Annotated in this window: 184 protein-coding genes, 6 tRNA genes, 3 rRNA genes and 14 pseudogenes (2 of these 207 cut by a window edge); 132 read left to right on the top strand and 75 right to left on the bottom strand. The window is 66.6% G+C overall.

What is annotated here, in order from left to right; translation table 11 throughout:
* Positions 1-724, bottom strand: the 5' portion of a protein-coding gene (locus GTV32_RS07175) for a DUF305 domain-containing protein (RefSeq protein WP_161059545.1). The gene continues 89 nt to the left of window position 1, outside the view; only the first 724 of its 813 coding nucleotides appear in the window; it begins with the start codon at positions 722-724; the stop codon falls past the left edge of the window.
* An 11-nt stretch (positions 725-735) separates the two neighbouring features.
* Positions 736-1,590 (bottom strand): DUF3105 domain-containing protein, encoded by an 855-nt coding sequence (locus GTV32_RS07170; protein WP_161059544.1) that lies wholly within the window; start codon positions 1,588-1,590, stop codon positions 736-738.
* Positions 1,591-1,739: 149 nt separating this feature from the next.
* On the opposite strand from GTV32_RS07170, the gene argS reads away from it, so the two are divergent.
* The 6 genes from argS to rho all read left to right on the top strand — a co-directional run bounded on the left by argS (position 1,740) and on the right by rho (position 10,603).
* Positions 1,740-3,392: an arginine--tRNA ligase gene (argS, locus tag GTV32_RS07165; protein ID WP_161059543.1), complete on the top strand. Its 1,653-nt coding sequence runs from the start codon at positions 1,740-1,742 to the stop codon at positions 3,390-3,392.
* Positions 3,389-4,810: a diaminopimelate decarboxylase gene (gene lysA, locus GTV32_RS07160; RefSeq protein WP_161059542.1), complete on the top strand. Its 1,422-nt coding sequence runs from the start codon at positions 3,389-3,391 to the stop codon at positions 4,808-4,810. The genes argS and lysA overlap by 4 nt, the downstream gene beginning before the upstream one ends.
* Positions 4,807-6,141: a homoserine dehydrogenase gene (locus GTV32_RS07155; RefSeq protein ID WP_161059541.1), complete on the top strand. Its 1,335-nt coding sequence runs from the start codon at positions 4,807-4,809 to the stop codon at positions 6,139-6,141. The genes lysA and GTV32_RS07155 overlap by 4 nt, the downstream gene beginning before the upstream one ends.
* Positions 6,134-7,213 (top strand): threonine synthase, encoded by a 1,080-nt coding sequence (gene thrC, locus GTV32_RS07150; protein WP_161059540.1) that lies wholly within the window; start codon positions 6,134-6,136, stop codon positions 7,211-7,213. Before GTV32_RS07155 ends, thrC begins: the two co-directional genes overlap by 8 nt.
* 22 nt (positions 7,214-7,235) lie before the next feature.
* A complete protein-coding gene (gene thrB, locus GTV32_RS07145) occupies positions 7,236-8,225 on the top strand; it encodes a homoserine kinase (RefSeq protein ID WP_237421492.1) in 990 nt (329 codons plus the stop codon).
* 356 nt (positions 8,226-8,581) lie between these two features.
* Positions 8,582-10,603, top strand: a complete 2,022-nt coding sequence (rho, locus tag GTV32_RS07140; protein ID WP_161059538.1) for a transcription termination factor Rho — start codon at positions 8,582-8,584, stop codon at positions 10,601-10,603.
* Between the two features lie 57 nt (positions 10,604-10,660).
* Here rho and GTV32_RS07135 read toward each other — a convergent pair whose 3' ends face one another.
* From GTV32_RS07135 to GTV32_RS07125, 3 genes are all read right to left on the bottom strand, one after another.
* Positions 10,661-11,317: a class I SAM-dependent methyltransferase gene (locus GTV32_RS07135; RefSeq protein ID WP_161059537.1), complete on the bottom strand. Its 657-nt coding sequence runs from the start codon at positions 11,315-11,317 to the stop codon at positions 10,661-10,663.
* 85 nt (positions 11,318-11,402) lie between these two features.
* Complete coding sequence (locus GTV32_RS07130; protein WP_161059536.1) at positions 11,403-12,428, bottom strand: heme transporter; 1,026 nt, start codon at positions 12,426-12,428, stop codon at positions 11,403-11,405.
* A 58-nt stretch (positions 12,429-12,486) separates the two neighbouring features.
* Entirely contained in the window at positions 12,487-13,716 is a 1,230-nt protein-coding gene (locus GTV32_RS07125) for an FAD-binding protein (RefSeq protein WP_161059535.1), read from the bottom strand.
* A 341-nt stretch (positions 13,717-14,057) separates the two neighbouring features.
* On the opposite strand from GTV32_RS07125, the gene rpmE reads away from it, so the two are divergent.
* The 26 genes and pseudogenes from rpmE to rrf all read left to right on the top strand — a co-directional run bounded on the left by rpmE (position 14,058) and on the right by rrf (position 39,892).
* Entirely contained in the window at positions 14,058-14,285 is a 228-nt protein-coding gene (rpmE, locus tag GTV32_RS07120; protein WP_161059534.1) for a 50S ribosomal protein L31, read from the top strand.
* A 122-nt stretch (positions 14,286-14,407) separates the two neighbouring features.
* The gene (gene prfA / locus GTV32_RS07115; protein WP_161059533.1) at positions 14,408-15,484 is read left to right on the top strand and encodes a peptide chain release factor 1; all 1,077 of its coding nucleotides are present in this window, start codon (positions 14,408-14,410) and stop codon (positions 15,482-15,484) included.
* Entirely contained in the window at positions 15,438-16,418 is a 981-nt protein-coding gene (gene prmC, locus GTV32_RS07110; protein ID WP_161059532.1) for a peptide chain release factor N(5)-glutamine methyltransferase, read from the top strand. The genes prfA and prmC overlap by 47 nt, the downstream gene beginning before the upstream one ends.
* Before the next feature lie 24 nt (positions 16,419-16,442).
* Positions 16,443-17,099, top strand: a complete 657-nt coding sequence (locus GTV32_RS07105) for an L-threonylcarbamoyladenylate synthase (RefSeq protein ID WP_161059531.1) — start codon at positions 16,443-16,445, stop codon at positions 17,097-17,099.
* 2 nt (positions 17,100-17,101) lie between these two features.
* Entirely contained in the window at positions 17,102-18,319 is a 1,218-nt protein-coding gene (gene glyA, locus GTV32_RS07100) for a serine hydroxymethyltransferase (protein ID WP_161059530.1), read from the top strand.
* A gap of 91 nt (positions 18,320-18,410) precedes the next feature.
* A complete protein-coding gene (locus GTV32_RS07095) occupies positions 18,411-19,625 on the top strand; it encodes an MraY family glycosyltransferase (protein ID WP_237421735.1) in 1,215 nt (404 codons plus the stop codon).
* Between the two features lie 306 nt (positions 19,626-19,931).
* Positions 19,932-20,345 (top strand): ATP synthase subunit I, encoded by a 414-nt coding sequence (locus GTV32_RS07090; protein ID WP_161059529.1) that lies wholly within the window; start codon positions 19,932-19,934, stop codon positions 20,343-20,345.
* Positions 20,342-21,103, top strand: coding sequence for a F0F1 ATP synthase subunit A (atpB, locus tag GTV32_RS07085; RefSeq protein ID WP_161059528.1), 762 nt, complete (start codon positions 20,342-20,344; stop codon positions 21,101-21,103). The genes GTV32_RS07090 and atpB overlap by 4 nt, the downstream gene beginning before the upstream one ends.
* An 87-nt stretch (positions 21,104-21,190) precedes the next feature.
* Positions 21,191-21,448, top strand: a complete 258-nt coding sequence (locus tag GTV32_RS07080; protein ID WP_161059527.1) for a F0F1 ATP synthase subunit C — start codon at positions 21,191-21,193, stop codon at positions 21,446-21,448.
* Between the two features lie 49 nt (positions 21,449-21,497).
* Positions 21,498-21,971 carry a F0F1 ATP synthase subunit B gene (locus tag GTV32_RS07075; protein ID WP_161059526.1) on the top strand — a complete coding sequence of 158 codons (474 nt, stop codon included), beginning with the start codon at positions 21,498-21,500 and terminating at the stop codon, positions 21,969-21,971.
* On the top strand, positions 21,972-23,321 hold the full coding sequence (locus GTV32_RS07070; RefSeq protein ID WP_161059525.1) for a F0F1 ATP synthase subunit B/delta: 1,350 nt from the start codon (positions 21,972-21,974) through the stop codon (positions 23,319-23,321).
* 70 nt (positions 23,322-23,391) lie between these two features.
* Positions 23,392-25,023: a F0F1 ATP synthase subunit alpha gene (atpA, locus tag GTV32_RS07065; RefSeq protein ID WP_161059524.1), complete on the top strand. Its 1,632-nt coding sequence runs from the start codon at positions 23,392-23,394 to the stop codon at positions 25,021-25,023.
* Between the two features lie 42 nt (positions 25,024-25,065).
* Positions 25,066-26,001 carry a F0F1 ATP synthase subunit gamma gene (locus GTV32_RS07060; protein ID WP_161059523.1) on the top strand — a complete coding sequence of 312 codons (936 nt, stop codon included), beginning with the start codon at positions 25,066-25,068 and terminating at the stop codon, positions 25,999-26,001.
* 48 nt (positions 26,002-26,049) lie between these two features.
* The gene (gene atpD / locus GTV32_RS07055; RefSeq protein WP_161059522.1) at positions 26,050-27,498 is read left to right on the top strand and encodes a F0F1 ATP synthase subunit beta; all 1,449 of its coding nucleotides are present in this window, start codon (positions 26,050-26,052) and stop codon (positions 27,496-27,498) included.
* Positions 27,499-27,507: 9 nt separating this feature from the next.
* Positions 27,508-27,888 carry a F0F1 ATP synthase subunit epsilon gene (locus GTV32_RS07050; protein WP_161059521.1) on the top strand — a complete coding sequence of 127 codons (381 nt, stop codon included), beginning with the start codon at positions 27,508-27,510 and terminating at the stop codon, positions 27,886-27,888.
* A 208-nt stretch (positions 27,889-28,096) separates the two neighbouring features.
* Positions 28,097-28,540 carry a DUF2550 domain-containing protein gene (locus GTV32_RS07045; RefSeq protein ID WP_161059520.1) on the top strand — a complete coding sequence of 148 codons (444 nt, stop codon included), beginning with the start codon at positions 28,097-28,099 and terminating at the stop codon, positions 28,538-28,540.
* Positions 28,541-28,592: 52 nt separating this feature from the next.
* A pseudogene (locus GTV32_RS07040) lies at positions 28,593-29,239 on the top strand (cob(I)yrinic acid a,c-diamide adenosyltransferase).
* Between the two features lie 9 nt (positions 29,240-29,248).
* A complete protein-coding gene (gene murA, locus GTV32_RS07035; protein ID WP_161059519.1) occupies positions 29,249-30,505 on the top strand; it encodes a UDP-N-acetylglucosamine 1-carboxyvinyltransferase in 1,257 nt (418 codons plus the stop codon).
* A 2-nt stretch (positions 30,506-30,507) separates the two neighbouring features.
* Positions 30,508-30,861, top strand: a complete 354-nt coding sequence (locus GTV32_RS07030; protein WP_161059518.1) for a metalloregulator ArsR/SmtB family transcription factor — start codon at positions 30,508-30,510, stop codon at positions 30,859-30,861.
* A gap of 68 nt (positions 30,862-30,929) precedes the next feature.
* Positions 30,930-31,661, top strand: coding sequence for an energy-coupling factor ABC transporter permease (locus GTV32_RS07025; protein WP_161059517.1), 732 nt, complete (start codon positions 30,930-30,932; stop codon positions 31,659-31,661).
* The gene (locus tag GTV32_RS07020; RefSeq protein ID WP_161059516.1) at positions 31,658-32,050 is read left to right on the top strand and encodes a PDGLE domain-containing protein; all 393 of its coding nucleotides are present in this window, start codon (positions 31,658-31,660) and stop codon (positions 32,048-32,050) included. Before GTV32_RS07025 ends, GTV32_RS07020 begins: the two co-directional genes overlap by 4 nt.
* Before the next feature lie 3 nt (positions 32,051-32,053).
* On the top strand, positions 32,054-32,842 hold the full coding sequence (gene cbiQ / locus GTV32_RS07015) for a cobalt ECF transporter T component CbiQ (RefSeq protein ID WP_161059515.1): 789 nt from the start codon (positions 32,054-32,056) through the stop codon (positions 32,840-32,842).
* Positions 32,839-33,615 (top strand): ABC transporter ATP-binding protein, encoded by a 777-nt coding sequence (locus GTV32_RS07010; protein ID WP_343287235.1) that lies wholly within the window; start codon positions 32,839-32,841, stop codon positions 33,613-33,615. Before cbiQ ends, GTV32_RS07010 begins: the two co-directional genes overlap by 4 nt.
* Before the next feature lie 971 nt (positions 33,616-34,586).
* Positions 34,587-36,105: ribosomal RNA gene (locus tag GTV32_RS07005) — 16S ribosomal RNA — on the top strand.
* 426 nt (positions 36,106-36,531) lie between these two features.
* Positions 36,532-39,662, top strand: a 23S ribosomal RNA gene (locus GTV32_RS07000).
* Positions 39,663-39,775: 113 nt separating this feature from the next.
* Positions 39,776-39,892, top strand: a 5S ribosomal RNA gene (rrf, locus tag GTV32_RS06995).
* Together the 16S, 23S and 5S rRNA genes form the textbook arrangement of a ribosomal RNA operon.
* Before the next feature lie 74 nt (positions 39,893-39,966).
* On the opposite strand, the gene GTV32_RS06990 is transcribed toward rrf, so the two are convergent.
* The 10 genes and pseudogenes from GTV32_RS06990 to GTV32_RS06945 all read right to left on the bottom strand — a co-directional run bounded on the left by GTV32_RS06990 (position 39,967) and on the right by GTV32_RS06945 (position 52,520).
* Positions 39,967-40,794 carry an alpha/beta fold hydrolase gene (locus GTV32_RS06990; protein ID WP_161059513.1) on the bottom strand — a complete coding sequence of 276 codons (828 nt, stop codon included), beginning with the start codon at positions 40,792-40,794 and terminating at the stop codon, positions 39,967-39,969.
* 54 nt (positions 40,795-40,848) lie between these two features.
* Complete coding sequence (locus tag GTV32_RS06985) at positions 40,849-42,408, bottom strand: APC family permease (RefSeq protein WP_161059512.1); 1,560 nt, start codon at positions 42,406-42,408, stop codon at positions 40,849-40,851.
* Complete coding sequence (locus GTV32_RS06980) at positions 42,405-43,277, bottom strand: universal stress protein (protein WP_161059511.1); 873 nt, start codon at positions 43,275-43,277, stop codon at positions 42,405-42,407. Before GTV32_RS06980 ends, GTV32_RS06985 begins: the two co-directional genes overlap by 4 nt.
* 289 nt (positions 43,278-43,566) lie before the next feature.
* Positions 43,567-44,937 (bottom strand): NAD(P)/FAD-dependent oxidoreductase, encoded by a 1,371-nt coding sequence (locus GTV32_RS06975; protein WP_161059510.1) that lies wholly within the window; start codon positions 44,935-44,937, stop codon positions 43,567-43,569.
* 88 nt (positions 44,938-45,025) lie between these two features.
* The gene (locus GTV32_RS06970) at positions 45,026-46,075 is read right to left on the bottom strand and encodes an agmatine deiminase family protein (RefSeq protein WP_161059509.1); all 1,050 of its coding nucleotides are present in this window, start codon (positions 46,073-46,075) and stop codon (positions 45,026-45,028) included.
* Positions 46,075-47,055: a nitrilase-related carbon-nitrogen hydrolase gene (locus GTV32_RS06965; protein WP_161059508.1), complete on the bottom strand. Its 981-nt coding sequence runs from the start codon at positions 47,053-47,055 to the stop codon at positions 46,075-46,077. The genes GTV32_RS06970 and GTV32_RS06965 overlap by 1 nt, the downstream gene beginning before the upstream one ends.
* Before the next feature lie 25 nt (positions 47,056-47,080).
* Entirely contained in the window at positions 47,081-48,664 is a 1,584-nt protein-coding gene (locus GTV32_RS06960) for an APC family permease (RefSeq protein ID WP_161059507.1), read from the bottom strand.
* A gap of 11 nt (positions 48,665-48,675) precedes the next feature.
* Entirely contained in the window at positions 48,676-50,133 is a 1,458-nt protein-coding gene (locus GTV32_RS06955) for an NAD-dependent succinate-semialdehyde dehydrogenase (RefSeq protein ID WP_161059506.1), read from the bottom strand.
* 41 nt (positions 50,134-50,174) lie between these two features.
* Positions 50,175-51,520: pseudogene (gabT, locus tag GTV32_RS06950) on the bottom strand (4-aminobutyrate--2-oxoglutarate transaminase).
* Between the two features lie 151 nt (positions 51,521-51,671).
* Complete coding sequence (locus GTV32_RS06945; RefSeq protein WP_161059505.1) at positions 51,672-52,520, bottom strand: universal stress protein; 849 nt, start codon at positions 52,518-52,520, stop codon at positions 51,672-51,674.
* A gap of 152 nt (positions 52,521-52,672) precedes the next feature.
* Between GTV32_RS06945 and GTV32_RS06940 the strand changes: the two genes are divergently transcribed.
* The gene (locus GTV32_RS06940; RefSeq protein ID WP_202421675.1) at positions 52,673-54,196 is read left to right on the top strand and encodes a PucR family transcriptional regulator; all 1,524 of its coding nucleotides are present in this window, start codon (positions 52,673-52,675) and stop codon (positions 54,194-54,196) included.
* Here GTV32_RS06940 and GTV32_RS06935 read toward each other — a convergent pair.
* Entirely contained in the window at positions 54,193-57,357 is a 3,165-nt protein-coding gene (locus tag GTV32_RS06935; RefSeq protein WP_343287234.1) for an NAD-glutamate dehydrogenase domain-containing protein, read from the bottom strand. The two genes, GTV32_RS06940 and GTV32_RS06935, sit on opposite strands and share 4 nt — an antisense overlap.
* A 177-nt stretch (positions 57,358-57,534) precedes the next feature.
* Between GTV32_RS06935 and glsA the strand changes: the two are divergent.
* Positions 57,535-58,967 (top strand): annotated as a pseudogene (gene glsA / locus GTV32_RS06930) (glutaminase A).
* Positions 58,968-59,023: 56 nt separating this feature from the next.
* Positions 59,024-59,707 carry an endonuclease NucS gene (nucS, locus tag GTV32_RS06925; RefSeq protein ID WP_161059503.1) on the top strand — a complete coding sequence of 228 codons (684 nt, stop codon included), beginning with the start codon at positions 59,024-59,026 and terminating at the stop codon, positions 59,705-59,707.
* 16 nt (positions 59,708-59,723) lie between these two features.
* Here the strand turns inward: nucS and GTV32_RS06920 are convergent, their stop codons facing one another.
* Genes GTV32_RS06920 through mce form a run of 3 tightly spaced genes read right to left on the bottom strand, consistent with a single transcriptional unit; the run spans position 59,724 to position 61,769 of the window.
* A complete protein-coding gene (locus GTV32_RS06920) occupies positions 59,724-60,137 on the bottom strand; it encodes a nitroreductase/quinone reductase family protein (RefSeq protein ID WP_161059502.1) in 414 nt (137 codons plus the stop codon).
* A 53-nt stretch (positions 60,138-60,190) separates the two neighbouring features.
* Positions 60,191-61,246: a hypothetical protein gene (locus GTV32_RS06915; protein ID WP_237421491.1), complete on the bottom strand. Its 1,056-nt coding sequence runs from the start codon at positions 61,244-61,246 to the stop codon at positions 60,191-60,193.
* 28 nt (positions 61,247-61,274) lie between these two features.
* Positions 61,275-61,769 (bottom strand): methylmalonyl-CoA epimerase, encoded by a 495-nt coding sequence (mce, locus tag GTV32_RS06910; protein WP_161059501.1) that lies wholly within the window; start codon positions 61,767-61,769, stop codon positions 61,275-61,277.
* An 82-nt stretch (positions 61,770-61,851) separates the two neighbouring features.
* Here mce and GTV32_RS06905 point away from each other — a divergent pair, with 82 nt between their 5' ends.
* From GTV32_RS06905 to GTV32_RS06885, 5 genes are all read left to right on the top strand, one after another.
* On the top strand, positions 61,852-63,084 hold the full coding sequence (locus GTV32_RS06905; RefSeq protein WP_161059500.1) for an acetyl-CoA C-acetyltransferase: 1,233 nt from the start codon (positions 61,852-61,854) through the stop codon (positions 63,082-63,084).
* Between the two features lie 60 nt (positions 63,085-63,144).
* On the top strand, positions 63,145-63,501 hold the full coding sequence (locus GTV32_RS06900; RefSeq protein ID WP_161059499.1) for a DUF3817 domain-containing protein: 357 nt from the start codon (positions 63,145-63,147) through the stop codon (positions 63,499-63,501).
* Positions 63,502-63,514: 13 nt separating this feature from the next.
* Complete coding sequence (locus GTV32_RS06895; RefSeq protein ID WP_161059498.1) at positions 63,515-63,820, top strand: thiamine-binding protein; 306 nt, start codon at positions 63,515-63,517, stop codon at positions 63,818-63,820.
* A 17-nt stretch (positions 63,821-63,837) separates the two neighbouring features.
* Positions 63,838-65,067, top strand: coding sequence for an MFS transporter (locus GTV32_RS06890; RefSeq protein ID WP_343287233.1), 1,230 nt, complete (start codon positions 63,838-63,840; stop codon positions 65,065-65,067).
* A gap of 267 nt (positions 65,068-65,334) precedes the next feature.
* Positions 65,335-66,078 (top strand): tetratricopeptide repeat protein, encoded by a 744-nt coding sequence (locus GTV32_RS06885; RefSeq protein WP_343287232.1) that lies wholly within the window; start codon positions 65,335-65,337, stop codon positions 66,076-66,078.
* 126 nt (positions 66,079-66,204) lie between these two features.
* Here the strand turns inward: GTV32_RS06885 and glgB are convergent.
* From glgB to GTV32_RS06860, 5 genes and pseudogenes are all read right to left on the bottom strand, one after another.
* Positions 66,205-68,414, bottom strand: a pseudogene (gene glgB / locus GTV32_RS06880) (1,4-alpha-glucan branching protein GlgB).
* A gap of 7 nt (positions 68,415-68,421) precedes the next feature.
* Positions 68,422-70,422: a maltotransferase domain-containing protein gene (locus tag GTV32_RS06875; RefSeq protein WP_161059496.1), complete on the bottom strand. Its 2,001-nt coding sequence runs from the start codon at positions 70,420-70,422 to the stop codon at positions 68,422-68,424.
* 75 nt (positions 70,423-70,497) lie between these two features.
* Positions 70,498-72,576, bottom strand: coding sequence for an ATP-dependent DNA helicase (locus GTV32_RS06870; protein ID WP_161059495.1), 2,079 nt, complete (start codon positions 72,574-72,576; stop codon positions 70,498-70,500).
* A 52-nt stretch (positions 72,577-72,628) separates the two neighbouring features.
* Entirely contained in the window at positions 72,629-73,228 is a 600-nt protein-coding gene (locus GTV32_RS06865; RefSeq protein ID WP_161059494.1) for an isochorismatase family protein, read from the bottom strand.
* Positions 73,229-73,236: 8 nt separating this feature from the next.
* Complete coding sequence (locus GTV32_RS06860; RefSeq protein ID WP_161059493.1) at positions 73,237-74,541, bottom strand: nicotinate phosphoribosyltransferase; 1,305 nt, start codon at positions 74,539-74,541, stop codon at positions 73,237-73,239.
* A gap of 218 nt (positions 74,542-74,759) precedes the next feature.
* On the opposite strand from GTV32_RS06860, the gene clpS reads away from it, so the two are divergent.
* The 11 genes from clpS (at position 74,760) to GTV32_RS06805 (ending at position 82,296) form a co-directional block, all read left to right on the top strand.
* Entirely contained in the window at positions 74,760-74,996 is a 237-nt protein-coding gene (gene clpS / locus GTV32_RS23330; RefSeq protein ID WP_237421731.1) for an ATP-dependent Clp protease adapter ClpS, read from the top strand.
* Between the two features lie 19 nt (positions 74,997-75,015).
* Complete coding sequence (locus tag GTV32_RS06850) at positions 75,016-75,591, top strand: DUF2017 domain-containing protein (protein WP_161059491.1); 576 nt, start codon at positions 75,016-75,018, stop codon at positions 75,589-75,591.
* Entirely contained in the window at positions 75,588-76,679 is a 1,092-nt protein-coding gene (locus GTV32_RS06845) for a P1 family peptidase (RefSeq protein WP_343287231.1), read from the top strand. The genes GTV32_RS06850 and GTV32_RS06845 overlap by 4 nt, the downstream gene beginning before the upstream one ends.
* Positions 76,680-76,808: 129 nt before the next feature.
* Positions 76,809-77,216, top strand: a complete 408-nt coding sequence (locus GTV32_RS06840; protein WP_161059490.1) for a M67 family metallopeptidase — start codon at positions 76,809-76,811, stop codon at positions 77,214-77,216.
* A gap of 4 nt (positions 77,217-77,220) precedes the next feature.
* Positions 77,221-77,493: a MoaD/ThiS family protein gene (locus GTV32_RS06835; RefSeq protein ID WP_161059489.1), complete on the top strand. Its 273-nt coding sequence runs from the start codon at positions 77,221-77,223 to the stop codon at positions 77,491-77,493.
* Positions 77,494-77,499: 6 nt separating this feature from the next.
* Positions 77,500-78,471, top strand: a complete 972-nt coding sequence (locus tag GTV32_RS06830) for a cysteine synthase (protein ID WP_161059488.1) — start codon at positions 77,500-77,502, stop codon at positions 78,469-78,471.
* A 76-nt stretch (positions 78,472-78,547) separates the two neighbouring features.
* A complete protein-coding gene (locus tag GTV32_RS06825; RefSeq protein WP_161059487.1) occupies positions 78,548-79,171 on the top strand; it encodes a rhomboid family intramembrane serine protease in 624 nt (207 codons plus the stop codon).
* A gap of 38 nt (positions 79,172-79,209) precedes the next feature.
* Positions 79,210-80,010: a glutamate racemase gene (murI, locus tag GTV32_RS06820; RefSeq protein WP_161062385.1), complete on the top strand. Its 801-nt coding sequence runs from the start codon at positions 79,210-79,212 to the stop codon at positions 80,008-80,010.
* Positions 80,011-80,097: 87 nt separating this feature from the next.
* Positions 80,098-80,865, top strand: a complete 768-nt coding sequence (locus tag GTV32_RS06815; RefSeq protein WP_161059486.1) for a cyclic nucleotide-degrading phosphodiesterase — start codon at positions 80,098-80,100, stop codon at positions 80,863-80,865.
* A gap of 61 nt (positions 80,866-80,926) precedes the next feature.
* Entirely contained in the window at positions 80,927-81,682 is a 756-nt protein-coding gene (gene rph, locus GTV32_RS06810) for a ribonuclease PH (RefSeq protein ID WP_161059485.1), read from the top strand.
* Positions 81,679-82,296: a non-canonical purine NTP pyrophosphatase gene (locus tag GTV32_RS06805; protein ID WP_161059484.1), complete on the top strand. Its 618-nt coding sequence runs from the start codon at positions 81,679-81,681 to the stop codon at positions 82,294-82,296. The genes rph and GTV32_RS06805 overlap by 4 nt, the downstream gene beginning before the upstream one ends.
* Before the next feature lie 2 nt (positions 82,297-82,298).
* On the opposite strand, the gene GTV32_RS06800 is transcribed toward GTV32_RS06805, so the two are convergent.
* From GTV32_RS06800 to GTV32_RS06790, 3 genes are all read right to left on the bottom strand, one after another.
* Positions 82,299-83,429 carry a glycosyltransferase gene (locus tag GTV32_RS06800; protein WP_161059483.1) on the bottom strand — a complete coding sequence of 377 codons (1,131 nt, stop codon included), beginning with the start codon at positions 83,427-83,429 and terminating at the stop codon, positions 82,299-82,301.
* A 241-nt stretch (positions 83,430-83,670) separates the two neighbouring features.
* A complete protein-coding gene (locus GTV32_RS06795; protein WP_161059482.1) occupies positions 83,671-84,015 on the bottom strand; it encodes a DUF3817 domain-containing protein in 345 nt (114 codons plus the stop codon).
* Entirely contained in the window at positions 84,012-84,449 is a 438-nt protein-coding gene (locus GTV32_RS06790; RefSeq protein WP_161059481.1) for a transcriptional regulator, read from the bottom strand. The genes GTV32_RS06795 and GTV32_RS06790 overlap by 4 nt, the downstream gene beginning before the upstream one ends.
* Before the next feature lie 78 nt (positions 84,450-84,527).
* Between GTV32_RS06790 and GTV32_RS06785 the strand changes: the two genes are divergently transcribed.
* Positions 84,528-84,609 (top strand) — tRNA-Leu (locus GTV32_RS06785).
* 85 nt (positions 84,610-84,694) lie between these two features.
* On the opposite strand, the gene GTV32_RS06780 is transcribed toward GTV32_RS06785, so the two are convergent.
* From GTV32_RS06780 to GTV32_RS06765, 4 genes are read right to left on the bottom strand one after another with little or no spacing between them, the layout of a single operon-like run.
* On the bottom strand, positions 84,695-85,717 hold the full coding sequence (locus GTV32_RS06780; protein ID WP_161059480.1) for a Gfo/Idh/MocA family oxidoreductase: 1,023 nt from the start codon (positions 85,715-85,717) through the stop codon (positions 84,695-84,697).
* 1 nt (position 85,718) lies between these two features.
* Positions 85,719-86,594, bottom strand: coding sequence for a sugar phosphate isomerase/epimerase family protein (locus GTV32_RS06775; RefSeq protein WP_161059479.1), 876 nt, complete (start codon positions 86,592-86,594; stop codon positions 85,719-85,721).
* Positions 86,595-86,627: 33 nt separating this feature from the next.
* Positions 86,628-87,533 (bottom strand): sugar phosphate isomerase/epimerase, encoded by a 906-nt coding sequence (locus GTV32_RS06770; RefSeq protein ID WP_161059478.1) that lies wholly within the window; start codon positions 87,531-87,533, stop codon positions 86,628-86,630.
* A 23-nt stretch (positions 87,534-87,556) separates the two neighbouring features.
* Positions 87,557-88,570 carry a Gfo/Idh/MocA family oxidoreductase gene (locus tag GTV32_RS06765; protein ID WP_161059477.1) on the bottom strand — a complete coding sequence of 338 codons (1,014 nt, stop codon included), beginning with the start codon at positions 88,568-88,570 and terminating at the stop codon, positions 87,557-87,559.
* 106 nt (positions 88,571-88,676) lie between these two features.
* Between GTV32_RS06765 and GTV32_RS06760 the strand changes: the two genes are divergently transcribed.
* A complete protein-coding gene (locus tag GTV32_RS06760; RefSeq protein WP_161059476.1) occupies positions 88,677-89,729 on the top strand; it encodes a LacI family DNA-binding transcriptional regulator in 1,053 nt (350 codons plus the stop codon).
* Between the two features lie 33 nt (positions 89,730-89,762).
* Here GTV32_RS06760 and GTV32_RS06755 read toward each other — a convergent pair whose 3' ends face one another.
* The 3 genes from GTV32_RS06755 to GTV32_RS06745 are packed head-to-tail and all read right to left on the bottom strand — an operon-like array spanning position 89,763 to position 91,052.
* On the bottom strand, positions 89,763-90,137 hold the full coding sequence (locus GTV32_RS06755) for a hypothetical protein (RefSeq protein WP_161059475.1): 375 nt from the start codon (positions 90,135-90,137) through the stop codon (positions 89,763-89,765).
* Positions 90,130-90,552, bottom strand: coding sequence for an organic hydroperoxide resistance protein (locus GTV32_RS06750; RefSeq protein WP_161059474.1), 423 nt, complete (start codon positions 90,550-90,552; stop codon positions 90,130-90,132). Before GTV32_RS06750 ends, GTV32_RS06755 begins: the two co-directional genes overlap by 8 nt.
* Complete coding sequence (locus GTV32_RS06745) at positions 90,549-91,052, bottom strand: MarR family transcriptional regulator (RefSeq protein ID WP_161059473.1); 504 nt, start codon at positions 91,050-91,052, stop codon at positions 90,549-90,551. Before GTV32_RS06745 ends, GTV32_RS06750 begins: the two co-directional genes overlap by 4 nt.
* A gap of 108 nt (positions 91,053-91,160) precedes the next feature.
* On the opposite strand from GTV32_RS06745, the gene GTV32_RS06740 reads away from it, so the two are divergent.
* Positions 91,161-91,364, top strand: a complete 204-nt coding sequence (locus GTV32_RS06740; protein ID WP_161059472.1) for a hypothetical protein — start codon at positions 91,161-91,163, stop codon at positions 91,362-91,364.
* Positions 91,361-92,875, top strand: coding sequence for a methyltransferase (locus GTV32_RS06735; RefSeq protein WP_161059471.1), 1,515 nt, complete (start codon positions 91,361-91,363; stop codon positions 92,873-92,875). The genes GTV32_RS06740 and GTV32_RS06735 overlap by 4 nt, the downstream gene beginning before the upstream one ends.
* A 53-nt stretch (positions 92,876-92,928) precedes the next feature.
* Here GTV32_RS06735 and GTV32_RS06730 read toward each other — a convergent pair whose 3' ends face one another.
* The 3 genes and pseudogenes from GTV32_RS06730 to GTV32_RS06720 all read right to left on the bottom strand — a co-directional run bounded on the left by GTV32_RS06730 (position 92,929) and on the right by GTV32_RS06720 (position 97,231).
* Entirely contained in the window at positions 92,929-94,137 is a 1,209-nt protein-coding gene (locus GTV32_RS06730) for an aminotransferase class I/II-fold pyridoxal phosphate-dependent enzyme (RefSeq protein WP_161059470.1), read from the bottom strand.
* Positions 94,134-95,284: pseudogene (gene opgC, locus GTV32_RS06725) on the bottom strand (OpgC domain-containing protein). The gene GTV32_RS06730 and the pseudogene opgC overlap by 4 nt, the downstream one beginning before the upstream one ends.
* Positions 95,285-95,446: 162 nt before the next feature.
* Entirely contained in the window at positions 95,447-97,231 is a 1,785-nt protein-coding gene (locus tag GTV32_RS06720) for a long-chain fatty acid--CoA ligase (protein WP_161059469.1), read from the bottom strand.
* A gap of 234 nt (positions 97,232-97,465) precedes the next feature.
* Here GTV32_RS06720 and GTV32_RS06715 point away from each other — a divergent pair, with 234 nt between their 5' ends.
* The 3 genes and pseudogenes from GTV32_RS06715 to GTV32_RS06705 all read left to right on the top strand — a co-directional run bounded on the left by GTV32_RS06715 (position 97,466) and on the right by GTV32_RS06705 (position 104,092).
* A complete protein-coding gene (locus tag GTV32_RS06715; protein ID WP_161059468.1) occupies positions 97,466-99,235 on the top strand; it encodes a DEAD/DEAH box helicase in 1,770 nt (589 codons plus the stop codon).
* 201 nt (positions 99,236-99,436) lie between these two features.
* A complete protein-coding gene (locus tag GTV32_RS06710; protein WP_161059467.1) occupies positions 99,437-99,769 on the top strand; it encodes a rhodanese-like domain-containing protein in 333 nt (110 codons plus the stop codon).
* A 109-nt stretch (positions 99,770-99,878) separates the two neighbouring features.
* Positions 99,879-104,092, top strand: a pseudogene (locus tag GTV32_RS06705) (AAA domain-containing protein).
* 10 nt (positions 104,093-104,102) lie between these two features.
* Here the strand turns inward: GTV32_RS06705 and GTV32_RS06700 are convergent.
* Both GTV32_RS06700 and GTV32_RS06695 read right to left on the bottom strand, forming a co-directional pair.
* Complete coding sequence (locus GTV32_RS06700; protein ID WP_161059466.1) at positions 104,103-104,873, bottom strand: NAD-dependent deacylase; 771 nt, start codon at positions 104,871-104,873, stop codon at positions 104,103-104,105.
* Positions 104,870-105,298, bottom strand: a complete 429-nt coding sequence (locus GTV32_RS06695) for an HIT family protein (protein ID WP_161059465.1) — start codon at positions 105,296-105,298, stop codon at positions 104,870-104,872. The genes GTV32_RS06700 and GTV32_RS06695 overlap by 4 nt, the downstream gene beginning before the upstream one ends.
* Positions 105,299-105,840: 542 nt before the next feature.
* Between GTV32_RS06695 and GTV32_RS06690 the strand changes: the two genes are divergently transcribed.
* A complete protein-coding gene (locus tag GTV32_RS06690) occupies positions 105,841-115,098 on the top strand; it encodes a type I polyketide synthase (protein ID WP_161059464.1) in 9,258 nt (3,085 codons plus the stop codon).
* A 20-nt stretch (positions 115,099-115,118) separates the two neighbouring features.
* Entirely contained in the window at positions 115,119-115,511 is a 393-nt protein-coding gene (locus GTV32_RS06685) for a holo-ACP synthase (protein ID WP_161059463.1), read from the top strand.
* 112 nt (positions 115,512-115,623) lie between these two features.
* Here the strand turns inward: GTV32_RS06685 and GTV32_RS06680 are convergent, their stop codons facing one another.
* Together GTV32_RS06680 and bcp are read right to left on the bottom strand one after the other, a co-directional pair.
* Complete coding sequence (locus tag GTV32_RS06680) at positions 115,624-116,256, bottom strand: TetR family transcriptional regulator (RefSeq protein WP_161059462.1); 633 nt, start codon at positions 116,254-116,256, stop codon at positions 115,624-115,626.
* A gap of 21 nt (positions 116,257-116,277) precedes the next feature.
* Positions 116,278-116,751 (bottom strand): thioredoxin-dependent thiol peroxidase, encoded by a 474-nt coding sequence (gene bcp / locus GTV32_RS06675; RefSeq protein WP_161059461.1) that lies wholly within the window; start codon positions 116,749-116,751, stop codon positions 116,278-116,280.
* Positions 116,752-116,982: 231 nt separating this feature from the next.
* On the opposite strand from bcp, the gene GTV32_RS06670 reads away from it, so the two are divergent.
* The 5 genes from GTV32_RS06670 (at position 116,983) to GTV32_RS06650 (ending at position 121,261) form a co-directional block, all read left to right on the top strand.
* Complete coding sequence (locus GTV32_RS06670) at positions 116,983-117,204, top strand: DUF3618 domain-containing protein (RefSeq protein WP_161059460.1); 222 nt, start codon at positions 116,983-116,985, stop codon at positions 117,202-117,204.
* A 56-nt stretch (positions 117,205-117,260) separates the two neighbouring features.
* Positions 117,261-118,421, top strand: coding sequence for an Ig-like domain-containing protein (locus tag GTV32_RS06665; RefSeq protein ID WP_237421728.1), 1,161 nt, complete (start codon positions 117,261-117,263; stop codon positions 118,419-118,421).
* A gap of 82 nt (positions 118,422-118,503) precedes the next feature.
* Positions 118,504-118,576 (top strand) — tRNA-Lys (locus tag GTV32_RS06660).
* 198 nt (positions 118,577-118,774) lie between these two features.
* The gene (locus tag GTV32_RS06655) at positions 118,775-119,989 is read left to right on the top strand and encodes an Ig-like domain-containing protein (RefSeq protein ID WP_161059459.1); all 1,215 of its coding nucleotides are present in this window, start codon (positions 118,775-118,777) and stop codon (positions 119,987-119,989) included.
* 129 nt (positions 119,990-120,118) lie between these two features.
* On the top strand, positions 120,119-121,261 hold the full coding sequence (locus GTV32_RS06650) for an acyl-CoA dehydrogenase family protein (protein ID WP_161059458.1): 1,143 nt from the start codon (positions 120,119-120,121) through the stop codon (positions 121,259-121,261).
* A 17-nt stretch (positions 121,262-121,278) separates the two neighbouring features.
* Here GTV32_RS06650 and GTV32_RS06645 read toward each other — a convergent pair whose 3' ends face one another.
* The 15 genes and pseudogenes from GTV32_RS06645 to GTV32_RS06585 form a co-directional block, all read right to left on the bottom strand.
* On the bottom strand, positions 121,279-123,324 hold the full coding sequence (locus GTV32_RS06645; RefSeq protein WP_161059457.1) for a neutral/alkaline ceramidase: 2,046 nt from the start codon (positions 123,322-123,324) through the stop codon (positions 121,279-121,281).
* Between the two features lie 49 nt (positions 123,325-123,373).
* Entirely contained in the window at positions 123,374-123,994 is a 621-nt protein-coding gene (locus tag GTV32_RS06640) for a TetR/AcrR family transcriptional regulator (RefSeq protein WP_202421667.1), read from the bottom strand.
* Positions 123,995-124,017: 23 nt separating this feature from the next.
* A complete protein-coding gene (locus GTV32_RS06635) occupies positions 124,018-125,481 on the bottom strand; it encodes an FAD-dependent oxidoreductase (RefSeq protein WP_161059455.1) in 1,464 nt (487 codons plus the stop codon).
* A 280-nt stretch (positions 125,482-125,761) separates the two neighbouring features.
* Positions 125,762-125,923 (bottom strand): hypothetical protein, encoded by a 162-nt coding sequence (locus tag GTV32_RS23120; RefSeq protein WP_190268129.1) that lies wholly within the window; start codon positions 125,921-125,923, stop codon positions 125,762-125,764.
* Between the two features lie 69 nt (positions 125,924-125,992).
* Positions 125,993-127,069 (bottom strand): low specificity L-threonine aldolase, encoded by a 1,077-nt coding sequence (locus tag GTV32_RS06630; protein WP_161059454.1) that lies wholly within the window; start codon positions 127,067-127,069, stop codon positions 125,993-125,995.
* An 88-nt stretch (positions 127,070-127,157) separates the two neighbouring features.
* Positions 127,158-127,230, bottom strand: a tRNA-His gene (locus tag GTV32_RS06625).
* 103 nt (positions 127,231-127,333) lie between these two features.
* The gene (gene orn / locus GTV32_RS06620) at positions 127,334-127,933 is read right to left on the bottom strand and encodes an oligoribonuclease (RefSeq protein WP_161059453.1); all 600 of its coding nucleotides are present in this window, start codon (positions 127,931-127,933) and stop codon (positions 127,334-127,336) included.
* A 56-nt stretch (positions 127,934-127,989) separates the two neighbouring features.
* A pseudogene (gene cmrA, locus GTV32_RS06615) lies at positions 127,990-128,810 on the bottom strand (mycolate reductase).
* 65 nt (positions 128,811-128,875) lie between these two features.
* On the bottom strand, positions 128,876-130,939 hold the full coding sequence (locus GTV32_RS06610; RefSeq protein WP_161059452.1) for an NADPH-dependent 2,4-dienoyl-CoA reductase: 2,064 nt from the start codon (positions 130,937-130,939) through the stop codon (positions 128,876-128,878).
* A gap of 41 nt (positions 130,940-130,980) precedes the next feature.
* Positions 130,981-131,526 carry a PadR family transcriptional regulator gene (locus GTV32_RS06605; RefSeq protein WP_161059451.1) on the bottom strand — a complete coding sequence of 182 codons (546 nt, stop codon included), beginning with the start codon at positions 131,524-131,526 and terminating at the stop codon, positions 130,981-130,983.
* 70 nt (positions 131,527-131,596) lie between these two features.
* Positions 131,597-133,269 (bottom strand): annotated as a pseudogene (locus GTV32_RS06600) (ABC transporter ATP-binding protein).
* A gap of 98 nt (positions 133,270-133,367) precedes the next feature.
* On the bottom strand, positions 133,368-133,499 hold the full coding sequence (locus GTV32_RS23790) for a hypothetical protein (RefSeq protein ID WP_272918229.1): 132 nt from the start codon (positions 133,497-133,499) through the stop codon (positions 133,368-133,370).
* Between the two features lie 96 nt (positions 133,500-133,595).
* On the bottom strand, positions 133,596-134,042 hold the full coding sequence (locus GTV32_RS06595; RefSeq protein ID WP_161059450.1) for a hypothetical protein: 447 nt from the start codon (positions 134,040-134,042) through the stop codon (positions 133,596-133,598).
* Positions 134,039-135,226: a globin domain-containing protein gene (locus GTV32_RS06590; protein ID WP_161059449.1), complete on the bottom strand. Its 1,188-nt coding sequence runs from the start codon at positions 135,224-135,226 to the stop codon at positions 134,039-134,041. Before GTV32_RS06590 ends, GTV32_RS06595 begins: the two co-directional genes overlap by 4 nt.
* Positions 135,227-135,257: 31 nt before the next feature.
* Positions 135,258-135,761 (bottom strand): Rrf2 family transcriptional regulator, encoded by a 504-nt coding sequence (locus GTV32_RS06585; protein WP_161059448.1) that lies wholly within the window; start codon positions 135,759-135,761, stop codon positions 135,258-135,260.
* A gap of 120 nt (positions 135,762-135,881) precedes the next feature.
* Here GTV32_RS06585 and GTV32_RS06580 point away from each other — a divergent pair.
* Positions 135,882-137,197: pseudogene (locus GTV32_RS06580) on the top strand (solute carrier family 23 protein).
* A 10-nt stretch (positions 137,198-137,207) separates the two neighbouring features.
* Positions 137,208-137,516 carry a hypothetical protein gene (locus tag GTV32_RS06575; RefSeq protein WP_161059447.1) on the top strand — a complete coding sequence of 103 codons (309 nt, stop codon included), beginning with the start codon at positions 137,208-137,210 and terminating at the stop codon, positions 137,514-137,516.
* 26 nt (positions 137,517-137,542) lie between these two features.
* Here the strand turns inward: GTV32_RS06575 and GTV32_RS06570 are convergent.
* Positions 137,543-137,616 (bottom strand) — tRNA-Arg (locus tag GTV32_RS06570).
* Positions 137,617-137,670: 54 nt separating this feature from the next.
* Between GTV32_RS06570 and GTV32_RS06565 the strand changes: the two genes are divergently transcribed.
* The 8 genes from GTV32_RS06565 to GTV32_RS06530 all read left to right on the top strand — a co-directional run bounded on the left by GTV32_RS06565 (position 137,671) and on the right by GTV32_RS06530 (position 150,975).
* Entirely contained in the window at positions 137,671-139,698 is a 2,028-nt protein-coding gene (locus GTV32_RS06565) for a cytochrome c oxidase assembly protein (protein WP_202421665.1), read from the top strand.
* Between the two features lie 123 nt (positions 139,699-139,821).
* Positions 139,822-140,256, top strand: coding sequence for a single-stranded DNA-binding protein (locus GTV32_RS06560; RefSeq protein ID WP_161059446.1), 435 nt, complete (start codon positions 139,822-139,824; stop codon positions 140,254-140,256).
* Positions 140,257-140,400: 144 nt separating this feature from the next.
* Positions 140,401-140,670, top strand: a complete 270-nt coding sequence (locus GTV32_RS06555; protein WP_161059445.1) for a HigA family addiction module antitoxin — start codon at positions 140,401-140,403, stop codon at positions 140,668-140,670.
* Positions 140,671-140,887: 217 nt separating this feature from the next.
* Positions 140,888-142,561 (top strand): energy-dependent translational throttle protein EttA, encoded by a 1,674-nt coding sequence (gene ettA / locus GTV32_RS06550; RefSeq protein ID WP_161059444.1) that lies wholly within the window; start codon positions 140,888-140,890, stop codon positions 142,559-142,561.
* A 130-nt stretch (positions 142,562-142,691) separates the two neighbouring features.
* Positions 142,692-147,470, top strand: a complete 4,779-nt coding sequence (locus GTV32_RS06545) for an NAD-glutamate dehydrogenase (RefSeq protein WP_161059443.1) — start codon at positions 142,692-142,694, stop codon at positions 147,468-147,470.
* A gap of 43 nt (positions 147,471-147,513) precedes the next feature.
* The gene (locus GTV32_RS06540; protein WP_161059442.1) at positions 147,514-149,745 is read left to right on the top strand and encodes a molybdopterin-dependent oxidoreductase; all 2,232 of its coding nucleotides are present in this window, start codon (positions 147,514-147,516) and stop codon (positions 149,743-149,745) included.
* Positions 149,746-149,821: 76 nt separating this feature from the next.
* Positions 149,822-150,283 (top strand): thioesterase family protein, encoded by a 462-nt coding sequence (locus GTV32_RS06535; protein ID WP_161059441.1) that lies wholly within the window; start codon positions 149,822-149,824, stop codon positions 150,281-150,283.
* Positions 150,280-150,975, top strand: coding sequence for a hypothetical protein (locus GTV32_RS06530; protein WP_161059440.1), 696 nt, complete (start codon positions 150,280-150,282; stop codon positions 150,973-150,975). Before GTV32_RS06535 ends, GTV32_RS06530 begins: the two co-directional genes overlap by 4 nt.
* Positions 150,976-151,010: 35 nt before the next feature.
* Here GTV32_RS06530 and GTV32_RS06525 read toward each other — a convergent pair whose 3' ends face one another.
* Together GTV32_RS06525 and GTV32_RS06520 are read right to left on the bottom strand one after the other, a co-directional pair.
* Complete coding sequence (locus GTV32_RS06525; protein WP_202421663.1) at positions 151,011-153,239, bottom strand: glycoside hydrolase family 13 protein; 2,229 nt, start codon at positions 153,237-153,239, stop codon at positions 151,011-151,013.
* A 70-nt stretch (positions 153,240-153,309) separates the two neighbouring features.
* Positions 153,310-153,750, bottom strand: coding sequence for a globin (locus GTV32_RS06520; protein WP_161059439.1), 441 nt, complete (start codon positions 153,748-153,750; stop codon positions 153,310-153,312).
* Between the two features lie 160 nt (positions 153,751-153,910).
* Between GTV32_RS06520 and GTV32_RS06515 the strand changes: the two genes are divergently transcribed.
* The 3 genes from GTV32_RS06515 (at position 153,911) to GTV32_RS06505 (ending at position 155,447) form a co-directional block, all read left to right on the top strand.
* The gene (locus GTV32_RS06515) at positions 153,911-154,558 is read left to right on the top strand and encodes an HNH endonuclease (RefSeq protein WP_161059438.1); all 648 of its coding nucleotides are present in this window, start codon (positions 153,911-153,913) and stop codon (positions 154,556-154,558) included.
* Positions 154,559-154,717: 159 nt separating this feature from the next.
* A complete protein-coding gene (locus GTV32_RS06510) occupies positions 154,718-154,966 on the top strand; it encodes a hypothetical protein (RefSeq protein WP_161059437.1) in 249 nt (82 codons plus the stop codon).
* On the top strand, positions 154,953-155,447 hold the full coding sequence (locus GTV32_RS06505) for a DUF5130 family protein (RefSeq protein WP_343287230.1): 495 nt from the start codon (positions 154,953-154,955) through the stop codon (positions 155,445-155,447). Before GTV32_RS06510 ends, GTV32_RS06505 begins: the two co-directional genes overlap by 14 nt.
* 83 nt (positions 155,448-155,530) lie before the next feature.
* On the opposite strand, the gene GTV32_RS06500 is transcribed toward GTV32_RS06505, so the two are convergent.
* Positions 155,531-156,976 carry a cation:dicarboxylase symporter family transporter gene (locus GTV32_RS06500; protein WP_237421489.1) on the bottom strand — a complete coding sequence of 482 codons (1,446 nt, stop codon included), beginning with the start codon at positions 156,974-156,976 and terminating at the stop codon, positions 155,531-155,533.
* A 146-nt stretch (positions 156,977-157,122) separates the two neighbouring features.
* Between GTV32_RS06500 and GTV32_RS06495 the strand changes: the two genes are divergently transcribed.
* Together GTV32_RS06495 and GTV32_RS06490 are read left to right on the top strand one after the other, a co-directional pair.
* Positions 157,123-158,718 carry an ATP-binding protein gene (locus GTV32_RS06495; RefSeq protein ID WP_161059435.1) on the top strand — a complete coding sequence of 532 codons (1,596 nt, stop codon included), beginning with the start codon at positions 157,123-157,125 and terminating at the stop codon, positions 158,716-158,718.
* Positions 158,715-159,410, top strand: coding sequence for a response regulator (locus tag GTV32_RS06490; RefSeq protein ID WP_161059434.1), 696 nt, complete (start codon positions 158,715-158,717; stop codon positions 159,408-159,410). Before GTV32_RS06495 ends, GTV32_RS06490 begins: the two co-directional genes overlap by 4 nt.
* Positions 159,411-159,449: 39 nt before the next feature.
* Here GTV32_RS06490 and pepN read toward each other — a convergent pair whose 3' ends face one another.
* Positions 159,450-162,035 (bottom strand): aminopeptidase N, encoded by a 2,586-nt coding sequence (gene pepN / locus GTV32_RS06485; RefSeq protein WP_161059433.1) that lies wholly within the window; start codon positions 162,033-162,035, stop codon positions 159,450-159,452.
* A 122-nt stretch (positions 162,036-162,157) separates the two neighbouring features.
* Here pepN and GTV32_RS06480 point away from each other — a divergent pair, with 122 nt between their 5' ends.
* Positions 162,158-162,790 carry a DsbA family protein gene (locus GTV32_RS06480; protein WP_161059432.1) on the top strand — a complete coding sequence of 211 codons (633 nt, stop codon included), beginning with the start codon at positions 162,158-162,160 and terminating at the stop codon, positions 162,788-162,790.
* Positions 162,791-162,834: 44 nt separating this feature from the next.
* Here GTV32_RS06480 and GTV32_RS06475 read toward each other — a convergent pair whose 3' ends face one another.
* Positions 162,835-163,863: a M48 family metallopeptidase gene (locus GTV32_RS06475; RefSeq protein WP_161059431.1), complete on the bottom strand. Its 1,029-nt coding sequence runs from the start codon at positions 163,861-163,863 to the stop codon at positions 162,835-162,837.
* 22 nt (positions 163,864-163,885) lie between these two features.
* Between GTV32_RS06475 and GTV32_RS06470 the strand changes: the two genes are divergently transcribed.
* Both GTV32_RS06470 and GTV32_RS06465 read left to right on the top strand, forming a co-directional pair.
* On the top strand, positions 163,886-164,362 hold the full coding sequence (locus GTV32_RS06470; RefSeq protein ID WP_161059430.1) for a ribose-5-phosphate isomerase: 477 nt from the start codon (positions 163,886-163,888) through the stop codon (positions 164,360-164,362).
* A gap of 29 nt (positions 164,363-164,391) precedes the next feature.
* A complete protein-coding gene (locus GTV32_RS06465) occupies positions 164,392-165,210 on the top strand; it encodes a zinc finger domain-containing protein (protein WP_161059429.1) in 819 nt (272 codons plus the stop codon).
* A gap of 4 nt (positions 165,211-165,214) precedes the next feature.
* Here GTV32_RS06465 and GTV32_RS23785 read toward each other — a convergent pair whose 3' ends face one another.
* Positions 165,215-165,349, bottom strand: coding sequence for a hypothetical protein (locus GTV32_RS23785; RefSeq protein WP_272918227.1), 135 nt, complete (start codon positions 165,347-165,349; stop codon positions 165,215-165,217).
* Positions 165,350-165,515: 166 nt separating this feature from the next.
* Here GTV32_RS23785 and GTV32_RS06460 point away from each other — a divergent pair, with 166 nt between their 5' ends.
* Positions 165,516-166,451 carry a PE-PPE domain-containing protein gene (locus GTV32_RS06460; RefSeq protein WP_161059428.1) on the top strand — a complete coding sequence of 312 codons (936 nt, stop codon included), beginning with the start codon at positions 165,516-165,518 and terminating at the stop codon, positions 166,449-166,451.
* A 108-nt stretch (positions 166,452-166,559) separates the two neighbouring features.
* Here GTV32_RS06460 and GTV32_RS06455 read toward each other — a convergent pair whose 3' ends face one another.
* From GTV32_RS06455 to GTV32_RS06440, 3 genes are all read right to left on the bottom strand, one after another.
* Positions 166,560-167,267 (bottom strand): L,D-transpeptidase, encoded by a 708-nt coding sequence (locus GTV32_RS06455; protein WP_161059427.1) that lies wholly within the window; start codon positions 167,265-167,267, stop codon positions 166,560-166,562.
* A 282-nt stretch (positions 167,268-167,549) separates the two neighbouring features.
* On the bottom strand, positions 167,550-168,728 hold the full coding sequence (locus GTV32_RS06450; protein ID WP_237421724.1) for a lipase family protein: 1,179 nt from the start codon (positions 168,726-168,728) through the stop codon (positions 167,550-167,552).
* A 567-nt stretch (positions 168,729-169,295) separates the two neighbouring features.
* Positions 169,296-169,369 (bottom strand) — tRNA-Gly (locus GTV32_RS06440).
* 216 nt (positions 169,370-169,585) lie between these two features.
* On the opposite strand from GTV32_RS06440, the gene GTV32_RS06435 reads away from it, so the two are divergent.
* The 5 genes from GTV32_RS06435 to clpX all read left to right on the top strand — a co-directional run bounded on the left by GTV32_RS06435 (position 169,586) and on the right by clpX (position 174,304).
* Positions 169,586-169,659, top strand: a tRNA-Pro gene (locus tag GTV32_RS06435).
* Between the two features lie 64 nt (positions 169,660-169,723).
* Positions 169,724-171,091 carry a trigger factor gene (gene tig / locus GTV32_RS06430; protein ID WP_161059424.1) on the top strand — a complete coding sequence of 456 codons (1,368 nt, stop codon included), beginning with the start codon at positions 169,724-169,726 and terminating at the stop codon, positions 171,089-171,091.
* Positions 171,092-171,330: 239 nt separating this feature from the next.
* Entirely contained in the window at positions 171,331-171,939 is a 609-nt protein-coding gene (locus GTV32_RS06425) for an ATP-dependent Clp protease proteolytic subunit (RefSeq protein WP_161059423.1), read from the top strand.
* A 53-nt stretch (positions 171,940-171,992) separates the two neighbouring features.
* On the top strand, positions 171,993-172,712 hold the full coding sequence (locus GTV32_RS06420) for an ATP-dependent Clp protease proteolytic subunit (RefSeq protein WP_161059422.1): 720 nt from the start codon (positions 171,993-171,995) through the stop codon (positions 172,710-172,712).
* 311 nt (positions 172,713-173,023) lie between these two features.
* Entirely contained in the window at positions 173,024-174,304 is a 1,281-nt protein-coding gene (gene clpX, locus GTV32_RS06415) for an ATP-dependent Clp protease ATP-binding subunit ClpX (protein WP_161059421.1), read from the top strand.
* 77 nt (positions 174,305-174,381) lie between these two features.
* Here clpX and GTV32_RS06410 read toward each other — a convergent pair whose 3' ends face one another.
* A complete protein-coding gene (locus GTV32_RS06410) occupies positions 174,382-176,697 on the bottom strand; it encodes an FdhF/YdeP family oxidoreductase (RefSeq protein WP_161059420.1) in 2,316 nt (771 codons plus the stop codon).
* A 48-nt stretch (positions 176,698-176,745) separates the two neighbouring features.
* On the opposite strand from GTV32_RS06410, the gene GTV32_RS06405 reads away from it, so the two are divergent.
* From GTV32_RS06405 to proB, 11 genes and pseudogenes are all read left to right on the top strand, one after another.
* Complete coding sequence (locus tag GTV32_RS06405) at positions 176,746-177,354, top strand: molybdenum cofactor guanylyltransferase (protein WP_161059419.1); 609 nt, start codon at positions 176,746-176,748, stop codon at positions 177,352-177,354.
* Between the two features lie 73 nt (positions 177,355-177,427).
* A complete protein-coding gene (locus tag GTV32_RS06400) occupies positions 177,428-180,073 on the top strand; it encodes a valine--tRNA ligase (RefSeq protein ID WP_161059418.1) in 2,646 nt (881 codons plus the stop codon).
* Entirely contained in the window at positions 180,070-181,728 is a 1,659-nt protein-coding gene (locus tag GTV32_RS06395; RefSeq protein ID WP_343287229.1) for a folylpolyglutamate synthase/dihydrofolate synthase family protein, read from the top strand. The genes GTV32_RS06400 and GTV32_RS06395 overlap by 4 nt, the downstream gene beginning before the upstream one ends.
* Entirely contained in the window at positions 181,725-182,126 is a 402-nt protein-coding gene (locus tag GTV32_RS06390) for a DUF4233 domain-containing protein (protein ID WP_161059417.1), read from the top strand. Before GTV32_RS06395 ends, GTV32_RS06390 begins: the two co-directional genes overlap by 4 nt.
* A gap of 219 nt (positions 182,127-182,345) precedes the next feature.
* Complete coding sequence (locus GTV32_RS06385) at positions 182,346-182,717, top strand: hypothetical protein (RefSeq protein ID WP_237421722.1); 372 nt, start codon at positions 182,346-182,348, stop codon at positions 182,715-182,717.
* Between the two features lie 51 nt (positions 182,718-182,768).
* On the top strand, positions 182,769-183,185 hold the full coding sequence (gene ndk / locus GTV32_RS06380; protein WP_161059415.1) for a nucleoside-diphosphate kinase: 417 nt from the start codon (positions 182,769-182,771) through the stop codon (positions 183,183-183,185).
* 415 nt (positions 183,186-183,600) lie between these two features.
* Positions 183,601-187,037, top strand: a pseudogene (locus GTV32_RS06375) (translation initiation factor IF-2 N-terminal domain-containing protein).
* 304 nt (positions 187,038-187,341) lie between these two features.
* A complete protein-coding gene (gene rplU, locus GTV32_RS06370) occupies positions 187,342-187,653 on the top strand; it encodes a 50S ribosomal protein L21 (RefSeq protein ID WP_161059414.1) in 312 nt (103 codons plus the stop codon).
* A 36-nt stretch (positions 187,654-187,689) separates the two neighbouring features.
* Positions 187,690-187,953 (top strand): 50S ribosomal protein L27, encoded by a 264-nt coding sequence (rpmA, locus tag GTV32_RS06365; protein WP_161059413.1) that lies wholly within the window; start codon positions 187,690-187,692, stop codon positions 187,951-187,953.
* 96 nt (positions 187,954-188,049) lie between these two features.
* A complete protein-coding gene (gene obgE, locus GTV32_RS06360; protein WP_161059412.1) occupies positions 188,050-189,522 on the top strand; it encodes a GTPase ObgE in 1,473 nt (490 codons plus the stop codon).
* Positions 189,519-190,634, top strand: a complete 1,116-nt coding sequence (proB, locus tag GTV32_RS06355) for a glutamate 5-kinase (protein ID WP_161059411.1) — start codon at positions 189,519-189,521, stop codon at positions 190,632-190,634. Before obgE ends, proB begins: the two co-directional genes overlap by 4 nt.
* Before the next feature lie 55 nt (positions 190,635-190,689).
* On the opposite strand, the gene GTV32_RS06350 is transcribed toward proB, so the two are convergent.
* From GTV32_RS06350 to ectA, 4 genes are all read right to left on the bottom strand, one after another.
* Positions 190,690-191,601, bottom strand: a complete 912-nt coding sequence (locus GTV32_RS06350; protein WP_161059410.1) for a Sir2 family NAD-dependent protein deacetylase — start codon at positions 191,599-191,601, stop codon at positions 190,690-190,692.
* Positions 191,602-191,685: 84 nt separating this feature from the next.
* On the bottom strand, positions 191,686-192,108 hold the full coding sequence (locus tag GTV32_RS06345; RefSeq protein WP_161059409.1) for an ectoine synthase: 423 nt from the start codon (positions 192,106-192,108) through the stop codon (positions 191,686-191,688).
* Positions 192,105-193,376: a diaminobutyrate--2-oxoglutarate transaminase gene (ectB, locus tag GTV32_RS06340; RefSeq protein ID WP_161059408.1), complete on the bottom strand. Its 1,272-nt coding sequence runs from the start codon at positions 193,374-193,376 to the stop codon at positions 192,105-192,107. The genes GTV32_RS06345 and ectB overlap by 4 nt, the downstream gene beginning before the upstream one ends.
* A 105-nt stretch (positions 193,377-193,481) precedes the next feature.
* Entirely contained in the window at positions 193,482-194,009 is a 528-nt protein-coding gene (gene ectA, locus GTV32_RS06335; protein ID WP_161059407.1) for a diaminobutyrate acetyltransferase, read from the bottom strand.
* Between the two features lie 187 nt (positions 194,010-194,196).
* Between ectA and rsmD the strand changes: the two genes are divergently transcribed.
* From rsmD to dprA, 28 genes and pseudogenes are all read left to right on the top strand, one after another.
* Positions 194,197-194,751: a 16S rRNA (guanine(966)-N(2))-methyltransferase RsmD gene (gene rsmD / locus GTV32_RS06330; RefSeq protein WP_161059406.1), complete on the top strand. Its 555-nt coding sequence runs from the start codon at positions 194,197-194,199 to the stop codon at positions 194,749-194,751.
* Complete coding sequence (locus GTV32_RS06325; protein WP_237421488.1) at positions 194,744-195,826, top strand: nitronate monooxygenase; 1,083 nt, start codon at positions 194,744-194,746, stop codon at positions 195,824-195,826. The genes rsmD and GTV32_RS06325 overlap by 8 nt, the downstream gene beginning before the upstream one ends.
* 36 nt (positions 195,827-195,862) lie before the next feature.
* Complete coding sequence (coaD, locus tag GTV32_RS06320) at positions 195,863-196,351, top strand: pantetheine-phosphate adenylyltransferase (protein ID WP_161059405.1); 489 nt, start codon at positions 195,863-195,865, stop codon at positions 196,349-196,351.
* A gap of 111 nt (positions 196,352-196,462) precedes the next feature.
* Positions 196,463-197,290 (top strand): DivIVA domain-containing protein, encoded by an 828-nt coding sequence (locus GTV32_RS06315; RefSeq protein WP_161059404.1) that lies wholly within the window; start codon positions 196,463-196,465, stop codon positions 197,288-197,290.
* A gap of 180 nt (positions 197,291-197,470) precedes the next feature.
* Positions 197,471-198,052 carry a DUF177 domain-containing protein gene (locus GTV32_RS06310; RefSeq protein WP_343287435.1) on the top strand — a complete coding sequence of 194 codons (582 nt, stop codon included), beginning with the start codon at positions 197,471-197,473 and terminating at the stop codon, positions 198,050-198,052.
* Between the two features lie 75 nt (positions 198,053-198,127).
* On the top strand, positions 198,128-198,814 hold the full coding sequence (gene rnc, locus GTV32_RS06305) for a ribonuclease III (RefSeq protein ID WP_202422215.1): 687 nt from the start codon (positions 198,128-198,130) through the stop codon (positions 198,812-198,814).
* Positions 198,815-198,827: 13 nt separating this feature from the next.
* Positions 198,828-199,799 carry a bifunctional DNA-formamidopyrimidine glycosylase/DNA-(apurinic or apyrimidinic site) lyase gene (gene mutM, locus GTV32_RS06300; protein WP_161059401.1) on the top strand — a complete coding sequence of 324 codons (972 nt, stop codon included), beginning with the start codon at positions 198,828-198,830 and terminating at the stop codon, positions 199,797-199,799.
* Positions 199,796-200,263 (top strand): OsmC family protein, encoded by a 468-nt coding sequence (locus tag GTV32_RS06295; protein ID WP_161059400.1) that lies wholly within the window; start codon positions 199,796-199,798, stop codon positions 200,261-200,263. The genes mutM and GTV32_RS06295 overlap by 4 nt, the downstream gene beginning before the upstream one ends.
* A gap of 3 nt (positions 200,264-200,266) precedes the next feature.
* The gene (locus GTV32_RS06290) at positions 200,267-200,551 is read left to right on the top strand and encodes an acylphosphatase (RefSeq protein ID WP_161059399.1); all 285 of its coding nucleotides are present in this window, start codon (positions 200,267-200,269) and stop codon (positions 200,549-200,551) included.
* A gap of 97 nt (positions 200,552-200,648) precedes the next feature.
* Positions 200,649-204,250, top strand: a pseudogene (gene smc, locus GTV32_RS06285) (chromosome segregation protein SMC).
* A 75-nt stretch (positions 204,251-204,325) separates the two neighbouring features.
* Complete coding sequence (gene ftsY, locus GTV32_RS06280; RefSeq protein WP_161059398.1) at positions 204,326-205,876, top strand: signal recognition particle-docking protein FtsY; 1,551 nt, start codon at positions 204,326-204,328, stop codon at positions 205,874-205,876.
* Positions 205,877-206,105: 229 nt separating this feature from the next.
* On the top strand, positions 206,106-207,449 hold the full coding sequence (locus GTV32_RS06275; protein WP_161059397.1) for an ammonium transporter: 1,344 nt from the start codon (positions 206,106-206,108) through the stop codon (positions 207,447-207,449).
* A 49-nt stretch (positions 207,450-207,498) separates the two neighbouring features.
* A complete protein-coding gene (locus GTV32_RS06270) occupies positions 207,499-207,837 on the top strand; it encodes a P-II family nitrogen regulator (RefSeq protein WP_005176661.1) in 339 nt (112 codons plus the stop codon).
* 9 nt (positions 207,838-207,846) lie between these two features.
* Positions 207,847-210,486, top strand: coding sequence for a [protein-PII] uridylyltransferase (locus GTV32_RS06265; RefSeq protein WP_161059396.1), 2,640 nt, complete (start codon positions 207,847-207,849; stop codon positions 210,484-210,486).
* A 105-nt stretch (positions 210,487-210,591) separates the two neighbouring features.
* The gene (ffh, locus tag GTV32_RS06260) at positions 210,592-212,160 is read left to right on the top strand and encodes a signal recognition particle protein (RefSeq protein WP_161059395.1); all 1,569 of its coding nucleotides are present in this window, start codon (positions 210,592-210,594) and stop codon (positions 212,158-212,160) included.
* Between the two features lie 5 nt (positions 212,161-212,165).
* Positions 212,166-213,275 (top strand): amidohydrolase family protein, encoded by a 1,110-nt coding sequence (locus GTV32_RS06255; RefSeq protein ID WP_343287228.1) that lies wholly within the window; start codon positions 212,166-212,168, stop codon positions 213,273-213,275.
* A 473-nt stretch (positions 213,276-213,748) separates the two neighbouring features.
* The gene (gene rpsP / locus GTV32_RS06250) at positions 213,749-214,207 is read left to right on the top strand and encodes a 30S ribosomal protein S16 (protein WP_161059394.1); all 459 of its coding nucleotides are present in this window, start codon (positions 213,749-213,751) and stop codon (positions 214,205-214,207) included.
* Entirely contained in the window at positions 214,204-214,446 is a 243-nt protein-coding gene (locus tag GTV32_RS06245) for an RNA-binding protein (RefSeq protein ID WP_124706967.1), read from the top strand. Before rpsP ends, GTV32_RS06245 begins: the two co-directional genes overlap by 4 nt.
* A 17-nt stretch (positions 214,447-214,463) precedes the next feature.
* Positions 214,464-214,954: pseudogene (gene rimM / locus GTV32_RS06240) on the top strand (ribosome maturation factor RimM); the annotation flags it as partial.
* A 28-nt stretch (positions 214,955-214,982) separates the two neighbouring features.
* Positions 214,983-215,687, top strand: a complete 705-nt coding sequence (gene trmD / locus GTV32_RS06235; protein ID WP_161059393.1) for a tRNA (guanosine(37)-N1)-methyltransferase TrmD — start codon at positions 214,983-214,985, stop codon at positions 215,685-215,687.
* A gap of 38 nt (positions 215,688-215,725) precedes the next feature.
* Positions 215,726-216,700, top strand: coding sequence for a hypothetical protein (locus tag GTV32_RS06230; RefSeq protein ID WP_161059392.1), 975 nt, complete (start codon positions 215,726-215,728; stop codon positions 216,698-216,700).
* 77 nt (positions 216,701-216,777) lie between these two features.
* Entirely contained in the window at positions 216,778-217,119 is a 342-nt protein-coding gene (rplS, locus tag GTV32_RS06225; RefSeq protein WP_161059391.1) for a 50S ribosomal protein L19, read from the top strand.
* 18 nt (positions 217,120-217,137) lie between these two features.
* A complete protein-coding gene (gene lepB / locus GTV32_RS06220; RefSeq protein WP_161059390.1) occupies positions 217,138-218,010 on the top strand; it encodes a signal peptidase I in 873 nt (290 codons plus the stop codon).
* Between the two features lie 34 nt (positions 218,011-218,044).
* Positions 218,045-218,736, top strand: a pseudogene (locus GTV32_RS06215) (ribonuclease HII).
* Complete coding sequence (locus GTV32_RS06210; RefSeq protein WP_161059389.1) at positions 218,726-219,037, top strand: DUF2469 domain-containing protein; 312 nt, start codon at positions 218,726-218,728, stop codon at positions 219,035-219,037. Before GTV32_RS06215 ends, GTV32_RS06210 begins: the two are co-directional and overlap by 11 nt.
* 172 nt (positions 219,038-219,209) lie before the next feature.
* Entirely contained in the window at positions 219,210-219,632 is a 423-nt protein-coding gene (locus tag GTV32_RS06205; protein WP_202421655.1) for a YraN family protein, read from the top strand.
* Positions 219,629-221,164 carry a YifB family Mg chelatase-like AAA ATPase gene (locus GTV32_RS06200; RefSeq protein WP_343287227.1) on the top strand — a complete coding sequence of 512 codons (1,536 nt, stop codon included), beginning with the start codon at positions 219,629-219,631 and terminating at the stop codon, positions 221,162-221,164. The genes GTV32_RS06205 and GTV32_RS06200 overlap by 4 nt, the downstream gene beginning before the upstream one ends.
* On the top strand, positions 221,161-222,285 hold the full coding sequence (gene dprA / locus GTV32_RS06195; RefSeq protein ID WP_161059387.1) for a DNA-processing protein DprA: 1,125 nt from the start codon (positions 221,161-221,163) through the stop codon (positions 222,283-222,285). Before GTV32_RS06200 ends, dprA begins: the two co-directional genes overlap by 4 nt.
* Before the next feature lie 17 nt (positions 222,286-222,302).
* Here dprA and GTV32_RS06190 read toward each other — a convergent pair whose 3' ends face one another.
* Positions 222,303-222,866: a TetR/AcrR family transcriptional regulator gene (locus tag GTV32_RS06190; RefSeq protein WP_161059386.1), complete on the bottom strand. Its 564-nt coding sequence runs from the start codon at positions 222,864-222,866 to the stop codon at positions 222,303-222,305.
* Positions 222,867-223,011: 145 nt separating this feature from the next.
* Here GTV32_RS06190 and GTV32_RS06185 point away from each other — a divergent pair, with 145 nt between their 5' ends.
* Together GTV32_RS06185 and GTV32_RS06180 are read left to right on the top strand one after the other, a co-directional pair.
* Positions 223,012-223,872: a siderophore-interacting protein gene (locus GTV32_RS06185; protein WP_161059385.1), complete on the top strand. Its 861-nt coding sequence runs from the start codon at positions 223,012-223,014 to the stop codon at positions 223,870-223,872.
* Positions 223,873-223,947: 75 nt separating this feature from the next.
* Entirely contained in the window at positions 223,948-224,877 is a 930-nt protein-coding gene (locus GTV32_RS06180; RefSeq protein WP_161059384.1) for a tyrosine recombinase XerC, read from the top strand.
* On the opposite strand, the gene GTV32_RS06175 is transcribed toward GTV32_RS06180, so the two are convergent.
* On the bottom strand, positions 224,825-225,436 hold the full coding sequence (locus GTV32_RS06175; protein WP_161059383.1) for a M23 family metallopeptidase: 612 nt from the start codon (positions 225,434-225,436) through the stop codon (positions 224,825-224,827). The genes GTV32_RS06180 and GTV32_RS06175 overlap by 53 nt on opposite strands.
* A 328-nt stretch (positions 225,437-225,764) precedes the next feature.
* Between GTV32_RS06175 and rpsB the strand changes: the two genes are divergently transcribed.
* Complete coding sequence (rpsB, locus tag GTV32_RS06170; protein WP_161059382.1) at positions 225,765-226,589, top strand: 30S ribosomal protein S2; 825 nt, start codon at positions 225,765-225,767, stop codon at positions 226,587-226,589.
* An 80-nt stretch (positions 226,590-226,669) separates the two neighbouring features.
* Entirely contained in the window at positions 226,670-227,494 is an 825-nt protein-coding gene (tsf, locus tag GTV32_RS06165; protein WP_161059381.1) for a translation elongation factor Ts, read from the top strand.
* A 33-nt stretch (positions 227,495-227,527) separates the two neighbouring features.
* Here the strand turns inward: tsf and GTV32_RS06160 are convergent.
* Together GTV32_RS06160 and GTV32_RS06155 are read right to left on the bottom strand one after the other, a co-directional pair.
* A pseudogene (locus GTV32_RS06160) lies at positions 227,528-229,254 on the bottom strand (MFS transporter).
* A gap of 58 nt (positions 229,255-229,312) precedes the next feature.
* On the bottom strand, positions 229,313-230,686 hold the 3' portion of the coding sequence (locus tag GTV32_RS06155) for a condensation domain-containing protein (RefSeq protein WP_161059380.1). Its footprint extends 54 nt past the window's final position; the window shows 1,374 of its 1,428 coding nt (coding positions 55-1,428); the start codon falls outside the window, past its right edge; the stop codon is at positions 229,313-229,315.

Raw genomic sequence — 230,686 nt, 5'->3', positions numbered from 1 at the left:
TGGCCAGGTTGCGGACGTAGTCCTCGGACACGGTGGCCGGGTCCGCGGCGTACTCCATCATGGGCAGACCGCCCTGATGGTGTCGCAGCATCAACTGGAGGAAGTAGACGTCGGCAGCGGTGCCGCGCAGGCTCCGGAGCCGGTCCATCTCGGCCATCGTGGCCATGCCGGGCATGGGCGCGACGTCGGTGCCGGCCGGCCGCATCGACCCCGGCGGCATCGAACTCATGTCGTGATCGGCATGGTCGCCGTGGTCGTGGTCGTGGCCGACTGCGGGCGGCGAGGTCGGCGCACCCGCGGCCATCTCGTGGCCCATCCAGGTCATCGGGGGATCAGGATTGATCAGTGGATAGCCCCATCGGGTCAGCCACGACTGCATCTGCCCGATCTCGTTGCTCTGTGCGGTGAGGATGTCGAACGCCATGCTCCGGACCTGCGGATCGGTGCCGTTCTCGAGCTCGATCGTGGACATCTCCACGCCTTGTTCGTGATGGCGGATCATGTCCTGCGCGAAGCCGACGGCCGCGGAATCTGCCGCCGGGGCTTCCTCGGCCTTCGGGTCGTCGCTGTGCAGCATCGCGGCGATCAGCAGGCCGAGAGCCAGCCCGACCAGCAGTGCCGCCACCACCCCGAGTGAGGTGAGCAAGGTCCGTCGGGAGGCAGCGAGCTCGGTCGCGTGGTGGTCCGTGCCATCGCCGCCCGTCTCGGTGTGTTCCTCGGTCATCGGTCGACTCCTCAGCCTGCCGGCATCGGCGCGCCGGCACCGGCGTTCTCGTCGGAGGCGGGAATCCCGCCCGCGCCGTCCATCTGCACCGCGTCTGGTCCGGGCTCTCCCTGATCGGCAGGCGGGGGGTTGCTCGGATCGAACGCGCCCGGGATGGCCGCGCACGCGGCTTGGGTTTCGGGGTACGCGGCCTCCGACGGATTCTCCCGGTAGACGCCGGGCGTGGCGTTGCGACGCAGTGCGGTGATGAACTGGTCCACGCGTGGATCACCGGCCGAGTCGAGCTTCAGCTGGTGTCCCCAGCTCTGCAGCGACAGCGGGTGATCGAGCCCGGGATACGGCGAGAGGAACAAGAACTGTTCGCCGGACACCTTCTTCTCGAGGGTGTCGCGGTCGGCATCGCTGATCGTGTCCGGGTTGTAGGCGATCCAGACAGCACCGTGTTCCAGCGCGTGTACGGCGTTCTCCGAGCGGAGCGGATCGGGATACACGATCCCCGTACAGGTCGCCCACACCTCGTCATGGGGCCCACCGAACGGCGGCGACTGATCGTAGGCGACCCGCTGGTCGGCGCGCACGTGCTGTGCGGCGCGGTAGTAGACCTTGGTCACACCGGGGATCCTTGTCGAGGGGTCCGGATCCTGTGCAGACGGTACGAATCCCGTCACGGTCTGCGGTTTGAGGCCCTCGGCCTCCCGGTTGTCGAGGAACTTGGGTACGAGGTACCAGAGCAGACCGGCGATCAGGACGATCACCAGGACTATCGCACCGACGACGAACCAGTCGATCTGGCGGCCCGAGGAACTCGGGACGGAGCCGGGACGCTTGCCGGACTTGGGGACGTTGCCCCCGGGTGTGCCTGCCATCGCCCTCTTTCTGATGTGATTGCGGGCCGGTGCCCGGCGCAGCGACCGACAGTTTACCGTCCGACGTAGCGGGTCGACCGCGCTCGCCCGCCCACTGCGGGCGGAGGCGATTATCCCCTGATGGACATGGGCCAATAGGATGGTGAGCCGTGACTCCTGCCGACCTCGCCGCGTTGCTGGCCGCCGCGACGCTGACCGTTGTCCGTGACCGCGGGCTCGACGACTCCGTCGTGCCCGACACCGTCGTCGTGGAACGTCCTCGTCATGCCGACCACGGTGATTACGCCACGAACATCGCGCTCCAGCTCGGCAAGAAGCTGGGTGTTGCACCGCGCGAGCTGGCCGGATGGCTGGCCGACGCCTTCGCCGCCACCGACGGGATCGCGAAGGCAGAGGTCGCGGGGCCTGGATTCGTCAATGTCTGGTTGGCGACGGCCGCCCAGAACTCGGTGGTCGCGACGGTGCTGGCCTCTGCCGCGGACTACGGCCGCGGCACCGAGCTCGACGATCGGGTGATCAACCTCGAGTTCGTCTCGGCCAATCCGACCGGACCGATCCACCTCGGAGGTACGCGCTGGGCCGCCGTGGGTGACGCCCTCGGTCGGGTACTGGCGGCGCGCGGTGCCGCGGTGACCCGCGAGTACTACTTCAACGACCACGGCACACAGATCGACCGCTTCGCTCGTTCGCTCGAGGCGGCGGCCGCGGGGTCGTCGACCCCGGAGGACGGTTACGCGGGCGATTACATCGGTGAGATCGCGGCGCAGGTCGTCGGGCGGGTACCCGGCGTGCTCGAGCTACCCGAAGCCGAGCGGCTCGAGACATTCCGGTCGATCGGTGTGGATCTGATGTTCGACCACATCAAGACGAGCCTGCACGATTTCGGGACCGACTTCGACGTCTTCACCCACGAGAACAAGATGTTCACGTCGGGACTGGTCGACGAGTGCATCGCCGAACTCAAGGCCAACGGCAACCTCTACGAGAACGACGGCGCCTGGTGGCTCCGGACGACGAACTTCGGCGACGACAAAGACCGCGTGGTCATCAAGAGCGACGGCAACGCCGCCTACATCGCCGGTGACATCGCCTACTACAAGGACAAGCGTGACCGCGGATTCAACCTCTGCATCTACATGCTGGGAGCAGACCACCACGGCTACATCACCCGGCTGAAGGCATCGGCCGCCGCACTCGGCGACGATCCGGAGACCGTCGAGGTGCTGATCGGACAGATGGTGAACCTCGTCCGCGACGGCAATCCGGTGCGGATGAGCAAGCGCGCGGGCACCGTGATCACGCTCGACGACCTCGTCGATGCGGTGGGTGTCGACGGCGCGCGATACTCGCTGATCCGTTCGTCGGTCGACGTCAACATCGACATCGACCTCGATCTGCTGACCAAGCAGTCAAACGACAACCCGGTCTACTACGTGCAATACGCCCACGCCCGACTGTCGGCGTTGGCGCGCAATGCCGCCGAGCTGCGCGTCGAGCGGTCGCTGGACCATCTCGACCTGCTCGACGACCCGGCGGAGGGTGAACTCATCCGGACGATCGGGGACTTCGACGAGGTGTTGGCGACGGCCGCGGAACTCCGTGAACCGCATCGGATCTGCCGCTACCTGGAGACGCTGGCGGGTGCTTATCACCGGTTCTACGCGCGGTGCCGAATCCTCCCGCAGGGCGACGAGTCCGCAGGCGACATCCATGGCGCTCGTCTCGCACTGTGCGAGGCGACCCGACAAGTCCTGTCGAACGGCCTCGAGCTGGTCGGCGTGAGCGCACCGGAGCGGATGTGAACGCGCACCCAGCGGGGCCCCGGCATGCCGAACTTCTCGCCGCCCCGCACCTCGCAGAACGTCCGAACGACCCGGTCGAGCTGGCCGCGATCCCGGCAAACGTGTGGCCGCGCAATGCTGTTCGGGATGATGCCGGAGCGCTCCGACTCGCCGGGGTCGGTGTGGAGGAACTGGCCGAGACCTACGGGACCCCGTTGTTCGTGGTGGACGAGGCCGACTTCCGGTCCCGGTGTGCCGACATGGTGGAGGCCTTCGGGCCTCATGGTCGAGTGCACTACGCGTCGAAGGCCTTTCTCAGTTCCGAGGTCGCGCGATGGGTGGATCAGGAGGGCTTGTCGCTCGACGTGTGTTCCGGCGGCGAACTGACCGTTGCGTTGCGCGCGGGCTTCCCGCCGGAGCGGATCGCGTTGCACGGCAACAACAAGAGTGTCGACGAGTTGGCGATGGCGGTGGACGCCGGCGTCGGGCACATCGTGCTCGATTCGATGATCGAGATCGAGCGACTCGACAGGTTGGCGGGTGAGCGGGGCCAGGTCGCCGACGTCCTGGTCCGGGTCACCGTGGGCGTCGAGGCGCACACCCATGAGTTCATCTCCACCGCACACGAGGACCAGAAGTTCGGATTCGCCCTCGCGGGCGGTGTCGCGATGGAGGCGGTACGCCGCGTGTTCGCGACCGACAATCTGCGACTCGTCGGCTTGCACAGTCACATCGGGTCGCAGATCTTCGACATGGATGGGTTCGAGCTGGCGGCGCATCGCGTGGTGGGACTGCTCAAAGACGTCGTCGCCGAGTTCGGCGTGGACAAGACATCTCAGTTGTCCATCGTCGATCTCGGTGGCGGACTGGGCATCTCGTATCTGCCCGAGGACGATCCGCTGCCCGTCGGCGACGTCGCGGAGCGGCTCGCGGAGATCGTCCGGAACGAGTCGGCGGCGGTCGGCCTGCCGATGCCGACCCTGGCGGTCGAGCCCGGCCGTGCGATCGCCGGTCCCGGTACGGTCACGCTCTACCGGGTGGGCACCGTGAAGGATGTGACGATCGGCAAGAACCTGTCTCGTCGGTATGTCTCGGTCGACGGCGGTATGAGCGACAACATCCGGACCGTGCTGTATCAGGCCGAGTACGACGTCCGGCTGGTCTCGCGCGTGTCCGAGGCTCCCGCCGTGGTGAGCCGAGTGGTCGGAAAGCACTGTGAGAGCGGCGACATCGTGATCAAGGACTGCTGGCTGCCGGCGGACCTGGCGCCGGGCGATCTGGTCGCGGTCGCGGCGACCGGCGCATACTGCTACTCGATGTCGAGTCGATACAACATGGCCATGCGGCCGGCGGTGGTGACGGTGCAGGATTCGTCCGCACGACTGATGCTGCGACGCGAGACGATCGACGACATTCTCAGCCTGGAGGTTTCCGAATGAACCAGACCCCGAGCGATCAGACCTCCCGGCCCGGTGTCCGCGCCATCGGTGTCGCAGTGCTCGGCATGGGAAACGTCGGTGCCGAGGTTGTGCGGATCATCGCCGACAACGCCGACGACCTGCGGGCCCGTGTCGGCGCGTCCGTCGAGCTGCGTGGTGTCGCGGTCCGCGACCTGAGCCGTCCGCGCAAGATCAGCGAAGAACTGCTCACCGACGACGCGGCTGCTCTGGTGGCCCGCGACGACGTCGACATCGTCGTCGAGTTGATGGGCGGGATCGATCCGGCACGTGAGCTGATCCGTGCGGCGCTCGAGAGCGGTAAGTCGGTGGTCACCGCGAACAAGGCGCTGCTCGCCGAGTACACCGGCGAACTCGCCACCGCCGCAGCTGATGCGAAGGTCGACCTCTATTTCGAGGCGGCTGTCGCGGGTGCGATCCCCGTCGTTCGGCCGCTGATGCAATCGCTCGCGGGCGACACGGTCGAGCGCGTCGCGGGCATCGTCAACGGCACCACCAACTTCATCCTGTCGGCGATGGACGAGACCGGCGCCGCCTATGAGGACACTCTCGCCGAGGCCGGACGGCTGGGATACGCGGAAGCCGACCCGACCGCCGACGTCGAGGGTTACGACGCCGCCGCCAAGGCGGCCATCCTCGCCTCCATCGCATTCCACACCAGGGTGACCGCGGCGGATGTGTTCCGGGAGGGGATCTCGACGGTCACCGCCGCCGACCTGGTGGCGGCTAAGAAGTTCGACTGCACGGTCAAGCTGCTGTCCATCTGCGAACGGATACGCGATGCGGACGGACGGCAGCGGGTGTCTGCGCGCGTCTATCCGGCACTGATCCCGCTCAGCCATCCGCTGGCGACCGTGAACGGCGCCTTCAACGCCGTGGTGGTCGAGGCGGAGAACGCCGGACGGCTGATGTTCTATGGGCAGGGCGCAGGCGGCTCGCCGACGGCGTCGGCGGTGCTGGGGGACATGGTGATGGCCGCACGGAACAAGGTGCACGGCGGGCGCGGACCGCTGGAATCGACCTATGCCTCGCTCCCGATCGCGCCGATCGACGACGTGTCGACCCGCTACTACATCTCGATGAAGGTCGCCGACCGTCCGGGCGTACTGGCCCAGGTGGCCGGCGAGTTCACCAAGCGTGCCGTCAGCATCGCCGCGGTCCGTCAGGAGGGAGCGGGGGAGGACGCCCGACTCATCGTGGTGACCCACCGCGCCCCCGACCGCGCGCAGTCGGAATGCGTTGCGGCACTTGAAGACATGGATGCCGTGATCAAGGTGTCGAGCGTCCTGCGATTGGAAGGAACCGATGACTGAAGTGACTCCGGTGCATCAGCGCTGGCCCGGATTGATCGAGGCGTACCGCGATCGCCTGCCAGTCGGCGACGACTGGCAGGTGGTCACCCTCCTCGAGGGTGGTACCCCGTTGATCGCCGCACCGCACCTCTCGGAGATCACCGGCTGCGAGGTCTACCTCAAGGTCGAGGGACTCAATCCGACGGGTTCGTTCAAGGATCGCGGCATGACCATGGCGGTGAGTACCGCCGTCAACAACGGCAAGACCGCGGTGTTGTGCGCGTCGACCGGTAACACCTCCGCCTCGGCCGCCGCGTACGCGACCCGGGCCGGGATCACCTGTGCGGTGCTGATCCCCGAGGGCAAGATCGCGATGGGCAAGCTGGCCCAGGCGGTCATGCACGGAGCCAAGATCATCCAGGTCCAGGGAAATTTCGACGACTGCCTCGAACTCGCGCGCAAGGCGACCGCGGAGTTCACCGAGATCGAATTGGTGAACTCGGTCAACCCGTCCCGGATCGAGGGCCAGAAGACTGCCGCCTTCGAAATCGTCGATGTCCTCGGACGGGCGCCCGATGTGCACGCGCTGCCGGTGGGCAACGCCGGGAACATCACCGCGTACTGGAAGGGCTACACCGAGTACCACCGCGACGGGATCAGCTCGTCGGTGCCGAGAATGCTCGGCGTCCAGGCCGCGGGCGCTGCCCCGCTGGTGAATGGTGCCCCGGTGAAGAATCCGGAGACGGTCGCCACGGCCATCCGGATCGGCTCGCCGGCGAGCTGGAACCAGGCCGTCGCGGCGAAAGAGGAATCCGGCGGCCAGTTCCGGGCTGCCACGGACGAGAAACTGCTGGAGGCGTATCGCCTCGTCGCCGGTCGCGAAGGGGTGTTCGTGGAGCCGGCGTCGGCCGCGAGTGTCGCCGGTCTGCTCGCGGCCCGGGCGGACGGGTGGATCGCCCCCGGCTCGACGGTCGTGTGTACGGTGACCGGTAACGGTCTGAAGGATCCGGACACCGCACTGTCCGGAATGCCCGAGGTCGAGGCGATCCCGGTGGACCCGGTCGCGGTGGCGGATGCTCTCGGCGTCCGCTGAATCGACGGGTGCGGCCACCCCGATGACCGATGACGCATTGGTGGGAGATGCGAAGGTGATTCTGCCGGAGGGTATTTCGGCTCGAGTCCGGGTTCCGGCGTCCAGCGCCAACCTCGGGCCCGGTTTCGACTGCCTCGGCATCGCCCTCGGGATATACGACGAGCTGATCGTGGAGACGACGTCGGGCGGCGTCGAGGTCGAGGTCAGTGGCGAGGGCGTCGAGGACGTCCCCCGCGACGGAACCCACCTGGTGGCCCGTGCGATCTCTCATGGTCTCGCGGTTGCGGGCGTGAGCGCCGCGGGTCTGAAGTTGCGATGCGTCAACGCGATACCGCATTCCCGTGGTCTCGGCTCGTCGGCCGCCGCGGCGGTGTCCGGCCTGGCCGCGGCATCAGGCCTGCTCGTCGAAGCGGGCATCCGAGACGCCTTCGACGATGCCGAGCTCGTCCAGTTGTCCTCGGAGTTCGAGGGGCATCCCGACAACGCGGCGGCGAGCGTGCTCGGATCCGCGGTCGTGACCTGGATGGAGTCCGACCGGGTCGGGGGAGTGGCGGCAACCGATACGGCGCCCGTCCGCTATCTTGCGCGGCGGCTGGCCGTGCACCCCGACATCACCGCCACCGTCTTCGTCCCCGCCACCGAGTCGTCGACGACCTACACCCGTGGCCTGCTGCCCGACGCAGTTCCGCGTCGCGACGCGGTCTTCAACGTCAGCCGCTCGGCGCTCGCCGTGGTCGCGTTGACCGATGATCCTGCGGCGCTCTGCGCGGCAACCGAGGACCGGCTGCACCAGGCCTACCGTGCCGAGGCCATGCCGCCGACCGCGGAATTGGTGACTGCGCTGCGTAAACGCGGTCACGCCGCCACCGTCTCGGGTGCCGGGCCCACCGTCCTCGTCCTCGGTGTCGGCGCAGTACCTGCGGAGGATCGTGACGTGGCGATCGGGTTGGGCTTCGTGCCCTCGAGCGTCGCGATCGCCGGCGGCGTCGAGGTCACCCACGGGCGTTCCTGAGCCGTGTGACAGCCGTCTCGCCCGTTGCGTTCGCGTGGAATGGCGAGAAGGGCGTGTTGCCCCTATCATGCGAACGAGATACCATATACTGGTCTAGCCGCGCAGACATGTCTTGCCGTGCTTCTCTCCCGATTATCGATCATGACCACCGGTCGGTTCCGGTCGCACGATCTGCTGTCAGGAGTTCCGAGCAGCACCAGCGGGCACATCGCAGCGGACCACATTTCTTCTGACCGTCCACGGAGGAGAATCCCGAGCGGACACGCTCCGATGAGGACGAAGTCCCGCCTGAAGTGAGGCGGGGTGGCAATGACCCCTCACGCAGCTTCGGTCTGCGGGGGAACGAAAGGATATCCGTGACGGATACGGACCTGATCACTGAACCGACCCCCACGTCGAGCACGGACGCCCCGGCTTCCGGCGCCCGCGCGTCGGCGCGATCGGCCAGTGGCTCCACGACCCGCGCCCGCACCGGGCTCTCCGCGATGGTGCTCACCGAGCTCCGCGCACTCGCCGGTGAACTGGGCATCAAGGGGACGTCGGGAATGCGCAAGGGCGACCTGATCGCCGCGATCAAGGAACGCCAGGGCGGCTCGGCCCCCGCGGCCAAGAACACCGACGGCCAGATGGCCCTGTCGGACGGCGCCTCCGGAGACGACGCCCCTAAGAACGACGCCCCGAAGAACGACGCGCCCAAGAACGACGGCCCCGAGAATGCGGAGTCGGCACCGCCCACCCGCACTCGTCGGCGCGCGCGCACCGAGTCGTCGGACAACGAGCAGGCGGCTTCCGACGGGGGCGCGGCGCCCGCGAAGTCTCCCGACACCAAGACTCCCGACGCCAAGTCTGCCGACAGCAACACCGCCGACAGCAACACCGCCGACACCAGATCGGCCGGCAACGACCGGCAGGGTGATTCCAACGGTGGCGGCGACCAGCGCAATCGCAATCAGAACCGCAATCGCAACCAGAATCGCGATGGCAACCAGAATCGCGACGGCGGCCAGAATCGCGACGGCAATCAGAACCGCGACAACCAGAATCGCGATGGTGGCCAGCACAACCAGGGCAACAACCAGAACCAAGGGAACCGCGACGGTCGCCAGAACAACCGCGACGATGACGACGACGGCAGCGGCCGCGGCAGGCGCGGCCGGCGGTTCCGCGAGCGTCGCCGCGGACGTGACCGTGACTCGTCGGGCTCGGGCGAACCCCAGGTCTCCGACGATGACGTGTTGCAGCCGGTGGCCGGCATCCTCGATGTCCTCGACAACTACGCGTTCGTCCGGACCTCCGGCTACCTGGCGGGACCGAACGATGTGTATGTGTCCATGAACATGGTGCGCAAGAACGGTTTGCGTCGTGGTGACGCGATCACCGGCGCTGTCAAGGTTCCGCGCGAAGGCGAACAACCCAACCAGCGGCAGAAGTTCAACCCGTTGGTCCGGTTGGACACGGTCAACGGAACCGACATCGAGACGGCCAAGAAGCGCCCCGAGTTCGGCAAGCTAACCCCGCTCTACCCGAACCAGCGACTCCGTCTGGAGACGACTCCGGAGCGGCTCGACACCCGCGTGATCGACCTGATCATGCCGATCGGCAAGGGGCAGCGCGCCCTGATCGTGTCGCCGCCCAAGGCGGGCAAGACGACGATCTTGCAGGACATCGCGAACGCGATCACCGTCAACAACCCGGAATGTCACCTCATGGTGGTCCTCGTGGACGAGCGTCCCGAAGAGGTCACCGACATGACGCGTTCGGTGAACGGCGAGGTCATCGCGTCGACCTTCGACCGCCCGCCGTCAGATCACACGTCTGTCGCCGAGCTGGCGATCGAACGGGCAAAGCGCCTGGTCGAGAACGGCCGCGACGTGATCGTGCTGCTCGACTCGATCACTCGTCTCGGTCGCGCCTACAACAACGCCTCGCCTGCGTCCGGCCGAATCCTGTCCGGTGGCGTTGATTCGACGGCTCTCTACCCGCCGAAGCGCTTCCTGGGCGCGGCTCGCAACATCGAGAACGGCGGGTCGCTGACCATCATCGCCACGGCGATGGTGGAGACCGGGTCGACCGGTGACACCGTCATCTTCGAGGAGTTCAAGGGCACCGGCAACGCCGAGCTCAAACTCGATCGCAAGATCGCCGAGCGACGGGTGTTCCCGGCGGTCGACGTGAACCCGTCCGGTACCCGCAAGGACGAATTGCTGTTGTCGCCCGAGGAATTCGCGATCGTACACAAGCTGCGCCGCGTGCTGTCCGGGTTGGACTCGCAGCAGGCGATCGATCTGCTGATCAGCCAGCTGAAGAAGTCGAAGACCAACATCGAGTTCCTGATGCAGGTGCAGAAGACTGCGCCCGGAGCGATGAACGACGACTGATCCGCCGGGCTGTTCGGCTTCACGCGGGTCGTTCGGCTTCACGCGGGTCGTTCGGCTTCACGCGGGTCGTCGACGACCCGCGTGAGGCAAACCAGCCCGCGTGAGCAATCGCGCCATCAGATAGACCTCCGGAAAACGGTAATTCTGATCCGGTCGGCGGATCATCCGGAGCGTCTCGTCGAACCCGTTGTCGGAGAGCACGGACGACAGCGCGTCCGGGTGCCACCGCCATGCGCGCGCGACCACATGATCGAACTCGTGGATCCCGGCTTCGTCGGAGCCCTGCATCGCGATCAGGACGATGGTGCCCGGGACCATGCGCCGACGCCATGACGCAAGGACTCCCGGGATCGATGCCGGCTCGACGTGGATGAGACTGAACTGCGCGATCAGGCCCGTGCATTGTTCGATCGGCGCTGACGTCGCGTCGGCGTCGTCCTGGAGAAACCGAATCCCCGGGTACCGGGCTCGGGCGATGTCCAGCATGGGCGCGCTCCTGTCGAGCCCGACGACGGTCATACCTCGATCGCGGAGGTGATCGGCCGTATGCCCTGGTCCACAACCGATATCGATCACGAATGGTGTGCCCGGGCAAGCCGCCAGCACCAGGTCCGCGAAACAGTCGACGGCGTGGCGCTCGAGTTCGGATCGAAACGCAGACGGGAACGTGGCCGCGTACTCGCCGGCGAGTACGTCATAGCCTGGCTGTGTCATGAGGTGATGGTGGTCGGCCACGCCGAGTTCCTCAACTCTGACACGGCCTCTCGTACGGCATCGCGACAACGCCACGGGCCGGGGGTCAGCCGGCGACGTCGGACACCAGCTGGTGCCACGCGACGAAGACCTCCGCGGACACCGACCCGGTCTGGGTCACGAGGAGACTGCAGTGGCCGCGCCGGTCGTAGAGTTCGATCGAACCCGTCCTGCCCCACACGCCGTCGGACCACGTCACCCAGCATTCCGAGACGAGATCGAAGTTGATCATCGCGCGGCAGGAACCGGACGCGATCACCATGGTGCCCCGGTGTTCTCGGGCACCGTCGAGGCGGTCGTGGTGTATCTGGACGCAGCCGGGCGCGGTGGTGGCGATGGTCATCGGCATCCCGAGCAGTGCGGCATGCTCGAACGCGGCGATGACGCGGCGCGACTCCACACGAGCGAAACCCTGCGCCCGCGCCCTCGGCAACGACCGGAGTCGCTGTGTACCACCGTCTTCGAGTACGGCGTCGAACTGGGCGATCTGATCGCCGGAGAACGACGTGGCCCAGCTCGCGACGTCGTCGCGGTGCGCGGTCGTGTCGACGGATGTGCCCTTGATGAGACGAGGGGACACAGTTGACGCGGCGAAGCGGCTCGCGTCGAACGACAGCGACTCGAAGGCGAGCCGTTCGGACGACTCCGTGAGATAGGTGGCGTGAGCGGTGTTACCCGCCGCGTCGAACAGGCGCAGGGTCGGCGGTACATCGGCGGCCGGATCGGTCACGAGTGCTGCTCCGAGACGAGCAGGGTTGAGGCGCAAGGATATCCGTGACGCACGACACCGGATCGGGCCACCGACGGTGACAGGCGGTTCATGTGTTCCCACGTCGTTCATCAGAACGGGACCCGCCACCGTGACCCCCACGACGTGTCCGAGAGACGGCAGGTGGGCGGCGACCGCCGCGGCATCGGAGCCGAGCAGGGCACCGGAGAAACCAGGGGCGGCCAGCAGGGTGTCGAGGTCGTTGGAGGCACCGCTCGCGCGCGGACAGCTGCACTGTTCACCGCAGGTCGGGCGCGGCGGGCGCCCCGGCGGATCGGAATCGTCTCGTCGGCCTTCTGGCATCGTTGCCGTTCCTTTCCGTGTCCTGTCTCGAGCGTCGGTGAGGTCGGGTCGGACGTGGTCAGTACACGTCGCGTAGATAGCGTTTGGTGCGTTTGAGGTCGTCGACGAAGTCCCGCGCAGCCTCGGCCGACATGTCTCCGTGTTCGGCGACGATGTCGTGAAGCGCGCTGTCGACGTCGTGAGCCATACGTGTCGCGTCGCCGCAGACGTAGAGATGCGCCCCGTCGGACAGCCACGCGAACAGATCCGCGCCGTGTTCGCGCATGCGGTCCTGGACGTAGACCTTGTGAAACTGGTCGCGCGAGAAGGCAAGGTCGACGCGATCGAGCACACCGTCGGCCACGAACTGGTCGATCTCGTCCCGATAGATGTGGTCGCGATCGCGATGCCGGTCGCCGAAGAACAACCAGTTCGCGCCACGCGCGCCACGGGCGGACCGCTCGTACAGGAACGAACGGAACGGCGCGATTCCGGTGCCCGGTCCGATCATGATGGCCTTGGTGTCCTCGGGTGGCAGACGGAACGATCTGTTGGCGGAGACGAACACCCCCACCCGGGCGCCCTCGGGACGACGGTCGGCGAGATACGTCGAGCACACGCCTCCGCGCAGCCGTTCCCCGGAGCAGTGACGCACGGTGGCCATGGTGATGTGCACGGTGCCGGGGTGGACCAGCGGGCTCGACGAGATCGAGTACACGCGGTGCTGCAGTGGTCGCAATTCGGCGAGTAGTTCCTCGGGGCCGATGGTCAGGGTCGGGTCGACGTCGAGGAGGTCCAGGACGTCCTTGCCCCATAGCCACCCATCGAGGGCCTCGCGATCGTCGGTGGACGTGAGGTGAGTGAGTTCGGGGTCCAGGCTGCGTCGGGCGATGTGGTCCACGAGATACTTGGAGGGCGTCGAGATCTCGTACTCGCGGGTCAGCGCCTCGCGGAGCGTGCGTTCGGATTTGCGGTCGATGATCACCGTGTCCGGCGGCACCCCGAGTCGGGCGATGATCCGCTCGACGAGCTCGGCATCGTTGACCGGCACAATGCCGATCCCGTCCCCGGGCTGGTACTCGATTCCGCTGTCGCCCAGCGAGATCACCAGATGGCGAACGTCCTTGTCCGACGTGGGGCCCGACAACCGGGTATTGGCGACTATGGTCGCGGGGTACGGGTTCTTGCGGTTCCAGGGGGTGCGTGTGCTGCGCCGTCGTGTTGCGGGTGGTCGCGAGGGCGCGGCACGGTGGGTGGCCTTTCGGTCGCCGAGGACCGGTGCGTCCGCAGGGAGGTAGGGGAGGTGCATGTCAGCCGACCTTCGCGTGTCGTTGTGTGCGGCAAGGGACAGCAGACCCTTGGCGACGTCCGGGACGATTCGAGCGGTGAACACTCACCCGCACCGGGCAGCCGGCGATCCGACGTTAACTTAGCTTAGCCTTAGTATTGTAAGGCGGGCCTAATTCGGGAATGAAACCCCGTGGGTGTCTGTTCTGAGGGGTGGACCGTTCGCTGCGGAGCGTTCGAGGTGGGAAGTCCGCGGATTTCCAGCTCGAACGTCTCGCGTGGCATACTGATCGGTCGAGTCCGGTTCCGGTTCACACCGTCGATCCCCGATGGTGACCCGGCGACCACAGAAAGGGACACCAGATGAAGCAGGGCATTCACCCCGAGTACGCGACGACCACGGTCGTCTGCGGCTGCGGCAACACCTTCGAGACCCGCAGCACCGCGGACAACGGACGTATCAACGTCGAGGTCTGCTCGCAGTGCCACCCGTTCTACACAGGCAAGCAGAAGATTCTCGACACCGGCGGCCGCGTGGCCCGGTTCGAGAAGCGCTACGGCAAGCGCACCAAGAAGGCCGACGCGCAGTAGCTCGACCGACGACGCCCTGCCGGCGCGCCCAGCGCGTTCGGCGGGGCGTCGTTTTCGTTCTCCGAACCTTCGGCCGTGAGCGATGTCGGACATGACAGATGTCCCTGAGAGGTGAGCACCAGGTGACCACGCAGAGCCCATCGGCGATCGACGACATCCTCGCCGAACACGCCGGCCTCGAGGCCCAGCTCGCCGACCCGTCGCTGCACGACGATCCGGGGGCCGCCCGCCGGGTCGGGAAGCGGTTCGCCGAACTCGCTCCCATCATGGCGACCCATCGTCGTCTGGAAGCCGCCCGGGACGATCTCGTCGCCGCACGCGAACTGGCGGCCGATGACCCGGCCTTTGCCGACGAGATCCCCGCGCTCGAGGCCACGGTGGCCGAACTCGACGCGACGCTGACCGATCTGTTGGCCCCCCGCGACGCCCACGACGGCGACGACGTCGTCCTCGAGATCAAATCCGGTGCCGGTGGCGAGGAGTCGGCCTTGTTCGCCGCCGACCTCGCCCGGATGTACCTCAAGTACTGCGAACGCTGTGGTTTCAAGGCGCAGATCCTCGGTGTCACCGAATCCGACCTCGGCGGCTACAAAGAGGCCACCCTCTCGATCAAATCGAAAGAGCAGTTGCGCGACGGTGTGTGGTCCCGGCTGAAGTTCGAGGGTGGCGTCCACCGCGTGCAACGGGTGCCGGTCACCGAATCGCAGGGGCGAATCCACACCTCGGCCGCCGGCGTGCTGATCTATCCGGAGCCGGAGGAGGTCGCCCAGGTCGAGATCGATGAGTCGGACCTGAGGATCGACGTCTACCGCTCATCCGGAAAGGGTGGCCAGGGCGTCAACACGACCGACTCCGCCGTCCGGCTGACGCACTTGCCCACGGGCATCGTGGTGACGTGTCAGAACGAACGTTCGCAGCTGCAGAACAAGGCGAGGGCCATGCAGGTGCTCGCGGCGCGGTTGCAGTCGGCGGCCGAAGAGGAAGCCGACGCCGCGGCGGCCGAGGGACGCGCCGCGCAGATCCGCACGGTCGACCGGTCCGAGAGGATCCGGACCTACAACTTCCCCGAGAATCGGATCACCGATCACCGGATCGGCTACAAGGCGAACAATCTCGACGCCGTGCTCGACGGCGACATGGATGCGCTCCTCGATGCGCTCGTGGCCGCTGACCGGCAGGCCCGGCTCGAAGCGCAATGACGTGACGGCCGGGGACTCGTCCGAGGGGGCATGTAACCCGCCGCGCGCCCGCGTCGTCGAATCTGAGTTGTCCTGGGCGACACAGGTACTGGGCCAGGCCGGCATCGACAGCGCGCGTGGCGACGCCGAGTGGCTACTCGCCGCAGTTCTGGGAATCGACCGAGGTCGCCTACTGGTGGCCGACGGTCTCGACGACGACACCCGAGCCCGTTTCCGTGCGCTGGTGGCCCGGCGGACGATGCGAATCCCGTTGCAGCACATCGTCGGGACCGCAGCGTTCGGTCCCGCCGAGCTCGCTGTCGGCCCGGGCGTCTTCATCCCGCGTCCGGAGACCGAGTTGCTCGCGGAATGGGCGGTCGGGATCGGGGCCAGGGCCGGCGGAACCGCCACCATCGTCGACCTGTGCAGTGGCAGTGGTGCCCTGGCGATCGCGATCGCGACCATGCTGCCCACGGCACGGCTCTGGGCCGTCGAGCGCTCGCCCGCCGCGTTGGAGTGGTTGCGGCGCAATGTCGCGAGCGCGCCTCCGGGCGTGGCTGATCGCATCACCGTGGTCGCAGCCGACGTGACCGATGTGGAGCAGATGCGCATCGGATTGCCGTGGGGTTCGGTGGATGTGGTGGTGGCCAATCCGCCCTATGTCCCGCAAGCCGCCACGGTGTCACCCGAGGTGGCACACGACCCCGCCGACGCGGTGTTCGGTGGGGCCGACGGGATGTCGGTGATCACACCGATGTTGCCGATCATCGCCGAGTTGTTGATGCCCGGTGGCGCGATGGGTGTCGAGCACGACGACACGACCTCGGCCGCGGTGCTGGCAGCCGTCGAGTCCGTCGGCGTCTTCGACGATGTCCGCGCGCGCGATGACCTTGCCGGACGTCCGCGATTCGTCACGGCACGCCGTGCGGTGAGCGGACCGCTGCGACCGTCCTGACCGCAGGCGTGGGATGATGGCCGGGTGAGCACGGTATTCGACTGCAGTGACCCGGAAGGCCGAGCGGCGGGTATCCGCGCAGCCGTCGGAGCAGCGAAGGCGGGCAGGCTGGTGGTGGTGCCGACCGACACGCTCTACGGCATCGGCTGCGACGCGTTCGACAGCGAGGCGGTGGCCGCCCTCTTGGCAGCAAAGGGACGTGGACGCGACATGCCGGTCCCCGTGCTGGTCGGTTCGTGGCACACCATCGACGGCTTGGTCTTGTCGGTGTCCACCGCGGCGCGTGATCTCGTCGAGGCATTCTGGCCCGGCGGGCTCAGCCTGGTGGTCGAGCAGGCGCCTTCGCTGGCCTGGGATCTCGGCGACACCAACGGCTCGGTGATGCTGCGCATGCCGTTGCATCCGGTGGCGATCGACCTGCTGCGCGAAGTGGGGCCGATGGCCGTGTCGAGCGCCAACGTGTCGGGACGGCCACCCGCGACCACCGTCGACGAGGCCCGCGACCAACTCGGCGAATCGGTCTCGGTGTACCTCGACGGCGGCACCGCCGCAGCCGCACAAGCCTCCACGATCGTGGACCTGACCGGTCCGGCACCACGAATCCTGCGCGAAGGGGCGGTGTCGATCGACGCCATCGCCGAGGTGCTCGACCTCGACGTCGACGTGCTGGCCGCGCGCTGACGATGTCGATCGCCCACTCCGATCCGCAGATCGCCGACCTCGTCGAGCGCGAGAGTCGTCGTCGCGCAACCACTGTGCAGTTGATCGCGTCGGAGACGCCGGCCAGCCCCGCGGTTCGCGAGGCGCTCGCCTCCGACTTCGGCACGAAGTATGCCGAGGGATATCCGGGAGCCCGTTTCCACGGCGGCTGTGAGGTCGCCGACCAGCTCGAGCAGCTCGCGATCGATCGGGCGGCAGAACTGTTCGGCGCCGAGTACGTCAACGTCCAGCCGCTGTCGGGAAGTGCGGCGAACCTGGCGGTCTACGCCGCGTTCGCGCAGCCGGGTGACCCCGTACTCGCACTGCGCCTCGACCAGGGCGGGCACCAGAGTCATGGGTCCCGGGCGAACTTCTCCGGTCGCTGGTTCTCGCCGATCCACTACGGCGTACGCCGATCCGACGAACGGATCGACTACGACGAGCTGCGCGATCTGGCGTTGCTGCACCGGCCGAGGATCATCGTCGCAGGCGGCGCGGCCTATTCGCGCTCGATCGACTTCGCGGCCTTGCGGACCATCGCAGACGACGCCGAGTCGATCCTCTGGGTCGACGCCGCGCATCTGGCCGGTCTGGTGGCCGGGGGAGTGCTGGACTCTCCGGTACCGCACGCCGATGTGGTGACGCTGTCCACGCACAAGGTGCTGCAGGGACCGCGCGGTGGCATGGTCCTGGCGCGCGCCGCCCACTCGACGGTGCTCCAGAAGGCGGTCCATCCGTTCACGCAGGGCGGCCCGTCGATGGGGGCGATCGCAGGCAAGGCGGTCTGCATGCGGGAGTCCGCGACGAGCGAGTTCTCGGCGTATGCGGTGGCGACCGTGGAAGCAGCGCAACGCCTCGGTGACGAGCTGTCCGCACGCGGCCTCCGGATCGTCAGTGGCGGCACCGATATCCATCTCGCCGTGGTCGACGTCTCCGCGGCCGGGATCACCGGGGTGGAGGCGCAGCGACGTCTGGCCTCGGCGGGGATCGTCGTGGACCGTGCGGTGCTGCCGTTCGATCGTGAACCGGTCACCTCCGGCTCGGCGATTCGCATCGGTACACCGACAGCTGTGCTCGACGGACTGGGAGTCGAGGCGATGCCGACGATCGCCGACTGGATCATCCGCGGGCTACGGGACCCGGTGGGCAGCGCCCAACACGCCGGGATCCGCGCGGAAATCGAGCGAAAGCTCGGCGGGTAGCGTTGTGCGGGTGTTCGATCCCCTGGCCGGCAAGGACCTCGCTGACGGGGTCACCGGCCTGACGTTCGGGGGCGGTGACCCCGGAGTCCACCTGACCGCGTTGTCGGTGGTCGGCAGCGGCGGCGCAGGCGTCCCACTCCGGGAGTTGGCGCTGGTCGGCCTCACCGCTGCGGCCGTCACGTACCTGCTGACCTCGCTCGTGCGCGTCTTCGCCATCCGGATCGGTGCGGTCGCGGTGCCGCGTGTGCGCGACGTCCACGTGATCCCGACTCCTCGTCTCGGCGGACTCGGCATGTTCGCCGGTATGGTCGCCGCGGTCGCGCTGGCGGCCAACCTACCCGCCCTGACGCGCGGGTTCGCCTACACCAGCGACATGAGTGCGGTGATCGTGGCCGGCCTGGTGATCGTGCTGGTCGGGGTGATCGACGACCGGTGGGGGCTCGACGCCCTCACCAAATTCGTCGGACAGCTGACCGCGGCCGGGGTCCTGGTGATCATGGGGGTCAGCTGGTACCTGCTCTATGTACCGTTCGCCGATATCGGGACCGTCGTCCTCGATCCGCTACAGGCAGGTCTGCTGACCGTCGCGATCACGGTCGCGACCATCAACGCGATCAACTTCGTCGACGGTCTGGACGGTCTGGCCGCCGGTCTCGGACTGATCGCGGCCTCGGCGATCTGCATGTTCTCCCTCGGACTGCTGCACGATCAGGGTGGCGACGTCAGCTACTACCCGCCGGCGCTCATCTCCACCGCGCTCGCGGGGGCTTGCCTCGGATTCCTACCTCACAACTTCTCGCCCGCGCGGATCTTCATGGGCGACTCCGGTGCCATGCTGATCGGCCTCATGCTGTCGGCCGCGTCGACGAGCGCGTCGGGACGTATCGCGATCAACGCGTACGGGCCCGCCGACGTGTTCACGTTGTTGTCGCCCCTGATCCTGGTGGCGGCTGTCGTCTTCGTGCCGATGCTGGACATGCTGATGGCCGTGGTACGGCGGACGCGAGCCGGCGTGGGCTTCTACACCCCGGACAAGATGCACCTGCACCATCGCCTGCTGGAGCTCGGACATTCGCAGCGCCGTGTCGCGCTGATCATCTACCTCTGGGTGGGTGTGCTCGCATTCTCTGCGGCGGCCAGTACGCTCTTCCCGATGTCGGTGGTCGCGCCCATGTTCGGTGCCGGACTGATCGTCGCTCTGCTGGTCACGATGGCGCCCCGGCTGCAGAGGCGCTACGCGCAGATGCGGACGCGGGGGCACGCCGACCATTCCGATCAGCGCGATTCCGTGCCGGGCGGCACCTGATCACGAGGCCGTCGACTCTGCCCGGGACCGACCGCCGCCCTTGGTAAGGCAATGGTAAAACGACGTGTACTATCCTTTGTAGTAGCAGGACTTCGGCGCGAGCGCGACGCCTCCGGGAACCGGAGGGCGCGATTCACGCCGCATCAACGGCCACTGGACTCCCCAAAGGGTGCATACCCCCCGGTGAGTGCAGGAACGGGTGTTGGTAGGGTCACAGAAACCGCGAGCTTACGCCCGGCGACACGAGTCGCCGATCGCACGCTCGATGCTTCGTGCCGAGGCACGGGAATGAGCAGAGGAGAGGCAATGACGACGTCTGCCCCGGACTCCGCTCCCGTCTATCCGGCGGCGCCCACCGGGATCCGCCGCCCGGCGATCATCGCCGGGGTGGTGACGGTCGCGGTCGCGGCGCTGGCGACCTTCCTCGGTCATCCGTGGTTCGCCGTATTCTTCCTCGTCGGCGTGGTGCTTGTGTTCATCAACACGAAGCTGGTCGTCCGCGCGGTCGAGAACGTCGCTGCCGCGGAGGATCCGCGAAAGAAGCTGCTCGCCGTCAATTCCGCATTCCGCCTCGGGGTCATCACGGTCCTCGCATTGGTGGCGGCCATTCTGGTCCGGCCCGACGGGCTGGGCGCGATGTTCGGACTCGCTGTCGGCCAGGTGATCCTGGTACTCAACACGGTGATTCCGGTGATGAAAGGACTTCGTAAGCAGATATGACCGCAATGACTTACCTGGCCGAGTCAGAGTCGGCGATCGAGGTCGGCCACCACACCGAGGTCGACGTGCTCGGGATGACCGTCAATCTCGACACGGTCATCGGCAGTGCGGTGGCCGCGGTCATCGTGATCGCGCTTGCGTTCTTCGTCCGATTCAAGATGACGTCGAGCAAGCCGAACAACGTGCAGCTGTACTTCGAGACGATCACCGTCCAGATGCGCAGCCAGATCGAGGGTGCGATCGGCATGAAGATCGCCGGTTTCGTGCTGCCGTTGGCGGTGACCCTGTTCACCTACATCTTGATCGCCAACTGGCTGTCGATCATCCCGGCGCAGTACGGCACCTCCAGCGGCTCGACGCACGAGTGGATCAAGCCGCCTGCGAGCGACGTCAACTTCGTGTACGCCCTGGCGCTGTTCGTCTTTGTCTGGTACCACGCGGCCGGTGTCAAGCGTCGCGGGATCATCGGCCACCCGGTCCGGCTCGTGAAGGGTCACTCGGTAGCAATCGCACCGGTCAACATCATCGAGGAGATCGCCAAGCCGGTCTCGCTCTCACTCCGTCTTTTCGGCAACATGTTCGCGGGCGGCATCATGGTCGCGCTCATCGCGCTGATGCCGATCTACGTGATGTGGGCACCGAACGCCCTGTGGAAGTCCTTCGACCTGTTCGTCGGACTCATCCAGGCATTCATCTTCGCCCTGCTGACGATCCTGTACTTCAGCCAGGCGATGGAGATGGACGAAGATCACCACTAGCCAGTACGACCCTGGCCGGCACCGCGCCGGCCGGGCCCAAAGACCTGGCAACCCGATTGCCAGTTTCACCCGAAAGGAAAGTTCTAAATGGATCCCAATCTGATTGGTCTGGGTGCGTTGATCGGTGGCGGCCTCATCATGGGCGGCGGTGCGATCGGTGCCGGTATCGGCGACGGTCTGGCAGGTGCCCAGTTGATCGCGGGTATCGCGCGTCAGCCGGAGGCCCAGGGACGCCTCTTCACCCCGTTCTTCATCACGGTGGGTCTGGTCGAGGCCGCTTACTTCATCAACCTGGCGTTCATGGCGCTCTTCGTCTTCGCCACACCGATCTCCGGCCAGTCCTGATCCCGGTCATCGACCGGGTCGCCCTAGGATTTGAGGGAACAACCCAACCATGAATCTCGCCGCAGAGAACTTCCTGCTCCCCAACGGCACATTCTTCGTGTGCCTGCTGATCTTCGTGATCGTGTTCCTGGTCATCAGGACGATGGTCGTGCCGCCGATCCTCAAGGTGCTCGACGATCGCGACGCCATGATCGCCAAGACTGCAGAGGACAACCGGGCCGCCGCGGCGAGCTACGAGGATGCGGACACCGAGTACCGGGCAGCGCTCAAGGACGCCCGGGGGGACGCCACCGGTATTCGGGACGAGGCTCGTGCCAAGGGCAACGAGCAGTTGGCAGAGGCGAAGCGGCGCGCCACCGAGGAAGCGGACGCCGTTCTCGCCGACACCACGAAACAACTGAAGGCCGAGGGGGATCAGGCGGCTTCGACCGCCCGTGACGATGTCGATGCACTGTCGTCGACGTTGGCCAGCCGGGTACTCGGCGTCGACGTGTCGGCCAAGTCGACGGAGAAGGTGAACTAAGTGGATATCGTCATCGGTAACCTCATCGGTTTCGCGATCATCATCTTCCTGTTCTGGAAGTACCTGCGGCCGGTGCTGTCGAAGGCGGTCAACGCCCAGAAGGACACGATCGCGCAGCACGTCTCCGAGAGCGAGGCCGCCAAGGCTCGCGTCGCAGACGCCAAGGCGGCGCACGAACGTGCCGTTGCCGAGGCCAAGGCCGAGGCCGAGGAACTGCACAAGGGTGCGGTCCGGGACGCCGAGGCGATCTCCGGTGATCTCAAGGCCCAGGCCGATTCCGAGGTCAAGCGGATCACCGAACACGGCAAGGCCCAGGTGGCACTGAACCGTGCCAGCCTCGTCCGCGATCTGCGCACCGACCTCGGTCTCACCGCGGTGGACGGCGCCGGGAAGCTGGTGCGTTCACATCTGTCCGACTCGCAGGCGCAGTCGGACAGCGTGGACCGGGTGATCGACGAACTCGAGTCGATGTCGGCAGGTGGACCGGGCGATCTGGTCGCGCACAGCTCGGAGCTGATCGGTCTCCATTCGATGCGGGCGAGCAGCCGCGACGCGGCGCGTTCGGTGGCAAAGGAGTTCGATTCGGCGGCGAAGTCGCTCGACAGCGAGGCCCTGGTCAAGGCGTCCGAGGAGCTCACCGACGTGATCGGTCTGATCGACGGGAATCCGGTGCTGCGAAAGCGGTTGACGGAGGACGAAGACAACACCGACGGTCAGGTGGAGCTCGCGAAGACGCTGTTCGGTGGCAAGGTCTCGCCGATCGTGGTCGACATCCTGTCAGTCGCGATCCGGCAGCGCTGGTCGTCGACGTCGGACTTCACCGCGGCACTGCGCCGACAGAATGCGCTGGTCGTGCTCACGGCCGCGGAGCGCGACGGCTCGATCGAGCAGGTCGAGAACGAGCTCTTCGGTGTCGCCCGGCTGCTGGAGCAGAACCCGCAGCTGGCATCGCTGCTCGCCGATCACACGCATGACGCCGGCAAGCGCGTGGACCTACTGCGTTCGCTGGTGGGCGACAAGGTCGGGTCGCACACCTGGTACCTGCTGTCGCACACCATCGTCTTGCTACACGGCCAGCCGGCCGACGTCGCCGTCGACCATCTCGCCGAGCTCGCTGCCGCCCGCCGGGGCGAGTCCGTCGCACATGTCGTCTCGGCAGCCGAACTCTCCGATGCACAGAAATCGCGACTGTCGTCGGTGCTCGGCAGCATCTATGGTCGGACGATCTCGGTGCAGACCGAACTCGACGCCGAACTGCTCGGCGGCCTGCGCGTCAGTGTCGGCGACGAGGTGATCGAGGCCGATGTCGCCACACGTCTGGCGAAGGCGGCCGAGAGCCTGCCGCGCTGACCTGACCAGACAATCCATCCAGCGAACAACCCAAACCACCAGCCGGACTGAGTAAGAAAGACGAGTACCCATGGCGGAGTTGACGATCTCACCAGACGAGATTAAGGGAGCGATCGAGCAGTATGTCTCGTCGTTCGAAGCCGATGCCTCCCGTGACGAGGTGGGCATCGTCACCGATACATCGGACGGTATCGCGCATGTCAGCGGTCTGCCCGGCGCGATGGCCAACGAGCTGCTGCAGTTCGAAGGCGGCGTGCTCGGCGTGGCCCTGAACCTCGACGAGGACGAGATCGGTTGCGTCATCCTCGGTGACTACGAGTCGCTGGAAGAGGGCCAGCAGGTCAGCCGGACCGGTGACGTGCTCTCGGTCCCGGTCGGTGACAAGTTCCTCGGTCGCGTCGTCGACCCGCTGGGCAAGCCGATCGACGGACTCGGCGACATCGACGCCGACGGGGAGCGTGTCCTCGAGCTGCAGGCCGCTTCGGTACTCGAGCGTCAGCCCGTCGAGGAGTCGCTCGCGACCGGCATCAAGGCGATCGACGCCATGACCGCCATCGGCCGCGGCCAGCGTCAGCTGGTGATCGGCGACCGCAAGACCGGCAAGACCGCGGTCTGCATCGACGCCATCCTGAACCAGAAGGCCAACTGGGAGTCCGGCGACGAGACCAAGCAGGTTCGCTGCATCTACGTCGCGATCGGCCAGAAGGGCTCGACCATCGCGGGCGTCAAGTCTGCGCTCGAAGAGGCCGGCGCGATGGAGTACACCACCATCGTCGCGGCTCCCGCGTCGGACTCGGCCGGCTTCAAGTGGCTCGCGCCGTACACCGGTTCGGCCATCGGCCAGCACTGGATGTATCAGGGCAAGCACGTCCTGATCGTGTTCGACGATCTCACCAAGCAGGCCGAGGCCTACCGCGCGATCTCGCTGCTGCTGCGCCGCCCGCCGGGCCGCGAGGCATACCCCGGTGACGTCTTCTACTTGCACTCCCGCCTGCTCGAACGTTGCGCGAAGCTCTCCGACGAGCTCGGTGGCGGCTCGATGACCGGCCTGCCGATCATCGAGACCAAGGCCAACGACGTCTCGGCGTTCATCCCGACCAACGTCATCTCGATCACCGACGGTCAGGTCTTCCTCGAGTCGGACCTCTTCAACAAGGGCGTCCGCCCGGCCATCAACGTCGGTACCTCGGTGTCGCGCGTCGGTGGTGCCGCGCAGACCAAGGGCCTCAAGAAGGTGTCCGGTTCGCTGCGTCTGGAGCTCGCGCAGTTCCGTGAGCTGGAAGCCTTCTCGGCGTTCGCCTCCGACCTCGACGACGCGTCCAAGGCGCAGCTCGAGCGTGGCGCCCGCTGGGTCGAGATGCTGAAGCAGGGTCAGTACAGCCCCTTCTCCGTCGAGGACGAGATCGTCTCGATCTACCTCTGCGGCGAAGGCCACTACGACTCGGTGCCGGTCGACGATGTCCGCAACTTCGAGACGCAGCTGCTCAGCCACCTGCACCACGAGGCCAAGGGTGTCTACGACTCGATCGCCGGTGGCAAGGTGCTCACCGACGACCAGGCCGAGGCGTTGGTCGACGAGACCAACAAGTTCAAGAACAGCTACTTGACGCACGACGGCAAGCGCGTCGTGAACGAGGCCGAGGCCAAGGCCATGGACTCCGAGGACGTCGAGCACGAGCAGATCACGGTTCGCAAGTCGTGATCGCGTCGTCCGACAGTCGTGCCAAGGAAGGGGTGAGGGCTCATGGCCAGCATTCGTGAGCTGCGCTCACGCATCCGGTCGGTCAACTCCACGAAGAAGATCACCAAGGCGCAGGAGCTGATCGCGACCTCGCGCATCACCAAGGCCCAGGCTCGTGTCGCGGCGGCGAAGCCGTACGCCCACGAGATGACCGAGGTGCTCTCGGAGTTGGCCAGCAACGCGGGCTCGCTCGATCACCCGTTGCTCGTGGAGCGTGAGAACCCGCGCCGGGCAGGCATTCTGGTGGTCACGAGCGACCGCGGCATGTGCGGTGGCTACAACTCCAACGTTCTTCGGGCGACGCGCGAGCTGATCTCGCTGGTGCGCGACGAGGGCAAGGAGCCCGTGCTGTTCGTGATGGGCCAGAAGGGCGTGGGCTACTTCACCTTCCGCGGGACCGAGGTCGCCGATTCGTGGACCGGTTTCTCACAGGCCCCCGACTACAGCGACGCGAGCACGGCGACCAATTTCCTGGTCGACCTGTTCGAGGCCGGTTCCGGAGAACAGGTGGAACGTCCCGACGGTGAGGGGACGCTCGAGGGTCTCGACGAACTGCATCTCGTGTACACGCGGTTCGTCTCCATGCTGACCCAGGCGCCGGAGGTGCGGCGGGTGGCGCCGCTCGTCGTGTCCGAGGAGGACGACGACGCTGCGGAGGCCGAGATCCACAAGCCCTCGCGCAACTACTCGTTCGAGCCGGCGCCCGAGGCGTTGCTCGAAGCGTTGCTGCCGAAGTACGTCGCCACGCGCGTGTACGCGGCTCTGCTGGATTCGGCCGCATCGGAGTCGGCGGCCCGCCGGACCGCGATGAAGGCGGCCACCGACAACGCCGAGGAACTGGCGACCTCGCTGTCCCGTGAGGCCAACCAGCTCCGGCAGGCGCAGATCACGCAGGAGATCAGCGAGATCGTCGGCGGCTCCAGCGCGCTGGCCACCTGATCGAACCCTGGCGACCCATAGACCCAAAGAGGAAGTGACCCAACAACAATGACTGCAGCAGTATCCACACCCTCGGATGCCTCGACGGGTTCGGCCGAAGGCCGGGTCGTCCGCATCATCGGCCCCGTCGTCGACGTCGAGTTCCCCCGGGGCTCGATCCCAGAATTGTTCAACGCGCTGCACGCCGAGATCTCCCTCGAAGCGGTGGCCAAGACCCTCACCCTCGAGGTGGCGCAGCACCTCGGCGACAACCTGGTGCGCACGATCTCCATGCAGCCGACCGACGGTCTGGTGCGTGGCGCGACCGTGTCCGACACCGGCAAGTCCATCGTCGTGCCGGTCGGTGACGACGTGAAGGGTCACGTCTTCAACGCGCTCGGCGACTGCCTCGACACGCCGGGACTCGGCCGTGACGGCGAGCAGTGGAGCATCCACCGCAAGCCGCCGGCCTTCGACGAGCTCGAGGGCAAGACCGAGATCCTCGAGACCGGCATCAAGGTCATCGACCTGCTGACCCCGTACGTCAAGGGCGGCAAGATCGGTCTGTTCGGTGGCGCGGGTGTGGGCAAGACCGTGCTCATCCAGGAGATGATCACCCGTATCGCGCGTGAGTTCTCCGGTACCTCGGTGTTCGCAGGCGTCGGTGAGCGCACCCGTGAGGGCACCGACCTCCACCTCGAGATGGAGGAGATGGGCGTTCTCCAGGACACCGCCTTGGTGTTCGGTCAGATGGACGAGCCGCCGGGCACGCGTATGCGCGTGGCCCTGTCGGCGCTGACCATGGCGGAGTACTTCCGCGATGTGAAGCACCAGGACGTGCTGCTGTTCATCGACAACATCTTCCGCTTCACGCAGGCAGGCTCGGAGGTCTCGACCCTCCTCGGCCGTATGCCGTCCGCGGTGGGTTACCAGCCGACCCTGGCCGACGAGATGGGCGAGCTCCAGGAGCGCATCACGTCGACCAAGGGCCGGTCGATCACGTCGCTGCAGGCGATCTACGTCCCCGCTGACGACTACACCGACCCGGCTCCGGCGACGACCTTCGCGCACCTCGATGCGACGACCGAGCTCTCGCGTCCGATCTCGCAGCTGGGTATCTACCCGGCCGTGGACCCGCTGACGTCGACCTCGCGCATCCTCGAGGCCTCGATCGTGGGCGACGAGCACTTCCGCGTCGCCAACGAGGTCAAGCGCATCCTGCAGAAGTACAAGGAACTGCAGGACATCATCGCCATCCTCGGTATGGACGAGCTCTCCGAAGAGGACAAGGTCACGGTGCAGCGTGCGCGCCGTATCCAGAAGTTCCTCGGCCAGAACTTCCTCGTCGCGGAGAAGTTCACCGGCCAGAAGGGCTCGGTCGTGCCGCTCGCCGACACCATCGAGGCGTTCGATCGTGTCGCGAAGGGCGAGTTCGACCACCTGCCCGAGCAGGCGTTCAACAGCTGCGGTGGACTCGACGACGTGGAGGCCGCCGCCGCCAAGATCGCCGGAAAGTAGCGGGTCGCCATGGCTGACAAGTCCTTCCACGTCGAGGTCGTCGCGGCCGACGAGAAGCTGTACTCCGGCGAGGCCACCTTCGTCATCGCGCAGACCACCTCTGGTGAGCTCGGTGTGCTGGCGAACCACGAACCGTTGCTGGGACAGCTGGTTCCCGGTGGGTTCGTGGTGATCGCCGAGGAGAGCGGCAAGCGTCTGGCGGCAGCCGTCCAGGGCGGCTTTCTCTCGGTGACCGGTGAGTCAGTGACCGTTCTCGCTGAGTCCGCGCAGTGGGCCGACGACATCGACGCGGCAGCCGAACGCTCCGCGTTGGAGTCCGCCGAGCCCGGCACCGACGAGTACAACCGTGCTCACTCGCGCCTCGCGGCGGCAGAGCAGGCGGCCAAGTAGGTCTCGTTTCACAGTCGACGGCCGGTCATCGCTCCCGAGCGATGACCGGCCGTTGTCGTGTCGGCGACTGGCGTGACCCGACGAGTTCCCGGTCTGGCATGCTGGACGCAGAACGGTCGTGCACAGGAGTCGGTCGACTCCTCCCGGTGTGTGATCCGGCGCACCGCATTCAGCCCTCGCGCGGCCGTTGGCGGGAGGTGTGCGCCTGGTGTCGTGGATCGCGTTGGTACTGGGCGTCCTGTTGGCGGTCGCCGTGGTGGTCTGTGGGCTACTCGCTTATCGGTTGGGTCAATTGCGCAGGACCGGAACCCCGGTCCTGCTCAGAGAACTGCCCGCAGATGTCGACGAAGGCTGGCGGCACGGCACGGTCCACTACAGCGACGAGAATCTCCGCTATTTCCGTCTCAGTTCGCTGCGTCCGGGTCCGACTCGCACGCTCGGCCGTCAGTCCATCGAGATCACCCGCAGACGTCGGCCCGAGGGCACCGAGTCGGAGATCCTGCACGGCATGGTGATCCTGGAACTGGAACCCGGAGCCGACGACGCCGGGCGGGCCTACGAGCTCGCGATGGCCCCCGGAGCCGACACCGCCTTCCAATCGTGGCTGGAGTCACGGCAGTCGAATCGGTCGCAGCGACGACGCAGCGCCTGAGCCGGATCAGGCCGACGACCGTCGGCCGGGTGTGGAGCAGTAGATTCGGGTCATGGCGGTACATCTCACGCGGATCTACACACGCACCGGCGACGACGGAACCACCGGTCTCAGCGACTTCTCCAGGGTGTCCAAGAACGATGTCCGGGTGGCGGCCTATGCCGATTGTGATGAGGCGAACGCTGTCATCGGAACGGCGTTGGTACTCGGGGAGAGGTGCCGGCCGACGTCGTCGCGGTGTTGCGAACCGTCCAGAACGATCTCTTCGACGCCGGCGCCGATCTGTCCACACCGGTGGTCGCGAATCCCGAATTTCCTCCGCTGCGCATCGAGCAGGACTACATCGATGCGCTCGAAGCATGGTGTGATCACTACTCCGAAGGCCTGCCCGCGCTGGACTCGTTCATCCTGCCCGGCGGGACACGTCTGAGCGCCCTGCTGCATCACGCACGCACCGTCACCCGGCGCGCCGAACGTTCGGCGTGGGCCGCGGTGGAGGCCGACCCCGACGCGACCAGCGTGCTGCCGGCGAAGTACCTCAACCGTCTGTCGGACCTGCTGTTCATCCTCTCGCGGGTCGCCAATCGTGCGCCGCACGGGGAGGGGGACGTCAAATGGGTCCCTGGTGGCGAGCGGCAGCGGCCCACCGCGCGCGGCGGACGTTCCGCGTCCGACGGTAGCAGCGCGCGTGACAGCTAAGGTGGCAGCGTGAGTGATCGCTTTCTGGTCTCCGGGGGAGGCCGTCTGTCCGGTGAGGTCTGGGTGGGTGGTGCCAAGAACAGTGTGCTGAAGCTGATGGCGGCGGCCCTGCTCGCGGAGGGCACCACCACGTTGACGAACTCTCCGGAGATCGCCGACGTCCCGTTGATGGCTGATGTGCTGCGCGGGCTGGGGGCCGTCGTGACCATCGACGGCGACACCGTTCGGATCGACGCGCCGGCCGAGCCCAAGTACCACGCCGATTTCGACGCCGTGAAACAGTTTCGCGCCTCGGTGTGTGTGCTCGGTCCGCTGATGGCCCGGTGCCGTCGTGCGGTTGTGGCGCTTCCAGGCGGCGACGCCATCGGCTCACGGCCCCTGGACATGCATCAGGCGGGTCTGCGCGCGTTGGGCGCGCACAGCTCGATCGAACACGGGTGCGTGGTTGCCGAAGCCGATGCGCTGGTCGGCGCACCGGTGGCCCTCGAGTTCCCGTCGGTCGGCGCGACCGAGAACATCCTGATGGCTGCGGTTCTCGCCGAGGGCGTGACCACCATCGACAACGCGGCGCGAGAACCCGAGATCGTCGACCTGTGTGTGATGCTGCAGCAGATGGGCGCGCTCATCGAGGGGGCGGGGACGTCGACGCTGACGGTGACCGGGGTGGACCGGCTGCATCCGACCACCCACCGGGTGGTCGGTGACCGGATCGTCGGCGCGACGTGGGGTATCGCTGCCGCGATGACCCGCGGCGACGTGACCGTGCGCGGTGTTTCCCCGGAGCATCTGCAACTGGTCCTGAACAAGCTGGCCGACACGGGCGCACAGGTGGACCGGTTCGTCGACGGCTTCCGCGTCCGCCAGGATCGCCGCCCGATCGCGGTCAACGTGTCCACCCTGCCGTTCCCGGGTTTCCCCACCGATCTGCAACCGATGGCGATCGGGATGGCGGCGATCGCCGAGGGGATGTCGGTGATCACCGAGAACGTGTTCGAGGCACGGTTCCGCTTTGTCGAGGAGATGGTCAGATTGGGTGCCGATGCCCGGACCGACGGGCATCACGCGGTGCTCCGCGGGATCGAACGACTGTCGAGCGCCCCGGTGTGGTGTTCGGACATCCGCGCCGGTGCCGGTCTGGTGCTGGCGGGATTGGTGGCCGACGGGGTGACCGAGGTCCACGACGTCGAGCACATCGATCGGGGATATCCGCGGTTCGTGGAGAACCTCCGCAGTCTCGGTGGCCAGATCGAGCGGGTCGGAGACTGACCATGGCCGGGCGGCCCGAGCATCGACGGTTCGGACCGGGGCCTGTCGATGTCGACGAAGTCGCGTCCGGCGGGTCCGGCGACGTCGACATCGCCCAGTGGGCGACCAGGTTCGACCTGCTCTCGGACCCGCACCGTCTGGAGATCCTCATCGTGCTCCATCGCCGGCCGGGCATCATCGTCGGTGACCTCGCGGTTGCCGTCGGTCGCACCGAAACCGCTGTGTCACAAGCGCTCCGCGTGCTCCGTCAGCAGGGGTGGGTGGAGGCCACGCGGATGGGGCGATCGGTCAGCTACCGACTCGTCGACAACACCGTGCACGAGCTGCTGCACTGGATCGGCGCTGGTCACGACTGATCAACAGGCTCGCCATCTCATCTTCTGAACAAGTGGACAGATGAGATGGGTCCCCTTACCGTTCTCCTATGCACTCGACGACCACGCCGCAGGAGACGGCAGTCGCCATGCACATGAGCGACGGCATCATCGACGCCCCCGTCTCACTGGTCTTCGGTGCGGTGGCGCTGGCCGGCGTCGCACTCTGCGCGTGGCGTGCCCGATCCGAACTCGACGACAAGACGGTGCCGATGGCGGGCCTGGTCGCGGCATTCGTCTTCGCCGTACAGATGGTCAACTTCCCGATCCTGCCCGGCGTCAGCGGGCACCTCCTCGGTGGCACCCTCGCGGCGATTCTGGTGGGGCCGTACACGGGTGCACTCTGTGTGTCCATCGTGCTGGTCGTGCAGGCGCTCCTCTTCGCCGACGGTGGCGTGACCGCTCTCGGGGCCAACATCACGAACATGGCGCTGCTGGGGACGGCGGTCGGTTTCGCCGTGGCGCTGACGAGCTACCGGGTGATCAGGTCGACGCTTCGTGGGGTACGGGCGCTCGGTGTCGCGGCCTTCGTCGCTTCGGTGTGCGGGACTGTCGCCGCCGCAAGCGGATTCGTCATCGAATATGCGCTGGGCGGTGCGGCGACCACCTCGCTGGGCACGGTCGCCGGGTACCTGTGGGGTACCCACGCGCTGATCGGTGTCGGGGAGGGTGTCATCACCGCCGCGACCGTCATGTCGGTGGCTCGTTCACGTCCCGATCTGGTGTACCTGCTGCGGGTCACCCGGCCCGCCGTACCCGCCGCCGTCGAGGTGTCGCGATGAGCTCAGGTGACCAGGAGTCGGGCAAGGACGTCCCGGCGGCGACGCGCACCGGACCTGGCCGGCGTGCGTTCCTGGTGACCTTCGGCGTGGTCGCACTGTTCATCGCGGGGATCGTCTCGTATGCGGCGAGCTCGTCTCCGGACGGATTGGATTCGGCGACGCAGCGAGGATGTGTGCTGGTGGAGAACGCCGGAGGCGAGCAGTTGCGCGGTTCCTGTATCGCGCAGCACGCCACCGATCACGCGATGGCGTCGTCGCCGCTCGCCGACTATTCATGGTTCGGTGTCGGTCGCACCACCGGTGTCGCCGGTGTCATCGGTGTCCTGGTCACCCTGGCGCTCGCGAGTGCCGTGTTCTGGGTGATCGCGAACCGGCGACGCGGACGCTGACCGGTGGGTGCCGGTCACACACATCCGCTGTATCGCGCCGGGGTCTCTCCGGTACACCGGGCTCCGGTGGAGGCCAAGCTCGTCTGCCTCGTCATCTTCGTCTTCGCAGTCGTGGCCACGCCCCGAGAGATGTTCTGGCCCTACGCCGTGTACACCGCGGCGATCGTCGCGATCTGGTGTATCGCGCGGCTTCCGGTCCGCTGGGTTCTTCCGCGAATGCTGATCGAGCTCCCCTTCGTGGTGCTCGCCGTGTTGCTCCCGTTCTCCGAGGGGGGCGAGCGCGTGCCGATCTGCGGTCTGTCGCTGTCGGTGCCCGGGCTGTTCGCCGCCTGGGGGATCCTGGTGAAAGGCACCCTCGGGGTCGCCGCATCGGTCACCTTCGCCGCGACCACACCTGCGAACGAACTGCCGATCGGTCTGGGCCGCCTCGGTATACCTCGGACGATCGCGCAGATCCTCGTGATGATGCTGCGGTATGTCGACCTGTTGTCCGCCGAGGCGCGTCGCGGTCGGATCGCTCGCGAATCCCGCGGTGACTCACCGCGCGCGCTCCATCAGGCGGCCGCGACCGCGACAGGCGTCGGCGCGTTGTTCCTGCGCAGCTACGAGCGAGGGGAGCGGGTGCACGTCGCGATGTTGTCACGGGGATTCGACGGTCGGATGCCGGAGATGCCGGAGATGCCGGGTATCGCCACCGTCCGCAGCGCCACCTGGAGATGGTGGCTGGGGACGACCTCGCCGGCACTGATCGCGGTGGCGGTCGCTGTGTGCGCCCGGGTGGTGGCGACGTGACGCGCGGCGACGATCGGTCGCAGGTGGCGGCGGAAGTGACCGCTTCGGACGCGATCGTGATCGAGAATCTGGGTTTTGCCTATCCCGATGGCCGCGTCGCCCTGCGCGACGTCACCTTGCGGGTGGCCGCGGGGGAGCGGATCGGTCTCCTCGGACCCAACGGCGCGGGGAAGACAACGCTGATGCTTCACCTCAACGGAGTCCTGCGGGCCACGTCGGGACAGGTGGCGATCAACGGCCGGACCATCACGTCGGCGACGGTGCGTGACGTCCGGCGCGAGGTCGGGCTCGTCTTCCAGGATCCGGACGATCAGCTGTTCATGCCCACCCTCGCCGAAGACGTCGCGTTCGGGCCCGCCAACTTCGGTGTCACCGAACCGCAACTCGCGGAGCGGGTTTCGACGGCGCTCGCGGAAGTCGGCATGACCGACAGGGCCGCCCGCGGACCGTCGCAGCTGTCCGGTGGCGAGCGTCGGAGGGGCGCCCTCGCGACCGTTCTGGCGTGTGACCCCGACATCCTCGTCCTCGACGAGCCCTCGGCGAACCTGGATCCGGTCGCGCGTCGGGAGCTCGTAGAGACCCTTCAGCAGCTCACCACCACCATGGTGATCGTGACCCACGACCTGCCGTATGCGGCGCAACTATGTGACCGGGTGGTGATCATGGACGCCGGTGCCATCGTGGCGGACGGGCCCACCGGCCAGTTGCTGTCCGACGACGTGCTCCTCGCTCGGCACCGACTCGAGTTGCCCTGGGGTTTCCGATTGCCCTGAGCCGGCATCGCGGCAGTGACCTGCTGTCGTCGCCGTGACCTGCGGTGGCAGCGCTCGGAGCACCGCGCCATCGACAGGCACGGTTCCCGACGGGTTTCGGACCGCTCGCTCCCTGTGACCTGGCATCGCCGGCGCCCGTCGGGAGCCTGCAGTAGTACTGATGCTGCAGTACTGATGCTGCAGGCACGTCGGCGCGGCAGCGTCGTCAACTGGGGCCGAGGGCAGATCTCTGCGTCCGGAACTGCCGCGGTTGCACGCCCGAAACGGCCGTGAACTGCGATAACCGCTTCTCCACGCGCTCCGAGCGTCCACCGGTACGCGCTGAATGGCGCAGATCACACTTGGGTACGGGCGTCCCAAACGAGCATTTTGGCCGGCGTGCTCACGAGTCGAGGCGCATTGACCTGCGACAACGCATCACGCGGCACGGGCTGAACAGGCGATTTGACCCTGGCGCCGAACCTGCGTAACTTTCTTCAAGTCAGAGCGACACGGCGCCGCCCCGGACAGCCTCGAAAGAGGGAAACGGGGAAGGGAAACCGGTTTCTGCACTGACCGCCCCCGAGAAATCAACCGGGACGCTTCATGCGCCTGGTGGGAGATCTCGGGACTGCCAGACACTCCCGATCGGACCACGACCGAGAGTTGCGGGCCGCGAAGAGCGTCTGGTAGGCTGGAAGAGTTGCGCCGGAGACGGACAACAATTCCTAACAGAACGTAAAGCTCGCAGGTGAGCGCTCCGCAAGGGGTAGTGCCGGTGGGTGTGTGTTCTTTGAGAACTCGATAGTGTGTTGATGAATTGTCTGATGCCATTTGTTTGGCATCGTGTGTCCATGTTTGTGGATATGAGATGTATTTTTTTTGTGGCATCTGCCCTGTGGGGTAGGTGTTGCTAGTTTTTGTTTGGTCAGGTTTTTGTCTCTCTGGCTGAGATTGTGTTGAATTGCCGGTTTCCGGTTTTTCGATAGGTTTTCATGGAGAGTTTGATCCTGGCTCAGGACGAACGCTGGCGGCGTGCTTAACACATGCAAGTCGAACGGAAAGGCCCCTTCGGGGGTACTCGAGTGGCGAACGGGTGAGTAACACGTGGGTGATCTGCCCCCAACTTTGGGATAAGCCTGGGAAACTGGGTCTAATACCGGATATGACCAGTTGTTGCATGACTTCTGGTGGAAAGCTTTTGCGGTTGGGGATGGGCCCGCGGCCTATCAGCTTGTTGGTGGGGTAATGGCCTACCAAGGCGACGACGGGTAGCCGACCTGAGAGGGTGATCGGCCACACTGGGACTGAGACACGGCCCAGACTCCTACGGGAGGCAGCAGTGGGGAATATTGCACAATGGGCGGAAGCCTGATGCAGCGACGCCGCGTGAGGGATGACGGCCTTCGGGTTGTAAACCTCTTTCACCAGGGACGAAGCGTGAGTGACGGTACCTGGAGAAGAAGCACCGGCCAACTACGTGCCAGCAGCCGCGGTAATACGTAGGGTGCGAGCGTTGTCCGGAATTACTGGGCGTAAAGAGCTCGTAGGCGGTTTGTCGCGTCGTCTGTGAAATTCTGCAACTCAATTGTAGGCGTGCAGGCGATACGGGCAGACTTGAGTACTACAGGGGAGACTGGAATTCCTGGTGTAGCGGTGAAATGCGCAGATATCAGGAGGAACACCGGTGGCGAAGGCGGGTCTCTGGGTAGTAACTGACGCTGAGGAGCGAAAGCGTGGGTAGCGAACAGGATTAGATACCCTGGTAGTCCACGCCGTAAACGGTGGGTACTAGGTGTGGGTTCCTTTTCACGGGATCCGTGCCGTAGCTAACGCATTAAGTACCCCGCCTGGGGAGTACGGCCGCAAGGCTAAAACTCAAAGGAATTGACGGGGGCCCGCACAAGCGGCGGAGCATGTGGATTAATTCGATGCAACGCGAAGAACCTTACCTGGGTTTGACATACACCAGACGCGGCTAGAGATAGTCGTTCCCTTGTGGTTGGTGTACAGGTGGTGCATGGCTGTCGTCAGCTCGTGTCGTGAGATGTTGGGTTAAGTCCCGCAACGAGCGCAACCCTTGTCCTGTATTGCCAGCGGGTTATGCCGGGGACTTGCAGGAGACTGCCGGGGTCAACTCGGAGGAAGGTGGGGATGACGTCAAGTCATCATGCCCCTTATGTCCAGGGCTTCACACATGCTACAATGGCTGGTACAGAGGGCTGCGAGACCGTGAGGTGGAGCGAATCCCTTAAAGCCAGTCTCAGTTCGGATTGGGGTCTGCAACTCGACCCCATGAAGTCGGAGTCGCTAGTAATCGCAGATCAGCAACGCTGCGGTGAATACGTTCCCGGGCCTTGTACACACCGCCCGTCACGTCATGAAAGTCGGTAACACCCGAAGCCGGTGGCCTAACCCTTGTGGAGGGAGCCGTCGAAGGTGGGATCGGCGATTGGGACGAAGTCGTAACAAGGTAGCCGTACCGGAAGGTGCGGCTGGATCACCTCCTTTCTAAGGAGCACACAACATCACATGTTTCGTGGGCGTCTGTTCTGCGGCGTGTGTGTGTTCGAGGGTGAAACATCAGACAGCTTGGTGGCCGGCCGTTGTGGTTGGTTGTTGGGTGGTCGTCGGTCGTGAGGTCGGCGTGTTATCAGCACACTATCGGGGTTCTGAGGGAACACATGGTGTTGTCTCTGCTCATGTTGCGGGTTGTTCTGTTGATGGTTCCTGTGGTGGGGGCTGGAGGGGTGGCCGGGTGTGGGTGTGTGTTGTTTGAGAAGTGCATAGTGGATGCGAGCATCTTTATTTGTCATGAACACTTCGGTGTTTGTGGTTGAATGTGAGATTTTTGAGGTGATGTCTACATTCGATCCTCGCTGGCTGGTCTGCCCTTGTGGGGTGGGTTGGTGGTGTGGGGGTGGTTTGTAGGTGTTGTTGTAAGTGTTTAAGGGCGTTCGGTGGATGCCTTGGCACCAGGAGCCGATGAAGGACGTGGTAGGCCGCGATAGTCCTCGGGGAGTTGTCAAACGAGCTGTGATCCGAGGGTGTCCGAATGGGGAAACCCAGCACGAGTGATGTCGTGTTACCCACCTGTGAATGTATAGCGGGTGTGGAGGGAACGTGGGGAAGTGAAACATCTCAGTACCCATAGGAAGAGAAAACAATTGTGATTCCGTGAGTAGTGGCGAGCGAAAGCGGAGGAGGCTAAACCATGCGCATGTGATACCTGGCAGGGGTTGTGTGTGTGGGGTTGTGGGGTTCATCTTCTCAGTGCTGCCGTGCTGGGGGTGAGTGATAAAACTGCGTGTTAGGTGAAGTGGCCTGGAATGGTCTGCCGTAGACGGTGAGAGTCCGGTAGCTGAAAACATGTGGTCTTGCTTGATGGATGCCCAAGTAGCAGCGGGCTCGTGGAATCTGCTGTGAATCTGCCGGGACCACCCGGTAAGCCTGAATACTTCCTGGTGACCGATAGCGGACAAGTACCGTGAGGGAAAGGTGAAAAGTACCCCGGGAGGGGAGTGAAATAGTACCTGAAACCGGACGCTTACAATCCGTCAAAGCCTGCGCCATTTCGGTGGGTGGGTGATGGCGTGCCTTTTGAAGAATGAGCCTGCGAGTTAGTGCTCGGTGGCAAGGTTAACCCGTGTGGGGTAGCCGTAGCGAAAGCGAGTCTGAATAGGGCGTGGAGTCGCCGGGTCTAGACCCGAAGCGGAGTGATCTACCCATGGCCAGGGTGAAGCGTCGGTAAGACGTCGTGGAGGCCCGAACCCACTTAGGTTGAAAACTGAGGGGATGAGCTGTGGGTAGGGGTGAAAGGCCAATCAAACTCCGTGATAGCTGGTTCTCCCCGAAATGCATTTAGGTGCAGCGTTGCATGTTTCTTACCGGAGGTAGAGCTACTGGATGGCCGATGGGCCCTATCAGGTTACTGACGTCAGCCAAACTCCGAATGCCGGTAAGTGAGAGTGTGGCAGTGAGACTGCGGGCGATAAGGTTCGTAGTCGAGAGGGAAACAGCCCAGATCGCCGGCTAAGGCCCCTAAGCGTGTACTAAGTGGAAAAGGATGTGGGATCGCAGAGACAACCAGGAGGTTGGCTTAGAAGCAGCCACCCTTGAAAGAGTGCGTAATAGCTCACTGGTCAAGTGATCCTGCGCCGACAATGTAGCGGGGCTCAAGTACACCGCCGAAGCCGCGGCACTCCACCATGACATCCGCAATCTTCTACGGAGGGTTGTGTAGTGGGTGGGGTGGGTAGGGGAGCGTCCTGCATCCCTGGAAGCACCGGCGTGAGCTAGGTGTGGAGGGTGTGGGAGTGAGAATGCAGGCATGAGTAGCGAAAGCAGAGTGAGAAACTCTGCCGCCGGATGACCAAGGGTTCCTGGGCCAGGCTAATCCGCCCAGGGTGAGTCGGGACCTAAGGCGAGGCCGACAGGCGTAGTCGATGGACAACGGGTTGATATTCCCGTACCCGTGTATCCGCGTCCATGCTGAATCAGCTGTACTAACCATCCAAATGGTGATCGATTTCCTTCGGGAAACGTGAGCCGGCTGCATGGGACCTTGGCTGGTAGTAGGCAAGCGATGGGGTGACGCAGGAAGGTAGTGGGGCCAGTCAGTGGTAATACTGGTGTAAGCCTGTAGGACGTTGTGTAGGTAAATCCGCACAGCATGTGTCTGAGAGGTGATGCGTAGCCGTTGAGGCGAATTCCATGATCCTATGCTGCCGAGAAAAGCCTCTAGCGAGTTGGTACACGGCCCGTACCCCAAACCAACACAGGTGGTCAGGTAGAGAATACTAAGGCGATCGAGAGAACTGTGGTTAAGGAACTCGGCAAAATGCCCCCGTAACTTCGGGAGAAGGGGGACCATGTCTGGTGATCAGATTTACTCTGTGAGCTGGGTGTGGTCGCAGAGACCAGAGAGAAGCGACTGTTTACTAAAAACACAGGTCCGTGCGAAGTCGTAAGACGATGTATACGGACTGACGCCTGCCCGGTGCTGGAAGGTTAAGAGGACCGGTTAGTGCCCTTCGGGGTGCGAAGCTGAGAATTTAAGCCCCAGTAAACGGCGGTGGTAACTATAACCATCCTAAGGTAGCGAAATTCCTTGTCGGGTAAGTTCCGACCTGCACGAATGGCGTAACGACTTCTCTGCTGTCTCAACCACAGACTCGGCGAAATTGCAGTACGAGTAAAGATGCTCGTTACGCGCGGCAGGACGAAAAGACCCCGGGACCTTCACTATAGCTTGGTATTGGTGTTCGGTTCGGTTTGTGTAGGATAGGTGGGAGACTGTGAAACCCGCACGCTAGTGTGGGTGGAGTCGTTGTTGAAATACCACTCTGATCGTATTGGACTTCTAACCTCGGACCCTGATCGGGTTCAGGGACAGTGCCTGGTGGGTAGTTTAACTGGGGCGGTTGCCTCCCAAAATGTAACGGAGGCGCCCAAAGGTTCCCTCAGCCTGGTTGGCAATCAGGTGTTGAGTGTAAGTGCACAAGGGAGCTTGACTGTGAGACGTACATGTCGAGCAGGGACGAAAGTCGGGACTAGTGATCCGGCACCGGCAAGTGGAAGCGGTGTCGCTCAACGGATAAAAGGTACCCCGGGGATAACAGGCTGATCTTCCCCAAGAGTCCATATCGACGGGATGGTTTGGCACCTCGATGTCGGCTCGTCGCATCCTGGGGCTGGAGTAGGTCCCAAGGGTTGGGCTGTTCGCCCATTAAAGCGGCACGCGAGCTGGGTTTAGAACGTCGTGAGACAGTTCGGTCTCTATCCGCCGCGCGCGTCAGAAACTTGAGGAAACCTGTCCCTAGTACGAGAGGACCGGGACGGACGAACCTCTGGTGTGCCAGTTGTCCTACCAAGGGCACCGCTGGTTAGCTACGTTCGGAAGGGATAACCGCTGAAAGCATCTAAGCGGGAAGCCTGTTCCAAGATGAGGTTTCTCACCCCCTTAGAGGGGGTAAGGCCCCCCACAGACCATGGGGTTGATAGGCCAGAACTGGAAGTACAGCAATGTATGCAGGTGACTGGTACTAATCGGCCGAGGACTTACTAACAACACTCATTCATCTCGAATTGAGTTCGCATCCACTATGACACTTCTGAAACAACACACAACAAAATGTGGTTAAACAAACCCGAGCAGTGTTGTGTGTGGGTTTCATAAAGTTACGGCGGCCATAGCGGAGGGGAAACGCCCGGTCCCATTCCGAACCCGGAAGCTAAGCCCTCCAGCGCCAATGGTACTGCACCCTAATCAGTGTGGGAGAGTAGGACACCGCCGAACACAACTCAGACTGTGGCCCCCGAAGCAATTCGGGGCCACAGTCATATCTGGACAAATCTGTTCGCTCGCTCGTGCTATCGCACCGCCTCTCTCCATCGGATCAATTCGGCGGAGAGTTGTGCCGGTGCGTCGAGTTGGATCAGATGGCCGGCGCCTGGGATGAGCGTCGGCGTGGCGTGCGGAATCGATGCAGCCAACCGGTGGGCACGATCTACCGGTATCCAGGTGTCCTCCGTTCCCCAGATGATGTGCGTCGGTTCGTCGATGGCCCCGTACAGCGGCTCGATCTCCTCGGTGTATTTCTCATCCGCCTGGGCGATCTGCCGATAGAAGGCGGCCTGTCCACGGGCATCTGTCCACGGCCGGACGAGCATCTCGAGTTCGTCGTCGCGGAGGCCTCGGTGGCTTGCCCCGCGGATGTAGGCCTCGACCGCGCCGCGATGGACTGCCGGAGGCAACTGCTCGAAGACGTCCGAATGCTGCTGGACGAGCCTGAAGAAGGGCGACCCCCACGGTCGCAGCGCCACCACGTCGATCAGACACAGAGATGCGTATCGGTGGCCGTGGAGCAGGCGGGTCCGCAGCGCGACCGCGCCGCCGAAGTCGTGGGCGATGACATGTGGCTTGTCGAGATCCCACACGTCCAGGAGATGCGCAAACAGCGCACCCTGGGTTTCCAGGTCGACCCGATGGTCGTCCGCCTTCGAGGATGTTCCGTATCCGGGCATGTCCCACAGATGGACGGTGAACCGTGCCGCCAATGCCTCGGCATACGGACGCCACAGGGCCGATGACCAAGGTGTCCCGTGCAGGAACACCAGCGCAGGTCCAGCGCCGAGGCGGTCCCAGCTGACAGTGCGGCCTTCCCAGCGGAGGGTGCGTCCGAGATCATGGTTCGTCATCGGGTCAGTGTCCCAGCGTTGCGTGCCCGGGCTGTCCGCCACCCTGGGCTCGGGTCATTTCTGGATCAGGGCGCTCTCGTCGACCAGCGCCGGTGTGTCGCGGCGGAGAGTACGGCCGGCGAAGAAGTCGGGTGACAACGCACGCATCACGAACATCAGGACGAGACCGAGCGCGAGGAGTCCGAACCCCATGTAGAAGACGAGCCCGATCCCGAAGATTGATGCACCACTGCCGTTGTCGGGGTCCATGCTCTCGCGTACCGAGATCACGAAGACCGCGGTGAGCATGATGCCGCCCAACAGGGGGAACAAGAATTTGAACACCGCGTTGCGGGTGCTGGTGAACAATTCGCGGCGGAAGAACCAGACGCAGGCGAAGGCGGTGATTCCGTAGTACCAGCAGATCATGATGCCGAGTGCCGCGATGGTGTCGAGAAGGGTGTGCTCGGAGAGCAGGCTGACGACTGTGTAGAAGATGCCGGTGATGGCACCGGCCACGATCGTGCTGTAGGTCGGCACCAGGAAGCGCGGATGCACGGCTGCCAGACGCCGTGGGAACGCGCCGTACGCGCCCATCGCCAACATCGTGCGAGCTGCCGGGAGAAATGTGGTCTGGAGGCTCGCCGCGGACGACGCGAGGATCGCGAGGAAGAGGAGCGGTCCCGCCCAACTGCCGAGGACCGGATAGGCGAGCGCACCGAAGACGTTTTCGGAGATCTCCTCGTTGCCCAGCCCGATACCCGTGGTCCCGACGCCCGCGTACATCATCACCGCGACCGCCACGAGCAGGTAGGTGATGAGAATCGAGATGACGCACAGCAATCCCGCACGCCCCGGCACCTTGGTCGGGTCCTTCGACTCCTCGCCCAAGGTGAGGCAGGTGTCCCAGCCCCAGAACGCGAAGATGGAACCCGTGACGCCGATGACGAATGCGCCGAGGGCCAGACCGGAGAACGGGTTGAACCAGTCCAGGCTGAAGTGCAGGCCGGCGGGTGCGTTGCCGTTCACCGACTCGACGATCGCGGCGATCGCGAAGGCGACGAGGACGATCATCTGGAATCCGACCAGGATGTATTGGACTCGCTCGCTCGTGGTTATGCCACGCCCGGATATGTACGTGGCGAGCGCGATGAAGGCGAGAGTGGTCAGGATGTTGACCGCTCGGTTGTCCGCGAGATCAGCGATGTCGGGCGCGTTGAACACTCGTGCGATGAACAGGTAGAAGAACTCGACCGCGATGGCGGCCAGGTTCGACAACACGATGATGGTGGCGAGGACCATGCCCCAACCGCACATCCATCCGACGTAGGGCCCGAAGGCCTTGGTGGACCAGGTGAAGGAGGCACCGCAGTCGGGTGCCCGCGAGTTGAGTTCCCGATAGGCGTACGCCGTCAGGAACATCGGGATGAATCCGGCAATGAAGATCGCCGGCATCTTGAGGCCGACAGCGGCGACGATGAGCCCGATGCTTGCGGTCAGCGTGTAACCGGGGGCCACGCAGGAGATGCCGAGGACGGCTCCCGCGAAGGTACCGACCTTCCCGGAGGCAAGGCCCTTGTCGACCAGGTCCGTCGAATCCTGTTGCGTCGTCGACGGCGTGCCCGGATCGGTCATTGTGGTTCCTGTCGGGGAACGACGATCATGGGTACCGCGAGTACCCGGAGCATCTTTGCCGCAGTGGAGCCCAGAAAGAGTCTTCGGGGTGCGGCGAGCCTGCTGGATCCGACCATGATGACGTCGCCGTGGTGCCAGTCGACGGTGGCGACGGCGTCTTCGACGCTTCGGCCCTCGGCGACCGCGGACGTCAACGGCGTGCCGTCGGGAAGGCGCTTCTGGGCCGTGTCGAGCGCTCGCTGTGCGAGTTCGACGGCATGGGCGGTCGCCTCTTGCTCGTCCTGCGGCGAGCGGCGCGGCGGCATGTCGTCACGCGACACCAGAGATAGAAGTCGAAGCGGCAGGACGCCCTGCGCACTCAGCTCGAGTGCGGTGTCCAGCAGGATCTCCGCGCCGGGCCGGCGACCGATGGCCGCAGTGATCGCCCGGACGCGAGACGATCCGGTATGGCCGAACCCTCTCGGCGCCAGCGCCACCGGGATCGACGAACTGTGCAACAGATCGTTGACGACCGACCCGAGGGAATGACGGCCGATCAGTCCGCCCCCAGAGGCGCCGACGATCAGCAGCGTCGACTGCAACCGTTCCGCCTCTTTGAGGATGCCGTCTGCCGAGTTCTCGTCGACCGCCACATGAGTCGTGACCGTCACGTCGTCGGGGACCAGCGCCGCTGCCTGGGCCAGCCATTCCTTTGCCGCGTCGTCGAGGACGTCTGCGTAGCTGCCCGTGCTGGCGAAGGCCTCGGGCCGGTCGGGCGGGATCACCAGCGAGATGTCGAGTGAGGCCTTGAGTGTGCGGGCCAGACAGACGCCCAGTGCGACGGCATCTTCGCCCCCCGGCGTGGCGAGGTACGCAACGAGCAACTTCATCGTGCACTCCGATCGTGGGCTCGAGAACGACGCAGATGAACTCACTGTGCGCCGGTGATGAGGCCGACGCATCTGACAAGATGTCGCGCCCCGGGGTGTGGCGTTGTACATCGTGGAGCGGTCCGCTGATGCATGGTGTGCGCCGATCGCAGGTCGACGACCGGCCTTCGCCACGCAGGCCGAATGTGGCGTCTACGACTGCGTCTCTGTGGTTGCCGGCGGATCACCCATCGACTCGACGACGGGTGCCCATCCGAGTCGATCGGGCGGTGATCATCGCCCGGACGCCTCAGCCGTTGATCGCGAGGTCGTCGAGGATGGCGGTGGCCGTCCGCTTGCCCATCCGGATCGCTCCGTCGACATGCTGATAGCCCTCGGCGGCGATGTCGGAGCAGGAGAAGTGGATCGGGCCGACGGGCGTCCGCTGGTCTCTGCCGTAGCGATGCAGGCCACCGAGGTCGAAACTCGCGGCGTATGCGCCACGCGTCCATTCCTCCGAGCCCCAGTCGGATTCGTAGTAGACGACCGGCTCGGCGGCCTTCGGCCCCAGGAACCGGGCGATCGAGGCGAGGATCGTCTTGCGCCGCTCGTCGGCGGGCAGGGCGAACATGGCGTCGGCCTTCTGGTCCGAGACGAAGCCGACCAGGGTGCCGCGTTCGTCGCCGTGATTGGTGTTGTCGTACACCTCCTGCACCAGTTCGGAACCGCTGAAACCGGTGCCCGACAGTCCGTCTTCGCGCCAGAACGGCGTCTCGTAGACCGCATGGACTTTGATCACCAGGCCCAGCGACATGTGCTGATGCATCTGATGCTGCAATCGGGGCAGCGGCGGATCGAAGGAGATGCGGGTGTAGAGATTCGGCGGCACGGCGAGGACGACCCGCTGCGCGTGACACTCCAGTCCGCCGTCGGCATGGACAATCACGCCCCCGTCGGTCCGTCGATGGATCGAACGAGCGGGTGACTCGAGGAACACATTGTCGCCCAGTCGGTCCGCGAGTCGCTGGGACACCTGCTGCATCCCGCCGACGACCCGCCGATCGAGAATGAAGTCCTCATCGACCAGGTTGCTGAACGAGCCGGCCGAGGCAGCCATCAGTACGGCCTGCAGCGTCGAGAACGCGTGTGCCGGCTTGGTGAGCATGCCCCCGGCCACGAAGAGGCTGATGTTGTCGATCGCCTCGGCGTCGTCGGTCTGATCCTCCAGCCAGCGTCGGAACGAGATCGTGTCGAGTTCGGCCGCGCGCGGATGGGCCCACGGCTCCTCGGCGCCGACCTCCGCGACCAGACCGTCGATGATGGCGATGAGTCGGTTCATCTCGGCGACCGTCCGCTCGGAGACGGGGAAGTCGCTGCCGTCGTAGACGATTCGCTCGCCGGTGGGTGTCACGTATACCGAACTGCCCTCGCGGTGACGTGGGTAGGTCTCCAGCCCGAGGACATCGAGCATCTCGTAGAGCGCAGTCTGGTCCGGTGACACCCACTGCCCGCCGATCTCGAGCACGGCACCGTCGACGGTGTCGGTCCAGGTGCGTCCACCTACGCGATCACGGGCCTCGAGAACTGCCACGCTGCGACCGGCCTCGGCCAGATGATGCGCCGCGCTCAGCCCGGACGGTCCGGCGCCGATGACGATCACGTCGCGGTTGATGGTGGTCATGAATGACTCCTGTTCCGATGGTGAGACCACCGGACGGTACGAACCGCCCGGCAGTTTGTCCGAGTGGAGATGAGTTGTGAGGGATCGCTCAGCGATTCACGGCCGAGGGCTCGTTCTGGGTGATGCAATGGATCCCGCCGCCGCGCTCGAAGATGGCACGCGCGTCGATCGAGACGACCTCACGACCCGGGTAGGCGGTGCCGAGGATCTCGGCCGCCTCTGCATCGTGTGGATCGGAGAACGAGCAGGCGATCACCACCCCGTTCGCGACATAGTGATTGAGGTAGCTGTAATCGACGAATCCCTCGACGTCGGTGAGGGTCTTGGGCGCGGGCACCTCGACGATGTCGAGGGTGCGCCCCGCGGAGTCGCGCGCCTCTCGAAGGGTCGCCAGGAGCTGTTGCGAGACAGCGTGATCGGGGTGGTCGGGATCGCGCTGGACGTGGACGAGTGCGGTACCTGGCGACGGCAGCGCCGCGCAGATGTCGACATGTCCGCGCGTCCCGAAGCGATCGGAGTCGCGCGTGAGCCCCCGGGGCAGCCAGATCACCGTGTCGACGCCGATGGTGCGTCGCAGCTCGGCTTCGACCGACTCCTTCGACCACCCCGGGTTCCGTCCGGGATCGAGTTGGACGGTCTCGGTGACCAGCACGGTCCCGGCGCCGTCGACCTGGATTCCGCCACCCTCGTTGATCATCGCGGAATCGGTCAGCTCCACGTCGGCACCGTCACCCGCGGACCCACTGTGTGCGACCACGAAGCGGCCGATCTCCTGGTCGTGCTCCCAGCTGGCCCAATCCTGGGCGCCCCAACCGTTGAACACCCAGTCGACACCACCGACCCGCCCCGCGTCGTCGACCACGAAGGTGGGGCCGATGTCACGCATCCAGGCGTCGTCGAGAGGGGCTTCGAGGATGTCGACCGCGCGCCCGAGATAACGCTTCGCGGCGGGGACTTCCGCCGGATCGACGACCACCACCACCGGTTCGAACTCGCTGACGGCGTTCGCCACCGCAGCCCACGCCGAGCGGGCCTCATGATGCTCTGCGGCGGTGTCGCCGAGCGAATAGCCCTGGCTGGGAAAGGCCATCCAGGTCCGCCGGTGCGGCTCGCGCTCGGCGGGCATCCGCCACCCCATCAGACTCTCCCGATGGGGTGATCGGCATCCACCGGCGCCGTCAGCGCTGCGTAGGTGTCCGGCCGCCGGGTGGCCAGGAACGGGAACAGCGTCAACCAGTCGCGACGCTGGTCGAGGTCGAGATCGGCGACCAACACCGCGGACTCGTCACGCGGCGCCTGCACCAGGATGCGGCCGTATGGGTCGGAGATGAACGACGACCCGTAGAAGGTGATGGCGCCTTCGTCGCCGTGCCGGTTGGGCGCGACCATGAAGGTGCCGTTGGCGATCCCGTTGCCGACGATCACCTGTTGCCACAATGGTGCGGTGTCGAAGTCGGGGTGATCGGGTTCCGACCCGATCGCCGTCGGATAGACGATGATCTCGGCGCCCGCGAGCGAGTACATCCGCGCCACCTCGGGGAACCACTCGTCCCAGCAAGTGGGCATGCCGATCTTGGCGTCCCCCAACCCGGCCGGGGTGTGCACGGTGTAGGCCTCGTCGGAGGCCGGGCCACCACGGAAGTAGGTGTCCTCGTAGTACCCGGCGGTCACCGGGATGTGCAGCTTGCGGGTGCGTCCGATCAGTCCGTCCGGACCGACGAGGATGGCGGTGTTGAATCCGAGGCCGTCGTCATAGGTGACCCCGGCCTCCTCGTCGGCGTGCTCGTAAAGCGACGCGTGCACGATGATGCCGTGCCGCTTGGCGGCATCGGCAGCGAACCGGAACGTGGGCCCCGCCAACAGATCCTCCGCGGTCGAACCCGCATCGTCGCCGCCGCGCACGAAAGCGGGATACCGGCTCAGCGTGAGTTCGGGCAGGAAGACGACCTGCGCACCCTGTTCGGCAGCCGCGGCGATGCCGTCGGCGAATTCGGCCTCGAGGGCGACCGGGTCCTCGTGCCAGCGATGCTGCACCAGGGCGACGCGTACAGGCTGCCGGGTGGGGGCATCGACGCGAGCGGGGGACTCCGGCGGGGTGAGGGCGGTGAGAACCTTCATGGGTCCATTCTTTCTCGTACGGCGGTCAGGACAGGGGAGTCGGTACTTCGGTTCGGGCCGACGCAGATCGGGACTCCGGTGTTGACCGGGGAAGCGTCCGCCCGCGGAAGAAGTCGGGATGGGATGCGCGGAGCACGATCATGACGGCCGCACCCAGGAGTAGGAGCCCGAACCCGATGTAGAAGACGAGTCCGATCCCGAAGATGGATGCGCCGCTGCCGTTGTCGGGATTCATGCTTTCGCCGACCGAGATCACGAACACGGCGATCAGGGCTGCGCCGCCGAGGAAGGGGAACAACAACCGGAACACGAAGTTGTGCACACTCGCGAACAGGGTCCGTCGGAAGTACCAGACGCAGGCGAAGGCAGTGATGCCGTAATACCAGCAGATCATGATGCCGAGCGCGGCGATGGTGTCCAGAAGAGTGCGGTCCGACAGTACGGTCACGACGGTGTAGAAGACGCCGGTCACGACGCCTGCCGTGAGTGCCGCGAAAGACGGTGCCAGGAAACGCGGGTGGATCTCGGCGAACTTCTTCGGGAAGGCGCCGTAGGTACCCATGGCAAGCATTGTTCGTGCGACCGGCAGGAACGTCGTCTGCAGGCTGGCGATCGAGGACACCAGGATCGCCAGGAAGAGCAGGATGCCGCCCCACCGGCCGAGGATCGGCTCTGCGAGCGCCCCGAAGACGTTGTCGGCGTTGTCGGGGTTGCCCAGTCCGAGGCCTGCTTCTCCGACGCCGGCGTACATCATCGTCGCGACGGCGATCAGCAGGTAGGTGATCAGGATCGAGATGACGCACAGCAGACCCGATCGACCCGGTGTGCGTTTCGGGTCCTTGCACTCCTCGCCGAGGGTCAGACACGTGTCCCAACCCCAGAAGGCGAAGATCGATCCGGTGAGGCCGACGGCGAATGCGGCCATCGTCAGACCGGTGAACGGGTTGAACCAGTCGAGATCGAAATGGAGGTGAGCCGGCGCCTGGCCGTCACCGACCTTCACGAACGCCACGACGGCGAACGCGATCAGCACGACCATCTGGAACGCCACCAGCACATATTGGATGCGTTCGCTGGTGGTGATCCCGCGCATCGAGACCCAGGTGGCGATGGCGAGGAACAACAGCGTGGTGACGATGTTGACGACCTTGTTGCCGCCCAGATCCCCGAGCCACACCGAGTCGAACAGGCGCCCGAGGATGAGGTAGAAGAACTGGACACCGACGGCTGCGAGATTCGACAGGACGATGATCGTCGCGATCACCATGCCCCAGCCGCACATCCATCCGACATAGGGTCCGAACGCCTTGGTGGACCACGTGAACGACGCACCACAGTCCGGGTTGTCGGAGTTGAGCTCGCGGTAACCGTAGGCGGTGAGGAACATCGGGACGAACCCGGCGATCAGGATGGCCGGCATCTTGAGCCCGACCGCCGCGACTATCAGGCCGATGGACGCGGTGAGCGTGTAACCCGGTGCGACCGTCGAGATGCCGAGAACGGCTCCCGAGATCACCCCGATCTTGTTGGTGGCCAGTCCCTTGGTGGAGATGGGGTCCTGTCCACCACCCGGTGGTGGGGTGTTGGTGGTGGTCAACTCGGCGGTCATGGCGACTCCCCTCAGGCCTCGAGCGCTATGTATTTGGTGTTGAGATACTCGGAGATGCCCTCGGTGCCGCCCTCGCTGCCGAGGCCGGACTGCTTGACCCCGCCGAAGGGAGCCGCGGGATCGGAGATGATGCCCCGGTTGACGCCGACCATGCCGACGTCGAGGGCGGCGGCGACTCGCATCGCGCGGCCGAGGTCGCGGGTGAAGAAGTATCCGGCGAGGCCGTAGGGCGTGTCGTTCGCAGCGGCGATCGCCTGCTCCTCGGTGTCGAAGCCGGTGATCGCGGCGACCGGACCGAAGATCTCCTCGTCGAGGATCGTGGCTCCGGCCGGGATGTCGTCGAGCACCGTCGGCGCGTAGAAGAACCCCTCGCTCGCAAGCGTTTTGCCACCGGTCCGCACGGTGGCGCCGTCGGCCACCGCTTCGTCGACGAGTGCCGCGATCCGGTCGAGCTGCCGCTGGTTGACGATCGGTCCGAGATCGGTCCCGTCCCGCCAGCCCGGGCCGGTGCGCAATGCACTCATCCGTTCGGCCAGAGCTGTGGTGAAACGTTCGCGGACGGAGTGGTGCACCAGGAACCGATTGGCAGCGGTGCACGCCTCGCCGCCGTTGCGCATCTTCGCGGCCATGGCGCCGTCGACCGCGGCGTCGAGATCCGCGTCGTCGAAGACGATGAACGGCGCATTGCCGCCGAGTTCCATCGACGTCCGGAGCACATGATCGGCGGCCTGCCCGAGCAGTGTCCGGCCGACCTGGGTGGAGCCGGTGAACGAGATCTTGCGCAGCCGCCCGTCCGACATCAGGCTGCCGACGACACCGACCGCGTCGCTGGTGGGCAGCACCGACAGGACGCCGGCCGGAAGGCCTGCCTCCGTGAGGATTCGGGCGAGCAACAGCATCGTGAGCGGCGTATCCTCGGCCGGCTTGACGACCACGGTGCAGCCGGCCGCGAGTGCGGGCGCGATCTTGCGGGTACCCATCGCGAGGGGGAAGTTCCAGGGCGTGACCGCCAGCGTGGGCCCGACCGGTTCACGCGTCACCAGGATGCGGCCGTTGCCGGACGGTGCGTCGGCGGTGCGGCCGCCGATGCGGACTGCTTCCTCGGAGAACCAGCGCAGGAACTCGGCGCCGTAGGCGACCTCACCGCGGGCCTCGGCAAGAGGTTTGCCCATCTCGAGCGTCATCAGCAAGGCGAGCTCGTCGGTGCGGTCGATGACCAGTTCCCACGCCCTGCGCAGGATCTCCGACCGTCGTCGTGCCGGCGTGGCCGCCCATTCGTCCTGCGCGGCCACGGCCGAGTCGAGAGCCGCGCGCGCGTCATCGAGGCCCGCGTCGGCGACCCGGGCCAGCACCGCGCCGGTCGCCGGGTTGATGACATCGAACTTGGCGGCATCGTGCGCGGGTGCGGGGCCGCCGTCGATCCAGAGCCCGGTCGGCACGCCGGCGGGGAGGTCTGGCAGGTCGGACATGGTCGCGCTCCTCGGATGGGGTGGAGAGATCTCGGTCGGCATCAGTTGCCCGCGGCGGCACGGATGGCCCCGGCCAGGACATCGAGTCCGTCGGCGAGCAGGTCATCGTCGATGACCAGCGGCGGCAGCAGCCGTATGACGTTGCCGTAGGTGCCGCAGGTCAGGATGATGACTCCGTCGTCGAGGCACCGGGCGGCGACGCTCTTGGCAAGGTCTGCATCAGGCTCCGTGGAGCCGGGTCGCACCAACTCGACGGCGATCATGGCGCCGCGGCCTCGCACGTCGCCGATGACGTCGAGATCGGCGGCCAGGGCCCGCAACCGACGCGTCGCGGTGTCACCGATGGCGCGCGCTCGCGCCGGCAGATCATGCGAGCGCATCGTGTCGAGTGCTGCGAGGGCAGCCGCGCACGCGACCGGGTTGCCCCCGTAGGTGCCGCCGAGGCCACCGGCGTGCACCTTGTCGAGGAGGTCGCTGCGCCCGGTGACAGCGGCCAGGGGCATGCCCCGGCGATGCCCTTGGCCATCGTGATGAGGTCGGGCACGACGCCCTCGTCGTCGCAGGCAAACCATGCGCCGGTGCGGGCGAAGCCGGTCTGCACCTCGTCGGCGATGAAGACGACGCCGTTGTCGCGCGCCCAGTCGGCGAGGGTCGGAAGGAAGCCGGGGGCGGGCACGATGAAGCCACCCTCACCCTGGATCGGCTCGATGATGACGGCTGCGAGCGCGTCGGCACCGATCTGCTTCTCCATCTGCGAGATGGTGCGGCGCGCGGCCTGCTCGCCGGTCAAGCCCTCGGAGTCGCGATACGGGTAACTCATCGGCATCCGGTAGATCTCTGGTGCGAACGGACCGAAATTGTGCTTGTACGGCAGCGTTTTCGCGGTCAGCGCCATGGTCAGGTTGGTCCGGCCGTGGTAAGCGTGATCGAAGGCGACGACTGCGTTGCGTCCGGTTGCGAGGCGGGCGACCTTGATCGCGTTCTCCACGGCTTCGGCGCCGGAATTGAACAGCACCGTCCGCTTCTCGTGGTCGCCGGGCGTGAGCTCCGCGAGTTCTTCGGCGACGCGAACGTAGCCCTCGTACGGGGTCACCATGAAGCACGTGTGGGTGAAGTGGCCGGCTTGTTCCCGGACGGCCTCGACGACGCCGGGGTCGGAGGCGCCGACACTGGTGACGGCGATGCCCGAGCCGAGGTCGATCAGCGAATTGCCGTCGACGTCGACGATCACGCCGCCGTCGGCGTCGGCCGCATAGACCGGCACCGACGACCCGACGCCGGCGGGCACAGCCCGACGCCGCCGTTCGGTGAGCGCCTGCGACCGCGGGCCGGGCAGAGGCGTGATCAGGTGACGCTTCTGCGCGAGGCGGTAGGTGATGTCGGTCATGGTTGCTCCCCACGTGTTGTCTGCATCGCTGCAATCGAGTGTTTCGTCTGGGCGTGTGACGCGACAGCTCCATTTCGGTGAAGGTTGTCGCGGTCGGATCGACATTTCGTCGTATTGACAGGGTCGTGTCGACCGGTGTCGGGTCGTACGGTCAGCCGTCGCCTCTCGGGACCACGACCATCGGCACCGCGAGAACACGCAGCATCTTGGCGGCGGTCGATCCGAGGAAGAGCCGACGCGGCTGGGCCATGCGGCTCGACCCGACCAACATGAGGTCGCCGTCGTGCCAGTCGAGCGAGTCGACCGCCCCCTCGACGGACGCACCCTCGGCCACACACGCGGTCACCGACGTCGCCGGTGGCAGTGCGGCGACGGCCTTGTCGAGAGTTTCCTGCGCATGGGTTGTCGCCAGGCGGGGCCGCTGCGGGTCGTCGGAGTCGTCGAGCCCTACGAGGGAGACGAGCCGTAACGGCAGCTCGCCCTCTGCGCTGATCCGGACCGCGGCGTCGAGTAGCTCGTCGGACCCCGGAAGAGTGCCGATGGCGCAGGTGATCTCGCGAATCCGTTCTGCTGTGCAATGGCGAGCTCCGCGCGGTGCCAGCACCACCGGCACCGACGACGCGTGCAGGAGTTCGTCGACCACCGAGCCGAGCGAATGGCTGCGGGCCAGTCCGCCACCTGATCCGCCGACCACCAGCGCATCGGCGCCGAGTCGATCTGTCTCGTCGAGCAGACCTTGTCCTGCCGAATCGTGCAGCACCACATGGGTGGTGACCTTCACGTCTGCGGGCACCATCTCGACTGCGTCGGCCAGCCATTGCTCGGACTGCTCGATGAGCACCTCGTCGTAGTTCGCGGTCGGCAGCAGGGGAGCGGTCCGGTCGCGGGGCACCACCATGCAGACGTCGAGCTCGGCGTCGAGGGTACGGGCCAGTCGGACCCCCACCGAGATGGCATCGGCACCACCGGTCGTGGCCAGGTAGGCGACGAGCAACCGCATGTCGTGTCTCCATCCGTCGGAAGGTGCCCCGCATCGGTGCGGGAGAAGGGCCGGCAGGCTTGCCCGCCGGCTCTCACTGTGCTCTTGTGCAGAGAGGCGTGCATGCGCCGAAACGTCGGAGATCAGGGGCGGATCATCGACAGAATGGAGTGATGACCGTGGGAGTGCCCGTGCGCTGGCTGCTCGGACGCCGGGAACTCGGCCTGCGCCGGATGGCGGGTGGTGCCGGCGACGACGCCGAGATCACCTTCGTGGTGACCTCGGAACTCGAGCGACCCGGCGAATGGTTGTCCGGTGGCGAGGCCGTGCTCACCACCGGGATCGCGCTACCTCCCGGTCCGGACGACCGGCGGCGCTATGTCGCCGAGCTCGCCGAGTGTGGTGCGGCCGCACTGGGATTCGGCCTCGGGCTGAGGCACGACGACGTGCCGGACGAGTTGATCGAGGCGGCCGACGAGCACGACCTGACACTTTTCGCGGTCCCGTTGCCCACACCGTTCGTGGCAGTCGCCAAGACGGTCACCGATCGACTCGCCGAGTTGCAGTACGAGGCGGTGTTGTTGGCATCGCGAGCTCAGCCACGCATGACGCGGGCCGCTGTCAGCGGTGGCGCTTCGGCAGTGCTGAAGGAACTGTCGGTGGCGTGCGCGGGGGCGGTGGTCCTGCTCGACACCCAGATCCGCGTCGTGGACACCTATCCGGCGGACCTCGACGAGGACGTCGTGGGTTCCGTCGTGGATCTGGTGACGCGCGATGCGTCGAGCGCGGTGAGCAGCGTGTCGTCGGGGCCGTTCGGCATCGTCGTCACGCAGTCGATCCGGGTCGAGAAGCGAGGTCACGGCCACCTCGGTGTGGTCTTCGCGCATGAGCCGCGGCCCACCGACCAAGTCCTGATCGGCCACGCGAACTCGTTGCTGGCGCTCGACTTCGAGAAACCCCGGCGACTCCACGTCCAGCAGAACCGGGTCCATGCCGCGGCATTGCGAATCCTGCTGTCGGGAGAGGCAGACCGCGGGATGGCCCGCGACGTGGTGAACGCGGCGAGTGATCAGCGGGAAGAGATCCGGGTGCTGACCGTTCTCGACCTGCCCGCCGCGTCCGAAACGGTCGTGCGTGCTGTCGACGACGCGCTGGCCGCGGCCACCCGTCCCGTGTTCCTGCTCGAGGACGACGACAGACTGGTGATACTGCTGCGCGGTGGCGACACAGTGGAATTCGCCGACCGCCTTTTCGAGGACGTGGCCCCGGCGAAGCGCCGGGGACTACGTATCGGGCTCAGTTCGGCTCATCGCGTCGACGATCTGCCCACCGCCGTCGAACAGTCCCGGATGGCCGCTGCGTCAGCGGAACGCCGGGGACGGCCGGAGGAATCCACCGCCCTGGCAGGGCGGGCCTTGCTGTCGTTCCCGGAATCACGACGAGTACTCGATGGGCTGGCCGAGATCCTGGTGGCTCCGGTGGTCGATCACGACGCCAGGCACGGCACCGAACTCCTGGCGTCGGTGCGCGCCTACCTCGAGGCGAACGGCCAATGGGAAGCCGCCGCCGCGTCGCTGGGCGTGCACCGGCACACGCTTCGTGGCCGGATCGCACGGGCCGAGGAGATCCTCGGCTGCGACCTCTCGATCGCCAGGGTGCGTGCTGAACTCCTGCTCGCGATCATCGCCCGCGGCTAGGCCACGCGGGCCCTGTCCGTCGTCAGCATCCGAACCTCTGCGGTTGCCACGAGACCACGTGCGCCGGTGATCGGACCGTCGCGGTGCAACCGCGTGAGCGTGTCGGCCAGCCGGGTCACAGCACTCGGATGCCGGTGGGCCCACGCGTCGACCACCGCAGATATCGGTTGGTCGTTCGGTGCGCCCGCCAGGATCTCACGCACCAGCGCGTGCCGGTGATCGCAGAGCTGGTCGGCGACGATCGCCGACGAGATGGCATCCCAATGGTCCTGTGTGACGCGTTCGGTGACCGAACGGTCCGACAACGAAGCGGCGAGGCGATCCAGGTCGAAGCGTTCACCGACGCAGCGCCAGGCCTGCGCAACACGGGCAACCGGGGCCTCCGAGCCGATGGCCCCGTCCGCGATCGCGAGGGACTGCGCCAGCAGGTCGATGGTGCCACCGTCCACGGTGGCGTCGCCGGTCAACGGTGGGAGCGAGGCGTGCAGTTCGCCGACAATCGGTGCGAGCCGGGCGATCTCGTCCGAGAGCGCAGGCGTACCCGGTCCGTCGGGCCCCGACTCTCCGGCAGGGCATCGGCGCAGCGCCCAGCCGGTGGCCTCCTCGATCACCGATTGGAGGGCCGTCAACATCGTCATCCTGACATCGGGAGCGAGGTCGTCGCGATCGACCACCGAACGCCACCACGCCGGGATGTCGAGGGTCTCCGACACCAGGACGTAGGCGCGCACGATGTCGGGGGTCGCCACGCCGAACCGTTCTTCGGCGCGGAAGACGAAGCCCGGCCCGACGTGGTCGATGAGGTCGTTGGCAAGGCTCACGGCGACGATCTCACGCGCCACCCGATGGCCCGACAGATCGCCGAGACGTGCACGAAGACCGGCCGGGAAGTACGCCGCCAGCACCTCGGACATAGCGGGGTCATCGGGCAAGGAGGAAGCCAGCAGATCGTCGCGCACCAGGTTCTTCGACATCGCCAGCAGCACCGCGATCTCCGGTCGCACCAGGCCGCCGCCCTCGCGGATGCGGGCGGCGAGTTGCCCCGCCCCGGGCAGGACCTCAGCGGTGCGGTCGATCCCGACGGTCTGCTCCAAGTTGTCGATCAGTCGTGCGTGGCGGCCGAGCAGGAACGACGAATTGTTCTCCGCCAACGACAGTGCGAGGGTCTGACGATCACAGTCCGCGAGTACATCCGCGGCCACCTCGTCGGTGGCCGCGGCCAGAATGGCATCGCGTTCGTCCGGGGGCACCACGCCCGTGCGGATGGCGTCCTCGAGTGCGATCTTGAGGTTGACCTCCCTGTCGGAGGTGGCGACGCCCGCGGCGTTGTCGATGAAGTCGCCGTTGATCCGCCCACCTGCCAACGCGTACTCCACCCGCGCTCGCTGGGTCAGACCGAGATTGCCACCTTCGCCGATCACATCGGCACGCACCGTCGCCGCGTCCACGCGCAGCGCGTCATTCGCGGTGTCGGCCGCCTCGGTGTGCGACTCCGTCGACGATTTCACATAGGTACCGACGCCGCCGTTGAAGAGCAGATCGACATCTGCCCGCAAGATGGCGGTGATCAGTTGGTGGGGAGGCAGTTCGGTGGCGTCGACATCGAGTGCGCGCCGGACCGGACCGGAGAGCGGGATCGATTTCGCGGTCCGCGGCCAGACCCCGCCACCCGGTGAGATGGCGGCGCGATCATAGTCGTCCCAGCTGCTCGTCGGCAGATGGAACAGGCGTTGACGTTCGAAGTATGACGATGCGGCGTCGGGGGTCGGGTCGAGGAAGACGTGCCGATGATCGAATGCGGCGATCAGCCTGATGTTCGTCGAGGAGAGCATCCCGTTGCCGAAGACGTCCCCGGACATGTCGCCGATGCCGACAGCGGTGAATTCGTCGGTGTCCACATCGATTCCGACCTCGGACAGGTGTCGCCGGACCGCCGACCATGCACCACGTGCGGTGATACCCATCTTCTTGTGGTCGTAGCCGGCGGACCCGCCGGAAGCGAAAGCATCGCCGAGCCAGAAGCCACGCCGTACCGCGATCTCGTTTGCCAGGTCGGAGAATCGCGCGGTGCCCTTGTCGGCGGCGACGACCAGGTAGGGATCAGGGCCGTCGGTCACCACGGTGTGGTGGGGGTGGACCACTGCACCGTCGACGAGATTGTCGGTGACGTCCAGCATCGCGGCGATGAATTCGGTGTAGGCGCTCCGAACCTGGTCGGGTGTCGGGGCGCCGGCGCGCACCACGAACGCGCCTTTGGCCCCGACGGGGACGATGAGCGAGTTCTTGACGATCTGCGTGCGCATCAGACCCAACACCTCGGTCCGGAAGTCGCTCGGCCGCTCCGAATGGCGTAGTCCACCTCGCGCGATGGCCCCACCGCGGACATGGCTGCCCTCAACGGTGGCCGAGTGGACGAAGAGTTCACGGTGGGGGACCACGGCGGCAGGCAGTTCCAGGTGTGCGGGGTCGGTCTTGAGTACCAGCGCGTCGGTGAGTGGTACACCAGGCCGGAACCAGTTGGTGCGCAACGTGGCCCGCACCACTGAGCGCAGCGCGCGGAACAGTCGATCTTCGTCGAGGGTCGTGGCCGCGGCGATCGACCTGTCGAGTTTCCGCTCCGCGTCGTCGATCGCGCGCTGCCGGTTGTCGCGTCCCGGCTTCAGGCGCGCGGTGAACAGTTCGACGAGTTCGCCTGCCACACAAGGCCGACCGGACAGCATGCTCGCCACCACATCGCCGACGATCGCCAGGCCACACTGAGCCGCGTACCGGGACAGAGCACGGATCAGCACCACTTCGGGCATCCGGAGCCCGGCGGAGGTGACCAGACGCAGAAACCCGTCGACCTCGACGCGATCGGATCGCAGCATCGCGAAGACCTCGGCGATCCGTTGCCCGGCCGCCTCATCCCAGAGCACGGGATGAGTCGTGGCCAGGACCAGGCGGTGTGCCGGTGAATCGTCCTCGGTTGCTTCGATCTCGTGAGACAGCACGGTGAGTCCGAAGTGCCCGAAGGTCTCGACGAGGCCGGTCATGGTCGGCGAGTCGTCCGGCCAGACGAGCCGTGCACGTAACCGCGTCGCGGTGGTTCCCGCCGATTCGAACGTGAGCGATGGATGGACGAGGTCGGGGGACGTGGCCGATGGGGCGGAGATGGTCACCTGAGGACTCCTTTGTCGTCGGCGGGATCTCGACCTACTGTGCCGAGTCGTCCCGGCGGGGACCATCGACGAAATGGTGCACGAACATCCGGTGGCACCACCACTTCGGAGGTTGTCGCGGGTGTGGTGCGGAAGCTTGTCTGTCCCGCGCCTCCGTTCTGGCCTACATTCGCTTGTGTGACCTCCCTCGTCCACGGGTATCTCAGCCACATCACGTCCGCCTGCGTCGCCGATCGCTCCGGAGCGGTGGCCGACTACATTCCCGAACTCGCCCAGGTGTACCCGAGGGATACGGGCTGTCGTTGTGTGTGCACGACGGCCACATCTACTCGTGCGGCGACAGCTCGGTGGAGTTCACCATCCAGTCCGTCTCGAAGCCGCTCACCTACGCGATGGCGCTCGCTCGTCACGGATACGTGCAGGTGGACACCAAGATCGGCGTGGAGCCCTCGGGTGAGGCCTTCAACGAGATCAGCGTCGATGACCGTCTGCGGCCCAAGAACCCGATGATCAACGCGGGCGCCATCCTCACCGCGTCGATGTTGTTGCCACCCGTCCGGGATGTCGCCGCGCGCACGGTCGACGATGTCTTCGAGGACTTGGTGTCCTTCTACTCGGCGTGTGCCGGGCGCCTGCTGTCGCTCGACACCGCGGTCTACCGTTCGGAGGCGGCGACCGGTGCGCGCAACCGCGCCATCGCGTACATGCTCGACAGCTTCGGTGTGGTGGACACCGACCCGGAGGCCGCGCTCGACCTCTATTACCGGCAATGCTCGTTACGGGTGACCACCGACGACCTGGCAGTGATCGGTTGCACGATCGCCAACGGCGGTGTCAACCCCCGGACCGGTCGTCAGGTGCTGAACCAGGAGGTGGCCCAGCGAGTGCTGTCGGTCATGACGACCTGCGGCATGTACGACGGCGCGGGCGACTGGGTGTCGTCGGTCGGATTGCCCGCCAAGAGCGGGGTGGGCGGCGGGATTCTCGCGATCCTGCCCGGCCAGCTGGGAATCGGTGTGTACTCGCCGCGGCTCGACCGGCACGGCAACAGCGTGCGGGGCACCGACACGTGCCGCCATCTGTCGTCGGATCTCGGTCTGCACATGTTCAACCTCACGCGCGAGAGCCGGGTGACCATCCGATCGATCCGTGACCTCGGTGAGTTCGAGGTCAGCGAGGATTGGGGCGACGTCGACCGCCTGTACCTCCGGACGTGTCGCGACCGGGTCCGGATCTACGAACTCCAGGGTGATCTGACCTTCTCGGGCGCGGAGAGCGCGATGCGGCGATTCGAGCGGGACCTCGACGATGTCGACGTCCTGATCGTGGACATCTCCCGGATCGGGATCATCGACCCGGTCGCCCGGACGATGATCCTCAATTTCAAACACACGCTGGACGAACGGGGACTCCGGGCCATGCTGGTCGACCCCGACGGGGTTGTCCGGGCCAGCGTGGAGCGCCATCGCAACGACAACAATCTGCCGGATCTTGCTGCACCGCAATCTCTTCAAGGGTTCGATCCGACGCTTCCGCACGTCCACGGCACCATTGCCGACGCGGTTGTCGACGCGGAAGCGTTCCAGCTGAAGCAGCGGTACTCCGCCTGAGGCGGGTTCGGTGGGGAGTGCGTCGACGCCGGGGCGCGGTCGCTAAGCTGGCCAGCGTGCGTCTGGTTATCGCGAACTGCCAAGTGGACTATGTCGGGCGATTGACAGCACATCTGCCGATGGCGAAACGTCTGCTGCTGATCAAGTCGGACGGGTCGGTCAGCGTGCATGCCGACGACCGCGCCTACAAGCCCCTGAACTGGATGAGTCCGCCCTGCTGGATGACCGAACTCCCGGTTCCCGAAGGCGTCGACGCCGAGGCGTATTGGGTGGTCACCAACAAGGCAGGCGAGGAACTGCGGATCACGATCGCATCGATCGACCACGACTCCGTTCATGAGCTAGGCGTCGACCCGGGCCTGGTGAAGGACGGCGTCGAAGCTCACCTGCAGGAGCTGCTGGCCGAGCACGTCGAGACGCTGGGGACCGGTCATTCCCTGATCCGGCGTGAGTACATGACCGCGATCGGCCCGGTCGATCTGCTGTGCCGCGACTCCGCGGGCGCGACGGTGGCGGTGGAGATCAAGCGCCGTGGGGAGATCGACGGGGTGGAACAGCTCACGCGTTACCTCGAGTTGCTCAATCGCGACCCCATCCTGTCGCCGGTGTCCGGCGTCTTCGCTGCGCAGCAGATCAAACCACAGGCGCGAACGCTGGCCGAAGATCGTGGAATTCGGTGTCTGATACTCGATTACGATGCCCTCCGAGGGGCCGAGAGCACCGAGTTCCGATTGTTCTGAACACTCGTGCGGGCCGTCAGGCCGACGGCGTCAACGCGACCACCGCGATCCTGCGACTGACCTTGTCCTGATAACCCTGGAAGTCGAAGACCTTCTCGTTGAGGGTCCGCCACATCTGCTCTCGTTCGGCGCCGGTGATCTCGGTGCCCCGAACCGGCGTCACCACGTCTCCGATCGCGATCTCCGCCGCGCTGCCGGCCTTGAGGTTCAGCCACCAGCCCGGCTCCCAGTCGCCGCCGCCATTGGAGGCGACGACTATCCAACGATCGTCGTCGGGCATGTAGATCAGGGGAGTGGTGCGTTGCGCCCCGCTCTTGCGGCCGGTCGTGGTCAGCATCAACAGGTCGGCCCCACGGAAGCGTCGTGGACGGATCCGTCCGACCACTGCGTTGGTGGCACGGTTCACCAGTACGAATGCTCGCCTTTTCATGGCGAGATCGTAGTCAGCTCAGCAGCGATCTGCCGGTATTTGTGGCAATGCGGCTACTTGTTGGCCGTCTGGCCGCCCGACACGCTGGATGACTGCGTCGCGGAAGAACCGTTGGTCCCGCCGTTGGGGGCCCCGGGGCGCTTGATCTGCGACTGGCTCGAGAGCGCGCGGTTGAGCAGTTCGAGATCGTCGGAATCGGTGAGCTCGGCGAGATCCTTGTGTCGTTCGGCCAGTTGCTCGGGCACCTTGGCCAACTGCTCGCGCACCCGGTCGAGCTGCTCGACGACCTGTTTGCGTGCCAGATCGGCCTTGTTCGCGAGTTCCCGCGACCGGGCCAGGCGCTCTGTTGCGATCTCTTGGGCGGTGTCCTTCATCCGCTGCGCCTCCTGGCGCGCGCGGTCGCGCTGGGCGGCCAGTTCGGCGTCGTGCCGCTCGCGCTCGGCCTGGCGTGCACGGGTGCTCTGGAGTTCGAGCTCCGCGGCCTCGCCCTTGGCCTTGGTGACGATCCGACGAGCCTCGTCGCGCGCCGCGCTCATCGTCTCCTTGTGCTCGGCCTCCATCGCCGCGGCGCGCTCGGCGATCTGCGCACTCGCTTCCTCGGCTTCCTCGACGGACTGCGCGGTCAGAGCGTCGGCCTTCTCTCGTGCCTGGCGCGCACGCTCGTCGGCCTCGTCGATCAGTTTCTGCGCTTTGTTCTCCGCATCCTCGCGGATGCGGTCTGCGTCGGCCGCCGCGTCGTCGCGCAGGGCGGCGGCTTCCTGCCGAGCGATCGAAGTGGTCTCTGCCGCCTCCGCAGCGGCATCGGCGCGGATCTCCGACGCCTCGTCGGAGGCGAGCTGGAGCATCCGGCCGAGCCGCTCGCTCATACCCTGTGCGGTGGTCGGCGGCACCGAGAGTTTGTCGACCTCGCGTCGCAGCTCCTCGATCTCGTCCCGCGCCTCTTCCAGGTGCGCGGCGAGTTCGTGCGCGTTGGCGGTGGCCGCATCGCGGTCCGCCGAGAGAACGCGTAATTCGGCGTCCATGCGCTGCAGGTGTTCGGCGACCTGCTCGCGGTCGAAGCCGCGCATGACGATCGCGAACGGGAGTTGCCGCGGTGCGGGAGCTGACATGCGGCACAGTCTATCTCAGTGGGAAATGTCAGTGACCTGTGGAATCGGTCGCAGGCTCGACCAGTTCCAGGAGCACGCCACCAGCGTCCTTGGGGTGCACGAAGTTGATCCGCGAGTCGGCGGTGCCACGACGCGGCTCGGGATAGAGGACACGGATTCCGGCGTCGGTCAGGCGGGCGCTCACAGCCTCGACGTCGGTGACCCGCACAGCCAACTGCTGCAGCCCCGGCCCGTTCCGGTCGAGGAACTTCGCGATCGTGGACTCGTCGGTGAGGGGAGCGAGCAACTGGATCACGGCGCCGCCGGACTCGCCTGCGCTGCGCGGACCGACCATCGCCTCGATCACGCCCTGGTCGGTGTTCGTCTCCTGGTGGAGGGTCTCGAATCCGAGGTGTGTCAGGTACCACTCCTTCGCGGCGTCGAGGTCGGGAACCGCGATGCCGACGTGATCGATCGCGACGACGAGGTCCGAGATGAGCTCGGTGGCCGAGACGGTGGCGGGGTCTGTTGCAGAGGTGGTCATGCAACAACGGTAGCGTTGGACGTACAAGCGCACAGAGCGGGCGCTCGGTCTGCCCGCGTTCACCGGAGATCCTGGAGGTCCCATGTCCACGAACACCGAACAGTCGTCGACGGTCATCGTCGCGGGAGCGCGGACGCCGTTCGGCCGCCTGATGGGGTCGTTGAAGGACTTCAGCGGCGTGGACCTGGGCGCGATCGCGATCGAGGGTGCCCTGCAGAAGTCGGGTGTGCCGGCCTCTGAGGTCGATTACGTGATCATGGGGCAGGTGCTGACCGCGGGCGCCGGTCAGATGCCGGCGCGTCAGGCCGCGATCAAGGCAGGTATCGGCTGGGACGTCCCGACCCTGACGATCAACAAGATGTGCCTCTCCGGTATCGATGCGATCGCGATGGCCGACCAGATGATCCGCGCCGGTGAGTTCGACGTGGTGGTCGCCGGAGGCCAGGAATCCATGACGCAGGCCCCGCACCTGCTGCCGGGAAGCCGTGGTGGCTTCAAGTACGGCAACACCGAGCTGGTCGACCACATGGCTTTCGACGGCCTGTGGGATGCCTTCACCGATCAGCCGATGGGGGCGCTGACCGAGGAGGGCAACGACGTGGCGGCCGATGCGGCGTCCGACGTGACCCGCGGTTTCTCGCGCGCCGCGCAGGACGAGTTCGCTGCGCAGAGCCACCAGCGCGCCGCGATCGCGTGGAAGAACGGGGTGTTCACCGACGAGGTGGTGCCCGTGAGCATTCCGCAGCGCAAGGGCGATCCGATCTCCTTTGCCGAGGATGAGGGCGTGCGCGCGGACACGACGGCCGATTCACTGGCCGGTCTGCGCCCTGCGTTCCGCAAGGACGGCACCATCACCGCGGGGAACTCGTCGCAGATCTCCGACGGCGCGGCGGCAGTGATCGTCATGAGCAAGGCCAAGGCGACCGAGCTCGGCGTCACCTGGCTCGCCGAGATCGGTCCGCACGGCGTGGTCGCGGGTCCGGATTCGTCGCTGCAGGCACAGCCCGCCAACGCCATCGAGAAGGCGTGTGCGCGCGCCGGGATCGTGCCCGCCGACCTCGACCTGGTCGAGATCAACGAGGCCTTTGCCGCAGTCGGGCTCGCCTCGACCGCGCAGTTGGGAATCGATCCGTCGATCGTCAACGTCAACGGCGGCGCCATCGCGGTCGGGCACCCGATCGGGACGTCGGGCGCGCGGATCACCCTGCACCTCGCGCTGGAACTACAGCGTCGCGGTGGCGGGGTCGGCGTGGCTGCGCTGTGCGGTGCGGGCGGCCAGGGCGACGCACTGATCGTGCGGGTTCCGAAGAGCTGACCGTCCGCCCGACGAGACTTCTACTACACCTGGTCGTAGAATCTTGTCCGATTCGGCACAATGGAGACCATGTCGCAATTCTTCGATCTCAGCACCCCGGCCAAGCGCTTCCGTCTCGTCGCGGTCCTCGAGGCGATAACCTGGTTGGCGCTGCTCGTCGCGATGTTCTTCAAGTGGGTGCTCGGGCACACCGAAGCGGTTGCGGTCCCGGGCATGGTGCACGGCATCGTCTTCGTTCTCTTCGTCATCGTCTCGCTGATCACGGCAGTCCAGTTGCGCTGGAGTCTCGGGGTGACCGCACTCGCCCTGGTGTCGAGCATTCCGCCGTTCGGCACGCTCGTGTTCGAGTGGTGGGCACAGCGCAACGGCCACCTCGCCGAGCTCTCCGAGCCGGTCGCCGATCAGCTGGCCGCGTGAGTCCGGACCCGGCATGATCGTCGCCTTCAGTCTGACGCCGTCGGGCGGCGATGCGGTCGGCGATGACGGCGGCATGAGCGCAGCCGTCGCGGCAGCGGTGCGAGTCGTTCGTGAGTCGGGTCTGCCGCACCAGACGACTGCGATGTTCACCTACGTCGAGGGCGACTGGGACGAGGTCATGGCGGTGGTCAAACGTGCCACCGACGCCGTCGCCGCGCACGCGCCGCGGGTCGGCCTGGTTCTGAAAGCCGATATCCGGCCTGGGCACACCGACGAGCTGACCGGAAAGGTCGAGCGGGTCGACCGCCATCTCGCGTGACCGAGCCTCGTCGGGGGGTGCAACGCGACGTCGTGGTCGGGAGCGCTGAACGACGGGCGCGCGGGTCGGTCATCGTCGTATTCGCGCTGAACGGATTTCTCGCCGCGATGTGGGTGGCCCATATCCCGGTGATCACCGAACGAACCGGCGTCTCACATGACCAACTCGGCGGTCTCCTCCTGCTCCTCGGGGCGTCGGCGTTTGTCGGCATGCAGATCTGCGGACCGATCATCGATCGGTGGGGCTCGCGTCCGAGCACCGTCGTCGCGGCCCTCGTCCTCTCGCTCGCGATCCTCGCCCCGGTGAGCGCGGTCAACGGCGCAACACTGGCCGCGGCCATGGCCGGCTTCGGATTCGCCAACGGGGCGCTCGACGTCTCGATGAATGCCCAGGCAGTCCAGGTGGAACGCGCGTACGGCCGTCCGATCATGTCGTCGTTTCACGGATTCTTCTCGGTCGGGAGTCTGATCGGGTCCGGCGTGGTGGCGGTGACGCTTTGGCTGGATGTGGGCGTCCTCACCACCGTTGCCGTCGCCGGACTCGTCGGTCTCCTGGTCGCGGCGGTCGCCGCGCCCGGTCTGTTGCCGCGTGCAGTCCACGACCCGGTGCCGGACGTGGCGTCGGCCGAGGTGGCGGGGACGCGGCGCTGGTGGACCGGCGTCGACCTGCGCCGGCTGGTGTTGCTGGCCGCGGTGGCTTTCGCTCTGATGCTGGCTGAGGGCACCGCATACGATTGGAGCGCGCTGCACGTCGTCGAGACATTCGGTACCCCGGAGTCCATCGGCGCGATCGCTTTCGGTGCGTTCAGCGCCGCCATGACGGTGTCCCGATTCGGTGTCGATGCGGTCGCGGCGTCGGTCGGGCCGATCGCGGTGATCCGTTGGGGCGCCCTCATCGGGATGGCCGGCATGCTGCTCGCGGTGCTCGCACCGTCGGCAGGCTGGGCGATTCTCGGGTGGACCGTCTTCGGCGTCGGCCTGGCCGGACTGATACCGCAGATCTTCACCGCGGCCGGGAACCTGACGGCGGCGTCGAGTGGCCGCGCGATCTCCATGGTGGTCGGATGCGGCTATCTGGGCATGCTCGCGGGACCGGCCGTCGTCGGGTTCATCAGCGATCGCAGCACTCTCTCCGTCGGATTGGTCGTCGCCATCGTGGCGCTCGCGTTCGCGGCGGCAGCAGCCGGGGTGGTGCGTGCGCCGACCGGCCACAGCAGCGATCGACCGTCGCGGGGCATGACACACTAGAGGGGTGAGCAGACCAACTAATCGGCAGCAGGCGGCCGCCGCGGCCGCACGGCAACAGGCTGCCGCGGTAGCGATGTCGGGTGCGGTCGACCTGTCGGCCCTCAAGGAACGCGCCGACGCGCAGCGGCAGCAATCGGGTACACCCTCGCCCGCCCCAGCACGTCGGGCCCAGCGCAGGCCGCGCCGGAAGGCGCGCCCGCCGGCGGCACACCTGACGGCTCCGGCGGAGCGGTCATCGACGTCACCGAGGCGACGTTCGAGACCGAGGTGCTCGGTCGGTCCCAGCAACAGTTGGTCCTCGTCGACCTCTGGGCTGAGTGGTGTGGCCCCTGCAAGCAGCTCTCGCCGGTTCTCGAGTCACTGGCGGCGCGTGCGCAGGGTGCCTGGGTTCTCGCCAAGATCGACGTCGATGCCAACCCGCGCATCGCCCAGGCGTTCCGGGTCCAGTCGATACCGATGGTCGTGGCGATCGCCCAGGGCCAACCGGTGGCCGCATTCAACGGTGTGCGATCCGAGGCGGAGATCTCGCAGTGGGTCGGCGAGATCTTCGACCAGCTCGGCGACGCCCTGCCGGGAGCTCCGGCCGGCGAGGCCGAGCCCGAACCCGACGACCCACGCATGGTGGCGGCCGAGGACAAGCTCAACGCCGGGGATTTCGAGTCTGCGCTCGCCGACTATCGGGCGATCGCCGAAGCCGAGCCCGGCAACCTCGAGGCGGCATCCGCGGCGCGGAATCTCGAATTCGTGCTCCGCGCCCAGGCTCACGATCCGTCGATCGTCGACACGGCGGCACCGGCCGACGTCGATGCCCAACTGGCCGCCGCGGATGTCCTGCTGTTGGCACAACGGCCCGAGGACGCCTTCGATCGTATCGTCGGGGTCATCAGGGTGACGTCAGGCGACGAGCGCACACGCGCGCGCACACGGCTGCTCGAATTGTTCGAGCTGTTCGATCCCGCGGAGCCGTTCGTGGTGGCCGCGCGCCGCAAGCTCGCCAGCGCGCTCTTCTGACGTCGCCGAACGGGCGCAGGAATTCTCCGATCGGGCACAGGGATTCGCCGATCGTGGGCACGCCCGCCGCTGAGCACAGTCGGCCGGAGCTGTACCCGTTCGGCGCGAACCTGCGCCCGGTCGGCGTCAGCTCGACGACGCGGCAGGTACCAAGAAGACCGCGGAGTTGGCCGGGAGCATCACTGTCGCCGAGCTCTCGCGGCCGTGCCACCCTGGTCCGTCGGCGACGACCTGCCCGAGATTGCCCTTGCCTGCGCCGCTATAGGCGGTGGAGTCGGTGTTGAGCACCTCGGCCCATGTCCCCGCACGCGGAAGGCCGACGCGGTAGCTCTCCCGGTCCGACCCGGAGAAGTTGAACAGGCAGGCCATCACCGAGCCGTCTGCGCCGTGGCGCAGAAAACTGATGACGTTGTTGGCGGTGTCGTTCGCATCGATCCACGAGTACCCGTCCGGCGTGGCGTCCTGGCTGTAGAGCGCCGGGCTCGCTCGGTAGACGCGGTTGAGATCGGACACCAAAGTCGATATGCCGGAGTGCAATTCGCCTTCCCAGCCCTGGAGCTGGTGCCAGTCGAGGCTCCGGTTGTCGGCCCACTCACCGGTCTGTCCGAACTCCTGCCCCATGAAGAGCAGTTGCTTGCCGGGATGCGACCACATGTAGGCCAACAACACACGGACCCCGCACGCCTTGGTGAACGAGTCGCCGGGCATCCGGCTCCACAGGGTGCCCTTCCCGTGGACGACCTCGTCGTGCGAGATCGGCAGCACGAAGTTCTCGCTCCAGGCGTACATCAACGAGAAGGTGATCTCGTGATGATGGAAGCTGCGGTGGATCTGGTCGCGGGACAGGTATCCGAGCGTGTCGTGCATCCAGCCCATGTTCCATTTGAACGTGAAGCCGAGACCGCCGAGCGTGGTCATCTGGGTCACCCCGGGCCATGCGGTGGACTCCTCGGCGATGGTGACCACGCCGGGAAAGTGTTTGTGCACGGTCGCGTTGGTCTCCTGGAGGAATTGCACGGCCTCCAGGTTCTCGCGGCCGCCGTAGACATTCGGGCGCCATTGTCCGGCCGGACGCGAGTAGTCCAGGTACAGCATCGACGCCACCGCATCGACGCGAAGTCCGTCGATGTGGAACTCCGCGAACCAGTAGAGGGCGTTCGCGACCAGGAAGTTGCGAACCTCGCGTCGACCGAAATCGAAAACCAGCGTGCCCCAGTCCAATTGTTCGCCCCGCATCGGATCGGCGTGCTCGTAGAGAGCGGTGCCGTCGAAGCGGGCCAGGGCCCAGTCGTCCTTCGGGAAGTGGGCAGGTACCCAATCGACGATCACGCCGATGCCCAGCGAATGGAGGTGGTCGACGAGATACCGGAAGTCGTCGGGCGAACCGAAGCGCGCTGTCGGTGCGTAGTAGGAGGTGACCTGATACCCCCACGAACCACCGAACGGGTGTTCGGCGACCGGCAGGAATTCGACGTGGGTGAAACCTTTTTCGACGAGATAGTCGCCGAGTTCGATGGCGAGTTCCCGGTAGGAGAGATCGATTCGCCACGATGCGATGTGCACCTCGTAGACACTCATCGGCTCGTCGACGCGAGATCCCTCGGCGCGCCGTGTGATCCAGTCGTCGTCGGTCCACGAGTACGTGGACTCGCTGACCACCGACACCGTCGACGGGGCCGTATGGGTACGTCGGGCCATCGGGTCGGCCTTGTCGCGGATCACGCCGTCGGCACCGTGGACCCGGAACTTGTAGCGTTCTCCGTCCGAGATGCCGGGGACGAACACCTCCCAGATGCCGCTGCTGCCGATCTGTCGCATCGGCGTCTGCCGCGCGGTCCAGTTGTCGAAATCACCGATGACCGCAACGCCATGCGCATTGGGAGCCCACACCGAGAACGCGGTCCCGCGGACCGCACCGTCGGGGTTGTGTACGAGACCACGCGGGCGCCGAGTACCTCCCACAGTGATTCGTGCCTCCCCTCGGAGAACAGGTGGACGTCGACATCGCCGAGGCTGGGCAGGAATCGGTATCCGTCGGCCACCAGATGGTCATCACCGCCCGGATAGGAAACCCGGTAGCGGTAGTCGATCAGACCCGTGATCGGTACCGCGACGACCCAGAGGTCGTCACTCTGGCGTCGCATCGGATGATCGACCTCGCCGATCACCGCGACGACGGCGGAGGCATCGGGCCGCAGGGTACGCAGGATCGTCCAGCCGTCGTCGGTCTCGTGTGCGCCGAGAAAGGAGTGCGGGTCGGGATGGGTCAGACTGAACAGGCGGCGTAGATCGTGGTCGGAGGCATAGGGTTCAGGGCTCTTGGTCGTCTCGGTCACGGCAACCTCACTGCATCCGGTAGGCGAGTCGTCGGGCGGTGGACGGCGCGAGCGGCGGTAGTGCCAGGATGTGTGCCACGGAACGCCACGGCTCGAGCTGGATGTAATTGGCCTGTCCCCAGTGGAATTCGTGACCGGACACCTCGTCGCGGACGGTGAAACGGTCCTGCCAGTCGTAGCCGAGAGCGGGGAGATCCAGCCAGAGCGTGGATGTCTCGGTGCCGAACGGATTGAGATTGATGACGACGATCACGCGGTCGCCGGACACCGGGTCGAACTTGGAATAGGCGATCAGCGCGGGATTGTCGAGATGGTGAAAGGTGATGTTGCGCAACTGCTGTAGCGCCGGGTGACGACGACGGATCTCGTTGAGTGTGCTGATCCACGGTTCGAGTGATTCACCGTTGCTGGCCGCCGCCTTGTAATCGCGGGGCCGCAACTCGTATTTCTCCGAGTGGAGGTACTCCTCGCTGCCGTCGGCCACGGTGATGTGCTCGTAGAGCTCGTAGCCGCTGTACACACCCCACGTCGGCGCCAGGGTGGCGGCCAGCGCCGCCCTGAGGGCGAACATCCCGGGGCCGCCGTGCTGGAGGCTCGCGTGCAAGATGTCGGGAGTGTTGACGAACAGGTTCGGGCGGGCCTCGTCGGCGTGGGCGGCGATCTCGCGGCCGAACTCCTCGAGTTCCCATTTCGCCGTCTTCCAGGTGAAGTAGGTATAGGACTGGGTGAAACCGATGCGAGCAAGGCCGTACAGCCGAGCCGGACGCGTGAACGCCTCGGCCAGGAACAGGACGTCGGGGTCACGCTTCTTGACCTCGTTGATCAGCCACTCCCAGAAGTTCGGTGGCTTGGTGTGCGGATTGTCGACGCGAAATATCTTGACGCCCAGTCCGACCCACTTCAGAGTCATCTTGAGAACGGCGCGATAGAGTCCGTTGCGATCGTTGTCGAAGTTCAGCGGGTAGATGTCCTGGTACTTCTTCGGAGGATTCTCCGCGTAGGCGATCGTGCCGTCCGGCTGGGTGGTGAACCACTCCGGGTGCTCGGTGGCCCACGGATGGTCGGGCGCACATTGCAGGGCCAGATCGATGGCGACCTCGAGGTCGAGTTCGCGGGCCCGCGCCACGAAGTAGGCGAAATCGTCCTCCGTGCCGAGTGCGGGATTGACCGTGTCGTGCCCGCCCTCCTCGGAGCCGATCGCCCACGGTGAGCCGACGTCGTCCGGACCGGCCACCAGCGTGTTGTTGCGGCCCTTGCGATTGACCTTGCCGATCGGGTGGATAGGCGGGAGATACACGACGTCGAAGCCCATACCGGCGATGCGCGGGAGGTCGTCGACGGCGCTCAGGAAGGTGCCGTGGACCGGGTTCCCCTCGTTGTCCCATCCACCTGTGGAGCGCGGGAAGAATTCGTACCACGAGCCGAAGAGCGCCCGACGACGATCGACCCACACGCGGTAGGACCGCGATTTGGTGACCAGTTCCCGGATGGGGTGCTCGGTGAGCAGTTCGGCGACCTCGTCGGAGATCGCGAGCATCACCCGATTCTCGATACGTCGCCGCCGTGCGCGGAGCAGTCGGATGGCGTCGTCGAGGGTGTCGTGAGCCTCGACCGGTACCACCTCGTGTGCCCTGGTCAGGAGTTGTGCACCGATCTCGAGGTCATTGGCGAGATCGGCGGCGCCCTGGCCCGCGTCAATCTTCTTGACGATGGCCGACCGCCATGTGGAGTACGGGTCACTCCAGGCCTCGATCCGGAACACCCAGTACCCGACGGCGTCGGGGACGAATGCGGCGTTGAACACGTCCGGTTCGCCCGCCGGGTGCATCCGGATGTCGAGGCCGGTCCGCTCCGGACCGTCCACCCGCAACGTGACGCCGAGGGCGTCGTGTCCTTCGCGCCATGCGGTCGCGCTGACCGGGATGAGCTCACCGACAACGGCTTTCGCCGGCTGCTGTCCGGCCGACACCAGGGGTTGGATATCGTCGATCCCCATCCGCCCGATCACCAGCGGCCTCCTCTCGTCAGACCCGCGATCTCTGGCGCACGCTCGGGTGCGGCGACGCCGGCATCGCTGCCGTTCTCAACCGTAGGGGATCGCGGCCAGTCTGCCCAACGCAGAACGCACCAGATCACCGTCGGTCGTACGCCAGAACGGCGGCAACGACGCAAGCAGATACCCACCGTATCCGGCCGTCGCCAGACGGGAGTCCAGAACGGCGACGACACCGCGGTCGTCGGTGGAACGGAGCAGGCGGCCCGCACCCTGGGCGAGGAGCAGCGCGGCGTGATTGGCCGCGACCGTGAGGAATCCGTTCCCGCCACGCGCCTCCACCGCGCGTTGACGTGCGGTGAGGAGCGGATCGTCCGGACGGGGAAACGGGACGCGGTCGATCACCACCAGGCTGCACGACGGCCCGGGCACGTCCACACCCTGCCACAACGAGAGGGTTCCGAACAGGCAGGTCTCCGGGTCGTCGGCGAATTTGCGGACCAGGGCGGATGTGGTGTCCTCGCCCTGACAGAGCACCGGGTGATGGGTGCGTCCCCGGATGGCTTCCGCGGCCTCCCGCGCCGCGCGCATCGAGGAGAAGAGCCCGAGGGTGCGTCCGTCCGCCGCGGCGACGAGACCGGCCAGCTCGTCGAGTGTCGCCTCGGCGATCGCATCGCGGCCCGGTCGCGGTAGGTGGCGCGCGACGTAGAGGATCGCCGCCTTCTGATAGTCGAACGGTGAGCCTGCGTCGAGACCGGTCCAGCGCGGGGGCGCGTCGTCGGAGGGCGCGGTCTTGCCGATCGCCATGGCGTCGATGTCGCCGGTCGGCACCTCGGCCGACGGATCGACACCATCGGTGTCACGGCGGCCCGCCGCCGGTAGACCCCATGTGGCGGCGAGTGCGTCGAAGTTTCCGCCCACCGTCAGCGTGGCCGACGTGAGGATCACCGTCGCCTTGGCGAACAGGGAGGCCCGGAGCAGGCCGCCGACCGACAGTGGCGCGATGCGCAGCACCGCTCGGGTGTCCTGTCCGACCTTGTCGTGCGCCACCCACACGACATCACGTCGTTTCGACTCGTCAGGGGAGTCGAAGGCGCCGAGGAGGCGCACCACGGTGTCGTGGGTGTCCTCGAGCGATGTGAGCGCGGCCGAGCGCGCGGCGGCCGAATCATCGCTCGCGCCGGGCATCCGGACCGGCCCGATCGCAGTGCGCGCCTGCCACAGGCGATCACGCAGCATCGCGAGCGCCTCGGCCATGCCGGAGGGCAACCGGAGCCACTCGCGGGCCGGTGTCTCGGCCAGCAGACCTTCGAGGTTCTCGCCGGCGCCGAGCAGCGCATCGGTGGTCTCATCGTCGATCAGTTTGCCGCATCGCCTCGCGACCAGGGTGATTCCGGCACCGGAGATCTCGGCGGTGGAGACGGAGGTGATGCGGTCCACCAGCTCGTGTGCCTCGTCGATCACCACCACGTCGTGTTCGGGCAGGATGCTCGCCGGGCTCATCGCGTCGATCGCGAGGAGGGCGTGGTTGGTGACGACGACATCGACCTGTCCGGCCGCCCGCCGCGATCGTTCGGCGAAACAGTCGTCCGCGTAGCTGCAGTTGGCGGCGCCGAGACATTCTCGCGCCGTGACACTCACCTGGCGCCACGAGCGGTCGGAGACGCCGGGGGAGAGGTCGTCGCGGTCGCCGGTCTCGGTATCCGACGTCCATTCCCGTAGGCGGGTCACCTCTCTGCCGGTGCGCGACAGTTCGAAGGCGTCGAACAGTTCGGTGGCCGGCTCTTCGGCAGTGCCACTATGGATCTTGTTGAGGCACAGATAATTTCCACGACCCTTGAGGATCGCGAAGGTCGGCTCCCGGTGCAGCGACCCGGCGAGCGCCGGTGCCAGCCGCGGCAGGTCCCGCTCGATGAGCTGACGTTGTAGCGCGATCGTCGCCGTCGAGACCACCACCGTCCGACCGGACTCGACCGCGTGGCGGATCGCCGGGACGAGGTAGGCGAGCGACTTTCCGGTGCCGGTGCCGGCCTGGACGGCGAGATGTTCACCGGTGTCGATGGCGTGCGCGACCGCTGACGCCATCCGAACCTGGCCGTCACGGCGACTGCCGCCCAGAGCGGTGACCGCGGTGTCGAGCAGGGCGGTCACCGAGGGGGTCTGGCTCATCCGATCGGCGCCGTTGCGTCCGGCCCGGTGCGTGGTGGCATGTCGGGCGGTGTCATTCGATGTGTGCAGAACCGTCGTAGAGCAGATCACCCGTGAGATCGACTCCTGCCGCACGCATTTCGGAGAGCGCCCGCGTCGATGTGACGCTGGCGACCGCAGCGGTGAAGTTCAGCAGGACGCGTGTCTCGAATCCCTCTCGCACAGCGTCGAGTGCGGTGGCCCGCACGCAGTGATCGGTGGCGATCCCGACGATGTCGACGTGTGTGATCCCGTGGTCACGCAGCCAATCCGCCAGGGTGGTGCCGTCGTCGGCGGACCCCTCGAAGCCGGAGTAGGCGGCGCTGTAGTGCCCCTTGGAGAAGACCTCCTGAGCGACTGATGCGTCGAAGGCCGGGTGGAACCAGACGCCGTCGGTGCCGACCCGGCAGTGTGGGGGCCAGGAGTCGACAAAATCGGGTTCGTCGGAGAAGTGTGCGCCGGGATCGATGTGGTAGTCGCGGGTCGCCACGACAGTGCGGTACTCGGGGACGAGTGTCTCCAGAGCGGCCGCGACCGCGGCACCGCCGTTGACACCGAGTGCGCCGCCCTCGCAGAAGTCGTTCTGCACGTCGACCACGATCAGCGCATGGTCCTTGGGTTCCTGATCGGACATCGCGTCTCCTAACCGAGCAGGTAGCGGGTGGGGACCGCCGGGTCACCGTGCGACAGGCCGAGGCCCTCCCATGGGAGACTCACCAGCCCGTCGGCGAGATGGGTGCGGCTGTCGCCGAGTGACGGCAGCCCGTCGACCGGATCCCCGCCGCGGACCAGTGGGATCTGCAGGGGCCGGACGGACAGGCCGTCGGTCGGCGGCGGATCGTCGGTTGCGCGATACAGGATCTCCTCCACGATGGTCCCGCTGGCCCGAGCTGCCCGCACCGCGGATTTGGCGCCGCCCTTGGATTCCTTGTGACTCGAGCGCTTGGCGACCGGGATGCCGTCGACCTCGACGAGCTTGTAGATCATGCCGGCGGTCGGGGCACCGCTGCCCGTGACGAGTGATGTGCCCACGCCGTAGGTGTCGACCGGCTCGGCTCGCAGCGAAGCGATCGCGTACTCGTCGAGGTCACCGGACACGACGATCTTGGTGTCGGTCGCGCCGAGGTCGTCGAGCTGGTCGCGGACCTGTCGGGCGAGGACGCCGAGATCGCCGGAGTCGATCCGCACTCCGCCGAGTTCCGGCCCCGCCACGTCGATCGCGTTCCGGACGCCCTGGGTGATGTCGTAGGTGTCGACCAGGAGGGTGGTACCCGTGCCGAGGACCGCGATCTGCGCGGCGAAGGCGGCCTTCTCGTCGGGGCCGTCGGGGCCGGCGAAACCCAAGGTGAACGCGTGCGCCGCGGTGCCCGCACTCGGCACCCCGTAGGTTCGGGCCGCCTCGAGGTTGGAGGTGGCCGCGACACCGGCCAGATAGGCGGCGCGGGCACTCGACACCGCAGCACGCTCATGCGTGCGGCGGGAACCCATCTCGATGATCGGGCGCGATGCGGCGGCGCTCACCATGCGGGCTGCCGCAGACGCGATCGCGCTGTCATGGTTGAGGATCGACAGCACGAGCGTCTCGAGGAGGACACCCTCGGCAAAACCCGCCCGAACCGTCAGGATCGGCGATCCCGGAAAATACAGCTCACCCTCGCGGTAGCCGTCGATGTCTCCGGAGAAGCGGTAGTCACGGAGCCAGTCGACCGTGTCGGCGTCGAGGAAACGGCTGACCACTGCGAGTTCGTCGTCGCCAAAGCGGAATCCGGCGAGCTCGTCCATGAGTCGCCCGGTACCCGCCACCACGCCGTATCGACGCCCGTCGGGGAGTCGTCTGGCGAAAACCTCGAACACGCACGGACGGTGCGCGACAGGATGCCGCAACGCGGCCGAGACCATGGTCAGTTCGTACTGATCGGTCAGCAGCGCGGTGTTGTCGATGGTCACAATCGCTTACCCTAGGTCCTATGGCGCCTGACGAAACTCGTGCGCACGAGGCTACCCCGGGCGAGCGTAGCGACGGGAGAAGGCTCGGCGAGCGTAGCGACGGGAGAAGGCTCGGCGAGCGTAGCGACGGGAAATTACTCGGCGAGCGTAGCGACGGGAAATCCACGCCCGGTGGCACGGCGGTTGCCGAACCCGGCGTCGCCGAGGGCGCGTCCGCCCTGGACCGGCCCTGGGTGACGATCGTCTGGGACGACCCGGTCAACCTCATGAGATATGTCACCTTCGTCTTCCAGAAGATCTTCGGATACTCCGAATCCCGGGCCAACGAGCTCATGATGCAGGTCCACAACGAGGGCAAGGCCGTGGTGTCGGCCGGCGCGCGCGACAAGGTCGAGGCCGATGTCCGGAAGCTGCATGCGGCAGGCCTCTGGGCCACCATGCAGCGGGACGCCTGAGACGGGAACCCGACAACACGTGCGTACTTGGAAACGTAAGGGTCGTGGCCCTTCGATGCGTATCTGTTCGAACCTCGACGTACACGAGGTCGAATTGCTGGCATCGATGGTGATGTCGTTGAGAGAGTTGCTCTCCGAACGCGAATCCACCGCCCCTCGTGACGAACTCTCCGATCTCACCGGCATCCGGACCGGACACACGGTGGCGCCAGGGGACGCCACCCTGGGGCGTCTGCTGCCCGATTTCCACCGGCCCGATCAGGATCGCGAACTGACCGCCGACGTGGTCAACGGCGACGTCAACGGCGCGCTCCGGAGCGTTCACGAGCCGCACATCATCGACGCGAAGATGGCGGCCGCACAGGTCGTGCTCGACACCCTGCCGCAGGGCGGCGGCGATCTGGCCCTCACCGAGGATCAGGCGATGGAATGGCTGACGGCGCTGAACGACGTCCGCCTCGCGCTGGGGGCGATGCTCGGAATCTCCGAGGACACTCCGGATCAGCTGCCCCCGGATCATCCGCACGCGGCGCATCTCGACGTCTACCACTGGCTGACGGTGATGCAGGAACTCCTCGTGGAATCGTTGCCGTGATCGCGCCGTCGGGTGACCGGATCACCGACGTCGCCGGTATCGAGGTGGGTCATCACCACCGGATCGACCCGGACGCACTGGTCGCCGACGCCGATGCCGGCCGCGAAGGGGCCGGATGGGCGACGGGCGCCACGGTGGTCCGCATCCACGGCCCGGGCGCGGTGTGCGCGGTCGATGTGCGCGGCGGCGGACCGGGTACCCGGGAGACCGACCTTCTCGATCCCGTCAACACCGTGCAGACCTGCCACGCCATCGCGCTGACCGGTGGCAGCGCATACGGGCTGGCGGCCGCCGACGGCGTGATGTCGGGTCTGGAGTCCGCGGGGGTCGGATTACGGATGGACGACCTGGATCATGTGGTTCCGATCGTGCCGGCGGCAGTCATCTTCGACCTGCCGGTGGGTGCGTGGGATCGCCGGCCCGACGCCGCGTTCGGTCGGGAAGCACTGTCGGCGGCAACGGTCGACCTCGAGGTCGGCAGCGTCGGTGCGGGTGCGGGCGCACGTGCCGGGGCGCTCAAGGGCGGAGTCGGCACCGCGTCGGTCACGATGGTCGCCGGTCCGGCCGCCGGCGTGACGGTCGGCGCGCTCATGGTGGCCAACCCGGTCGGCTCGGTGATCGACCCGGTCGTCGGATTGCCATGGGCGGCAACAAGTGTGGATCTCAATCGTTTCGGCTTACGGAGGCCATCGGAGCGCCACCTGGCCGATTACGCCGCCTTGGCAGCCAAACAGACGGTGCTCAACACCACCATCGGTGTGGTCGCCACCGATGCGGTCCTCGATCCGGCGTCGACGCGCCGGGTGGCGATGGCCGGCCACGACGGCATTGCGCGCGCGATCGTCCCGGCACATTCTCCGCTCGACGGGGATACCGTCTTCGCGGTCGCGACGGGGGCGCGTCGTCCCGAACAGCCGGACGTCCCGGCCGGCATGAATCCCGACGTCGCGTTGCTCGCAGCGGTGTGTCGTGCTGCTGCCGATGTGGTGCATCGGGCGATCATCGGAGCGGTCCTGACCGCGACAACGGTGGCCGGCATACCGACATACCGGGAGGTCTTGCCGTCCGCGTTCCGAGTTCCCGATTGACATCGATGCCGCTCCTGCGCCCGCCATTTGCGTTCGGCTGCGCTGGTCGTGTGACCTGGACAGGTCCGGGTCCGGAATAGGGACAGCCGGTCAGGCGTTGTCGCCGAGCGTGACGAGAGGTGGGACGAAGTGCTGACGATCGGTCAGGAGTTGGTCGACGCGATGGTGGCGCACGCGCGCGCCGACCACCCGGACGAGGCGTGCGGGATCATCGCCGGCCCGGAGGGTTCCGATAGCCCCGAGCGGTTCGTCGCGATGGTCAATGCCGAACGCTCGCCGACGTTTTATCGTTTCGATTCGACCGAGCAGTTGAAGGTGTGGCGGGAGATGGATCGCCTCGACGAGGAGCCGGTGGTCATCTATCACTCGCACACTGCGACCGAGGCGTACCCGAGCCGCACCGACATCTCGTTCGCCAGCGAACCGAACGCCCACTACGTGTTGGTGTCCACCCGGGACGCCGAGAGTGCCGAGATCCGCAGCTATCGCATCGTCGATGGTGTGGTGACCGAAGAGCCGATAGAGATCAGGAGCTGACCCCATGGCGGTAACCGTGTCCATCCCCACCATCCTGCGTACGCACACGGGTGGTGAGAAGCGTGTCGAGGCGTCCGGGGCGACCCTGTCGGAGGTGATCGACAACCTGGAGTCGGCCAATCCGGGGATCAAGGAACGTCTGGTCGCCGACGGCAAACTGCACCGTTTCGTCAACATCTATGTCAACGACGAGGACGTGCGGTTCTCCGGTGGTCTCGACACGGCCATCGGCGATGGCGACGACGTGACGATCCTGCCCGCCGTCGCGGGCGGATAGATCTCGGTGGCTCGCTACACATCGCTCATCGACTCGGTGGGGCACACGCCCCTGATCGGGTTGCAACGTCTTTCGCCGCGCTGGGACGAGACCGATGACGGTCCGCATGTGCGGTTGTGGGCCAAGCTCGAGGACCGCAATCCGACCGGTTCCATCAAGGATCGTCCCGCGCTGCGGATGATCGAGCAGGCCGAACGGGACGGGTTGTTGTCGCGGGGTTCGATCATCCTCGAGCCGACGAGCGGCAACACCGGGATCTCGCTGGCGATGGCGGCCAAGCTCAAGGGCTATCAGCTGATCTGTGTGATGCCCGAGAACACTTCGGAAGAGCGCCGGTCTCTGCTGAAGATGTTTGGTGCACAAGTCATCTCATCGCCTGCCGCCGGCGGCTCCAACACGGCGGTCGCGATGGCGAAGGAGCTGGCCGCCGAACATCCCGACTGGGTGATGCTGTACCAGTACGGCAATGAGGCCAACATGCTGGCGCACTACGAGGGGACCGGGCCCGAGTTGTTCGCCGATCTCCCGGAGATCACGCATTTCGTTGCCGGTCTCGGAACCACGGGCACCCTGATGGGTGTCGGCCGATACCTGCGTGAGCAGAATCCCGCGATCGAGATCGTGGCCGCGGAACCGCGCTACGGGGACGAGGTCTACGGTCTGCGCAACATCGACGAGGGCTTTGTGCCCGAGCTCTACGACGACTCGGTGCTGACCCGACGCTTCTCCGTCCAGGGGGTCGACGCCGTTGCCCGGGTCCGCGAGCTGATCGACACCGAGGGGATCTTCGCCGGTATCTCCACCGGGGCGATCCTGCAGGCAGCACGCGGCGTGGGCCGCGGAGCCATCAAGAACGGTCACCGTGCCGACATCGGCCTGGTCATCCCCGATGCAGGCTGGAAGTATCTGAGCACCGGAGCGTACGAAGGTAGCCTGGAGCAGGCAGAGCAGGCTCTCGAAGGCCAGCTCTGGGCGTGAGCCCCGACCGCTGGTCGAGTGGTCGGCGAGCGGAGCGAGCCGACGTATCGAGACCACCACACCGACGAGGACCTGCATGACAGCCAACCCGGCGCCCGCACGGCCCACCGCACGGCCCCTATGGCAACGCTCGGCGCTCATCATGGTCGCGATCGCCGTGCTGCTGTTCGTGATAGAGGCGATCGACGCGGCGACGGATTACCGGCTCGACGATGCCGGGATCGTGCCGCGTGAGGTCGATGGCCTCGACGGCATCCTGTGGGCGCCGTTTCTGCACGTCGACTGGGCGCATCTCATCGGAAATCTCATTCCCGGGATCATCCTCGGATTCCTTCTGTTGCTGACGAGGCGCTTCGTCCTCGTCACCGTCATGGTCTGGGTGGTGTCAGGGATGGGGGTGTGGCTCTTCGGCCCCGCGTATACGCCGACGGTCGGGGCGTCCGGGATCATTTTCGGCTGGCTGACCTACCTGTTGATCCGGGGACTGTTCAATCGCGACCTCTGGCAGATTCTGGTCGGGGCTGTGCTGTTCCTCATCTACGGGTCGATCCTGTGGGGAGTCCTGCCGGGAAATCCGGGTGTCTCCTGGCAGGGGCACCTCTTCGGTGCGCTCGGAGGCGTCCTCGCCGCCTGGTTCCTCGCCGACCGGGACCGCAGGCGCAAGGTGACCACACCCCGATTCCCGGAGGTGTCGTCATAACGACGCACAGCAACGGCAACGCACGCGCAGCGGCCGGACTGGCCGATCCGACAGCCCCGATCGGCATCTTCGACTCAGGTGTGGGCGGGCTGACGGTGGCGCGCGCGATCATCGATCTCCTGCCCGACGAGGACGTCATCTACATCGGCGACACCGCGAACGGTCCGTACGGTCCGCTCGCCATCCCCGACATCCGTCGGCATGCTCTCACCATCGGCGACGACCTCGCGGAACGAGGCGTGAAAGCACTTGTGATCGCCTGCAATACGGCCTCGGCCGCGTGTCTCCGTGATGCGCGGGAACGCTATGCGCCCATCCCGGTCGTCGAGGTGATCCTGCCCGCCGTGCGGCGCGCGGTGGTGGCCACCAAGACCGGGCGCATCGGGGTGATCGGCACCGAGGCGACCATCGCCTCACGCGCCTACCAGGATTCGTTCGCGGCGGCCCGCGACGCGGAGATCACCGCGGTGGCGTGTCCGCGATTCGTCGACTTCGTCGAGCGAGGCATCACCAGTGGCCGGCAGATACTGGGTCTCGCTCAGGGCTACCTCGAACCTCTGCAGGAGGCCGACGTCGACACGGTGGTCCTGGGGTGTACGCACTATCCCTTGCTGTCGGGCGTGATCCAGCTGGCCATGGGGGATCAGGTCACCCTTGTGTCCAGTGCGGAGGAGACGGCCAAGGACCTGTTCCGGGTGCTCACCGAGCGGGACCATCTGCACCCGCACTCGGACCGTGAGGCCGTCCGGGAGTTCCGGTCGACCGGCGATCCCGAGTTCTTCGCCCGCCTGTCCAGCCGTTTCCTCGGGCCGGCGATCAGCCAGGTACAGCATCTCTGATCGGCGCATCGCTTTTCTGAACAGTCGTTGGCCAGTTGTGACCCGTACCTGGTTTGAATCCGACGGCAGCGTGGCACAGTAGGGCATATGCGTCTGACGGTCCTCGGGTGTTCCGGAAGTGTGGGCGGCCCCGACGCCGCCTGCTCCGGATATCTCCTGTCGGCCGAAGGACGCCGTCCGGTGTTGATCGACTGCGGTCCCGGAGTGCTCGGTGAATTGCAGCGCGTGGTGGACCCCGTCGACGTCGACGTGGTCCTCAGCCATCTGCACGCCGACCATTGCCTCGACCTGCCCGCGATGCTGGTGTGGCGACGGTATGCGCCGTGCCCGGCCCCCTGTCGTGCCCGGCTGTACGGACCACCCGGTACCGCGCTGCGGGTGGGTGCCGCGTCCGCGGAGATCCCCGGAGACGTCGACGACATCTCGGACACCTTCGACATCGTCGAATGGCAAGACGGTGTCCCCGAGATGCTGGACGGCGTGGAGATCGTCCCGACGAAGGTGAACCATCCGCCGGAGACCTTCGGGATGCGTCTCACCGGCCCCGAGGGGCAGGTGATCGCCTACAGCGGTGACACCGCGATGTGCGACGAGGTGGTCGATGTCGCTGCCGGCGCCGACATATTCCTGTGCGAGGCGACCTGGACCCACGCTCCCGACGAGCGGCCACCCAACCTGCATCTCTCGGGATACGAGGCCGGTCAGATCGCGACCAAAGCGGGTGTGCGGTCGCTGGCATTGACGCACCTGGCCCCGTGGTTCGATGCGGAGGCCATCCTGAGTGAGGCGCGGTCGACCTTCTCCGGGCCGGTCGACCTGGTGCGGCCCGGGCAGGTCTTCGATCTCGTTCCCTGACGTCCCCTCGGCCCGGTAGGCCGCTCGATCACCACAGTCGTGGATCGTTAGAGTTGGGACCGTGACGACACGAGCTGACGGCAGGGCCGACGACGAACTGCGACCGATCACCTTCACCCGCGGATTCACGAGCCACCCGGCGGGCTCCGTGCTCGTCGAGTTCGGCCAGACCCGGGTGATGTGCACGGCGAGCGTGACCGAAGGTGTGCCCCCGTGGCGTCGCGGTTCGGGACTGGGCTGGCTCACCGCCGAGTACGCGATGTTGCCGTCGTCGACGCACGAACGCTCTCGGCGCGAATCGGTGAAGGGCAAGGTCGGTGGCCGCACCCACGAGATCAGCCGTCTCGTCGGACGGTCGCTGCGCGCGTGCATCGATTTGGCGGCGCTGGGTGAGAACACCATCGCGATCGATTGTGACGTCCTTCAGGCGGATGGCGGGACTCGGACGGCAGCGATCACCGGCGCCTATGTGGCACTCGCCGACGCCGTGACCTGGCTCGGTTCGGCAGGACGGCTCAGTGATCCGCAGCCGCTGTCGTGCATGATCGCGGCGGTCAGCGTCGGCGTCGTGGACGGTCGTGTCCGGCTCGACCTTCCGTACGAGGAGGATTCGCGCGCCGAGGTCGACATGAACGTGGTCGCCACCGACGCAGGCACGCTGGTGGAGGTGCAGGGGACCGGCGAGGGCGCGACCTTCCCGCGCGCCACGCTGGACAAACTACTCGATGTGGCGATGCTGGGAACCGAGCAGCTCTTCGCTGCCCAACGGGAGGTGCTGGCAGAGCCGTACCCGGGCGAGCTGCCCTCGTCGCGATGACGACTGTCCTCGTCGCCAGCCGCAATGCCAAGAAGTTGGCCGAGTTGCGCCGAGTACTCGATGCCGCCGGGATCACCGGCATCGACGTGGTCGGTCTGGACGCGGTGCCGGCGTACCCGGAAGAACCGGAAACCGGGGCAACGTTCGAGGAGAACGCGTTGATCAAGGCGGTATCCGGTGCGCGGGCAACCGGATTCGCCTGTCTCGCCGATGATTCCGGTCTGGCCGTGGATGCCTTGAACGGGATGCCGGGAGTGCTCTCGGCGCGCTGGTGCGGCCGGCACGGCGACGACCAGGCCAACAACGACCTCTTGCTGGCACAGATCCACGATGTTCCCGACGATCGACGTGGCGCGGCTTTCGTATCCGCCTGCGCGCTGGTGGAACCGTCGGGCCGGGAGACCGTGACGCGTGGCGAATGGCGCGGCACCATGCTCCGCGCGCCGCGCGGGGCCAACGGCTTCGGCTATGACCCGCTCTTCGTCCCAGATGACGAACCGGCGCGGGGTCGTTCATCGGCCGAACTGTCCGGGGCGGAGAAGGATGCGCTCAGTCACCGTGGCAAGGCGCTGGGCCAACTGGTCCCCGCGTTACGGGACCTCGCCGCGCGCTGAGGTCATCGGTCGCGACCGATGTACCCTCTCACCCCCCGGTGGACGGCCAGCATCCGGGCGACCGAGTCGGTCCAGCGGTATCCGGAGGCGCGCCTGCGTGCCGCCGACTCCCGCTCCGTCCGCGGTAGCGCGAGCACCTGCTCGATGGCATCGGCGAATGCGGCAGGCGAGTTCGCCGCCAGCGCACCGCAACTCGCGTCGACCATCCCCGCCACGGCCGACGACGTGGACGCGACGACGGGTGTCCCCGATGCCAGCGACTCGAGGGCCGAGAGACAGAAGGTCTCATGTGGGCCGGGCGCCAGGGAGATCTCGGTGGTGGCGAGCAGGGCGGCGATCTGTCCGCGGTCGGCGACGTGTCCCAGGAACGTGACCGGCAGGTCTCGCGCGGCTCTCTGCAGAGCGGGTCGTCGGGGGCCGTCGCCTGCGACGACGAGATGCACCTTGCGCCGGGCGGCATGTAATCGTCCGATTGCCGCGATGCTGCGGTCGGCGCGCTTCTCAGGCGACAGCCGCCCACAATGGGTGATCAGCGTGGTCGCAGTGTCGGCGAATCGGGCACCGACCGAAGGGTCGGCGTGACGCGGGTCGAAGACGTCGAGGTCGACGCCGAGGGGAGCGTGTTCGATGTTGGTCGCGCCGATGCGGTCGAACTCGGCGGCCGCAAAGCCCGTGGTGCACACCACGGTGTCGAAGGAGTCGGCGGTCCGGCGGTTCGCCTCGTCGGCGAGTGCACGTGCCAACGTGTGCGGCATGGTCATCGAGAGAAGTCGGTCGAGCCGTTCGTGCGACACCATCGTCGAGTGGATGTTTCGACGTCGCGCCCAGCGGCCGAAACCGCGGAGGGTCAGACGGTCCGACACCTCGAGCGCGTCGGGTCCGAGATGGTCGAGGATGCCGGCCACACGTCTCGCCGGTGCGACACGGTAGCCACCCGAGAACGGGATTCGCGGCGCGCGCACCGAGATACGGTGGACCCCGGTGGGCAGGGTCTCGGTGCGGTCGTCGATCCCGGGGACCACCAGGATCACCTCATGGCCGCCTGCGACGTACCCGGCACCCCAGCGATCGATCGCGGTGCGCAGTCCACCAGACCGGGCTCCGTAGAAGTTGGCGAGCTGGACGATGCGCACGCGCTCAGTTTTGTCCGTGGTGGGTGAACGGACGGCGACAGCGGTGTCGCCCGGTGGCGATCACCTCATGAAGCTCTGGCGACCGGCCCTCCGTGACACCCCTCCGTCGGCGCTCCGGGATTCATCAGGGGTCGGGGTCGGTCGGCGGCGAGGGTGGCCACTGGTCCCTGAGGAGCGAGCTTGCGAGCGTCACGTTGGTCCCTGAGGAGCGAGCTTGCGAGCGTCACGAAGGGCCGGCACCTCAGAGGTGGTACTGCGCCTTCACTTCCTTGGTGCGGATGTGCTCGACGTAGAACGAGAGGAATGGGATGGTGCCCGCGATCGCCGTGACGATGATCTTGCCGAGCGGCCAGCGCACCTTGATGGCCAGGTCGATCGTGACGATCAGGTAGACGAAGTAGACCCAGCCGTGCACGATCGGCACGAAGTCGAGTGCGTCGACGCCGAATCCGTACTTGAGGATCAGCTCGGCGACCAGCAGGAGCAACCACAGGCCCGTGATCCAGGCGAGGATCCGGTAGCGCAGCAACGCTGGGCGAACCTTTTCCACGGGTGTGCCGGTGGTTGTGCTGGTTGTTTCGGTCACCTGCGATGTTCCTCACTGCTCGTTGGAGATTCGTCCGACCGACCGAGTTCGGTCAGGTAGGCGTTGTACTCGGCCAGCGTCGAGTCATCGTGGTCCGACGGCGCAGACGAGAACGACGACGCGCTCGGCGTGGTGGGTCGCTCGGGTAGCAGACCGGCGGGGATCTCGGTCGCGCCTTTGGCGCCGGGAGCGATCTTGGCCTTCTCCTCGGGATCACTCTCGAGGACGACGAACCGCCGGTAGGCCCAGATGACGGCCACGGCGAACGCGGGCCACTGCAGGGCGTATCCCAGATTCTGGGCGGTGCCGGACGCGGACTCGTACCTGCTCCACTGCCACCATGCCAGCATCAGACACGCCAGCGCCGCGACGATCACCAGGACGATGAGTGCCGGTCGGTGCCGACGCCTGGGTGTGGTGGAGCCCGATTCCATACCCTCGACGGTACCTGGCCAGCGATGATCGGCTTGCGGGCGGTACTCTGACCCAGGCGCCGGTGTGGCCGGCGACACGCGCGAGTGGCGGAATTGGCAGACGCGCTGGATTTAGGTTCCAGTGTCCTAGGACGTGGGGGTTCAAGTCCCCCCTCGCGCACTCTTGTCCTCCGACGTCACGGGCGTCGTCCCGCGGATGACGTCGACGCAGGCCCCGATCACGGTCGCCTGCCACGATCCTGCCGTCACTCTCCTTCGAAGACGATCCCGATCTGGGCTCGGATCCGGTCCATCGCGGTGAGGGTCGCGATCACGTCGGTGGACGGATGAACGGCGGAGTCGACAGCCCCGGCGGCGATACGTCGGGCCGCATCCGCTGCCGAGAAATGCAGCCCGTCCAGATGGGACGTCGGCTCCTCCTCGTGGACGAGTGGTTCGCCGCCGCGTGGGACGAAACGGAACGGTCCGGGCTGATAGAACGGCCCGGGGAGATCCAGATATGCGTCTTCGCCTGCGACGAAGGCGGTGGTCGGAGTGTCGGCCAGGATGGTCGTGGACAGCAGGGATTCGCCGCCTGCGTGACCCAGGGTGGCCGAGATCTGGCCGTTGACGTGAGCGTCGGCGGGCCGACCGATCGCCGACACGGTGTGGGCCTCACCGAGCACCCACTGGGCAAACGCCACCGGATAGGTGCCGAGGTCCAGCAGCGGGCCGCCCGCGAGTGCTGGATCGTAGATCCGGTGATCGGTGGTGAAATACTCGCCGTGGTCGGCGACGAGGGCGCACACGGCACCGAGCAGTCCGTCGTCGAGAATCTGGCGGATCACGTCGAACTTCGGTAAGAACCTCGTCCACATGGCCTCGCCCGCGAAGACGTCCGCCGCGTGCGCCGCCGCGAAGATCTCGCGCGCCTGGGCGGCGTTGATCCCGACCGGCTTCTCGACCAGGACGTGCTTGCCCGCCGCGATCGCATCCAGCGCGCACCGGTGGTGCTGTGGATGGGGCGTGCTGATGTAGACGATGTCGACGCCGGGGTCATCGAGGAGCGCGTGGTAGCCGGCGTACGCGGTGGGGATCTCCATGCGCCTGGCGAACTCGTCGGCACGATCGGCGGATCGTGAGGCGACTGCGGTGACCCGCTGACCGGTGTGCTTGTGCAGCGCGCCGACGAAGCGCCGCGCGATCCAGCCCGGCCCCATGACCCCCCAGCGCAGGGCGGGTGCCGTCGACGGATCGAGGGTGCGCGGGACCGGCAGCCGTGCGTGCACGTCAGCCCCGGTACTTCTCGACGTAGTCGGTCATGGTCGCCAACTGGTATCGCGAGACCTCGCGCGCGTTCTCGTTCTCCGCGAAGACGCTGGACACCATGATGGTCTCGTCGCGATCGTAGAAACCGATCTCGCCGAGGGTGCCGAAGAATTCGTCCCAGTTCACGTCCCCGTCGCCGATCTTCAGATGCTGGTGGACGCGGACCGCGTTGCCGGGAGGGTTGGTGATGTACCGAAGCCCGTGGGACGCATGGTGATCCATGGTGTCGGCGACGTGGACCAGCCGCAGCAGGTCGCCGGCGGCGGTCATGATCTCGGCCATGTTCCCGCCCATGTGGAACGAGTGGCACGCCACGTACACCAACCCGAAATTCTTGGAGTTGATCCCGCGGATCATCCGGATCGCGGCGAGCCCGTCCTCGACGAAATCGTCGGGGTGCGGGTCGATCCGAACGTCGATTCCCTCACGCTCGATGATCGGTACGAGTTCTTCCATCGACCGATAGAAGGCGCGTTCGGATTCCTCGGGCTTCTCCGGGCGCCCGGAGAACTCGGTGTTCATCACGTTCACGCCCAGATCGATGGTGATCTGGATGGCCCTCTTCCAGTACCGGACGGCGGCCTCACGAGCGTCCTCGTCGGGACCCGACCACCGCAAGACCGGCAGTACCGAAGCGATCCCGACGCCCGCATCCGCGCACGCTTTCCGGAACGCCGCGACCAGATCGTCGTCGGCCTTGGGGTGGTTGAAGAAGGGGATCATGTCGGCGTGCGGCGTCAGTTGGAGGTACTCGTAGCCGAGATCGGCCACCACGCGTGGCAATTCGAGCAGTGAGTGGTTGTGGTGGAACGGGGTGGGGTCGAGTGCGACCTTCATGGTGTGACTCCTCGGGGATGGGGTCCGCGCGGGTCAGCGGAAACGTACGGCGGGCACGCCGCACGACCCCAGGTACTTCTGGGTGCGCTGCGCGATGGGGAGCGGGGCGTCGGGGGCACACGGGTACATGTCCTGTTCGACGATCGCGAAGATGTCGATGTCGAGATCCGCGACGGCGTCGAGCAGGGGCGGCATGTCCGGGATGCCTCGTGGAGGCTCGGTCATCGCACCGAGGCGGACGGCCTCGCCGAATGGGAGGTCGTCGGCGGCCACCTTGGCGCGGACGGCCTCATCGACCTGTTTGAGGTGCAGGTAGCCGATTCGTTCGGGATGCTTGTCGATGATCGCGAGATTGTCTCCGCCGCAATAACTCACGTGTCCGGTGTCGAGGCAGAGGTTGACGAACTCGGCATCGGTGTTCTCGAGGAAGCGATAGATGTTCTCCTCGGTGTCGACATGACTGTCCGCGTGCGGGTGGTATTGCGCACGCACGCCGTACTTCTCGAACATGGCCCGACCGAGTTCGTTCATACCACCGGTCTTGGCCGACCACTGATCGTCGGTCAGAGTGCGGTCCTCGAGGACCTCGCCGGTCGCGGGGTCGCGCCACATCTCCGGGATCACGACCACGTGCTTGCCGCCGACCGCCGCGGTGAGCTTGGCGACGTCCTCGATCTGGGACCACACGGCGTCCCAGGAATCGTCTCGATGCAGATGTTCGAACACCGTGCCCGCAGAGAGCTTCAGGCCCCGTTCGCCCAGCTCGTCGAGGAGCTGGGCCGGATCTGTGGGGAGATATCCGTACGGACCGAGTTCGATCCATTGGTAACCGGATGCGGCGACCTCGTCGAGAAATCGAGGGTACGGAGTCTGCTTGGGATCATCCGGGAACCAGATGCCCCAGGAGTCGGGTGCGGAGCCGACGATGATGTTGCTCATAGAAGTGTCCCTTCGGGTGGCAGTCAGCTGGTGGCGGCGAACGCCGGATAGGTGATGGTCTCGAGTTCGCCCGATCGCAGAGAACTGGCGGCCGCTTCGGCGATCGCCTGGGCTTTGAGAGCTTCGGGGAGTGTGGGTCCGATCGACGTTCCGTCCTCGATTGCGGCGACGAAATGATCGAGCGCGGTTCGGTAGGTCGGCGCGACCCGTTCGAACCATCCGGGGTGCATGCCGTCGGTGACGAGATTCCCGGCGCGGTAACGCGTGACCGCACCGACGCGTTGCCGGCCCGCCTCGATCATCCCGTCGGAGCCCAGGACTTCGATGCGCTCGTCGTACCCGTAACCGGTGCGCCGTGCGCTGTCGATCTGGACGAGTGCGCCGCTGGGCATCCGGAGGATCACCACCGAGGTGTCCACATCCCCGAGCTCGGTCATGCGGGGATCGGTGAACACCGACCCCGCGGCGAACACGGACTCGGGATCCTCGCCGGTGATCCAGCGGGCGAGATCGAAGAAATGCACGGTCTGGTCGCGCATCTGGCCACCGGAGACGGCGATGTAGTCGAGTGGCGGCAGGGCTGGACCGCGGGTGGTCATCTGGATCAGCTCGACGTTGCCGATCTCGCCCGCGTGAACCGCCCGATGGAGTTCTGCGTAATCGCGGTCGAAGCGCCGGTTGAAATCGACCATCGCCGGGCACCCACCGGACGCCACGGTGCCGACGACATCGAGGGCATCGCCGAGATCCAGGTCGATGGGCTTTTCGCAGAGCGTCGCGAGTCCGGCTTCCGCTGCGCGTCGCAGATGTGCGGCATGGGTGTCGGTCGACGACGCGATCAACACCGCGTCCACCGCGGACCGGTCGAACACCTCGACGGGATCGATTGCGCGAGTGTGGTTACGGGCCGCGAGTTCGTTCGATCGAACCTCGTCGACGTCGTATACGCCGACGAACTCGATGCTGGGATGGGCGGTGAGGTTCTCGGCGTGAACCGAGCCGATGAAGCCTGCGCCGACCAACGCCATGCGGATCATTCGGCTGCGCTCCTTCTATCAGAATCCGGCGATGTGTGGGACAATTTGGGACCGGTCCCAGTCACCATACGTGTTCCAGATCACCAGAGCAATAGGATGAGCAGTTGTGAGTGTTGACGAAGCGAGTCCCGAGGGCGCGCCGGCCTCGGTCCGTGGGCGACGAGCTGCGACGATTCGCGACGTCGCCGCGCATGCGGGGGTGTCGAAGTCCGTCGTCTCACGCGTGCTGCGCGACGAACCCAACGTCAGTGACGAACGCCGGGAGCGTGTGCGCGCGGCCATGACCGAGCTCGGCTATCGACCGAACTCGATCGCGCGAGGGCTGTCGGAGGCGCGCAGCGGCACCGTCGGTGTGGTCATCAACGATCTGCGGAATCCGTGGTATGTCAGTCTGATCGAGGGTCTGGCGACGACCTTCGACGCGGTGGATGTTGCGCCCATCCTGGTGGACAGTCGGCTCGATCATCGGGTCGGCCGCGACACCGTCGGCACGTTGCTCTCACGACAGGTCGACGGTCTCGTGGTGGTCGGTACGACGGAAGCGCGGGTCGACGTCGAGCGCGCGGCGCAGTCGATCCCGGTGGTGCTCGCCGGCACTCTCGAGCCCGACCTTCCGACCGTGGACATCTCGGTCGACGACGACCTCGTCGGTGCCCGCCTGGCCACGGAACACCTTCTCGCACTGGGGCATCGCCGCATCGCGCACATCCAGGGCCCCGGCCTCGTCGGCACGCTTCGTCGTCAGGGGTTCGAGCAGACCATCGCCGAATCGGGCGCGGCGCCCGACGCTGTGGCGCTCGAGTACGGCGGCATGACCGAGGAGGGTGGTCATGCCGCTGCGGCCCGCCTGCTCGACTCGGCGTCACCACCCACCGCGATCTTCGGCTTCAACGACATGACCTGCCTTGGCGCCATGTCGGCCGCCGATGATCGTGGGATCTCGGTGCCCGCGGACCTGTCGCTCATCGGCTACGACAACACGCAGTTGGCGGGCCTGCGGCACATCTCGCTGACCTCCGTCGACAACGGCAATTTCACTGTCGGTACGCAGGCGGCGAAGTTCCTCATCCAGCGCATGGACCGCCTGGATTCTCCGCAGCGCATCTACCGCCATACGCCCGGCGTCGTGGTTCGACGTACGACAGCAGCGCCCCGGTGAAACCTCACCGGGGCGCCGCCGTGTGCGTGGACGTCAGCCGCGCGCGTACCACGCCAGGGCGACGAGAACGGGCTGGCCGAGCAGTCGGATGAACCGTTTGCGATCGGTGTCGAGGCCGAACGCGTCGATTTTGTTGCGGTACTGATGGATGTTGCCGGGGAACACCGCGACGAAGAACGCCGCCGCGATCGCGCCGAGCGTGCGCCGTTGCTTGCGCAACCCGAGAAGTCCGAGGCCGAGGCCGATCTCGGCGACGCCGGAAGCGAGGACCGTGGTGTCTGGTCCGAGGGGGACGAAGTCCGGCACCTGAGCCTGGAATTCTTTGCGCTGGAACGTCATGTGCCCGACTCCGGCGGTGGTGAGGATCGCGCCCAGAGCCAGGCCGGCGACGCGGTGGCGGTCAGTCATCGGCGAGGGAGAGGGTGACGTCGATGTTGCCGCGCGTCGCGTTGGAGTATGGGCACACCTCGTGAGCCTTTTCGACGAGGGACTTCGCCGTGGCGTCATCGACCGACGGGAGCGAGACCTCGAGCTCGACCGCGAGGCCGAAACCGCCCGAATCGGTGGAGCCGAGCGAAACCCGTGCGCCGACCGCGGAGTCGGTCACATCTGCGTCGGCCTGACCGGCCACCAGGCGCAGGGCGCTGTGGAAACAGGCGGCATAGCCTGCCGCGAACAACTGCTCGGGATTGGTGCCGACGCCGGAGCCGCCGAGTTCCTTGGGCATGTCGAGGTCGAAATCGAGCTTGCCGTCGGATGATCGGGCATGCCCGTTGCGCCCGTCGCCGGTCGCGAGAGCCTCTGCCGTATAGATGGCCTTCATTCTTCGGATCCTTTCGGTGATGCGGGCGCGTCGAGGTGTCGGCGCAACTCGTCGGTGAGTTCGTGCAGGGTGGTGCGAAGTGCGATGAGCGACGCGGGGTCGGCGCCGGTGCCTTCCGCATCGGAACCCTCCGCGGCGGCATCGGCGATCGCCGAGGCGAGGGAGTCGTAGACACAATCCGCCCGGCCGCCCAGCGCGACACCCTCGGGGGTGAGGGCCACGGTGACCGACCGCTCGTCGTCGTCTGACCTGCGGCGGGTGACGAAGCCGAGTGTCTCGAGCCGCCGCACCAGTGGTGACACCGTCCCGGAGTCGAGCTGGAGCCGACGACACAGTCGGCTGACCGAAATCTCATCTTCTTCCCACAGCACCAGCATCGCGAGGTACTGCGGATATGTGAGCCCGAGTTCGCGTAGGCCTGGGCGCTGCGCCGCGATGACCGCACGCGATGCCGTGTACAGCGCGAAGCAGAGCTGGTCGTCGAGTCGAACTGAGGTCACGTCTTCGACCATACCCGAATTTAAGTTGTGCGCAACATTGTTGTGGGACACCTATTTGCACGTCAACAACAGTTGACGATCGGCCGGACGATGGGCACTCTGGACCGTATGAGGACCGGAATCGACAGCGACGACGGCGGCACGCCGATCGAAGAACTGACCCGGGTCGCCGCACGCCGCCGCGACATCGCGCGCGACGAAGAAGTCGCAGTGCGCCGGGCGCGGCACGCAGGCCTGTCCTGGGCGGAGATCGGCATGCTGCTCGGGGTCTCGAAACAGGCGATGCACAAGAAGTATCGGAAGGTCGGATGAGCGCGGCTCAACCGCTGTTCGACATGGCGGTGACCGACGCACTCGGCGCCGACCTGCGGGCGGCCGGCTATCACACCGACGGTGTTTCCGGACTACTGGGGGAGGAGGCGAACGAGGCGCTCGGCCGTGGGATCTGGTGGCCGGCCCATTATGCCACCCGCCGGGCCCAGGCGGATTCGTCCCGGCTCGCCACCGTGATCCGGCTCTTCCTGCTTGGCTCCGACGAGTCGGAAACGGCTGTCGCACAGGCATTTCCTGCCGCCGGGGTGGACGCGCTGATCGCCAACGGCGTGCTGGCCCGGATCGGCGCCGGGGAGATCCGGGCGACGCTCGACATCCGGCCGCACGCCGACGACGTCCGTGAGTATCTGGTCGTCTCGGATCAGGACGCGGTGATGCGCTCAGGCCCGGTCGACCGCGAACACGTCCTCGGCATCGGGGGCGCGTCGGTGTCGTTGGCGCGGGCGGTGATCCGCACACCGGTGCATCGGGCGCTCGACATCGGGACCGGTTGCGGCATCCAAGCGTTGCATCTCGGTACCCATTGCGACGAGATCGTGGCCACGGACACCAACGAGCGGGCCCTCGCGCTCGCCGGTGCCACCGCACGACTCAACGGGATGCGGTGGGATCTGCGGTCCGGTAGCTTGTTCGAGCCGGTCGCCGGCGAACGGTTCGACCTGATCGTCTCGAACCCGCCGTTCGTGGTCGGGGCCGGCGGCCAGGATTACATCTATCGGGATTCGGGCATGATCGGGGACGCGCTGTGCGCCGACCTGATCAGGCAGGTCCCTGATCACCTGAATCCGGGTGGGACGGCCCAGATCCTGGCCAACTGGATTGTTCCGGCCGATACCGACTGGCGAGACCGGGTGCGCGGCTGGCTGGACGGAACAGGTCTCGACGCCTGGGTGGTCCAACGCGAGCTGGCCGACCCGATCAGTTACATCTCCCTCTGGCTCTCGGATGCGGGAGAGTCCTCCGACACCGTGGCCGAGCGCGGCGCGCGGTGGCTCGACTGGTTTGCCGAATCCGGGATCGCCGGCATCGGCATGGGGCTCATCACGATGCGCCGGCGGACCGACGGTGACGTCGGGGAGCCGGATCTGGTCGTCGAGGAGATCACCGGGGCGGGGGAGGAGGTGACGGGATCGGAGGCCCAGGCGTTCCTCGCCCGCCGTCACTATCTCAGGACCACCTCGGATGCCCATCTGCTCGGTGCCCGGTTGTCCACCGCGCCGATCTTTCTCGAGGAACAGGCGCTGCCGGGAGAGGAAGGCTGGCAACAGATCTCGGCGGCAGTGCGGAGGCCTGGTGGTCCGGGCGCCGTGCTGGGGGTGGATGAGGTGTCGCGTGCGTTGCTCGCGGGATGTCGCGGGGAGGTGCCGCTGGGCACGCTCGTCGACCTCCTCGCCGGATTCCACGGCGTCGATGAGGGGGCGCTCGCCGAGGCCGCGCTCCCGGTCGTGCGGGAAGCGATCGAGAGGGGCATCCTCTTCGAGGCGACCTGACGCACACCGTCGGGCGTCCACGTGCTGCGGCAGGGCATCTCACGCGGTGGACATCAGCCGAAGGTCGCGTCCAATGCGCCACGCAGATCTGCTTCGAGGTCGGCGTGATCCTCGAGTCCGACCGAGAACCGGAGGTGGCCCCACCGCCGGAACTCGGCTGGGTACGCCGCGACCCGGGGCCCGTCGGTGCCGACGTGCACGATCAACGACTCGTCGTGTCCGAGGGATACGGCTGAGGTGATCACCCGCAGCCGGGACACGAAGCGGTTCTGGTCGTCAGGGCTGCCCTGGACGGCGAAGGCCATCATCCCGCCGTAACCCCGGCCGCCGAATTGTCTTGTGGCGAGCTGGTGTTGTGGGTGCGACGCGAGCCCAGGGTAGGCGACATAGGCGATCCGCTCGTCGGCCTCGAGGAACTCGGCCAGTTGCTGCGCATTGGACTGGTGCTGCGCCAGTCGAAGTGGGAGCGTGATCGATCCGCGCGAGATCAGCCATGCGTTGAACGGCGAGATCACCCCGCCCACATCCACCATCGCCTCGGCCCTGATCGGTTCGATGAGCTCCTTGCGGCCGATCACCGCGCCACCCATCGCGTCACCATGGCCATTGATGTACTTGGTGAGTGAGTGGGCCACGAGGTCGGCCCCGTCGGAGATGGGGCGATAGAGCGGCGGTGGCGTGAACGTCGAGTCCACCACGAGCAGAGTTCCTGCAGCATGCGCGATCTCCGCCAGAGCCGCGATGTCGGCCACCTTGGTCGTCGGATTCGCAACGGCCTCGGTGATCAGCAGTCGGGTGGTGGGACGCAGCGCGGCACGCACGGCGTCTAGATCGGTCACGTCGACGAAGGTCGCCTCGATCCCGTACTTCCGGGGCAGCAGCGATGACCAGAGCTTGTAGGTCGCCTCGTATGTGGTGTCCGACACCACGACGTGATCTCCGGCCGCGACGTGGGTGAAGAAGATCGCGTGCAGCGCCGCGACGCCGGAGGCGAGTGCAACGGCATCCTCACCGTGATCGAGCGCTGCGAGCTTGTCCTGCAACGCAACCTGATTGGCGCCCGAGTTGCGTGTGTAGAAGAGCCGGTCGGTCGCCGACCAGTCCATCGTGGACGGATCGTCGGGCAGCAGATAGGAGTTCGCCATGGTGATCGGCGTGCGGATGGCGCCCGAGGCATCCCCGGTGTTGCCGGCGTGCACGCACAAGGTGTGGTCGCCGACCGCGGCCTGCGGTTGGTTACGCGAAGATTCTGACTGCGTCATGACGCTGCTCCGACGGTTTCCGCGGGTGGTGCCGCGACATTTGGGGGATGTGGGTGGCGCCGCTCGATGCGTCGCGCGAGGATCACGGGCAGGCGGTGGAGCTTGTCGATGTGACAGGCGCTCCGGAACTCCGACCATGCCCAGCAGAGACCGAAGACGGTGAGCACCACGCACGCGGTGGTCACCGACCCCCATGGTCGGTGGGCCACATGAATCGGTATGAGCACGAGTGCGACGGCCTGCAACACATAGGAATCCAGACTGCGGGTCCCGGTCATCACCAGCGGTCGCAGCCAGTCCTTGTGCCACCACCGCAGCAGGAGCCGGAAGATCCCGTAGATCGCCGGGACCACCAGCCACGCGCCGACCGCGCGGGCGGGCCGGAAGTCGAGCTTGTCGGCGATCGCGGGTTCGAACCGAATCCACGGGCCGGCATCGACCACGAAGTGCAGGCCCAGTGCAACGGCGACGGCAACTGCCACGATCACCGGGAGCCACCGGTCGATGAACTCGGGAATCCGCCATTCCCGCCACTTCCAACCGACCACCACCGCGGGCACGAACATGATCTGCCACGCCGCCCAGTTCTGGATCCGCGGGCCTGCATGGTCGCGGTCAGGTAGAACCAGTCCGGCGAGAACACCAGCGAGAGCACGTACACGCCGATCGATCCCCCGAGGACGATCATCCACCAGCCCCGCATCAGCATCGGGAACAGGAGATAGGCCGACGCCATCAGCACCATGTACAGCAGCAGGATGTTCCCGCCGCTCGGCAGGTATTGCATGCGCAAGGCCAGGCCCAGACCCTGACCCCAGCCGTCGATCGGCAGCAGGAGGGTCAGCCAACGATGGCCCTCGATCGCCGCGGCGACCGCGATCACGGCGATCGTCAGCTGACAGACATACAGGACGACGAGTCGTTTGGTGAGTCGCCAGTAGGCGAAGCGCAACGAGATGCGTTCGATCCAGCGCCGGTAGACCAATCCCAGGACCATCCCCGACAGCAGCACGAACGCCGACATCCCGTCCACATACGGGTACGCATGGGTGGGTGCAGCGATATGGGTTCCGGCGCCGAAGTGAAGCGAGATCATGCTCCAGATCGCGAGCCCCCGCGTCGCGTCGATGGCGAGATCTCGATTCATCGGATGACACCTTACGTTGTCGCTGTCCACGGTTCGCTGTCCACGGTTCGCGACGGCGATCGTGGACACCGCGCGATGAGAACGCCCGGCCCCGAGTGGGGGCCGGGCGTCTGCCGCCGAGCGGGGAGGGATGACCCAGGGCCGGGCTGACCCGGGCCGGGGTCAGGTGTACAGGTCCGCGATCGCCCGCTTCTGCGCGTCGTGGATCACGTTGCGCTTCAATTTCATCGTCGGCGTCAGTTCACCCGACTCGATGGTGAAGTCGGTCTCGAGGATGGTGAACTTCTTGATCGCCTCGGCCTTCGACACCTTCCCGTTGGCCTCGGTGACCGCGGCGTCGATCTCGGCGATCAACGTCTCGTTCTGGGCGAGGTCGGCGGGCGAGGTGTCCGCAGGCAGGTGATGACGCTCGAGCCATCCCGGGATCGCTTCCGGATCGATGGTGATCAGTGCGGCGATGAAGGGCTTGTTGTCGCCGACGACGAGGCACTGGCTGACCATCGGGTGCGCTCGGATGGTGTCCTCGAGCTGTGCCGGGGAGACGTTCTTGCCGCCTGCGGTGACGATCAGTTCCTTCTTGCGGCCGGTGATGAACAGGAAGCCGTCCTCGAGGCGTCCGATGTCGCCGGTGTGGAACCAGCCGTCGACGATGGACTCCTCGGTTGCCTTCGCGTTCTTCCAGTAGCCGCCGAAGACCACCGGACCCTTGAGCAGCACCTCACCGTCGTCGGCGATGCGCACGGTCACCCCCGGAACCGGGCGGCCAACCGAGCCGACGCGCTGGTGCTCCTCGTTGTTGGCGGTCACCGCCGCGGTGGTCTCGGAGAGCCCATAGCCTTCATAGACCGGGATGCCGACGCCGCGGAAGAAGTGTCCGAGCCGTGCGCCGAGAGGAGCGCCACCGGAGATGGCGCCTTCGCACTGTCCGCCGAGGGCGTCGCGCAGCTTGCCGTACACCAGGCGATCGAACAACGCGTGCTTGAGCTTGAGCCCCAGCCCGGCGCCGCCGGTCTCCATTGCCTTGCTGTACTCGATGGCGGTGTCTGCGGCGCGGTCGAAGATCTTGCCCTTGCCGCCGTCGTAGGCCTTCTGCTTGGCGGAGTTGTAGACCTTCTCGAAGACTCGCGGCACCGACAGCACGTAATTCGGCTTGAACTTGCCCAGGTCGTCGATGAGGTTGGGGATGTCGCTGGTGTGCCCGAGGATCACCCCGTTCTCGACGCAACCGACCGCGACCACGCGAGCGAACACGTGCGCGAGCGGTAGGAACAGCAGTGTCGACTTGCCCTCGACCAGGCCTGCGCCGACGGCGTCGCGGGTGGCCTCGCACTCGGCGAGGAAGTTGGCATGGGTCAGGACCACACCCTTCGGTTTGCCCGTCGTGCCGGAGGTGTAGATCAGCGTCGCGGCATCCGACGAGAGCGCGTTGGCATGGCGGGCGTCGAGCTCCGCGTCGTCGATCTTGGCGCCGCGCTTGGTGATCGTCGCGAGCGCATGGTCGTCGATGACCAGGGTCTCCCGCAGCTCGGGTGCTTCCTCGATGATGCGGATGTGCTTGGTGTGGTGGGCATGCTGCTCGACGAACAACATCGAGGTTCCCGAGTCCTCGAGAATCCATTTGACCTGGTCGGGCGCCGACGTCTCGTAGATCGCCACCGTGGTGGCACCCGAGCGCCAGATCGCGTAATCCAGGACGGTCCACTCGTATCGGGTCGATGACAGGATCGCGACCCGCGCGCCCGGCTTGATCCCCGATGCGATGAGGCCCTTGGCCACCGCGTCGACCTCGTCGGCGAACTGTTTGGCCGTCACGTTGATCCATTGATTTCCGGAGCGCTTCCGGAACAGTGGCATCGTCGGGCGCTCCGATCGGTACCGGAGAATGCTGTCGACGGTCGTCGCCTTGTCCTCGATGGAAAGGTTCGACGGGGTGGAATATTGCTCCATGGCGGGCTCCCCTGTGCGCAACGAAATTGGGACATAACGGACACGGGCGGGCCCGCGTGAACTCCGTAGCTGTCTGTTGAGTGTCACTGACAGTACCAGTATCAGTGGGCGCGATCACAGGTCGGTGCGCACCGTGAGGAGGGCGGGTCGACGCCGTGACGTCGCGGTTCGGTGAGATTCCTCGCCAGAGGCCTCGGCGGATTAGAGTGACAGTAATGAACGGACAGATCGCACATGAGTGAGTCCACCGACGAACAGAACGGCACCGGCCAGGGCGTCACCTTCGACGACCTGGACATCGACCCGCAGGTGCGTCAGGCGATCACCGACGTCGGGTACGAGACCCCGTCGCCGATCCAGGCCGCCACCATCCCACCCCTGATGGCGGGTCGCGACGTGGTGGGCCTCGCACAGACCGGAACGGGCAAGACGGCCGCGTTCGCGATCCCGATCCTCTCCAGGCTCGACGCGTCGGCGAAGCGACCGCAGGCGCTGGTCCTGGCTCCCACCCGTGAGCTCGCCCTGCAGGTGTCGGAGGCCTTCGGCCGCTATTCGTCGCACATGCCGCAAGTGCGGGTGCTGCCCATCTATGGCGGCCAGAGTTACGGCGTCCAGCTCGCGGGCCTCAAGCGCGGCGCCCAGGTGATCGTCGGCACGCCCGGCCGCGTCATCGACCACCTGGACAAGGGCACCCTGGACATCTCCCAACTGGAGTACCTCGTACTCGACGAGGCCGACGAGATGCTGACGATGGGTTTCGCCGAGGACGTCGAAAGGATTCTCGCCGAGACCCCGGATTCCAAGCAGGTCGCGTTGTTCTCGGCCACGATGCCCAGTGCGATCCGTCGCCTCGCGCAGCGGTATCTCCACGATCCGCAGGAGATCACGGTCAAGTCGAAGACCGCGACGGCCCAGAACATCACCCAGCGCTACCTGCAGGTGTCCCACCAGCGCAAGCTCGATGCGCTCACCCGGTTCCTCGAGGTCGAGGCATTCGACGCGATGATCGTCTTCGTCCGCACCAAATCGGGCACCGAAGAACTCGCCGAGAAGTTGCGCTCCCGCGGTTTCTCCGCGGTTGCGATCAACGGCGACATGGCGCAGGCCCAGCGCGAGCGCACCATCAACCAACTCAAGAACGGGGCGATCGACATCCTGGTGGCCACGGACGTGGCGGCCCGTGGACTCGACGTCGACCGCATCTCGCATGTGGTCAACTACGACATCCCGCACGACACCGAGTCGTACGTGCACCGCATCGGTCGCACCGGTCGTGCCGGGCGCTCGGGTAACGCACTGCTGTTCGTGTCCCCTCGTGAACGTCACCTCCTGAGGGCCATCGAGCGGGCGACACGGTCGACCCTGACCGAGATCGGATTGCCCAGCGTCGAGGACGTGAATGCGCAGCGTGTGTCGAAGTTCGCGGATTCGATCACCGAGAACCTGGGCTCCGAGAACCTCGACCTCTTCCGCAAGCTGGTGGAGGATTACGCCCGCGACAAGGACGTCACGATGGCCGACATCGCGGCAGCGCTCGCGCTCGAGACCCGCGACGGCGGTTTCCTGATGGCTCCCGACCCGCCGGAGGGGCAGCGTCCCGATCGGCGCGAGCGCGCGCCCCGCGGATCGAGCGGCGGCCAGTTCGCCACGTATCGGATCGCGGTGGGGCGCAAGCACAAGGTGTCTCCGGGGGCGATCGTCGGTGCGATAGCCAACGAGGGCGGACTGACCCGCGGAGACTTCGGCAACATCAGCATCCGCGACGACTTCTCACTGGTCGAGCTCCCCGAGAACCTCGACAACGAGACGCTGGCGGGGCTGCGGAACACCAGGATCGGCAAGACCCCCATCGACATCCGCCGGGACTACGGTCCGCCACGCTCGCGAGGCGGCGCCAAACGCGGACAGGGTCAGCGCGGTGGCGGACGCGACGGTCACGGCAAACGCCCGGATCACTGGGGCAAGCGGACAACCCCTCGAGTCGCGGGGCGTGGGCGTAGCTGAGCGAGTCCGACGGGGCCGTGATGTTTGGTGTTTCGTGGTGCAAAACTTGCCGGATCGAGATATTTCCGTAACCTTTTGTGGTGGGGGAGCGACAGACTGCATGGGCCGCGCGACCGCGACCCGCCCCCTCTGATCACGGGCGAGCCCGTGTGTCAGAAGCGTTTTCAGACAGACGACCCAAACAGGAACGGTGAGTCACCAGTGTCAGTGGTGGATTCGATTACAGCAGCCGACGCGAAGTCGCATTGGGAGCACGATCACGCGGTGATCGTGGATGCGCGCCCCCAGGTGGTCCGGCACCAGGGCAGTCTGCCCGGTGCAGTCGTGGTGGACCCGACGGACGTTCGCGATCGATTCAAGCCGACCCCGTCGGGGACCTTTCCCGTCGTTCGCGATCCGGACACCGAGATCGCCGTCGTCTCTGTGCGATCGCAGGCGCCGGCCATCGCCGAGGAGATCGCGGACCTCGGGTACACGAACGTGCGGTACGTCGACGGCGGTTACCCGGCCCTGCGCACCGCCTATCGCGCTTAGTCGAATCCCCACGGACCGAGTCCGATTGGTAGCTTTGTGGACGTATCCACGCCAGTGAATCCAGCCGACGACGCCGGATAGGGCGGACGGAGGAGGGAACGGAACAGGCATGGCCGACGGGACCGACACGGCGTACAGCGACACCGAGCAGACCGATCAGGTGGTGCGATTGCTCGGCTATCTCCGTGAGCTGGTGCGCTCACGGTCCGAGGTCGTCAGCGACGTGGGCCAACACCCCGGTCTCGTATGGGTGGGTAAGTCGACCGACGTGCCGCTCCGGTCCAACGCAGGAACCGGGCAGGCCGTGATCGAACTCGAACCCGACAGCCCCGGACACGACGCCGTCTCGCGCCTCGTCGACGATCTGCGCGACAGCCCGGAGACGCTCGAACTCGTGCTGGCCAACGCACTGGTGACCGTGCAGGACGCCGAAGGCGAGAATCGGATCCGCGAACACCTGGTGACTCAGCAGGTGATCGCCGAGCGCGACGAAGACACGTCGGCGATCCATGTCACCCTCGGTGGCGGCGCATCGCCGATGATGCACGACACATTCATCCTTGCCCCGATCGACGGCGTGGACCTCGCCGACGCGGTCAAGGTGCGCGGCAAGATCGCCGAACTGGTCAGCCCGGTGGGCAATCAGGTCACCGACCTCGTCGAGACGTGGCGCGGGCTGGTCGCGGTCGACTCCGATCTCGTGTCCCTCTCGGTCGACATGCGACCGGCGCTCGTCCTGCGTCGACGGGGCGTCACGGCGGCGCTGGGGTTCTACGACGCCATCCTGGCGCAGCTGCGCGAGACCGCCGGCGCCGAGGACGGTCCCGGGAAGACGGGCCGCGGGCAGGTGCCGATCGGTCTCGCCCAGCTCGTCGCGCCGATCGAGGCGCCCGAACGTCTGGAGGCGTTGGCGCGGTCGGGAGCCGTGCCCGCCGAGGAGCTCGTGCGCGATGCGCTGTATCCACTCCCGGCGAACGTGGAGCAGCGAGATGTGTTGGCGCAGCTCGGTGTCGACAGTGGGGTGGTGGTCGAGGGCCCGCCCGGAACCGGCAAGACCCACACGATCGCGAACCTGACGGCGGCACTGCTGGCCAAGGGGCAGCGCGTGCTGGTGACGAGCGAGAAAGCCCACGCCCTCCAGGTGATCCGTGACATGTTGCCCCCGGAACTGCGAGAGCTCGCGGTCTCGATCGCCGATGTCGGACAAGACGACTTCGAGGCCACGGTGTCCGGTGTGCAGGCCATCGCCGAACGCAAAGCGGGCCATCAGCCGCGGGTGGTGGCCGCCGAGATCGCCGATCTCATCGACAAGCGTGAGCAGGCGGTCCGTAAGCGGGAGCGCGTGCTCCGTGAACTATGGACGGCTCGTGAGTCCGAGACCGAGGTCCACGAATGGGTGGCCGGAGACTACCGAGGGACCGCCGCCGAGGTGGTCCGGCAGTGCAACGCCGACAGGGACCGGTACGACTGGTTGCCGGGTCCGGTCGAGGGTGCCCTGCCTCCACTCGACACCGGTGAGTTCGAGGAACTCCTCGAACTCATGCGGACCACCGCCGGCGAGACGACACGACTGGGGCAGCGGCTCCCGGACCTCTCCGATCACCTGCCCGACACCGCCGACCTGGAGCGGATCTGCGATCGCATCGCCCAGCGCCCGCACGAGCAGATGGTGGGCAGTGGTTCACTGCTGTCGATCCTGTCGGGTGTGGACAGCAATCGCCTGGTGCGGGTCAAGGACGTGTGTGATCGCCTTGCCATCGCCGCCGGTGAGGTCGCCTCGTTCCCGCCGCTGGTCGCCGACATGGCCGATCGTCTGCTGGCGGGCCAGGCCTCCCATCTGTGGTCACGCGTGACCACTCTGTCGCCGATCATCGGCGAGGCCGCCGAACGCGACCGCGGGATCGGGGCACACGTGGTCGTGACGGAGGGGGCGCGGTCGGGCGACAGCGCGATCTTCCGCGCGGCCGCCGATCATCTCGCGGCCGGCAACCGATGGCGGGGCCGACTTCTGCGATCGGCCGAACAACGTGCGGTGGAGGAGTCCGGGGTACGGGCGACCGTCGATGGTGTCGCGGCCACCGACGAACAGTCGTTGCGGCTCGTCGCAGACCATCTCGCCGTCTTCGACGCGGTCGGTCAGGTGCAGAAGGTCCTCGCCGACCTGCATGTGCCGGTCGACAACTCGGGCTCTCGGTCCGCGCAGCTGAACAGTCTCGTGCGACTCGACAACCAGCTCGCGTGGATCTCCGACCTGATGACCGGACGAGACCAACTGGTCCGGGAACTGGAGGCGATCAGCCCCGGTGGGCCTCGCCCGCGCAGCGTCGCCGAGGTGGCCGAGGTGGCAGCGCAGGCGGGGGCGATCGCAGCCACCAACGATGCCGTTCTCGCCGAGCACGAGTTGGCCGAGTGCGCGTACAAGCTCTCGGCCGAGGTGGACCGCGGACCGTCGCCGGAGGGTGACGCGTTGGTCGCCGCTCTGGCGAAAGCCGATGCGCAGGCCATCAAGTCGGCGCGGCGGGACTGGTGCGCGGCACGCGACGAGTTGCGGGCGCAGACCGCGCTCGATCTCTACACATTGCGTCTGCGCACCAAGGCTCCGGAGTTCTACAGCCTGCTGCACGACACTGCCGCCGACGAGAGCTGGCACGGCAGATTGCGTGATGTCGGGGCGGCGTGGTCGTGGCGCCGCGCACAGTCGTGGGCTGTCGAACGCAGCGATCCGACACTGGAGACCCGTCTGCAGGCCGAACTCGACGAGCACGAGGCCGACATCGCGCAGTTCACCGCCCGGCTGACGGCAGCCTACGCGTGGCGCGCGTGCCTGGACCGGATGAGCGTCGCGGAAGTCCAGGCGCTGCAGTCCTACCGGGATCACATGATCAACCTCGGCAAGGGATCGGGCAAACACGCCAACCGATTTCGCGCGGCCGCCCGCGCCGCGATGGAACACGCGCAAGGTGCGGTGCCGGCGTGGATCATGTCGATCAGCCAGGTCGCGGAAACCGTCGACCCACGCCGTGACGCCTTCGACGTCGTGATCGTCGACGAGGCCAGTCAGGCCGACATCACCAGTTCGTTCCTGCTCTGGCTGGCGCCGCGGGTCATCGTGGTCGGCGATGATCGGCAGTGCGCGCCCACCGGTCTGTCCGGGACCACCCTCGACGACGCGTTCGCCAAACTCGACTCGTACCTGCCGGACCTGCCGCACTATCTGCGCGACGGCCTCACACCCCGATCGAGTCTCTTCTCGCTGCTGCGCAGTCGATTCGGGCATCTGATCCGGTTACGTGAGCACTTTCGGTCGATGCCCGAGATCATCGAGTTCTCCTCGCGCCAGTTCTATTCGGGGCCCCGCTGCTGCCGGTACGGCAGTTCGGCGCGGACCGGCTGCCGCCGTTGCGATCTGTGGCCGTCGACGACGGCGCAGCCACCGGTCAGGGCGCCGCGTTGGTCAACGAGAACGAGGCTGCCGCGATCGTCGCGGCGCTCGCCAGGTGTCTGGACGACCCCGCTTACGATGGGCTCGATTTCGGTGTCATCGCGCTGCAGGGCACCCGACAGGTCGACGAGATCACCCGTCGCCTGCGGGCGGTGGTGAGCGAAGAGGATCGGCGTTCGCGCCGTATTCGCGTGGGGACTCCGCCGGACTTCCAGGGCGACGAGCGACACGTGATCATGCTGTCGATGGTGGTATCCGATGCGTCCGCGATCGCGCCGCTGACCCGCGCAGAATCGCAACGACGGATCAACGTTGCCGCGTCCAGGGCGATGGATCAGATGTGGCTCTTCCACTCGATCGACCTCGAGGCGCTCAAACCACATGACCTGAGGTACTCGTTGCTCGACTACGTACGGGCCGGTGAGGGGCCGACCAATCCGCCGATGCCCGCCGATGTCTCGAATACCGAACGGCAGCAACCGTTCTCGAGTCTTTTCCAGCAGCGGGTGTTCAACCGGCTCGTCGACCGGGGCTACTACGTGGTGCCGTCGATGACGGTCAACAATCGTGTGATCGATCTGGTGGTGACCGGATCGGATGCCAGGATGGCGGTGGAGTGCGACGGGGATTCGTTCCGGACCACGGGGGAGCAGGCCCGTTCGGACATGGAACGGGAACGTGAATTACGTCGCTGCGGATGGGATTTCTGGCGGGTCCGGGAGTCCGAGTTCGAACTGGACCCCGATCGCGCGCTCGACGGGCTGTGGGAGGTACTCGATCGGCGCGGGGTGAAGCCGGGATCGATCACCGCGTCGTCGACCGATGCGTCGACTGCGTCCGATCATGGCTGGGAGCCGATCGATCTCCGTGCGGGGGAGTGAGACAGGACGGTCATCCCGCGGCGCGGACTGCGGTCACCAGCGCGGGGAGTCCGACGCCGGCCGATGACGCGACACGGTGGGTGACCACGGCGCTCAACGCCGACTCGTCAGGATTGACCTCGACGACCGGGATGCCGGATTCGATCGCTCGCATGGGAAGTCCGGCGGCCGGATACACGATGCCGCTTGTGCCGACGACGAGGACGACATCGCTCGCGGCGAAGACGTTCTCGGCGGTGCGCCAGGCGTCGGCGGGCAACGCCTCACCGAACCACACGACGCCCGGCCGGATCGCGGACAGGCAGGCCGGACACGTCGGCGGTTCCACGCGCATCTCGTGCACCGCGAGCTGCGGATCGGCCCCGGTGCCCTGATACGGCCGACCGCAGTGGCTACACCGCGGTGCGAACAGACTGCCGTGCAGGTGGCTCACCACGTCGCTGCCGGCCCGCTCGTGGAGGTCGTCGACGTTCTGGGTCACCACCATCACCGCACGGTCCCGAGCCAGCTCGGCGAGGGCCTGGTGTCCCGCGTTGGGTTGCGCATCGCGGACCAGTCGGGCACGCCACTGATACCAGCCCCACACGAGTGCCGGATCGGTCTGCCAGGCCTCCGGCGTCGCCAGTTGGGCGGGATCGAACTTCTCCCAGAGCCCCGTATCGGCATCACGAAAGGTGGCGATGCCGCTTTCCGCGGACATCCCGGCTCCGGTGAACACCGTGATCCACTCGGCCCGGCGGACCGCCTCGACCACATCGTCGGGGATCTCGATACCGCTCATCGATGATCGGTTTCGAGCGCCGCCCGGAGCAGGCCGGCGGTGTGGTCGGGGTCGGGATCCCTCCGTACCACCAGACCCTTGGCGAAGCTCAGCTTGTCGCCGTTGTGGCGGGGCACCACGTGCAAATGCGTGTGGAACACCGTCTGAAAGGCCGCCCGTCCGTCGTTGACAACCAGATTCACGCCGTCGGCTTCGAGCGCACTCGACTTCATCGCCGCGGCCACCCGTTGACCGGCCGCGAAAAGACGGCCGCCCATCGCCGGGTCGAGGTCGGCGAGCCCTGAGGAATGAGCGCGCGGGACAAGCAGGGTGTGACCGCGGGTGACCGGACGGATGTCGAGAAAACCGACGACATCGTCGTCGGCGTAGACCGTCCGGGACGGCGCTCGCCCGTCGACGATGTCGCAGAACACGCACGTTGTCATGTCGAGCACCTTACGTTTCCTGCCGGGTCCGTCGTGATCTGCGGGTGCAGGACGCCTGACCTGAATCGAGAGTGCACCATGTCACATAACGATTAGATAACGGATCATGTGCGCTTTCGACGCCTCCGAGCGAGCGCTCGGAAATGATCTGTGATCAGCGACAATCCGGGCTCGATGAAAGCGGGGCCCAGTGCACACCTGTGTTACTCGCGGGGTTACCCACGGGTATACCCGTGGGTCGATGCCAAACATGAGGAAAGCCTCATTTTTGTGTGTCATCATTGGGTCACGTTCACGCCGACGACGACTCATGGGTGAGTCTCCCGTGTAGCCAAAAGTGTTGCGCGGTAGGTGTGTTCATCCAGTGCGCGACGGCGCGGCACTCGACGGTGCAGCGCAGCACGGAAAAGTCCAGGCCACCATACCGACAGACCACAGCGGGTGATTTGTGCGCCCGCGACTGCGCCCGACGACGACAAGCCATTGACGACCCGCGACACGAGCACCCTCGCCCCGCCCGTGTCGAGACAAGAGGAGAACCCGTGACAGTCGACCAATTCCGTTCAGGATCGCAGGGCGCCGCGCACTCGGATCGCCCGACCACGACGCTGATCGACCGTCTGATCGACGGTGAACCGTATGCGATCAGCTTCGGGGGACAGGGGTCGCCGTGGCTGCCCACCCTGGCCGAATTGGTCGTCGACGCCGACCTCGAACATCGGATCGGGAAGATCGTCGCCGCTGCCGAGCGCATCATCGATCCCGTTGCCGATCAGCTGACCCTCGCCGTGGTGGATGGCTTCCACCCGCTGACCTGGGTCCGTGCCCTCGACGCCGAAGAGCCGGTGCCCGGGGAGAACGAGCTCGCCGACTTCACCTTGTCGGGTCCCGGAGTGCTGCTGACGCAGCTCGCGGCCGTCGAAGCGCTGAAGAAGCAGGGCCTCGACACCACCGCCATCACGCCGACCGCGGTCATCGGGCATTCGCAGGGATCGATCGCCACGCACGCGATCGGCACCGACGGCCAGGTCGCCGAGTCGGGCGAAGGGCTGCTCTTGGCGGTCGCCCACCTCATCGGTGCCGCGGGCACCCTGGTCGCCCGTCGGCGCGGCCTGGCGACCACCACCGACGGCACCCCCATGCTCGCCATCAGCGGTGCCGTGCCCGCCCGCATCGAGGAGATCCTCGCCGAGTACCGCGCCGGACTGAGCGAGTCCGAGCTGTCGACGGCCCCCGTCGTCGCGATCCGTAACGGCCGTCGTGCCGTCGCGCTCTCCGGTGCGCCTCGCCACCTGGCCGCATTCGCCGCGCTGTGTGAGCGAATCGCGGCGACCGAGGCCGACGAGCGCAAGCGCAAGGTCGCGGGCGGAGCAGCATTCGCGCCCAAATTCGACCACCTCAACGTCAGCGTCGCCTTCCACCACCCGACCATGGCTGAGGCCGTCGACCTCGTCGCGGAGTGGGCCGACGAGTGCGGGATCGACCGTGAGACCGCCGTTCGCCACGCCAATTCCATCTTGGTCGATCCGGTGGACTGGGTGACGACGGTCGACGAGGTCGTCGAAGCAGGCGCCAAGTGGATCCTCGACTTCGGGCCCGGCGATCTGGCCACCCGTCTCACCTCGTCGCTGGTCCGCGGTCAGGGTGTCGGTCTGGTGTCGCCTGCGCTGCGCGTAGGCCAGCGCAACCTGTTCAGCCCGGGCGGCATCCCCGAGGTCGCGCGGCCGTGGCAGCAGTTCGCCCCTCAGCTCGTCGAGCTGCCCGACGGCCGGAAGGTAGTCGACACCGCGTTCACACGACTGACCGGTCGTTCGCCGATGTTGCTGGCCGGCATGACTCCCACCACGGTCGACCCGGCCATCGTCGCGGCGGCCGCGAACGCCGGGCACTGGGCTGAGCTCGCCGGAGGCGGTCAGGTCACCGAGCAGATCTTCGCCGACAACGTCGCGAAGATGACCGAACTGCTCGACGACGGCCGGCAGGCGCAGTTCAACGCGCTCTTCCTCGATCCATACCTCTGGAAGCTGCAGCTCGGCGGTAAGCGCCTCGTGCAGAAGGCACGCGCGCAGGGCGCACCGATCGACGGCGTCGTGGTGTCGGCCGGCATCCCCGAACTCGAGGATGCCGTGGCGCTGGTCGACGAGTTCGTCGAGGCCGGGCTCCGGTTCGTCGCCTTCAAGCCGGGCACCGTCGAACAGATCCGTGCCGTGGTGCGGATCGCCGCCGAGGTGCCCCACCACCCGGTCATCGTGCAGATCGAGGGCGGCCGCGCAGGTGGTCACCACTCGTGGGAAGACCTCGACGATCTGCTGCTGGCCACCTATAGCGAACTCCGTGCGCGCAACAACGTGGTGATCTGCGTGGGTGGCGGCATCGGCACACCGCAACGCGCGAGCGAATACCTCACCGGCGCATGGTCGTCGGTCTACGGCTATCCGTCCATGCCGCTCGACGGGATCCTGATCGGCACCGCGGCGATGGCCGCCAAGGAGGCGACGACCGCCCCCGAGGTCAAGCAGTTGCTGGTGGACACCGTCGGCTGTGACGACTGGATCGGGGCCGGACACGCAACCGCCGGCATGGCGTCCGGGCGCAGTCAGCTCGGCGCCGACATCCACGAGATCGACAACACCGCGTCGAGGTGCGGCCGGCTACTCGACGAGGTCGCCGGAGACGCCGACGCCGTCGCCGATCGCCGTGACGAGATCATCGCCGCGATGGCCGACACCGCCAAGCCGTACTTCGGCGACGTCGCCGACATGACCTATCGCGCATGGCTGGACCGGTACGCGACCCTCGCTGTCGGCGACGGGCGGTCGGATCAGCTGCCCTGGGCCGACATCACCTGGCAGCAACGATTCGTCGAGATGCTGCAGCGCACCGAAGCCCGGATGAGCCCTGTCGATTCCGGTGAGATCCCGACGATGTTCGCAGGCGTCGGCAGCACCGAGGATCCGCATGCCGCGATCGATGCGCTCGGCAGCGTCTACCCCGAGATCGAGACCGACGTCCTGCATCCCGCCGACGTCGCGTTCTTCCTCGAGCTCTGCCGCACCCCGGGCAAGCCGGTCAACTTCGTGCCCGTCATCGACAAGGACGTCCGCCGCTGGTGGCGCAGTGACTCCCTCTGGCAGGCGCACGATGCGCGCTACCCGGCCGACGCCGTCTGCATCATCCCCGGCCCGGTGGCCGTCTCCGGGATCACCCGTGTCGACGAGCCGGTCGGCGAGTTGCTCGATCGGTTCGAGGCTCAGGTCGTCACCGATCTGCAGGCGGCCGGGACGGACTCCTTCGCGGTCGACACGCGCAAGCGTGCCGGCCTCGTGGACGGCGACGGCACCATCGTCGCCGTGCTGGAAGCCGATGACGTCGACTGGGTCGGCCGCATGGTCCCCAGCCCCGTAGCCCTTCTCGGAGACCGTGATCGCTGGACCCTCGTCGACCGGGATCGAGCCGAGCACGAGCCGACGGGTTCGGTGCTCGAACGAACCGCTGAGACAGGCGCGTCCGAGGGCGCCGACGTTGTGCGCTACGACCTGATCACCCCGATCTCGGGCTCCACCGTCCGGATTCCGCTGCACGTCGACGCACAGCTGCTCGACGGCGGGAACCCGCGTGTCGGCGTCGACGACGCGTCGAACGCGATGCGAGAGATCCTCACGGTTGCGGCCGGTGGCGAGCTCGCTGCCGTCGAGGACGGTGTCTCCGTCACCACCGTGACGTGGGACCCGGACAGCGTCGCCGACCACGCCGCGGTGACCGGGTACACGCTGCCCGCCAACCTTCGGCCGACGACCCCGACCGAGCCGTTCGGCTTCGCGGTTCCCGACACCCTGGTCGGTGCGTCCTGGCCGAGCGTGTTCAGCGTCATCGGCGCGGCACGCACGGAATCGGGCGTGCCGGTCGTCGAGGGACTGCTGGACCTGGTGCACCTCGATCACGCCGTCGAGCTGGTCGGGGAGATCCCCTCCGCGGCAGCCGAACTGACCGTCACCGCCCGCTCGGGCGCCGTGCACGACACAGAGGTCGGCCGTGTGGTCGAGGTCAGCGTCGAGGTCGCAGGCGAGGCCGGAACGATCGCCACGATGGCCGAGCGCTTCGCCATCCGCGGACGTCTGGGCACGGCCGAACTCGCCGACCCGGTGCGCGCCGGCGGTGCCGTCAGCGACGAACGGCCCGCCACCCGAAAGCTGTTCCGTACGGCCACCATCACCGCGCCGAGCCGGATGACCGGCTTCGCCGCGGCGTCCGGTGATCGCAATCCGATCCACACCGATGCCGCGGCCGCCAAGCTGGCCGGACTCGGCGACCCGATCGTGCACGGCATGTGGTTGTCTGCCGCCGCGCAGCAGGTCGTCACCGCCACCGACAGCAAGAACCCGACACCATCGGCACGGCCGCTGGTCGGCTGGACTGCCCGCTACCTGGGCATGGTGCGCACCGGCGACTCGATCTCGATCCGCGTCGACCGCGTCGGGCTCGACGCCGGCCGTGAGGTGGTCGAGGTCAGCGCCAAGGTGGGCGACAACCTCGTGATGAACGCCACCGGCCTGCTCGCCGCACCTCGCACGGTCTACGCATTCCCGGGCCAGGGCATCCAGAGCAAGGGCATGGGGCTCGACGCCCGGTCGCGCTCGAAGGCGGCACGCGAGGTCTGGGACCGGGCCGACAAGCACACCCGTGACGCGCTCGGTTTCTCGATCCTGGCGGTCGTGCGGGACAACCCGACGACCCTGGTCGCGGGCGGCACCACATACAACCACCCCGACGGGGTGCTCTACCTGACGCAGTTCACCCAGGTCGCCATGGCGACCCTGGGTGTCGCGCAGGTCGCCGAACTGAAGGAGGCAGGCGGGTTCGTCGAGAACGCCATCACCTGCGGTCACTCGGTCGGCGAGTACAACGCGCTCGCCGCCTGTGCCGGCGTGTTGCCGCTCGAGGCCGTCCTGGAGGTGGTCTTCCAGCGCGGTGAGGCCATGCATCATCTGGTCCCGCGAGATGAGCTCGGCCGCAGCGATTACCGCATGGCGGCGATCCGCCCGAGCCAGTTCGGTCTCGCCGACGAGGATGTCACCGAGTTCGTGTCGGAGGTCGGCGCATCGATCGGCGAGTTCCTCGAGGTCGTCAACCTCAACCTGCTGGGCTCGCAGTACGCGATTGCCGGCACGGTCCGCGGCCTCGAGCACCTCGAGGACGAGATCGAGCGCCGCCGTATCGAGTTCGGTGGAAAGAAGTCCTTCATCCTGGTGCCCGGTATCGACGTGCCGTTCCATTCCACGGTTCTGCGCGAAGGCGTGCCCGAGTTCCGGTCGAAGCTCGAAGGTCTGTTGCCCGAGCACATCGATCCCGAGATCCTGGTCGGCCATTACATCCCGAACCTCGTGCCCCGGTTGTTCACGCTCGATCGGTCCTTCATCGAGGAGATCGCTGCGCTCGTGCCCTCGGATCCGCTGAACGCCGTTCTGGCGGAATGGGATTCCTGGGCGGACAAGCCCGGGCAGTTGGTTCGCGTCGTCCTGATCGAGTTGCTGGCCTGGCAGTTCGCCAGCCCGGTCCGCTGGATCGAGACCCAGGAGCTCCTGTTCGCCGGGCCGTCGCGGGACGGACTCGGTGTGCAGCGCTTCGTCGAGATCGGCCTGAAGGGCGCTCCGACGCTGGCAGGTCTGGCCACCAACACCCTCAAACTCGACGACTACGCCGCCGCGACCACCGAGGTGGCCAACGTCGAGCGCGATTCCGATCTGATCCTGGCCAAGGACTCCGGGCCCGAGCCAGAGGATGAGGTCGACGAGACGCCCGAGGCGCCCGTCGCCGACGCGCCGGCACCGTCCGCCGCTCCGGCGGCCGCACCCGCGGCGGCGCCGGCCGCCGCATCAGGACCCCGCCCCGAGGACATCTCGTTCGGTCCTGCCGACGCGGTGAAATCCGTCATCGCGCTGTGGACCAAGATGCGGACCGACCAGATCGGTTCCGCCGACACGATCGAAGCGCTGTGTGACGGAGTCTCCTCCCGCCGCAACCAGCTTCTGCTCGACATCGGCGGCGAACTCGGACTCGGTGCGATCGACGGAGCTGCCGAGGCGGACATGAACGCGCTGTCCTCGACGGTCGAGACCCTGGCTCGCGGCTACCGGCCGCTCGGCCCGGTGCTCACCGACGCCGTCGGCGACCAGGTCCGCAAGGTGCTCGGTCCGCTGGGCAAGCGTCAGTCCTACATCACCGATCGCGTCGCCAACGTGTGGCAGCTCGGACCGGGATGGGGCCTGCACGCCACGGTCGCGGTGGCCCTCGGCACCCGCGACGGCGTGAGCGTGCGAGGTGAAGATCTCGGCAACCTCCTCGACGGCGCACTCGCCAACGCCGACGCGCTGGACGCACTGATCGATCGCGCGATCACCTCCGTCGGGGCGGCACGTGGTGTCGCAGTGGCCAAGCCGGCCGCCGAGAGTGGCGGCGGCGCAACGGTCGACGCGGCTGCGCTGGGCGAGTTCACGGAGCAGATCACCGGCCGCTCCGGCGCGCTGGCCTCGGCCGCCTACACCGTGCTGGAAAAGCTCGGGCTGGCCGAGATCGATGAGGCAGGCGAGGTGGTCGAAGACCCCAACGTGGCCATCGTCGAGCGCGTCAGTGCCGAGCTCGGATCGGATTGGGCCCGGACGGTGGCTCCGGCATTCGACACCGCGAAGGTGGTGCTGGTCGACGATCGTTGGGCGACCAGCCGTGAGGACCTCGTCCGGATCTGGCTGACCGATGAGCGCGAGCTCGATACCGATTTCGAGACCGTTGTCGGCCGTTTCCACGGAGCAGGCCACACCGTCGCGACACATGCCACCTGGTGGCAGGGCAAGGCGCTGGCGACCGGAAATGCCGTGCACGCACGCACTTTCGCTGCCATTGCCAGCGCAGCAGAGCAGCCGGGTGTCGGGCAGTGGTCGGACGAGATCGCTGTCGTCACCGGCGCGGGTAAGGGCTCGATCGCCTCCGGCGTGATCGCCGGGTTGCTGGCCGGTGGCGCGACCGTGATCGCCACGACGTCGCGACTGGACAGCAGCAAGCTGGCCTTCTACAAGAAGCTCTACCGCGAGAACGCCCGCTTCGACGCGGCCCTGTGGGTGGCCCCGGCCAACATGGCGTCCTACACCGATGTCGACGACCTGGTCGAGTGGATCGGTGCCGAGCAGACCGAGAACCTCGGTGGCACCACGTCGGTGATCAAGCCGGCGATGAAGCCCACCTTGCTCTTCCCGTTCGCGGCACCTCGGGTCGCCGGTGACCTCACCGATGCCGGCGGTCGCGCCGAACTGGAGATGAAGGTCCTGCTCTGGTCGGTCGAGCGGATGATCGGGGGGCTGGGAGAGCTGCACGCCGACCACGACATCGCCGCCCGCGTCCACGTGGTGCTGCCCGGTTCGCCGAACCGAGGAATGTTCGGTGGCGACGGAGCATACGGCGAGAGCAAGGCATCGCTGGACGCACTGGTCACCCGCTGGGCAGCCGAGGACTCGTGGAACCAGAAGACCACCATCGCGCATGCCCTCATCGGATGGGTGCGTGGTACCGGCCTGATGGGTCACAACGACGGCATGGTCGATGCCGTCGAGGCTGCCGGTGTCCGCACCTGGAGCACGGCGGAGATGGCCGCGAACCTGCTCGGCCTGTGCACCCCGGAGCATCGGGAGCACGCTCGGACCGAGGCGATCGTCGCCGACTTCACCGGTGGTCTCGACCCGTCGATCGATCTCAAGGCCCTGGCCGGAGCTGCCGCCGATGCGGCGACCGACGAAGACGAGGAGATCGAGGACGAGGTGGCCACCGTGTCGGCGCTGCCCGCACCGGCCCGTGCACCGAAGGGGATGAGCCCGCAGTGGCCGTCGATCGACGCCCGTCCGGAGGATCTGGTCGTCATCGTCGGTGCCGGTGAGCTCGGTCCGTATGGTTCGTCGCGCACCCGCCTCGAGATGGAGGTCGACGAGAAGCTCTCCGCCGCAGGTGTTGTGGAGCTCGCCTGGAACACCGGTCTGATCCAGTGGGATACCGCCCCCAAGCCGGGCTGGTACGACACGGAATCCGGTGACCCGGTGCCGGAGAGTGAGATCGCCGAGCGCTACCACGACGAGGTCGTGTCCCGCTGCGGCATCCGGCGGTACGCCGACGAGGGTGCGATGGTCGACAACACGTCGCCCTTGCTCACCTCTGTCTTCCTCGACGAGGACCTCACGTTCACGGTGAGCTCCGAGGCAGAGGCACGCGCCTTCGCCTCGGCCGCGCCGGAGAAGACGCGCATCGTGGAGAACGCGGAGACCGGCGACTGGCAGGTCACCCGGCTCGCGGGCACCGAGATCCGGGTGCCGCGACAGTTCACGTTGTCGCGCACCGTCGGTGGCCAGATCCCGACCGGTTTCGACCCGACCCGCTGGGGTGTCACCCCGGACATGGCCGAGTCCATCGACCGTGTCGCGCTGTGGAACCTGGTGGCGACCGTCGATGCGTTCCTGTCGTCGGGCTTCACCCCGTCGGAACTGATGCGCTGGGTGCACCCCGGACTGGTGGCCAACACGCAGGGCACCGGCATGGGTGGCATGACGTCGATGCGTGAGCTCTACATCAACACGCTGCTCGGCGAGTCCAAGGCCAACGACATCCTGCAGGAGGCCCTGCCGAACATCGTTGCCGCACATGTCGTCCAGTCCTACGTCGGCAGCTACGGCGCTATGATCCATCCGGTGGCGGCCTGCGCCACGGCCGCGGTGTCGGTCGAGGAAGGCGTGGACAAGATCCGCCTCGGCAAGGCGATGTTCGCAGTGGCCGGCGGTTTCGACGATCTCGGTATCGAGGGCATCGTCGGATTCGGTGACATGTCCGCGACCGCGGAGTCGGCCGCGATGTCGGCGCGTGGCATCGACGAGCGTCGGTTCTCTCGGGCCAACGATCGCCGTCGCGGCGGATTCGTCGAGTCGGCCGGTGGCGGGACGATCCTGCTCGCCCGTGGTGACGTGGCTGCGCAGATGGGCCTGCCGGTGCTGGGTGTGGTCGCGTGGGCGCAGAGCTTCGGCGACGGCGTGCACACCTCGATCCCGGCCCCCGGCCTGGGTGCGCTGGGTGCCGCACGTGGCAACGATGCCTCGCCGTTGGCCTGTGCGCTCAGTGCGCTCGGTGTCAGCGCGGACGACGTCGCGGTGATCTCCAAGCACGACACGTCCACGCGGGCAAACGATCCCAACGAGTCCGAGTTGCATGAGCGGCTGGCCTCGGCGATCGGTCGCGGTGACGGGGCTCCGCTCTTCGTGGTGTCCCAGAAGTCGTTGACCGGCCATGCCAAGGGTGGCGCTGCCGCCTTCCAGCTGATCGGACTCTGCCAACTGCTGCGCGACGGGGTGATCCCGCCGAACCGCAGTCTGGACTGTGTCGACGAGCAGATGCGCGAATACCCGCACCTGGTGTGGCCGCGCGAGACCCTGCACCTCGGCGAGCGATTCCCGCTCAAGGCAGGTCTGCTGACCAGCCTCGGGTTCGGTCACGTGTCCGGCCTGATCGCCGTGGTCCATCCGGAAGCCTTTGTGGCGACCCTGGATTCGGAGCAGGCGCAGGCGTACCGGCGGCAGTCCGCGGAGCGTGCACGCAAGGGCAACCACCGTTTGCTGGAGGCCATGTGCGGTGTCGAGCCGGCTTACCGGCGCCCGCCGAACCGCCGGTTCGACAGTGCGGCCGACGAGCACGATGCCGAGGCCGAGCTCCTGCTCGATCCGTCGGTGCGGCTCGCGGCAGGTGGCAGCTATGGCCGCGCCGGCGGGGCGGAGTGAAGCCCGAGTCGGATGCGGCGATGAGCGTTCTCGGTGTGGGTATCGACATCGTGTCGATCCCGGAGTTCGGTGAGCAGTTGAAGCAGCCCGGCACGACGTTCGCGGACCGGTTCACGGTCCGCGAACGCCGTGACGCGGCGACGGGCACCGGCGACGAGGCACGCCATCTCGCCGCACGCTGGGCCGCCAAGGAGGCCGTGGTGAAAGCGTGGTCGGTGAGCCGGTTCTCGCGTTCGCCGTTGCTGCCGCTGATCCGTCACAGCGACATCGAGGTGGTCACCGACAATTGGGGCCGCCCCGCGATCCGTCTCGGCGGCGAGATCGGCGAGCTGCTCAAGGACACCCGGCTGCACATCTCGCTCACCCACGACGGGGACACCGCCGCGGCGGTCGCCATCCTCGAAGGTGTCTGATCTCGATACGTAGGCTCGCCACGCTCGCCCGCTACTCGATCGGGGGCTATTCGATCGGCGAGGGTCACCCGAACTCGTCGATCGTGCACGGTTTGCACCGAGCGTGCGCAGCTCATCCCTCGGCGGTCGTCTCCTCGAGGAGGAGGTAGCCGGCGAGCATCCGTTTGAGCTCCGCGACCGTCTCTTCGTGATCGTGACCGTCCTGTACCGAGAAGCTCAGCAGCGAGTAGGCGGTGTGCACCAGCACCTGCGACATCATCTCCCGCCGGCCACGCTGGGTCGGCGTGAGCGGGGCGAGGATGTGCGCCACCTGATCGGCGAGTACGCGCTCGTTGCGGGAGGCGGTCGCCCGCGTCGCCGGTGTGGACTGGACGGCCAGCCAGACGGCGCGCCGCGACGGGTCGTCGCGCCAGAGCGCGGCGAGGTGGTCGAGGAACCTCTCGAGTAGGTGCGGCCATTCGAGCGATGGGATCTCCGACGAGAACGCCGCCAGTTCCTCCCGGACGTCGACGGTGTCCTGTCGGTCGAGTTCGCAGACGATGACGTACTTGTTGGCGAAGTACTGGTAGAGCGTGCCGATCGGCACCTCGGCCCGCGACGCGATCTCCTCGCATGTCAGCGATTCGAACCCGACCTCGATGAGCAGGTCGCGGGCGGCGCCGAGCATCGCGGAGAACTTCTTCTTGCTACGTTCCTGCGTCGGCCGCTTTCGTGGGACCAGCGGCTCGGCGAGTGATGCGGACATCGTCGCTCCTCGAAGCCGGACTCACACGGCGATATCGCGCCGCAGCTTGGCGACGTGCCCGGTGGCGCGGACGTTGTACTGGGCCACCTCGATCTTCGCGTCTTCGTCGACGAGAAAAGTCGAGCGGATCACGCCTGTCACCGTCTTCCCGTACATCTTCTTCTCGCCGAAGGCGCCCCAGGCGGTGAGGACTTCCTTGTCCGGATCTGACAACAGCGGAAACGTGAGGCCCTCGGCCTCCACGAACTTCGCCAGTTTGGCAGGCTTGTCGGGCGAGATCCCCAACACCGCGATGCCGGCGTCGTCGAGATCCTTCAGGTTGTCGCGAAAATCACACGCCTGTTTGGTGCAACCCGGGGTCGACGCCGCTGGGTAGAAGTAGACGATCACCTTTCGCCCGGCGTAATCGGACAAGGACACCGGCGTGTCCTGCGCATCGGGAAGGGTGAAGGCGGGGGCTCGGTCTCCGACGGACAACCTCGGTGTCGCTGGCATACCGCCAGGTTAGTCGATGCCCTTGTCGCCCGGATGCGGCGTGGACGCGCGGAATGTCGGGATCGTTCGATTCCGCGCATGCCTTGTCCTGTGCCGGTCGTCGGCGCAGATGCCTGGTGAGACCGCCGATGCCGTAGTCTCGAGAGGTCGAAACTCAGGCGTCGGGCGGCGACCGGGATGCTGCCGTCAACCGTTCAGATGACGCTGTCAAACACGTATGGGAGGAACCACGTGGCCGGGGATACCGAACGTATCGAGCAGGAGATCGCACAGGCGCGCGAGGACCTGGCCAAGACCCTCGATTCGCTGGCCGACCGCGCGAATCCGCAGCGACTGGCCGACGATGCCAAGAAGAAGGTGATGGCCACGCTCTCGAAGCCCGCGGTGAAGTACACGCTGGCCGGGGTCGGGGTGGTGGTCGTCGTCGTGTTGGTTCGGAAGATCGCGCAGTGACCCACGTTCGTCTGCCCGGCGCAGGCCGGGCGCATCGTCGTGGCGCGGGGGCGGCCTTGGTGGCCACGCTCGCCGTCGTCGCACTGGCGGGTTGCTCGACGGCATCGAGCTATCCCGATGTCATCACCGACGCCCAGAGTCTCGATTCCGTGGCGCAGCCGACCATCTCGGTGACCGGCTGGCACGACCAACCCATGAACGACAAGGCCGTCGGTGTGATGCCCGGCGCGCCGATCACCGTCACCGCCCACGACGGCAACCTGTCGTCGGTCGTGGTGTCCGGGCCCGACGGTCCGGTGCCGGGGAAGACATCGTCGGACGGATCGCGTTGGGTCTCCACCGGCGCCCTCGACTTCGGCGCCGACTACTCGCTGACCGCCGCCGCTCGAGGCGTCGACGGCGCCGGCGCACGGAAGATCGGCTTCACCACCGCCTCGGCTGATTCGCTTGCCGACGCGTCCACCGTGACCGCCGACGGCGAGACCGTCGGCGTGGGTCAGCCCGTGGTGATCAACTTCGACACCCCGGTCGCCGACAAACACAACGCGGAGAACGCCATCAAGGTCACCACGGACCCGCCGGTGGAGGGCGCGTTCTACTGGCTCAACGACAGCATGGTGCGCTGGCGGCCCGAACACTTCTGGAAGCCCGGCACCAAGGTGCACGTGGCAGCCGACATCAAGGGAATCGACCTCGGCGACGGTGTGTTCGGCGAGAACAATCTGGTGTCCAACTTCAAGGTCGGCCGCAGTTTCATCGCCGTCGCCGACGACAAGACCAAACAGCTCACGGTGTCGGTGAACGGCAAGGTGGTCAAGACCATGCCGACCTCGCTCGGCAAGGATTCCACGCCCACCAACAACGGGACCTATATCGTCGCCGAGCGAGAGCCCAGCGTGGTCATGGACTCCTCGACCTACGGTGTCCCGGTGAACTCGCCGGAGGGCTACAAGGAGACGGTCTACGACGCGACGCGAATCTCGTTCAGCGGCATCTACGTCCATTCCGCGCCGTGGTCACTCGGCGACCAAGGCGTCGACGACGTGAGCAACGGGTGTCTGAACGTCAGTCCGGAGAACGCGGAATGGTTCCTCAACCATGCGTTGCGCGGTGACATCGTGATCGCGAAAAACACTGTCGGTCCGACGCTTCCGGGCGACGACGGGCTCGGGGACTGGAACATCCCGTGGTCGGTCTGGAAGAAGGGCAACGCCTGATCGGCCCGGTGCGGAGGAGCCGTCGCGGGGGCGATTTCACTTCTGTCGCCACGACATGTAAGGTTCCTTTTCGCACCGGCAAGCGCCATTAGCTCAATTGGCAGAGCAGCTGACTCTTAATCAGCGGGTTCGGGGTTCGAGTCCCTGATGGCGCACAACACACACGAGAGACGCCCCGCACATCGCGGGGCGTCTTTTGTGTCGCGTGTAACACCCTCGGTTCATCCGAGGGGCCGACTCGGGCAAACCGGTCGCAGGTCGTCTCGTACACTTGTCACCAACCGCGGGTCGGGGACGCGTCATCGTCGACGCGAGCGGTGTGATCGTCGTGGTGGTTACAAGGTTGGAGGATCATGGGGATCAGTCGTACCCGGATGGGGCGTCGTTCACCGCTCGCACTCATCGGCGTCCTCATCGCGGTCGTCGCGATGGTCTCGTCGTGCTCACAGGACCCGACGTATTCCTCGGATGTCGGGAGTTCCAACCTGATCGACGACATGCTCAAGCCGGGTGTGGAGGTCTCCGAGTGGGGTAATCGTCCGCTGGCCGACCAAGCGGTCGGGATCCAGCCAGGTGCACCGATCACCGTCGCCGCCCGCGAGGGCGCCATCACGGCCGTTCGGATCGACAAGGCCGACGGGTCACCGATCAAGGGTGAACTGTCCGACGACGGCACCACGTGGACCAGTGCGGAGCCGCTCGGCTACAACCGGACCTACACGCTGCAAGCCGACGCGGTCGGTATCGGCGGCAAGAGCACCAAGCGTGTCTCCTTCACCACCCGAGCACCGAACAATCTCACACAGGCATACCTGACCCCATCCCCGCGGGAGACGGTCGGTGTCGGACAACCGGTCGCGGTCAAGTTCGACGAGCCCATCCCGGATCGCAAGGCGGCCCAGAACGCCATCAAGATCACCACCGATCCGCCGACCGCCGGCGCCTTCTACTGGATCAGCGACTCCGAGGTCCGCTGGCGGCCACAGCATTGGTGGAAGACCGGAACAAAGGTCGACGTCGCGGTCAACACCTATGGCATCGACCTCGGCGACGGGTTGTTCGGCCAGGAGAACGTGCGGACCAACTTCCAGGTGGGACGATCGATGATCATCACCGCCGACGACAACACCAAACAGGTCAGCTTTGCCCGCGACGGCAAGGTGGTCCGCACCATGCCGACCTCGATGGGCAAGCCGGGGGCGGAGACCGACAACGGGGTGTACCTCGTGTCGGACAAGCACGACCACATCATCATGGACTCGTCGACCTACGGCGTGCCGGTGACCTCCGCCGACGGTTATCGGACACCGGTCGACTACGCGACCCGGATGTCCTACAGCGGCATCTTCTTCCACTCCGCGCCGTGGTCGGTGTGGGCGCAGGGGAACACCAACACCAGCCATGGCTGCCTCAATCTCAGCCCCGACAACGCCCTCTGGGTCATGAACAACACGTTGCGTGGGGACCCGGTGGTCGTGAAGAACACCGACGGTGCGGTCCTGTCGGGTACCGACGGACTGGGGGACTGGAACATCCCGTGGGCCGTGTGGTCGAAGGGCAACGCCTGACCGACGGTCGTCTCGCGACGTCTTCTCACGTGCCGGAACGCGTCGCGGTGTCGTCGTTCCAACGTTGCCAACGGTCACTGTTACGATCGCTGATGACAGTTGTGTCCGACGACAAAAGGTGTGCCCGACATGGCCGAACGCTCCTCCTGGGAAAACGACGATCTCACTGCGCTCCGTGACCTTGCTCGCAGCTTCTGCGAGAAGGAGATCAAGCCGAACATCGAGAAGTTCATCGAGCAGCATCACGTCGACCGCGACCTGTGGAACAAGGCCGGCGACCTCGGCCTCCTCTGCATGTCCATCCCGGAGGAGTACGGCGGAGGTGGCGGCACCTTCGCCCACGAGGCGGTGCTGATCGAAGAGCAGGCGCGCGTTGCCGATTCGTCGTGGGGTGCCAGTCTGCACAACGGAATCGTCGCGCACTACCTGCTCGCGTATGGGTCCGAGGAGCAGAAGAGGACCTGGCTCCCCAAGATGGCCGGCGGGGAAGTGGTGGGCGCGATCGCGATGACCGAGCCGGGGACCGGTTCGGATCTGCAGAACGTGAAGACCAAGGCCATCCAGCAGGGCGACGAGTACGTGATCGACGGGTCGAAGACCTTCATCACCAACGGCAGCCAGGCCGATCTGATCATCGTCGTGGCGAAGACCGATGTCGGCGAGGGAGCAAAGGGCATCTCGCTCATCCTCGTCGAGGGCGACCGTCAGGGCTTCCGCCGCGGTCGGGTCCTCGACAAGGTCGGCCAGCGCGGTCAGGACACCTCGGAACTCTTCTTCGACGGTGTTCGCGTACCGACCTCGAACCTGTTGGGCCAGGACGAAGGACAGGGATTCATCCAGCTGATGCAACAGCTGCCGCAGGAGCGACTCATCATCGCCGTGGCTTCGGTCGCCGGCATGGAGAGCGCGGTCGCCCAGACCATCGAATACACCAAGGACCGCACCGCGTTCGGCCGGCCGATCTTCGGGTTCCAGAACACCAAGTTCAAACTCGCCGAGGCCGCCACCGAGACCAGGATCGCCCGGGTGTTCGTGGACGACTGCATCACCAAGCACCTCGACGGCAAGCTGGACATCCCGACGGTGGCGATGGCGAAGTGGTGGACCAGCGATCGTGCGATGGTCGTGGCCGACGAGTGTCTGCAGTTGTTCGGCGGATACGGCTACATGAACGAATACCCGATCGCGCGGATGTGGGCCGACAACCGAGTGCAGAAGATCTATGCGGGGACGAACGAGATCATGAAGGAGATCATCGCGCGATCCCTCTGAGCGTCGCAGATCGTCGATCAGGCGACGGTGAAGTCCTTCGAGGTGCCGCGGAACGAACGCGTGGATCCGTTGGCAGCCCGGCGGTCTCCGAGGTACCGGATGCGGTGACGGCCGGACGTGCCCGGCGGGATGGTCCACTCGATGCGGATCACCGACGCCTGATTCTGATCGGGCGGTCGACGCCAATGGAGCTCGGTCTCCCAGTCGTTGTCGGTGGCGACGGTGGTCCAGGACGTGCCGTCTCGTCGTTGCACCTCGAGATACGTTCCACCGGTTCGCAGCTTGTTGTTCGGATGGGCACCGACGAATTCGGCGACCGCCACCTGGCCGGGACGGTATCGACCGGCGGGCTGCGTCAGCAGTTCTCCGTATACGTGGCCCGACACCGGACGGTCGGGTGGCACCGGCGGCTGGAGGTCGGGCTGGAAGCCTGACTTGTTCAGCGGCGCGGGACCTCGGCCGAGCGAGGTGCCCGATGCCATTGCGGCCGCGAGCGTGTGGAACTCCTGCATGTACGCCGAGAGGGTCCACCGCCCATACTGCGTCTCACCACCCTCGTACTGCTGTGCGTCATACTCTTCGGGAGTGGTGACGTATTGCGTGTAGGAATTCGAATAGCCCTGCACCAGAACGTTGTCGCGGTCGATCCGCAGCGCGTCGGCGACGACGGTCCGGAGTCGCAGGCCGGCCACGATGGTCACCTCGGCAGGGACCGCGACGAGGACGAGCTCACCGATGCGGAGGATCTGCAGTGGGACGACCTGCGGTATCCACGGGGCCGGCGGCATGATCCCGAGTGGGAACAGGATGAGCTTGGGCGCCTGCAGGTCCCGGATCCATGGGGAGACCGGTGGTCGCCTGTCACCGCCGAACGCCGACACCAGCGGGTTGGTCATACCCTCTTTCAGGAACGGCAGCTGGGATTTCCAGTTGTCCTCCGTACTCGTCGCCGCGGCGGCGGCACCCATCATCGCCGGCGTCGTCGCGGCGGGCTTGCCTTCGGGTGTGTAGGCGCCGTCGATCTGCACCGCGGACATGTCGACGTAGCGCACGATGGAGTCGACACCACCGCGGGTCATCGGCCGCGCACTGTCGAAGGCGGTACGGCCGGCGATGTATTGGCGCTCGCCGATCATCTCGCAACTCCGCTTGTTGTCGGCGGTCGGACCGCCCGGATGCGTCTTCGCCAGGTTGAGATTGGGTGTCATGTCCCCGCTGTTGGTCTGCGGGAACGCTGCGACGAAGCCGGGCTGGGCACTCTCCCAGCGATAGCTGGCGTAGCCCTTGTTGTCGCCGGCGATCAGCCGGTTTCGATCCGTGAGCGATGTGCCGTGGGTGGAGAACCACGTGATGGCGCCGACATCGCTGCCGCCTCGCCGGAACCGCAGCACGGTCACCGCGGGGTCGATCGCCTCGGGGAAGTGTTTCCGTTCGGAGCCGGGGTTCAGGTCGAACGCGACCCTCGATCGGTTGCGGCTCGCGTCGTGCAGTTCCCCGCGGCCTATCGAGAGCGTGCCGGGTGCGAGATCTTTGTGGGCCGCCACGATGGCCTTGTGGATCCCGTTCAGCTCGGCGTCGTAGGAGTTCTTCTTGAAACCGTACGCCGCAAGGGAATACGCGAAATCCCAGGCCGTCCCGCCGCAGGATGCGTGTGAGTGGGTGGCGTTGAGGTTGACGTTGCGCTCTGTGTAGAGGGAACCGAATGTCTTGCGGAGCAGGGGCATCAGGCCCATGTGGTGCGACTCGAAGAGACAGGCGATGTCGGCGGTGACGAACACCACGCGCTCACCGGTGCCGCGATCGACGACGATGTACGCGCGGGCCCAGCACCGCTGGAGCAGCCCGGACGCCACCTGGTCGGCGTCGGAGTAGCCCATCATGCCCTGGCCGGCAATCGCTCCCGTCATGTCGGCGATGCCGCAGCCGACGAGGAGATCGGAGCTCCCATCCGCAGTCGACGACGCGGTCGGCGCGGCCTCCGCAGCGGGATTGCCGGTGAGTGCGATACCCCCGACAGCAGTGGCCGCGGCTCCGGCGAGGAGTTGCCTGCGTGTGACATCCATGATCTGTCCCCCTGTCGATGGCGCGTCGCGATCGGCGCGCCGGCGTTGATCAGTTCGAGCCTGTTCGGGTCACGTGACCGAGCAACAACGTCACAGTCGCGTCGGCGATGCGTTCGCAGACTTCACGATCGCGGGTGTTGAGGTAGGCCAGGGTGATCCCGTCCGTGGCAGCCACCACGAGCGGAGCGAGTTCGTCGGTCGGACGGTCCCAGTCGACCCCGGCCTGCTCGGCGCCCCTGCGCAGGCCGTACGCGATGGCCTCGTAATAGCGGTGGTACATGTCGGTGCCGAGCCGTGCCAGTCCGGCGGTCTGCCTCGCGTACTGGTTGAGCGAGATCATCGCCTGCTCGCGGTCCGGATCGTCGATCAGTCCGTCTATGTACCCGAACAGGCTTTCCCGCAACATGATCCGGATACCGTCGAATCCTTCGATGTCATCCGAGGATGCGGAGGTCAACGCTTCGACGATCACAGACAGTTCGATGTCGGTCCCGCGCTGCACGAGATCGGCCAGCAGGTCGTCGCGAGAGTCGAAGACGTAATGGAAGGTCGAGAGAGTCATCTGTGCCGCACCGCAGATGGCGCGGGTGGTGGCACCGTCGACGCCGTCGCGGGCGATCACCCGGAAAGCCGCGTCGAGCAACAACTCGCGGCGCTTCTCGACGGACATCCTGGCCATGGTGTGCCCCGGCGTCAGCGAAGAGCGGCGAGTACTTCGCGTGCGGCGCGCTCGCCCGATCTCACCGCGCCGTCCATGTACCCGGTCCAGTAGTCCGCGGTCTCGGTGCCGGCCCAGTGAATGGGGCCGACCGGTTCGCGCAGTGCCGGACCATATCTGGTCAACGTACCCGGGGCGCTGACGGCCACCGGGCCGCCCCGCGACCATTCCTCGAGATCCCACTTGAAGACGCCGTGGTCGATGAAGTCGCGAGCCTCGGGACCGAAGAAGTCGACGAAGTTGTCGATGCACTCACGGACGATCTGGCTCTCGGGCGCATGATCGAGTCGGCGCATGGCGTCGGCGGAGATGAATCCCATCAGGATGTGACGGTCTTCGGCGTAGCTCTCGAAGGTCACGTCGATCGGCCGTCCGTTGCCGATCACCTGGCCGGACAATCCTTTGTCCCGCCAGAACGGCCGCCGGTAGAGCGCGGCGAACTTGCTCACCGCACCCATGTGATAACCCCGGCTGAGCGCGACGCGCGCAGCGGGCAACCCGGGACGGTACCTGATCTGACCGGTGATCGCGGGCGACATCGCGACGACCACCTTTCGTGCGCGGAATGTCCCGGCATCGCTGCGGACCGAGGCGATCCCGCCCGTGTGGTCGATGGAACGCACCGGTGCGTTGTACACGACACGCGCTCCCAGCGCGCGTGCCATGCGCAACGGGATCAGCGCCGCGCCGCCCTCGAAGAGACTCTCCTGCGCGCCGCCGTCCGTGCTGAGCAGGCGGATGAGCGTGCCGGGGTTCTTCTCGTCACCGGATGCCGCGATGTAGTTGATGTAGTAGAGGGCGGATACCTCGTCGGGGCGCACCGAGAGCGGTGCCGACATGGCGATGCTCGTCAGCATGCGGGCCGTCGGGTCCGTGGTGACCGAATCGGTGTACTGCTTCCACGTGATCGAATCCAGGTGGCGGGCATTCGGATGCTTCCAGGCTTCGCCGACAGGGAAGGGGAGGAGCGCCTCGGCCTGGGCGCGGGCGAGCGCGGGAAGTGCCTCGAGCGTGGAGAACTCGGCCGGTAGTGGCAGCGCCGCCGGCATTCGCGTTGCGCGGTTAGTGTTCCAGAAGATGCTGTCGCCCTGGTTGTAGGTGCGGATCGTCCGCACGTCGTACTCGCGCGCGAGGGCGGCGATGTGATTCTGCGTCGGTCCGATGAATTCGGCTCCCGCGTCGAGTGTCGCGCCCCGCTTCGGAGTGGTGATGTTGTGCACCCGGCCACCCGCGCGGTCACGCGCCTCGAGCACGATCACAGATGCGCCGGACTCGCGCAGTGTCTTCGCCGCCGACAGCCCGGACAGCCCGCCGCCGACGACGATCACGTCGACGGTGTCGCCCGGAGCTGCGGCCGCGCGACCCGCACCGAGTGTGGCCGCGCCCGCGGTTGCGAGGGCGCCGCCGAGAAAGATGCGACGGGAGATCTCTTGGCTCATGAAGGCTTCCATCCTGACCAGGGACTACTGGAGTCCGCCACCGTGGTACGACGCAACGCTAGGCAACCGCTGTTTAGGTCATTTGACCTGAAGTAACGGCAGGGTAACAGGTTGCTGTGCTGTTCGTCTCCACTGCCCTCGGACGCGTCGCGGATCACTGCGGCGACGGTCGACGAAAACACCCCACCTTCGGCGATCCGCACCCGCTGTCGGGGGTTTGATCGTCGGAGATGGGGCGACTGTGAGGTCGGTCGGCGTGACCCTGCCGGCGGGTCGGCGCCTACTTGTACTTCTTGATGATCTTGGCCGCCTCGTCGGCGTCGACGTTCTTCGCCACGAGCTTGGCGTTCTTCGTCTTTCGGATGGAGTACTTGCCATCCTTTTTCGCGGCGGCCACGTGCAGACCCACCTTCTTGGCGGCCTTGTTCAGATCCTCGAGCATGGGCGGGATGCTACGGGATGGAGGTGAACAGTCTGCGTCGCGGCGTCCGCTGGATCGCCACGATGGCTCTCAGGCGGCGTCGAGAGCCTGGTTGATGGCCGCCAGCAGTGCATCGACCGCATCCCGCGTCGTCGCGTGCGATGTGACGAGGCGGGCCACTCCGGGTTCGGGATGGCCGTGATGGAAGACGAAGCCGTCGCGGACGAGCGCGTCGGCGACGGCATCGGGCAGGTGGCAGAACACGATGTTCGCCCCGCCGTTGCCGCGGACGTGCACGTCCGGTGTCGCGCGTAGGCCGGCGACGAGGTGCTCGGCCATCGCGTTGGCGTGGCGGGCATTGCGCAACCAGAGGTCGTCGGTGAGGTACGCGTCGAGTTGAGCAGACTGAAAACGCATCTTCGAGGTGAGCTGACCTGCCCGTTTGACGCGGTACCCCAGTTCGGTCTCGAACGCGGGATCGAAGCACACCACAGCGTCGGTGGTGAGGCCACCGTTCTTCGTGACGCCGAAGGAGAGCATGTCGACACCTGCGCGCCAAGACATCTCGGCGGGGCTGACATCCAGCGCGACAAGGGCATTCGCGAACCGGGCGCCGTCCATGTGGACCCGGAGGCCGGCGTCGTGGGCGATCGTCGTGAGGGCGCGGATCTCGTCGAGACCGTGGAGGGACCCGCTCTCGGTGGCCTGCGTGATGCTGACGACCTGTGGCTGCGCGCTGTGGATGCTGCCGGCGCCCGCGCGCACGGCTCGGCTCAGTTCGTCGGGATCGATCTTGCCGTCCGGCCCGTCGAGGGGTATCAGCTTGCCGCCCGCGGTGAAGAACTCCGGCGCGCCGCACTCGTCGTAGAAGACGTGGCTCCCACGGTGACAGAGAACCGACCCCCAGGGATCGAGGAGGGTCGCCAGGGCCAATCCATTCGCCGCGGACCCCGTCGAGACGCAGTGCACGGTCGCCGCGTGTTCGAAGACCTCGGCGACCTTGCGCCGGGCTTCGGCGGTGAAGACGTCCTGACCGTACGCGAGGTGGCCGCCTGCGGCCGCGCGCGCGACCGCCTCGACGATCTCGGCCGAGGCACCGACCCCGTTGTCGCTGGCGAACATCCGATCGACCGGGTGGCCGATGAGCGTGGCGTCCGATTCAGGCATGAGCACAGTGTAGGTGGGCCCGACACGGCCTCTGGCCCACCGACGAACAACGCCCCGCCTGCGATGCAGGCGGGGCGTTGTCTCTCGGGGTGGATGACGGGACTCGAACCCGCGACAGCCAGGATCACAACCTGGTGCTCTACCAACTGAACTACATCCACCATCGGCGTCCGTCACCCAGGATCGCTCACCGGGTCCCAGAGCCAAGGTCATACTCTAGCCGGTCGGGCCGCCCGAACTCCAATCGGTCGGCCCTTGGCGTGTTCACGCAGGTCCGAGGTCGGCCACGATGGCGGCAAGGTCGTCGACGTCAGGACCGGGCGCGGCGACGAAGGCGGCAGCCCGGTAGTACTTCAGTTCGCGGATGGATTCGCGGATGTCGGCCAGCGCCCGGTGGGCGAGGCCCTTCTCGGGCTGGCCGTAGTAGATCTTGGGGTACCAGCGACGGCTCAGCTCTTTGATGGAGCTCACGTCGACCATCCGATAGTGCAGGTAGGCGTCGAGTTCCGGCATGTCCCGGGCGATGAAGCCGCGATCGGTGGCGATGGAGTTTCCGGCCAGTGGCACGGCGCCCGCCGTGGTGACCTGGGTGCGGATGTAGTCGAGAACCTGTTTCTCCGCTTCGGCGAGGGTGACGGTCGAGGCGCGTACCTCCTCGGTCAGACCCGACGCGGCGTGCATCTTGGTCACCACGTCGGGCATCGATGCGAGGTCGTCGTCGGATGCGTGGATCACGATGTCCACGCCGTCCCCGAGGACGTTGAGCTCGCTGTCGGTGACGAGGGCGGCGATCTCGATCAACTTGTCCGATTCGAGTCGCAGGCCGGTCATCTCGCAATCGATCCACACCAGTTTGTCCTGCATCCGGTCAACCTTAGTCGTCGGAGCCGTGTGGTCGACGCGCCGCGTGGTATCCGGGTCTACGGAGTCGCTGGGCTGTCGCCGCCGAGTTTCCGGTAGAAACCGCCGACGATCGGGGCGACCACCGCGCGCGGGCTGTACCCCCGGCCACCGACATGGCCTTGGACAGCGCGCCCGGCACCACGCGCATCTTGTTGTGTTCCAGCGCATTGAGGCTCATCTCGGCAACTCTGGCGCTGGAGTGCCACAGAAAATCGGGGACCATGCGGTCGACGATCGAGGCGTTCTCGGGCGCGGGCGTCGACGTACGTACCGGGCCGGGAGCGAGCAATGTGACGTGGACGCCCCGTGCGCCGACCTCGCCGCGTACCGACTCGCTGAAGGTGTTGACGAACGCCTTCGTGGCGGCATAGGTGGCGTTGTTGGGGATGGGCATGTTCCCGGCTGCCGAGCCCACCATCAGAATGCCGCCGGAGCCGCGGCGCACCATCTGCGGCAACACCGCCAGGGTGAGGTCGTGGACCGCGTTCACGTTCAGGCGGACCTGTGCGCGCTCGTAATCGGGATCGAGGTCGCTGACCGAGCCGAACGTCGCGATGCCTGCGTTGTTGCACAGGATGGAGATCTCGCGGTCGGCGAGTTCTGCGCAGAGCACCTCGACCGCGGCCGGATCGGACAGATCCACTGCGCGGACCTCGGCCTGGACCGCATGCTGTGCGCGGAGTCGGGCGGAGAGATCCTCGAGGATGTCGCCGCGGCGGGCGACGAGGACCAGCGAGTGTCCGCGTGCGGCCAACTCCCACGCGAGGGCCATTCCGATGCCCGATGAAGCGCCGGTCACCACGGCTCGAGCGGACTCGTTCGGCGCAGGTATACCCATGACAGAAATCCTAGTCGGGCGCCGACCGAAGGCCGGCGCCCGATGGAGCACAATCGACGGTTGCGTCAGGCGATGCCCGCCGCCACCTCCGTGCCCTGACGGATGGCGCGCTTGGCGTCGAGTTCGGCGGCCAGATCGGCGCCGCCGATGACATGTGTGGTGACCCCCGCCACGGTCAGCGGATCGACGAGTTCACGCACCGATTCCTGTCCCGCGCACACAACGACGTTGTCGACCTCGAGGACGCGCGTCTCGGTCACGGAGCCGTCCTCGCCGCGGAAGCTCAGATGCAGGCCCTGGTCGTCGATCTTGTCGTAGGTCGCACCCGAGATCTGCTCGACGCCCTTCATCTTGACGGTGGCGCGGTGGACCCAGCCGGTGGTCTTGCCGAGTGACTTGCCCTGTCGGCCGGCCTTGCGCTGCACCAGGAACACCTCCCGCACCGCCGGCAGCGGGCGCGGCTTGGTGACGAAGCCGGGCTTCGACAGATCCTCGCTCACGCCCCATTCCTGCTCCCACTCCTTGAGGTTCAGGGTGGGCGACTCGTCGACGGTGAGAAACTCGGTGATGTCGAAACCGATTCCGCCCGCGCCGATCACCGCCACACGCTTGCCGATCTCACGATGACCGAGGACGGCATCGGCGTAGGACATCACCATCGGATGGTCGATGCCGGCGATCTCGGGAATCCGTGGGGTCACGCCGGTCGCCACGATCACCTCGTCGAACTTCGCGTCGATGATCTCCGCGGCGGTGATCCGCGTGTCGAGGTGAACGGTGACGTTGTTGATCTCGAGCTGCCGGGTGAAGTAGCGAATGGTCTCGGAAAACTCTTCTTTCCCGGGAATCCTTGCGGCGATGGAGAACTGGCCGCCGATGTGATCGCCTGCCTCGTACAGGTGGACGTTGTGGCCGCGCTGGGCAGCCGACACGGCTGCAGACAGTCCGGCCGGACCCGCGCCGACCACTGCGATCCGCTTGGCTCGGCGAGTGGCCCCGAGTGTGAGAGTCGTCTCGCGTCCCGCGCGCGGATTGAGCAGGCATGACACCTTTTTGCCGACGAAGGCGTGATCGAGGCACGCCTGGTTGCACCCGATGCAAGTGTTGATCTCGTCGGCGCGACCGGTCTCGGCCTTCGCGGCGAAATCGGGGTCGGCGAGCAGGGGCCGTGCCATCGAGATCGCGTCGACCTTGCCGCGCTCGAGGATCTCCTCGGCGATCTCCGGGGTGTTGATGCGGTTGCTGGCGATCAGCGGGATGGAGACCTCGTCGCGGAGACGCTCGGTGAACTTCACGAACGCGGCACGCGGCACCGAGGTCACGATGGTGGGCACACCGGCCTCGTGCCAACCGATGTCGGTGTTGATCGCATCCACGCCGTACTCCTCGGCCTTGCGCGCCATCAGCGCGATCTCGTCCCAGGTCTGGCCTTTGCGGACGAAGTCGGCGATCGACTGACGCAGGATCACCGGGAAGTCGCGCGGCACCTGGCGACGAATCTCCTTGATGATCTCGACCAGGAACCGCTGCCGATTCTCGGTGGAGCCGCCCCACCTGTCGGTGCGATCGTTGGTGTGCGGGCACAGGAACTGATTGATCAGATAGCCTTCGCCGCCCATGATCTCGATGGCGTCGTATCCCGCCTTACGGGCGAGCTTGGCCGAACGACCGAACGAACGGATGACGTGCCGGATGATCTGTTCGGTCATCTGCAGATGCTTGTAAGGATGGATGGGCGAGGGCTCCGAACCCGCGGCGACCTTCAGCGGCGTGTATCCATACCGTCCGGCGTGGATCAGTTGCATCGCGATCTTGCCGTCCTCGCGGTGGACCGCGCGTGTGATCCGCTGGTGCCGTTTCACATCCGCGACGTTGGTCATCTTTCCGGCGAAGGGCAGCAAGAGGCCGGTGCGTGACGAGCTGAATCCGCCGGTGATGATCAATCCGACCCCACCACGCGCGCGCTCGGCGTAGTAGGCGGCGAGCTTGTCGGTGTCCCACACGCGATCCTCGAGGCCGGTGTGCATGGAGCCCATGACGAGCCGGTTCTTGAGTGTCGTCCCGCCGAGCTGTAGCGGCTCGAACAGTCGTGGGTAGTGCGGATTCGGATCGGCCGTGTGGGCTGACATGGCGGACCTTTCGGGTCGGATGGGTGACCGGCCGATGCCGGTCAGGCGGACAACTCCCGTTCGAGCGCGACGATGACCTCGTCGCACCATTCGATGAAGCCTTCTTCTTGGCGGATACCGCCGCGCAGCACCAGGAACTGGTGCAGCTTGCGGCCGGTCAGTGCGGCCGGATTCGGGTAGTAGCTCTCCTCGAATCCGGTGAAGATCTTGAGCTGGGCGAGATGCTCGTCGCGGTGCGCCTTCAATTCGCCGATGATGGCGGCGAGATCGCCGAATTCTGCCGCCCGCAGTTTGACACCCAGGTCGCTGCGTAGCGGCTGCAACGGCGTCGGGCTCATCGCCCACGCGGAGAGGACGTCACGGCCCTCGTCGGAGATGGTGTAGACCTTCTTGTCCGGCCGGCCGTCCTGACTGATCGACTCGAAACTGACCAGCCCGTCGGAATGGAGCTTCTTCAGCGTGCGATAGATCTGCTGATGCGTCGCCGACCAGAAGTAACCGATCGACCGGTCGAACTGCCGGCCGATCTCGTAACCCGTGCCGGGTCGCTCGGCCAGTGACACGAGAATCGCATGCTCGAGTGCCATGGGATCAAACTAGCAGTGCAACTCCGCACTATGCAATTAGGTTCATATGCGAGGCCCGCGATGGGGGCGGTCAGGCGACGGCGACACCGCGGGTGTGGAGGTGTCCGTCACGGAGTTCGACGACGTCGTCGGCGATCTCCGTCACACGGGCGTCGTGTGTGATGAGCAGCGTGGATCGTCCGTGCGCGAGGCGGCGCAGTGGCTCGAGGATGCGCTGGGCGGTCGCGTCGTCGAGACCCGACGTCGGTTCGTCGAGGATCAGGACCGGGCTGTCGCGGAGAAATGCGCGTGCCATGGCGATCCGTTGCCGCTGACCGCCGGACAGGGTCAGACCGTCCTCGCCGAGGGGGAGTCGTAGCCCATCGGCAGTTCGGAGATGAAGCCATCGGCATCCGCGGCGATGGCGGCGGTGATGATCTCCGCGCGGGATGCCTCGGGCCGGCCGTACGCGATGTTGTCTGCGATGGTGGCCGCCTTGATGATCGGATGCTGTGGCAGAAGGGTGACGTGGTCGCGGATGGAGCGGCCCGTGAGGGTGGTGAAGTCGTTACCGCCGAGCATGATCTGTCCGCTGTCAGGATTCTCGAAACGGCAGAGCAGTGATGCCAGCGTGGATTTTCCGGCACCGCTGCCACCGACGAGGGCAGTGATCTCCCCGGGTCGCAGATCCAGCGAGACGTCGTCGAGGATCGTGGCCCCGCCCCGGCGCAACGTCACATGGCGGACTGCGATCGCGTGATCGGCGCCGGCATGCTCCACCGCATCGTCGCGGTCGGAGTCCGTGGGAAGGAGGTCGAGTAGTTCGGAGATCCGTTCGGCGCTCACCGCCGCGGAGGCCAACGAGAGCCGAACCTCTGCGAGCTCCTGCATCTTGGGATACAGCATTCCCAGGTAGCCGGTCAGCGCGAGCAGTTCTCCGACGCTCAGGTCCCCTCCGCGGACCTGCCAGACGCCCGCGATGGCGATGGCGAGGGTGACCACCACCTGGCCGAAGCCCATGACGGCACCGAAACCGGCTTCGATCCTGGTCTGCGACATGCGTGCCCCCAGCCACGTGACGCCAGAACGGTGCAGTCGCGCGTGTTCGCGATCCTGCTGGTTGTACGCGACCGCGGTCTCGTGCCCGCTCAATGCGGTCTGGACGGCGACGGCGATGTCGGCGTTGGCGTTTCGTTCGTCGCGGGTCACGAGGGTCTGACGGCGCCCGTAGTAGGCCGAGATCGCCCACAGGACCGGAACCGCCGCGATGGCGACCAGCGCGACCTGCCAGCTCATGATGAACGCCGCGACGACGAGGCCGAGAGTGTTTGCCACCGCGATGATGAACTGCATGACACCGGACCCGACGAGGTACTCGACGGCTTCGAGATCACTGGAGTGCCGGGTCACGAGGTCGCCGAGGCCGAACCGGCGATGGATGACCGGGTTGAGCCGCTGCACATGGGCGAACAGCGAATCGCGGAGACGCAGGACCACACGTTCGGAGATGCCGATGGCAGTGACCTGGCCGTGATAGTCCGCGCCGGTCGACAGCGCGGTGATGAGTAACCACAGGACCGCCAACCGGGCGAATCCGACAGCGCTGTCGGCGGTGAGGGCTCCGTCGATCACATCGGAGAGCACGAAGATCGCGACGATCTCACAACCGGTCGCGACGAGCAGAAGTGTTGCGGCAAGCGCGAATCGGGCGCCTTCGCCTCTGAGCGCAGGAAAGAAGCGGCGGAATGCGTCGCGTGCGGTCATCCTGTGATCCGATCGAGGACAGGCGACGTCCCGGTGCCGTCCGTCGTCGACGGAGGGGCACCGGAACGTCGCGTGGGGTGGTCAGGAACGACGGTGGCTCAGAACCACGCCCAGTCCCACCGATGCAGGTGCCGGTTCCAGACGCGACGACGGCGGCGCTTGCGCGGCGGCGCGGGGTGCTGCTGCTGCGGGCGGGGGCCGTTTCCGGGTTTGGGTCCTGGCTGAGGCATGAGTGCTTCTCCTTGTTCGGGCCGGCCGCATCGCCGACATGGAGAAGCTATGGGCGCCACCTTCGGACGGCCTTGGCCACAGCTGCGAGAACGCTGTCAGCCCATGGCGGGGACCGGCGCCGACAACACCGCGATCCCGAGCCATACGAGCGCGGCGACCTTGATCAGCTCGAGCAGCACGTACACGAGGTGTGCGTGGCTGCGTGGACCCTCGTGGCCTGAGAGGACCGCATCGGATCGGCGGGAGAGCCGCGGCCGGACCGCGGTCAGTTGGACGGTCAGCATCGCGATCGAGAGTCCGGCCGCGAGTGCGATCGCGGTGGTCGAGAACGAACCCGCGCCGATCGCCACGACGATGACGGCGGCCCAGAGCAACTCCGCGATGTTGAGAGCCCGGAAGACGAGTCGTCCGATGCCGAGTCCGATCGGCAACGTCACCCCCGGCGCCCGGAATTTGAGCGGTGCCTCCACGAACGAGATCGCCAGCACCATACCGAGCCAGAGAAACGTGGCCGCGGTGGTGAGGGCCGCGGCCGCGGTCACCGCGCGCCCGACCGCAACAACTCCGGTCCGAAGGTCTCGTAGTGGATGTGGCTCGCGTCGACATCGCGGTCGAGGAATGCTCCACGCATCGACGACAGGAATCCTGTCGGACCGCAGAGGAGGACGTGGGAGTCGTCGCAGATGTCGATGTCCTGCAACGACATCTGACCGACCCGGATGGTGTCCGAGACGACGTGCGGCGAGGCGTTCTCGTACCACTGGAACAGTCGGCCGTCCGGTAACGACTCCACCAGGGCGGCGAGCTGACCGCGATGGGGCTGCCGGTCCCGCGACCGATCCGCGTGCAACACCGTCACGGACCGGCGATCGCCCTGCTCGGCCATCGCGGTGAGCAGTCCGATGACCGGCGTGCAACCGATGCCGGCCGACGCCAACGTGATCGGCGCATCGTCGTCGGGCAGGACCAGATCGCCGAACGGGGTGCTGACGCGCAGCAGGTCACCCTCGAAGACATGCTCGTGCAGATGGGCCGAGACCTCGCCGGCGAACTTCACGCTGAATCGCCACTCCGGCACGGTGGGTGTGCCCGTGAGGCTGTACTGCCGGATCTGGTGGGCGCCGTCGGCCAGCGGGACCTGGACGGAGATGTACTGTCCCGGGCGAAAGCCGGGGAGACGATCGGAGTCCTCGCGCCCCGCGACGGTCAGCGAGATGGTGTCGGGGGAGACCTGCGTGCGTTCGGTCACCAGGGCCTCGCGCCACACGTCACCCGCAGCGACCCCGGCGCGAGAGTACAGCTCTGTCTCGGATCGGATCAGCAGATCGGCCATGTCCCAGTACAACTGGTCCCAGGCGTCGGCGACGGGGGGCGTGACCGCGTCACCGAGCACGTCGACGATGGCGGCGAACAGATGTTCATGGACGATCGCGTACTGCTCGCAGGTCACGCCGAGTGAGGCGTGCTTGTGCGCGATGCGGTCGAGGATGAACCGCTGGCGCCGTACGTCGGGCTCGAGCTGCAGCCGCGCGAACGCGGCGATCGATCCGGCAAGGGCCTGCGGCTGTTCGCCGCTCTTCTGGTGGGTGCGGTTGAAGAAGTTGTCATGGAGCTCGGGGTGTGCGGCGAACATCCTGCGGTAGAACCGCTCGGTGATGTCGGCGAGACCGTCGGCGACGGCGGGTAGGGTGGCCGCGATGGTGGTGCGTTGGGTGTTGGACAGCATGATGACTCCGATCCTTGGATGACGTTGTCTGTCAAAGGTTCTGGGCGAGGTGCGGGCGGTCCGGCAGAACGTCGGACGCGTCGGGTCGGCGAGGAGGTGACAGCGACAGGAGGACGGCGGCGGTCGGCTCGTGGACGAGGTCGGCGACCGTCTGATCGTCGAGACTCGCGAAGAATGCCGCGCGTGCCCGCGCCAGTGCTCCGCGCAGTCGGCATGCGCTCCGCAGCGGACATGGTTGCGGGCGATCGCAGTCGACCACCTCGCCGTCACCCTCGAGCGTCGATGTCAACCAGCCGACGCGGGCGTCCCGACCGAGATCGGTGATGGCAAGACCGCCGGTGCGTCCGCGCCGCGCATGCACCACACCCATCTCGGACAGGCGTCCCACCACCTTGGCGACGTGCGTGTAGGGCACCGCGAGTTCGTCCGAAAGCTGCCGGGTTGTCATCGGCGTTGGGGCCGTGTGGTTCTCGCCGGCGACCGCCAGGCGCATCACCACCCGGAGGCCGATGTCGGTGAACCGGGTGAGTTGCATGAACTGAGTCAATCATAATTGGAGTATCAGATGAATATTTTGTTGTCGTGATCCGCGCCACGCCGACGGGGTGGGCAGAGCCGCCACGCAGGTGACTCGGGATGTCGCACACTGATACTCATGGCGACACCGGAAACGCGGTCGGGTGGTTTCCTGTCCTGGCGGAGGGTCGACGGCGGGGGAGTCATCGCCCCCGGAGAACGGCTCAGCTGGCCACGCACGGTGGGCATCGGACTGCAGCATGTGGTGGCGATGTTCGGTGCGACCTTCCTCGTCCCGGTCCTCACCGGGTTCCCTCCGTCGACGACACTGCTGTTCTCCGGGTTGGGCACGGTGCTGTTCCTGGTGATCACCCGGAATCGGTTGCCCAGCTATCTCGGTTCCAGTTTCGCGATCATCGCTCCCGTGTTGGCGGCCAGTGCGTCCGATGGTCGATCGGCGGCGCTGGGAGGGATCGTGCTGGTCGGGGCGCTGTTGATCGTGATCGGTGCCATCGCCCACTTCGCCGGGGTCGGTTGGATCGAAGTTCTCATGCCGCCGGTGGTCACGGGCACGATCGTCGCGCTCATCGGACTGAACCTCGCGCCGACCGCGAAGGCGAACTTCGAGAAGGACCCGGGCATCGCGACGGTGGTTCTGCTGCTCCTCGTCGTTTCGGTGGTGTTGTTCCGGGGATTGCTGGGACGCCTGGCGATCTTCCTCAGCGTGCTCGTGGGATATGTGATCTCACTGATCTTCGACAAGGTGGACACCAGCGGGATCGGAGATGCAGCGTGGGTCGGCCTCCCCGAGTTCGACACGCCGACTTTCCATCTGTCGGTACTGCCGATGTTCTTGCCGGTCGTGCTCGTGTTGCTGGTGGAGAACATCGGACATGTGAAATCGGTGGCGACGATGACCGGGATCGACTACGACCGCCGGATCGGGCGGGCGCTGGCCGCCGACGGATTGGCGACGGTGCTCGCGGGCAGCGGAGGTGGCTCGGCGACCACGACCTACGCCGAGAACATCGGCGTGATGGCTGCGACCAAGGTGTACTCGACCGCGGCCTACTGGATTGCGGGTGTGGGGGCCGTGGTGCTCGGGCTCTCGCCGAAGGTGGGTGTGGTGATCGCCGCCGTGCCGCCGGGAGTGCTGGGCGGGGTGACGACCGCCCTCTACGGTTTGGTCGGCATTCTCGGTGTGCAGATCTGGGTGACCAACCGAGTGGACTTCTCGAGACCGGTCAACCAGTTCGCCGCGGCGATCCCGCTGGTGATCGGCATCGCGGATTTCACCTGGGTCGTCGGCGATCTCGACTTCGGGGCATCGCCCTCGGAGCCGGTGCGGCGCTGGCCATCTATCACTCGATGTCGCTGATCGGGCGGTGGCGGGGCACGGTGGTGCCGGCGGGCGGCAAAGACGAGGCGACGATCGATCCGGCAGCCGACCTGTGAGGTCGTCGAGATGGTGGAGGAGTCCGGAGTGGAGGCAGGCGACGTGGAGGTCAGCGCGTTGGCGATCAACGTCACCGTCCCCGAGAATCTGCGCTGGACGGATGTGCGGCGTGACGAGGAGTTCACGTTGACGACACTGAACGTGCGTCTCCTGCCGGACGGCCGGCTCGCGGCCAAGGCATACGGGCGCCCGACACGGGGCGGGCGCGGTGCCTACACGTCGTTCCGGGTCCCGGACGATCCGGAGATCTCCGCGCTCATCGACCGGGCCGCCGCCCGCGCCGCCATCCTGTGGTCGGGTAACCGCGGACTCGGCTGACGTCGCCGCGATCACGCGGCGGACAGTGCCCCCGGCAGGACTCGAACCTGCGACCTAGGGATTAGAAGGCCCTTGCTCTATCCACCTGAGCTACGGAGGCAGCGCCGCTCGGGGCGGCAGCGTGGGCGAGTATATCCCGTCCTAGAGTGGTGCCATGACCAGCGCAACGCCGACAGTTCCGGCCGAGCCCGGCCGGGACGCGATGCGCGAGCTGCGTGGCGTCGCGGCGGGCTTGTCGTGGGCGCTCGGCTGGCTGGCCGGGATCGTCGCGATCCTGGTGACGGCGCTGTCGGCGGCGACGGCCGTACAACTGGCCGGGGTGCCCGATCCGGGCTGGCTGACGACGTACGGCCTGCCCGCGGTCACCGCGATCGGTGAGGTGAGTGCCGCGATCGCGCTGGGATCTGCGCTGTTCGCCGCGTTCTTCGTACCTCCGCAGTCCGACGGTGTGCTCGACGTCGGCGGCTATCGCGCGATTCGGATCGCGGCGGCGGCAGCGCTCACCTGGAGTGTCTGCGCCGTCCTGCTGATCCCCCTGTCGATCTCCAATGTGAGTGGGCAACCGCTGTCGGAGTCGCTCAAGCCTGCCAATCTCATCACGTCCTACTCTCAGGTGGCCGATGCCCGCACCTGGCTGTGGACGGCGATCTTCGCGGTTGCCGCCGCGGCGCTGTCGCGGGTGATCCTGACTTGGGGGTGGACGTTCGGCGCGGTCGCCCTGGTGGTGCTGAGTCTGATGCCGGCGGCGCTCGCCGGGCACTCGTCCACGGGCGGCGATCACGACGTCGCGACCAACAGCCTGATCCTGCACATCGTCGGCGCGACGCTGTGGATGGGTGGGCTGTTCGCAGTGGTCGTCTACGCGCTGGCCGACGGCCGCTGGCGGGTACTGGCGGTCAGACGGTTTTCGAGGGTCGCCTTCTGGAGCATTGTCGTCGTCGGTATCAGCGGTGTGATCAACGCGCTCGTGCGCATGCCGCTCTCCGATCTCTTCACTGACATCTACGGCCGGCTGGTGCTGGCCAAGATCTGTGCGCTGGTGGTTCTCGGGGCAATCGGTGCCTGGCACCGGCGGGTCACCATCACCCGGCTCGAGGACGAGCCGGCGCAACGGTCGACCTTCGTCCGGTTCGGCATCGTCGAGACGCTGGTGTTCGCAATCACCTTCGGTCTGGCTGTCGGATTGTCCAGGACCCCGCCGCCGGCCGGCGAGAACGCCGACGTCTCCGCTGTCGAGGCGCAGATCGGGTACCGGATCGACGCCGCGCCCTCGCCGTGGCGAATCCTCGTCGACTGGCGGTTCGATCTTCTGTTCGGGACGCTCGCGATCGTCCTGGCCGTCGTCTATCTGCGTGGGGTGCTGCGACTACGCCGCCGCGGCGACGACTGGCCCGTGGGGCGGACCGTGGCCTGGATACTCGGCTGTGCGTTGCTGCTGTTCACCACGTCGTCGGGCCTCGGCCGGTATTCGCCGGCGATGTTCAGCATGCACATGATCGCGCACATGCTGATGTCGATGATGATCCCGGTCCTGCTGGTGCTGGGCGGGCCCGTCACACTCGCACTCCGCGCGCTGCGGCCGGCGGGGCGCGGTAATCCACCTGGGCCGCGGGAATGGATCCAGTCGGCCATCCACAGCCCGCCCTCGCGTTTCCTCACGCACCCGGCGGTCGCGGCGATCCTGTTCGTCGGCAGCTTCTATGTCCTGTACCTCGGTGGCGTGTTCGAGACAGTGGTGCAGTATCACGCGGCGCACATCCTGATGAACGTGCATTTCCTGCTCAGCGGCTACCTCTTCTACTGGATCGTCATCGGCATCGACCCGGCTCCGCGTCAGGTCCGACCGGTCGCCAAACTGGGCATCGTCATGGGTTCGTTGCCGTTCCACGCGTTCTTCGGGGTGGCGCTCATGATGACCAGCGCTGTCATCGCCGAGGGTTACTACCGCAGCCTGAACCTCCCGTTCGCATACGACCTGTTCGACGATCAGCGAGCTGGTGGCGGGATCGCCTGGGCGGCAGGCGAGATACCGCTGGTGGTGATCATGCTCGCGCTGTTGGTGCAGTGGCGGCGACAGGACGAGAAGCAGGCCCGCCGCTACGATCGCCGGGCGGCGCGTGATCACGATGCCGACCTCGAGAGCTACAACGAGATGCTCAAGGAACTCCACAACGGGAAGTGATCGGCGTCGGTCCGGGGAATCTGTCCACAGATCGGCTCGCGGCCACCCGCTGAGCCGTACCGTGATCGATGCTGACTCCAGCCACGAGACACTCGTGGCGCGGGAGAACCCGAGGAGTCGAGCATGTACGAGACATACACCACCATCATCGGCACTGTTGTTTCCGAACCGCGGCGCAGGCAGACCACGACCGGAGAGGAGGTGATCTCCTTCCGCGTGGCATGCAACTCGCGACGGATCGACAAGCGGAGCCGGGAGTGGATCGACGGGCCGACGCTGTATCTGACAGTGAGTTGCTGGCGCCGACTGCTGGTGGGGGTCGGTCTGGCCGTCGCGAAGGGTCGCCCGGTCATCGCGCACGGGCAGATCAAGACCAATGAGTACGTCACCGCGGACGGAGAGAAGCGCTCGGACCTGGAGATGACCGCCAACGCGGTCGGTCTGGACCTCAGCCGATGCGTGGTGAGCTACCAGGGGATCCCCGGCTCGGACCGGCCGCAGGTGGTCGAGACAGCAGACCAGTCGGCGCAGGTCGACTCGGCCCCGACGGCGGCGTGACGGCCCGTCGACCACCACGCCTGAACAGCCACAACTGACAAGTGACCCCGGTGAGCGAGCGATCGGGGTCATTTGTCCTGTTCTGTTCCCGCACACACGGTCGACCGTTTTGTCAGCGCCGACGTCGCGGATACCGTCGTCACCGTGCACCAAGCCATCCATCCCGGCGAGATCCTCGCCGAAGAGTTCATGAGTGACCTCGGCCTGTCGCCGCGTCAGTTGGCGGGTCAGTTGGGCGTGCCCGTCGGAGACGTCCGCGAGATCATCGAGGGCCGGCGGGCAATCTCCCTGACGATGTCGCAGAGGCTCGGAAAGCTGTTCAACCAGAGCGAGACGTTCTGGTTGACCCTGCAGACCGACCACGACAAGGAGGTCTCCGCGCGCGGGGCCGGAGGCAACGTCGAAACGCGTTGAGCGCGAACCGGCGACCGCCGACCATCGGGTCCCTCCAGCCGGTCGGGCATGGCAGGGCCCGAGGCGGCGGGGCGTGGGCCCCGACGTGAACCACTAGACTGAACAACCGTTGTGTCATGGGTTGGACCTTTCGCCTGGTTCCTTCCTCCCCGCGGGGGAGGCGTGCGGGGGATACCACAGTCCAGAGACCCGAAATCGCTGCTAGAGAGGTGCAAGCGTGAGCGAGTTCATCTACACGATGAAGAAGGTGCGCAAGGCGCACGGCGACAAGGTCATCCTCGACGATGTCACCATGTCGTTCTATCCCGGCGCCAAGATCGGCGTCGTCGGGCCCAACGGCGCGGGCAAGTCGTCGATCCTGAAGATCATGGCCGGACTCGACCAGCCGTCGAACGGCGAAGCCTTCCTCGACCCCGACGCCACTGTCGGCATCCTCCTGCAGGAGCCTCCCCTCAACGAGGAGAAGACGGTCAAGCAGAACGTCGAAGAGGGCATGGGCGAGATCAAGGTGAAGCTCGACCGCTTCAACGAGATCGCCGAACAGCTCGCCACCGACTACTCCGACGAGCTGATGGAGGAGATGGGCAAGCTCCAGGAAGACCTGGACAACAATGACGCGTGGGACCTCGACTCGCAGCTCGAGCAGGCGATGGACGCATTGCGCTGCCCGCCGGGGGATTCGCCCGTGACCCACCTCTCCGGAGGTGAGCGGCGCCGCGTCGCGCTGTGCAAGCTCCTGCTGCAGAAGCCGGATCTGCTGCTCCTCGACGAGCCGACCAACCACCTGGACGCAGAGAGCGTGCTGTGGCTCGAGCAGTTCCTCGCCGGCTACGCGGGTGCCGTGCTCGCCGTGACCCACGACCGGTACTTCCTGGACCACGTCGCCGGCTGGATCTGCGAGGTCGACCGCGGCAAGCTGCACCCCTATGAGGGCAACTACTCCACCTATCTGGAGAAGAAGGCCGAGCGTCTCGAGGTCCAGGGCAAGAAGGACCAGAAGCTGCAGCGCCGTCTGAAGGAAGAGCTCGCGTGGGTCCGTTCGGGTGCCAAGGCCCGGCAGACCAAGAACAAGGCCCGTCTCGCGCGCTATGAGGAGATGGCGACCGAGGCCGAGAAGACCCGCAAGCTCGACTTCGAGGAGATCCAGATCCCGACCCCGCCGCGCCTCGGCGACGTGGTTGTCGAGGTCAACAACCTCGACAAGGGCTTCGACGGTCGGGTCCTGATCAAGGACCTGTCCTTCACCTTGCCGAGGAACGGCATCGTCGGTGTGATCGGTCCCAACGGCGTCGGCAAGACGACGCTGTTCAAGACCATCGTCGGCCTCGAGGAGCCCGACTCGGGCACCGTCAAGGTCGGCGAGACGGTCAAGCTCAGCTACGTCGACCAGAACCGCTCGAACATCGATCCCAAGAAGAACGTCTGGGAGGTCGTGTCGGGTGGGATGGACTACATCGAGGTCGGCCAGAACGAGATGCCGTCGCGCGCGTACGTGAGCGCCTTCGGGTTCAAGGGCCCCGACCAGCAGAAGCGCGCCGAGGTCCTGTCCGGTGGTGAGCGAAACCGGCTCAACCTGGCGCTGACCCTCAAAGAGGGCGGCAACCTGATCCTGCTCGACGAGCCGACCAATGACCTCGACGTGGAGACCCTCGGTTCACTGGAGAACGCGCTCGAGAAGTTCCCCGGCTGTGCCGTCGTCATCTCGCACGACCGCTGGTTCCTGGACCGCACGTGTACCCACATCCTGGCGTGGGAGGGCAACGTCGCCGAAGGCCAGTGGTTCTGGTTCGAGGGCAACTTCGAGGCGTACGAGGCGAACAAGGTCGATCGACTCGGCGCGGACGCCGCACGCCCGCACCGTGTGACCCACCGCAAGCTCACCCGCGACTAGACGTGAATCCGAGCGCGGACACGCGTCGGATCGGCTGACCGCGCCGACTCCCGGTCATTACCATCGCAGGGGAGAGGGCACACTCCGGAAACTCCGGGTCCCTGCCCTTCCCGCGATGGGGTGAGTGCCGTTGTCGAACGTGACATCGCTTCTGCCGCAAGCGATTGCGCGGTACTTCAGTTCGTCGTCGGGGCGACCGGCCGAACCGTCGGATCTCGAACGATTCGCGCCCGACGAGGTGGACCGGGTGCGTCGCCATCTCGACGTCGCCCAGCGTCGCGGCCACGGTGAGCGTCTCGTCGACATCGTCGCGAGTGAGTCCGGCGGTGTGGAAGTCGTCGTCGTCAACGACGACATGCCCTTGTTGGTCGAGGCTGTGCTCGCAACCGTCGAGGCACACGACTTGGCCGTGACCCGCATCGACCATCCGGTGCTGCCGGTGATCCGCTCCGACGATGGGTCCCTGTCGGGGTTCGGCGACGAAGAGTCGACCGCCATCGAGTCGTGGATATTCGTGGTCGCCCTCTCTCGAGCGCCCGACTTCGATCTGGAGGCCCTGCGGGCCGGATTGACCGAGGTGATCGGCCGGGTCGCCGATGTGGATCGAGACGTCGACCGCATGCGGACCGGATTGACCGAGCTGGCCGTCGAATGCGCGGCCGTCCAGGAGTCCGGTGCGACGGGTCTGCCCGCCGGTGACCGCCAGGAGTACGCACGTCTCCTCGAGTGGTTCGCCGGCAACCACTTCCTGCCGCTCGGATACGCACGCGCGCCCGCGGGCGGTGCCGACCTCACCGACCGACTCGGGGTGTGGCGCACCGACACCGTGGTCTCGGCGTTCCCGGTGGCGTCCGAGACACCGTTGCCGCGGGTCTCGCGCATCTACCTGGAGACGGGCATCCAACGCTCCGACTTTCCCACCCTGCTGCAGATTCCGGCATTCACCTCCGACGGCGAGCATGCCGGCGAGCACCGGTTCGTCGGTACGTTCACCTCGTCGGGCCTGCACCAGACGGTGCTCGATGTCCCGGTGTTGCGAACCAAGGTGCGCGGGGTCCTGGACCGGGCGGGGGTCGACGCGGATTCGTTCGCCGGGCAGGCGATGCTCGAGTTGCTACAGAACTATCCGCTGGTCGAGATGTTCGCGGCCACCGATGCCGAACTGGGCCGTCAGGTCGACGAGATGCTCGACGCGGTCGCCACGCGATCGCTGCGGCTGTTCGTCCGCATGAACCCCGACGGACGGATGGCGGCCGCTCTGGTCTACCTGCCACGGGACCGGTACAACACCCAATCGCGGCTGACCTTGCAGGCCGAGCTCCTCGACGCGCTGGGTGGTACGGCGATCTCGTACACGGCGCGGGTGAGCGAGATGCCACTGGCGCTGCTCCAGGTGTTGGTACGGGTCGACAGTGACCGCGCGCGGGCGCTCGGGTCGCTCGACACCGGGGGACGACGGCACCAGGAGATGCAGGCGAAACTCGCCGGATCCATACGCAGCTGGGACGAACGCGTCCGTGCACTCGGCCGGGCCACCGCCGAGGGGGAACAGCCGGCGGCCTGGCCGGCCGGCGGGGTCGACACGTTGCTGCGCGCCCTGCCCTCGCTTCCGGAGGACTACAAGGAGCAGCGGAACCCACGCGCCGCCCTCGCCGATCTGATCCATGTCACCCAGCTGGAACCGGGCGGTGTCACCGTCACGCTCAGCCGGTTTGTCGCCGATGAGCCGGATGATCGGGAACTCGGCGACCGGTGGATCTTCACGCTCTACCTGTGCGGGACGGCCGCCACCCTCACCGACGTGTTGCCGGTGCTCCACAGCCTCGGTCTGGATGTCCTCGACGAGCATCCCTATCACCTCATCCGTCCGGACGGAACATCGTGCTGGGCGTATGAATTCGGCGTCACCCTGACCGCGGGCATGTCGGTGGACACCGCCGCCCTCGACGATCTCGAACACCGTTTCACCGACGCGTTCCGGCAGATCTGGCGTGAGAACGCGGAGGTGGACGCGTTCAACGAACTGGTGATCCGCTGCGGGCTCGACTGGCGGTCTGCGGCGATGTTGCGTGCGTACGCCCGATATCTGCGTCAGTGTGGATTCTCGTACACCACAACGCATGTCGCGTCCGTTCTCGGTGAGTACGGGTCGGTGACCCAGGGTCTGGTCGACCTGTTCGCGGCATCGTTCGACCCGGACGGTGCGGATGAGGGCCGACGCGACGACGTCCTGAGCAGACTGCGCCACGACGTCGGCACGGTGATCAGCCTGGACGCCGACCGCATCCTGTCGGCATTCGTCGCGGTGGTCACCGCAACGGTGCGAACCAACTACTACGTCACCGGTGATGGCGGGCGTCCGCCGGTCATGTCCTTCAAGCTCCGGCCGCGCGACATCCCGCAGGCGCCGGAGCCGCGGCCGATGCACGAGATCTTCGTGTACTCGCCACGTGTCGAGGGTGTGCACCTGCGCTTCGGGATGGTCGCACGCGGGGGACTCCGCTGGTCGGACCGGCGCGAGGATTTTCGTACCGAGGTCCTCGGACTGGTGAAGGCGCAGGCCGTGAAGAATGCGGTGATCGTCCCCGTCGGGGCCAAGGGGGGCTTCGTGGTGAAGCGTCCGCCTGCGCCGACTGGCGACCCGGCCGCCGACCGCGACGGCCACCGGAACGAAGGCGTCGAATGCTACCGCGCCTTCATCTCGGGGCTGCTCGACGTCACCGACAACATCGATCATCAGAGCGGGACGGTGATCCCGGCGCGATCGGTGATGCGCCGCGACGGCGACGATCCGTATCTGGTGGTGGCCGCGGACAAGGGCACCGCCGCGTTCTCCGACATCGCGAACGATGTTGCCGCACAGTATGGTTTCTGGCTCGGCGACGGGTTTGCCTCGGGTGGGTCGGCGGGATACGACCACAAATCGATGGGAATCACCGCGCGCGGTGCGTGGGAGTCGGTGAAACGTCATTTCCGCGAGATGGGCCGTGACACCCAATCCGAGGAATTCACGGTGGTCGGCATCGGGGACATGAGTGGGGACGTCTTCGGCAACGGCATGTTGTTGTCCGAGCACATCAGGCTGGTGGCGGCGTTCGACCACCGGCACGTCTTTGTCGATCCGGACCCGGAGGCCGCGGTGGGACGGCGGGAGCGTGAGCGCCTCTTCAGCCTGGCCCGCTCGTCATGGGCCGACTACGACACATCATTGATCAGTGCGGGCGGCGGTGTCTGGTCGCGGGAACTGAAGTCGGTGCCGGTCAGCCACGAGATGCGCGGTGCGCTCGGTCTCGACGACGAGGTGACCGAATTGTCGCCGCCGGAACTGATCCGTGCCATCCTGCTCGCGCCGGTGGATCTGTTGTGGAACGGCGGCATCGGCACCTACGTCAAGGCATCGACCGAGTCCGATGCCGAGGTGGGGGACAAGGCGAACGATGCGATCCGTGTCGACGGCAACGCGTTGCGCGCAAAGGTGTTGGGAGAGGGCGGGAACCTCGGCGCCACCGAGCGCGGCCGGATCGAATTCGACCTGGTGGGTGGGCGCGTCAACACCGACGCGATGGACAATTCGGCAGGCGTCGACTGTTCCGACCACGAGGTGAACATCAAGATCCTTCTCGACTCCGCGGTGTCGTCGGGTGAGCTGGCGATGACGGACCGAAACCCGCTGCTGGCGTCGATGACCGGTGAGGTCGCCGACCTCGTCCTGGCCGACAACATCTCGCAGAATTCCGAGCTCGGTTTCAGCCGAGCCTTCTCCACCGTCCGCGTGGACGTGCACATGCGCCAGCTGGCCGATCTCGCGCACAATCGGGGTGTCGATCTCCGGTTGGAGGCGTTGCCGCAACCGGCCGATCTGCGCAAACGCTTTGCCGGTGAGTTGCAACGTGGTCTCACCTCCCCTGAACTCGCCACCCTGATGGCACATGTGAAACTCGCCGCGAAGTCGGATCTGCTGGCGACCGACCTGCCCGACAACGAGGTGTTCGATGCCCGGTTGTCCGGCTACTTCCCGATGCCGTTGCGAAACCGGTTCACCGACGGGATCCGCTCGCACCGGCTGCGCCGGGAGATCGTGACCACGACGCTGGTCAACGATGTGGTCGACAAGGCCGGCATGACTCATCTCTTCCGTCTGGGGGAGGGCACCGGATGTTCGACGGAAGAGGGTGTTCGGGCGTATGTGGTGGCGGGCACCGTCTTCGGGATGGATGAATTGTTCGAGCGCATCACTCATGCGCCGGCTCCGGCGACGGTGATCGACGAGATGACGATGTATGCGCGGCGTCTGCTGTTCCGGGCGTCGCGGTGGCTGCTGGGGTTCCGGCCGCAGCCGCTGGCGATGGGCGCGGAGATCACCCGGTACGGAGAACGGGTCGCCGAATTGTCCGCGCTGCTCGACAGCTGGTTCGGCGCGAGTTCGGCGATCGACGTCGACGCGCGTGTTGCGCGCTACCAGACGGCCGGGGTGCCGGCGGACCTCGCGAACGATGTGGCGGTGAGCCTGCACCGATTCTGCCTGCTCGACATCATCGACGCCGCCGAGATCGCCGACCGAGAGCCCGTCGAGGTCGGCGAACTCTATTTCGCCGTGATGGAACACTTCGGGCTCGAAGAGCTGCTGACTGCGGTGTCGGACCTCGCCTACGGCGATCGGTGGCACGCGCTGGCGCGCTTGGCACTTCGCGACGACATGCACGGCGCCTTGCGGGCACTCACGCTGAAGATCCTGGAGGTCGGGGAGCCCGACGAGTCGGCGGCCGAGAAGATCGACGAATGGGAGTCCTCGCACACCTCGCGGCTGTCCCGGGTGCGCACCATGCTCGCCGACATCACGGAGTCGGAGACCCTGGACCTGGCCGTGCTCTCGGTGGCGGCGCGTCAGCTACGCAGTGTGATCCGTTGAGCGATACCGTCCGGACGGTGCCCAGTGCGGTCTAGGGTTGGCTATGGCCCGAAACGCGCTGCGCATCTGCCCGCTGTGTGAGGCGACCTGCGGACTGAGCCTCACCGTCGACGACACCCGGGGTCGGGTCCTGACGGCGCGAGGCGATCAGGACGACGTCTTCAGTCACGGTTACATCTGTCCCAAAGGGGCGAGTCTGCCCGAACTCGACAACGATCCCGACCGTCTCGGCCAACCGCTGGTGCGCCGCGACGGTGAACTCGTGGCGACCGGGTGGGAGCAGGCATTCGACGTGGTCGCCGACCGGCTCGGATCGGTCATCGCCGATCATGGTGGGTCATCGGTCGGCCTGTACCTGGGGAATCCGAACGCGCACACCGTCGCCGGTGCGCTCTACACGCCACTGCTGGCTCGTGCGCTGGGCACCCGGCAGGTGTTCAGTGCGAGCACTCTGGACCAGATGCCCAAACAGGTCGCCCTGGGTTATCTGTTCGGGAACCCGTTCGCGTTCCCGGTGCCCGACCTGGACCGGACAGACCATCTGGTGATCATCGGGGCGAACCCGGTGGTCTCCAACGGCAGCGTCACCACGGCCGCCGACTTCCCGGGGAAGCTGGCCGCATTGCGCCGTCGGGGTGGCCGCCTGACCGTGATCGACCCGGCCCGCACCCGCACCGCGAAGCTCGCCGACACACATATCGCACCGCGTCCGGGGACCGACGCCGCCCTGCTCTTCGCCGTCGTCCACACGTTGTTCGACGAGAACCTGGTGGCGCCCGACCTGGGTGGGATCGCACGTCACGTGAGCGGCGTAGACGCCCTTCGTAGGGTGGCCGACGATTTCGCACCCGAACGCGTCGCCCGACACTGTGACGTCCCCGCCGCCGACATCCGTGATCTCGCCCGCGCGGTGGCGACCGCGTCGTCGGCCGCGGTCTACGGCCGGATGGGCACCACGACAGTCGAATTCGGGACCGTCGGTAGCTGGCTCATCGATGCGATCAACATCCTGACCGGAAATCTCGACACGCCCGGTGGCGTGATGTTCCCGACACCGCCCACGGCGCCGGCGCCGCGCCCGCCACGTCCGGGCCGCAGGTTCCGCACCGGGCGGTGGCGGAGTCGGGTGTCAGGGCACCCCGAGATCGCAGGCGAACTGCCGACCGTCGCGCTCGCCGAGGAACTGGATACGCCCGGGAGCGGACAACTGAGAGCGCTCATCACGGTGGCCGGGAACCCGGTCCTCTCCGCGCCCAACGGCGAGCGCCTCGCGCGCGCCCTCGACGGTGTCGACTTCATGCTCAGCATCGACCCCTACCTCAACGAGACCACGCGTCACGCGGACGTCATCCTGCCGCCGCCGCCACCGTCACAGAGCCCTCACTTCGACTTCGTGCTGAACAACCTCGCCATCCGGGCGACGGCCCGGTACTCACCTCCGGTGGTCGAGCTGCCCGAGGGGCGGCCCGACGAGGCCGAGATCGTGTCGCGGATCGCCTTGGCCGTCAGCGGGGTCGGTGTCCACGCCGACCCGACCCTGGTGGACGATCAGGCGATCACCGCGACCCTCTCGAAAGAGGTGTCGGATCCGCATTCACCGGTCGCCGGCCGTCGGGTCGAGGAGCTCGTCGACATGCTGTGCGGCGGACCGGGATACGAGCGTCGGCTCGACATGATGCTGCGGCTCGGCGCCTACGGGGACGCATTCGGCACCCGGCCCGGCGGTCTGACCCTCGCCGTCCTTCGCGACGCCCCACACGGCATCGACCTCGGTCCCATGAGGCCGCGTCTCCCCGGAGTCCTGCGGACCGAATCGGGCACGATCGAGCTCGCCGCAGAGGAACTGATCGGTGACGTCGAACGGCTGCGAGCCGCGGTCGACCGCGGACCCGATGACCTCGTTCTCATCGGCAGGCGCAACCTTCGCTCCAACAACAGCTGGATGCACAATCTGCCCGCGTTGTCCGGGGGGACCAACCGGTGCACTCTGCACGTTCACCCCGACGACGCGGACCGCCTCGGACTCTCCGACCTCGCGGTCGTCCGCGGGCCGGGTGGTGAACTGTCCGTCGCCGTCGAGATCACCTCCGACATCCGTCCCGGTGTCGCGTCGCTGCCACACGGCTGGGGTCACGACCTCGAGGGCACCCGCCTGTCGATCGCGGCCGCGGCGCCGGGCGTCAACGTGAATCGGCTCAACGACGGGACGGTGCTCGATCCGTTGTCGGGCACCGTCGTGCTCAACGGGCTGCCGGTACAGATCGTGCCGGGCTGATCGGCTGATCGTGCTTGCGTAGGGTTGAACCCGCGACCTCGAGTCGCGGGTCGATGCCATCTGGGAAGGGAAACGCGTGCTCTACGAGGACGAGGGAACGAAGACCGACGCCGGCTACCTGGTGAAGGTGCCCGTCCGGTGGTCTGACATGGATGTCTTCGCCCACATCAACCACGCACGGATGGTCACCCTCCTCGAAGAGGCCCGGATACCGTGGCTCTTCTATGACGGTCGCCCCACGGCTTCCTTGCGAGAGGGGTGTGTGGTGGCCGATCTGCACGTGAAGTACCGAGAACAGGTGCGTCACGATGAGGGACCGATCGAGGTCACCATGTACATCGAGCAACTGCGCGCAGTGGACTTCACGGTCGCCTACGAGGTCCGACCGAAGGGCGCTGACCCGGCGAGCAAACCGGCGGTCACCGCCAGCACCCAGCTCGTCGCGTTCGATGTCGATGTCCAGCGTCTGCGTCGGCTCACAGCGGACGAGAAGGAGTTCCTCGCGTCATTCCGCCGTGCGGACGCGGTGGCACGATGACCGCACCGGAACGTCACATCACCGTGACCGGGCCGGGCGACCGGTCCGACGCGGCCGCCTTTCTGGGTCGCGCTGTGCGCCTTGATGACACGGCGGCAGTGCGAGTGGCCGCCAGGCGTGATGGTCTGCTCGGATTCTGGGTCAACACCGGATTCGATGTCCTCGCGAGCAGATCCGTGTTCGGGACGATGCGTCCTGATGATCTCGTCGCCGATGCCGGGATGTTGCGCGCGTCGTTGTCGGCGGCAGAGCCCGGGACCGCGGTGGATCCCGGCTTCGGTCTGGACAGCGCATGGCGCGGCGCGTTGCCCGCCAACACCGGATTCACGCAGCTCGACGACGTACCGGCCCGGACAGTTGTCGAGTTGTCGCGTGGCGGTGCGCATCTCGCACGCACCGAGGGAAGTGCGCACGGCCCCGCGACCGGACTGCTCGATCAGGACGTGCTCGATGTCACCTCGCGCGAGGGCGACCGGCGGGCAGGGGTGTCGATGCGGTCGATCTTCGCAGTCACCGCGATGGGATTCATCCGCGACGCCGACGGACACGAGGTCACCGAGTCGTCGCCGATCGATCGCATCGCCGCCGACGAGCCGGTGCGGATCCGCGTGTCCGGCGCCTGGATTCGGATCGACGCCCGGTACGGGTCGGTCTTCCAGCGTCGGGAGAAGATCGCGATGACGACGGTGTGACCGACTTCGGGTCGCACCGTCTCTCGCGTATGGCGTCAGACCAGCCAGGCGGCCGAGTTCGGTGCCAGCTGCCCGTCGATGAGTGGGTAGCTGGTCAACAGGATCTCACCACCGGGTGGTAGCGGAACCGGGACGTCGCCCGTGTTGAGCGCACACGTCAGGTGTCCCACCGACCTGCGGAACGCGAGGCAACCCTCCGGCGCCCCGTACCACTCCACCGTGTCGCCCTCGAATTCCGGCCGTTCGTAACGCATCTCGATCGCCTGTCGGTACAGAGACAGGGTTGATCCGATGTCCTCGAGTTGCGCTTCCACGGTGAATCGCGCCCACGATCCGGGCATGGGCAGCCAGGTGTCGGGATTGCTGCTGAATCCGAACGGGGGCTCGGACCCCTCCCACGGCAACGGGACCCGACATGCGTCGCGCCCGCGTTCGGTGTGCCCGGAGCGTTCCCACACCGGATCCTGCAGGGCTTCGTCGGGCAGTTCCGCGTTCGGCAGTCCGAGCTCGGCGCCGTTGTAGATGAAGACCGTCCCGGGCAGCGCGAGTTCGACGAGCAGCATTGCGCGCGCCCGCAGGATGCCGAGATCGATGTCGACATCGCCGGATTCGACATCGCCGGATTCGACATCGCCGGATTCGGCGTCCTCGGGTTCGGTGTCCTCCGATGCGCCCTCGTGCGACTCGAGATCGAGCGCGGTCGGGTCGGACGCGGCCGGCGAACCCGCGATCCGGCCGTATCGGCTGACCTCGCGGTCCACGTCATGATTCGACAGCGTCCAGGTGGGCACGCCCGACACAGACAGCACCGCCTCGAGCGAATTCTCGATCGCATCGCGGATCGATTCGGTGTCGAATGTCGCCTTGGCGAGGCGGAAGTTGAAGCCGAGGTGCAGTTCGTCGGGCCGCAGGTACTCCGCGAATCGCTCGTTGTCGTCGACCCAGATCTCACCGACGTTTGCCGCGCCGGGATAATCGTCGAGCACCTTGCGGATCTTGCGATGGATGTCGTGCACCGCATAGTTGTTGAACCGCGGATCGTCGTCGTCGTTCTGCAGCAGGCCTGCCGACTCGAGGTCCATATCCGGCAGGTCGGTGGGCTTGGCCATGCCGTGCGCGACGTCGATCCGGAAGCCGTCCACCCCGCGGTCGAGCCAGAACCGCAGGGTCTTCTCCAGATCGTCGAAGACCTCAGGGTTCTCCCAATTCAGATCCGGCTGCTCGGCGGCGAAGATGTGGAGGTACCACTGACCGGGCGTGCCATCCGGATTCGGCACCCGGGTCCAGGCCGGCCCGCCGAAGATGCTCTGCCAGTTGTTGGGCGGTTGCTCGCCGTCGTCGCCGCGCCCGTCCCGGAAGATGTACCGCGCCCGCTCAGCGCTGCCGGGTTCGGCCGCGAGCGCGTCGACGAACCACGGGTGTCGGTCACTGGTGTGGTTGGGAACGAGGTCCATGGTGACGCGGATGGAACGCTCATGGGCCTCGGCGATCAGCTCGTCGAAGCGTGCGAGATCGCCGAAGATCGGGTCGATGTCCCGCGGGTCGGAGACGTCGTAACCGTGATCTGCCATGGGGGAGCGCATGATCGGACTCAGCCACAGCGCATCCACCCCGAGGAGCTCGAGGTAACCGAGCTTGTCGATGACGCCGGCGAGGTCACCTATGCCGTCGCCGTTGAGATCCGAGAACGAGCGCGGGTAGATCTGATAGAAGATGGCCGACTTCCACCACGTTTCGTCGGTGGTGTCGAGTTGCGTTGCGGTGCTGGTGGGTATCACGACGTCGTCGGCCCCGGAAGACGGATCCTCTTCCACGGCGACGTCATCGGCCGCGTCGGCGGATGTGACGACGTCGTCGGTGTTCGCTTCTCCGGTCTCGTTTTCGGAGCCGGCGTCGTCCTCGTCTTCGTCTTCGTTCTCGTCGTCGTTCTCGACGACGTCGACGTGCTCGTCCCCGACGGTGTCGCCGCCTCCGTCCGCGACGATGTCGGAGTCCGGAACTCCGGTCTCCTCGGTCTGATCCGTCGCGTCCGTCTCACCTGTCGCGGAGATCCCGGCTTCGGCCGGGGCAACGTCGTCCGCGTCGTCCGACGTGTCGTCGACCGTGGCGGCCGCGTCCTCGTCTGTGCTGTCCGTGGCCGCGTGCGAGGAATCCTCGGAGGTCACGTCGTTCCCGTCGGCATCAATGGATGCGGCGTCGGCCGCACCATCGGGATCCGGTTCGGCGGGGACAGCGTTCGATGTCTCGTCGCTCACCGTCGTCATTGTGCCCTACCTGTGTTTTCGGTGAGAACTACAGGTCATCTCGGCGCGTCGGAACCGACGTGTCGGCGTGTCAGACGGGCGAATTCATCATCGACTGCGCGGCCATCTCCATGTAGTCGACGAGGGCACGCCGGTGTGGGTCGTCGAGGGTCTGGGCGTCGATCGACGCGATCGCGGTGTGCATGCAGCGCAGCCAGGCGTCGCGTTCGATGGGGCCGATACGGAACGGATGATGCCGCATCCGCAGCCGCGGATGGCCACGCTCCTCCGAATACGTGCGGGGTCCGCCCCAATACTGCTCGAGGAACATCCGCAGCCGTCGTTCGGCGGGTACGAGGTCCTCTTCCGGATACAGCGGACGCAGCACCTCGTCAGCGGCGACCTCCTCGTAGAACCGCGCGGTGAGCTTGCGAAAAGTTTCCGCGCCGCCGACCTCGTCGTAGAAGGTTCGCTGCGTCGAAGGGTTGTTGGGCTGTATGCCGCCGGGGACCTCAGTGCTCACGGTCTCCATTGTCCTGACCGCGGGCGCAGGCCTCAACCGCACATCGTGTGCAGGCGAGCGGGCCACCCGGTGTTCACCGAGCCGACCTGCGGCGACACACACAATTGTCGTGCAATAGTCGGTGTTCCATGGTCAACTTGACCTCGTCGTGTTGAGGTGGGAGACACATATGACGAGCAGGAGAGCAGCAAAGACGGTATCGGCCGACGGCGGCCGAGCGAGCATCACTGCGCTCAACCCCCTGCCCGGTGCACGCGCACACGAGGCCGGCACCGTTCCTCCGACGCGTTCTGCACTGCTCTGGGGCCGTCGCCGGGTACTCCTGCTCAATGCCACCTACGAGCCGCTGACGGCCATCTCGTTGCGCCGTGCAATCGTGCTGGTCCTGCGGGAGAGGGCCGACGTCGTCCATGCCGACGACGGCGGGCTGGCCGTGCACTCGGCCGACATGTCCGTCCCGGTGCCGTCGGTCATCCGGCTCCGATCCTTCGTCAAGGTGCCGTATCGCGCCGTCGTGCCCCTCACGAGGGCCGCACTCATGCATCGCGACCGATTCCGCTGCGGGTACTGCGCCGCCAAGGCGACCACCATCGACCACGTGTTGCCCCGTAGCCGGGGCGGATCACACACGTGGGAGAACTGTGTTGCCTGCTGTGCGAGCTGCAATCACCGCAAGGCGGATCGGCTCCTGAGCGAGTTGGGTTGGACGCTGCGTGTGCAGCCAGGCGCTCCCAAGGGGCGTCATTGGCGTCTGCTCGCCGCGGTGAAGGAGATCGATCCGGCGTGGGCGCAGTACATCGACGCCGGCGCGGCCTGACATCGCTTCGGAGTCGAACGACGTGGTCGGCGGTTTCTGTCTACGACGCACTGTAGGGGTCACCGCCCGGGTGCCGCGTGCGTCGGCTAGATTGATCACAATGACCTGTACATCGGATGTTCCGCAGGTCACCGCAGTGCAGCCGATCGAAAGGGTGACATGGACAACCTGATCGTCGCCATCGGAGTGCCTGTCACGATCATCTGTGTGGTCCTTGTCGTGGCATGTGTCATCGCGATGGCGTTCACGTTCAACACGAAGTATCCGAAGGTGTCGCTGTACACCCTCGATCAGCGGTGGGATCACGCACCACTGCTCTTCAGCGCCACCGACATCGAGCCGATGGCGCTGGCACATCATGCGGAATCGACCGATGTGGACGGAGGCTCGGCCAGTGGCAAGTGGTGAGGTAGCAACAGGTCGTCACGCCGGCGTCGTCGAAACGACGTCGGCGGCCGCGCTGCCGGTCGGCACGGTCATCACCAACAGCGGTCGGGTGTCGGCGACCCGGTTCCCGGGTCAGGCACCCACGACGCCGCCGTTCACCCGCGAAGAGCTGATCGGTCTCGACGAGGCACTCAAGAGTGCCAGCGAGAAGGCGCTCGTCCGGTTCTCCGTCTATGTCGGTGAGCTCGGCACCGATGCCGTCGCCGATGCCCGCGCGGTGCTGCTCCGGTCGCCGGAGCCGGCCCATGGCGCGCTCATCGCGGTGTCCCCGAATTCGCACGAGGTCGTGGTCGTCTCGGGTGTCGCCGTCGCCGATCGGGTCAACGATCGTGTGGCCCAGCTCGGTGTGACCGCAGCTGTGACCGGCTTCCGTCAGGGCGACCTGATCGACGGGCTGATCGCGGCGCTGCGGGTAATGTCGACCGCCGCAGCAGCCTCCTGACCAGCCGAACTCTCGATCAATCCAACAGGCGGCCGCTCACCTTTCGGGTGAGCGGCCGCCTGCTGTTCTCGGTGGACGTGTGATCAGTGATCGGTGAGTGTTCTGTCGGCGCGGTCCGAACGCGACGATGTCCGGTCGGCGCCCTCGTCGGCAAGACGGTCCACCGGTTCGTCGTCGACCATGTCCGACTCGTTGAACGGCGCGCCGCCACTCAGTACGGTGTCGATCCGGTCCTTGTCGATGGTCCCCGTCCACGACCCGACCAGCAGCGTCGCGACCGCGTTGCCGGAGAAGTTCGTCACCGCGCGTGCCTCCGACATGAACCGGTCGATCCCGACGATGAGACCCACTCCGTCGAGCATCTCCGGCCGGTGGGCCTGCAATCCGCCCGCGAGGGTGGCCAGCCCCGCGCCGCTGACGCCGGCGGCGCCCTTCGAAGCGATGATCATGAAGGCGAGCAGCCCGATCTGTTCACCGATCGACAGGGGATCGCCCATCGCGTCGGCGATGAAGATCGAGGCCATCGTGAGGTAGATGGCCGTGCCGTCGAGATTGAAGGAATAGCCGGTGGGCACCACCACACCCACGGTGGTCTTCTCCACGCCCAGGTGTTCCATCTTGGCGATGAGGCGAGGGAGGGCGGACTCCGACGACGAGGTGGCGAAGATCAGCAGATACTCGCGCGCCAGGTAGCGGACCAGACGGAAGATCGACACGCCGGCAACAGTCCGCAACAGGACGCCGAGGACGCCGAACACGAAAACCACGCAGGTGATGTAGAACGCGAGCATCAGGATCAGCAGTTGCTGGACTGCGGCCCAGCCGGTCTGGCCGACGACGTTGGCGATCGCACCGAACGCGCCGATCGGTGCAACCCACAGGATCATCGACAGCACCTTGAAGACCAGCTTCTGGAAGTACGACACCGCGGTCAGTATCGGCTCGCCGGTGCGACCCATGGCCTGGATGGCGAATCCCACGAGGAGGGCCACGAAGAGCGCCTGCAGCACGTTGCCCTCGGTCAGGGCGGAGAGCATCGAGGTGGGGATGATGCCCTCGACGAAGTCGAGTGTCCCGCCGGATTCGTGGGCCTCGTTGGCCAATTCGGCGCCCTTGCCGGCGGTCGTCGCGATGTTGAGGCCATCGCCGGGTTTGATCAGGTTTCCGACCACGAGGCCGATCGCGAGTGCGACGGTCGACATCACCAGGAAGTAGACGAACGCCAGACCCCCGACCTTGCCGACGGTCGCAGCCTTTCGGACCGATCCGATGCCGAGGACGATCGTGCAGAAGATGACCGGGGCGATCATCATCTTGATGAGGCTCACGAACATGGTGCCGAGAAATGCGAGGTCCTTGCCCAGCTGGGGTGCGACCAGCCCGACGATGACGCCCGCCACCACCGCAACGATCACGGCGATGTACAGCCAGTGCGTCCGATCTCGTTTCCTGGTGGTCGGCACCCCGGTGGTGGACACCTCACCGGAGGGCTGTTCGCCCGATTCGCCCGGTCGTGATCTCAGATTCATCGGAGTTCCTCTCATCGTCGCACCGCGTCATGGACCGCGCGGTCACCGCCCGTGTATGGATTGTGGGACGGACGCGTGACGCGGGTCACGATTGAGTTCGTTTCGTTCAGCGAACGTAACCGATGAATTGCGTGCGGAGGTGGCACATGCGTCGAGTGGTGCCCCGGACCCTCGCGGGGCAGGCGGTGGCCTGGCTGCTCATGGTGGTCGCCGTGATCGTCGTCGCGGGCAGTGTCCTCGCCGCGATCGATGCGCGTGTCGACGGCGACCGCGCCGCCCGCGACGAGGTGACCGCGATCGCGGTCAGTCTTGCCGATTCGCCGTCGACGGCGCGGGCGCTGATGTCACCGAACCCGGCGGCGACGCTGCAGCCGGTCACCGAACAGGTCCGGACGTCGACAAACATCGCCTTCATCACGATCATGGGCACCGACGGCACGCGCTACACGCACACCGATCCCGCGCTCATCGGACGCAAGTACATCGGCTCCACCGCCGAAGCGCTCGCGGGCGAGGTGTACACCGAGACCTACACGGGCACGCTCGGGCCCTCGATCCGCACGGTGGCGCCGGTGCGTGCGCGTGACGGGCGGATCGTCGGTCTGGTCGCGGCCGGGATCACCCTGCAGTCGCTCAGCGCCGCATGGCTGGCGCAACTCCCGCTGATCGCCGCGATCGGGCTGGCGGCGCTCGTCACGGCCGGGTTGGGCCTGTGGCTGATCCGCCGACGACTCCTCCGGCAGACCGGCGGGTTGGCGCCATCGGAACTCCGCCTCATGTACGAGCATCACGACGCGGTGCTCCACGCGGTACGTGAAGGGCTGGTGGTGACCGAGCGCGGTCGGCCCGCCCTTGTCAACGACGAGGCACGGCGGTTACTCGGCGATCCTCGCGACGGTGAGATCGACCTGCCGGCGTTCCTGGCGACGGGAGACGAGCCGTTGGTCGACATGCTCTGGGCAGAGCAGGGCCGGACGCTGGTGGTCAGTCGTTCGCCGGTGCCGAGTGATCCCACCTCTGCCGTCATCACGATTCGCGACCGAACCGAGATGGCCGAGGCCATGGGCGAACTGGACGCGATGACGCGTTTTGCCGAGGCCCTGCGCTCGCAGCTGCACGAATCGGCGAATCGGCTGCACACCATCGTCGCGATGATCGAGACGGGGCGCAGCGAGGAGGCCGCCTCGATGGCCACGACCGAGATGCAACTGTCGCAACGCTTGATCGATCGCATGACCGAGGCGGTCGCGGAGCCGGCGTTGGCGGCACTCCTGCTGGGCAAGTCGGCGCAGGCCGCCGAGCGCGGTATCTCGTTGACGCTCACCGAGGATTCGCAGGTCGGCGACGATGCCACCCAGCTGCTCACCGTCGATGAGATGATCACCGTCGTGGGCAACCTCATCGACAATGCGCTCGACGCGTGCGATCCGGCCGATCCGTGGGTGGAGGTGACCGTCGTGGGTGACATCCGACGGCTCGAGGTGGTGGTCGCCGACAGCGGACCCGGAATGGATCCCGACGAGTTCGGGCGCGCACAGACTCGCGGGTACTCGACCAAGGCGGGAGGTGATGCCGCAGGCCGCGGATTGGGCCTCGCGCTTGTCGCCGGCGTCGTCGATCAGCACGCGGGAAACCTGTGCGCGGAGAACACCTATGCGTCTGTGGTGACGGCGACGTTCGCTGCGGCGGACCGCGCCGTGGACGAAGGCGCCGGCGACAGGCCGGCGGGCGCCGACCGATGATTCGCGTGCTGATCGTCGAGGACGAACCCCTCATCGCAGAGGCGCACCGCGAATATCTCGCTCGCTTGGGTGGTTTCGAGGTCGTGGCGTCTGTCACCACGGCGCAGCAGGCGATGCGTGTCGCGACAGAGGCGGCCGCCTCGCCCGCGCCCGTCGATCTGGTGCTGCTCGACCTCGGATTGCCCGACGCGCGAGGCGTCGACCTCGCCTCGGCGTTGTCGGGGCTGCGATCCGGGCCCGATGTCATCGCGATCACCGCACAGCGGGATCTGGCCACGGTGCGTAACGCGATGTCGCACGGCGTGCTGCTCTATCTGCTGAAGCCCTTCACCTTTGCCGCCTTCGGCGAGAAGATCAGGCAGTATCTCAACTATCGGGGTGCGCTCACCGCGGGCAGCGACGCGGTGAGTCAGCGTGACGTCGACCGCGCGCTCGCGGAGTTACGGACCTCGGATACGCGGCGTACCGCCAAGAAGGGTGCGGCCCCGGAAACCGAGGACGCCGTCGGCCGTGCGGTCCGCGACAGCGACGGCGGGCTCACCGCATCGGAAGTCGCTGCAGTGCTGGGTAGTTCGCGTGTCACCGCGTGGCGTTATCTCGAGCGGCTGGCCGAGGACGGCGCCGTCGAGCGGATCACCGAGTACGGCAACACCGGGCGGCCGCAGGTCAGGTATCGCTGGCGTAATCGTTGAGGGTAGGGTCCGGCGACCGAGATCGCCGGACCCGCACACTCATTGCTGTGCGTCGAACTCCCGGGCGCGCAGGGACCGGGCGACGGTGTCACGGCCTTCGGAGATCAGGCGCTTCAGCGCGGGCGGGTGATCGGCCGCCAAGAACTCGTCGGCGGCCGCGATGGCCTCGGCGTCGATCGCCCAGTGCGGATAGAGACCCACCACGACCGTCTGCGCCACCTCGCTCGACCGACGGCTCCAGATACCGGGGATCGCCTCGAAGTACTTGGCCACGTACGGCTGCAACAGTTCACCCTGACCGGCCCGAGCGAACCCCTCGATCATGGTCCGCGTGTAGACGTTCGAGAGTGAGTCGTCGTCGACGGCCTGCGCCCATGCATCGGCTTTCGCCTCGGCGAGCGGTCGTGACGCGCGGGCGGCGGCCGCCTGGCGTTGACCCGTGGCAGTGTTGTCGCGCTGCGCCTCGGCGTCGATCACCGGCGAACTCGTGGGATCTGTGTCGATCGCGCCGGCGGATGCCAACGCGCGCACCAGCTTCCACCGCATGTCGGTATCCACCACCAGACCGGTGAGGCCGTGCGAAACCGGATCGTCTCCGTCGAGGAGACCGCGGGCGGCTGCCACCTGATCATCGTTGAGTTTGCCTGCCAGCCAGGTGTTCACGAACGCGAGTTGGTGATCGGAACCGGGCTGGGAACCACGGGCGAGCTCGAGCAGTCGGGCACTGAAGGCGGGGCGTCCGGTGGACGACACCCACGCGGGATCCGCGTAAGCCTCGATCGCACTGCTCGCCTGCATCAGTACCCGCTGGACGACGCCGATCTCCGACTCGGAGGCGATGCCTCGCTGTACCAGCTCGGCGAACTCCCGGGCCGCCATCTCGGCCTGCCTGGTCATCTCCCAGGCCGCCGACCAGACGAGCGTGCGCGGCATGGGGTCGGCGATGTCGCCGATCCGTGCGGTCGCGGTGGCCAGCGAATCGGCGTCGAGGCGAACCGACGCGTAGGTGAGATCGTCGTCATTGAGCAGGATCAGGGCGCCGCGGCTCGTCCCGACGAGCTCGGCCACCTCGGTGCGCGCACCCTCGACGTCGAGTTCGACGCTCGTGACGCGCTCGAGGGTGCCGGTACCGTTGTCGTCGTAGATGCCGACCTTCATGCGGTGGACGCGGGTCTCGCCGGCGCCGGGGTGGGCGCCGTCCTGGATGATCGAGAACCTGGTGAACTTCCCGTCGGCGTCGACCTCGAAGTCGGGGCGCATCACGTTGATTCCGGTTGTCTTGAGCCACTGGGAACCCCAGTCGGACAGGTCACGTCCGGACGACTTCTCCAGTGCGGCAAGAAGGTCGGAGAACGATGCGTTCCCGAACTTGTGGGCAGCGAAGTAGTCGCGCAGGCCGGCGAGGAAGTCCTCGAGGCCGACATAGGCGACCAGCTGTTTGAGCACCGAGGCGCCCTTGGCGTAGGTGATGCCGTCGAAGTTGACCTCCACGGCGGCGATGTCGGGGATGTCCGCGGCCACCGGGTGGGTGGAGGGCAGTTGGTCCTGGCGATAGGCCCACGATTTCTCGACGTTCGCGAACGTCGTCCAGGCGTTCTTGTATTCGGTCGCCTCGGACTGGGACAGGACCGACGCGAACGTCGCGAAGGACTCGTTGAGCCAGAGGTCATCCCACCACTGCATGGTGACGAGGTCGCCGAACCACATGTGGGCCATCTCGTGAAGGACGGTCTCGGCGCGACGTTCGTAGAGGTACTTGGTCACGCGTGACCGGAAGACGTAGTCCTCGAGGAAGGTCACGGCGCCGGCGTTCTCCATCGCGCCGGCGTTGAACTCCGGCACGAAGAGCTGATCGTATTTGCCGAAGGCATAGGGGATACCGAAGTTCTGATGGTAGAAGCCGAATCCCTGCTTGGTCTCGATGAACAGCCGTTCGGCATCCATGTGCTCGGCCAGCGATGCGCGGCAATAGATTCCGAGCGGGATGGAGCCGTGGTCGTCGGTGTAGGTATCGGTCCACTCCGCGTATGGACCGGCGATCAACGCCACCAGGTAGGTGCTCATCGGTGGTGTCGCGCGAAACCGGTGCAGTCCCGGTTCGGCGGCGAGCGTGTTCACCACGGCGGAGTTGGAGATCACCTTCCAGTCCTCGGGTGCGGTGACCGTCAATGTGTAGGTGGCTTTCAGGTCCGGCTGATCGAAGCAGGCGAACATGCGCTTGGCGTCGGCCGTTTCGAACTGCGAATACAGATAGACCGAATCGTCGGTGGGGTCGACGAAGCGGTGAAGCCCTTCGCCGGTGTTGGAGTAGGCGCAGTCGGCGACCACGGTGAGGGTGTTCTCGGCGGCCAGCGACGGGAGCGCGATACCCACCGATTCGTCGAACCCGGACACATCGAGGTCGGTACCGTTCAGAGTCGCCGAGATCAGTTTCGGTGCGACGAGGTCTATGAAGGACTCGGCGCCCGGCTCCGCGGTGAAGGTCACCGTGGTGACCGATCGGAACGTGTCGGTGCCCGGGGCCCCGTCACCGTCGGTGAGGTCGAGATCGATCGCATAGTTGCCGACGTCGATGGTCGCGGCGCGTTCGCGGGCTTGGTCGCGGGTCAGGTTGGGAGCAGTCACAGTCGGGTCAGTCCGCCTCTCGAATCGTGGTCCGTGGGCCAGCTTAACGGGAATGACGGTCGGGGAATCTGGTTGTAGTTTGCGAAGAGACATACCCACGAGACACGCGGAAGGTCAGGTCGATGGCGACAGAGACACAGGCAGGTCAGCAGAAACGGGATCGGGTGGACTTCTGGTTCGATCCGCTGTGTCCGTGGTGCTGGATCACCTCGCGATGGATTCTGGAGGCCGAGCAGGTCCGCCCGATCGACGTCAACTTCCACATCATGAGCCTGGCCGTGTTGAACGAGGGCAAGGACGTCCCCGAGGAATACCGTGAGGGGCTCAAGCATGCCTGGCGTCCGGTCCGGGTGATCGCGGCGGCCGCGGCTGCCCACGGTGACGAGATCCTCGCGCCCCTGTACACCGCCATGGGCACCCGGATTCACAATCAGGGCATCAAGGACTTCGATCAGGTCATCAGCGAATCGCTTGCCGAACTGGAGCTGGATCCGTCGCTCGCGAAGGCCGCCGACTCCCAGGAGTTCGACGAGGTGATCCGCACCAGCCATCACGAGGGTATGGACAAGGTCGGCGATGACGTCGGCACGCCGACCATCCACGTGAACGGCGTGGCGTTCTTCGGGCCGGTGCTCTCACGTATACCGCGCGGCGAAACGGCGGGAACCGTGTGGGACGGCGCGGTCGCCCTGTCGTCGTACCCGCACTTCTATGAACTCAAGCGCAGCCGCACCGAAGATCCGGAATTCGACTGAGGTCCCGGCCGGGCCGGCGTGACATGCGCGTGCGCTGCGCCGGCTCAGAGCTTGGGTGGCATCTCCAACCCGTTGGGTAGTGTGCCCGGCGCGACGGCCGCCGGGTGCGCCGGTGGTGCGACCGGCACGACGTTGCCGCTGCCGACCCCGCGCACGATGGCCTTCGGTCGGAACAACATCGCGCCGGCGCGTGTGCGATCACGAAGCGCCGCCGCGCGCCAGGTGAGCACGGGGTGCGAGGCCAGCGCGTTGACCGCCCAGGTGAAGAAGCCACGCTCGTGGGTGGCCCGGTCCGCGAACTGGTCGAAATCCACCGCAGACAACATGTACTTGCCTGCCGACAACACGCCCATCGCGCCCGGCGCCCCACGTGGCTTGGTGTAGTACCCGTAGTTGTCGGCGGTGTACTCCTGGGCCCGCGACAATGCTGCACCGACCAGGGGGATGTTCATGCCCACCACGGTCGCCAGCTGCCGCCAGTAGGAGGTGTGACCGGCCGCGATGTGACCGACCTCGTGTCCGATGATGAACTCGAGCGCTTCCGGATCCCGGGCACGTCCACCGACCTCGAAGAGATCCGAGTAGACCACCACGTACCGCCGGAATCCGTGTCCGGAGGCGAAGGCGTTGATCATGCCGTTGCCGAGCACCACGTAGGCGTCGGGCACGTATTCGAGGCCGTAGCGAGCGGCCGCCTCGACCACGATCCGGTAGCCCTCCGGGAACTGGGTCGGGGTCATCTGCACGCCGTTCACCCGGGGCCGGGCGTAGGTGAGTCCACGAATCAGCAGCAAGACCAGGGGAGCGGCGAGGAGTGCGAGGAAATACTCGCTGAACTGGCCCAGCACTACCAGCCACACGATCACCAGGTAGCCGATGAGCGTGATCGCGACGATCAGCACGAGCATCGGGATCTCCCATGGATGAAGGCGAGGCCGCAACGCATACTGCGCGGGCGGCAGCCAGTAGGCGCCCTGATCGGTCTCCTGAGGCGCTCGGGTCCGGTCACGGTCGGCGTCCGCGTGCGATTCCGAGACACCGGGAACATTGGGTATCGGCGATTGTGCGTCCACCAGACCAATCTATAGTGACGCCATGCGTGTCTACCTCGGTGCCGACCATGCCGGATTCGAATTGAAGAACGCGATCGCCGAACACCTGAAGGCCAACGGCCACGAGGTCGTCGACTGCGGTGCACTCGCCTACGACGCTCAGGACGACTATCCCGCGTTCTGTATCGATGCTGCGCGTCGCACGGTCGCCGATCCCGGCAGTCTGGGAATTGTCTTGGGCGGCAGCGGAAACGGTGAGCAGATCGCCGCGAACAAGGTTCCGGGTGCGCGGTGTGCGCTGGCGTGGAGTACCGAGACCGCCCAACTCGCGCGTCAGCACAACAATGCGCAGCTGATGGGGATCGGCGGCCGGATGCACAGTACGGAGGAGGCCCTCGCGATCGTCGATGCCTTCATCGCGACGCCGTGGTCTGAGGAGGCGCGTCACCAGCGACGGATCGACATCCTCGCTGATTACGAGCGCACCGGCGAGGCGCCGGCCGTTCCCGGACAGGTCTGAGACCACCCGCACCGCGAGCTGGGTGAGTCGTGCCCGAAGGTCATACCCTCCACCGGCTGGCGCGGCGGCAGCAGCGCGTGTTCGGCGGGTCGGCGGTTTACGTCACCAGTCCGCAGGGGCGTTTCACCGACGGTGCTGCCGCCGTCGACGGAATGGTGTTCGCCAAGGCGGAGGCGTGGGGCAAGCATCTCGTCCAGCACTTCCGCCCGGTCGGCAACCGAACGCGAGCCGGACGACAGATGATCCACGTTCATCTGGGTCTCTACGGCGCTTTCACCGAGGCTCCGGTCCCGATGGGGGACCCGGTCGGCCAGGTACGGATGCGGATCGAGGGGCCCGAAGTCGGCACGGAGCTGCGCGGGCCGACGGCATGCGAGCTGTTCACCCCGGCGGACCTGGACGCCTTGATCGCCCGGCTGGGTCCCGACCCGTTGCGGGCCGATGCCCGACCGGCACGCGCGTGGGATGCCATCCGACGCTCACGCCGACCGGTCGGTGCGCTGTTGATGGACCAGCGGGTCATCGCGGGAGTGGGCAACGTCTATCGGGCGGAGGTCTTGTTCCGCGCCGGTATCGATCCGTATCGGGAGGGTCGCCGGGTCGATGCCGACGAGTTCGACGCTCTGTGGACAGATCTCGTGACCCTGATGCGAATCGGGGTGCGCCGCGGACGCATGCATGTGGTGCGTCCCGAAGACGACCACGGGGCGCCGTCATATGCGAGCGATCGGCCGCGTACGTACGTGTATCGCCGTGCGGGGGAGCCCTGCCGCATCTGCGGTACGACGGTGTGTGGTGCCGAGCTCGACGGTCGAAACCTGTACTGGTGCCCCGTCTGTCAGAGTTGACGAGTCAGCGGGACTCGGCGCGCTGCGCCATCACGAGCAGCTCGTCGCGCTGGGTACTGCTGGCGAGCGCGTGGATGTCGTCGTAGAGCTTGCGCTGGGCGAAGGGGACAAAGCGGGCACGAATTCGTGCGAAAGACATGGGGGAACAACTCCTGAAATTGCGGTGCTTCGACTCCCATTCTCCGTGTTACAACCAGGTAAATCAATCTGACCTGGGGTGATGTGCCTTACGTCTGATGTGAAATCACAGCGAACCCTCAGCGTCGGCCACGGGAATTCACACCCGGACCACGCACCATGGCCTCATGGGCGGGTTCTCTGAGATCGGATCACGGCAGTCCCGGAGCGTGACCGTGCTCGCGGTTGGTGGCACCGGGGAGTCCTTCGACGGCGACCGGCGACGGGATGTGACCGGCATGCTCCGTGGCGTCACCGACTGTCTCGACGACCGGTTCGACTGCCGTTGGGTCGGATACCCGGCCAGCTACGGACCTGCGCCGCACATCGGCGGCATCAGTTATCGCCGCAGTCTCGACACTGGCGCCCGAGCGCTCCACGCCGCCCTGCAGCAGTCCGAAGGTCCTGTTGTGCTGATCGGTTACTCCCAAGGCGCCGTGGTGATCCGGGCTGCCCTGCACGAACTCGAGGACGCCGCCGACCCAGTGCTCGATCGCGTGCTGGCGGTCGGTTTCGTCGCCGACCCGCATCAACCACCGGGCGTCGTGCCGGGCTGTTCAGGATGGGGTGTCGCCGGCCAGGGGCCGACGCTGCCCGCAACGGTGCCGGTGCACTGGGTGGGCACGCCCGAGGACATGATCTGCAACGCGACCGCGGACTCCTTCCTCCGTGACGTCGCCGATCTGACGGCAGGCTTCGCGGTGGGGAGGGTTCGCTCCTGGTTGAGCCAGACCTGGAACATACTGCGGCACAATGCCTTCCAGAACGCGCAACGAACCTCGCCGGGATTCACGCAGGTGGTCCGTGACGTTGGACGGCTGTGGTCGGCGGCTCTGGAGGTGCTCGGTTACCTGCCCGGGACCCTCGCGTGGCGCGGTCTGGTCTTACGCAACCACCGGGGAGGGCGGCACACGTCGTACGCACGTGAGCCGTACCGGCGTGGTTCCTGGACGGACCCGGACACGACCGGATGCGAGGCGCTCGCCGCCTGGCTGCAGGTGTGCGCGACCTTCTCGGGTGTCGGATGCTCGCGGACATCAGGCGATGTCGCGTTCGCGGCGTGAGGTCGGGGTCGTGGCCAGATGACTCATCGCGACGAGACGAAGAAGGCCCGGTCCGTGTGGACCGGGCCTTCTTCGTCGTTCAGTCGCGCATGACGCTGGTGCGCTCGCTCAGTCGCCGGTGTACTTCGGGCCGACGGTGCCGCGCACGACGATCGGTGTGTTGCGCGGGATGGTGTTGAACACCCACTTGCCGTTCTCGGTGCTGATGTTGATGCACCCGTGGCTGGCGTTGCTGCGGCCCTGCTGCGACACCGACCACGGCGCGGCGTGGATGAAGATGCCGTCCCACGACATGCGGGTCGCGTACTCGACGTAGGTGCGGTACCCCTCGGCGGAGTCGACCGGAACGCCGTACGTGGACGAGTCCATGTACATGTCGCGGTACTTCTCCTTGGTGTGGTACACGCCGTTCGGGGTCGGGTGATCGTTCGTCCCCATCGAGATCGGCATGGTCTTGACCTGTGTGCCGTTGTGCCACCAGGTGATCTGGTGGGAGGCGTCGTCGGCGAGTGCGACCCAGCCCGTCGAGGTCTTCACACCCGGGATCGCCGGACCCTTCGGCTTCTCCGGCGTGGTCGGAGTCGGCTTCGGCTTCGGGGTGCTCTTCGGCGTCGACGGGGCGCCCGGGATCTGCGGGGCTCCCGGGATGTCCGGGATCGTCAGCGGAGGCAGCCCCGGCACCGGGCTGATGGTCGTGGGTGCGGCGCTGGCCGCGATCGGCAGAGCGAGCACGACGGCGAGCGCACCGATCACGATGGCGATCGCACGTTGTGTCAGGCCGCGACGGACGCGACGTGAAGGCTTCGATGTCAACACGGAGAGACCTTTGCAGTTTGAGTTACTGAAGCGCTTCCCCCGGAGCGCTCAACCATCGTTACACAAACGTTGTCATCGGGCCAAAGCCGATACGCCGAACATTTCACCGATTCTGCCCGGCGGCCGGGGTGAGCCGACGAACAGCGTGGTGACCGGGGCGCATGACCCAGTGGCGGTGACAACCGTCACATTCCGGGAGGTGCCCCGTGGCGTCGAAGCGCGATCCGATGCAACGTTCCCGCGGGGTCACCCGGATACTCGAGAGACCCCGCGCAGACTCGATCAGCAGCTACTCGGGGCGGGAGCCCCGTTGAAGCGGTCGGTGAGGTACTGGAAGGCGGGAAGCAGGCCGATGACAGCCGCCGACAGATGGTCGGGCGACGGTGTCAGCAGTCGCTGGACGCGAGCACCTGCCCGACAGTATCGGTTGATCGTGTAGTCGATCGACGAGACCGGGATGAGGACATCGGTCGGGCTGTGCCACTCGAAAATCGGGGTCCGCGGGATGCCCGGATAGAGCGACAGGCTGTTCTCTTCGACGACTCGGCGCGCATCCTTGTTGTCGAAGATCGCGCGACCGCCGATGGTGACCTGCTGGGCGTCGTGCCCTGCGCCCAGGCGCAGGATGTCGTTGGTGCACGCGTTGCGCATGCCCTGATACATCTGCCTGCCGAGCGGCGACAGGTACTTCATCATCGGGATCTGCTCGGGATACTCGCGCGCCACACCGATGGCGGCGGCGAATGCCAGGCCGAAGGCGGGATGCGGGTTGTTGTAGCCCAGCCCCTCCGCCATCTTGATCAGGTTCATCGGCACGCCGCCGTAGGCGGCACCGACGATGTCGAGGTCGGGCGCGTACTTCGGTGCGAGGGCTGCTGCCCACGCGGTTGCCATCCCGCCACCGGAATAGCCGGCCATTCCGACGCGGCTGTGGGCCACCTGCGCCGGCCCGAATCGCTGTACCGCGCGGATGCCGTCCAGTGTGATCTGACCGCCGAGCTTGGCCGCCCCATACGCGCTGCGCGGCCCCAGGTGGTCAGGGATCGCGATCGTCCATCCACGTTGGAGGGCGACGTTGAGTGCCGGGGCCTCGCGGATCGTCAGATTCGGGTCCTGGGTCCAGAGTGCTTGCGACGGTGCGCATTCCAGGCCGGTCGCGTTGATGATGTGCTGGAACGACAAGAGTGGACCGTTCACACGCTTCTTGCTGGGCACCAGCAGGGTGGTCACGGCCGAGATCGGCTTGCCCTGACTGTCGGAGGAACGGAACTTGATCTGGTAGGTCCGGACATCGAAGAAGGCGGGAGGATTGGGCCGCCCGCGCACCGATATCACGTCACCGGGCGCATACTTCCCGATGTTCTCGGGGATTCTGTAGAAGCTGTCGGGCAGAGGCGTGGGCATGGCGACGTCGTCCGCGGCTGCGTCGGGGGTGCCGGCGATGACCCCGCCCGCGATCATCGACAGGGTCGCCGCGGCGGCGAGCAGTCGGCGGCGAAGGGTCGTCGTACGACGGGTCGGCGGCGGGGCCGGGCGCGTTCGGTCGTCGGGCAAGATCATGCGTCCCCCAGGGCTGTCTCTGAATCAGGTCTCCGGCGACGTCCTCCGACCCCCTCGGTGGTATCCGCCGTCGGTACCAATGGTGCGACACATGTGTGACGAATGCCAACGCGCGTTGAGAATTGTGATTGCCCAGGCCAGTGGGGCGCGCTCACGCTCGCGACGAGCGCGCTGGTGAGATCGGTCCGTCAGGCGTGCTGTGGGTGCTCGGTCCGGATATGACGAGCCGGTTGGGAGCAGGACTCGTCGCGGCATACGAGCATGACGTCGACACGTCCCGGGCCGGCGTCCGAGTGCGTGACGTCCTTGCGGATGTACAGATTTGCACCGCAACTCGGGCACTTGCGTGGACTCTTCGAATGGCTGGACGACATGCCCCAACCCTACGCCCGATGTGGCGTACATCACAGTGACGTCCAGTGGTCGGGCCCGGTCCGGGACCATGGGAGGCCGCGGTATCGGTACGTGTGGAGCGGGTGACGGGAATCGAACCCGCGTAGCTAGTTTGGAAGACTAGGGCTCTACCATTGAGCTACACCCGCGTGCCGCGTCACCTGTGGGATCGCCACCGGAGTCGCGTGCGCACCAGACTGTACCCGGTGGGGTCGGCGATCTCGAAATCGCCACGTGATCTCTCATCCACCCAGGTGCGGGGAGCACCCGTTTAGGTCGTCGGCACACCGCAACGTACTATCTTCTGTTGGCCCTGTTCTGCGTTCTCGCCGGTCTCCGGTACGTGCCGCGACGAGGGGGTCGACCGGGATGTGGCGCAGCTTGGTAGCGCATCCGCTTTGGGAGCGGAGGGTCGCAGGTTCAAATCCTGTCATCCCGACTCAGGTGAACGACCTCGAGACTTGTCATTACCCGACGCAGAAATGCAGATGTTAGGAGCAGGCGTGAAGAGCACCGTCGAGCAGCTGAGCCCGACCCGAGTGAAGCTCAATGTCGAGATCCCCTTCGAGGAGCTGTCCGGGGAGTTCGACCGGGCCTACAAGTCTCTGGCCCAGCAGATCCGGATCCCGGGCTTCCGTCCGGGTAAGGCGCCCGCGAAGCTGATCGAGGCACGCGTCGGGCGCGATTCGATCCTCGCCCAGGTGGTCAACGATGCGCTGCCCGCGAAGTACTCGCAGGCCGTCGAGGAGACCGAGACCAACGCGATCGGTCAGCCCGAGATCGATCTCGGCGAGCTGGTCTACGGAGATCCGGTCACCTTCACCGCAGAGGTCGACGTCCGCCCGGATGTCGAGCTGCCGGACTATTCGACGCTGGCCGTCGAGGTCGATGCCATCGAGGTCGACGACGCAGAGGTCGACGAGCAGGTAGAAGGTCTCCGGGCCCGGTTCGGCACGCTGACCGGTGTCGACCGTGGTGCCGAGAACGGTGATTTCGTCTCGATCGACCTCGCGGCGACCGTCGACGGCGAGGCCGTCGACGAAGCTTCGACCGAGGGGCTGTCGCACGAGGTCGGCTCCGGGCAACTGATCGAGGGCCTCGACGACGCGCTGGTCGGGATGACGACGGGCGAGACCAAGGAGTTCACCACCAAGCTCGTCGCCGGCGACCATGCCGGTGAGGACGCCCAGGTGACCGTGACCGTGAACTCGGTCAAGGAGCGCGAACTCCCGGAGCTCGACGACGAGTTCGCCCAGATGGCCAGCGAGTTCGACACCGTCGCCGAACTGCGCGACAGCCTCGTCGAGCGCGTCGAGCAGTCGAAGAAGCTCGAGCAGGCCAACGCGATCCGTGACAAGGTTCTCGAGGAGCTCCTCGAGAAGGTGGAGATCCCGCTGCCGGAGAAGGTCGTCGCCGACGAGATCGAGGGCCAGCAGCATCAGGTGATCCACGCGCTCGGCCATGATGACGAGCAGGTCGCCAAGTTCCTCGAGGCGCAGGGCAAGACGCGCGAGGAGTGGGACAACGAGGCCCGCGAGGAGGCCGAGAAATCGGTCAAGACGCAGCTGCTGCTCGACGCCATCGCCGAACAGCAGGAGACCGAGGTCTCGCAGGACGAGCTGACCCAGCAGATCCTCTTCCAGGCGCAGCGCTACGGAATGCAGCCGCAGGAATTCATCCAGCAGTTGCAGAATGCCGGTCAGGTCGGTGCGGTCTACGCCGATGTCCGGCGTGGCAAGGCACTCGCCGGAATCGTCTCGGACGTGACCGTGACCGACAGCAAGGGCGCGGCCGTGGACACCGACGAGTTCTTCGGCAAGCCCGAGGAAGACGCCGACGACTCGGCCGACGACGACAGCACGGAGAACTGAGAATCCACACGTAGTGGCGCGAACAGCCGGAGCCGGGTCACCACCCGTCCCCGGCTGTTCTGCTCTCAGCGAAGAGCGGTGTCATGGGGACTGTCCGTCCGGTCGCATTGGTTAGTGTCGATGAAGACGTCGAGATGGCAACCGGGCCCACCCCGGGCATCGCAGCGACGAAGGTAGACCCGTAATCGGTTGACGCGGTCGAAGGCCGCATGTCACCACGACAGGCAAAGGTAGGAACTGTGAGTGAGCCGACCATCCACACACCAACGCTGAGTTCGGGAGTGGCCGGGCTGAACCTGACCGACTCCGTGTTCGAGCGACTGCTCCGAGAGCGCATCATCTTCCTCGGTACCCAGGTCGACGACGACATCGCGAACCGGTTGTGCGCGCAGATCCTGTTGCTCGCCGCCGAGGATCCGACGCGCGACATCAACCTCTACATCAATTCCCCGGGTGGTTCGGTCACCTCGGGTATGGCCATCTTCGACACGATGCAGCTGGCGGAGTGCGACGTGGCGACGTATGCCATGGGCATGGCGGCATCGATGGGGCAGTTCCTCCTGGCGGCGGGGACCCCGGGTAAGCGGCACGCACTGCCGCACGCGCGCATCATGATGCACCAGCCGTCGGCGGGAATCGGCGGTACGGCGGCCGACATCGCCATCCAGGCCGAGCAGTTCGCGGCCACCAAGAAGGAGATGAACCGCCTCAACGCCGAGTTCAGTGGCCAGCCGCTGGAGAAGATCGAGGCCGACGCCGACCGCGACAAGTGGTTCACGGCGCAGGAGGCCAAAGACTACGGCCTCGTCGATCACGTGGTCACGCGTGCATCGGTGATGCCGTCCTGATCTCCTCCGACCACCCCAGTCCCACGAGGCCACTCACAGCAACGGAGCACAAGATGACCAACTCCACCTCGCTCGACTCCCGACTGCCGGATTCGATGCCGGCCGACGTCGCGGCCGGTATCCCGGCGTCGGCGCTCGCGCTGCGCGCCATCCAGGCGCGGTACATCCTCCCGCAGTTCATCGAGCACACGCCCAACGGTCAGCGTCAGTACGACCCGTACGCGAAGCTGTTCGAAGAGCGCATCGTGTTCGTCGGTACGCCGATCGACCAGACCGTCGCCAACGACGTCATGGCACAGCTGCTCGTCCTGGAGTCACAGGATCCGGACCGGGACATCACGATGTACATCAACTCGCCGGGCGGCAGCGTGCCGGACATGCTCGCGATCTACGACACGATGCAGTACGTCCACTGCGACATCGTGACGGTCTGCCTCGGTGAGGCGGCATCGGCCGCGGCGATCCTGCTGGCCGGTGGTACACCGGGCAAGCGTGCGGCGCTGCCGAACGCGACGATCCTGATCCACCAGCCGCGGACCGGTGGCGCATATCAGGGGCAGGTCTCCGACCTGGAGATCCAGGCCGCAGAGATCGAGCGGATCCGCAATCGCCTCGACGAGATCCTCGCCGGTCACACCGGCCAGGACCCGGCCAAGATCCGGCGGGACACCGACCGCGACAACATCCTGACCGCCGAGGCGGCAAAAGAATACGGCATCGTGGACGAGGTCTTCGAATACCGCAAGAAGTCGTTCAAGAAATCGTCGTCCTGACACATCGGCATGCACATCGGCTCGACACGCCGGGCCGATGTGCGTGCCCGAGGACACCGGCAACGGTCATCCTTGACGTCTGCGCCGCGATGCCTCACAGCAGCCGATGCGCAGGGCGAAGATGTACACCAGATTGACAGAAGACGACCGAAGTCCGGACACGACATTTGTCCTTATCGGTCGAAGTTCGAGCGGCACGCGGGTACCGTCGGGTTAATGGGCATTCCGATTGCCGATCGGTGGCCCGCGCCCGGCTGCACGCGGAGACGGTCCGCCGGTTCGACCGGAGCAACAAGGAAGGTACAGCACAGATGGCACGAATCGGAGACGGTGGCGATCTGCTGAAGTGCTCTTTCTGCGGAAAGAGTCAGAAGCAGGTCAAGAAGCTGATCGCCGGGCCCGGCGTGTACATCTGCGATGAGTGCATCGACCTGTGCAACGAGATCATCGAGGAGGAGCTCGCCGAGAACGGCGACGTGAAACTCGACGAGCTGCCGAAGCCGGTCGAGATCCGCGACTTCCTCGAGAACTACGTCATCGGCCAGGACACCGCCAAGCGGACACTCGCCGTGGCTGTCTACAACCACTACAAGCGCATCCAGGCGGGGGAGAAGAAGGACTCACGTAGCGGTGAGACCGTCGAGATCGCCAAGTCCAACATCCTGATGCTCGGACCGACCGGCTGCGGCAAGACCTATCTCGCGCAGACCCTCGCGAAGATGCTCAACGTGCCGTTCGCGATCGCGGACGCCACGGCCCTCACCGAGGCCGGTTATGTCGGCGAAGATGTGGAGAACATCCTCCTCAAGCTGATCCAGGCGGCGGATTACGACGTGAAGCGTGCCGAGACCGGGATCATCTACATCGATGAGGTCGACAAGGTCGCGCGCAAGAGCGAGAACCCGTCGATCACCCGCGACGTGTCGGGAGAAGGCGTACAGCAGGCGCTGCTGAAGATCCTCGAGGGAACGCAGGCATCGGTGCCGCCGCAGGGTGGGCGCAAGCATCCCCATCAAGAGTTCATCCAGATCGACACCACCAATGTGCTGTTCATCGTGGCCGGTGCGTTCGCAGGACTGGAGAAGATCGTCTCCGAACGAATCGGTAAGCGGGGCATCGGGTTCGGCAACGAGGTCACGAGCAAGGACGAGGTCGACACCACGGACCACTTCGCCGAGGTGATGCCCGAGGACCTGATCAAGTTCGGTCTGATCCCCGAGTTCATCGGCCGTCTGCCGATCCTGGCGTCGGTCACCAACCTGGACAAGGACTCGCTTGTGAGCATCCTGTCCGAGCCCAAGAACGCGCTGGTGAAGCAGTACACCAAGCTCTTCGAGATGGACAACGTCGAACTCGAGTTCGCGCAGGACGCGCTGGAGGCGATCGCGGATCAGGCCATCCACCGCGGCACCGGCGCTCGTGGGCTGCGCGCGATCATGGAAGAAGTCCTGCTGCCGGTGATGTATGACATCCCGAGCCGCGACGATGTCGAGAAAGTCGTCGTCACCGGAGAGACGGTGCGCGACAACGTTCTCCCGACGATAGTGCCGCGCAAGGAAGGCCGCGACGAGCGGCGCGACAAGAGCGCCTGACGCTCCGCCACATCCCGAGAACTCCCGGATCCACCCGAAATGCGGTGTGTATCCGGGAGTTCTGTGTTGTGCGAGAGTTACGCCGGGGTGGGCTCGAGGCGCACGACGACCGCCTTCGACACCGGAGTGTTCGAGTCCTTCGCCACGGACCCGAGCGGGACCAACGGATTGGTCTCCGGGTAGTAGGCGGCGGCATTCCCGCGCGGCGTCGCATAGGCGACCACCTCGAACCCGCGGACCCGTCGCTCCTGTACGCCGTCCGGGCCGGCGAACTCTGAGATGATGTCCACCTGGTCGCCCGACCGCAGGCTCCAACTGACGATGTCGTCGGGGTTCAGCATGATGACCCGGCGATTGCCCTTGATCCCGCGGTAGCGATCGTCGTGCCCGTAGATCGTGGTGTTGTACTGGTCATGGCTGCGCAGCGTCTGCAGGATCAGCCGTCCGGGCGGGACGCGAACCCATTCGAGGGGATGCACGGCGAAGTTGGCGCGAGAGGTCGGGGTCTCGAACTCGCGTCGATCCCGCGGCGGATGCGGCAGGACGAATCCGTCGGACATCCGCACGCGGGTGTTGAAGTTCTCGAAGCCGGGGATCACCCGGGAGATGCGATCGCGGATCGTGTCGTAGTCGCCGCGGAACGTCTGCCAGGGCACCGGATGCTCCGGACCGAGAACGGCGGTCGCGATGTCGCAGACGATCGCCACCTCGCTGTGGAGTTCTCGTGACGCCGGCGGTAACGATCCGCGGGACAGGTGGACCACCGACATCGAGTCCTCCACCGAAACCTGTTGGGCGGCACCGTTCGCGATGTCCTTGTCGGTGCGCCCGAGGGTGGGCAGGATCAGTGCGGCGCCACCGGTGGCGAGATGTGACTCGTTGAGCTTGGTGCTGATCTGAACGGTCAGCGCGCATCGCTCGAGCGCCGCCCGGGTGTATTCGGTGTCCGGGGCCGCGGAGACGAAGTTGCCGCCCATCGCGACGAACAACCGGACGTCACCCCGCGCCATCGCCCCGATCGCCGCGACGGTGTCGTAGCCGTGCGCACGCGGACTCGCGATGCCGAACTCGCTGTCCTGTGCGGCCAGGAACGACTCGGGCATCTTCTCGAAGATCCCCATCGTGCGGTCGCCCTGCACGTTGGAGTGGCCACGGACCGGGCACAGCCCGGCGCCTGGTTTCCCGATCATGCCGCGCAGCAACAACACATTGGTGCCTTCGCCGATGGTGGCGACGGCGTGGTGATGCTGGGTGAGACCCATCGCCCAGCAGAGCACGATCCGTTCCGACGTTCTGACGGCATCTGCGAGGTCGGCGATCGCCGAATGGCTCAGCCCGGTCGCCTCCAAGATATCGGCGAAGTCCACGTCGTCGAGCAGCCGGAGGTAGTCGTCGACCCCGGCGCAATGGCGGTTCAGGAAGTCGGTGTCGAAAACCGTTCCCGGGGAAGCGCGCTCGGCCTCGAGGAGCAGGCGTGCCACTCCGCGGAACAGGGCCATGTCACCGCCGAGTCGGATCTGCAGGAAGTCGTCGGCGAGCTTCACGCCGTGCCCGAGAACACCACTCACCTTCTGGGGATCCTTGAATCGCATCAGTCCCGCCTCGGGCAGCGGGTTGATCGCGATGATCCGGGCACCGTTGTGCTTGGCCTTCTCCAGGGTGGACAACATGCGCGGATGATTGGTGCCGGGGTTCTGACCGGCGATGAGGATGAGGTCTGCGGCCTCGATGTCGGGCACCGTGACCGAACCCTTGCCGATCCCGATCGACGCGCCGAGCGCCGCACCGGACGACTCGTGGCACATGTTGGAGCAGTCGGGGAGGTTGTTGGTGCCGACGCTGCGAGCAAACAGCTGGTAGACGAAAGCGGCCTCGTTGCTGGTCCGCCCCGACGTATAGAAGACGGCCTCGTTCGGGGACGACATCGCGGCGAATTCGTCGGCAATGATGCGGTTGGCCTCGTCCCAGGTCACCTCCCGGTAATGGGTGTCGCCGGGAGCCAGGTACACGGGATGGGTGAGCCGCCCCTGCTGGGAGAGCCAGTATCCCGACTTCTCGCGCAGGTCGGCGACCGAGTGGGCGGCGAAGAACTCGGGGGTGACCCGCCGTCTGGTGGCCTCCTCGGCGACCGCCTTGGCCCCGTTCTCACAGAACTCGGCGTGCTTGCGGTGTCCGGGGGTCTCCGGCCACGCGCATCCGGGGCAGTCGAAGCCGTCGCGCTGATTGAGCTTGGTGAGGGTGCGTGCCGTCCGGACCGGTCCCATCTGCTCCAGTCCGCGAGCCAGTGCGACGGCCACCGCGGGCACGCCGGCCGCGTAACCCTTCACATGCCCGACGTGGACGGCATCGGGCTCGGTGATGGGGGTCTCCTCGTGAGGCTGTGCGGAACTCATATCACCATCTTGCCCCCAGAGGCCGGACGCTTCGCAGAGACTGGTCCCATGGCGCAACAGGATGCAGGACAGCGGGTGGCGGGGATCGTGCTGGCGGGTGGTCGCTCACGGCGGATGGGCCGGGACAAGGCGGCTCTGGACTGGGAGGGTGAGCCGATGCTGGCCCGGGTGGTGCGAGTGGTCGGGGAGCGCTGTCAACCGGTGTTGGTTGTCGCCAACGAGGAGTCGGCGGCCTACCGGTCGCTGTATGGATCCGGTGGTCCCGAAGCTCAGTGGGTCACCGATGAGGCGCCGGGTACGGGGCCGCTCGGCGGGCTCGCGGTCGGATTGGCGAGGGCCGCCGAGGCGGGTGCGGAATGGGCGTTCGTGTGCGCCACCGACATGCCGCTGATCTCCGTCGATCTCGTCGACGAACTGATGCGTGGGGTGACGGCGTCCAACCAGGTGGTGATCGCGACGGACGCGCAGCGCGACCATCCGATGGCCGGGGTCTATCGCACCGATGTGGCCGGTACGCTCGGTCGCCTGACCGACGCCGGCGAGCGTCGGATGCTCGCGGCGCTCGACCTCCTGACCACCCATCGTGTCGCCGTCAGCAACCCCGAGTGGCTCACCAACGTCAACGCGCCGGAGGACCTGCACCGGCTTCACGTGTGAGGGACGTCCGGCCGTGCCGGCCGAACACGTACGGGAGTGCAGTCCAGCGGGGACCGTTCCCTAAGATTGGGGGGTGACCACATCCGATCCCACCCGTGAATTGCCGAAGTCCTGGGACCCCGCCGAACACGAGGGCAGGCTCTATCAGGGCTGGGTGGATGCCGGCTACTTCACCGCCGATGCCACCAGCGACCGGCCGGCCTTCTCCATCGTCATCCCACCGCCGAATGTCAACGGCTCCCTGCACATGGGCCACGCCTACGAACACGTCCTGATGGATGCTCTCGCGCGTCGCCGGCGCATGCAGGGCTACGAGGTGTTGTGGCTGCCCGGTATGGATCACGCCGCGATCGCCATGCAGACGATGGTCGAGCGCAAGCTCGCCGGTGAGGGATTGACTCGCGACGATCTCGGTCGTGAGGCATTCATCGAACGGGTATGGACCGAGAAGGCCGAGATCGGCGACAACATCGGCACCCAGATGCGGCGTCTCGGCGACAGTGTCGACTGGAGTCGCGAGCGGTTCACCATGGACGACGGCCTGTCGCGCGCGGTACAGACCGTGTTCAAGCAGATGTTCGACGACGGCCTGATCTACCGGGCGGAGCGGCTGGTCAACTGGTCGCCGGTGCTCAAGACCGCCATCAGTGACATCGAGGTCAGTTATGCCGACGTCGAGGGTGAACTCGTCAGCTTCCGGTACGGCAGTCTCGACGACGCGGAGCCCCACATCGTCGTCGCCACCACTCGGCTCGAGACGATGCTCGGCGACACCGCGATCGCGGTGCATCCCGAGGACGAGCGCTACGCACATCTGATCGGCACCGAGCTCGAGCACCCGTTCTCCGATCGGAAGATCCCCGTGATCGCCGATGACTACGTCGACCCCGAATTCGGTAGTGGTGCAGTCAAGATCACGCCCGCGCACGATCCGAACGACTTCGCGATCGGACAGCGGCACAACCTGCCGATGCCCACGATCATGGATGACGAAGCCCGGATCGCCGACACGGGGACGCCGTTCGACGGAATGGATCGGTTCGAGGCCCGGGTCAAGGTGCGTGAGGCACTCGCCGAGCAAGGGCGCATCGTCAAAGAGGTACGGCCCTACCTGCACAGCGTCGGTCACTCGGAACGCACCGGGGAACCGATCGAACCGCGGCTGTCCATGCAGTGGTGGGTCAAGGTCGAAACCCTGGCCAAGGCCGCGGGTGACGCGGTGCGCAACGGCGACACCGTGATCCACCCGACGTCGATGGAACCGCGCTGGTTCGGCTGGGTCGACAGCATGTACGACTGGTGCATCTCGCGACAGTTGTGGTGGGGCCACCGCATCCCGATCTGGTACGGCCCGGACGGCGAGGTGGTCTGCGTCGGCCCCGATGACGAGGTGCCCGAAGGGTACGTGCAGGACACCGACGTTCTCGACACCTGGTTCTCGTCCGGACTCTGGCCCTTCTCCACGATGGGATGGCCGGACAAATCCGCTGACCTCGAGAAGTTCTATCCGACTTCAGTTCTCGTGACCGGATACGACATCCTGTTCTTCTGGGTCGCCCGCATGATGATGTTCGGCACCTATGTCGGTCCGGAGCTGGGCGAGGGCAACAAGGTTCCGTTCCACAACCTGTTCCTGCACGGCCTGGTCCGCGACGAGCACGGCCGAAAGATGTCGAAGTCGAAAGGCAACGGCATCGATCCGCTGGACTGGGTGGAGCGTTTCGGCGCCGACGCCCTGCGATTCACGCTCGCACGTGGTGCGAACCCCGGCAGTGACATCTCGGTGGGTGAGGACCACGCCCAGTCGTCGCGCAACTTCGCCACCAAACTGTTCAACGCGACCAAGTTCGCGATGATGAACGGCGCGGTCACCGGTGAGCTGCCCGACCGGACCGCACTGACCGAGGTCGACCGATGGATCCTCGACCGCCTTGAGCAGGTCCGCGCCGAGGCCGACGCCGGATACGAGTCGTACGAGTTCTCCAAGGCCTGCGAAGCGCTGTATCACTTCGCGTGGGACGAGGTGTGTGACTGGTACCTGGAGCTGGCGAAGGTCCAGTACGCCGAGAACGACGAGGCGCGTTCACGGTCCACCTCGTTGGTGCTCGGCACGGTTCTCGACAGCTTGCTGCGACTGCTGCATCCGGTGATGCCCTTCGTCAGTGAGGTGTTGTGGACGGCGCTGACAGGAAGGCCGTCGGTGGTGGTGGCGGAGTGGCCGCAGCGCAGCGACGCCCCCGGTGACGCCTCGGCGGCCCAGCACATCGACGATCTGCAGCGCCTCATCACCGAGGTCCGCAGGTTCCGCAGCGACCAGGGGCTGAAGCCGGGACAGCGCGTGGCCGCCGAGATCGACGGCCTCGACACCGCCGGATTGGCCCCGTCCCGGGCATATCTCGACTCGCTCGCACGTCTGGAACCCGCCGGCGAGACCTTTGCGGCCACCGCAACCATCGACGTGCGATTGTCGGCCACCACGGTGACCGTGCGGATCGATACGTCGGGAACAGTCGACGTGGCGGCCGAACGGAAACGCCTGACGAAGGACCTCGCCGCCGCGGAGAAGGAATTGGCCGGCACGACAGCGAAACTCGGCAACGATCAGTTCTTGTCGAAGGCGCCCGACCACGTGGTGGCCAAGATCCGCGAACGGCAGCAGGTGGCCACCGAGGAAGTCGACCGACTCGGTGCCGCACTCGACGCACTGAGCGGCTCGTGAGCCCGCGCGACATCGGGCACGGCAGCGCCGACGACGAGGACGTCGACGACATCGACCGTGACCACCTCGGAGACGATCGGTTCGTCCACGACGAGCTCGCCGCCGATCCGCTCGGTGCCGCACCGCTGCCCACAGACATCGGGTCGTTGCTCGCCGGCCGCGGCGGCGCCCCGGACGACCTCTATGCCGACGACGTGGAGGCGGAAGACACGTATACCGACGACGAGGATCGGCCGTCGTCGCGGGCCGCCGACGGCCCGCGTGACGACGCGGCCACTCTCGCCGAACTCGCCGAGCTCGAGGCCGAGCTCGACACGCGCTGGCCGGAGACCAGGATCGAGCCGTCGCTGACCCGCATCTCGGCGCTGATGGATCTGCTCGGCTCGCCGCAACGCAGCTACCCCTCGATCCACATCGCGGGGACCAACGGCAAGACGTCGGTGACCCGCATGATCGATGCGCTGCTGATCGCACTGCATCGACGCACCGGCCGGATCACCAGTCCGCACCTGCAGCGCGTCACCGAGCGGATCGCGGTGGACGGCAAGCCGATCGGTGCGCGGCACTACATCGACACCTATCGCGAGCTCGAGCCGTACATCACCATGGTCGACGACTCCTCGACGGCCGGCGGCGGACCGCGGATGAGCAAGTTCGAGGTGCTCATCGCGATGTCGTACGCGGTGTTCGCCGAGGCGCCCGTCGACGTCGCGGTCGTCGAGACGGGGATGGGTGGACGATGGGACGCCACCAACGTGATCGACGGGGCCGTTGCGGTGATCACGCCGATCGCGATGGACCACGCCGATTATCTGGGTGACTCGTTGGGTGCGATCGCATCGGAGAAGGCCGGGATCATCAAGAAGGCCGACGCCGACGAGCTCCTTCCCACGGACCCGGTCGCCATCATCGCGCCACAGGAACCCGAGGTCTTGGACGTGTTGCTCCGGCAGGCGGTCGAATCGGAGACGATCGTCGCGCGTCAGGGCTCCGAGTTCGCGGTGCTCGACTCGGCGACCGCCGTCGGTGGTCAGCTGCTCCGTCTGCAGGGGCTCGGCGGTGTCTACGACGAGGTGTTCCTGCCGCTGCACGGCGCGCATCAGGCAGCGAATGCGGCGCTCGCGCTGGCCGCTGTCGAAGCGTTCTTCGGCGCCGGGGCCGACCGGCAGCTCGACATCGACGCGATCCGTTCCGGTTTCGCATCGGTGACGAGCCCGGGTCGGCTCGAGCGTGTGCGCGGTGCGCCGACTGTTTTCGTGGACGCCGCGCACAACCCGCACGGGGCCCGCGCCCTCGCCCAGGCGTTGGCCGAGGAGTTCGATTTCCGGCGACTCGTCGGCGTCATCGGCATGCTGGGTGACAAAGACGCCGAGGGTTTCCTCGAGGCTGTCGAGCCGGTCTTCGACCAGATCGTGCTGACCAACAACGGATCGCCACGGGCGGTGGACACCGAGTCGCTCGCGGAGATCGCGCGACCGATCTTCGGAGAGGACCGAATCGTGGTGAAACCGTTCCTGCCGGATGCGGTGGAGACGGCCATCGGATTGGCCGAGGAATCCGAGGGCGAACCAGTTTCCGGTGCGGGTGTGGTGATCACCGGCTCGGTGGTCACCGCAGGCGCCGGACGAACGCTGTTCGGCAAGGAGCCCTCATGACGGAACCGGTGCGTTTCACCCCGCCGGCCAATGACCCGTGGAAGGGGCTTCGGGGCGTGATGGCCGGGACGCTGATACTCGAGGTCATCGTCCTCGGACTGGCGTTCCCGATCGTGGCGAACATCGGCTCGGGTCTGACCTGGTTGTCGGGTGTGTACCTCGGCGTGGTCGTTCTCGCCCACATCCTGGCCGCCGGCCTGCAGGGCCGCTCGTATGCTCTTCGACTCGATCTGGCACTCCAGGTGCTCGTGATCGTCGGAGGCGTCTTCCATTGGTCGATCGCCGTCATCGGGGTGATCTTTCTCTGCGTGTGGGTCTACATCGCCTACATCAAGCACGACGTGGAGGTCCGGATCTCCCGGGGCATGCTGCCCGGTCAGCAACCGCTCGACGGCTGACCACGCCTGTTCGGCAGCGACCAGTGCGGGTTCGGCGAGTGCAACACGTGTTGCCCGACTGTGACCTCAAACCGCTCGCTTTTCGGCCGTCGGGACTGTGACAATGTCGCTTGCCGGGGGGCGCTTTTTCGTGCGTTCCCGGTGGTTCCGACTTCCAGTGACGTGAGGAAAAGCTTGTCTGTCAACACCCGCCTTCACCGCCCCCTGGCCGCTGCCGCGATGGCTCTGGCCGTGATCGGATCGTCGCTGGCCGCAGGTACCGCGAATGCCGAACCCCCCGTCGACCCGGCGGACCTGCCGGTCGCCGACGCGCCGATGCCGGTGTCCGAGGGGGAGTACAGCTACCTCGCCACCCACGACCTGACCGTGCGCGCCGCCTCGATGAAGGTCCCCGACGCCGTCGCGTCTCTGCCCGTGCCCGCGCAGTATCGTCCCGCGAACCTGGCGCTCGCCGCCCAGTTCGACATGGCCCTCGCCGGTGCGCTCAAGTCGCCCGGTGGGTGTCTGCAGATCGTCGTGGACCCGAGAGCGAAGTCGGGCAATCTGTTCAACTACGGTTTCTTCCCGGTCGCCGGAACCTACTGCCAGTGACTCGTCCCCCGCGGGGACGGAGTGACCGGTCGACAACGCTAAGGTGACCTCGTGACTGAACGGACTCTGGTACTCATCAAGCCCGACGGCGTCGAGCGGTCGCTGGTCGGCGACATCATCAGCCGGATCGAGCGCAAAGGGCTGACCCTCGTGGCGCTCGAGCTCAAGACCGTGAGCGACGACGTGGCCCGCGGGCATTACGCCGAACACGAGGGCAAGCCTTTCTACCCGTCGTTGCTGGAGTTCATCACCTCCGGCCCCCTGGTCGCCGCCGTGCTCGAAGGTCCGCGTGCGGTGGCCGCGTTTCGGCAGATCGCCGGCGGCACCGACCCGGTCGAGAAGGCGGTTCCCGGGACCATCCGCGGCGACTATGCACTGAGCACCCAGACCAATCTCGTGCACGGCTCGGACTCCCCGGAGTCCGCCGAGCGCGAGATTGCGCTGTGGTTCCCTGACCTGGGCGTCTGACGTCGCTTTCGCCCGCTTTCCTCGCGTCGTGGACACCCCGGCAGCGCGCAAACATGCATAGTGTGCGGGGATCGACTCGTGGTGTGGGATACTTGCACAGTTGTCGGTGACACACTTTGTCGTCGGCATCCGGATGACGCCTCCGGTATCGGTCACCCCGATTACCCGTCTTCCCCATCAGGCTCGGGCTGCCCTGGCAGCCGGACGGCTGCTCGAACGCCCGCGGCCCGATGGCGTGGAAGATCTGACCGGTTGAGGTCATCACAACGCAAGGCGCCGCCTCGTGACCAGTCTTCACAGGTCGCGGAGATGGCGCGAAGACCACATAACACCGGTCCACCAGAGACCGGGACACAGAGTGAAGCCCTCGCGTGGCCGCGTCAGCCTGACGCGCCCGGGGGCTCGAGGAGACTGAGTGACCGACAACGGGTCGCCGGCTGACGCGAACGCATCGTCAGGATCGGCGGAAGAATTTCCCAGCAGGCTTCGCGTGCATGCACTGGCCAGGACCTTGGGCCTGACCAGCAGACAAGTGCTCGCACACCTGACCGAGCTGGGTGTGGAGACACGTAGCCCGCAATCGAGCATCGATCGCGAGGTCGCGCAGCGCGTAGCGGACCGTGTGCGCGCGCACGTCGAGGTCGACGAGGCTGCCGTCGAGGCGGTCGAGGACGCGGCAGACACCGCCGGGACCGCCGAGACCGCACCCGCCGAGTCCGCACCCGCTGACACCACGGCACCTTCGGGCGACGCGGCGGCGGCCGAAGGAACCTCGGACGCCCAGACCGTGGACGGCCCGACCGGAGCCGACGAGCCCGCGACCGGTTCCGGCGCCACCACCGCGGATACCGAGGCCGCAGAGATCGACGAAGAACCGGCCGCGCAAGCACCGGCTGGTGAAGAACCGGCCGACGAGAAACCGGCCGAGCAGCCGAACAAGGCGCCTTCCGAGGCTGCTCCCGCGGCTGCCGGGATGCCGACGTTGTTCTCCTCGGTCGAGCAGACCCAGCACCACCCGATCTCGGCTGCCGAGATCGCGGTGTCGCAACCCCTTTTCCTGTCGCCGCAGGCGGTCGAGCCCGTCAAGCGCGCATCTCGCCAGACCAAGGCCGAGAACTCGGCGGCGCCGGATGGCAAGACCGAACGCAAGGGCGAGGGCACGGGCGAGCGCACGTCGGACGAAGACGCCGTCGACAAGTCGCGCGACGACGACAGCGCGACCGACGACGATTCGGCAGGCGACGGTGACCGTGGCTCGCGTCGACGCCGGCGTGGCCGTCGGGGCCGTGGTCGCGGTCGCGGGGACCAGGCCGATACGGGCGGCGACGACACGTCGGAGGCATCGGACGAGGATGCCGACAACGAGTCCGCCGACTCCACTGCAGACGACAAGAACGCACGTCCGTCCGGCAAGAAGAGCAAGAAGGCGAAGGCGAAGGACACCGACCGCGAAACGGACGACGAGAGCGGGGACGCCGAGGGCGAGGCAGCCGACGACGCGGACGAAGGGTCCAGCTCGGACGATGCCGACCAGAATTCGTCCAAGCGGCGCCGTCGGCGCCGCCGCCGTAAGGGGGGCGCGGATTCGGAGGATGCTTCGCCGGACGACCCGCCGAACACCGTGGTGCACGAGCGGGAACCGCGGAGCAAGCGCGCGCGTGACGAGGTGCAGGGCATCTCCGGATCGACGCGCCTCGAGGCCAAGCGTCAGCGCCGTCGCGACGGTCGTGACGCCGGTCGTCGCCGACCGCCGATCCTGAGTGAGTCGGAGTTCCTGGCGCGCCGCGAGGCGGTCGACCGGGTGATGGTGGTGCGCGAGCGGAGCGCGAACAGCTCGATCGGCGTTGCGGCGAACACCGGCGACGAGGGTCATGAACAGGCCGTGCCGGTCGAGGACTACACGCAGGTCGCGGTGTTGGAGGACGGGGTGCTCGTCGAGCATTTCGTGACCACCGAGACCTCGTCGTCGATGGTCGGCAACATCTACCTCGGTCGCGTGCAGAACGTGCTGCCCGGGATGGAGGCGGCATTCGTCGACATCGGTCGCGGACGCAACGGCGTGCTCTACGCCGGTGAGGTGAACTGGGACGCTGCCGGACTCGATGGCGGCTCCCGCAAGATCGAGCAGGCGCTCAAGCCGGGCGACAACGTGCTGGTCCAGGTCAGCAAGGATCCGGTCGGCCACAAGGGCGCCCGTCTGACGACCCAGATCTCGCTGGCCGGCCGCTACCTCGTGTACGTGCCGGGTGGATCATCGACGGGCATCAGTCGCAAACTGCCCGACGTCGAACGCAAACGACTCAAGAGCATCCTCGGCAAACTCGTTCCCGACGACGCGGGCGTCATCATCCGTACGGCGTCCGAGGGCGTCAGCGCTGAGGACCTCGGCGCGGACATCGAGCGCCTCGAGGGGCAGTGGAAAGAGATCGATGCCGCCGTCGGGAAGGCCAAGGGCGGTTCGGGTTCGACCTCACCCCAGGCCCTCTACGAGGAGCCAGACCTGCTGGTGCGGGTGGTCCGCGACCTGTTCAACGAGGACTTCAAGAAACTCGTCGTCGAGGGCCAGAAGGCGTGGGATCTCGTCCAGCGCTACATCAGCGCGGTCGCACCGGATCTGATGGATCGGGTGGAGCGATTCGAGCGGGCACACGCCGACGCGCCGGACTCGTTCGTCGTGCACCGGATCGATGAGCAGCTCGCGAAGGCGCTCGACCGCAAGGTCTGGTTGCCGTCGGGCGGCACCCTGATCATCGAACACACCGAGGCCATGACGGTGGTCGACGTGAACACCGGAAAGTTCACCGGGTCCGGCGGCAATCTCGAAGAGACCGTCACCCGCAACAACCTCGAGGCCGCCGAGGAGATCGTGCGCCAGATGCGGCTGCGCGACATCGGCGGCATGATCATCGTCGACTTCATCGACATGGTCCTCGAATCGAACCGGGACCTCGTGCTGCGGCGCCTCACGGAGGCACTCGCGCGTGACCGGACCAGGCACCAGGTCTCGGAGGTGACTTCGCTGGGCCTGGTTCAGATGACGCGTAAGCGCCTCGGTACCGGTCTGCTCGAGGCCTTCTCGACGACCTGTGCCCATTGCAGCGGACGCGGCATCATCGTGCACGCGAATCCGGTCGAGGTCCGTTCCGACGATGCCGCGCGCTCCGACGGTGGCGGAGGCTCCAAGCGCTCCAGGCGTAACCGGCGCAAGACAGAAGCGGCGCCCGATACGCAGAAGCCGACACACCATCCGGCCGAGCATCCGATGTTCCGGGCGATGGCGGCGCACTCCCATGATCACGAGGGCGAGCACGGTTCGCCCGAGGGCCACGGAGAATCGGTCAGCACGACCGATGGGCGGCGGAGCGGTCTGATGCCGGTCATCAGGTGGATTCGGCAGTAAAGGTCGAGAAGGCCGAGAAGGCCGACAAGGTCGAGAAGGCCGACAAGGTCGAGAAGGCCGAGAACGCCGACAAGGCAGAGAAGTCCGGGACGACCGACAGCGCCGAGGTCACCAAGACCGGCGACGTGGCGGTACCCGAGACCGCGCAGCCGGCGGGAGACCGGGTGACCGAGAGCGCAGCGGACGCGCCGAGCACGCCCGACGCCTCGCACAAGCGACAGGCCTCGTCCGGCGCGACCAAACGCCGGCGTCGGGTCGTCCGGCAGGCGGCCGCACCGCCGACAACGTCGGAGCCGGTGGTCCTCACCGCCGATACGTCGTCGTCGGCGCCGAAGACCACCTTCGGTCCGATGAGCGGAGCGACGTCGTCCGAAGCGGCCGTCGCGGTCCGACGTCGGCCTCGGCGGCGGACGGCAGGCCGGCCGGCCGGCCCGCCGCCTGCGGAGGAATGAGGATGCCGACCCGCTGTGAGCAGGCCGGGAGCGTCTACGCGAGTTTGACCGGACCGACAGCGGTCCCGTAATCTTGATTGGTCGCCTTCCGCGGAGGGCTTGCGCTGTGCCCGGAACGCCCAGGAGGACCTGGGAGCCGGCATTCACGTGAGATCCGATGGCAGGCATCTGGTGTGATCCGTAGTGACTCCCCGGCGTAGATGCGGGGCTGACGTGCGGCCCGTACCAGGCACGCACCACCCACACACCCCCGGTGCGCAACAGCGCCGTGGGTCCGACAGACGAGTTAAAGAGGACAGCTTCGATGGCAACGTACGCGATCGTCAAGACCGGCGGTAAGCAGTACAAGGTCGCTGAGGGCGACATTGTGAAGGTCGAGAAGATCGACAGCGAGCCGGGCAGCAGCGTGAGCCTGCCGGTCGCGCTGGTCGTCGATGGCTCGAACCTCACCACCGATGCGGACAAGTTGGCGAAGATCTCTGTGACCGGTGAGGTCGTCGAGCACGTCAAGGGCCCGAAGATCCGCATCCACAAGTTCAAGAACAAGACCGGCTACCACAAGCGCCAGGGTCACCGTCAGAAGCTGACGGTCCTCAAGGTCACCGGTATCAAGTAACTCGATTCCCGCACGTACCTCAGGAGGACTGCAGAGATGGCACACAAGAAGGGCGCGTCCAGCTCGCGCAACGGTCGTGATTCAAACGCCCAGCGGCTCGGCGTGAAGCGTTTCGGTGGACAGAAGGTCAGCGCAGGCGAGATCCTGGTCCGTCAGCGCGGAACCAAGTTCCACCCGGGCGTCAACGTCGGTCGCGGTGGCGACGACACCCTGTTCGCCCTGGAGACCGGCTCGGTCGAGTTCGGCACCAAGCGTGGCCGCAAGACGGTCAACATCGTCCCGGAGACCGCGTCGGTCTGACCGGACGCCGGGAGCACGTTCAGCTCTACACAGGGCGGGCATGGGTCATGACGTACCCGGCCCGCCCTGCTTGTTTTCTCAGGAAGGAAGTCACCGATGTCTCGGTTCGTCGACCGCGTGACGATTCACGTCGCAGCGGGCAACGGCGGCCACGGCTGCTCGTCGGTGCACCGCGAGAAGTTCAAGCCGCTCGGTGGTCCCGACGGCGGTAACGGCGGAAACGGCGGCTCGGTCCGTCTCGTCGTCGACCCGCAGGTACACACGCTGCTCGACTTCCACTTCCGACCGCACGCCAAAGCGTCCAACGGCAAGCCGGGTGCGGGCGACAACCGCGACGGCGCCACCGGAGACGACCTCGTGCTGCAGGTCCCCGACGGCACCGTCGTGCTGGACCAGAACGGCAAGATCCTCGCCGACCTGGTCGGCGAGGGCACCACGTTCGAGGCCGCGCAGGGTGGTCGTGGGGGATTGGGCAATGCCTCGTTGGCGTCCAAGGCGCGCAAGGCCCCGGGGTTCGCCCTGCTCGGCGAGGACGGACAACACCGCGACCTCGTCCTCGAGCTGAAGTCGGTCGCCGACGTAGGGTTGGTGGGTTTCCCGTCGGCCGGTAAGTCGTCGTTGGTGTCGGTGCTGTCGGCGGCCAAGCCGAAGATCGCCGACTACCCGTTCACCACACTTGCGCCGAATCTCGGGGTCGTGCAGACGGCGGGCGACGTGTTCACCATCGCCGACGTTCCCGGCCTGATCCCGGGCGCCTCGACCGGACGCGGACTGGGGCTGGAGTTTCTTCGCCACCTGGAGCGCTGCGCAGTCCTCGCGCACGTCGTCGACTGCGCCACCCTGGAACCCGGTCGTGATCCGATCTCCGACATCGATGCCCTCGAGGCCGAGCTGGCCGCGTATCAGCCCGCCCTCGACACCGACCACAGCCTCGGCGACCTCGCTGCGCGTCCGCGCGTGGTGATCCTGAACAAGATCGACGTACCCGACGCTTCGGACCTGGCCGATCTCGTCGAACCGGAACTCGCACAACGTGGTTGGCCGATCTTCCGGATCTCTGCCGTCTCCCACGAGGGGTTGCGCGAACTCACCTTCGCACTCGCGAAGATGGTCACCGACTATCGCGAGAGTCATCCCAAGCCGCAACCGCGCCGTCAGATCATCCGACCCAAGGCGGTCGACGAGGCGGGGTTCAGTGTCTCGGCCGATCCCGATGTCGAAGGCGGGTTCATCGTGCGCGGTACCCGGCCCGAGCGCTGGATCGCGCAGACCCAGTTCGACAACGACGAGGCCGTCGGTTACCTCGCCGACCGGCTCAACCGGCTCGGCGTGGAGGACGAACTCGTCCGGTTGGGTGCCAAACCCGGGGCGCCCGTGACCATCGGCGACGTGTCGTTCGACTGGGAGCCGATGACCCCGATGGGCGACGACGTCCCCATCACCGGGCGCGGCACAGACATCCGGCTCGACCGCAACGATCGCGTCGGAGCGGCCGAGCGCAAGCAGGCCCGACGGTTGCGTCGTGGCGTGCCACAGGCCGATGAGGACGGCGAACAGGGCCTCCGGTGAGCGACGTCCGGGAACGGATCGCCCGCGCCCGTAGTGTGGTGGTCAAGATCGGGTCGTCGGCGCTGACCGATCTGCACGAGGGCTTGGACCGGGGCCGCCTCGACCGTCTCGCCGATGCGCTGGAAGCGCGGATGCGTGCGGGTTCGGATGTGATCGTGGTGTCGTCGGGGGCCATCGGAGCGGGGATCGCACCACTGGGTCTGAAGCGCAGACCGACGGATCTCGCGACCAAGCAGGCCGCAGCGAGTGTCGGCCAGCTGGCGCTCGCGCATGCATGGGGGACCTCGTTCCATCGTTACGGCCGCACCGTCGGTCAGGTGTTGCTCACCGCCGACGACATCTCGAACCGCGCCCACCACGCGAATGCCCAACGGACACTTGATCGTCTGCGTTCACTCGGTGCTGTCGCGGTGGTGAACGAGAACGACACCGTGGCGACCACCGAGATCCGCTTCGGCGACAACGACCGCCTCGCTGCCCTCGTCGCCCATCTCGCCGGTGCCGACGCGCTGGTCCTGTTGTCCGATGTCGACGGCCTCTACGACGGTGACCCCCGCAGGGTGGGCGCCGACGGCCGGCGGGCGCGACTGATCCCCGAGGTCCACGGGCCGGAAGATCTCGACGGCGTGATCGCCGGCTCCGGAGGGGCACTGGGTACAGGCGGAATGGCCTCCAAGCTCGCCGCTGCGCGGCTGTCGGCCGATGCCGGGGTGCCGGTGCTGCTCGCGGCCGCCGAGCAGGCAGCGCAGGCACTGGCCGACGCCTCTGTCGGGACCGCTTTCGCGGCACGCGACGAACGTCTCTCGGCGCGGCGTTTCTGGGTACGGCATGCTGCGGATGCGCGCGGACAACTCGTCCTCGACGACGGCGCGGTCGCGGCGGTGGCCCGACGACGCCGGTCGCTGCTCGCTGCCGGCATCGTCGGCGTCAACGGACGGTTCTACGGCGGAGATGTGGTGGAACTCGTCGACCTCACCGGAGCGATCCGGGCACGCGGCGTCGTCGCGTATGACTCCGACGACATCTCGCTCGCGGTGGGGCGGTCGACCGCCGATCTGCCTCCCGAGCTCCGTCGGCCGGTGATCCACGCCGACGATCTCGTCGCGCTCTGACCGATCGGCGCCACCTGTACGGACTCGTCCGGATGATTGCGCGCGGCGAGGCGGCTCAGCGCGCGTGCTGCAGCGCGCACCCGCGGGTCGCCGACGCTGCGAGCGCCGGGAGCACGACGGATGCCAGATGATCGATCTTGAGATCGGCGATGGCGTCGGCGCGGGTTGCGCCGCGGTTGACGACGGCCACTTGCTTGCCGGTGCGGTGTGCATGACGCGCGAAACGCAGACCACTCATCACGGTCAGTGACGAACCTACGACGAGCAGTGCGTCCGCCTCATCGACCATCGAAAAGGCGTGGCGGACCAAAGGTTTGGGAACGCTCTCGCCGAAATAGACGATGTCGGGTTTGACGATGCCGCCGCATCGTGGGCAGTCGATCATCCGGAAATCACTGGTGTCGTCGATCGCCGCGTCCGCGTCGGGTGCAACCTCGATCGCGCCGCGACCACGAACCCGTTCGTCGAATCCCTTGTTGAGGGTGTCGAGTTCGCGGGCGAGTCGGTGACGGGATATCAGCCACTCGCAATCCAGGCAGCGGACGCGTCCGTAGCATCCGTGGAGTTCCACGACCTTGCGGGTGCCGGCCTTGGTGTGCAGCATGTCGACGTTCTGGGTGATCACGCCGGTGAGGACGCCGCGGCGTTGGAGTTCGGTCAGCGCGCGATGGGCGGCGTTGGGCCGCGCAGCATCCATGTGCCGCCAGCCGAGGTGATTGCGGGCCCAGTAGTGGCGGCGGAACGCCGGCGACGACAGGAACATCTCCAGTGTCATCGGGGTGTGTAGCGGGGCACCGGGGCTGCGATAGTCGGGGATTCCGGAATCCGTGGAGATCCCGGCACCGGTGAGCGCCACGACCCGGCGTCCGTCGAGCAGTCCGCACAACTTGTCGATGCGTTCGTCTACGTCTGCGTCGACATCTGTCGGCTCGGCAGGTTCCCAACCGATCTGCAGTCGCGTGCGCATCCCGCCAAGGGTAGCCGCACGCGCAGAGGGTCCGCCACGACGTTCGCGTCGTGGCGGACCCTCTGCGCGTGTGTGGCAGACCGGCTAGACGGTGCTGTGCTTGCCTGTCGGCGCCGGCACGGCGACCAGCGGGTAAACCCCGTTCTCGTCGTGCACCTCGGTGCCGACGACGGGCGGGTTGAAGACGCACAGCATGCGCATCTGTGTATCCGCCGTGACCTGATGGTCATCATGCTCGTTCAGCAGGTACATGGTGCCGGGGGCGAGCGGATAGGTCTTGCCGGTGCCCTTGTCGAGCAGGGTCCCGGTGCCCTCCACCAGCCACACGGCCTCGATGTGGTTGGCGTAGTGGAAGTTGTTCACCGATCCGGCGTCGATGGTCGTCTCGTGGAAGGAGAAGCCGACCCCGTCGCCACCCAGCACGATGCGTTTGGACACCCAGTTGCCGAGCGGATCCGCGACCTCGCGTTCGGTGCCGGTGATTTCCTCTGTGGTACGAACGATCATCCGATGACCTCCTTGACTGAATTGCTGATGATCTCCAGTCCGCGACCCAGGTCGTCGGTCGAGATCGTCAGCGCGGGAAGAAGTTTGACGACCTCATCGGAAGGCCCGGAGGTCTCGGCGAGCAGCCCGGCACCGAATGCCGATGCGCACACCTTGCTGGCGGTGGCGGCCTCCTCGAAGACGAGTCCGCGAACCATGCCGCGGCCGCGGGTGCTGATGCCCTCGTACCGGTCGGCCAGTTCGCTGAACGCGGTGTTGATCTGCTCGCCCTTGGCGAACACCTCCTTGGTGAGCTTGTCGTCGCTCCAGAAGTGCTCGATGGTCTTGGTGCCCGTGACGAACGCCGGGTTGTTGCCGCGGAACGTGCCGTTGTGCTCACCCGGCGTCCAGACGTCGAGTTCAGGCTTGAACAGGGTCAGCGCCAAGGGCAGGCCATACCCGCTGATCGACTTCGACAAGGTGACGATGTCGGGCTTGATGCCGGCCTCCTCGAATGAGAAGAACTCACCGGTGCGGCCGCAGCCCATCTGCACGTCGTCGACGATCAGCAAGATGTCGCGACGTTCGCAGAGCTCCGACAACGCGCGCAGCCACTCCATACGAGCGACATTGACGCCGCCCTCGCCCTGCACGGTCTCCACGATCACCGCGGCGGGCCGATTGAGACCGCTGCCGGAATCGTCGAGGACACGCTCGAACCAGCCGAAGTCCTCGGTGACGCCGCCGAAGTAGTTGTCGAACGGCATCGGGGTGGCGTGCACCAGCGGAATGCCGGCGCCTGCGCGCTTCATCGAGTTGCCGGTCACCGAGAGGGATCCCAGCGTCATACCGTGAAAAGCGTTGGTGAAACTGATGATCGACTCACGGCCGGTCACCTTGCGTGCCAACTTGAGCGCGGCCTCGACCGCGTTCGTGCCGGTGGGGCCGGGGAACTGGATCTTGTAGTCCAGTCCGCGCGGCGCGAGGATCTTCTGCGTGAAGGCCTCGATGAACTTTCCCTTGGCGACGGTGGCCATGTCGAGACCGTGGGTGATGCCGTCATCGGAAATGTAGTCCAGCAGAGCCGATTTCATGATCGGGTTGTTGTGCCCGTAGTTCAGTGAGCCGGCTCCGGCGAAGAAGTCCAGGTATTCGCGACCGGTGGTGTCGGTCATCCATGAACCGCTCGCGCGGGTGAACACCGCCGGCCAGCTACGGCAATAGCTGCGGACTTCCGACTCGTGTTGGGTGAAGACCGAATCATCAACGGTCTGATCGAGAAGCTCCATCGTGACTTCCCCCTTTTGTGTTTGACGATCAATGGATGGCGGCGGCCGAGTATGCCGGTGACCCGGAATGGCGGCACCGCCGAGTTTCACAATTGTTGTGCGAAATCAGAATTCGGAAACTGTTGGTTCGAGGATGTAGAGATCCTCGGGCTCGTGGGCGTCCGGGAACTGTTCTGCTGCGAACAGATCCCGTCGTTCGAATCGAAGACCACGCGCATCGGCGACGGACTCGAACAAACGTTGCGAGGCGCCGTTGTCGGGGCTGATCGTGGTGTGCATCGCCACCACTCCGGACCGCTGGGTGCGCTCCAGTAGACGGTGCAGCATGGTGCCGGCGATGCCGTGACCACGGTAATTGTCGTCCACCGCAACCTGCCAGACCATGATGGTCGACGGGTCGGTCTGACGGCGATATCCGGTGACGAAACCGACCGGATGGCCATCGACCTCGGCGATGATGGACGTGTTGGCGAAATCGTGACACCACAGAACATAGGCATAACTCGAGTTGACGTCGAGAACCTTTGAGTCCGAGGCGATTTCCCACAGTCGCATACCGTCGTCGGCGGTGGGCTGTCGATATTCGACAGCAAGGGCAGTTGCTGGGGCCGTTCTTGTTTGGGACGGGCTCATGACCTTTTTGACGTTAACAATGTGTGTCGGCGAAGTCATCTAGCAGCGGAAATCGGTCGGCGAAAGCCCTACCTTCCGCCTGTTCAGCGCAGGTTTGTGAAGTGGGTCACATTGATGTCACCCGGTGCCCCTGCGGAGCGGCGGGGCGGACGTCCTCGGCAGCGGTCCGGAGCGCAGAATGAGGGCAATGACCAGAATCATCGCCGGTGACTCCCGCGGGCGCAGATTGTCCGTTCCTGACAACGGTACGCGTCCGACGTCCGATCGTGTCCGGGAAGCCGTCTTCAACATGATCTCCGCGCGGTTCGACCTCGCCGGTGCCCGTGTCCTCGATCTGTACGCGGGCTCGGGCGCACTCGCCATCGAGGCGCTCTCGCGCGGTGCGGAACACGCGACCCTGGTGGATTCCCGGCGCCGCGCGACGTCGGTGATCGGTGCCAACCTCGACGCCTGCGGAAAGTCCGGATCGGCCGTGGTGATCACGCGCCCAGTGGGGTCGTTCCTGTCGGCGCCGCCCCCCGGCAGATTCGACCTGGTCTTCCTGGACCCGCCGTACGACCAGGCGAACGACGAGATGGCGTCGGACCTCGCGGCGGTCGGGGAGGCGTGGCTCGCCGACGATGGCGTCGTGGTGGTCGAGCGGAGTGCGCGGGCGCCGCTGACCCGATGGCCGGCCGGGATGACCGTGCTCGTCGAGAAGGTCTATGGGGATACGCGAGTGGAGGTGGCCGAACATGCCTGACCGAGGCGATGGTGTCGAACCGATGCGGATCGGATCATTGCAGGTCCCGGTGCCCATCCTTTGCGCGCCGATGGCCGGTGGTCCGTCGACGCCCGCGTTGGTTGCGGCGGTTGGTGCAGCTGGTGGACTGGGTTGGCTTCCCGCGGGTTACCTGACCCCCGAGGCCCTGGACGACATGGTCGCCGAACTCGAGCGGCGGTCGGACCGGCCCTACGGGGTGAACCTCTTTCTCTCCGGTCCGGAGCCCGAGGGGGACGTCGACGATCAGGTGCAGGCCTACATCGACGGCCTCCGTCCTGAGGCGCAACGATATGGGGTGGCGCCGGGGGAGCCGCGTTTCACCGACGAGCACGTCGCCGAGAAGCTCGAGATCCTGGCTCGGCATCGGCCCGCGATCGTCAGCTTCACCTTCGGCGACCCGGGCACCACGGTGGTCTCGCGCGTTCATCGAGAACTCGGTGTCCCGGTGGCGGTGACCGTGACCTCAGAGGCGGAGGCCAGAACGGCGGTGGCATCGGGTGCCGACGCGCTGGTGGCGCAGGGGATCGAGGCAGGCGGCCACCGCGGACTGTGGTTCGACGACCCGGCCGAGCCCGACGGGGGCCCGCGCACGACAACCGCCGAGCTCGTCCGAAAGCTTGTCGACGTCGTCGATGTCCCGGTGATCGCGGCGGGTGGCATCACCGACGGCGCCGCGATCGGAGCTCTGTTGGCGGCGGGCGCGGTCGGTGCTCAGTTGGGGACCGCGTTTCTGTGCTGCGACGAGGCGGGGACATCGGAGCCGCATTGTCGTGCGTTGCTGGACGCTCGCTATTCCGACACGCTGGTGACGCGAGCCTTCTCGGGGCGTTCGGCACGGTCGCTGCGCAATGGCTTCACCGAGCGGCATCCTGAAGCGCCGCCGCACTATCCGCATATTCATCACGTGACGAAACCGATCCGATCTGCGGCGACCGCGGCCGGCGAGGCCGACGACATCAACCTGTGGGCTGGGACGGGTTGGCGGTCGGTGACCGCCGGTCCGGCGGCCGATCTCATGGCGCGTCTCACCGGGGAGCTGAATGCCGGGCCATGACCCGAGCGGTGGCGGCCGCTCGCGTAGATTCCGGATATGACCTCAGCTGTCTTCCCCGGATCCTTCGACCCGTTCACCGTTGGTCACCGCTACATCGTGGAGCGAGCGGCCGCCCGGTTCGATTCCCTCGTCGTCACCGTGGTGGTGAATCCGAACAAGCAGGGGATGTTCGGAGTCGACGAACGGATCGCCCTCATCCGCGAGGACTGTGCCGATCTCCCGAACGTGCGGGTGGACAGGTGGACCGGATTGCTCGTCGACTACACCCGCAACGAGGGGATCGACACCATCGTGAAGGGTCTGCGGTCGGGTACCGACTTCGACTACGAGGTGCCGATGGCGCAGATGAACCGCGATCTCACCGATGTCGAGACGATGTTCCTGCTGACCGATCCGCGATTCGCGCATGTGTCGAGTTCGCTGGTCAAAGAGGTCGCCAAGCTCGGCGGCGACGTCGTGCCGTTCCTCTCGCCGAAGATCCACGAGCGGCTGCAGGCCCGGTTGGCGGGGGAGCAGCGAATCTGACGTCCCCGCGACACACCCCGTGCGCCTCACTAATCACAGACGCACCATTCGGCACAATGGTCACAGTTGTTTCAGTGGCAGACCGAAGGCATACGCCGGATTGGGGTAGCTGTGTACCGGGTTTTTGAAGCGCTCGACGAACTCGTCGCGATTGTCGAGGAAGCGCGAAGCGTCCCGATGACCGCGGGCTGCGTCGTTCCGCGAGGCGATGTCCTCGAACTTCTCGATGACATCAAGGATTCGATCCCAGGCGAGCTCGACGATGCCCAGGACGTGCTCGACCAGCGCGATTCGCTCGTCGGCAACGCGCGCGAGCACGCGGAGAACGTCATCAGCAAGGCCGATTCGGAATCCGAGGCGGTGATGGGCCACGCCAGGGCCGAGGCCGACCGCATCCTGTCCGAGGCCAAGGCGCAGGCAGATCGCATGGTCGACGAGGCCGGCGCCCACGGCAACCAGCTCGTCGACGAGGCGACCGCGGAGGCCCATCGCCTGTCGACGAGCGCGGCTCGCGAGTTCGAGGCCGTCACCGGACGTGCCCGGGCGGAGGCGCAGCGGACCATCGACTCGGCCAACAACACCTACGACAAGTCGGTTGCCGACGGCATCGCCGAGCAGCAGCGACTGGTTTCGGAGGCAGAGGTGGTCGCCGCATCCAAGTCCGAGGCGGAACGCATCATCGATGCGGCCCACGCCGAGGCCGACCGACTGCGCGGTGATTGCGACATCTACGTCGACGAGAAGCTCGCGCAGTTCGAGGAGATCCTCACCGGCACACTGCGTTCGGTGAACCGGGGTCGCCACCAACTGCGTACCGGTGCCGGAATGCACGACTACGTCGAGTACCCGCGCAGCGTGGACGAGCCGCCTGCGCCGCGGGGAGGGTCGTCGTCGAGCCGAGACGTCGCCGACGAGCAGGGTTCGCGTCTGGCCGTGTGAGGCGATCTGCCCGACCTCGGATGATTGGTGCGCATGTCGTTCGAACACCCCGCAGGTCGGGCGTATCGTGCAACTGTGTCTGAACATGCAACGAGCCGCGGGACCGCCGCGGGCGAGTCGGTGTCTCCCGACGGCCCGCTCAGTGGTCGACAACGACAGACGCCCGAGTCGGCAGCAGCCGTGCGCGATCCCTTCGTCCTCGACATAAGGTCCCTCGGGCGCCGCCCCGGGACGATGTCCGAGGTCCACCGCACCGCGGTCGCCCCCGATCGCCTGGGCGTCGACATGATCGCGATCCCCGAGGACTCCGAGGTCGACCTCGATCTGCGGCTGGAATCGGTCAGCGAAGGCGTGCTGGTGACCGGGACGGTGAGCGGGGAGACCGCTGGGCAGTGCTCGCGCTGCCTGGAACCCGTCGACGGCACCGTGACGGTCTTCCTCACCGAGCTGTTCGCCTATCCCGACAGTGAGACGGAACAGACCACCGACGCCGAGGACATCCACCGGATCGAGGATGATCGCATCGACCTGGAGCAATCGATCATCGACGCCGTGGCACTCGAACTCCCGATGTCGCCACTGTGTTCGGACGACTGCGAAGGGCTGTGCCCGGAATGTGGCGTTCGACTCGCCGTCGCCGAACCCGGACACGCCCACGAGGTCATCGACCCGCGTTGGGCTGCGTTACGGGAGAAGTTCGGCGCCGCGGAGGAGACCTCCCGGGACGCATCCGAACCGTCGGACGACAAAGGCGGTGACTGAGCCGTCGTGGCCGAAGGACATGGCGCGACCGACGAGTCGACGCGGACCGGGACCACCGACAGCGGATTCGGGGATCTGCTCACCGCCGTTCGCGGAGAGCTGTCGCCGGAGATGCTCACCCTCGCACTGACCCATCGTTCCTACGCGTACGAGAACGGCGGTCTGCCCACCAACGAACGCCTGGAATTCCTGGGCGATTCGGTGCTCGGCGTGGTCATCACCGAGCGTCTCTACCTCCGATATCCGGACAAGTCCGAGGGTGAACTCGCGAAGATCCGGGCGAGCGTGGTCAACATGCATGCGCTCGCCGATGTGGCGCGTGGCCTTGGTCCCGGCGGTCTCGGCCGTCATCTCTACCTGGGCCGCGGTGAGGAGATGACGGGCGGTCGCGACAAGGACAGCATTCTCGCCGATGGTCTGGAGTCGTTGCTCGGTGCGCTGTACCTCGAGCACGGGTTGGCCGAGTGCCAGACCATCATCCTCGGTTTGTTCGACGAGATCATCGGGCACGCAGGTCATCTCGGTGCCGGGCTGGACTGGAAGACTTCGTTGCAGGAACTCTCGGCCGAACACGGGTTCGGTCCGCCGCACTATCAGATCTCGTCGACCGGTCCCGACCACAACAAGGAATTCACCGCCACCGCCGTGATCGCCGGCGAGGGGCTCGGCGAGGGCAGTGGGCGGACGAAGAAAGAGGCCGAGCAGAAGGCCGCGGCCCTGGCCTGGCAGGTGCTGACCGACCGCGCCGCGGCCGCCAACTGATCGGCGGAACCCGGTGCCAGAGCTCCCCGAGGTCGAGACCGTTCGGCGCGGCCTCGCCGACCACGTCGCGGGCCGACAGATCGTCGCCGTCGAGGTGTTGCATCCACGATCGGTCCGGCGGCATCTCGGTGGCGGCACCGATCTCGCCGGCCGCCTGACGGGCAAGACCGTCACCGGTGCCCACCGACGCGGCAAATATCTGTGGCTCGATCTCGGCGACGACGCCGACGGATTCCCGGTGGTCGTCCATCTGGGTATGAGCGGTCAGATGCTCATCACCGAAGCCGGTGCCCCCGACCATGTTCACCTCCGAATTCGTGCCACCCTCGACGATGGCAACGAGCTGCGGTTCGTGGACCAGCGGACCTTCGGCGGCTGGCATGTCGACGAGTATCTGGGACCGCCGGTCGCCGACGGGGGTTCGCTGCCCGAATCGATCGCGCACATCGCACCCGACCCCTTCGATCCGTCGTTCGATCCGGCGGCCGTCGTCGTCGCGATCAGAGCGCGGCACTCGGAGATCAAGCGCGTGCTCCTCGACCAGACCGTCATCTCCGGCGTCGGCAACATCTATGCCGATGAGGCGTTGTGGCGCAGTCGAATCCATGGAACGCGAATGGCCGATCGCTTGAGCCGGGCGAAGATCGTGGACCTTGTGGCGTCGGTCACCGACGTGATGAGCGAGGCCCTCGTCGTCGGCGGGACGTCGTTCGACTCGTTGTACGTCAACGTGAACGGTCAGTCGGGCTACTTCGAACGGTCACTCAACGCGTACGGACGCGAAGGTCTGCCGTGCCGGCGTTGCGGCGCGATCATGCGCCGCGAACAGTTCATGAATCGCAGCTCGTACTATTGCCCGCGATGCCAGCGACGTGAACCGGCCCGGAAGCAATCCGCACCAGTTCGCGTTGTGGGTGCGGCAGAGACCGCGGCGGCAAGGGCCATCGGCGGGACCCGACGAAAAGGATCGAATCAGCGACCATGACGACCGATCAGCAGACCACGCAGCCAGCGCCCGAGGGGCCGTCGGCCCACCGTCCTCACACCGACCTGTGGGTCGAACGGACCGGAAACCGTCGCTACACGGGGCGGAGCTCTCGTGGCGCCGAGGTCCTGGTCGGGTCCGAGGATGTCGAGGGCGTGTTCACCCCCGGGGAACTGCTCAAGATCGCGTTGGCCGCCTGTACGGGCATGTCGTCGGACCGGCCGCTCTCGCGACGGCTCGGTGACGACTACGACGCAACCGTCCGGGTGAGCGGCGCCGCCGATCGTGAGAACGAGCGTTACCCGGTCCTCGACGAGGTCCTCGAGGTCGATCTGTCGGAGCTCGACGACGCTGCTGCCGAGCGGCTGCTGGTGGTCGTCGAGCGCGCGATCGATGCGGTGTGCACCGTCGGGCGGACGATCAAGGCCGGCGCCACCGTGAATCTCGCGATCGAGACCGACTGAGCAATGTCCGACAACGGCGACGTCCGGCTCACCGCGTACGTGCACGGACATGTTCAGGGTGTCGGGTTTCGCTGGTGGACGCGCTCTCGGGCGCTCGAACTCGGGCTCGTCGGCTATGCCGCAAATCTGGCTGACGGACGTGTCCTCGTGGTCGCGGAAGGGTCCAGGGACGCGGCCGACGCGTTGCTGGCCCTGTTGAGGTCGGGGGAGACCGCTGGGTCGGTCGACCTCGTCGTCGAGCGGTTCGAGGGCGCACGCGGCGACCTGAACGGGTTCGTCGAGCGCTGACGGCCGTCGCCGGCGGCCATCCGGCGCACGGAAGGGACGTGCGCCCTGCCGCGTGGTGACGGTGATCAGGCCACGATGGTGAGTATTCTGTACCGTCGTGCACCTCAAAAGCCTCACCCTGAAGGGCTTCAAGTCGTTTGCGTCCTCGACGACGCTGCGATTCGAGCCCGGGATCACCTGCGTGGTGGGGCCGAACGGGTCGGGTAAGTCCAACGTCGTCGACGCGCTGACCTGGGTCATGGGTGAGCAGGGAGCCAAGGCGCTGCGCGGCGGCAAGATGGAGGATGTCATCTTCGCGGGCACCTCCGGACGGCCGCCCCTCGGCCGCGCCGAGGTGACCCTGACCATCGACAACTCCGACGGCGCGTTGCCCATCGAGTACTCCGAGGTCTCGATCACGCGACGGATGTTCCGCGACGGGGCCGGCGAGTACGAGATCAACGGGAACTCCTGCCGGTTGATGGACGTGCAGGAGTTGTTGAGCGATTCGGGTATCGGCCGGGAGATGCACGTCATCGTCGGACAAGGCAGGCTGGCCGCCATTCTCGAGTCGCGGCCCGAGGACCGGCGGGCGTTCATCGAGGAGGCCGCGGGTGTCCTCAAACACCGCAAGCGCAAAGAGAAGGCGGTCCGCAAGCTCGACGGCATGCAGGCCAACCTGGCACGGCTGACCGATCTCACCGCGGAACTCCGCCGTCAGCTCAAACCACTGGGACGTCAGGCGGAGGTGGCGCGCCGGGCACAGACCGTGCAGGCGGACCTTCGCGACGCGCGGCTGCGGCTGGCGGCCGACGACCTGGTGACCCGACGTTCCGAGATGGCTGAGCACACGGCGGTCGAGGACGAGGTCCGTCATCAGCAGGACGAGGTGACCGCCGCCCTCGACCACGTGACGGCCGAACTCGCCGAGCACGAACGCCACCTCGCGGAGGTCGCACCTGCCGCGAGTGCCGCCGCCCAGACCTGGTTCCGGCTCTCCGCGTTGGCCGAGAGGGTGGACGCGACGTGCCGGGTGGCAGCCGAGCGCACTCGTCATCTGAGCGAGCCGTCCAATCCGCCGGGTGGGCCCGATCCCGACGAACTCGAGCGCGAGGCCGAAGAGGCCGCGCTGACCGAAGCCGAACTCGACGGCACCGTGGAGGCCGCCGCGGAGTATCTGGATGCCGCGAAGGAAGAGCTGTCCCGATGTGAGCAGGTGGCCGCCGAGGCCGAACGTGCTCACATGGCGGCCGTACGGGCCATCGCCGACCGACGCGAGGGACTCGCGCGACTCGAGGGACAGGTTGCCAACCTACGGACCAAGTCCGAGTCGGTCGATGCGGAGACCGCGCGACTGACCGCTGCGATCGCGGCGGCCAACGAGCGCGCCGAGGCGGCCCAGGCCCAGCAGGACTCGATGGCCGAGACCCTCAGCGCATACGAGGCCGCCGAACACGGACTCGACGAGCACCACGAACGTTCCGTGACGGCGCTGAACCAGGCGAACGAGCGGGTGGCGTCGCTGCAGGCCGGCCAACGTGAGACCGAGCAACGGATCGCGTCGCTGTCGGCCCGGATCGAGGCACTCGAGGTAGGACTCGAACGCAACGACGGTGGTGCCTGGCTGCTCGACAATGCCCCCGACGGGCTGGTCGGGCCGATGTCGGAACTGCTCACCGTCGACACCGGTTATGAGACCGCGATCGCCGGCGCGCTCGGGCCGTCCGTCGACGCGATCGCGACCGTGGACGCCATCGCCGCGGTCCGAGCGCTCACCGCGCTGAAGTCGGGCGACGGCGGCCGAGCCGCGCTGATCCTGGGCGGACTGCCCGAAGCGGCGGCTCGCTCGGACATCGACCTACCCGACGGCGCGCGTTGGGCGTCGTCGGTCGTGACGTGCCGCCCGTCCATCCGCGGTGCAGTCGACCACGTGCTGGCCGACACCGTACTGGTGGACACCGCCGAGCAGGGCCTCGACATCGCGCAGCGGCACCGCGTACGGACCGTCACGCTCGACGGTGACCGCATCGGGCCGGGATCCATCGAGGGCGGGTCATCACATCGCCCGTCGTCGCTCGAAGTGCAGTCGGCCATCGATGCGGCGACATCCGAGCTGTCGGCGGCCCGACACCGGCTCGAGGAGATCGAGGCCGCCCTCGACGGAGCGATGGCCGAGCAGGTGGACAGACGCGAATCCGCCGAAGAGGCGTTGGCCGCTTTGCACGAGTCCGACGCCAACGTCGGGGGGCCTATGAGCAGATGGCGCGCCTGGGCCACGAGATCCGCGTGGCGCGCTCGGAGAGCGATCGTCTGACCCGCCAGCGGGGCAAGGCCGAAGAGGGCCGCGCCGAGTCGCTGACCACCCTGCATGAGCTCGAAGAGCGATTGCGTTATGCCCGTGACGAATCCGACGACGCCCCGGCCCACGCCGGCGACGACACGCCCCGCACCGCGGCGGCGGAAGCGGTGACCGCGGCACGGTCGGCGGAGATGGAGGCGCGGCTGCAGTTGCGCACGGCCGAAGAGCGACTCGCCTCGGTGCGCGGGCGAGCGGATTCCCTGCGCCGCGCCGCGCAACGCGAACGCGAGGCGCGACTGCGTGCCGAGCGCCAGGATCTGGCGCGGCGTCGCGCGGCGGCGGTCGCCTCAGCTGTCGTCGAAGCCGGAGCCGAGGTCTCCCAACGGCTTTCGGCCGCCGTGCAGAATGCGCAGGCGGGGCGGGACCAACTCGAACAAGTACGCGTGGAGCGGACCGCGGCTGTCGACGAACTCAAGAACAAGACCGCGGAGCTCACGGCGACGCTCAACGCCCTGCGCGACACCGTGCACCGCGACGAGCTGGCCAAGGCGCAGGCCGCCCTCCGGATCGAGCAACTCGAGGAACAGATCCTGGACTCGTATGCCATCGCACCCGACGACCTCGTCGCCGAGTACGGTCCCGAGGTGCCGATGCCTCCGTCGGCCCTCGAGATGCAGGAGTACGAGCAGGCCAAAGCACGTGGGGAGCCCGTGGTCGCGCCGGCGCCACTGCCGTTCGACCGTTCGACCCAGGAGAAGCGGGCCAAGCAGGCACAGAAGGACCTCAACACACTGGGCAAGGTCAATCCGCTCGCGCTCGAGGAGTTCGCGGCGCTCGAGGAGCGCTACAACTTCCTGTCGGCTCAGCTCGAGGACGTCAAGGCCGCCCGGCGGGACCTGCTGTCTGTGGTCGAAGAGGTCGACGCTCGCATCCTGCAGGTCTTCACCGAGGCGTACGCCGACGTCGAACGGGAGTTCGCCCAGGTCTTCACGACACTGTTCCCCGGCGGCGAGGGACGCCTCGTGCTCACCGAACCGGGTGACATGCTCACCACGGGGATCGAGGTCGAGGCCCGTCCGCCGGGAAAGAAGGTCAAGCGTCTGTCGCTGCTGTCCGGTGGCGAGAAATCATTGACCGCGGTCGCGATGCTGGTGGCGATCTTCCGGGCCCGGCCGTCGCCGTTCTATGTGATGGACGAGGTCGAGGCCGCGCTCGACGACACCAATCTGCGCAGGCTGATCTCGCTGTTCGAGCAGTTGCGCGAGCGGTCGCAGCTGATCGTGATCACACACCAGAAACCGACCATGCAGGTTGCCGATGCCCTCTACGGCGTGAGTATGCGCGGGGACGGCATCACAACGGTGATCTCACAGCGACTGCGCGGTGTCGACATGCCGGTCACGAACACCGACGCGACCTGACGGCGGCCCACCGCCACATGCGACCCTGATCGGGTCAGCTCGTTCGTACGAATCAATCGACAGGGGTCTACCGGAGTGAACACCGCAGTCATCATCGGCATCGTTGTCGCCGTCATCGTGCTCATCGCGCTGATCGTTGTCGGCGTGATGCTGTCGCGGCGGCGGCGCATCTCGCTGTCCGACGATTCGGCGACGCAGGGTCCGATCGACGGCACGACGAGGCAGGTCGACAGATCCGGCGGATATCAGGCCGGGTCGGGGTTCAACTTCAGCCAGGGCGGAGGCGGTGTCGGTCTCGCCGAACCGCCGGAGCCGGTGGTGCGCCCGGGTGGGGAACGCACCGAGGTCGACGGCCAGCCCGGTGTCGGCGACGACGCGTCGGTGCCCCGCGACTCCGCGCAGCGAGGGATTCGGGAGGTCGCGCTGCCCGATGTCGATGCCGATGCCGCCGAGCCTGCCGATGCCGCCGAGCCTGCCGATGCCGCCGCGCCTGCCGATGCCGCCGCGCCTGCCGATGCCGATGTCGCCGCGCCGTCCGAAACGCAGACCCTTCCCGACGACGCCGTCGTGGCGCCGCCCGAGCCTGCCGAGGTCGTGGAAGCGCCGACGGCTGAGCCCGAGGAGCCGGCCACCGGGATCGTGGAGCCGGCGCCTGCCGATGAGAAGCCGGCGGGCCTCGCGGCTCCCGCCCCCGAGCTCGACGAGATCGCTCCGACGGCGGGGCGGCTCGGCCGTCTCCGTGGACGGCTCTCGCGTTCGCAGGGCGCGATCGGCAAGAGCATGCTCGGACTGCTGGGCGCCGGCGATCTCGACGAGGAGAGCTGGGAGGACATCGAGGACACTCTGCTGATGGCGGATCTCGGCACGGCGTCCACGATGGCCGTGGTGGAGCGTCTGCGGACCGAACTCGCCACATCGAGCGTACGTAGCGCCGACGAGGCGCGTGCCCTGCTGAAGCGGGTGCTGGTCGAGCAGTTGCGTCCCGAGTTCGACCGTTCGGTCCGAGCCCTCCCGCACGCCGGCCGCCCCGCGGTTGTGCTGGTGGTCGGCGTCAACGGAACAGGGAAGACCACGACCACCGGCAAGCTGGCCCGGGTGTTGGTGGCCGACGGGCGACGTGTGTTGCTGGGTGCCGCCGACACCTTCCGTGCGGCCGCCGCGGACCAGTTGCAGACGTGGGGGGAACGAGTCGGCGCTGAGGTGGTCCGCGGCAGAGAACAGGCGGACCCGGCGTCGGTGGCATTCGACGCGGTCGTGAAGGGTATCGATCACGGCGCGGATGTGGTGATGATCGACACGGCGGGTCGACTGCACACCAAGACGGGACTCATGGACGAGCTCGGCAAGGTCAAGCGCGTCGTCGAGAAGAAGGCACCGGTCGACGAGGTCCTGCTCGTCCTCGACGCCACGGTGGGTCAGAACGGACTCACGCAGGCGCGGGTGTTCGCCGAGGTCGTCGACATCACGGGCGTGGTCCTGACAAAGCTGGACGGCACCGCCAAGGGCGGCATCGTGTTCCATGTGCAGGAAGAACTCGGCGTACCGGTGAAACTCGTCGGTCTGGGCGAGGGCGCAGACGACCTGGCGCCGTTCGAACCGGAGGCATTCGTCGACGCGTTGCTCTAGAAGATTCACTGCCGTGAAAGCACCGTTATCGGAACGTGAATTCGCGGCCGCCGATACTTCGACGCGTCTGAGAACACGCTGAGGCACGACCTGCGCTGTTACCCGTAGGAAATATAAACCGGCGAGTGGTTCACATTCTCGAAACGCCAGAGCACCACGGATGAAACCGACTGCCGACAGTCTCTTTGCAGGCGCCGAGCCGTCGGCGCACTCTAGGGAGGTTTCTACAGTGGTTTTGGCGCTGCCAGACGATGCTTTCGCAGTACCAGATGCCGGCAACACAGCGTGGTTGCTCATCAGCGCGTCTTTGGTGCTGCTGATGACACCGGGACTCGCCTTCTTCTACGGGGGGTTGGCACGGGGTAAGTCGGTTCTGAACATGATGATGATGTCCTTCGGCTCGATCGCGACCGTCAGTGTCGTGTACGTGCTGTGGGGCTTCTCGATGGCCTTCGGGAACGGCATCACCGGAGAGGACGACATCTGGGGCGTCTTCTCGAACCCGTTCGCGCTCTTCGGGTCCAACCAGTTGATGGAGACCAAGGAGGTGACCCAGGGCGGGGAGGCGGTCGAGCAGGTCGTCACCGGCGGGCTCACGATCCCGTCGACGGTGTTCCTCGCGTTCCAGCTCACCTTCGCCGTCATCACGGTTGCGCTGATCTCCGGCGCCCTGGCCGAGCGGGTGAAGTTCTCGACCTGGCTGGTGTTCTCCGTGCTCTGGGCCACCATCGTGTATTTCCCGCTGTCGCACATGGTCTGGGGCGGCGGAATCATGTCGGGTGCCGAGAACGGTTTCGCCTCTTGGATGTTCGGCAGCACCGACGGGGCCGCCAACGTCGCACCGATCGACTTCGCCGGCGGCACCGTGGTCCACATCAACGCAGGTATGGCCGCGTTGGTCCTCGCGCTCGTGGTCGGTTCCCGCGCAGGCTTCGGCAAGACGGCCTATCGCCCGCACAACATCCCGTTCGTGATGCTCGGCGCCGCGCTGCTGTGGTTCGGTTGGTTCGGCTTCAACGCCGGCTCCGAGCTGGCCGCCGACATGGTCGCGGGCAAGGTGTGGATCAACACCACCGCCGCCACCGCGGCCGCGATGATCGGCTGGCTGGCCGTGGAGTGGGTGCGCGACCGTCATCCGACGAGCGTCGGTGCCGCATCGGGCATCGTCGCCGGTCTGGTCGCGATCACTCCCGCCTGTGGTGCTCTCACCCCGGTCGGCTCGCTGATCCTCGGTGTGGTGGCCGGTGTGCTCTCGGCCCTGGCGATCAGCATGAAGAACAAGTTCGGATACGACGATTCGCTCGACGTCGTCGGCGTCCACCTGGTCTCAGGCCTGTGGGGCACGGTCGCGATCGGCTTGCTCGCCGAGGAGACCGGCCTGTTCTACGGCCATGACTACAAGCAGCTCGTCGTGCAGGTCGTCATCGCGCTTTTCGCCCTGGTGTTCACCGGTGTTCTCACGGCGATCATCGCGCTGGTCCTCAAGCCGCTCGGCTGGAAGGTCAGCCAGGAAGACGAGCACAACGGCATCGACGAGGCAGAACACGCGGAGACGGCATATGAACTCGCATGAATCCGTGCACTTTCGCTACTACGCTGATTCTTGTGGAGAGGGATAACTCATGAAGCTGATCACCGCAATCGTGAAACCGTTCACGCTTGAGGACGTCAAAGCAGGTTTGGAGCAGGCCGGAATCCTGGGTATGACCGTCAGTGAGGTCCAGGGTTACGGGAGGCAGAAGGGCCACACCGAGGTGTACCGCGGTGCCGAGTACTCGGTCGACTTCGTACCGAAGGTCCGCGTCGAGGTCGTCGTCGACGACGCGGCGGTGGACAAGGTCGTCGACGTCATCGTGGAGGCCGCACGCACCGGCAAGATCGGTGACGGAAAGGTATGGGTGTCGCCGGTCGAGTCGGTCGTTCGCGTCCGTACCGGTGAGCGCGGCGCCGACGCGCTGTAGACCGCGCCGATGCCCTTTCTCAACCCATCTCACGGCCCCGCGTCCGATGATTCGGACGCGGGGCCGCGTCCTGCACGTCCGATTCCTGAGACACCAGTTGCCGCAACCGATCTCGCCGCGACGCGTCGTCAGCTTCTGGAATCGGGCAAGAGCGGGAAACTCGATGCCGCGGGTCTTCGGCAGGTACTCGTCGACCTCCACGAATTCTGGCTGACCTCAAAGGGAGTGGAACTCGGGATCCGTCCCGACAGCGGCTATTCGATCATCGCGGTCGGCGGACTCGGGCGTGGCGAACTGTTGCCGTTCTCCGACCTCGATCTGATCCTGTTACACGACGATCGGCCACCGGACGAGGTGGCCGAGGTGGCCGACGGTCTGTGGTATCCGTTGTGGGACGCCAACATTCCGCTCGATCACAGCGTGCGTACGGTGCCACAGGCGCTCCAGGTCGCCACCGAGGACGTCAGCGCCGCGCTGGGATTGCTGGAGGCTCGGCACATCGTGGGCGACGAAGATCTGTCGACCTTGTTGATCGGTGGCATCCGTCAGCAGTGGCGCACCGACATCCGCGATCGTTTCCCGGCGGTCGTCGCGCATGCCCAGGACCGCTGGCGTCGCGCAGGCGACATCGCGCATCGAGCCGAGCCGGACCTCAAGAACGGACGTGGCGGCCTGCGCGACGTGCAGCTGCTCGGTGCTCTCGCGATCGCGCAACTCACCGACGGGATGGCGAGTCTGCGGCCGGATTCTCCGGGTGCCGGGCCGCAGGTCGCCTACGGTCGACTGCTCGACATCCGGACCGAATTGCATCGGATCGCGGGCCGGCCGCGGGAGCAGGTCCGCGCGCAGGACGCCGACGAGATCGGCGCTGCGCTGCGGATCGGCGACCGGTTCGACCTTGCGCGGGTCATCAGCGATTCGGCTCGCACCATCAGTTACTCCATCGATGTCGGACTCCGGACCGCGGGCAACGCGTTGCCGCGACGCGGGCTCGCCAAACTGCGCCGATCGCCGATCCGCCGGCCGCTGGACGAGGGCGTGGTGGAGCACAACGGCGAGATCGTGTTGGCGCGCAACGCGATTCCCAGCAAAGATCCGGGGCTCATCCTGCGCGTGGCGTCGGCGTCGGCGCGCACCGGTTTGCCGATCAGCGCGTCGACCCTCAGCCGTCTTGCCGATTACGCCCCCGAACTGCGTGAGCCGTGGCCCGCCGAGGCGCTCAGCGACCTGCTCGTGCTGCTGGGGTCGGGACATCACATGGTGGACCCCATCGAGGCCCTCGATCGGACCGGACTGTGGGGCCGGCTGTTGCCCGAGTGGGGCGCGGTTCGCGACCTACCGCCCCGCGATGCCATCCACACGTGGACCGTCGACCGCCATCTGGTGGAGACGGCGGCACACGCAGGCTCGATGACGACGCGGGTGTCGCGGCCGGACCTGTTGATACTCGGCGCGCTGATCCACGATCTGGGCAAGGGGCGTGGTGCCGACCACAGCATCGTCGGTGCCGAGCTGGCGGTGCAGGTGGGCAACCGGTTCGGGTTGTGGCCCCAGGACGTGACGTTGCTCTCCGAGATGGTCCGGCACCATCTTCTCCTGCCCAGTGTGGCCACTCGGCGGGATCTCGACGATCCGGCCACCGCACAATCGGTGGTCGACACGCTCGGCCACAATCGGGTCCTGCTCGAGTTGTTGGCGACGCTGGCCGAGGCGGATTCCCTTGCGACCGGTCCCGGCGTGTGGGGTGAGTGGAAGGCCTCGTTGATCAACGACCTGGTTCGGCGGTCGCTGCGGCTCATCGACGGGGACGAACCCGTCCGCCCGGAAACCTTGTCGCCGGACCAGATCGCACTGGCCGAGGCCGGTGGGTTCTCCGTGAGCATGTCGCCCGCCGACGGCCCGCACACCTTCCGGGTGACGATGGTCGCGCCGGACCAGCCCGGCCTGCTGTCCAAGATGGCGGGCGTGCTGGCCCTCAACGGGCTGCGCTCGCACTCCGCGACGGTGCAGAGCCACCGGGGCAGCGCGGTGAACGCGTTCGTCGTGGTCCCTGTCTTCGGAAGTCCGCCAGAGGCCGGTCTGATGCGCCAGCAGTTGATGGCGGCGGTCGACGGCAAGACCGATGTGCTGGCCCGACTCGACGCACGGGAGGCCGAATCGCCGATCCCGACCATCGGGTCGGTGTCCGCGACGCCAGGGGTCTCGGCGGGTACGGGCGCATCGGCAGGCAGCACCGATCCCGCGGTGGACGGTGCCGGGCACCCGAAGACCGCGGTGCCCGCCCTGTTCGCGGTCGCGCCGCCCCGGATCATCTGGATCGACCTCGCCGCCGACGATTCGTCCGCCGAGGCCGCTGGTGTCCTGATGGAGTTGCGGACAGATGACCGGATCGGGCTGTTGAGCCGGGTCAGCGCGGTGATCGAACGACATGGTGCGCAGGTGCGGTGGGCCAAGGTCGCGACCTTGGGCAGCACGGTCGTCGACACGTTCTGTCTGCGTCTCGACGACGACGGTGAGGCAGCCAGGACCCTCTTGGCCGACGACGTCATCGCGGTGTGTCCACCCCCGCAGCCACGGGCCGAGGGCGACGACGGGAATGGTCCGCAGAACCATGGCGGGACCTCGCGGTCGGGCGTGCCGATCAGCTGACGGGCACCCGTCGGAGGGTGCGTCGACCCTCGCCACCACGCCTCGGTGATCCACTCCGACACCGGAGGTGATCGCGCCGGGGCACGAGCATGGAAGACTGGAGGCATGTTCGATTCGCTTTCCGATCGGTTGGCCGATGCCCTGAAGGATCTCCGCGGCAAGGGCCGGTTGTCCGATGCCGACATCGACCGCACCTGTCGGGAGATACGGCTGGCGCTGCTCGAGGCCGACGTCTCCCTGCCCGTGGTCCGTGGCTTCATCGCAAAGGTCAAGGAGCGTGCCAAGGGAGCCGAGGTCTCCGGCGCGCTGAATCCGGCCCAACAGGTCGTCAAGATCGTCAACGACGAGCTCGTCGGCATCCTCGGTGGCGAGACGCGGCGGATCACCTTTGCGAAGAACCCGCCGACGGTGATCATGCTGGCCGGCCTGCAGGGTGCCGGTAAGACCACCCTGGCGGGAAAGCTCGGTCACTGGCTGAAAAAACAGGGCCATACGCCGCTGCTCGTGGCGTGTGACCTGCAGCGGCCCGGCGCGGTCTCACAGCTGCAGATCGTCGGTGAGCGTGCCGACGTCAAGGTCTTCGCGCCGCATCCGGGGACCAGCATCGGCGGGGAGGGGCAGCTCGGCGTCACCGCCGGCGACCCGGTGTCGGTGGCCCGAGCCGGTGTGGCAGAGGCGACCGCCCAGCATCACGACGTCGTGGTGATCGACACCGCGGGTCGTCTGGGCATCGACCAGGAACTCATGAAGCAGGCATCGGACATCCGCGATGCGACCGATCCGGATGAGGTCCTGTTCGTCGTCGACGCGATGATCGGTCAGGATGCGGTGTCCACCGCCGAGGCGTTCCAGGATGGCGTCGGGTTCACCGGTGTCGTCCTGACCAAGCTCGACGGCGATGCCCGTGGCGGTGCCGCGCTCTCGGTCCGCGAGGTCACCGGTCGGCCGATCATGTTCGCGTCGTCGGGCGAGAAACTCGACGACTTCGATGTCTTCCATCCGGACCGGATGGCCAGCCGGATTCTCGGCATGGGTGATGTGCTGTCGCTCATCGAGCAGGCCGAACAGCATTGGGATACCCAGCAGGCCGAGGCCGCGGCTGCCAAGATCACGCAGGGGGAGCTGACCCTCGAGGACTTCCTCGAGCAGATGCTGATGATCCGCAAGATGGGGCCGATCGGCAACATCCTGGGCATGTTGCCCGGCGCAGGTCAGATGAAGGACGCGTTGTCGCAGGTCGACGACAAACAACTGGATCGGGTGCAGGCGATCATCCGCGGTATGACACCAGCCGAGCGCGACAACCCGAAGATCATCAACGCGTCGCGCCGACTACGCATCGCCAACGGATCGGGTGTCACGGTCAGCGAGGTCAATCAGCTCGTCGACCGGTTCTATGACGCCCGCAAGATGATGTCCCAGATGTCGGGCCGGATGGGCATGGGCGGCGGCGGACGCAAGTCCAACCGCAAGAAGGGCAAGGGCAAGAAGGGCAAGAATCGCGGGCCCACGCCACCGAAGGCCGCGCGCGCCGGGTTCCCCGGCATGGGCGGCATGCCCGGGATGCCCGCCGGTTTCCCGGACCTGTCCAACATGCCCGCCGGTCTCGACGAGCTGCCGCCGGGACTCGAAGGACTCGATGTGAGCCAGTTCCAGCCGAAGAAGAAGAAGTAGCGGCGGTGGCCGGACCGATCGGGATCGGGTCGGCGCCCGCCGACGACGTGCGGCACTACCGTGGGCGCGACCCCTTCGGCGACGAACAGATCGACCTCTGGGTGGTGGGTGACACCATCACCCGCGAACCTGTCGCGTCGGCTCGTACCGTCGTCGATGACGGCTGGATCATCCCTGGTCTGGTGGATGCGCACAACCACGTAGGAATCGCACCGGGGCTCGGCGTCACCATCGACCGGGCACGCGACTACGCGAAGGCGGATGCGCGCGCGGGCACGCTGCTGATCCGAGAGGTGGGTTCGCCGCTGGACACCCATCCGCTCGACCACGATCCGTCGTGCCCGCGATTCATCCGCTCGGGCAAGCACATCGCACGACCCAAGCGCTATCTGCGCGATTACGGCGTCGATCTGGAGAACCCCGACGAACTCGCCGACGAGGTGACCAAACAGGCCCGTGACGGTGACGGCTGGGTGAAGATCGTCGGCGACTGGATCGACCGTGAGGTCGGGGATCTCGCGCCGCTGTGGACCCGGCGGCAGCTCGACGCCGCGGTGGCGGCTGCGCATGCGGGGGGAGCACGGATCACCGCCCATGTCTTCGGCGCCGACGCATTGCCCGACCTCATCGAAGCGGGCGTCGATTGCATCGAGCACGGCACCGGACTGACGACCGACCTCATGGACGCGATGGTCGAGCGGTCGATCTCGTTGGTGCCCACGTTGATCCAGGTGGAGAACTTCCCGGGTATCGCTGATGGCGCCGATCGGTTCCCGACCTACCAGGCGAACATGCGCAAGCTCCACCAGAACGCGGAGGCGGTGTTCGCCGCTGCCCGCGAGGCGGGTGTCTCGATGTTCGCCGGCACCGATGCGGGTGGTTTCGTCGAGCACGGCCGCATCGTCGACGAGATCGAGGCGATGGCCGCGGTCGGCTTCGGCGCGCTGGGGGCGTTGCGAGCAGCCAGCGTCGCGCCGCGGGAGTGGCTCGGCGCCGGGGTCCTCGGTGAGGGCGACCGCGCCGACTTCATCGTCCTCGACGACGACCCCCGCGAAGACCTGACGACGTTGCGTCGCCCCCGTGCGGTCGTTTGCTCCGGGCTAACCATCTCCTGATCTCGTCGGGCGCAAAACCGCAGTTCGCCACCCCGTGTGTGACCTGTTCGTGTGAGATACTCCACGTTCTTCGAGTTGGTACCGCTAACTTACCGGCTGGTAATGTGACGACCGCGTTGCACGGGTTCGCGGGCGTGAGGGACATCACCGGACATCACCCGGTGGCAGGTCAGGGGAGGGCCGCCGCCGGGATATCGGTGAGTCGGGGTCTTCGCGGTCGGCACGCGGCATGTGGTTACCTTCAGCGGGGTGGGTAACCACATGTCGAACCCCGTGCACCGGCCCCAGGCGGTCGGCGGCTGGGTTCGAATCGACGCGATTTTTGCTCCCGTGGTCCGGTCTGGCAGAATGGCACGCTGGTTCGTCGGAGCCGGTTACGTACCGACCGACGGTCACACCACAACAGATCGCAAAACCGGGTCCGTCACCGGACGGGCCGCTGAATTGCGCAGTGACCACTCGAGGAAAGAAACATGGCTGTCAAGATCAAGCTCACGCGTCTCGGCAAGATTCGCAACCCGCAGTACCGCATCGTCGTCGCAGATTCTCGGACCCGCCGCAACGGCCGGGTGATCGAGACCATCGGCAAGTACCACCCGAAGGAAGAGCCGAGCCTGATCGAGGTCGATTCCGACCGCGCACAGTACTGGCTGGGTGTCGGCGCACAGCCGACCGAGCCCGTGGCGGCGATCCTCAAGGTCACCGGCGACTGGCAGAAGCACAAGGGTCTCCCGGGCGCCGAGGGCACGCTGAAGACCAAGGAGCCGAAGCCGTCGAAGCTGGACCTCTTCAACGCCGCGTTGGCCGCCGCCGACAGCGGACCGGCTGCCGAGGCCACCACGCCGAAGAAGAAGGCTGCCAAGAAGGCCGACGAGGAGCCCGCTGCCGAGGCTGCCGCTTCGACCTCCGGTGACGACAAGGCCGACGCGTGACCGCAGTCGTCGCTGACGCGGTCGAGCATCTCGTCCGTGGCATCGTCGCCAACCCGGACGACGTCCGCGTGGAGATGATCACCGGTCGTCGCGGCCGCTTGGTCGAGGTGCACGTGAACCCAGAGGACCTGGGGAAGGTGATCGGCCGCAACGGCCGCACCGCGACCGCTCTGCGCACCCTCGTCACCGGCATCGGTGGCCGGGGCATGCGCGTCGACATCGTCGACACCGATCGCTGAGCGAGAACAACTCCGCGATGGATCTCGTGGTGGGCCGTGTGGCCAAGTCGCACGGTGTACGCGGTGAGGTGGTCGTCGACATCCGCACCGACGACCCGGAGTCGCGTTTCGCTCCCGGCACCCACCTGCGCGGTCGTCTGCCGCGCGGGGCGGGGAGAAGACATTCACGGTGACAGCCGCCCGGCACCATGCCGGGCGGCTGTTGCTGTCCCTGGCCGACGTCGCGGACCGGACGGCCGCCGACAACCTGCGCGGCACACTGTTTCTCATCGACAGTTCCGAGGTGGACTCCGGTGAGGATCCCGACGAATTCTACGATCACGAACTCGAGGGCTTACCGGTCGCGACTGTCGACGGGACCGAGGTCGGCGTGGTCAAGTCCGTGCTGCACCTGCCCGGCGGCGAGATCCTCGCCGTGACGACTCCGGCGGGCACCGAAGTGCTGGTTCCGTTCGTGCGCGAGATCGTGCCCACCGTGACGTCCGAGCTCATCGAGATCGATCCCCCGACGGCTTGTTGGATCCCGAGGCCTGACGATGCGCATCGACGTCGTATCCATTTTTCCCGAGTATCTGGACCCGTTGCGGGTTGCCTTGCTGGGCAAGGCGATCGACGCCGGCCGCATCAGTGTCGAAGTACACGATCTGCGCAAATGGACCCATGACGTGCACCGCAGTGTCGACGACTCGCCCTACGGCGGCGGGCCGGGGATGGTGATGAAGCCCGAGGTGTGGGGCCCGTGTCTGGACGATGTGTGCCCCGATGAGGCGTTGCTGGTGGTCCCGACGCCCGCGGGCGTGCCGTTCACGCAGGCGACCGCACAGCGCTGGAGCCACGAAGATCATCTGGTCTTCGCCTGCGGGCGCTATGAGGGCATCGATCAGCGCGTGTTCGACGACGCGGCTCGCCGGGTACGGGTGGAGGAGGTGTCGCTCGGCGATTTCGTCCTCATCGGTGGTGAGTCCGCCGCGATGGCGATGATCGAGGCCACCGTGCGGCTGATCGACGGCGTCCTCGGCAATCCTCGATCACACCAAGAGGATTCATTCTCCGACGGGTTGCTCGAGGGGCCGAGCTACACGCGCCCGGTGACGTGGCGAGGTCTCGACGTGCCACCGGTGTTGCTCAGTGGCGACCATGCGAAGGTGGCGGCCTGGCGGTATGAACAGTCGCGGGCGAGGACGCAGGCGCGCCGGCCCGATCTGCTGCCGGGCGACTGGCCTGGTGATCGAGGCGAGTGAACGCCCCGCGGGACGAGTGGCGGCATTAGCCTTGGCGTGTGCACCACTGGCTCTCGAACAGGGCCGCCGACTGGATGTCGCACGACATCATCGAGCGGGGACGGTTGCCGCTGTTGGTGTTCTTCCTGGGCCTGATCGTCGGATTCGTCGTGATCCGCATCAGCGTCCGGCTGATCCGAGCCGATGTGCGGTGGTGGTTCTCCAACGTCACCGCGGGTGACACCCACATCCACCACGTGGTGTTCGGTGTGGTGCTGACCTTGTTGTCGGGACTCGGGTTGATCGCCTTCGCGCTCAGTGGCGACCAGGCGGCCATGTCGGTCCTGGCCGGACTGTTCGGCATCGGTGCCGCGCTGATCCTCGACGAGTTCGCGCTGATCTTCTACCTCCGTGACGTCTACTGGTCGCAGGAGGGGCGGACGTCGGTGGATGCGGTCTTCATCGCACTGGCCGCCACCGGCATGATCCTGCTCGGTTTCCGGCCCCTCGACCTCTACTTCGACGCCCTCCACGACCTGCGCGTCGGACGCACGTTCGTGGTCGATCTGATCGCCGCCGTGCTCAACCTGGCCCTCGCCGCGATCGTCGTCCTGAAGGGCAAGGTGTGGACCGGGGTGATCGGGGTGTTCGCGTGGCCCCTGCTGATCGTCGGTGTGATCCGACTGGCGCGTCCGACCTCGCCGTGGGCGCGGTGGCGATACCTGTCACGACCGAGGAAGCTGGAGCGCTCGATCGAGCGGGAACGGAAGCTGCGGCGCCCGTTCGTCAGGGTGAAGATCTTCCTGCAGGATCTCATCGCCGGTCGACCCGACGTCTTGCCGCATGTCCGGACCGCAACCGAGGATCGGCTCGACCACGTGGTGCATCCGGCGCCCCCGCCACCGGCGATTTCGCCGCAGCGGGGTCTGTCTGGCACAATAGTCGGGTTGCCTGGCGATGATGTCCCACCTGCGGGACGTGGTCCCGGGACGCACCTTGACTCGGAGCACGAACCGGTCGAACCTCACACATGATCACCCGCCGGTCGGGGGTCGAGTGCGGGCCGCCAGGTTCCTCTGTTCACGCGAACCGCCAGATTGGACCCATCACGATGAACACCCTCGACTTTCTCGACAAGCAGTCGCTGCGCGACGACATCCCCGATTTCGGACCCGGTGACACCCTCGACGTCCACGTCAAGGTCATCGAAGGCTCGAAGGAGCGCGTCCAGGTGTTCAAGGGCGTCGTGATCCGTCGTCAGGGCGGCGGCGTGCGCGAGACCTTCACCGTTCGCAAGGTGTCCTTCGGCGTCGGCGTGGAGCGTACCTTCCCGGTGCACAGCCCGAACATCGCCAAGATCGACGTGGTCACCCGTGGTGACGTGCGTCGCGCGAAGCTCTACTATCTGCGCGATCTGCGCGGTAAGGCAGCCAAGATCAAGGAAAAGCGCTGACGCGTCTACCCTGACGACGTGGCCGACACACACTCCACGGGTGGGGAATCCGAACACACTGCCGACCGCTCGTCCTCCAAGGCGGGGGACTACGGCTGGGACCACGACGGCGACCACCCTGATGAGCGCCCGTGGCGCACCAAGGGTGACAAACCCGAGAAGCGTGGCTCGCTGCTTCGCGAAGCCGTCATCATCATCGGCTGCGTTCTGCTGCTGACCTGGCTGTTGCAGACGTTCATCGGACGGCAGTACGTCATCCCGTCCGAATCGATGGAACAGACCCTGCACGGTTGTGCGGGTTGCACCAACGACCGGATCGTCATCGACAAGCTCTCGTATCGCTTCGGCGACCCCAGCCCCGGCGACGTGGTGGTGTTCAAGGCCCCGAGCGAATCGTGGGACGGCGCGTGGCTCTCGCCCCGCTCCGAGAATCCGGTCGTGCACGGTCTGCAGGACGGTCTGTCGTGGTTCGGATTCGCACCGCCCGACGAGAACGACCTCGTGAAGCGCGTGATCGCGACCGGCGGCCAGACGGTGGAATGCAAGAACTCCGAGAACGTCGGTGTGAAGGTCGACGGCAAGCCGTTGAACGAGCCGTACGTCGACAAGGCGTTGCAGGCCGAGGACGTCGCGGCCGGCAACGAGATGGCCGCAGGTCCCGACGGTCAGCCGAACGCCTGCTACGGGCCCGATTTCGGCCCGGTCAAGGTGCCCGACGGCAATGTGTGGGTGATGGGGGACAACCGCGCCAATTCGGCGGACTCCCGATTCCACATGGAGGACGAGTTCCACGGCACGGTGCCGGAGAGCGACATCCGCGGCAAAGTTCGTTTCATCATCTATCCCTTCTCGCGGATCGGTGGTGTGTCCTCGCACAATCCCCAGTCATGAACTCGGGGATCGCGCTGGTGTGGGGAGGTGAGGTGTGAGCCGTTGGCCTCCGCGGTTCCCGATTCGTCGTGCCGCCAGCCTGCGCACCTTCGAGTTCGCGCTGCACCGCAATGGACTCGGGCCGGTCGCCGGCGTCGACGAAGCAGGCAGAGGAGCGTGTGCGGGCCCGCTTGTGGTGGCCGCGTGTGTCCTCAAGCCCACGCAGATCGCGTCGCTCGCCGATCTCGACGACTCCAAGCGCCTCACCGAGACGGTGCGTGAGTCGTTGTACACAGCGGTGACGAAGTACGCATTGAGCTGGAGCGCGGTGATCATCGACGCGGACGAGATCGACCGGATCGGCATCCATGTCGCGAACATCGAGGGGATGCGCCGCGCGGTCGCCGGGCTCGACGTGACCCCGGGTACGTGCTCTCGGACGGATTCGTCGTGCCGGGACTGACGGTACCGTCGCTGCCGGTGATCGGGGGCGATGGCGCGGCTGCCTGCATCGCGGCCGCCAGCATCATCGCCAAGGTCACCCGAGACCGGATCATGGTGGCGATGGACGCAGACCTGCCAGGCTACGATTTCGCGGTTCACAAGGGCTACAGCACGGCCCGCCACATGGCGTGCATCGACCGTCACGGACCGTCGGTGCAGCACCGTATGTCCTACCGGAATGTCGCCGCGCGGGTGACGACCGGCCCCGACCCGACCACGATAGGCTTGACGAATGAGTGCTGAGGATCTCGAGAAGTACGAAACCGAGATGGAACTCTCCCTGTACCGCGAGTACAAGGACATTGTCGGTCAGTTCACCTACGTGGTGGAGACCGAACGGCGCTTCTACCTGGCCAACGCGGTGGAGATGGTGCCCCGCAACACCGAGGGCGAGATCTACTTCGAGCTCCGGATGTCCGACGCCTGGGTCTGGGACATGTACCGGCCGGCCCGCTTCGTCAAACAGGTCCGGGTCATCACGTTCAAGGACGTGAACATCGAAGAGCTCGAGAAGCCGGAACTCCGCCTCCCCGACGAACCCTGATCGGTTTCGTAGCAACAGTCCGCGTGTGCCGCGGATTACTGCTACGGAATCGTCGTCGGGGTGCGGGTTGGGGTGTGAGGTCGGGTGTTCACATTCTGTGAACGATCCACAGAACGGGTCGAATCCGTGGTTGCCCGACTGAATCGTCGCTGCGCGCGGCCATGCTCATGTCATGAGCGACAACGTATCCCGGCCGCCCGGGTCGAGCCCGCCCCGGCGCCCCCGCAGCGCGGACATCGGCAGGCTGGGTGAAGATCTGGCCGCCGAACACGTGCAGGGTCTCGGCTGGACGGTCCTGGAGCGTAACTGGCGCAACCGATACGGCGAACTGGACCTGATTGCCGCCGACGGCTCGGTGCTGGTCGTCGTGGAGGTGAAGACGCGCGCGTCTCGGGTCTTCGACGATCCGGCCGCGGCCGTGACGCCACTGAAGCTCGCCCGGATGCGTCGTCTGACCCGACAGTGGCTGGCCGAGAACCGCACGCAATGGTGGAGCCGGATTCGCTTCGACGTCCTGTCTGTCCAACTCGATGCGCGCGACCCCATGGCCGTCGGCCGGGCGGTGGTGCGTCGTCATCAGGGAGTGTTCGAGTGAGCGAGCCGGGGCTCGTCACCGGGCTCGGTCGTGTGCATTCGGTGGGACTGAACGCATTTGCTGCTCGCGAGATCGAGATCCAGGCGAACGTCGGGCAGGGGTTGCCGGGCTTCGCGGTCACCGGCACAGTCGACGCATCGCTCCGTGAGGCCCGTGACCGGGTACGCGCGGCAATCTCCAACAGCGCGTTGAAGTTCCCGGACATGAAGGTGACGGTCTCCCTCGCGCCGGCCGATCTTCCCAAGGCGGGATCGTCGTTCGACCTCGGCATGGCATTGGCGATCCTCGCCGCGACCGAACAAGTCGCCACCACACGGTTGGGCCGCACGGTGTTCCTCGGCGAGCTCGGCCTCGACGGCGGGTTACGGCCGGTGCGCGGCGTATTGCCTGCCCTGAAGCGGGCTCGTGACTGCGGCTTCTCCCATGCCGTCGTGCCGATCCCGAACATAGCCGAGGCGGCCCTGGTCGCCGATCTCGACGTCGGCGGTGCGCAGACGTTGGGGGAGGTCGTCCGCTGGCTGGCAGGCGATCATGTGCTGGACACGGTCTCCGACGCCGAGGGTGCCCCGCCACCGCCGGCGGTCGCCGACCTCGGTGATGTCGTCGGTCAGGCCGAAGCTCGCCACGCCCTCGAGATCGCCGCTGCGGGTGCGCATCACGTCTTGATGACGGGACCTCCCGGCATCGGCAAGACGATGCTCGCGCGGCGACTGCCCGGCATCCTGCCTGCGCTGTGCCCCGAAGAATCCCTGGAGGTGACCGCCATCCACTCCATCGCCGGAACCCTGCGGGCCGGCCATCCGCTCATCACCGATGCACCGTTCGTCGCGCCGCATCACACGACAACCGTGACCGCCCTGCTCGGCGGCGGTACGGGGATGGCCCGTCCGGGCGCCGTCTCCCGTGCCCACCGCGGCGTCCTGTTCCTCGACGAATGTGCCGAGATGGGGGCAAAGGTTCTGGACTCATTGCGACAACCCTTGGAGGAGGGCGAGGTTCGTGTCTCGCGACGAGACGGCGTGGCGACGTACCCGTCTCGTTTCCAACTCATCATGGCGGCGAATCCGTGTCCCTGCGCACCGGCACACGACATCGACTGCGTCTGCTCCGCCATCGCCCGACGGCGGTATCTCGGAAAGCTGTCGGGTCCGTTGATGGATCGCGTCGACATCCGAGTACGCATGGATCCGCCCGGCAACACAGCATTGATGAGCTCGGTCGAGGAGACCAGCGCGACGGTACGCGAGCGCGTCTCGCGCGCCCGGGCAACCGCGATCGAGCGATGGTCGGACCACGGCTGGCTGACGAACGCCGAGGTTCCGGGTGCGTCCCTGCGGCAGCAATACCGATTGTCGCCCAAGGCATTGCGGCCAATCGAACTCTTCCTGCGTGACGGAAGGGTGACCGCCCGCGGCGCCGATCGCGCAATTCGACTCGCCTGGACCTTGGCCGACCTCAAGGGCTGTACGGTGCCCGGTGAGACAGAGATCGCCGAGGCGTTGCTGTACCGGGACCGACGAGGTCACCGATGAGCGGCGACGCCGAGCGGCGAGCGTGGGCGTACCTGGCCAGGGTGGCGGAACCGCCGTGCTCTGCGCTCGAAGCGCTGTGTGATCAGCTGGGCCCTGTGGAGGCGGCAGCCGCAGTTCGCGCCCGCGTGGTGCCCGCCGGTCACGAGCGGGTGCTCGATGCCACCGGTGCGCGCGCCGACATCGACACTGCCGCAGAAGACCTCGAGATCGCGGACCGGATCGGTGCCCGTCTGATCACCCGCGACGACGCGGAATGGCCGGGCTGGCCGCTCATGGCCTTGAGTCAGTCGGACACGGCCGCCCGCGGCGGGGAACCGTTGGCACTGTGGGTCCGTGGACCGGGCCGACTGGACGAACTGGCGACGACGGGTGTCGCGCTGGTCGGTTCACGTGCCGCGTCCGGTTACGGCGAACAGGTCGCGTCGGGCCTCGCGTCCGGACTCGCCGCAGAGAACTGGACGGTGACCTCGGGTGGTGCATATGGGATCGACGGAGTCGCACACCGCGCGGCATTGGCTTCCGAAGGAATGACGATGGCCGTCATGGCGTGTGGGATCGATCGCGACTATCCGGCCGGTCACGCACGCCTTCTCGCGGCGATCGCCGAGCGCGGTCTCGTCGTCTCCGAGTACCCGCCCGGTACCACCGCGGCCAAACATCGCTTCCTCACCCGGAACCGCCTGGTGGCCGCGATGTCCGATGCGGTGGTGGTTGTGGAGGCCGGCCGTCGGTCGGGGGCGGCGAACACTGCCGCGTGGGCCCGCAAACTCGGCCGGCCGCTCGGCGCGGTACCGGGCCCGGTCACGTCGGCGACATCCATCGGCTGTCATCAGATGATCGCCGACGATCTCGCCGTCCTGGTGGCCGACACCCGATCCGTGATCGCACTCGCGGCTCCCGACGGCACACCCGACATCGTCCGGGGCCGAACGCGTTCCACGGACGATCTCAGCGGAGACGAGCAACGCGTACACGATGCGTTGCCCGGCCGAGGGGCGGTCACGATCGAGGAGATCGCGTTTTCCGCGGGTCTCGACATCCCTGTCGTGCGAACCGCTCTGGCCCGGATGGACGTCAGTGGGCACGTGGTGCATGCCGAGGGCATGTGGCGCTTGCCATGAGACGACAGCGTGCCGGGTCAGCGCCCTGTGAGCAGATCGACGAAGATCCGGGCGTCATCGTCACTGGCCGGGCCGTGGCGGCGACGTGCGTGCAGATAGCCGATCCCGGCGTACAGCAGGGTCGTCGCACGCGCGTGCGCCTCCGGTTCATCGAATCCGAGCTCACGCATCGCCTCATGCGCCACGTCGAAGATCTGGTCGTCGAGTGCGGCCACGGTGTCCGCCAGGGACTCATCGGTTTCCGCCCAGGTGCGAACGGCGGATTCGACTGTCCAGCGCCGTGGATCGGAAACCAGCCGGACCATCTCTTCGATGCGTTGCACCGGCGGCAGGGTCTGCAATTCCGCCAGGGTCTGCCGCGCCGACTCCTCGACTTCCCGGCAGTGATCGGCCAGTGCCGACATCAGCGCGGCGATATCGGTGAAGTGCCAGTAGAAGCTACCTTTGGTCACTCCGAGATGGGTGCACAGTCGTGAGATCTTGATCGCTCCGACGCCCTCGGTGATCAGTAACTGCATCGCGGCATCGAGCCAGTCGTCCACGGTCAGGCGCGATCCACGTCGAGAGGACGGCTCCGGCATGTTGACCTCGATGGGTTGTGACTCTGTACTGACAATTCGACGACCTGAACTCCCAGGTTAGATCACTCCGGGAATCGGGCGCGGCGTATCGATTTTACTTAGGATTACCTAACGCGGCGTACTGTGGTGCCCGAGAGGAGGCTTCATGGCCAAACACATGAACATCATGACGGTGCTTCGACGCGAGCAGCTCAGCCCGCACTTCGTCCGTCTTCACCTCGGTGGCGAGGACTTCGAGCGTGTCATTCCCGACGGCGATTCCGATACCTGGGACACCGATCTCTACATCAAGATCGCGTTCGGTCCCGACGGTGCGCCATTCCAGGGCGACGTCGACCGCAAGGAGATACGGCTCATGCCACCCGCGGAGCAGCCGGTCCTGCGTACCTACACCGTGCGTTCGATCGATCGGGACCGCCGTGAGATGGCCGTCGACTTCGTCGTCCACGGCGACGAGGGCATCGCCGGCCCGTGGGCGGCGACCGTCGAACCCGGTGCGGCGGTCCGGTTCTTCGGGCCGGGTAGTGGTTACCGGCCCGATCCCTCGGCTCCGTGGCATCTGTTGGCAAGTGACGAGGCCGGACTCCCGGCAGTCGCCGCGGCACTCGAGGCCTTGCCCGATGACGCTGTCGCGAAAGTGTTCATCGAGGTCGCAGGTCCCGCGGACGAGCTGGAGCTCGCGGCTCCTGCAGGCGCGCAGATCGTCTGGGTTCACCGTGGCGGTCCAGCGGGCGACGTCGGCGACGATCGTGCCGGCGACAACTCGCCTCTGATCGCGGCGGTCCGCGACGCCGACTGGCTCGATGGGGAGCCGCACGTGTTCATCCACGGCGAGGCGCAGGCGGTGATGCACAATCTGCGCGCCTACGTCCGCAAAGAACGCGGCGTCGGGGCGAAGAAGGCATCGATTTCCGGATACTGGCGTCGCGGCCGGACCGAAGAGGGCTTCCGAGAGTGGAAGTCGGAGCTGAAAGCCGCCGAGGAATCCGCGGGAGCGACCGTCTAGCGGTCCCGGGCACGATCTGGCAACGGGCCGCGTGGCCGGTTGCGCTCGACCTCGAAGACTAGTTCCCTCGACGCCATGACCGCAGAGTCCGCGCCCTCTCCGCCTTCCGGCGACGGCGGGCTCATCGACGATTTCACCACGTTTCTCACCTACGAGAAGGGGCACAGCGCGCACACCGTGCGCGCGTATGTCGGTGACGTCCGCGGCCTCGTGGCATTTGCAGGTGCGCGCGGCGTGGCGGTCGGCGACATCGACCTGTCGTTGCTGCGGAGTTGGCTCGCCGATCACACACGCCGCGGGGTGGCGCGTACATCGATCGCGCGTCAGGTGTCGTCGGCCAAGTCGTTCTGCGCGTGGGCCACACGTGAGGGCGTCTTCGGTGCCGATCCGTCGACCCGTCTGCAGGCCCCCAAGGCGCACCGGACGCTGCCCGTGGTGCTGGCGCCCGACCAGGCCGCCGCGACGATGCGTTCGGTCGGCGATCTCGGGGCCGGTGACGACCCGGTCGCGTTGCGGGACCGCGTGGTGGTGGAGTTGTTGTACGCCAGCGGTATTCGTGTCGGAGAGTTGTGCGGGCTCGACGTCGGAGATGTCGACGTGCAGCGGGGCGTCCTGCGGGTCACGGGCAAAGGGAACAAGGAACGGTCGGTGCCGTTCGGGCAGCCGGCCGCGGTCGCGATCGATCGATGGCTGGCCAACGGGCGACCGGCGCTCGCCGGCCCGTCGTCGGCGGATGCTCTCCTGCTCGGAGCGCAGGGTGGCCGACTCAATCAGCGGATGGCCCGGCGAGTGGTTCACCGGGCGGTGGAGGCCGCGGGCGGGCCGGACATGGGGCCGCACGGACTGCGGCACAGCGCCGCCACCCACCTCCTCGAGGGCGGAGCCGATCTCCGCGTGGTGCAAGAATTGCTCGGGCATTCTTCGCTCGCGACAACGCAGCTCTACACCCATGTCAGTGTGGAACGGCTGCGTGCGGTTCACCGGCAGGCACATCCACGGGCCTGACTCCGTCGACCGGTTTGAGTCGGACCCGCAGCGCGCCGATCAGAGCGAGCGGGTTCAGATAGACCGCGGACCGGCCCTTTCCCCGTCGAGCGCCCCAGTGCAGACAGGCGGGTGCCGAGCATCCCTCATGCCCCGCGGATACCGTGCCGATGGTCTGACCGCGACGAACGGTCGCGCCCGCCCGGACCGACGGTCGGACCGGCTCGTATGTTGTGATCAGCCCATCGGCGTGATGTATCGACACCACCGGGCGGCCGGCGACCACGCCCGCGAACTGCACCGTGCCGGGCCCGGCTGCGCGGATCGCGGCGCCCGGTGACGTGGAGAGGTCGACTCCGCGATGACCCGGCTGCCAGCGGAGCTCCGGAGGATCGAAGCCGCGGACGACCGCGGCGGGCGGTGCCAGTGGCAACCGGAATCGTGGACCCGCGGCCGCCCCGATCCCCGGCAGTGCGTACAGAAGCACGCCGACGACGATCAGTTCCGACAACGCGGACACGATCACCCGTACGAGACGCGAACGGTGCCGTCGTCGGGTCCGGCGGTCGTGGGTGGCCATGGAACATCAGACGCACGCGGGCGCGGATCGGCTCCCGTCGAGATGTCGCAATTGGAGATGGCCGCATCGGTTCGGGTCGACGGCCTACCCAGATTTTGTTTTTCGGCAGGTGACCGGCGTAAACTTGCCGACGCACCTCATCGGTTTCGGTGAGGTGACTTCGCGCGCCTGCGTTGCGAACCGCAAATCTCCTCGTGAGCGGTTCATCACGCCTGGTGGGCGGTCCCGGTTGCGGTCGATTGCCGCGATCCGGGTCCACCACGGCGGCAGGCGCCAGGATCGGCACCGACCGGTGTCGATGTCAACTGCACACAAAGGAAATGACGACATGGCTGTCGTGACCATGAAGCAGCTGCTGGACAGCGGCGCACACTTCGGGCATCAGACCCGCCGTTGGAACCCGAAGATGAAGCGATTCATCTTCACCGACCGCAACGGCATCTACATCATCGACCTGCAGCAGACGCTGACCTACATCGACAAGGCATACGAGTTCGTCAAGGAGACGGTCGCCCACGGTGGCACCATCCTCTTCGTGGGCACCAAGAAGCAGGCGCAGGAATCGATCGCCGCAGAGGCGACTCGCGTCGGCATGCCGTACGTCAACCAGCGCTGGCTCGGTGGCATGCTCACCAACTTCTCGACCGTCCACAAGCGCCTGCAGCGTCTGAAGGAACTCGAGACCATGGAGCAGACCGGTGGCTTCGAGGGGCGCACCAAGAAGGAAATCCTCATGCTCACGCGTGAGAAGAACAAGCTCGAGCGCACCCTCGGCGGTATCCGAGATATGGCCAAGGTGCCTTCTGCTGTTTGGGTCGTGGACACCAACAAGGAGCACATTGCTGTCGGTGAGGCACGCAAGCTCAACATCCCGGTCATCGCGATCCTCGACACCAACTGCGACCCCGATCTCGTCGACTACCCGATCCCGGGCAACGACGATGCGATCCGCAGTGCCGCACTGCTGACCCGCGTGGTCGCCTCCGCCGTCGCCGAGGGTGTGCAGGCACGTGCCGGCCAGTCCTCCGACGATTCCAAGCCGGAAGCGGGCGGCGGCGAACCGCTGGCCGAGTGGGAGCAGGAACTGCTCACCCAGGCCACCGCGCCCGCGGGTGGCGAGGCCGGCGCCGCCGGTACCGCTCCTGCTCAGTAGGAACCAGTCCTGAGGTCTCCCCGGGCCGCGACCCGGCCCGGGGAGGCATCCGACACTCTCTCTAAGGAGGCTCGCCGACGATGGCGAACTACACCGCAGCCGATGTGAAGCGTCTCCGCGAACTCACCGGCTCAGGAATGATGGACTGCAAGAACGCACTCGCGAACAACGACGGCGACTTCGACAAGGCTGTCGAAGAGTTGCGTATCAAGGGCGCCAAGGACGTCGGCAAGCGCGCCGAGCGCTCAACCGCCGAGGGTCTCGTCGCAGCCAAGGACGGCGTGCTGATCGAGCTCAACTCGGAGACTGACTTCGTCGCGAAGAACGCCGAGTTCCAGGAACTCGCCGACCAGATCCTCGACGCCGCAGCCGTCGCCAAGACCAGCGACGTCGACACGCTCAAGGCCGCGGCCCTGGGCGGGGGCACCGTGGACGAGGCCGTCGCCGCACTGTCGGCCAAGATCGGTGAGAAGCTCGAACTGCGTCGGGTTGCCTACTACGACGGACCGGTCGCCGTGTACCTGCACAAGCGCGCTTCGGATCTGCCGCCGGCCGTCGGTGTGCTGGTGTCCTACACCGGTGAAGGGGACGACGCCGCCGAGGCCGCACGTGGCGCGGCCATGCAGGTTGCCGCACTCCGCGCGAAGTATGCGACCCGCGACGAGGTGCCCGCCGACGTGGTGGACAACGAGCGCCGCATCGCCGAGCAGACCGCGAAAGAAGAAGGCAAGCCCGAGCAGGCGCTGCCGAAGATCGTCGAAGGGCGCGTCAACGGCTTCTACAAGGATGTCGTGCTGCTCGACCAGCCGTCGGTGCAGGACTCGAAGAAGACCGTCAAGGCTCTTCTCGACGAGGCCGGCGTGACCGTCAACGGTTTCACCCGCTTCGAGGTCGGCCAGTCCTGACCTGTTGAGCACTCGACAACCCCGTGTCACCGATCAGGTGGCGCGGGGTTGTTGCTGTCCGGGGTGGTGCTCGCCGCGGATACGCGATCCGAGGGCCAGCGCGAGGCCGCCGATCGCCACGCACACCACGGCGAGAACCCACAGCGTCGTCTGAAAGGCCCCGACGAAACTACGAGCGGCCACCGACCGGCCCGCCGCCCGCAATTCGTCCTGCGCCTCGACCACCAGATCGGCGGCCGGCCCGGATTGCGCAGACGGATCGGCGCCACAGCCCGGCGCCGGTCGGTCGGGATGGGGCGACGTCAGCTGGCCGGTCGCGCAGTCTGCGAACCGGTCGGCCATCGGTCCGCGGAACAGTGGCTCGACGGAGGTGTTCTGCAGATCGGCCACGAGGTCCGCACGCACCACGGGCACCGCCGACTGAGCGTGGGTCGCGACCTGACCGAAGAAGAACAAGGTCACGACGGCCAGCCCGATGGACGCGCCGATCTGCTGCACGGTCGGAACGCATCCCGACGCCGACCCGATGTTCGTCTCGGAGGTGTCGGACAGGATCGCCGTCTGCAGCGGCGCGACGAACAGGCCGGTGCCGACGCCGCCGACCACCAGTGGTGCGATCACCGCCGCGACGGACATCGTGCCGCTGGTCGGCTCCAGGATCAGTCCCACCCACGCGAGGCCTGCACCCAGGACAAGTGCGCCGGCGCACAATGTCCGGGCCGCGCCGATACGGGAGACGACGGCGGGGGAGACGACCGACCCCACGGCGCCGCCGACCGCGAACGGCAGCGCCAGCAGCCCGGTGCGCAACGGTGAGTAGCCGAGACCGAACTGGGCCGAGACGGAGACCGTGAAGAAGAAGCCGGCGAACACACTGAAGAACAGCAGCGAGAGCGACAATCCGACAGAGAAGCGACGGGACGCGAAGAGATCCACCCGCAACAGGGGTGCGCCGCCACCGGCGAGGAGGCGTCGTTCGACGACGACGAAAATCGCGAGCAGCAGTACCGAGCCACCCATCATCACCCAGAGTCGCGGCGGCCAGTCCTCCTGACGCCCCACCGCGAGGGGATACAGCAGCAAGAACAGGCCGGCGGTCGACAGGGCCACGCCACGCAGATCCAGGCGTGGCGCCGGAACCTCACGGAGTTGGGGCAGCCGGCGCCATGCCAACGCGCAGGCGACCACACCGAGCGGGACATTGACGAGAAAGATCGTCCGCCAGCCCCACCCGAGGACGTCAGAGGTGACGAGGACACCACCGATGACCGGCCCGAGCATGGCGGCGAGACCCGCGACGGCGCCATAGATCCCGAACACGAGGCCGTGCCGGGACTTGGGGAACAGTGCGGCGATGAGCGCCAACGTCTGCGCCGACATGAGTGCGGCACTCACCCCTTGGGCCCCCGGAAGACGATCAACTCCACTGGACCCCGCGCCAGACCGCAGAGCACTGAGGTCACGGTGAACGCGATGATCGCAGTGACGAACACCCGTCGCCGTCCGAGACGACCGCCCAGTGTCGCTGCGGTCAGCAGGGTGCACGCGAATGCCAACGTGTACACACTGAGGACGAAGAGTTGCTCGGAGGTGGATGCCCCGAGGTCGACGGTCAGGTCGGGCAGGGCGATGTTGACGATCGTCGTGTCCAGCATCTGCATGAACAGGCCGAGCAGACATCCGGCGAGGGCCAACCATGCCGCACGATCGGCCCGCTCGATTGTGGCGCAATCCCGCTGAGCCGTCCCGGCTCTCGTCATCTGTCGCTCTGTCATCGTGGCCCCGGGGTGGTGTCGCGGTCAGCAGGCCCCGCACAGGTCATCGCGCGAGCGCGGGGGCAACCTGGTCGTAGTCTCCCTGCCTCGACACGGCCGCCATGATGCCGATGAACTTGTCCGTGTAGTCGCGCACGGAGGCCCGCGCGATCTCCGTGTCGGGGTACAAGAAGGTCATCGATGTCTCGTCCTGGAATCGATTGATCCACATGAACACTTCCTCGCTGCTGCCCCGATTGCCGTACAGACAGCCGTTGATCGCGTCGAACATCTCCACACCGGGCAGCTTGCGAACGTCGATGTAGGAGATCATCGGAACCGACCAACCGGGTTCGACGTCGATGCCGTCCTCTGGTCGTACGAGTTCGAGCACGCGGTGGAACGACACATCGGTCAGGTCCTTGCCGGCCTCGTAGCTTCGCGCGGCCTGGGCGACCGCCGAGGTGAACGTGCTGCCGGGCCCGATCGTCACCGGAACCGGTATGAGGCTGGTGAACCAGCCGACCGAGTTCAGCTCGTTGCCCGGCCTCCGGGTGCTCTTGGGCGTCATGCCCAGATAATCGGACTTGCCGGTGAACTCGGCGTAGGCCAGCGCGGCGATCGCCATGAGGCCGGCCGTGACGTTTCCGCCATTCGCACGACAGGCATCCTCGAATCGCTGGGCGGCGTGGTCGTCGTCGAACACCGTGGTGGTCAGATGCGCACTGCGGGTATGGGTGTCGGCATCCTTGCCGAGCGGGAGGGGAAAGCGGGGGAGACGGCCGCCATGGGCCGACACGACGTCGATCCATCTCTGTACCTGAGGCGAATCCCACGACAGTTCGCGCGAAATGGACCGCTCGCGTTCACAATAGTCGACATAACTTCCGACCGGTGCCAGGGCATTGTCCATGCCGAACGCCGCATTCATGTACAGGGTCATCAGGTCGACGCATGTCATCGCCTGCGACATGCCATCGGTGTTCAGGTGGTCGACCGCGCAGTAGACGGTGAAACCGCCCTCCCATTCGATCGCGCCGAACGAGAAGCAATCCCAGTCGAACGGCCCCGGGGTCTCCTGCTGCACATGCGTACGGATCTGGGCCGGCGTGGTGAAGTCGCCGTGATCGTTCCGGATCAGTTCGATCGCCTCGGCGTCGGTCACGTGTCGCGCGACGGTCCCGTCCGTCTCGACCGAGAACCAGGAGCGGAAGGTGTCGTGGCGCCGCAGGAAGGTGGTCAACGCGGTCGTCAGCGCTGCGGTGTCGAGCGATGCCTGGATGTCGAATGCGATCAGGCACAGCCGCGAGAACCGAAAGCCCGCGGATTCGTTTCGTCGGGCGGCGCGGAGATACGCCTCCTGCTGATGTGACGGCGGAACAGGATGGATTGCGGCACTGGCTGATTCGGTGATCGATGACGGTGAGGCGATCCAGCT

It is taken from the genome of Gordonia sp. SID5947 (assembly GCF_009862785.1).
Taxonomy (GTDB): Bacteria; Actinomycetota; Actinomycetes; order Mycobacteriales; family Mycobacteriaceae; genus Gordonia.
The sequence above is the reverse complement of the archived record's forward strand: the minus strand, read 5'-3'. Positions and strand labels throughout refer to the sequence as shown.

Coding starts and splice junctions, on each gene's coding strand:
- trmD (WP_161059393.1), top strand. CDS start 214,983: ATGCGCATCGACGTCGTATCCATTTTTCCCGAGTATCTGGACCCGTTG.
- orn (WP_161059453.1), bottom strand. CDS start 127,933: ATGCAGGACAAACTGGTGTGGATCGATTGCGAGATGACCGGCCTGCGA.
- GTV32_RS06470 (WP_161059430.1), top strand. CDS start 163,886: ATGCGTGTCTACCTCGGTGCCGACCATGCCGGATTCGAATTGAAGAAC.
- GTV32_RS06385 (WP_237421722.1), top strand. CDS start 182,346: ATGGCTCTGGCCGTGATCGGATCGTCGCTGGCCGCAGGTACCGCGAAT.
- GTV32_RS23790 (WP_272918229.1), bottom strand. CDS start 133,499: ATGCCTCAGCCAGGACCCAAACCCGGAAACGGCCCCCGCCCGCAGCAG.
- GTV32_RS06940 (WP_202421675.1), top strand. CDS start 52,673: ATGACCGTGGGAGTGCCCGTGCGCTGGCTGCTCGGACGCCGGGAACTC.
- GTV32_RS23785 (WP_272918227.1), bottom strand. CDS start 165,349: ATGTCTTTCGCACGAATTCGTGCCCGCTTTGTCCCCTTCGCCCAGCGC.
- atpB (WP_161059528.1), top strand. CDS start 20,342: ATGACCGCAATGACTTACCTGGCCGAGTCAGAGTCGGCGATCGAGGTC.
- GTV32_RS06450 (WP_237421724.1), bottom strand. CDS start 168,728: ATGATCGCGGGCGGGGTCATCGCCGGCACCCCCGACGCAGCCGCGGAC.
- GTV32_RS07170 (WP_161059544.1), bottom strand. CDS start 1,590: ATGGCAGGCACACCCGGGGGCAACGTCCCCAAGTCCGGCAAGCGTCCC.
- coaD (WP_161059405.1), top strand. CDS start 195,863: ATGACCTCAGCTGTCTTCCCCGGATCCTTCGACCCGTTCACCGTTGGT.
- GTV32_RS06715 (WP_161059468.1), top strand. CDS start 97,466: ATGAGTGAGTCCACCGACGAACAGAACGGCACCGGCCAGGGCGTCACC.
- GTV32_RS06920 (WP_161059502.1), bottom strand. CDS start 60,137: ATGAAAAGGCGAGCATTCGTACTGGTGAACCGTGCCACCAACGCAGTG.
- GTV32_RS06180 (WP_161059384.1), top strand. CDS start 223,948: ATGACCGCAGAGTCCGCGCCCTCTCCGCCTTCCGGCGACGGCGGGCTC.
- GTV32_RS06295 (WP_161059400.1), top strand. CDS start 199,796: ATGACGACCGATCAGCAGACCACGCAGCCAGCGCCCGAGGGGCCGTCG.
- GTV32_RS06765 (WP_161059477.1), bottom strand. CDS start 88,570: ATGATCCGCATGGCGTTGGTCGGCGCAGGCTTCATCGGCTCGGTTCAC.
- GTV32_RS06480 (WP_161059432.1), top strand. CDS start 162,158: ATGGCGACAGAGACACAGGCAGGTCAGCAGAAACGGGATCGGGTGGAC.
- GTV32_RS07060 (WP_161059523.1), top strand. CDS start 25,066: ATGGCCAGCATTCGTGAGCTGCGCTCACGCATCCGGTCGGTCAACTCC.
- GTV32_RS07050 (WP_161059521.1), top strand. CDS start 27,508: ATGGCTGACAAGTCCTTCCACGTCGAGGTCGTCGCGGCCGACGAGAAG.
- GTV32_RS06515 (WP_161059438.1), top strand. CDS start 153,911: ATGACGAGCAGGAGAGCAGCAAAGACGGTATCGGCCGACGGCGGCCGA.
- GTV32_RS06895 (WP_161059498.1), top strand. CDS start 63,515: ATGATCGTCGCCTTCAGTCTGACGCCGTCGGGCGGCGATGCGGTCGGC.
- GTV32_RS06700 (WP_161059466.1), bottom strand. CDS start 104,873: ATGAGCGGTATCGAGATCCCCGACGATGTGGTCGAGGCGGTCCGCCGG.
- GTV32_RS06205 (WP_202421655.1), top strand. CDS start 219,210: ATGAGCGACAACGTATCCCGGCCGCCCGGGTCGAGCCCGCCCCGGCGC.
- obgE (WP_161059412.1), top strand. CDS start 188,050: ATGTCTCGGTTCGTCGACCGCGTGACGATTCACGTCGCAGCGGGCAAC.
- GTV32_RS06790 (WP_161059481.1), bottom strand. CDS start 84,449: ATGGAATCGGGCTCCACCACACCCAGGCGTCGGCACCGACCGGCACTC.
- GTV32_RS06560 (WP_161059446.1), top strand. CDS start 139,822: ATGTACGAGACATACACCACCATCATCGGCACTGTTGTTTCCGAACCG.
- GTV32_RS06980 (WP_161059511.1), bottom strand. CDS start 43,277: ATGAAGTTGCTCGTTGCGTACCTCGCCACGCCGGGGGGCGAAGATGCC.
- GTV32_RS06960 (WP_161059507.1), bottom strand. CDS start 48,664: ATGACCGCCGAGTTGACCACCACCAACACCCCACCACCGGGTGGTGGA.
- GTV32_RS06510 (WP_161059437.1), top strand. CDS start 154,718: ATGGACAACCTGATCGTCGCCATCGGAGTGCCTGTCACGATCATCTGT.
- GTV32_RS06350 (WP_161059410.1), bottom strand. CDS start 191,601: ATGCGCACGCGACTGCAGATCGGTTGGGAACCTGCCGAGCCGACAGAT.
- GTV32_RS06990 (WP_161059513.1), bottom strand. CDS start 40,794: ATGACGAACCATGATCTCGGACGCACCCTCCGCTGGGAAGGCCGCACT.
- mce (WP_161059501.1), bottom strand. CDS start 61,769: ATGACCACCTCTGCAACAGACCCCGCCACCGTCTCGGCCACCGAGCTC.
- GTV32_RS06965 (WP_161059508.1), bottom strand. CDS start 47,055: ATGAAGGTTCTCACCGCCCTCACCCCGCCGGAGTCCCCCGCTCGCGTC.
- GTV32_RS06735 (WP_161059471.1), top strand. CDS start 91,361: ATGAGCGCGGCTCAACCGCTGTTCGACATGGCGGTGACCGACGCACTC.
- rplU (WP_161059414.1), top strand. CDS start 187,342: ATGGCAACGTACGCGATCGTCAAGACCGGCGGTAAGCAGTACAAGGTC.
- GTV32_RS06870 (WP_161059495.1), bottom strand. CDS start 72,576: ATGAGCCAGACCCCCTCGGTGACCGCCCTGCTCGACACCGCGGTCACC.
- GTV32_RS06655 (WP_161059459.1), top strand. CDS start 118,775: ATGGGGATCAGTCGTACCCGGATGGGGCGTCGTTCACCGCTCGCACTC.
- GTV32_RS06345 (WP_161059409.1), bottom strand. CDS start 192,108: ATGATCGTTCGTACCACAGAGGAAATCACCGGCACCGAACGCGAGGTC.
- GTV32_RS07155 (WP_161059541.1), top strand. CDS start 4,807: ATGAACCAGACCCCGAGCGATCAGACCTCCCGGCCCGGTGTCCGCGCC.
- tsf (WP_161059381.1), top strand. CDS start 226,670: ATGGCGAACTACACCGCAGCCGATGTGAAGCGTCTCCGCGAACTCACC.
- GTV32_RS06900 (WP_161059499.1), top strand. CDS start 63,145: ATGGAGACCATGTCGCAATTCTTCGATCTCAGCACCCCGGCCAAGCGC.
- dprA (WP_161059387.1), top strand. CDS start 221,161: ATGAGCGGCGACGCCGAGCGGCGAGCGTGGGCGTACCTGGCCAGGGTG.
- GTV32_RS06630 (WP_161059454.1), bottom strand. CDS start 127,069: ATGCCTGAATCGGACGCCACGCTCATCGGCCACCCGGTCGATCGGATG.
- GTV32_RS06750 (WP_161059474.1), bottom strand. CDS start 90,552: ATGAAGGCCATCTATACGGCAGAGGCTCTCGCGACCGGCGACGGGCGC.
- GTV32_RS06290 (WP_161059399.1), top strand. CDS start 200,267: ATGTCCGACAACGGCGACGTCCGGCTCACCGCGTACGTGCACGGACAT.
- GTV32_RS06390 (WP_161059417.1), top strand. CDS start 181,725: ATGACGGAACCGGTGCGTTTCACCCCGCCGGCCAATGACCCGTGGAAG.
- GTV32_RS07125 (WP_161059535.1), bottom strand. CDS start 13,716: ATGCACCTCCCCTACCTCCCTGCGGACGCACCGGTCCTCGGCGACCGA.
- GTV32_RS06955 (WP_161059506.1), bottom strand. CDS start 50,133: ATGTCCGACCTGCCAGACCTCCCCGCCGGCGTGCCGACCGGGCTCTGG.
- GTV32_RS06525 (WP_202421663.1), bottom strand. CDS start 153,239: ATGACGACGGTGAGCGACGAGACATCGAACGCTGTCCCCGCCGAACCG.
- GTV32_RS06945 (WP_161059505.1), bottom strand. CDS start 52,520: ATGCGGTTGCTCGTCGCCTACCTGGCCACGACCGGTGGTGCCGATGCC.
- GTV32_RS06645 (WP_161059457.1), bottom strand. CDS start 123,324: ATGGATGTCACACGCAGGCAACTCCTCGCCGGAGCCGCGGCCACTGCT.
- GTV32_RS06730 (WP_161059470.1), bottom strand. CDS start 94,137: ATGACGCAGTCAGAATCTTCGCGTAACCAACCGCAGGCCGCGGTCGGC.
- GTV32_RS06325 (WP_237421488.1), top strand. CDS start 194,744: ATGCCTGACCGAGGCGATGGTGTCGAACCGATGCGGATCGGATCATTG.
- rpsB (WP_161059382.1), top strand. CDS start 225,765: ATGGCTGTCGTGACCATGAAGCAGCTGCTGGACAGCGGCGCACACTTC.
- GTV32_RS06975 (WP_161059510.1), bottom strand. CDS start 44,937: ATGACCACCATCAACCGCGACGTGATCGTCATCGGCGCCGGACCGTCC.
- GTV32_RS06835 (WP_161059489.1), top strand. CDS start 77,221: ATGGCGGTAACCGTGTCCATCCCCACCATCCTGCGTACGCACACGGGT.
- ffh (WP_161059395.1), top strand. CDS start 210,592: ATGTTCGATTCGCTTTCCGATCGGTTGGCCGATGCCCTGAAGGATCTC.
- GTV32_RS06720 (WP_161059469.1), bottom strand. CDS start 97,231: ATGGAGCAATATTCCACCCCGTCGAACCTTTCCATCGAGGACAAGGCG.
- GTV32_RS06190 (WP_161059386.1), bottom strand. CDS start 222,866: ATGCCGGAGCCGTCCTCTCGACGTGGATCGCGCCTGACCGTGGACGAC.
- GTV32_RS06590 (WP_161059449.1), bottom strand. CDS start 135,226: ATGCTGTCCAACACCCAACGCACCACCATCGCGGCCACCCTACCCGCC.
- GTV32_RS06970 (WP_161059509.1), bottom strand. CDS start 46,075: ATGGGGTGGCGGATGCCCGCCGAGCGCGAGCCGCACCGGCGGACCTGG.
- atpA (WP_161059524.1), top strand. CDS start 23,392: ATGGCGGAGTTGACGATCTCACCAGACGAGATTAAGGGAGCGATCGAG.
- GTV32_RS06680 (WP_161059462.1), bottom strand. CDS start 116,256: ATGTCCGCATCACTCGCCGAGCCGCTGGTCCCACGAAAGCGGCCGACG.
- rpmE (WP_161059534.1), top strand. CDS start 14,058: ATGAAGCAGGGCATTCACCCCGAGTACGCGACGACCACGGTCGTCTGC.
- GTV32_RS06825 (WP_161059487.1), top strand. CDS start 78,548: ATGACAGCCAACCCGGCGCCCGCACGGCCCACCGCACGGCCCCTATGG.
- GTV32_RS06805 (WP_161059484.1), top strand. CDS start 81,679: ATGACGACTGTCCTCGTCGCCAGCCGCAATGCCAAGAAGTTGGCCGAG.
- GTV32_RS06495 (WP_161059435.1), top strand. CDS start 157,123: ATGCGTCGAGTGGTGCCCCGGACCCTCGCGGGGCAGGCGGTGGCCTGG.
- GTV32_RS06695 (WP_161059465.1), bottom strand. CDS start 105,298: ATGACAACGTGCGTGTTCTGCGACATCGTCGACGGGCGAGCGCCGTCC.
- GTV32_RS23120 (WP_190268129.1), bottom strand. CDS start 125,923: ATGCTCGAGGATCTGAACAAGGCCGCCAAGAAGGTGGGTCTGCACGTG.
- GTV32_RS06410 (WP_161059420.1), bottom strand. CDS start 176,697: ATGAGTTCCGCACAGCCTCACGAGGAGACCCCCATCACCGAGCCCGAT.
- GTV32_RS06740 (WP_161059472.1), top strand. CDS start 91,161: ATGAGGACCGGAATCGACAGCGACGACGGCGGCACGCCGATCGAAGAA.
- GTV32_RS06490 (WP_161059434.1), top strand. CDS start 158,715: ATGATTCGCGTGCTGATCGTCGAGGACGAACCCCTCATCGCAGAGGCG.
- thrC (WP_161059540.1), top strand. CDS start 6,134: ATGACTGAAGTGACTCCGGTGCATCAGCGCTGGCCCGGATTGATCGAG.
- GTV32_RS07075 (WP_161059526.1), top strand. CDS start 21,498: ATGAATCTCGCCGCAGAGAACTTCCTGCTCCCCAACGGCACATTCTTC.
- thrB (WP_237421492.1), top strand. CDS start 7,236: ATGACCGATGACGCATTGGTGGGAGATGCGAAGGTGATTCTGCCGGAG.
- GTV32_RS06905 (WP_161059500.1), top strand. CDS start 61,852: ATGTCCACGAACACCGAACAGTCGTCGACGGTCATCGTCGCGGGAGCG.
- GTV32_RS06605 (WP_161059451.1), bottom strand. CDS start 131,526: ATGGCACTCGAGCATGCGATTCTCGTGTCACTGGCCGAGCGACCCGGC.
- GTV32_RS06635 (WP_161059455.1), bottom strand. CDS start 125,481: ATGAGCCAAGAGATCTCCCGTCGCATCTTTCTCGGCGGCGCCCTCGCA.
- GTV32_RS06770 (WP_161059478.1), bottom strand. CDS start 87,533: ATGAGCAACATCATCGTCGGCTCCGCACCCGACTCCTGGGGCATCTGG.
- GTV32_RS06405 (WP_161059419.1), top strand. CDS start 176,746: ATGGCGCAACAGGATGCAGGACAGCGGGTGGCGGGGATCGTGCTGGCG.
- prmC (WP_161059532.1), top strand. CDS start 15,438: ATGCGCTCGTGGCCGCTGACCGGCAGGCCCGGCTCGAAGCGCAATGAC.
- GTV32_RS06775 (WP_161059479.1), bottom strand. CDS start 86,594: ATGAAGGTCGCACTCGACCCCACCCCGTTCCACCACAACCACTCACTG.
- GTV32_RS07030 (WP_161059518.1), top strand. CDS start 30,508: ATGGCCGGGCGGCCCGAGCATCGACGGTTCGGACCGGGGCCTGTCGAT.
- GTV32_RS06685 (WP_161059463.1), top strand. CDS start 115,119: ATGAGCGTTCTCGGTGTGGGTATCGACATCGTGTCGATCCCGGAGTTC.
- GTV32_RS06640 (WP_202421667.1), bottom strand. CDS start 123,994: ATGTCCGTCGAGAAGCGCCGCGAGTTGTTGCTCGACGCGGCTTTCCGG.
- rplS (WP_161059391.1), top strand. CDS start 216,778: ATGAACACCCTCGACTTTCTCGACAAGCAGTCGCTGCGCGACGACATC.
- GTV32_RS07020 (WP_161059516.1), top strand. CDS start 31,658: ATGAGCTCAGGTGACCAGGAGTCGGGCAAGGACGTCCCGGCGGCGACG.
- GTV32_RS06460 (WP_161059428.1), top strand. CDS start 165,516: ATGGGCGGGTTCTCTGAGATCGGATCACGGCAGTCCCGGAGCGTGACC.
- GTV32_RS07135 (WP_161059537.1), bottom strand. CDS start 11,317: ATGACACAGCCAGGCTATGACGTACTCGCCGGCGAGTACGCGGCCACG.
- ectB (WP_161059408.1), bottom strand. CDS start 193,376: ATGGAGCTTCTCGATCAGACCGTTGATGATTCGGTCTTCACCCAACAC.
- atpD (WP_161059522.1), top strand. CDS start 26,050: ATGACTGCAGCAGTATCCACACCCTCGGATGCCTCGACGGGTTCGGCC.
- rsmD (WP_161059406.1), top strand. CDS start 194,197: ATGACCAGAATCATCGCCGGTGACTCCCGCGGGCGCAGATTGTCCGTT.
- ectA (WP_161059407.1), bottom strand. CDS start 194,009: ATGAGCCCGTCCCAAACAAGAACGGCCCCAGCAACTGCCCTTGCTGTC.
- bcp (WP_161059461.1), bottom strand. CDS start 116,751: ATGCCAGCGACACCGAGGTTGTCCGTCGGAGACCGAGCCCCCGCCTTC.
- GTV32_RS06265 (WP_161059396.1), top strand. CDS start 207,847: ATGCCCTTTCTCAACCCATCTCACGGCCCCGCGTCCGATGATTCGGAC.
- GTV32_RS06540 (WP_161059442.1), top strand. CDS start 147,514: ATGGCCCGAAACGCGCTGCGCATCTGCCCGCTGTGTGAGGCGACCTGC.
- GTV32_RS06650 (WP_161059458.1), top strand. CDS start 120,119: ATGGCCGAACGCTCCTCCTGGGAAAACGACGATCTCACTGCGCTCCGT.
- GTV32_RS06500 (WP_237421489.1), bottom strand. CDS start 156,976: ATGAATCTGAGATCACGACCGGGCGAATCGGGCGAACAGCCCTCCGGT.
- GTV32_RS06530 (WP_161059440.1), top strand. CDS start 150,280: ATGACCGCACCGGAACGTCACATCACCGTGACCGGGCCGGGCGACCGG.
- GTV32_RS07130 (WP_161059536.1), bottom strand. CDS start 12,428: ATGCCAGAAGGCCGACGAGACGATTCCGATCCGCCGGGGCGCCCGCCG.
- GTV32_RS07090 (WP_161059529.1), top strand. CDS start 19,932: ATGACGACGTCTGCCCCGGACTCCGCTCCCGTCTATCCGGCGGCGCCC.
- GTV32_RS06865 (WP_161059494.1), bottom strand. CDS start 73,228: ATGTCCGATCAGGAACCCAAGGACCATGCGCTGATCGTGGTCGACGTG.
- GTV32_RS06210 (WP_161059389.1), top strand. CDS start 218,726: ATGAGTGCTGAGGATCTCGAGAAGTACGAAACCGAGATGGAACTCTCC.
- GTV32_RS06565 (WP_202421665.1), top strand. CDS start 137,671: ATGACCAGCGCAACGCCGACAGTTCCGGCCGAGCCCGGCCGGGACGCG.
- GTV32_RS06915 (WP_237421491.1), bottom strand. CDS start 61,246: ATGTCAGCTCCCGCACCGCGGCAACTCCCGTTCGCGATCGTCATGCGC.
- GTV32_RS06755 (WP_161059475.1), bottom strand. CDS start 90,137: ATGACTGACCGCCACCGCGTCGCCGGCCTGGCTCTGGGCGCGATCCTC.
- GTV32_RS06815 (WP_161059486.1), top strand. CDS start 80,098: ATGCGTCTGACGGTCCTCGGGTGTTCCGGAAGTGTGGGCGGCCCCGAC.
- rpsP (WP_161059394.1), top strand. CDS start 213,749: ATGGCTGTCAAGATCAAGCTCACGCGTCTCGGCAAGATTCGCAACCCG.
- GTV32_RS06520 (WP_161059439.1), bottom strand. CDS start 153,750: ATGGAGACCGTGAGCACTGAGGTCCCCGGCGGCATACAGCCCAACAAC.
- GTV32_RS07080 (WP_161059527.1), top strand. CDS start 21,191: ATGGATCCCAATCTGATTGGTCTGGGTGCGTTGATCGGTGGCGGCCTC.
- GTV32_RS07025 (WP_161059517.1), top strand. CDS start 30,930: ATGCACTCGACGACCACGCCGCAGGAGACGGCAGTCGCCATGCACATG.
- clpX (WP_161059421.1), top strand. CDS start 173,024: ATGGCACGAATCGGAGACGGTGGCGATCTGCTGAAGTGCTCTTTCTGC.
- GTV32_RS06610 (WP_161059452.1), bottom strand. CDS start 130,939: ATGTCAGCCCACACGGCCGATCCGAATCCGCACTACCCACGACTGTTC.
- GTV32_RS06575 (WP_161059447.1), top strand. CDS start 137,208: ATGGTGGAGGAGTCCGGAGTGGAGGCAGGCGACGTGGAGGTCAGCGCG.
- GTV32_RS06420 (WP_161059422.1), top strand. CDS start 171,993: ATGACCAACTCCACCTCGCTCGACTCCCGACTGCCGGATTCGATGCCG.
- GTV32_RS06185 (WP_161059385.1), top strand. CDS start 223,012: ATGGCCAAACACATGAACATCATGACGGTGCTTCGACGCGAGCAGCTC.
- GTV32_RS06175 (WP_161059383.1), bottom strand. CDS start 225,436: ATGGCCACCCACGACCGCCGGACCCGACGACGGCACCGTTCGCGTCTC.
- GTV32_RS06985 (WP_161059512.1), bottom strand. CDS start 42,408: ATGACCGATCCGGGCACGCCGTCGACGACGCAACAGGATTCGACGGAC.
- rpmA (WP_161059413.1), top strand. CDS start 187,690: ATGGCACACAAGAAGGGCGCGTCCAGCTCGCGCAACGGTCGTGATTCA.
- glyA (WP_161059530.1), top strand. CDS start 17,102: ATGTCGATCGCCCACTCCGATCCGCAGATCGCCGACCTCGTCGAGCGC.
- GTV32_RS06585 (WP_161059448.1), bottom strand. CDS start 135,761: ATGCAACTCACCCGGTTCACCGACATCGGCCTCCGGGTGGTGATGCGC.
- GTV32_RS06270 (WP_005176661.1), top strand. CDS start 207,499: ATGAAGCTGATCACCGCAATCGTGAAACCGTTCACGCTTGAGGACGTC.